Below are 230686 nucleotides of genomic sequence, written 5' to 3'. Positions count from 1 at the left end.
CCCGCACCGGGGAATTCACGCCTCCGGGAATCGTTTTTTGTGCACGCTCAAATAAGATATCGTTTTGTCCCAAGATGCTGTTCCTAATTTCGGTATTAATTTAAATATTTTTAGGCAGGTCGATTAAATTGCCATCATTTCAAAATCTTCTTTACGTGCACCACACTCTGGGCACGTCCAATTCATTGGCACATCTTTCCACAATGTTCCAGGTGCAATTCCCTCTTCAGGCAAACCGGCAGCCTCGTCATAGACCCAGCCACAAATCAAACACATATACGTTTTAAATTCCATATCTTCCTTTTTTACCATTCACAGTAATGGCATTATTTTAGATCTGGCTGGCTATCTCTTTTTTGATGCATTTCAAACTTAAAGAGCCTGCATTCCAAAGGGCCATTAAACAGCGGGGTACGCTTGGACTCCTTAATACGTAATTGTCCCGGCAAAGCCATATCTGCTGTAAGGACAAATACACTCCAGCCACCAAAAGCATCTTTCAGATGTTGGCCAAACTGACGCAAAAATTCTACAAACTGAGGATCTTGCTCCTCTTGGGCTTGTAATTTTTTAAGGGACTCTCTACTTGATCGTTTCGCACTTTGACGACCCGTTTCTACATTCTGCGCAAAGCGATCTTCAGTCACCTCTGCATCATCATAGACATCTTCTTCAGACTGCCTATCTCGACCACGACCGCCTTTAATTACCAATCGCTCACCGTAGGGAGGGTTTAAGAGCATGACACCATCTTTTGCATTCTGAGGAGGCTTGCTCGCCAAAGCATCAATCTGGCGAGTGACGGGTAAATCTGGCAATTGAGCACGCTGCCAATTGCCTTTAAACATTGCCACTAAGCGCTCGTTAATATCTCCGCCACTAATTCCTAAAGATTGAGCATCTGGATACTGCTGACGCTTTTCGAGCATTTGGGCTAAAGCAGCTTCTTTTAAAGCAGCCCATCGTTTTTGCTCACCAGCGTCGTTAAAGGTTTTGAGCCTCTGAAAACCAAAACCATGCGCAGAGGTCACTAAAGGACGGTAGGCCAGACGTGAAGGTTGTACATCATCGCCATACATCCCAGCACGAATCGCCCCTGGCGGAATCGCTAAAGCAGTTTGTGCTGCCTCAATCAGAAAAGTGCCACTACCGCACATTGGGTCGAACAAAGTCTGTGAGGGTCTCCAACCGGTAAGCGACAAAATACCAGCGGCTAAATTTTCTTTTAGCGGTGCATCGCCTTTTTCATCGCGCCACCCCCGCTTAAACAGAGCTTCACCGGAGGTATCTAAATAAATAGTGATCTGGGTAGCAGTCAGATGCGCCTGCACTCTTACATCCGGAAATGCCGTATCGATACTAGGCCGATCGCCAGTCACATCACGCAGACGATCGACAATCGCATCTTTAATTTTGAGAGTAGCAAAATTTAAACTCTTGAGAGGGGAGCGATGCGCTGTGACATCAACCCGCAGAGTTTGCTTCGATGAAAACCAATCTTCCCAAGCTAAGCCACTGGCTAACTTATACAAATCCTCTTCTTGACGATACGGCGCCTGAGCCATCTGCAATAACACTCGACTTGCAATACGGGAGTGCAAATTTAAAGCCATCGCCGCAGAAATCGGCGCTGCCAGCCCAACTCCCCCCGTAGGACTTGTAGGCGTAGGATCGATTACCCAAGTACCTAAAGCTTTTGAGTCAGGTCGCTGAGCAATAGCAGCCAACTCTTGTGCTAAAGGCACCTCTAGTCCACCTGGACAAACAACAAAAAATCTCATGGGACTAACAATCTAAAAAGGAATTAGGGTTTGATAACAACTAAGGCAGTCACTATCAAAAGTAATAGAACCGGAGCTTCGTTAAACCAACGAAACCAAACGCCAGAGCGAGTATTAATGCCATTACGAAATTTCTTCAGCAAAGCCCAGCAGGCATGGTGATAACCGATCACCAGAAGCACAAAGAATAATTTAGCGTGCATCCATCCCTCGCCTGCACCAATCTTAAAATGCAACCAAAGCGTCAAACCCAACAACACAGCAGGCACTGCCAAGATGGTCATAAAACGGAAGAGGCGATTGGCCATTCCCAAAAGACGTGCATAGGCTTCAGGGTGCTTCTCATCCGCTAAATTTACAAAAATACGTGGAAGATAAAACAAGCCCGCAAACCAAGAAGCAATTAAAACAATGTGCAAGGTTTTAGTCCACAAATATGCATTACCCATCATTTACCACCCTTCATTTTTTGATTTTGATTCATGTGCATTAAGTACGAACCTCGCCATGACCCATGACGATATATTTCAAGGAGGTAAGGCCATCCAAGCCTACCGGTCCACGAGCATGTAATTTGTCATTCGAAATCCCAATCTCAGCACCTAAGCCATATTCAAAGCCATCAGCAAATCGGGTGCTCGCATTAACCATCACACTAGAACTATCAACTTCACGCAAAAAACGATTCGCGTTCGATTGATTATTCGTAATAATGGCATCGGTATGTTTGCTGCCATATTGCTCAATATGATTCATTGCCTCGTCGATATCGGCCACGGTCTTAATCGACAAGATTGGCGCCAAATACTCTGTTTGCCAATCTTCTTCGGTAGCAGTTACTAAGTCTTTGAACCCAGCATCCTCAAGAGTCTTGCGGGTTATGGGATCAACCCGTAATTCAACCCCTTTGTCTTGATAAATTTTGCACAAGGCTGGTAGGACTTGTGGAGCAATCGAATGATTAACCAATAAAGTCTCCATCGCATTACAAGGGGCATAGCGTTGGGTCTTCGCGTTATCACATACTTTAATTGCCATCGCGATGTCCGCATCTGCATCAATATACGTGTGACAAATGCCATCGAGATGCTTAATCATCGGCACGCGGGCTTCCGCCATCAAACGTGCAATTAAGCTCTTGCCACCACGCGGCACAATCACATCGATATATTGCGTCATCGTGATCATTTCACCAACAGCAGAACGATCGGTTGTGGTGACAACCTGCACCGCATCCATTGGCAAATGAGCAGCATCCAAACCTTCTTGAATCAACTGCGCCAAAAGCGTATTGGAATCAATCGCCTCCGATCCACCACGCAAAATCACTGCATTACCAGATTTGAGACACAGTGCTGCCGCATCAATCGTGACATTAGGACGAGATTCATAAATGATCCCGATCACACCAAGAGGAACGCGCATTTGAGCTAACTCAATGCCAGAGGCTTGTTTTTGTAATGGGCTGATTTTGCCAATAGGATCATCCAAAGAAACAATCTGCTCTAAGCCTAAAGCCATGGACTCAATCGTCTTTGGTGTCATCGTGAGACGATCAATAAATGCTGCATCTTGGCCATTGGCTTGGGCACGGGCAACATCGAGCTGATTTACTCTTTGGATTTCACCGGCATTTTGGCGAATCAATTGAGCAATATGGGTCAGGGCTTGATTTTTTTGCTCACTCGAAGCGCGCGCCATCGCTCTGGAAGCCTCCCGTGCTCGGCGCCCAATCTCTTGCATCATTTGTTTAATACTATTCGTTGAATTGCTCATATCTTCACTATATCTTGAATTAATCCACTAACAATGAGTTGTGCTATCACACTGATTAACGCAGTAAATTACCTACCAAACGCAAACCATCCCAAGGATCCGTTGGCAAATCTGTAGCATGCAAACCCTTAGCCTGACGATCTAATCCAGCTGCAACCTGCATGGCTCTGCGTAACTTCAGAGGCTGCACACGTTTTAGTGCCATTGGATACAGACGCTCTTTGTTGCCCCAAATGCGATTAGCGCGCATTAACTGTTGCACAGATTCTCCTGCATCGCTTGCTGCTTTCAGTTTTGATAGTATCCGAAGCTCTTCAGTTACGCTCCATAAAATTAACACTAGAGCCTCGCCCTCGCCCTTTAGGCCATCAAGCATCCGATTAAGGCGGGATAAGTCACCAGCCAACATCGCCTCAGTTAATTCGAATACGTTGTACCGCGCTACTTTCAAAATAGCCGAGCGGATTTGATCCTCAGTCAGCACTCCAGCGGGATAGAGTAATCCAAGCTTTTGGATTTCTTGATGAGCCGCAATTAAATTACCCTCTACTTGCTCTGCAATAAAACTCAGAGCGCGTTGACCAGTAGGACCAGATTCCACTTCTTGGCCCTGTTTCTTGAGGCGCCCTGCAATCCACTGGGGTAATTGGCTCCGATCTAAGGAATCTAATTGAATCGCCATACCCGCCTCATCTAAAGCGGTGAACCAAGCAGAGGTTTTTGTCTTGCCATCCAGCCTTGGCAAAATGATGCACACAATCGTATCTGGGCCATCAGGACCTGCTGACTGAGCTTCAATTTGAGCGGAGAACTGTTTTAATGCCTCAGCACCATCACGCCCAGGCTTACCCGTAGGGATACGTAACTCGACCCAGCGCTTATCCCCAAACAAGGACATGGTTTGACCCGCATTTAAGAGCTGACTCCAATCAAAACCGCGCTCTTGTAAAAGAACTTCACGCTCGGTATAGCCCATTTTTTTAGCAATGGCGCGTAGCTGATCAATCGCCTCCATCATGAGCAGCGGCTCATCGCCGCTAAAAACATACAGTGGTTTTATTGCAGCAGCGGAATTTAATCCCTTGAGATGAACTTGTAGTGCATCGCTCTTAACCATGCGCTTTACCAATCATCACTTAAAAACTTTTTGCCTGTGGCGCTTTAGCTGAAGCGGCTACCCGACGCAAAATCTGTACTGCTAAGTCTCTACGCATCGAAGATAAAAATTGCTGCATTTGAGCATCCGAAGCCAAAACGGTTGAGACTGAAAAGTCCATATCTCGGGTCATGTAAATTTCTGCTTCAGGGACGACATCAGCGCCTGCATTGTCAAATGCTCTAAACCCAACCCGAATGCTGAGACGATAAGCAGAGACTTGCCCGTTGGAGTTATAGGCCAGAATTTCTCTGCCATTTAAATCGCTCGTGATGTCCAAGATCAGATCTGCATCTTTTGGGTTGATCGCAATCTTGGCATCAGTGCCCGTCAGAATCGATGTTTGCAAATCTGCACGCAAGGGTGGTGAAGGACTACCTGTAATGGCAATTACTTTAAATGGCAAATCTACCATGCCACGCATACGATAGCCGCAGGCGACTAAACCGCTAAACGGAGCTAAAGAGAGCAAACTAAGGACGGTACGCCTAACAGTGTTTACGCTCATGTCTTTAGTTTCTTATCTGGAATAAATTAAGCAACGATATTAATTAAGCGGCCTGGCACAACAATGACTTTTTTAGGCATTGCGCCATTGAGCGATCTTTTAGCTGGCTCACTTTGTAATGCTAAAGCTTCGATTTGCTCTTTGCTTGCATCTGCAGGCACTTGAATCTCACCCCTCAGCTTGCCATTAATTTGCAACATGATGGTGAGCTCAGTTTGCACTAATGCAGTCTCATCCACAGCAGGCCATGGGGCATCTAACAACAGGCCAAAGGACTTCTCGTAACCCATCTGCTTCCAAAGCGCATGAGTTAAGTGTGGCACGACTGGATATAAGACTCGAAGCAAAATACTCAGGCACTCCCGCAGAATCGCTGGACGAACGAGGCAACTGGCGCCCAACTTAATGGGCTCTAGAGTATTGAGCATTTTCATGGCAGCCGACACTACGGTGTTGTACTGGCGGCGTTGATAGTCAAAATTAGCCTGCTTGAGAATCGAGTGAACCTCACGGCGTAATTCTTTTTCAGCATCATTCAAATCCTGGGGCAATACATCATCCGCTGAGCAAATCGCATCAGACTGACTGCTTGAATACATCCATACACGGCGCAAGAAACGCGAAGCGCCATCAACACCGGCACCGGACCACTCCAGCTGTTGCTCTGGAGGCGCAGCAAACATAACAAAGAGCCTAGCGGTATCAGCGCCATATTGATCTATTAAGGCCTGCGGATCTACGCCATTATTTTTACTCTTCGACATCTTTTCAACGCCACCAATGATGACAGGCGTACCAGAGGCATCCCCTTTTAGCTTAGCACCCTGTGGTCGACCTTTGTCATCGAGCTCTAACTCAACATCCAACGGGTTGAGCCAGGTTTTTTTACCAGACGCTTCTTCAGAGTAATAGGTTTCGTTAAGCACCATGCCTTGCGTAAGCAAGTTCTGGAAAGGCTCATTGAATGTAATCAGATCAAGATCGCGCATCACCTTAGTCCAAAAGCGTGCATAGAGTAAATGCAAAATTGCATGCTCGATACCACCGATGTACTGATCCATGGGCATCCAATACTCATTCCGACCATCGACCATAGTCTTCGCATCTGGTCCTGTATAGCGCATGAAATACCATGAAGAATCTACAAAGGTATCCATCGTGTCCGTCTCACGACGTGCCGGTTTGCCACATTTTGGGCACTTCACATTTAAGAAGTCTGGGCGCTTATTGAGTGGATTACCACTGCCATCGGGCACACAATCTTCTGGCAATACCACGGGTAAGTCTGCCTCTGGCACAGGAACGGCGCCACAGCCAGGATTTTGCTCATCACCGCAATGAATAATCGGAATGGGAGTGCCCCAGTAACGCTGACGAGAGATTCCCCAATCACGCAAACGATAGGTTGTCTTAATTTCGCCAATGCCCAACTTTTCTAAATCAGCAGCAACTGCATTGACCGCCTCTTCATGCGATAGACCGTCGTACTTGCCACTATTAAGACAAACAACATTTTCTTTTTGCGCATACCAATCTTGCCAATGGCTGGTATTAAACATATCAGAAGGTGAGTGCAAAGCAATCACTTGCTTAATCGGTAGATCGTATTTAAGGGCAAATGCAAAATCGCGTTCATCGTGTGCTGGCACGCCCATCACGGCGCCATCACCATAAGACATCAGCACATAATTACCAACCCAAACAGGTACAGGCTCATTTGTCAAAGGATGTGTCACATATAAACCAGTGAACATCCCTTCTTTTTCTTGGGTGGCCAAGTCTGCCTCGATGACACTGCCCGTTTTACATTTCTCGATAAATGCTGCTAGCGCTGGATTATTGAGAGCGGCTTGACTTGCCAATGGATGCTCAGCCGCAACTGCGCAAAAGGTAACTCCCATGATGGTGTCGGCACGGGTTGTAAACACATACAACTGTCCATCTTGAATAAAATTACCTTGCGCATCCGCAATTTCATGCTTGAAGGCAAAACGCACACCGCGGCTTTTACCGATCCAATTTTGCTGCATGGTTTTGACGCGCTCAGGCCAGCCTAAACCATCCAAACCTGAGAGGAGTTGCTCTGCATAGGCAGTGATATTGAAGTAATAACCCGGAATCTCGCGCTTTTCTACTAAAGCACCTGAGCGCCACCCCCGCCCATCAATCACCTGCTCATTTGCTAAAACTGTTTGATCGATAGGATCCCAGTTAACCACCTGAGTCTTGCGATAAGCAATCCCTTTTTCGAGCATCTTCAAAAAGAGCCACTGGTTCCAACGATAGTAATCTGGACTACATGTTGCTACTTCACGTGACCAATCAATGGCAAGACCCATGGCCGCCATTTGCTTTTTCATATAAGCAATGTTGTCGTAGGTCCACTGAGCAGGAGGCACTTTATTCTGAATGGCCGCATTCTCAGCAGGCATACCAAATGCATCCCAACCCATTGGCATGAGCACGTTATAACCTTGCATCCTGAGCTGACGCGCCATCACATCATTGATGGTGTAGTTGCGCACATGGCCCATATGTAACTTCCCGGATGGGTAAGGCAACATTGAGCACGCGTAATACTTAGGCTTTGGCTGACCAGAGGCATCTACTGCGTTCTCACTAACCCGATACGCTTGCGCACTTTCCCAATCAGCTCTTGCTGCCGCCTCAATACTGCGGTGGTCGTAATCCCTAGTCATTCAGTGAAACTCTTTTCTTCTATTTTTAATTAATGATTTATTGGCGCAAACCAAGTACGTCTTGCATGTCATAGAGACCAGAATTCTGATTTTGTAGAAAACGGGCTGCACGCAAGGAACCTTGAGCATATGACTGACGACTAGAGGATTTATGACTAATCTCAATCCGCTCGCCCTCACCAGCAAACAAAACTGTGTGGTCACCAACAATATCGCCTCCACGGATCGTTGCAAAACCAATCGAACCCGCTTTACGCTCCCCGGTATGACCCTCTCTGGCATAGACCGCAACATCATTCAACTTCTCGCCAAGCGCATCCGCAATGACTTCGCCCATTCTGAGCGCAGTACCTGATGGAGCATCTACTTTATGGCGATGATGCGCTTCGATGATTTCAATGTCGTAACCTTCATTTAGCATCTTGGCCGCAATCTCTAACAACTTGAATGTTGCATTCACACCAACACTCATATTCGGCGCAAAAACAATTGCTAAATTGGAAGAAGCCTTTTTAAGACTCTCAATTTGCGCATTGCTTAGACCAGTTGTGCCAATAATCATTTTGCATCCGGTCTTTTGCGCTACTGCAAGATGCGCCATCGTGCCTTCTGGGCGAGTGAAATCAATTAAAAATTCAGCGCCTGTCAAAGCCTTTGCAATATCTGATGTAATGACTACGCCAGTTTTTTTACCTAAGAAGGCGCCAGCATCTTCTCCCAGTAGCGGGCAAGACTCATGCTCCAGAGCGCCAACCAACTCAGCATCCGAGCAATTGAGTACGGCCTCAATCAACATTTTTCCCATGCGCCCTGTTGCACCAGCAATTGCGATTTTCATCATTTGTATCTTCGTTTCTTATTCAAGGTTGTCGAAAAAAATCATTCGACATCAACACAACTTTATTTTTATTTAACTTCACTAGCCTGCGGAACGTTGAGGGCACCAGGGCCTAACTGTTGAGGCGCTGGCGGTGCTTCTGGTGATTTTTTTGAGAAACTAAAAAAGTCCCAAAAAGAACTGCTAGCAGGAGCCGCAGGCACAGCTTTCCCGGCTGGCAAATTATCAGTTGGGCTCGGCACTAGCAACTCCGGCTGTTGTAATGGTGGAGTGACTGGCGGCTTATTGGAGCCAGTAATCACATCCCAAAATGACCGTTTGGATTTTGCATAGCCATCAATTTCAGCAACCATTTCCACTTCGGTTGGCAAAGGATCGCCCTGAAACTTTACTAACTTATCACCTTCAAAAAATACGGTTACCCGACGCTCTTTGGCAATAGGTTGGCCAGCACGCTTAAATTCAAAAATATAGTCCCAGCGATTTGCATGGAAGTAACTTGCCAACAAAGGAGTTCCCAATATTTGACGAACCTGCTCGCGACTCTGGCCCAGTTGCAATTTGGCATATTGCTCACTAGAAATAAAGTTACCCTGAACAACATCGGGGACATAGGGTTTGAAAACCGTATTCATCCAAGCACGCTGTTTCTCATCTACTGCACTAGTGCAACCGGTAGATGCAATAAAGCTAGCCAAAATGACGATCCATAAACCCGAACGAAAATGGTCAAAAACCCTTGAGGTGGCAGGGATAAGGCGATTAAATAGTTGAAGGCAATTTTGCATGGCAGGCCGTATCATTAAGACATTGATTTTAGCTCCCAAAGCCATGAATATGAACCAAAACCCCACTCCTGCAGATTTACGCGATATTGGCCTTAAGGCTACTGGTCCCCGGATGAAAATTTTGGATTTTTTTCATCAAAATGGAGGCACCCACTTTAGCGCCGAAGACGTCTTCATGGCCCTTGCTAAAGAGGACAAAGAAATTGGTTTAGCCACTGTTTATCGAGTACTCACCCAGTTTGAGCAAGCAGGGCTCTTGTTACGTAGTCACTTTGAATCCAGTAAAGGGGACGGACGGGCCATTTATGAGCTCAATGAAGGCCAGCATCATGACCACCTTGTTTGCCTCGACTGCGGTCATGTCGAGGAATTTGTCGATGAGGCAATCGAGAAAAGGCAGCGCGATATTGCTAAAAACTTGGGTTTCAAGCTCCAAGAGCACTCTTTAGCCATGTATGGACACTGCCAAAAGAAAAATTGCCGCAATAAACAAAAAACCTAAGCTTTTTTACCCGATCTTGATGGGTATTTGAGAAAATATCTCTTGAAATTTAGCAAAATAAGCGAAGTTAATGAAAAAAGACCTCAATTGAGGTCTTTTTCACAACTAAAACAAGATTTTAAGCGCTCTTAGGCTTAAAGCCTGATTGTTCTTTCACTTTACAGCCATCAATGCCTCAGCTGCATTGAGCATCTGCACTGAATAACCCCACTCGTTGTCATACCAAGCCAAGACTTTCACTAACTTGCCGTCCGCTGACACTCGAGTCTGAGAGGCATCATAAATACTTGGGCGAGGGTCATGATTAAAGTCGATGGAAACCAAAGGCAAGGTATTGAAACCCAAAATACCCTTCAATTCACCTTCGCTCGCTGTTTTGAGGATAGAGTTCACTTCATCCACGCTGGTAGCACGGCTGGCAGCAAAGGTTAAATCGACAACAGAAACGTTAATGACCGGCACCCGCATTGCAAAACCGTCAAAGCGTCCTGCCAAAGCTGGCAATACCAAACCAACTGCCTTCGCAGCCCCAGTCTTCGTAGGGATCATACTGCTCACCGCAGAACGCGCACGGCGCATATCCTTGTGATAAACATCTGTTAACACCTGATCATTGGTAAATGCATGAATGGTGGTCATCAAACCCGATTCGATACCAATCTGCTCTAACAAGGGCTTTACCAACGGCGCTAAACAGTTAGTCGTGCAGCTCGCATTCGAAACTACGATATCGCTGGGCTTAAGTACTTGTTGATTAACGCCGTAAACAATTGTGGCATCCACATCTTTTTCACCTGGAGCAGAAATCAATACTTTCTTTGCACCTTGAGAAATATGCACCATGGCTTTTTCTTTAGAAGTGAATTTGCCCGAGCACTCCAATACCAAATCGACCCCCAACTCACCCCATGGAGTTTCTAATGGGTTACGAGTGGAGAACATTTTGATGCGATCGCCATTCACAACCATGCAATCACCATCGACTTTCACTTCTGCCGGAAAGCGACCATGTGCAGAATCATACTGAGTGAGATGTGCATTGATATCGATATCCCCCATGGCGTTAATTGCCACGATCTTGATATCGCGTCTTGGCTTGCCATTGACCTGATCTTCATATAGTGCGCGTAAGACCATGCGGCCAATACGGCCATAACCATTTATTGCGACACGAATTGTCATGTGATTCCCCTTACCAATAATTGAATTGATCCCGAATTAATTATTCGAGATGCATTGCTTAACAGTCTTTGCAATTTCGTCAACTGTTAAACCAAAGTACTCGTACAACTGCGGAGCCGGTGCAGACTCACCAAAAGTATCTACGCCATGCACAGCTGCACAACCATATTTCCACCAAAAATCACTTACGCCAGCCTCAACCGCAATTCGCGGAATGTTAGCGGGTAATACTTTTGCTTTATACGCAGCATCTTGTTGATCAAATACAGTTGTAGAAGGCATCGACACTACGCGAATACCCATACCTTCAGACTCCAAACGCTCGGCTGTTTGCAATGCCAACGCAATTTCTGAACCAGTAGCAATAATCACTGCATCAATTTTTGCTTTCTTGGAATCACGCAGCACATAAGCACCGCGCGCAATATCTTTGATCTGCTGGGCATCACGTGAAACAAATGGGCAATTCTGACGACTAAAGATCAAGGCACTTGGGCCATGCTTACGCTCAATCGCAGCACCCCACGCAACCGCACTTTCAGTGGTGTCACATGGACGCCAAACCATTAAATTCGGAATCAGACGCAAGGACGCGACATGCTCAACAGATTGGTGTGTGGGACCATCCTCACCCAAACCAATCGAGTCATGTGTGAAGACAAAAATACTGCGCAGCTTCATCAGTGCAGCCATGCGCAAGGCATTGCGACTGTAATCCGAGAAGGTTAAGAAGGTACCGCCGAAAGGAATGTAACCACCATGTAAAGCAATACCGTTCATGATGGCGCTCATACCAAACTCGCGAACACCATAATTAATGTGGTTACCCCACTGATCCGCTCGTACTGGCTTACATGCTGACCAATTGGTTAAGTTGGAACCAGTCAAGTCAGCAGAACCACCCATAAACTCCGGTAAGGCAGGCGCCAAAGCTTCGATAGCATTTTGACTTGCCTTGCGAGTAGCTACAGTTTCAGCCTTGGATTGACATGTCTTGAGATAAGCATTGAGCGTAGATGAAAATTCTTTAGATAAATCGCCCTGCATACGACGCTGTAATTCAGAGGCTAACTCCGGATATTTATTTTTATAAGCTTGAAATTGCTTATTCCACGCATGCTCAGCAGCTTGCCCACGTTTCTTAAAATCCCAAGCCTCATAAATATCTTTCGGGATTTCAAATGGGGCATATGGCCAATTCAGAGCAACACGGGTTGCAGCAATCTCTGCAGCACCTAATGGGGAACCATGAACCTTATCGCTGCCAGCCATATTGGGAGAGCCTTGACCAATCGCAGTCTTGCAACAGATTAAGGTTGGCTTGTCACTCTTCTTGGCTTTAGCAATTGCACTGGATACAGCTTCAGCATCATGACCGTCGACATCACGAATTACATTCCAACCATAGGCTTCAAAACGCTTTGCCGTATCTTCATTAAACCAAGAAACGACTTTGCCATCAATGGAAATGCCGTTGTCATCCCACAGTGCAATCAATTTATTGAGCTTGAGCGTGCCAGCCAATGAACATACTTCATGACTGATACCCTCCATCAAACAACCATCACCTAAAAATACATAGGTGTAATGATCGACAATATTGTGACCTGGGCGATTAAATTCTTGCGCTAATAATTTTTCAGCAAGCGCCATCCCCACTGCATTTGAAATTCCTTGACCCAATGGACCGGTAGTGGTTTCAACGCCTGCGGTAATTCCATATTCAGGATGTCCCGGTGTTTTGCTATGCAATTGACGGAAATTTTTCAACTCACCGATAGGTAAATCGTAGCCAGTCAAATGCAACAGTGAATACAACAACATTGAGCCATGACCGTTTGACAAAACAAAACGATCGCGATTCATCCAATGCGGATCAGTGGGGTTATGTTGCAAGTGTTCATTCCACAATCCCACTGCAATATCGGCCATGCCCATCGGCATCCCAGGATGCCCTGAATTGGCTTGTTGAACTGCGTCCATTGATAAGGCACGAATGGCATTAGCCATACGAATTTGAAGATTTGACATCGTAATATTGGTCTCGGAGAATAAATTCGCTATATTTCAGTAATGCCTCAATTTTATCTTCCCGGCCCATGGGAAACCGAAAAGCCAAACCCCCTCCCCCCTGAACTCGCTCACCACTTACGAGTGCGCCGTATTCAGATCGGCGAATTCTTCCCCATCTTTGATGGCAAGGGCCAAGTTGCCCAGGCAAAACTGTTGTCTCTCAGCAATAAGTCTGGGGAAGCCGATTTGAGTGATATTCGCCTAGACACCCATCGTGAGAGCCCTTACGCCATCACCTTGGCACAAGGCCTGGCTGGGGGCGATAAGATGGACTGGATCGTTGAAAAAGCCATTGAAACTGGTGCCCAGACTATTGTGCCCCTGCAATGTGAGCGCTCAGTAATCAAATTAACTCGCTCTAGTGATGCGGAGAGGGCTCAAAAGCGTCTCCTCCACTGGGCGGGCATTGTTCAGGCGGCCTGTGAGCAGTGTGATCGTACAGTTTTAGCTTCTGTAGAGCCCGTGCAAAGTTTTGAAAGTTATCTACAAAAGCCACAAAAAGCCAAACTTAAGCTACTTTTAAGCCCAGATACCGACAAAAGCCTGTATTCCGTATTAATTGAAAGTCCACCGCAGGATGTTATTTTGATGATTGGGCCGGAAGGTGGTCACTCTCCAGAAGAAGAGGCTCAAGCTCAGGCTGCTGGATATCAGATCGTCTCTTTAGGTGATCGAGTATTGCGAACTGAGACCGCTGGAATTGTTGCAATCACAGCTGTACACAGTATTTGGGACCCAGAAATGCAAAATCGCCTCAAATAGAGGCGATTTGTGCAGTGTTACTACCAAATTTACTTAGGCAAAAGAGTAGAACACGCGATAAGGCGTACGACGCTCTGACCAGAAATCTACTGCATCGCGGAAGACATCTAATAAAGTTTCGCGTGCTTCCTTGTCAAACTTCTGAGTACAGGGCAAACCTTCCAGTACCACAACAAATCCTGGCTGCGGGCCAGACTTATCAACAGTTGTAGTTAAGGCATCCAATAGTGGATCAAAATTTTTGGCTTGTTGCTTAGTAAACGTGTAAGCAATCGCAATCGCCTCTAACACCTCACCTTTGGTCATTGCATTAGCGCAATTTGCGTAAATGAAATGCTGCCCAAGCTCAGTTGCTGCCTCTTGGAGGTCTGGCGTACGGAAAGCGCGGATTGATTGCACGATATTAGGGCGCACACTGCGCAACATTGCCGGCGGTCCGGCATCGCGAACGGCCAAAGCGGCACGCCAAGAAGCTGTCACTTTTTTCCCCGAAACTTGATTTGCTGCATAGGTTTGTAAACGAGATAAACCGCCCTCAGCATAGATATTGGCTGCTGATGACTCAGATTCAAGTCGATCATTACTATCCCAACTTTCAGCGCGACTATGTTCGTCGAAGCCTACTAAAGTGCTGTTTTCAGAGCGATTATTCATGATGGGTGCTAGGTTACCCTTAACACGCCATCAAATCAAGCCCAATTACAGTGCATTTTATATAAACCATTGATTTATATAATAATTATTTAAGTTAGCTATTACTAACTAACTTAAATAAGGGTCCATCTTTTAACTTAAGCCATGCCCCTTGCATTACCGGCAGCCTCAACCACCGCCAAAGTTGTCACATTAACAATGCGTCGAACGGTGGCGGCAGGTGTCAGAATATGAATTGGCTTAGCAACACCTAAGAGCAATGGCCCAATGGCAATTCCATTACCTGCAGCAGTCTTGAGCAAGTTATAAGAAATATTCGCCGCATCGATATTGGGTAGTACCAATAAATTAGCATCGCCTTTTAATGGGGACGATGTCACTGCACCAGCACGAATCGTTTCATCCAAAGCGCTATCACCATGCATCTCACCATCTACTTCAAGAGTTGGATCTGCTTTTTGAATCAAAGCCAGCACTTCACGCATTTTGACTGCAGATGGTGCGCTGCTAGAACCAAAGTTGGAGTGGGATAAGAGAGCCACTTTAGGTGTTATGCCCAATTTACGCATTTCATTGGCCGCCATCAAAGTCAACTCTGCTAATTGCTCAGCAGTGGGATCAATATTGACATGGGTATCAACTAAAAATACTTGGCGACCCGGCAAAATTAATCCAGACATTGCACCATAGACATTAGCACCGGGCTCGCGACCGACAACTTCATCCACATATTTGAGATGGGTTGCAGAATTGCCAACGGTTCCACAAATCATGCCATCAGCCATACCTTTGGAAATCATCACCGAGCCAATTAAGCTATTACGACGACGCATTTCCAACTTCGCAAACGATTCAGTAACACCCTTGCGCTCTGTTAAACCCAAGTAGGTCTGCCAAAAGTCACGATAGCGGGGATCATTTTCTGGATTGACGATTTCAAAATCTTCGCCCGGCTTGATGCGCAAACCAAACTTGCCAATACGATGTTCGATCACTGCTGGTCGGCCAATCAAAATCGGGGTGGCAAGATGCTCATCAATAATGATCTGTACAGCACGCAATACGCGCTCATCTTCACCTTCAGCAAACACAATGCGCTTTTGATTTTCGGGTACACGTTTAGCAATGCTAAAGAGTGGCTTCATCAAAGTACCGGAGTGGTACACAAATTGCTGTAATTGATTGCGGTATGCATCAAAGTCTTTAATGGGGCGTTGAGCAACACCATCATCCATAGCTGCTTTGGCAACAGCAGGGGCAATGACAGTAATTAAACGCGGATCAAATGGCTTTGGAATTAAATATTCCGGGCCAAAAGAAAGATTTTCAATGCCATACACAGAGGTCACTACTTCGCTTTGCTCTGCTTGGGCTAACTCCGCAACAGCCTTGACGGCCGCTACTTCCATGCCGCGAGTGATGGTGGTAGCCCCTACATCCAGTGCACCGCGGAAGATAAATGGAAAGCACAACACGTTATTAACTTGATTGGGATAATCAGTGCGACCAGTTGCCATCACCGCATCTGGACGAACCTCTTTTACCTCTTCAGGCAAGATTTCTGGGGTTGGATTTGCTAAGGCATATATCAACGGCTTATCAGCCATCTTTTTCACCATGGATTGCTTAAGCACACCACCTGCTGAGAGACCCAAGAAAATATCAGCGCCCTCAATGACTTGATCCAAGGTGCGCAAATCAGTCTCTTGACAGAAAGGCTCTTTCTCTGGATCCATCAATTCTTGACGGCCTTTATAAGCAACTCCAGCCAAATCGGTTACCCAAATATTTTTGCGCGGAATCCCTAGGTCAACCAATAAATCCAAGCAAGCTAAAGCAGCGGCACCAGCACCGGAAGTAACCAACTTCACATTACCTACATCTTTGCCAACTACTTTTAAGCCATTTAGGATAGCTGCTGCAACCACAATTGCTGTGCCATGTTGATCATCATGGAAGACCGGAATCTTCATGCGCGCTTGTAATTTACGCTCAACGACAAAACAATCAGGCGCTTTAATATCTTCTAAGTTAATGCCACCAAACGTTGGCTCGAGTGCGGCAATAATTTCAACCAATTTGTCCGGATCGTTTTCATTCACTTCAATATCGAAAACATCAATGCCAGCGAATTTCTTAAATAGGACTGATTTACCCTCCATTACTGGCTTACTAGCTAACGGCCCAATGTTTCCTAAGCCAAGCACTGCGGTACCGTTGGTAATCACGCCGACCAAATTGCCTCGGGCTGTATAACGGAACGCATTCGCAGGATCTTTTGCAATCTCTTCGCAAGCTGCAGCTACACCCGGGGTATAAGCTAAAGCAAGATCTCGTTGATTGGTTAACTGCTTCGTTGGAGCAATTTCAATTTTTCCAGGTACTGGAAACTCGTGATAGTGGAGAGCTGCTGCTCTTAAATCCGCTATTTGCTGCTCTTTGCTGCTATTACTTGGTTTGCTCATCAGTTCACTCATCAATCAGACGTATTCAAGTTTCTCATTCTATTCCTCTCGGATAAAAGAGTCAGAAGAGCCATAAAATGAGGCATGCAATCTCAATCTACCCCCTTAGGTGAATTTGCTCTGATCCAACGTTTTTTTAAAACACAGTCAGATGCCATGCTCGCCATAAACCCTGGCTCAATTTCACTGGGCATTGGGGATGATTGCGCACTACTGAAGCCTGAACCGGATCATGAAATTGCGATTACAAGCGATATGCTTGTTGAAAACAGGCACTTTTTTGCCGGCACTAATCCCGAGTGCTTGGGCTGGAAAGCCCTAGCAGTAAACCTCTCAGACCTGGCTGCCATGGGTGCAAAGCCTTTAGGTTTTACGCTAGCAATTGCATTACCTAAGGCTGATAGTGCTTGGCTAGAGGCCTTTAGTAAGGGTTTATTTGCTATCGCCAATGCCTATTTTTGCCCCCTCATTGGTGGAGACACTACTGCTGGTCCACTGAATATTTGCATTACTGCTTTTGGGGCCATTCCAAAAGAAAAATCCATCCAGAGGTCGGGGGCATTGGCAGGTGACGATATTTGGGTATCTGGAACAGTTGGCGATGCAAGACTGACTCTTGCTGCACTGCGTCATGAAATTAAATTACCCCAAAACGATTTAGAAATAATTCAGGCACGCATGCATCAACCTAGCCCTAGGGTGGCACTAGGAATCGCCTTAAGAAAAGTTGCCAGCTCTGCTCTAGATATATCGGATGGTTTGCTGGGGGATTTAAAACATATCCTAAAGCAATCAAACAAAGATGCTGAAGTTTGGCTCGATAGCATTCCAAAGTCTCCCACCCTACTCAAACAAAGCAAGGATGTACAAAATCAGTTTGCCGCAGCCGGTGGTGATGACTACGAACTCTGTTTTACTGCCCCGATGAGCAAAAGGGATGCCATCAACCAAATCAGCCAAGATCTCAAGCTACCCCTTACTCGCATTGGAACTATCAACCCCATGCAACATTCAGCGCCCACCATCATTCTGAAGAGCAACGATGGGGTAATCAGCCAAGAGCAGGCAAATACACTAATGCAATCTTTTGATCATTTCATTTGAGCGCAACATCCCAATATGACCAATATCACTAAACCATCATTACTCTGGGTCTTCAGTTCACCCACTCGCATTTTGGCCTTTGGTTTTGGTAGCGGGCTCGCGCCCATTGCCCCGGGGACAGTTGGCACTTTATGGGCATGGGCCATTTTTCTCATAGCTCAGTATTACTTAAGCATTACAACAATACTTTGCTTAATTGCTTTGGGGATTTTGCTCGGCTGCTGGATTTGTGGAAAAGTCAGCGAAGAATTAGGTAAAAAAGATTTCGGCGGAATTGTCTGGGATGAAATCGTTGCCTTTTGGTTGGTACTTGCTCTGGTAATGCCTACCAATATTGCATTACAAATTTTGGCATTTGCCCTTTTTCGCTTATTTGATGCTCTCAAGCCGAGCTTGATTGGAAAAATTGATCGCCACTTTAAAACACTTGAAGATAGCCAGCATCAATCGCCTTCCAGCTTTAAACAAATACTATGGCGTGGGTTCGGCATTATTGCTGATGATCTGGCCGCCGCACTCATCACAGTCATTATTGTTGTCATAGTACAAACAATGGTTATCCTCTATTAATGAAAAACAATAACGACCCGCAGCATGAGCTAGCAAAATTTATTGGGATTGCTTTGACCCATCGTGGCTGGAAAATAGCCCTGGCAGAATCCTGCACAGGTGGACTTGTGTGCGCCACCCTCACCGATCTTGCTGGATCTAGCGATTGGTTTGAGCGAGGCTATATTACCTATAGCAACCAAGCCAAAACGGAGTGCTTGAATGTTCCATCTGAAGTCTTGAAATCCTTTGGCGCAGTCAGTGAAGAAGTTGCAAAAGCAATGGCTCAGGGTGCTCAACAGAATGCCAAGGTACAGGTTGCAATCTCGATTACTGGAATTGCTGGCCCTAGCGGTGGCTCACCAGAAAAACCCGTGGGTACCGTCTGTTTTGGTTGGGCCATCAAAGAAGATGGTACAAATGATTTAGTGAATATCACCACCATGACCAAGCATTTTAAAGGGGATCGTCAAACCGTGCGTGAACAAGCGCGCGACTTTGCACTATCAAAATTTTTGGAATTGCTAAGACCAAAAAACGCGTAGCTCCACATTCGGAGTCAATGCATTAGCGAGAGCTGAGCCATCCTTTGTGACGGAAGTACCATAAAGGAATCATCGCTGAAATGACCATCGAAATAATGGCCACTGGATAACCCCAAGTCTCCTCTAGTTCAGGCATATAACGGAAGTTCATACCCCAGATACTTGCCAACAAGGTTGGTGGCATTAAGGCAACAGATACCACCGAGAAGATCTTGATGATCTTACTTTGGTTCAAATTAATAAAACCCACCGTCGCATCCATCAAGAAGTTAATCTTGTCGAACAAGAATGCGGTGTGGTTTTCTAATGAATCAATGTCTCGCAAAATCTGACGCGCCTCTTCTTGTTGCTCATCAGATAACAATTTGCTGCGCATCAGGAATGACAAAGCGCGACGGGTATCCATCACGTTGCGACGGATGCGTCCATTCGTATCTTCTTCCTTGGCAATCGTCTCAAGCACTTCCTCGGCATCATTGTCAGTAATGTCATCTTGCAGAACCCGCTTTCCAGCAAGCTCAAGATTTTCATAAACCTCTTCCAAAGCATCGGCAGAATACTCAGCATCAGTGGAATACAAATCGAGCAGAACATCTTTTGCGTTGCTGACGGAGCCTGGACGCAAACGGGCACGTAAGCGTACCAAACGGAAGACGGGCAGATCTTCATCATGAATCGAGAACAAGACTTGTTTGGTCATGACAAACGCCACTCGGACGTTACGTGAGGTTTCCTCTTCATCTAGCAAGAAGTCAGTACGAATATGAAGGTGGCCGTCATCGGCCTCGAAATAGCGAGCAGAAGCTTCTAAATCACCCAAATCATCCAATTCAGGCAACAGAACTCCAAAAGCCTCTTTAATCCAGAGGAGCTCTTCCTCCTCCGGATCAACTACGTCGATCCAGATAGGGTTTGAATATTGCAACAATTCATTGCGATCTTCGACTTGCTCTTGAGAGAGGCGGCCATTTTGCAGGACGAACAAGTTGATCATGGTGAACTCCTAAGGAATGTGCGCTAGTTTATCCTATAGAACATGACAGTTTCACGAAAATAAGCCTAAATCTAATGAACTCCAGCTCAAATACCTTTACCCAGCAACTCCAGTCCGCATGGGCTTCTCAAGGCAGCATGTTATGCGTGGGCTTTGACCCAGATCCTCAGCGCTTGCCGGATGCCTTCAAAGCCAAACCGGAGGGTATTTTTGAGTTCTGCCGTGAAATCGCCGATGCAACTGCAGATCTAGTCTGTGCATTTAAGCCTCAGTTCGCTTATTTCGCATCACAAAGGGCTGAGGCTCAGCTTGAAAAACTCACCGGCTACCTTAAGGAAAAATATCCCCAGATTCCGGTAATCCTGGACTCCAAAAGGGGGGATATCGGCAGCACTGCCGACCACTACGCCTTGGAGGCCTTTGAGCGCTATGGGGCTGATGCTGTAACTGTTAACCCTTACATGGGCTTTGACACCATTGAGCCCTATCTCAGGCACGCTGGCAAGGGGGTCATTGTTTTATGCCGCACCTCAAATCCAGGTGGCTCTGACCTTCAGTTCTTAAATGTGGCCCCCAATGGCGAACCGCTTTACCTGCATGTTGCCAAACTCGCCACGCAACAATGGAATGCTTCAGGCCAAATTAGTCTGGTTGTGGGTGCAACTTTCCCTGAGGAAATTGCCAAGGTTCGCTCCATTGTTGGTGACATGCCTTTGCTCATCCCCGGTATTGGCGCGCAAGGTGGGGACATCGATGCCACTGTTCAAGCAGGTAGCATTCCCAATCATCCGGAAACAGGCATGATGATTAACTCCTCCAGAGCCATTCTGTATGCAAGCTCTGGCGCTGATTTTGCTGGGGCCGCCAGAAAAGTGGCCATCACTACGAGAGATGCATTACGAGCTGCTACAAAAAAATAATCGCTTCGTACTGACTAGTTTTTTGAGGTTTTACTTTTTTTGTTGGGCGCTAGCGCAACCCGATCCATATTCTCCAAGATGAATTCTTGGCGAGTGGGGAAATGGATATTGGCCTTACGACAATACCGCACTTTATCGAAACATTTTGGAGCAGGCAAAGCAGAAGCTAATGCTGCCGCCTGCTCGCGATCTAGCGATGCTGGCTTAATTCCATAATAGTGCTGAGATGCCGCACCAATCCCAAAGATTCCCTCGCCCCACTCTACAGAATTTAAATAAATCTCATATAAACGCTCTTTAGAAAGTATTGTTTCCAAAAGACCGGCAATGATGAGCTCCTGTCCTTTGCGAAAGTAATTCTGCTCAGATGAGAGGAATAGATTTTTGGCTAGCTGCTGGGTGATCGTAGAACCACCACGTAAGGCAGTTTTAGATTTACCGCTATTTTGTTGTGTATTTTTAGCCCAGGCTTTTTGCATATCCTCTACACGGACTCCCATGTGCTGAAAGAAGATGTCATCTTCACTCACCAATATTGCTCTCTTTAAATTCGCAGCAATCTTTTCGTAAGGAACCCAAGATGATTGAATGGAGCAAGACCAATGTAAGCCACAAAGACGCCAACGCTCTGCCCGCTGGAAAGCGGTACTACTGGGATTGACAACTGACCAGATGCCAACCTGAATCACAAAATAGATTTGTATGGCAATAAAGCCAGCAAGTAGGCACTTAAAGAAGTAGCGAAGCCAGCGCATCAATGTTTGGGTACGAGCTAAGCTCTGCGCAGTTCTGCCAATACAGCACGTGGGTCAATTGAATGACTTAAGTCTGCACCACGCCACATTAAAAATGCGTCTGCAGCTTGCTCTACCAGCATTCCTAGGCCGTCGCTTACACGAGCCCCGCGATGCAAAGCCTGCTGCATCATGGCGGTAACCTTACCGTAGACCATGTCGTAAGCAAATGATTGGGGTGTAAAAATATTTGCAGCAGCTAAATCACTTAATGGCGATTCATCACTCAAACCTGCTGCCGTGGCATTAATCACAACATCAAACGGATACGGTGTTTTCGCTGAATCCTCTAAATCGGTCAGCGTGCGAGCCTCGAGGGCAACCTCATAGATACTAGCAAGCTGAGCAAAAAGTTTTACTAATTCATCAGCTTTTGCGCTTGAGCGATTGGCAATAATTAAACTTCTAGGAGACTGCTCTAACAAGGGACCAATGACACCGCGGGCAGCACCCCCTGCACCCAAGAGCAAAATACGAGCCTTATGAAGCGGAATACCTTGCGCTAATAAATCACGCACTAAGCCAGCACCATCCGTATTGTCACCATAGATTTTCCCGCCCTCTAGACGCAATGTATTAACAGCGCCAGCAAGCTTGGCTCGCGTTGTCAATACATCTGCAAAAGCTTGCGCATCCAACTTGAAGGGAACGGTCACACTCATGCCTTTACCACCAGCAGCAAAAAAGATTTTTGCTGCGGCTTCAAACGCACCCAATTCTGCGAGCAATAACCCGTAATACATTTTTTGTTTGGCTTGCTGAGCAAACTGCTGATGAATTCGTGGAGACTTGCTGTGAGCAATAGGGTTGCCAGTAACAACATAGACATCCAGCCCTGGAAATTGGGTCGGATCGGTATGCAAATTAGTAGATGTAGTACTCATATTCAATACAGGATAAGCGAAGTTGAACAGTTTTTATCCAAAAAAATTAACGTAGCAATTCCAGGTGATCAGAGCCATCCCTAGTGAATTCAAAAGTAGAGATCCAATCAAGAATATCAATTTGTCGGCGCATCTCTGTAGGAAAGAGGCCAAAAGGCGAAGATGCTCGTACGATTGCTAAAGCTTGTCGATCTAATTCAGGGTTTCCAGAACTGCGCCCGATGCTCAGACCATCCTTACCCTGCGCATTATTAGCAATACGGCCCTGAGCATCAACACTTACTACGATGACTAAGCTCCCATATAAAGGGCGGCCATTGGCACGAGGAAAAAAAGTACTGCCATAAGCCTCAATTTTTTGACGCATGGCATCGTAATATTGTGCGAAAGCTACTGCCTTAGTGCTGGCACCCGTCAAGGTTTTGCGACGCGGTTCACGTCCATTGACTTGCAAACGTTTTGATAACTCCGCCTCGAGAGAATTGAACTCTTGCGTAGCCCTATTCTCATCACCACTCTTGCGGCCGCCAGCCTGCTTTTGCTCACTATCTAACTTTGACAGCATTTGCTTTTGTTGCTTCTCCAATGCTTCGACACGGGCTTGGGCTCCCAATCTTGCACGATGTGTTGCAGTTGCATCTTGATTTGCAGTTGTGCCGCCGCCATGCAAATCTGCTTGGGCTAATTTATTAGCCTGTTTAGGCGCAATCTGGTTGCTAGAGTTCACTAATACAACACTGAGGGGCGTATTTAAGCGACGCTGCTCAATCTCACCAATCCCCCAACGAAATGATAAGAAAAGCAAATGCGCCAAAATGGAAAGGCCCAATGCATAGCCAAATGGATAACGGCGCCAGCTAGTATCTAAGCGCCCCAAAAACTGACTTAGCTTAGGCGGGATTTGCATCACTATCAGGAGCTTGTGGAGTCTCCACATGAAGCACTCTTACTCCAGCAGAAAGTTGTAAGAGGTCTACATCGCAAATACTTACTTCTGCACGCGTCATCCGAGGGTGAGTGGCTAGCTCGGGTATTGGTAAATGCAAAGGAATAAGCTCGACTCTAGACATACCATCCTTGAGATGCCTCACAAATACCTGCTTAGGTTGCTCATCTTGTGCAATCCAGCGTAAGCACCAGTATTTCTCAAGGCGATCTTGGTATTCGCCGTAGGCTGAATAGCAAGCCTCAAAATCTGCCGCAATTCCCATTAATGCCGCATCTCGGGGTGGAAATGGTGCAACCATCTTGGCAGTAACGCCATGCTTAGCCAATGCAATCAGTTGCCACTGGTTAACTAAGTCAGAATAGCGGCGCAATGGCGATGTACACCAAGCGTAATACTCCAAGCCTAAGCCCTCATGCGGGCCAGGGGTTGTCTGCATACGAGTTCGCAAAGGGCCCCATCCCTTTTGAGTGCGGAATAATCCTGGCAAACCATGATCGGCCAATAACTTCCCCGAGGCGCTATTGCAATAAATCATCCACTCAGCGACGATGGTATCCAAAATGGATCCACGCTGGCGAGGGGAAATCTCAACACGCTCTTGGCCATCATGTTCTTGAATCTGGAAATGGAAATCTCTCGCTAGAGCATGAGGATCAACCGTACCCAATATCTCCGCACGAAGCCCATTGCTCACCCTGTGTTCTTGGCGTCCTGCATGCAAGAGTTTGGCAGCATTCCACAACACACTGAGCTCATGCCGATAGGGCAAATCTGCATTCTCATCGAGCAAGCTATCTTCCGTCACTTTATGCTCTAGATTTTCGAGGCGCAGGTTTGCCCCCATAGGAACCATCTCAGCGCGAAGTTGCAAGGATGCCTTGTCGAGCGCTCCCTCAGAATCAATATCCACATAAATGGATAAAGCGGGACGTGGGGCGCCCTCATCTAAGGAGAATTGCTCAATCACGGAATCGGGCAACATCGTCATTTTGTCTCCCGGGAAATACACGGTAGACATTCGGGTTCGTGCAACTTTATCTAATGCGTCATCCTTAGCGATCACTAAACCAGGAGCTGCAATATGAATACCAATACGATACCCACCACCCTCGAGCGCAGTGACGGATAAAGCATCATCGATTTCCGTGGTACCTGAGTCATCAATTGAAAACGCAGTCACTTGTGCCAATGGCAAATCTGCCATTGCTGTCTCTAAATTAGTTTGATCAATCTTTACAGACTCATCATGTTTAGAGCCACCTGGGAAATGGTTTTTGAGGAACATACCCTGGTGGTACTGCAAGGGTGAATCAATTGCCCCACAACGAATCATTAATTGCGCTGGCGACTCACCCGATTCGGTACAAGCTGCTAGCAAAGCTTTATAGGCAATGGTATTTTTATCTGGGGAAAAGAGTAATTGATTAGCTTGTGACTTCAGGGTTTCTGGAAAGACTCCAGCAACTAACTCTTGCTGCCAAGCCAACTGCTGCTCTAATTCTTTTTGTTTACGGTCGAGAGCTGCAAGACCTGCCTGTAATTGCTCTAGTGGCGCTCTTTGAAAACGCCCGCGCCCTTTACGACGAAAAAATACGGGCGCCCCCTGCAAGGCAATTGCCAAGCCAGTTTGCTGCGGGATGCTTGCCTGAGAACCAAAATACTCTTGGGCAACGTCCACCAAACTAAATTCTTCATCCGGTGCGCAATCCCACAAAAACTGTAAATCAATTTGTTTGGAGAGGGTATTGGCCTCGTCCATCAACGCCTGGGGTTCTGGCTTTTCAAAGCGTAGCCAAACTTCTTTGGCTTTTAGCTTGATCTTCTTTCCAGACAGGCTGGTTGCCTGCCACGACTCAGTGTCACCAGACCCAGAGGCAGACTGGACTGTAGCAACCTTGATATCACCACCCTCTTCATATAACAAATGCATACTTAAAGGGAAATCCCGCCACTGGCTTCAAGCGCTACACCATTGACATAGCTTGCTTCATCGCTCGCCAAGAATAAATACACATTCGCCATTTCTTCAGGGGTGCCTAAGCGGCCAAGCCAACTGCGTCTCTCAATATCTTTAAGAATATTTTCCGGCATGGCTTTGACCATTTCAGTAGCAATGAAGCCTGGGCACACTGCATTGACGCGAATGCCCTTAGCCCCTAACTCGCGCGCCCAGGTTTTAGTGAAACCAATCACACCAAACTTAGTTGCGGAGTAGTTAGTCTGGCCAAAATTTCCGTAAATACCGACAACGCTAGAAGCATTCACTATCGCACCCTTACCAGCATCTAACATATGCGGCACAACTAATTGAGTGCAATTGAATACACCTTTCAAGTTGACATCAATAACTGCATCAAATTGTGCTTCGGTCATTTTGACTAAGCGTGCATCTTGCGTGATACCAGCATTGTTAATGAGGATATCGATGCGTCCATGCTGTTGCATGATCTGATCAACAGCAGCCTGGATACTAGCGCGATCAGTCACATTCATGACATAAGCCTCTGAACCTGGAATGAGATCGACGGCAGCTTTAACGGCCTCGGGATTCACATCCGCAATCATCACTCTTGCACCCTCTTGCGCAAACCGTTTTGCAGTGGCAAAACCGATTCCTTTGGCGGCTCCGGTAATGAGGGCAACTTTATCTTTTAATCTCATAGAATTACTCAGCTTTCTCTTGTATTGCTGTCAATATCTTGTGATGCACACCGCCAAAGCCGCCGTTACTCATCACTAAAATATGATCATGAGGCTTTGCCTCTTTTGCTACTGCAGCGACCAAGGCACTCAGGTCATCGAATGCCAATGCACGATCTTGTTCATTAGCATTCAACGGGGAAAGCACCTCTTTTAAATCCCAACCCAAGGACTCTTTTCCAGAATTGGCACCATAGGCAAACACCTTGTCTGCAGCTTCTAAGCTATTGGGTAGTTGAGCCTTCATTACTCCCAATTTCATCGTGTTAGATCTTGGCTCAAGCACCGCTAAGATTCGCGCATTTCCAACACGTCTACGCAAGCCATCAACCGTAGTAGTAATTGCTGTTGGATGGTGTGCAAAATCATCATATACCGTGATGTTATTCGCTACCCCAATAGTTTCTAGGCGACGCTTCACATTTTTGAACTTCGCTAATGCCAGTGCTGCATCCTTCGGTGAAATGCCAACATGATTTGCGCAAGCAATTGCCGCTAATGCATTCAGTTGATTATGCCGACCCATCACTCCAGAGTCGGGCGCCCACTCCACAGTTGCAACTTCTTTACCGCTCTGAAGAACAGTAAACCCATCGCCCGCTTTGAAAATTAAAGACCATGCATTTTTTTGATCCTGCCCGAATGTTTCTACTGGCGCCCATGCACCTCGAGCGACAACACGCTCTAATGCAGCTTCTTCCCCATTGACCACCAAGAGGCCATCACTCGGTACCGTTCTCACAAGGTGATGAAACTGGGTTTCGATTGCCCCAAGATCCGCAAAAATATCCGCATGATCAAACTCTAAATTATTGAGCAAGGCTGTGCGTGGTCGATAGTGAACAAACTTACTACGTTTATCAAAAAAAGCAGTGTCGTACTCATCGGCTTCAATGACAAAATACTTTCCCTCACCCAGGTTAGCCGATACAGTGAAATTAAGGGGTACGCCACCAATTAAATAGCCCAGCTTGTAACCATTAAATTCCAAAATCCAGGTGAGCATTGCTGACGTTGTAGTTTTGCCATGAGTGCCGGCTACCGCCAAAACATGTTTGCCATACAACACTTGCTCACCCAACCATTGCGGCCCAGAAATATAGGGCAGACCTTGATTGAGAATAGCCTCCATTAAGGGGTTTCCTCGAGAAACCACGTTGCCGATAACAAATAAATCAGGCATCGTCTCAAACTGTAATAATTGATCGGGCGAAAATCCCTCAATTAGCTCGATGCCTTGAGACTCCAGTTGAGTGCTCATTGGTGGATACACGTTGGCATCGCAGCCCGTAACGCGATGTCCAGCTTGACGAGCGATTGCGGCAATGCCGCCCATGAAAGTACCGCAAATGCCCAAGATATGTATATGCATTGGCAAATTTTAGCTAAGGAGCAGTAATGAATCGAAGACAGTGGATTTATATCGTCGGAATCAGCCTAGTAGCATTGGTTTTAGGCGTTCTGACATCGCAATGGATTTACCGAACGAGTCTTGCCGATGATCCTGCTATCAAGGCATTTTTTGATAATCCCTGGAAAACTCCTGATGGCAAATCGGTCGATACCAACAGTTGGCGCGGAAAAGTGCTGGTAGTGAACTTTTGGGCATCCTGGTGCCCCCCTTGTGTTGAAGAAATGCCAACCTTAGATCAATTGCAAGCAGAGTTTTTGCCACAAAATGTCTTATTTGTTGGCATTGGCATTGATTCACCATCTAACATTCGTCAATTCCTTGAAATGACTCCTGTTTCATATCCTATTGTGATTGGTGGATTAGAGGGTAGTGCACTCTCAAAACAAATGGGCAATGCCCAAGGCGCACTTCCTTACACAATCATTATTGACGCAAAGGGAAAGGCAACTAGTAGTAAATTAGGGAAAATAAGCGAAGAAGAGCTCAGAAAAGCCATTAAATCTGCACTTTAGAGTATTTAAAGCTCATTTAAGTAACGAGACTTAGCTATAAATAAGGCCTTTTTAAACCTTATTTGCATTTATCTGCATCTAAAATCTATGAAATTAGGGGTTGTAATCTCCACTTCTTTCGGCTTTTAGATAATTTCTAGGGGTATACTCATTCTGTACTTCATGAAGAATTCCTTTTATAAAGTAAGTGGTTTTAGAGAAAAGCTTTATTGATCCAATTAAACCTAACTGCCTCTAAAAATATCGATCTATGTCGAAAAATACTTCAATTCTCGTAATTCAAGGCCCCAATCTCAATCTTTTGGGAACCCGCGAACCCGAGGTTTATGGCAAAACTACGCTGGAAGATATCCATGCAAAGCTGGGAACCATTGCAAAAGCCAACGATGTTCAGTTATCCACCTTTCAAAGCAACCATGAAGGTGAATTGATTGACCGAGTTCAGAAGGCCAAGCAAGATGGAATTGATTTCATCATTATTAATCCAGGTGCCTTCACCCATACTAGTGTGGCACTTCGTGATGCTTTAGCTGGGGTAGCCATTCCATTTACAGAAGTTCACTTATCCAATATTCATCAGCGCGAAGAGTTTCGTAAGCACTCCTATTTATCCGACATCGCTACTGGGGTGATCTGTGGATTGGGTGCAATTGGCTATGAATTAGCACTCCAGGCAGCTATTGCGCGCCTTCGTAAATAAATATTTATTCAGAATTACTAGAAAGGAAAACTTTCCATGGATCTCAGAAAACTCAAAACCCTCATTGATCTTGTTTCAGAATCTGGAATCTCTGAACTAGAGGTCAACGAAGGTGAAGATCGTGTCCGCATTGTGAATGCTGGCACTTCAGCCCCTGCCGGCCAAGTTGTCTATGCCACCGCTGCACCCACACAAACTATGCAAGCGGCTCCTGCGGCAAGTGCAGCGCTAGCTGCTACTGCCCCAATCATTGAAGAAGCTCCCGCAGAAACTGGCTTTGTAGCACGCTCACCTATGGTGGGCACTTTCTACCGCGCTCCAAATCCTGAATCACCTAATTTTGTGAATGTTGGTGACACAGTCAAAGTGGGCCAGACACTCTGCATCATTGAAGCTATGAAACTGCTCAATGAAATTGAATCTGAAAAAGCCGGTGTGATTAAGCAAATTCTCTGCGAGAACGGTCAAGGTGTCGAATTTGACCAACCACTTTTCATCATTGCTTAATTGGCCTCTTCGAGAGCCTATTCCGATCCACCATTACTTAACTCAGAGCCGACATGTTCGATAAGATTCTGATTGCCAATCGCGGAGAAATTGCCCTTCGCATCCAGCGCGCCTGTCGTGAACTGGGAATTAAAACTGTAGTGGTCTACTCCACTGCAGATAAAGAAGCTAAATATGTGAAGTTGGCAGATGAGGCCGTATGTATCGGCCCTGCGCCATCTCCGCTAAGTTATCTCAATATGCCTGCCATCATTTCTGCAGCAGAAGTGACGGATGCCGAAGCCATCCACCCAGGTTATGGCTTTTTGTCCGAGAATGCAGACTTTGCTGAGCGGGTTGAGAAGTCAGGTTTTGCCTTTATTGGACCTACCGCGGCATCGATTCGCCTCATGGGCGACAAGGTATCAGCAAAACGTGCCATGATTAAAGCGGGTGTACCTTGCGTGCCCGGCTCTGAAGGTGCGCTACCAGATAATCCCAAAGAAATTATTGCTACAGCTAAGCGAGTTGGCTACCCCGTCATTATTAAAGCAGCCGGTGGTGGTGGTGGTCGCGGTATGCGCGTGGTTCATACGGAAGCAGCACTGCTAAATGCTGTAAACATGACCAAGGAAGAGGCTGGTCGCGCTTTTGGTAACCCAGAAGTTTATATGGAGAAGTTTCTTGAAAAACCTCGCCATGTAGAAATTCAAATTCTGGCCGATACCCATGGCAATGCTATTTGGCTTGGTGAACGTGACTGCTCAATGCAGCGTCGCCACCAAAAAGTGATTGAAGAGGCTCCAGCCCCAGGCATTGATCGCCGCGCTATCGCCAAAATTGGTGAGCGTTGCGCAGAAGCCTGTAGAAAAATTGGTTATCGCGGTGCCGGCACTTTCGAATTCCTTTATGAAGATGGCGAATTCTTTTTCATTGAAATGAATACCCGCGTCCAAGTTGAGCACCCCGTGACGGAAATGATTACTGGGGTTGATATTGTTCAAGAACAAATTCGGATTGCTGCTGGTTTGAAATTGAGCTACCGCCAAAAAGACATTGTTTTCCGTGGCCATGCCATTGAATGTCGTCTGAATGCAGAAGATCCATTTAAGTTCACCCCTAGCCCAGGCAAAATTGGTTCATTCCACATGCCAGGTGGCCCCGGCATACGTGTGGATTCCCATGCATACAGCGGTTATGTAGTGCCATCGAACTACGATTCCATGATTGGTAAGTTGATTTCCTATGGCAATACTCGTGAACAAGCGATCCGCCGGATGCAAATTGCACTTTCTGAGATGGTGATTGATGGAATTACGACCAATGTGCCCCTGCATCGTGAACTCATGCTCGATCCGAACTTTATTGAAGGCGGCACCAGCATTCACTATCTCGAGCATCGTCTTGAAGAACAAGCTGCCAGTCGCGGTAAGCCTTAAGCTACGAATTTATTCACCTTAATGCAGAGCGCTCATGTCTTATCGTGAACTGGTTTTCACGGTACCCGCTGAAATTGCAGAGCCCCTAGGTGATGCATTGCTGGAGATGGGCGCACTTTCCGTCACCGTAGAAGATGATGCCGCTGGCGGTTACGATGAAAATCCTCTTTATGGGGAGCCAGGTCTCTCGCCAGAAGTACAGGCCTGGGATCGATCTGCAGTCACTGCACTCTTTAATCCTGAAGTTGATGACTCAGATGCAGAAGATTTCATTCCAGAGTTATTGGCGAACCTCAAAGATGCTGGATTTAATCTTCCCAAACCCCAAGAGAAGATTGTTGAAGAACAAGATTGGGTTCGCCTAACCCAAAGTCAATTCGCGCCAATACAAATTGGTGAGCGCATTTGGGTGGTGCCATCATGGCACGAAGCGCCAACCGATCCTAAGGCCATTTGCTTAGCAGTGGATCCTGGTTTGGCGTTTGGCACGGGCAGTCACCCAACTACCCACCTTTGTTTGCTTTGGCTTGAGCAAAACACAGAGCTTGCGAATCAAAGCCTGCTCGATTACGGCTGCGGATCTGGGATTTTGGCTATTGCGGCAGCAAAATTAGGTTGCAATCCTGTCGTTGGAACCGATATTGATCCGCAGGCAATGGTTGCAGCAGGTAGCAATGCAGAAATCAACAATACGACCATTCGTTTTGTATTGCCTAATGAAAACGCCCCAGAACTTGCAGCAGAAACGAAATACGACATCGTGATGGCCAATATTTTGGCCAACCCTCTTCAAGTTCTTGCTCCTGCGTTGGTCAATAAGATGCGCCCAGGTGGAAAAATTGTCCTGTCAGGCGTTCTGGAGCGCCAAGCAAATGAAGTGATCGCCACTTACAGTCAATGGCTCACTCTGTCCGTTTGGAAAGAGAGTGAAGGCTGGGTCTGCTTGCACGGCACACTCGCAAGCGATGGCAATAAAACGAATTTAGTAAGTAAAAACACAGATAGCTTGGCGTCGGCTCAAAAAAAAAGTCTTAAAGTAGTTCTTCTCGGCCTTTTATTGTTATCACTCTTAGTTTTGGGTGAGCACTACTTTAGAAACTCTTTACTACCAGCACTCGCTCCTCGTATTGACGGAAGCTCTCATCCAGTTGCAGTAAAAGCATTTTCTGCTTTACAAAAGTTTGACGCCAAACTCTGTGGCTTACTAGAGTGCGTGAATCGCTCTGTAAGCGATTTCTCAGCTTGGAAAATAACTTCCGTCACACTGACACCTGAAAACGCAGGAGAAGGCCTTAAAAACCTTCCAAATCAATCGAGACTGCAAGTTGAAATACAAAATCGTCTTGCGCTCCCTGTTTTATTTCCAAATTTAGAAATTTCTCTCACTGATGCAGAAGAGTCGGAGATAAAAGTAATTGCCTTGACTCCATCCGAGTGGTTGCCAATCGCTTGGAAAGAAGTACATCCTGATTTTTTACAGCAAGGCGCCCCATCAGGCGAAATATTTGAACTTGAAATACCAATTCCACTTCCAGATGATGCTGCCGGTTATCGCGTCAGAATTTTTTACCCTCAATAACCACCCTTAGTAAGTATCAAAATCCAAACTACCTTCATTTTTTGATAAGAAAGTAATTATTTATGTCTAGCTTGATCTGCGGCTCCATCGCCTACGACACCATCATGAACTTTGAAGGCAAGTTTGCCGATCAAATTCTGCCTGAGCAGATTCATATTCTCAATGTCGCCTTCCTAGTTCCAACCATGCGTCGAGAATTTGGTGGTTGCGCTGGCAATATTGCCTATAACTTAAGCCTTCTTGGGGGAGACCCCATCATCATGGCTACAGTTGGAGGTGATGCAGCGCCTTACTTGGATCGATTAAAGCAACTTCAGATTGATGCCAGCCATATTCGCCAAATTGAGGGAGCATTTACAGCCCAGGCCATGATCACCACCGACCAAGCAAACAATCAAATTACCGCTTTTCATCCAGGTGCCATGGGTGAATCGCATCTCAACCAAGTTTCAGCAGTAGTGGCGGAGCGCAGCAAAAATTCCAAGGGCGCAGCAAAATTTGGAATCGTTGCGCCCGATGGTCGCCAAGGCATGTGGGAGCACTGCCACCAACTTGCAGAAGCTGGCATTCCATTTGTATTCGACCCAGGTCAGGGTTTACCAATGTTTAATGGTCCTGAATTATTGGAGTTGGTTGAAATAGCGAGTTATTTAGCCGTTAACGACTATGAAGGTGAGATGCTCTCCCAAAGAACTGGTCTTAGCCTCGCAAAAGTGGCCGAAAGAGTAAAGGCTTTAATTGTCACCAAAGGTGCCGAAGGCGCCGATATCTACTGTGAAGGTAAATGCATTGCCATTCCACCTGTGCCAGCAGCAAAAGTAGTTGATCCAACTGGATGCGGAGATGCATTCCGTGGCGGCCTTCTCTTTGGACTAGAAAATAGTATGGATTGGGAAACCACTGGAAGATTAGCCAGTTTGATGGGATCTATCAAAATTACCCATCAGGGACCACAAAACCACCAAATGAGCAAAGATGAAATCGCCGCTCAATTCAAGACAGCCTTTGGTTTTGCCTTCTAAATCAAAAATTTAAGCAGGGGAAATAAAAAAGGGATCTCAGAAGAGATCCCTTTGAACTTCACACGTCTAAAAGCTAAGCTTATGGGCGTGTGCCAGTTGGGAAGGGCCAGGCAGCAGCAGGATTCAACGTTGTTGAAGTAGCCACTTTCTTAGCCACGGGCTTTTTTACAGCTTTGCCCGCTTTCTTCGCAGCAGGCTTACTTACTTTTTTTTTGCAACGCGCTTCTTTGCTACTTTTTTAGCAGCAGGCTTCTTAGCAGCAGCTTTTTTAGCAGCTGGGCGCTTCTTTGCTACTTTTTTAGCAGCAGGCTTCTTAGCAGCAGCTTTTTTAGCAGCTGGGCGCTTCTTAGCAGCTACTTTTTTAGCAGCAGGCTTCTTAGCAGCAGCTTTTTTAGCAGCTGGGCGCTTCTTAGCAGCTACTTTTTTAGCAGCAGGCTTCTTAGCAGCAGCTTTTTTAGCAGCTGGTTTCTTTGCAGCAGGTTTTTTCTTGGCGATTGCCATAGTAATGCTCCTTCACGTGAGGATTAGTACAAACTACCGATTAAGAAGACCCGACCATTCATTTCCGCCTGATTTTGCAATCGATTGGAGCCGACGAGCGAGCCATTCATCGGCGCGCGGCTTGAAACTAAGTGCTGCACGCTAATGAATCTTGGAAAAAAAGCCGTGGCCCCAAAGGACAACGGCTTCTTAAATTTGCTAGAAAAAACAGAGAGAATAGCCCAGACACCCTTAAATAAGGGTTTTTGGATTTGAGTCTGGTTTTGCTGACTTTTAAAACTATCCAACCGTCTAATCTCCTATTTAGCCGGCTGTGCGCTGTTTACTAAATCATTACTCCCAACTTAGCGCACCACCGGTTTGATACTCAATAACGCGTGTCTCAAAAAAGTTTCGTTCTTTTTTTAGATCAATCATTTCTGACATCCATGGGAATGGATTCTCTTCATTTGGGAACATCGCGTCAAGTCCTATTTGCAAACATCTACGATTACAGATGTATCTTAGGTAACCTTTGAACATCGGCGCGTTCAATCCGAGCACTCCACGAGGCATCGTATCTTCTGCATAACGGTACTCTAATTCCACTGCTTTTTCGAAGATTGATTTGATCTCATCTTTGAACGCAGAAGTCCATAACTGCGGGTTCTCCAGCTTGATTTGATTAATTAAATCGATGCCAAAATTACAGTGCATTGACTCATCACGCAAGATGTATTGATACTGCTCAGCAGCACCCGTCATTTTGTTTTGACGACCCATTGCAAGTATTTGCGTAAAACCAACATAAAAGAACAAACCTTCCATCACGCAAGCAAAAACAATGAGTGAGCGAAGTAATTTTTGATCGTTTTCTAATGTGCCAGTTTTGAAATTTGGATCCGTCAAGACATCAATGAAGGGAATTAAAAACTGATCTTTGGCGCGAATAGACTCAATTTCGTTGTACGCATTGAAGATTTCGCTCTGGTCTAAGCCCAAAGATTCCACAATATATTGGTATGCGTGCGTATGAATTGCCTCTTCAAAAGCCTGACGAAGCAAATACTGACGACATTCAGGCGCAGTAATGTGACGATAGGTGCCCAAAACAATATTATTCGCAGCTAAAGAGTCCGCAGTTGTGAAGAAACCAAGATTGCGCTTGATAATGCGACGCTCATCCTCAGTTAAACCATTTGGATCTTTCCAAAGCGCAATATCGCGATTCATATTGATCTCTTGTGGCATCCAATGATTTGCGCAACCTGCTAAATATTTCTCCCAGGCCCACTTATATTTAAAGGGAACCAGCTGATTAACGTCAGTCTTGGCATTAATCACACGCTTATCGGCGGCATTAACGCGCATTGCGGCCCCACCCGATGCAGTTGCATTCGAAGTTGCTGCAGGTGCAGCAACTTGAGGTGCAATTGCAACCTGATCTGGTTGTGGGCGCTGCGGTTCTGCTACGACTGGTTGCTGAGCTAATCCCGCTTTTGCTAGTGCAGGAGCAACTTCTTCTTCCCAATTCAACATAATTCTCTCCTAAATTCTTTTCTTTTTATTAGTCAGCAAGCAAATGGCTTACTGACATGCTTCACATTCTTCAAAACCAGCATCGCCTGGACGCATGGTGCAAACTGGACCATCTGCTTGCTGTGCAGCTGCAGCATCGGTTCCATTAACACCACCACCGCTAGAAACTGAATTGAGCTGGCCACTCGTAACTGTCGACTTCTCAACGTGAGTTGCAGCCATCGTGCGCAGGTAATAGGTTGTCTTCAAGCCACGTAACCAAGCCAACTTGTAAGTGTCATCTAATTTTTTACCAGATGCGCCAGCCATGTAAATATTGAGTGACTGAGCTTGATCAATCCATTTTTGACGACGTGAAGCAGCCTCCACCAACCAGGTTGGCTCAACTTCAAAGGCGGTTGCATACAGATCACGCAAATCTTGCGGAACGCGGTCAATCTTGGACAGGGTGCCGTCAAAGTACTTCAAGTCAGCAATCATGACCTCATCCCACAGGCCGCGATCTTTCAAATCACGCACCAAGTACTCATTTACTACGGTGAATTCGCCTGAAAGGTTGGATTTCACGAATAAGTTCTGGAATGTAGGCTCGATACAAGCTGAAACACCAATGATGTTAGAAATTGTGGCTGTTGGAGCAATTGCCACACAGTTCGAATTACGCATACCAAATTGCTTGATACGGGCACGCAAACTGTCCCAATTCATTGTAGAAGAGCCATCTACCTCAACATAGCCACCGCGCTCCTGCGCCAATAAAGCTACTGAGTCCTGTGGAAGAATGCCACGATCCCACAATGAACCTTTATAGGTGCTGTACACCCCACGCTCTTCAGCCAACTCATTAGATGCTTGGTAAGCGTAGTAACAAACCGCTTCCATAGAAGAGTCAGCAAACTTTACCGCCTCATCACTAGCGTACGGAATGCGTTGCATATGCAAGCAATCCTGGAAGCCCATGATGCCCATTCCCACTGGACGATGCTTTAAGTTAGAGTTACGTGCTTTAGCAACAGCGTAGTAGTTGATATCAATTACGTTGTCCAACATGCGCATTGCAGTGCGAATTGTTTTCTGCAGCTTCTCGTGATCCAAAATCATCTTGCCAGACGCGTCGGTAGTCATGTGCGCTGTCAGGTTCACAGAACCTAAGTTGCATACCGCGATTTCGCTCTCATTTGTGTTCAAAGTAATTTCAGTACACAGATTAGAAGAGTGGACTACACCGATGTGTTGTTGTGGGCTGCGAATGTTGCAAGGGTCTTTAAATGTGATCCAAGGGTGACCGGTTTCAAACAACATGCCTAACATCTTGCGCCACAACTGTTGCGCAGGAATGCGGCGGAATGGTTTCAATTCACCAGCATCTGCTTTTTTCTCATAAGCAACATAAGCTTCTTCAAACGCTTTGCCGAATTTGTCATGCAAGTCAGGTGTGTTTGAAGGTGAGAACAATGTCCAATCGCCACCCTCCATCACACGCTTCATAAATAAGTCAGGAATCCAGTTAGAAGTATTCATATCATGCGTACGGCGACGATCATCACCAGTGTTTTTACGCAACTCCAAGAATTCTTCGATATCTAAGTGCCATGTTTCTAGGTAAGCACAAACTGCACCCTTACGCTTACCGCCTTGGTTAACAGCAACCGCAGTATCGTTCACCACTTTTAAGAATGGCACAACACCCTGCGACTTACCATTAGTGCCTTTGATATGACTACCCAATGCGCGAACATTAGTCCAGTCATTGCCCAGGCCACCAGCAAACTTAGACAAGAGTGCGTTCTCTTTTAATGCTTCGTAGATGCCATCCAAATCATCATCTACTGTGGTTAGATAGCAGCTTGATAACTGTGGGCGTGTTGTTGCTGAGTTAAACAGTGTTGGTGTGCTGGACATGAAATCGAATGTAGAGAGGATTTCATAGAACTCGATCGCACGACGCTCACGATCCAACTCATTCAATGCCAAGCCCATTGCAACGCGCATGAAGAAAGCTTGTGGCATTTCAATGCGACGATCTTCAATATGCAAGAAGTAACGGTCATACAAGGTTTGTAAACCGAGGTAGTTGAACTGTAAGTCGCGGCTAGCATTCAAAGCGGCAGCCAAGCGTGGGAGATCAAACTCACGCATACGCGGATCTAACAACTCAGCCGAAATGCCTTCGTTAATGTACTTAGCGAAATAGGTGCTGTATTCAGCCTGCATATCACCCTGCAATACTTCTTTACCTAAAATTTCTTTACGAATCACATGCATCAAGATGCGGGCAGTTACTTGACTATAGGCTGGATCTTTTTCAATCAAGGTGCGCGATGCCAATATTGCTGAGTCATACACTTGGGCCATGGGCACGCCATCATACAAATTCTTGATGGTTTCAGTAATGATTGGACTTGCATCAATGTTATTACCCAATCCTTCGCAAGCTGCCTCAATCACAGTACGCAAAGCAGCCATATCCAACCACTTCTCTACGCCATTGTCAGTAACCTTGAGACCAGACTCACCAGACTGAGTAGCCGCTTGGGTTTCTTGTGCGATACCTTGCTGAGTCGCACGCTCTTGATTGCGCTTCTCGCGATAAAGAACATATGCACGGGCAACATTGTGCTCACCACTGCGCATCAAAGCCAATTCAACCTGATCTTGAATATCTTCAATATGGAAGGTGCCGCCATTTGGGCGACTACGCAACAAAGCGCGAACTACTGCATGGGTCAATTGTTCTACTTGCTCACGCACGCGTGCAGAAGCTGCGCCTTGCCCGCCATTGACTGCCAAAAATGCCTTTGTAACCGCGATCGCAATTTTGGATGGCTCAAATGCTACCACCGAACCATTACGGCGAATAATTTTGTAATCAGATAATTGGGTGGCCTGTCCACCACCAACCCCACCCGCAACAAAGCCAGCCGAAGGGACTTGGTTCATCGACTCAGAGGAGTTCATTCCTGGATTATTTGTGCCTGCAGTCTGTCCTGCTGTCTGTGGATTGGCGTATGTCATATTTTTCCTGCTTTTTTATATAGTTATTTGGACAAAAAAATCGTTAAAAAACAATAAGGTATTGCTGTATTCAAACACTACATCTAGTGTCTCGAAGTGCATTTGATACTAAGTATAGGGAAATATTTAGAAATTAGTAAGGTATTTCTGATGAATATTTCTCAGTATTTTTCCCTATCTTTTCAAGAAATTAGGGCTCATTTTGGTGCGTAATTTTCGACCCTTTTTAGGTAAAGGGTAAGGAAGTAAGCGTGTGCTCACATACTAGTTTTTGACTCTATCGAGACCTTAATCCAAAAGGGAATTTCTCTGAAGAAATACTCGCCCTACTCTGAAATTTTTCCCAATTAAATTGCGCGCCTGGGTCTGTTTTTCTATTTGGAGCGATATCGCTGTGTCCTGCAAATAAGAGATTGGGGTAAGCATCTTGAATCTGAGCCGTTAGCCCTGCCAATGCTTGGTATTGGATTTCCTCAAAAGGGTGCTCGCCATCCCCCTCCAACTCAACCCCGATGGAGAAATCATTGCACTTTTCACGCCCCAAAAAGGAGGACAGGCCAGCATGCCAGGCCTTATTTTGGATAGAAACGAACTGAAACACTTCCCCGCTGCGAGAAATTAAAAAGTGACTTGAAACCTTTTGATCGGCAATTTCTTCAAAATACGGATGCAGTGAAGAATCCAATCTATTTTGAAAGAAATCCACAATGAAACTGGTGGAATTACGATCTGCAAAGCCACCCGGGGGCAAGCTAATGTGATGAATGACCATTAAATCGGGCGCCATACCCTCTGGCCTTGCATCCTGATTGGGCGAAGGTCGCCAATGCGCAGCGCCAAGCCAACCTTTTTCATCTAGGGCATTGAGATGCTTTTGCGAACAATAGAACCGATCTTCTTTTGCAATAGCCTCAGGCTTTGGCAAATGCACTGAGCAATATTGACACTGCACCATCACCACTGGGTCAGCAATCTTTGGCTGCTTTGCTTTTGACCGAGATGCTTTCTCGGCATTGAACTTTGCCTGCTTTTTTCCCTTTACCCAAAGATAAAAAACGGCTGCTCCAAGAAATAATAAAAACCACTTAATCACAATGTCAGGCTCTTTGAAGGATTACTTCTAAAACAAAACGGCTACCAACATATGCCAGCAACAAGGCTGTATAGGCACTAAGGACCCAACGGACAGCTGCCCGCCCCCGCAGACCTACACGCCAGCGAGCAACTAGCAAGCCAGCAAACAAAAACCAAGAAATCAATGCAAAGATAGTCTTATGATCAAAAACTAAGGGCTTACCAAACAAAGTTTGGGAAAACAGTAGGCCAGAAAACACTGTCAAACTCAGTAACGTAAAACCAACATAGAGAAGATTAAATAGCAGACTCTCCATGGTCATTAGCGGCGGCAAATCTTCTAGCCAATGCCCTATTCGACTATTGGGAGTCATGGCTAACTGGCGGTGCAGAGCTCGATCTTGGACGCTCATCAAGATGGCATGCATAGCAGCCAAACTCAATAAACCTACCGCGATAGTCGCCACAATAAAATGCCCCTTAAACCAAGGGTCAGACACTGCGGTTGGGGAAATGAGGGTGCCCGAAAATATCATGGGTAGCACAGAGCAAACCAGGGCAAAACACAAGACTAACCAACGCAGACTAGCGATTGGGAGGAACCAAGATTGAAACCAATAAAACGCTAAACCTACCCAGGCAATTAGAGACAGGTCTTGGGCAAAGCCAAAAACAAAGCCTTGTGACGTAAAAACGGAGTCATGGAGTGCAACTCCATGAATCACTAAGATTACAAAAATAGCTGCCTGAATCAAAGCTGTAAAGGTGGCAGATTCTATTTTTTGCTTTGATCTTAGACTCAAAAAGACCAAAAGCAGCAAATAAAGAGCGGATGGAAGCCATCCAGAAGCAGAGTAACCTAAAATATCCATCTGGAAAGTCTAATCGATAAATGCTAGAGAATCTCACCGACCGCCTATCGCGTGTTGTTAAAACAATGCGGGGGCAGGCTCGCCTCACCGAAAGCAATACCGCAGAAATGCTGCGAGAGATCCGCCTAGCCTTGCTGGAGGCTGACGTTGCGCTGCCAGTGGTGAAGTCCTTGCTCGAGCAAATTAAATTTAAAGCCCTTGGCGAGGAAGTGGTTGGTAGCTTAAGCCCTGGTCAAGCATTGGTTGGTGTTGTACAGCGCGAATTAACTAATGTGATGCGCGGTGACACCACTCAAAGTGGAGAGTTGAACTTAGCAACCCAACCACCAGCAGTGATTTTGATGGCAGGCTTGCAGGGTGCCGGTAAAACTACCTCAGTAGGTAAATTAGCCAAGTTCCTTCAAGAAAAGAAGAAAAAGAAGGTTCTCACAGTTTCTTGTGACGTCTATCGCCCCGCAGCGATTGAACAGTTAGAAACCGTTAGCAAACAAGTTGGCGCAGAATTTTTTCCTAGCAATGTCAATCAAAAACCGAGCGAGATTGCTGCAGCAGCCTTAGATTGGGCTCGCCGTCACTATTTTGATGTCCTATTAGTAGATACAGCAGGACGCCTAGGCATCGATGAAGCACTGATGCAAGAAATTCAAACACTGCACACGAATCTCAATCCGATTGAGACTTTATTTGTTGTTGATGCCATGCTGGGTCAAGATGCCGTCAATACCGCCAAGGCTTTCCATGAAGCACTCCCCTTAACAGGCGTCATTTTGACCAAGTTAGATGGTGATTCACGAGGGGGTGCCGCACTCTCTGTGCGCAAAATCACGGGTGTACCACTCAAATTTATCGGTGTAGCCGAAAAAATGGATGGCTTAGAAGCGTTTGATGCAGAACGCATGGCTAGTCGAATTTTGGGAATGGGAGACATTCTTGCACTGGTTGAACAGGCACAACAAAATGTCGACGTAGCCAAAGCAGAAAAATTAGCGACAAAGATTTCTAAGGGCGGTTTTGATCTAGGTGACTTTAGAGATCAACTAGCACAAATGCAGCAGATGGGCGGCATGGCTAGCTTCATGGATAAACTCCCGAGCCACATGGCACAAGCAGCATCTAAAACCAATTTAAGCGCTGCCGATAAACAAACGAAACGCATGCGCGGCATTATTGATAGCATGACTCCGCAAGAGCGTGCTAAACCTGAGTTATTAAAGGCGACCCGCAAGCGCCGCATTGCTGCCGGTGCAGGTGTAGAAGTGCAAGAAGTCAATCGCTTACTAGCACAGTTCGATCAAATGCAGACCATGATGAAACAGTTCAAGGGTGGGAAGATGGCACGCGCTATGGCCTCCATGGCTGCCAAAGGAGCCGCCAAAGGACTTGGCGGACTCTTTAAAAAGTAATAGTTAGAAAATCTGAGCTTAAGAAATTAATTTTTTTGCTGCATCTATTGCAGTAATCACTTTTTCTTTAATTTGAGTAAGCGGAATATTTTCAGAGTCGGTGTCTAGGCGACCTTTGAACTCCACCTGAGAATCCGCTAAACCACGATCCCCAATGACTACTCGGAATGGCACTCCGATCAGTTCCCAATCTGCAAACATGGCTCCAGGTCTTTCACCACGATCATCGAGCACCACATCTACACCGGCAGCAATGAGCTCATCATGCAATTGATCAGCGGCGACTTTAACCGCCTCTGATTTGTCATAGCCCATTGGGCAAATGACTACTTCGAATGGCGCCATTGAAACAGGCCAAATAATTCCGCGTTCATCATTACCCTGCTCGATTGCAGCACCTAGCAAACGCGTAACACCAATGCCATAACAACCCATTACCATCGGCTGTGCCTTACCTTGCTGATCCAAGTAAGTACAACCCATCGCTTCTGAATAGCGTGTGCCCAATTGGAAAACATGTCCTACTTCAATGCCACGGCAAATATCTACCACCCCTTTGCCATCAGGCGAGGCATCGCCAATCACCGCATTACGTAAATCCATTACTAATGGCTCTGGCAAATCACGCCCCCAGTTCACACCGGTTAAGTGATGACCGACGTCATTAGCGCCACATATAAAGTCAGACATATTGGCAACCGTATGATCAGCAATTACAGTGACATCAGCACTCACACCAACAGGACCTAAGTAACCTGCTGGAGCATTACAGGCTTGCTTGATTTCAGCTTCACTTGCAAAGCGTGACTCCGCCATGCCAGGAATCTTGCTTGCCTTAATTTCATTGAGATCATGATCACCACGAACTAACACCATAAATAATTTAGCTGGGCCCTCTTCCTGATCAGCAGCAAACAGCAAGGATTTCACGGTTTGCTCAAGCGGTAAGTTTAGAAACTTTGCCACGTCAGCACAGTTTGTTTGATCTGGTGTTGCAACCTTTGTCATTGCTTGAGTTGCAGCACCGCGTACCGCAATTAATGAGACTGACTCAGCAGCCTCAAGATTAGCCGCGTAATCAGAATTTGGGCAATATACGATGGCGTCTTCACCGGTATCAGCAATCACATGGAACTCTTGACTGCCTGAGCCACCAATAGCGCCGTTATCAGCTGTTACCGCTCGGAATTTCAAACCCATACGCTTAAAGATGCGGGTATAGGCATCAAACATTGTTTGATAAGATTTTTTCAAACCCTCTGTATCACGATCGAATGAATAAGCATCTTTCATGCTGAATTCACGACCACGCATAATCCCAAAACGTGGACGACGCTCATCACGGAATTTCGTTTGAATTTGATAAAAATTTACTGGTAGTTGCTTATAACTACGGATTTCATTCCGCGCTAAATCAGTAATCACTTCTTCTGAGGTTGGCTGAATTAAAAAATCACGATCGTGGCGATCTTTAATACGGAGTAATTCAGGGCCCATCTTCTCCCAGCGGCCAGTTTCTTGCCATAACTCTGCCGGCTGAATCATTGGCATGAGTAATTCAATCGCTCCCGCACGATTCATTTCTTCACGAATAATGTTTTCAACCTTGCGGATCACCTTTAAACCCAAAGGCAGATAGTTATAAATACCTGCGTTGAGCTTACGAATTAAACCGGCGCGCACCATCAATTTGTGCGAAACCACCTCAGCGTCAGAGGGGGCTTCTTTTAGCGTGGCGAGAAATGACTGTGAGGCTTTCATGTATGGATATAATCAAATCATTGATTTTAAAGGATTTGAGGCACGATCATGCTTGACCGTGAAGGGTATCGCCCCAATGTCGGCATAGTCCTCCTCAATAGCCGCAACGAGGTTTTCTGGGGAAAACGCGTTGGGCAGCATTCGTGGCAGTTCCCGCAGGGCGGAATTCAGCATGGCGAAAGCCCTGAAGAGGCTATGTACCGCGAATTGCATGAGGAAGTGGGCTTGCTGCCAGAACATGTCCAAATTATTGGGCGCACTAGGGACTGGCTTCGTTATGACGTCCCTGAGGAATTCTTGCGCCGTCAACATGCCACCAAAGGCCATAGAGCAAACTATCGTGGTCAAAAGCAAATCTGGTTTTTATTGCGCTTAGTGGGCCTAGATAGTGATATTCAGCTGCGCGCCTCAGAACATCCTGAGTTTGATGCCTGGCGTTGGATTCCGTTCTGGATCCAGCTCGATGCAGTAATTGACTTTAAGCGCGAGGTCTATCAATTAGCCCTTTCTGAGCTAGCCCGCTATCTTTCTCGTGGCATGCGCATGCAGCAGCTTGCTTGGGGATCCCCTCTGGATCTCTTACAGTCTCTTTATGCCAGTGAAGAGAATCAACAAAATGCATCAAAACCAACTGATAAGTCATGATCACACCATTTAATATTCGCGCTCAACAATGCCTTATTGGCTTGATGGTTGGCCTCACATTAGTAGCTTGCGCCGGAGATCCATTAGAAAGCGGCTTAGACCCATTTGCCCCGATGGTTTTCAAAGAAGGGGTTACGACAATGCCCTTAAATCCTCCAAATAAGAGCACTATTCAACCCTTTTATGTTTCTCAGGCAACTATCTTTAAATTCGCTATTGATACCGATTCGATTTTGATTGGTAATGATGGTGTTACTAGATATACCGTCATTCTGACTAGCCCCAATGGCAATAGTCAGGTCCAATATGAAGGTATTCGCTGCGACTCATTTCAGTGGCGCCTATATGGCACATTTGAAAATGGCTCTTGGAGAGAAAATCCCTTATCTAGTTGGGGAAATATTAAGGACAATACGCCTAATCGCTATCAAGCTGCATTAGCCCAGGGCGCTCTTTGTAACTTCACTTCCCAAGAAAAAGATATTAAAACCATCTTGCAATCACTCAATCCCAATGGTTTTACTGGACAAACCAAACCAACCAACTCATTTGGGGAAATGAACTAATTGGCTTTTAGGAGCTAAGTAGGTTCCAATTTTTTCGCCAGCCATTAAGCGTGTAAGTACACTCGCCTCGCGACCAGAGGCAATGACAGTAGAGGCGCCTGTTTGTGCAGCAATCTTGGCAGCCAAAACTTTAGTGAGCATGCCGCCCTTACTTAGTTCGCTCGCAGCACCACCAGCCATTTTCTCTAAAGTAGGATCACCAGCAATGGCATCACTCAATAAGACTGCCGATGCATCTTGACGAGGATCAGCAGTAAATAATCCACCCTGATCAGTCAAAATCACCAACAAGTCTGCATGAATTAGATTACTCACCAATGCAGCCAAGCTATCGTTATCACCAAATTTAATTTCATCGGTAACTACGGTATCGTTCTCATTAATGATGGGCACTACACCTAGCTTTAAAAGAGTATCTAAGGTTGCCTTGGCATTGGCATTACGCTCTGCATGCGCCAAGTCAGCATTCGTTAATAAAACCTGAGCACTGCGTAGATTAAACCGCGCAAAACAACTTTCATATACTTGCACGAGACCCATTTGACCAACTGCAGCGGCAGCCTGTAGTTCATGAATTTCTTGTGGGCGCTTTTTCCAACCTAGACGCTGCATACCTTCTGCAATAGCACCCGAGCTGACCATCAACACTTCATGACCTGCACTTAATAAGGCAGCCATTTGCTCTGCCCACATGGCAATCGCAGCATGATCTAAGCCCTCACCATTATTGGTGACCAGGCTAGATCCTACTTTAACAACAATTCGTTTTACTTTTTGCGCAGTCATATCAGTTGAGCATATCAAATGAGATTAATCTGGAGCTTTATCTTCTGGCGCTAGTGACTCTTGATAGCGAGGATCGGCAGCCCGCTCATCCGCATCATCACGGTCTTTACGGACAGAATCTAAGTAATCCTGCAAGGAGTAACAAAGCTTATCGCATCCTAAGCCTGTCAATGCAGAGATCTCAAACACTGGGCCCTTCCACTTAAACTTTTTAACAAAGTCGGCCACTACTTTTTTACGGTCTTCTTCTGGAATCATATCGACCTTATTGAGAACCAACCAACGTGGTTTTTCAACTAAAGCCTCATCGTACTTGCGGAGCTCATTCACGATCGCATTTGCATCAGCCACTGGATCGACATTCTCATCAAAAGGGGCAATGTCAACCAGATGAAGTAGCACACCAGTACGTTGTAGATGACGTAAGAAACGATGTCCTAAGCCGGCACCTTCTGCAGCACCCTCAATCAAACCCGGAATATCAGCAATCACAAAGCTGCGCTCACTACCAACCCGCACAACACCTAAATTAGGGTGCAAGGTTGTGAAGGGATAATCAGCAATCTTTGGGCGGGCATTAGAAACCGCAGTAATCAAAGTCGATTTACCAGCATTGGGCATTCCCAACAAACCCACATCAGCTAGAACCTTGAGCTCTAACTTTAATTTACGACGCTCACCCGGCTTGCCGTTAGTCTTCTGACGTGGGGCACGATTGGTACTACTCTTAAAGTGAATATTTCCCCAGCCGCCAACACCGCCCTGCGCCAAACAAAGACGCTCGCCATGGGTGGTTAAGTCAGCAATAGGTTCACCCGTTTCGTAATCAGAAATGATGGTGCCTACTGGCATACGCAATTCAATATCATCGCCTGCACGACCATAACAGTCAGCACCACGACCTGGCTCACCATTTTTGGCAGTGTGTGTTTTTGCGTAACGGTAGTCAATTAATGTATTGATGTTGCGATCAGCAGTTGCCCAAACGCTTCCACCTTTTCCGCCGTCACCACCATCAGGGCCGCCAAATTCAATAAACTTTTCGCGGCGCATAGAGGCACTCCCGGCGCCACCTTGGCCAGCTATGACTTCAATACGAGCTTCGTCTATAAATTTCATGAATAAAAAAGGCCTCGCTTAGCGAGGCCTGTTCCTAAGAGTTAAATTCGGAATTAATCTGAATCAAACGTGTCTCAGTCAGGCGCCTTATGAACGCGGGAGAACTGAAACCTGGGCCTTCTTCAAAGCACCCTTCACGCCAAATTCCACTTGTCCATCTACTAAAGCGAACAATGTGTGATCTTTACCAATACCAACGTTTGCACCTGGATGAACTCGTGTGCCACGTTGACGAATGATGATGCTGCCAGCATTAATTTGCTCGCCGCCAAATACCTTAACGCCTAGACGCTTCGATTCTGAGTCGCGGCCATTTCGTGTCGAGCCGCCGCCTTTTTTCTGTGCCATATCTTTCTCCTGCTATTTAGCCGTTAGCCTAAATTAGGCTTTAATAGTGTTAATCAGAATTTCTGTGTAATTCTGACGATGGCCTTGGTGCTTTTGATAATGCTTGCGACGGCGCATCTTAAAGATTGTCACTTTATCGTGACGTCCCTGGGAGACGACAGTGGCCATCACAGCTGCACCATTAACCAATGGATCACCCAACTTGAGTGAAGCGCCTTCGCCTACGGCGAGGACTTGGTCAAGAGTGATTTCGCTGCCGATTTCCGCTGGTATCTGTTCTATTTTCAATTTTTCGCCTGCAGCAACTTTATACTGTTTGCCACCGGTTTTTATGACCGCGTACATGGTTTGAAACCTCAATTAATATCTACAATGAAGCTTATCCACCCTGGATGAGCTAAGCCGATTATTATATCTTGCATGACGAGCACTGTCAAAACGAATGAATTAAGCCAAATTCTGGCCCCAATTTCCTTAGATTTCAAGGCTTTAGATGAGCTTATCCGTCTTCGCTTGGCCTCAAAAGTAGCCCTTATCGACCAGATTTCGTCCTACATTATTCAGGCAGGTGGAAAAAGGGTCCGCCCAGCGCTACTGCTATTAGTGAGCAAATCCTTGGCAAATGGCCAAGAAACGCCACATGCCCTCGAGCTGGCAGCTGTAGTGGAATTTATCCACACCGCCACCCTGCTTCATGATGATGTGGTGGATGAATCCACCCTCAGGCGGGGTCGGGAAACAGCCAATGCAGCTTTTGGCAATGCGGCGAGTGTTTTAGTGGGAGATTTTCTTTACTCAAGGGCTTTTCAGATGATGGTCAAGCCAAATGACCTGCGCGTGATGGAAATTCTCTCAGATGCCACCAATACGATTGCCGAGGGTGAGGTTTTACAACTTCTCAACATGAATGACCCCGAGGTGGACGAACAAAGCTACCTTCAAGTCATTCGCTATAAAACTGCCAAATTATTTGAAGCGTCAACTGAGTTAGGGGCTATTCTGGCAAAAGCCAATGTTGAACGCCAACAAGAAGCAGCTGCTTTTGGTCGTCACATTGGCACCGCATTTCAATTAATGGATGATCTATTGGATTACACCGCCGAAGCTTCTCAAATGGGTAAAAATGCTGGGGATGACTTGCGAGAAGGTAAGCCTACGCTGCCATTGATTTACCTTCTTGAAAATGGCAGCAAAGAAGAGCAACTCTTAGTGCGCGCTGCGATTGAACAAAATCAAGATTTACCAGATGATGTTTTTGCACAAATTCTCCATGGGGTGCAAAACTCAGGTGCTCTGGACTATACCCAAGCCGCAGCCAAACGAGAAGTAGATCTGGCGATTGAGTGCCTCCAAAACTTTCCGCAAAATGAAGCTACTGATGCACTTCATGCCCTCTGTAGATACTCCTTATCGAGACAAACTTAAGCTCCGACGCTTTTCATCCGTAGCTCACGTGCAGTAATACGCGCAGCCTCCGCCTCTTCTCGCAAGCGGGTAATTTCTTCTACAGATAATCTTTCAAGATTGGAATAGTCCAATTTCCAACTGGGATCTTCCGCCCACATCAAGGGTGACTGAACTGTAGTGCGGGGTGCAGGAGCGCTTTCTAAAACACGCAATGCCAGTTCAAAGTTCTGATCCTGCGATTGAGGGTTATTTGGCAAAGCAGCAGCATTGCCTAAAGGAAAGTCGCTAAATAAAAACCGGGGTACCCCACAGTACTCAACAATATCCTTTGCCGCGCCCATGATGACAGTTGATATGCCCTCCCCTTCTAAATAACGTGCCAACAAGCTTTGGCTTTGATGGCAAATTGGGCAATTTGGAATGAGGACGGCAACATCAACATTATCTGCGCGCATCTTGCTCAAAATGAGAGGTGCATCAATTTCAAGGGTATGCCTTTGGCTACGATTCGTTGGTAAGCCATAGAAGTTTTTCGATAGGGATTGAATACGCCCTGTTGCTGAAGCGCGTTTTGCGGCCTCCAATGGAAACCAGCAGTTGCCATCCTCCATATTGGCGTTTTTTCGATCAACTCCTACATGAGCAATACGTAAATCGGCCTGCTCTTGAATTGACTGGACATAGGGCTCATAAAACTTAGCGGCTGCGTTGTAGGGCGAACCAGGGCCCTGAGCGCCCTTACTAGGATCAAACGGAACTGCAGTAGTCACCAAACCCAAGACCGATTGATTCAAAGGCTTCTTTAAGGGGGCAAACGGAACCTCAAGGTAATGAGCCCAAACATAGGGGTTTTCATATCCCAGGCCAAGATAATAGTTACGAGTACGCTCAATATATCGAATCGGCTGATCCAATTCTGGGGCAAATATCAGCTCGGAGCTCTTATTCATCGATGCATCCCTGTAAGATATTGTTTATCAAATATTAACTTCTTTAGGAGAATTCATTATGGCTCAATGGCTCAGATTTCAACATCAAGGCAAAACGGGTTTAGGACAAGTGCAGGGTGATCAAGTAGCCGTTTTCACGGGTGACCTATTTAATAATCCTCAGGCCACCGGCGAAACACTCAAACTATCTGATGTCACTATTGATATCCCCTGCATTCCATCCAAGATGGTTGCCATGGTCGATAACTTTCATGCCCTCGTTACTAAACTAGAGCATGCAGTGCCGGCTGAGCCCCTCTACTTTCTCAAGGGAAACAATTCCTTTCTTGCTGCCAATCAAGTGATTCGCACCCCCAAGTCCTATTCTGGGAAGGTGGTTTATGAAGGTGAACTGGGTATCGTTATTGGCAAACCATGTCACGAAGCTAGCGAAGCAGAGGCAGCTAAAGCCATTTTTGGCTATACCTGCATTAATGATGTAACAGCTATTGAGATTCTCAACCGCGATCCAGGTTATGCGCAATGGACTCGCTCCAAGAGCTTTAATACTTTTGGTGTATTTGGTCCTTACATCACTACTGACGTTGATCCTAGCAAGCTGACTATTAAAACAATCCTCAATGATCAAGAGCGTCAGAACTATCCTGTAGCGGATATGGTATTTCCACCAGCAAAATTAGTCAGCCTCATTTCTCAGGATGTGCCACTACAAGCAGGTGACATCATTGCTTGCGGAACCTCTGTAGGCGTTGGCTCCATGAAACCGGGCAGCAACGTCAGCATCATCATTGATGGTGTTGGTCGCTTGGATAATCGCTTCGAGTAAATTCAGAGCAATTTCCTAAAAACAAAAACCCTCACCATGTTTCGTGGTGAGGGTTTTTTATTGCTGATGCTTCTAAAAAGAAAAGTGTTAGCCTACTTTTTCAATTAGTAACCTGAAACAGATGGCAAGGCTAAGCTACCTCTAGAGGCCTGAACATTCTCATCGAGATACTTTGTCAATGCAAAAACAGTATTGAGACATGGGGTTGGAGTTTCAGTAATTTTGCCAAGCTCAATGACTGAACCCAATAAAGCATCGATCTCTAAACTACGGCCAGCCTCTAAATCCTGAAGCATCGAAGTTTTATGCTTACCCACTTTTTCGGCGCCTGCAATACGACGCTCGATATCTACGCGGAAAGTAACACCCAACTTCTCTGCAATGGTTTGTGCTTCAGCCATCATGTTGCGAGCCAACTCTTTTGTTAATGGATATTGGCAGATACCTTCCAAAGTGCCATGTGTCAAAGAGCTAATTGGGTTAAAGGTCATATTGCCCCACAGTTTTAGCCAAATCTCAGAGCGAATGTCTTCCAAAATGGGTGACTTAAAGCCAGCAGCAGTCATCATTTCAGACATTTTCTGAATACGATCTGTTTGCTTGCCATCTAACTCGCCTAATGGGAAGCGATTGCCTTCGACGTGACGAATCACTCCGGGAGCTTGAGTAAAGGTAGCAGGATAGACAACGCAACCAATAATATTGTTTGGATTAATTGCCTTCTTCGCAGCACCACCAGCATCCACAGTCTCGACAGAGTGGTCTTGATACTCACCACCCAGTTTTTGGAAATACCACCACGGAATTCCGTTTTGCATTGGAATGAGGATGGTTTCTGGACCCATGATCGAAGCCAGATCATCAATAATTGGCTCGACCTGATGAGCCTTTACCGCCAAGATGACTACATCAGGAGTTTCAGCATCCGTAATCTTCTCTACCGCCTTTACATCCGCCACCAAAGGCTCAGGCTGGTCATCCATAATCAGCGCTAAGCCGCGCTCCTTAATAGCTGCTAAGGTTGCCCCTCGCGCAACAACGGTTACATCATTGCCGGCACGAGCCAACATGACAGCAAGGTAACCGCCAATAGCGCCCCCTCCACCGATCACACAGATTTTCATAAGAACTCCATAAAGATAAGAAATTTTGAATTAGCGCAATATTAGATGAGAACATTTTGCGGTGCAATAAAATAATTTTGCCTATTTTTTGAGCAAATTTAAGAGGGAGATACCCTTAGATTGAATTTAGCCTTGTTCTAGGTACTAAACCGCCCAATAACATTCCCGCAATGCTGGCTAAAAGGCCCGCCAGTTGTGGGGGAAGAATGGCGTTTGGAGACAACACTTCGCAGCTAATCCAAACCGTCAGCCCACCTACAACCGCCAATAACCCGCCTAAAGAATTTGCTTTAGACCAGTAAACCCCAAAAGCCAAAGGGACAAACGCGGCAACCAGAGTAACTTTATAGGCATTTTCAACCATCTTGAAAATCGATAATTCTGAATTGATCGCAAAGAAAGTAACTACGGCTGTAAAGCAAAATACAGTAATTCGCATGACTTTCAGGAGATCCTGATCGGATAAATGCTTGAAGAAGCCGCGCACAATGTTCTCAGCAAACGTGACCGAAGGTGCTAATAGAGTTGCACTTGCGCAACTCTTGATTGCTGAAAGCAAGGCTCCAAAGAACATCACCTGTGCGATGAGAGGCGAATGATCCAAAATCAGTTTAGGCAAGATCATTTGGGGGTCAGTATTTATATACTGATTTACCAAATCAGGACTAATTATGACCGCCGAATACGCTAAATAGAGGGGCACAAATGCAAAAACAAAATACAAGACACCGCCCAATAGAGCAGCTTGTATTGCGATAGTCACATTTTTAGAAGAAGTAATGCGCTGAAATACATCTTGCTGAGGAATCGAGCCCAACATCATCGTGCAAAGGGCTGCTGTGAAACCCAAGATCGAAGCCAGATTCATATCAGGCCAAAAATTGGAGAACTGCCCAGCAGCTGATGCATGCTCGATGACCACACCAATTCCACCAGTTTGCGAGGTAATCTCCCCGCCGATATACAACATCCCAATCACAATGATGATCATTTGAATAAAGTCAGTGATCGCCACTGACCACATACCCCCAAACAAGGTGTAAATGAGTACGCTCCCCGCGCCAATCAGCATGCCAGCCGTTTGGGTAATTCCGCCATCAGAAACTACGTTAAAAACCAAACCGAGTGCTTTAATCTGAGCCGCCACCCAACCAAGGTAAGAAACCACGATACATAGCGTTACCAAAACCTCAACTGTGCGGCCATACTTTTCCCGAAAGAAATCACCAATCGTCAACATGCGACGGTTATAGAGATGACGAGCGAAAAACAAGCCCACCAAGATCAAGCATAAGGATGAGCCAAAAGGGTCAGAAACAATGCCCCCTAAACCTTCTTTTAGAAAAGTGGCGGGAATACCCAGAACTGCTTCAGATCCGAACCAAGTAGCAAAAACAGTCGCAGTCACTACGGGAAGGGGGAGGCTATGGCCCGCTGCAGCAAAGTCAGCGGTATTTTTTACTCGGAGGGCGGCCCACAGACCAATGCCGACCGATAACACCCAATAGATGATGACAAACCAAATCAGCATCGCCCAATCGCTCCCTCATGAATTTGCACAAATTATATGGCTTTGTCACTTATGCCATTAAATGAATATAGGCTGAGGGCAGCTCTTCCTATCTGACATAATTTAGAGGTGAATTCTGCAGATCAGCACCTAATAGAGCGTCAAAAAAGTGATCTAGCCTACCAAAAGGCTATTTTGGGTTCAGTATCACGAACTTTTGCTCTCACCATTCCACTGTTACCCTCAGAAATGGAGGTGGTAGTAGGCAACACTTATCTACTGTGTCGGATTGTGGATACGATTGAAGATGCGGCCGAGCTCTTACCAAACACCAAGCAAGAGCTCTCTGCACTATTTATAGAGGCTGTGCTTGGCTCCATCCCCGTAACCTTATTTGTTGAGCCTTGCTTAGATGCTTTAAAAGCACACTCCAATGTTGATGAGCTTGATCTCATTTCCCACACCCCTACTGTTCTGCGCATTTTGCATACCTTCCCAAATGAGGATCAGGCTGCAATTAGTCGTTGCGTCTCCATCATGTCCGAAGGAATGTCCTACTTTCACAATCGACAATCTGCAGTTGGGCTTAAGGACCTTGGGGAATTTGAAAAGTATTGCTATGTAGTTGCAGGAGTGGTTGGCGAGCTTCTCACCACTATTTTTAGCAACTACTCTCCTGAGTTTGCTAAAAGAATTAAGGGGCATGAGAAATTAGCGATTGATTTTGGTCAGGCACTACAAATGACCAATATTCTTAAGGACTCGCCAGAAGACAGAGCACGAGGTGTCTCATGGATGCCAGCTGATATAACTCAAGAATCACTTCTTAGCATTGCCTATAAAAAGCTCCAAAATTCTCTTGCCTATATTTTCCTCATTCCAAAAACTGAAAAAGGGATGCGGCAATTTTGCTTTTTAGCCTTTGGACTGGCAGTGATGACTCTTGAGAAAATTGCCACTCGCAAGGAGCTTGACGATCAAGCGCCAACAAAACTCTCTAGAAATACGGTTTGGCTGTTTTACGGATTTACCAAAATTGCCGCATGTAACGATCTCATGCTGAAAATATTCTTCCATATCGCATCTCAGAAACTGAGAAAAAATACTGTATTACATTCCTAGAGCGCACCTTCGTGCTTTAAAAGCCAGAGCTTTACTTGGCGATAAAAACCGGGATGATTTTCTTTCATAAACCCCCCGATGCCTTGCGCTGATATAACTCGGTGGCAAGGTGTAATTAGGGGGTAAGGATTTGAGCCACAGGCAGTTCCCACCGCTCGGGGTCCACTCTGAATTTTTTTAGCCAACCCCCCATAGGTCTGGGTATTGCCAACTTGAATGTCTTGGACAGCATTCCACACTTTTTGCTGATGCAGAGTGCCAGCAGGCTTTACTGGCAAATCAAAGACAAAGGCTGGATTTTGAAAATATTGTTCACACTGCATTGCAAACAACTTGGCTAAATCATTGCTTGGGCGCACTAAAACAGCATCAGGCGGCAAATAATCCACCTTGGAAATCATCAAACTACCATCAATGAGCTCTGTTTCCACTCCCAAACACCCAAAAGGCGCGGACATAACGCAATATTTCTTTAAATTAGGCGTTATTTTTAGATTAGAAGCTGTCATGCTGAAGATTCTGACATAGATATCCGAAGGCATTCTGATACATCTCAGCCACTGAGATAGATACTGAAACCGTACTTTGCTATATTGATTCTTCTTATTATTTTGTAGGCGTACTGAATGGACACTTTTTTTGATGATTGGCCCCTCATTGGTCAAGTCGCCTTAGTCCTATTTTTACTTGCTCTTTCTGGCTTTTTTTCAATGGCTGAAACGAGCATGCTTTCCGCCAATCGCCATCGTCTTCGCGCAATGGCTCACAACGGTAACCGAGGTGCCGCCCTAGCGGAACGCCTATTAAAAAGAATTGACTCGCTTCTCTCAGTCCTGCTCATCTCCAACAATCTAATTAATACCGTCTTACCTATTCTAGTAACTGGTATCGCTTTACATATTTTTGGTGATAGCGGCGTAGTTCTATCTATTGCCACGTTAGTAGTGGCATTACTGATCATCATCTTTAGCGAAATCACCCCGAAGGTCATCGGTACCGCATTTCCAGAAAAGATAGCCAGCAAGGTTGGCTGGGTTATTCTGCCACTAAGCTATATTCTGAAGCCACTGCTATGGTTCATCAATAGCTTTGTATCTGGACTGATGAAAGCTTTACGACTGCAAACCTCCGCTGAAAATAGGGCAATGAGTAAAGAGGAGTTACGCAGCTTAGTCCTCGAATCCAATCGATTTGTATCGACCCATCATCGCAATATTTTGCTCAATCTATTTAACCTAGAAAATATTCTGGTTGATGATGTCATGACGCCGAGATCTAAAATTGAAACCTTAGATCTATCAAGACCTATTGATGAAGTAATGCAGCAACTAGAAACTTGTTATCACAATAAATTGCCGGTTTGTGATGGAGACTCTGAGCGCATCATCGGGATTCTTTCAGTAAAAAAAGCATTATCTCTGCTGGGAAACACAGAACTTTGTCATGAAGACTTTAAGGCACTTCTCAATGAGCCTTACTTTATTCCCAGCGGCACTCCAGTCTTACAACAAATGCAGTTTTTCCAAGACAATCAGCAACGCTTGAGTTTAGTCGTCAATGAATATGGTGAAGTGCTTGGACTGGTTACCTTTGAAGATATTGTCGAAGAACTCATTGGTGAGTTTACGACCTCGTTCTCCAATCTTTCCAATGAACCTCACTGGCTTGCAGATGGGACATACCTTGCCAACGGTACTGCAGCTCTCCGTGATTTAAATCGTCTACTCAATTTAGATTTACCTTTAGATGGGCCGCGCACTTTAAATGGTCTCATCCTAGAAAAACTAGAGGCCATTCCAGATCATGACGTGAGTATCCGCATTGCTGATGTTGTGATGGAAATTGTGCAGTTTGATGAGCATAGCGTGAAAACCGTCAAACTCTATCGCCCAAATAGTCAGCCTGATATTCATTGAGCAATTTGCAGCATGATTCGTTGATTGTTCGAACCTGGCATGAAATTACTGTAAATGCATTAGAGTCCAGAGCAAGCGATATTCACATCGAGCCTAGATCCCTGCAGGGTGAAGTACGCCTTAGGGTTGATGGGCAACTGATTCACCAAACTCAATACCCCATTAACTTACACGAGCGCCTAATTACGCGCATCAAAATGTTATCGCGTCTCGATATAGCTGAGAAAAGAATTCCTCAAGACGGTCGCCTATCCATTGGTCACATTTTCAGCAAGCCCGATACTAACTGCCGAGTCTCCATTATTCCCACGCTTCATGGTGAAAAAGCCGTTGTTCGCATATTGCCCAATCAAGTAGGTGATCTATCTCTTGAAAAACTTGGTTTATTACCCGAACAACTAGATTTATTTCGTCATGCGCTACGCCAAACCAATGGCTTAATTCTGGTAACAGGCCCTACGGGAAGCGGTAAGACACGCACTCTGTATAGCTGTCTTAATGAACTCAATCAAGTCAATCGCAATATCTGCTCAGTTGAAGACCCTATCGAAATTCAACTGCCAGGCATTAATCAAGTAGCCTACCATCCACGTGCTGGCTTAGATTTCCCAACCATCATCCGAGCTTTACTTCGGCAAGATCCGGATGTCATCATGATCGGTGAGATACGTGATATTGCTAGCGCCCAATTGGCAATTCAGGCCGCCCAAACTGGACACCTCGTTCTTAGTACGCTTCATACTCGCAATGCATCAGGGGTATTAAGTCGCCTTAAAAACTTAGGGATTGATTCCGAGGCAATTGAGTCTTGTTTACGCTGCGTTAGCTCACAAAGACTAGTGCGTCAGCGTTGCATGCAATGCATCAACTATATAAAGACCGATCAATGTCCTCAATGCACTAGCTCGGGATACTTTGGTCGCATAGGCGTTCATGAGGTTTTAGCAGGGAGTCAACTTTTTTCATCTGCTCCTTTTTTAGATCTTCATTCTGCAGGAGCTCTCGCTGTAAAAGCAGGATTGATTGACCAAGCCACCCTAGATGATGAAGTAGGTACTTGGCATTGAAAAATTTCATTTCAAAAAATGAGTTGAGTCAATTAGAGCAACTGCATTTTGCACAGCAACTACTCTCCTTGATCCAAGCTGGATTGCCACTACTCAATGCCATTGAAATCATCACCCAATCCACCCAAAAATCCTGGCGCGGATGGCTAGAACAAGTTCGCTTGCACTTACAAGGCGGCAATAGTCTTTCGCATTGCCTAGGCGCAAAAACTGGAAAGTTCTCTCAAGAATTTATCAACCTGATTCGGGTAAGCGAACGCTCTGGAGATCTTGGCTTAGCGCTGGATACGATCTCAAAACAGCTAGAGGCCCAAATTGAATTACGTCGCAAAGTAATTCAATCTCTTACCTACCCCTTAGTTACACTCGCCACTTCAGTGACCTTGGTCATTGTGATGATGCTTTGGGTAGTGCCTGTATTCAAAGAGGTATTTGATAACTTTCAAGCAGAGCTCCCAGCACCAACACTGCTACTGATTGCTATCTCCCAAGTGATTGAGAAAAATTTTATTGGCTTACTCATCATCAGCATATGCATCATCACTTGCTTCTTATTTTCATGGCATAAGTTAATTGCTTTACAACGCCATTGTGATCGCCTCGTCTTGAGATTGCCGCTACTGGGTAATTTATTTAGACTAGCAACCCTTGGAAATTGGTGTCGAACCTTAGGGCACCTCATCAATGCAGGTCTAGCGCTTCCAGATGCACTCCGAGTAACAGCGCAATCTTCCAATCATTGGGTAAGTCATGACTTTAGCGCTGAAATGTTTAAGCATCTCACGTGTGGCTACCCAGTCAGTGAAGCGCTCAAAAAATCAGATCCTCGAGCCCTCTTCATGGATACTGAAACCTTATTACTACTTCATATCGCTGCACAAAGTGGATCATTAGCGCAAATGCTTAATAAGCGTGCCAATACTCTTGATCAACAACTGAGCAGTAAACTCCACTCACTCAGCAATAGCTTAGAACCCTTCCTCATTCTTTTGGTTGGGTTTGTCATTGGTGGATTGGTCATAATTCTGTATCTACCTATCTTTAACCTAGGGCAAATTGTTTAATGGGCTTGGAATCACTCCACTTCATAATGAAACTGCTGCTGATATTGAGCTTGCTGTATCTAGCTTATATCGATTGGCACACCTTTCGCCTGCCAGACTATGTCACATTACCCTTAATTTGCATTGGAATAGTTTTTAACGCGGTAAGTGAGCCAGGATTTACCAATACCTCATCTGCCTTGATTGGAGGAATTATGGGCTATGGGTTTTTATGGGCCCTCAACACTGGGTTTAGAGCCATAAAGGGGCGCAACGGAATTGGCATGGGAGATGCCAAACTCTTGGCTGCTCTTGGAGCATGGCTAGGATGGGTTGCACTCCCCAACATTCTTTTCATTGCCTCGTTTCTTGGGCTTATAGGCGGGCTTGCTTGGCTAAAATTCAATAAACAAAAGTTACACCAGGCTTTTCCATTTGGCCCATTTTTGGCTATTGCTGGCATTATTGAGTTGTTATGGCCACAATTCATTCAAAACCTTCTTCCCCAACTGATTTAGCCCACCTAAAAGGGGTGCTTCCCCTGATTGGATTAACGGGAGGCATCGGTTCGGGCAAAACGACTGTGAGCGATCTACTTGGTAAGCTTGGCGCCGGCATTATCGATACAGATCTCATCTCTCATGAAATTACCGCCCCCGGCGGCAGAGCAATTGCAGGTATTCAAAAAGTATTTGGTCTTGAATATCTTGACTCTCAAGGTGCTCTTGATCGCCCAAAAATGCGCGCCCTCGTATTTGGAGATCCTGCAGCCAGAAAAACACTAGAGCAAATTACCCATCCCCTTATCCGAGAGGAGACCGCCAAGCTAGCTACTTCATTAGCTCAAGCGGGCGCTCCCTACCTTGTGTTTGTTGTTCCCCTGCTTATTGAATCGGGCTCATGGCGTAATCTAATCGATTACCTTGTGGTGGTTGACTGTCCAGAAGAAACCCAAATTGCTCGTGTGATGCACCGCAACAATATGCCTCGTCAGGCAGTAATAGATATCCTCAACGCGCAAACTAGCCGCACAGCACGTCTTGCTGACGCTGATGCAATTATTGAAAATCAGGATGATTTAGAGATTCTGAAAACAGCAGTTTTCAATCTGCACCAAAAAATACTAAAAATTGGCAAAGAGCAGCCTAGTTCGTCATAGAATATAGGCTTGTGATCGTCTACGAATACCCTTTTAATGAATTAGTTCGAAGCATGCTTCGGCTTGAGTATTTGTTCGCTCGCTTTAATCATTTTCTAAGATCGGATGATCCTGAACTTCATCACAATGCTGTCGCCATACTATTTGATTTAGGTGATATTGGCTCTCGTGGTGATATCAAATCTTTGCTACTAAAAGAATTTGAACGTCAAAAGTATGCCCTCAATGGTTTGCGATCTTCCCAGAAGGTAGACCAAGAAACTTTATTGAAAACCCTCTCTGAAATTGATAAGGCTGCACTCAATATCAATCAATCTATGGGTAAACCAAACTCTGCGATCACTGAAAGTGAATGGCTTAATGCGATTCGCACCCGCCTCAATATTCCGGGAGGCACGAGTCCAATTGATTTGCCCAGCTATCATGCCTGGAAAAATAGCCCCTCTAATCAGCGTAGAGAGTTATTAGAGAATTACGTTACCCCACTTCTACCTTGGCATGAAGCATGCCAAATATTTTTGCGCCTATTACGCCAATCTGGTGAAGCGAAAGATGTTGTGGCACATCAAGGATCTTTTCAGCAAGCACCCTCTGGTAAGGTTTATCAACTGATGCGCATTGCCGTGGAAGATGACTCGCTATTCTCAGAGATTAGCGCAAACAAATATTTGCTATCGATTCGTTTTCTCAAAGCTGATCGAGATAAAAAACCACAAATCGTAAATGTGGATGTACCTTTTAGACTCACCCTCTGCCAGCTTTAAATCTTTAGGGATCTAAGCTTTTCAAGCATTGGCCATGCTGCTGGCAATAAAGGCTCAACACTTGGCTTTACCTCTGTAAGCAGCTCCCAAGATAAAGCCTGACCTTCTTGCCCTCTAGGAGTACCTTGCCATTGTCGAATGATGCTGACATGTAAGCGCACATAAGCATGAGGATAGTCATGCTCTAAAACCAGTAGCTCTTCACTTTCTTGTATATCAATCCCAAGCTCTTCCTGAAGCTCACGTTTAAGCGCATCAAACACAGATTCGCCAGCCTCAATTTTTCCACCCGGGACTTCCCAATAACCAGCATAAGGCTTACCTTCGGGCCTCTGACCCAAAAGATAACGCCCTGTTGAGTCCAGCAAAATACCTGCGGCAACCTCAGTAACTGGGCGATCGACTTTAGTCATCAATGAAATTTTTACTTAGTATGTGAGCCAGCCCAGTGCTTAGCAAATTGCCAAGCCACACGACCAGAACGTGAACCGCGCTCCAAGGCCCAAACCAATGCATCTGCACGAGCAGCTTCTATTTGCGACTCACTCAAACCAAAATGACGCAACCAATGTGTCACGATGGCTAAATATTCATCTTGCTTTGGAGGATAAAAAGAAAGCCACAAACCAAAGCGCTCAGATAAAGAAATCTTTTCCTCAACTACTTCGCCTGGATGAATCTCACCATCATCGCCATGAACATAACCCTCGTTATCTTTCATGTACTCAGGCAATAGATGACGCCTATTGGATGTGGCATAAATCAAAATATTATCTACCTGAGCGGACACAGATCCATCCAGGGCGGATTTCATGGCCTTATATCCAGACTCACCATCTTCAAAAGAGAGGTCATCACAGAAAATAATAAAGCGTTCCGGTCTATCCGCCAGCAACTCCGTGATGTCTGCCAAATCAGCCAAGTGCTCCTTCTCAACCTCAACCAGACGTAAACCTTGACTCGCAAATTCATGGAGACTAGCTTTAATCAAGGAAGATTTTCCAGTGCCTCGTGCGCCCGTTAGCAAAATATTATTTGCTGGCTTTTTTTGGATAAAGTTTTTGGTATTGTCACGAATCGCATCACGCTGACGATCAATATTTTGCAAATCTTCAAAACTAATGTCAGCCACATGCTTGACTGGCTGCAAAAAACCAATGCTGCCAAAAATACTATCGCGCCGACGCCACCTAAATGCGGTAGAGGATGACCACTGCTCTTCAGTTAAAGGCTTAGGTAAAAACGTTTCTAGGTGACTTAAGAGTCTGTCTAATTTTTCATTCATATTACTGTTTCCTACGAGCGGTAATCGGCGTTAATGGAAACATAATCGTGAGATAAGTCACAAGTCCACATGGTTTGCTCAGCTGAACCACGGCCTAAATCTATCTTGACGGTAATTTCAGCTGCTTGCATCACTCTTTGACCATCAGCCTCTTGGTAATCAGGATGGCGCCCACCATTTTTAGCCACCCAAACATCCCCAAGCCACATCTGGACTTGATTGACATCGAGGTCTGCAATACCCGCATAACCAATCGCCGCAAGAATACGGCCTAGATTTGGATCGCTTGCAAAAAAAGCTGTTTTTACTAATGGAGAATGCGCTACAGCCTCTGCGACTAAGCGGCACTCTTCATTGGTTTTGCCACCCATGACTTCGATCGTCATAAATTTAGTGGCACCTTCACCGTCTCTCACAATCATTTGAGCTAACAGACAAGAAATATCAATCAGTGCCTTACGCAACACCGCATAACTAGGATCGTCAGTTGATTGAATGGAAACTGAAGATTGCCCCGTAGCCATGATGATGAAAGAATCATTCGTTGAAGTATCACCATCAATCGTAATAGCATTGAATGAAAGATCGGCAACCTCTTGCGTCAACTGACTGAGTAGACCAGGAGCAAAGCCAGCATCGGTTGCAATAAACCCGAGCATGGTTGCCATATTGGGGTGAATCATTCCAGCGCCTTTACAAATACCAGTAATCGTTACTACACCTGCCGGCGTTTGAACGGATACCGAGCTTGCCTTGGGCTGAGTATCGGTCGTCATAATTGCCTCAGCAGCATCCAACCAATGATCTGCATTTAAATTGGCAACAGCATTTGGTAAGGCAGCAATTAATTTTTCAATAGGAAGCGGCTCTAGAATCACACCGGTTGAAAAAGGCAGAATCTGTTCTGGGTTTAACTTTAATTCCTGAGCAAGAGCATCACAAGTTGCCAAAGCATCTCGCATTCCACGCTCTCCAGTTCCCGCATTGGCATTACCAGTATTGACCACCAAGGCACGAATTCCGCCTTTGGCATCCCCCAAGGCCAAATGCTCGCGACATACCTGGACAGGGGCGGCACAAAACCGATTTAAGGTGAAAACGCCAGCAATCTGTGACCCAGGAACCAAGGTCATCACCAATACATCTTTACGATTTGCCTTCTTAATCCCAGCTTGGGCAATACCCATTTCAAAGCCCTTAACAGGCTTTAATTGGTCTTTTTGAGGAAGAGGTAAATTTACTGACATAGAACACTCAATGAATATAAATAGAAAAGGGGCTTAGCCACCACCCCTACGAGTATAAAGATCAAATCGTTTCATGAGTTCATCTCGCTCACTTATTGTCAATTCTTGGGAAAAGGAGAAGCTGATATCCATCACCGGGATATTTAAGAGGGCTATTTTTCGGGGTGGCTTTGTTAATGCGATGATTTCAACTATAGGCTCGGGATACACATATATAGCTAGGCCGTCTATCGTCAAATTTGTAGAGGGATAGTAAGATCCCATCGCTAAAGGAAGCCAGCGTATGAGATCTTCCGAAGAGCACCCCATTTCTCTTCTGATTTTCTGCATTTGAATCAATATTCAACCGCCAGCCACAGGCGGGCAAATAGCTAAAGCATCGTTTTCTTTCAGAACATACTGGTCACGTTCACTGGGCTTGATGTAAACACCGTTAACCATAACCAAATGGGCTGATTTACTGGGAATGCTAAAGCGGGTGATCAGATCTCCGATAGTTGCGCCCTCTGGCACATCTATATCTGCTTCAATGCCATTTTTTTTATTAGGGGGTAAGTAAGCCGTCAGACTGGCAAAAAGCTTGAGAGTAACTTGCATACCTCAAGCTTAATTCATCCAGGTCGATTGTGCTTGCCCTTTAGCCAAATAGGCTTCCATTACCTTGGTGGGATCGCCTAATAAAACTTCTTTCCATGACCCCAAAGCAATTTTGCCCTGAATTAAACCCCTCAGCACGCCAATATGTTCAGTAGTTCCAACACAGGTTGCACCAATTAATACATCATCCAAAAACTCTAGGCGAATATATTTATGCAACTTTTTATCAATCATCTCAACGTGATCGCCATCTCTAGATCCTGACCATAAACCAAATGAGGAAGAGATTAATCCTAGGGTATCGAGAACATTAATCTGGAGCGCACCTAAACTCTCAGTTTTTCCCCCAGCCATATTGATCGCAGCAATCCGAGCCTGCTCTGCAGCATTTGGTTGAATAGCGTTAATAATCCGCTGCCCGGTTGAAAAATCAATACTCTCCGTTACATCGCCAGCTGCAAAAATATCAGGATGGGAAGTTTGCATTTGTTGGTTAACCAGTAGACCAGTATCAATATTTAATCCTGAATTTTTGAGGAATCCAATATTGGGCTTGACCCCTGTCGCAGAAATGACTAAGTCAACCTCTAAGGTTTTGCCATTCGATAACTTCACATTCAAAGCTGAATTACTTTTTGAAATTTCCTCAACCCGAGTGTGGGTAAATACTTCGACGCCCTTGGATTGAACCCACTCCTTAATCATCCCACCAGCGGCTTCAGTCATCATTCTGGGAACCATACGATCACCCATCTCAACAACTGTCAATGAGACCTGACGACTTGCCAGAGCCTCTAAAATAATGCATCCAATAAATCCTGCGCCCATCTGCAGCACACGTGCCCCCGGCTTAGCCAAAGCGGTAATCGCGCGTGCATCCTCCAAAGTCCAGCATGAGTGAATGCCCGGCAAATCAATCCCTGCAATAGGGGGACGAACAGGCAGCGACCCAGTGGCAATTAATAGCTTATCAAAGGTAATTTTCTTACCATCATGCAATGTCAATTCTTTTGCATTGCAATTCACAGAGTCAACCCGCGCTTGAATGGATTGAACTTGTAGTCTTGCAAAATGTTGGGGATCTTTTCGTAAATATGTGCCCTGCTCCCCAATATTTCCCATGAGCAAATAGGGAATCGCCATACGGGAATATGGCGGCGAATCTTCAGCACCAATCATCACGATTTCTGCCGAAGGGGAACGCTCACGAATAGTTTCTGCGGCAATGACCCCTGCTGGGCCATTGCCTAATATGACATGCCTCATATACAAGAACTATAGCCCTAAACGTTTCAAAGTTTCTGCACTAGGGCGCCCTTCAGGATCCCAACCACGAACCTTGTAGTACTCAGGAAGCATTTTGTCGAGTCCACTCACAGAACCTTTTCCAGGACCTGTTTTGGCAGCCTCAGTCATCAAACGCTTAGGCAGATTGTCATCTTTATGAGTAAAACCAGCACGGTTATTAAAATCACGCTCCATATTCCAGATGCGCTCACCAATGGTAGTTAAGTTTTCAACTGTAAATTCATCACCGCAAGCGGCTTGCAACTGCGGAGCAACATCGGAAAGCGTCCATGCAAAGCTTGTAAAGATACAAATTCCCGCAGAATCAAAAGCGGCGGTTGCATCCTGAAACGCTTTTACCAACTCTGGCTTTCCATTTGTATCTGCTGGCTCAGTTTTTACGGGAATGCCAAGAACCTCTGATGCAATGGTGTAACCGCGCAAATGGCAGGCACCTCGATTTGAGGTTGCATACGCTAGACCAATGCCCTGAATCACGCGACCATCATATGCAGGAAACTCTTGGCCTTTCACACTCATTGAAAGGTCAGGATGACCATATTTTTTGGTCAAGCGCGCAGATCCAAGACCCATTTCCTTGCCAAAACCAATTCCCTCAGCGGTAATTTCGACCAAATAGCAAAGCGCCTTCGCCGAACCAAAAGGAGCTTCAATACCAATTTGCTCTTTGGTAAGAACACCCATCTCATAGAGCTCCATCACAGCACCGACGGTGGCCCCAAAAGAAATCGGATCTAAACCTTGCTCATTACAAATTTGATTCGCATATTGAAGCGCCTCTAAATCATTCACGCCATTAGCTGCGCCTAGCGCCCAAGCGGCTTCATACTCTAGACCTCCAGAAGCATGCATATGTTGCGGCTTGTTCTGAATAGAAAAATGGGTGTCATCGATCTTAGAGATACGGCCACACGCAATCGTGCAACCAAAACACGCTTGGTTGGCAACGAGATGGGCCTTACCATCAGTAGCTCTGGGTTCTGCCATTGCCTCTGCCGAAATATCCTTGGCGCCTTCAAACTGAACATCTTGATGATTTCGCGTGGGAAGCGCACCCACTTCATTGATGACATTCATCAGCACTTGTGTGCCATAAGTGGGGAGCCCCTCGCCGGTAACTGCATGACCCGCTAAAACAGCTTTACCAGCAGTAGTCGCAGCCATAAATGCTTTGGGATCCTTGAGATTACCAACGCCCTTAGTGCCTCTCACAGCAATCGCTTTTAAATTTTTACTTCCCATCACAGCGCCAACGCCGGATCTTCCTGCGGCACGGTGTAAATCGTTCACGATTGCTGCGTACAAAACTTGGTTCTCTCCAGCCTTACCAATGCAAGAGACACGAATCAAAGGGTCTTGATGTTTAATCTTGATAGTTGGCTCTGTTTCCCAAACAGATCTTCCCCAGATATCAGAAGCATCAATTAACTCAGCCTGATCGTTTTCGATATACAAATACACTGGCTTGGGTGACTTTCCTTCAAATATCACCATATCCCAACCGGCCATCTTTAATTCAGCACCCCAATAACCACCAGAGTTAGAGCATGCAATTGCGCCAGTCAAAGGGCCTTTAGTAACAACGGTGTATCGGCCACCCGTTGAAGCCATCGTTCCCGTGAGGGGGCCAGTCGCCCAAATAATTTTGTTCTCTTCAGAAAGCGGATCGACTTTAGGATCCAGCTCTTCCACTAAGTATTTAGATGCCAAACCCCTAGATCCTAAATACTCTTTTGCCCATTGCATATTCAGGGACTCAGATTGGCAAGTGCCTTTTGTTAAGTTAACGCGTAAAAGTTTTCCAGCCCATGACATGGTGTATTTTCCTATCCTGAATTAATTAAGCGCCAACTTGATTGCCAAGCTTATCGGCCCATTCACGCATCTTGTCTAAACCAGTCCAATTGGAGTCAACATAGGTAATGGCCTCAGTAGGACAGGCTGTTGCACAGGCAGGGTCACCACCGCAAAGATCGCACTTCTGAACTTTGCCCGTCTCCTGAACGTAATTGATAGTCCCAAAAGGACAGGAAATCGTACAGACCTTGCAGCCTACACAGGTATCAGCTGAAACTACTTTTGCCCCAGTCAGGAGATCTACTGTGATGGCGTCTACTGGACAAGCCTGGAGACACCAAGCATCACTACATTGAGTGCAGGTGTAGGGAACCTTCTTCCCGGTGGCATGAAAGTCAAACACCTTTATCCGGGATAGTGATGGATTAAAAGTACCGTAGTTTTCATAACTACAGGCCATCTCACATTGAAGACAGCCTGTGCATTTATCTGCATTAATGTGCAGGGACTTTTGCATACTGGATCCTTTTGCTCGTAACGGCAATTTCTTACATATAGACCTTCATATTCAAGGATGCAAGGCAATCTTGATAGCTAGGGAAATCCCTAAATGCGGTAACAAAAAACGGGGGCAATGCCCCCGTTGATTTTTTATACCCCACTTACTTAAGCAAGTGCACCGCAGCAGTTCTTGTACTTTTTGCCGCTACCGCAGGTACATGGGTCATTGCGACCTACTTTGGGACCTGATCGAATCGGGGCTGCCACTACTTTGATTTCGTTTTCTTGATCAGGGGCGTGCTCAGCAAACTCACTCTCGGCATCAGCATGTTGATACTGGACGTCCGAAAGCTTTGCAAGATCTTCATTCATGGATTCAGAAGCTTCATCCAATTCACTTGCACTCCGAATCTGCACTGTCATGATATTTTTCACAACATCATTTTTGATGACATTGAGCAACTCACCGTACAACTCAAATGCCTCACGGCGATATTCTTGCTTTGGATCTTTTTGCGCATAACCCCGCAAGTGGATACCTTGACGCAAATGATCTAAGGCAGCTAAATGCTCACGCCAATGCGTATCCAAGCTATACAGCAATACTGAGCGCTCAAAACCGGCAAAAGAAGGTCTGCCAGCGAGCTCAACCTTTGCATCGTAAACCTCCTGAGCAGCCTCCAAAACACGATCTACGATCTGCCCATCTTCAATTGACTCAGCATTTTCTACCCAATTCTTGAGATCAACTGTAAGACCCCAGTCACTGGCTAAAACATTCTCTAACCCCAACAAATCCCACTGCTCTTCCATGGACTCCTGGGGTACGTATAGCGCACAAATACCTCTCAAGACGTCTTCACGCAAATTGGCTACCAAATCACCAACATCGCCACTCTCAAGAACTTCGTTTCTTAAGCGATAAGTTTCTTTGCGTTGATCATTTGCAACATCGTCATACTCTAATAGCTGTTTACGAATATCAAAGTTGCGGCCCTCTACCTTGCGCTGGGCAGACTCAATCGAACGTGTCACCATGCCAGCTTCAATGGGCTCGCCATCAGGCATCTTGAGACGATCCATGACAGCACGCAAACGATCACCTGCAAAAATACGGAGCAGCGCATCGTCTAAGGAAAGATAAAAACGTGAAGATCCATGATCTCCTTGGCGACCCGCACGACCACGCAACTGGTTATCAATACGACGACTTTCGTGACGCTCGGTGCCAATAATGTGTAAACCACCTGCCGAGATCACTTGATCATGCAAACTTTGCCATTCATCTTGCAAGGTTTTAATCTTTGAAGCTTTTTCTGCAGCAGATAAGTTTGCATCTGCCTCAATCAAGGTTGACTGCTTGCCAACATTGCCACCCAACACAATGTCAGTTCCACGACCAGCCATGTTGGTAGCAATCGTGATCATCTTTGGTCGCCCTGCCTGAGCAATGATCTCTGCTTCACGAGCATGCTGTTTGGCATTTAAGACTTGGTGTGGAAGCTTACGCTTATCTAGTAAGTCTGCAATTAATTCTGAGTTTTCAATGGAGGTAGTGCCAACCAATACAGGTTGGCCGCGCTCATAACAATCTTCAATATCTTTAATTACCGCGTCGTAACGTTCACGAGAGGTCTTATAGATTTGATCTTGACGATCTTTTCTCTGGCTGATTCGGTTTGGCGGAATCACTACTGTCTCAAGGTTATAAATCTCCTTGAACTCATACGCTTCGGTATCTGCAGTGCCCGTCATACCAGCTAACTTGCCGTACATACGGAAGTAGTTCTGGAAAGTAATGGTTGCTAGCGTTTGATTCTCATTCTGAATCGGTACACCTTCTTTAGCCTCGACTGCTTGATGCAGGCCATCTGACCAACGACGCCCTTGCATTAGGCGGCCAGTAAATTCATCAACAATGATGACTTCTTTATTTTGCACAACGTAATGCTGATCCCGATGATACAAAGCATGCGCACGCAAGGCAGCATAGACATGGTGCATCAGAGTAATATTTTGCGGGGCGTATAAGGAGGCGCCATCATTTAAAGCGCCTAATTGCACTAAAGCAGCTTCAGCTTTATCGTGACCCAATTCAGTGAGGTAAACCTGTTGGGTCTTTTCATCGACCCAGTAGTCGCCTGGTTTTTCAACCCCAGTGCCATCGGCTTTTTCCTCGCCAATTTGTCGCTCTAAATACGAAGGTAAGGCATTAAGCTTTAAATACAGATCAGTGTGGTCTTCTGCTTGGCCGGAAATAATTAAAGGCGTGCGTGCTTCGTCAATCAAAATAGAATCGACTTCGTCAACGATGGCATAGGCTAAGCCACGCTGTACACGCTGACCAACGTCTTGAACCATGTTATCGCGTAGATAATCAAAACCAAACTCGTTATTGGTTCCGTAAGTGATATCAGCAGCGTATGCCTCTTGCTTAGTCGTATGATCCATCTGCGAGAGATTGACCCCAACCTTCATACCTAAGAAGTTATAGAGAGTAGACATCCACTCAGCATCACGCTGAGCCAAATAATCATTTACTGTAACAACATGGACACCTTTGCCTGTCAAGGCATTCAGGTAAACCGGTAAGGTCGCCGTTAAGGTTTTACCTTCCCCGGTTCCCATTTCAGCAATCTTACCTTGATGCAATGCCAGACCACCCATGATCTGCGCATCAAAGTGACGCATCTTCATTACCCGTGAACTTGCCTCACGAACTACTGCAAAAGCTTCTGGCGCAATATCGTCGAGGGATTCGCCCGCAGCTAAGCGTGACTTGAACTCAGCCGTTTTTGCTTGGAGTGCAGCATCATCCAAAGCTTGCAAGCTGGGCTCAAAAGCGCCTACCTTAGCAACTACTTTGCGATACTGTTTTAAGAGGCGGTCGTTTCGACTGCCGACCAGGGTTTTGAGAAGACCGATTACCATGGGATATTGAAGTAAATTAAGTACTTGAGTTTATCACCCGCACCCTCTTTTTTATGAACTTTGCCCCAAAACCTTCCCGTAAGAATGCTGCCCATGATTGGCAGGATTTTCTACGGGATTCCGAAGGTCTTGGCGGTATTCTGGCTAAAACTGAAGATTTGGTAAAACTCAGAGCCTCTCTTAGGGCCGCACTGAGCGATCTCGATTTGGAGCATTTAGCCCCGAAAATTGAAGCTGGTTGGCGCTCCGGCAGTCAAAATGAGCTCTTTCTGCTGGTCAGTGGGGCCAGTATTGCAACGCGCCTCCAACAGATTTTACCTAGCTTAATCAATAGCTTAGGAAAAAATGGGGTGATTTGCACCAGCATCAAAGTCCGTCTCAAACCTGCCCCACCGCACTGGGAAGTAAAGCCGCAAGAAGGTGCGAAACCAACCGCAAAGCCAAAGGGTTTAAATGCTGTAGCTAGGAACTCTTGGGAGGAACTACTCAAAAAAATAGCTCCGGATTCGGAGCTAGGTAAAGCCGTAAAGCGATTACTTCAAAATAAGCCGAGATAGCCAGTACTAGAAAAACAGTGGCTGACTCTCTTTAGAGTATGCGGCTGGCGCCTTATTCTCGGGATAACCGGTAATTTCATAGGCTGAAGGATCTTCAAGCAATTTACGCAATAAAGCATTATTCAAAGCGTGCCCCGATTTTTCAGCAACATAGGCGCCAATGATGGGATGACCAACCAAATATAGGTCACCAATAGCATCCAAAATTTTGTGTCTTACAAACTCATCTTCATACCGCAATTCTTCATTATTCAGAATGCGATGCTCATCAAGCACGATCGCGTTATCTAAACTTCCCCCGCGCGCCAAGCCCATTTCTCGTAATGCTTCTACTTCATGGGCAAAGCCGAAAGTACGAGCGCGTCCAATTTCACTACGATAGGCATGCTCAGCAAAATCAACAATAAAACGCTGTCCTGTCTTATCCACTGCAGGATGCTTAAAGTCGATAGTGAAATCCAGCTTAAATCCAAAGAAAGGTTCGAGGCGTGCTAGCTTATCGCCGTCTTTTACTTCGATTGGTTTTTTTATTACCAAAAACTGTCTTGGTGCATCCTGCTCCGCAATACCAGCCGATTCCATCAAGAATAAAAATGAAGCAGCACTACCATCCATGATGGGCACTTCTTCACCATCTAATTCAATCAATAGGTTATCCAGTCCCAAGCCAGCACAAGCTGATAGCAAATGCTCAACTGTAGAAACCCGAACTCCATCTTTCTGAATCACTGATGCAAGACGTGTATCGCAGACCGCTAAAGCGGTAGCCGGAACAATTGCTTGCTCCGGCATATCCATACGTACAAATAAAACCCCTGAATTGACTGGCGCAGGCTTAATAGACAAAGTCACCTTACGCCCTGAATGCAAGCCAATCCCCACGGTTTTAATCGGAGTAGCGATTGTGCGTTGCTTCATCATGGTTTTATAAATTCAGGTAAATGTTCTTACAGCTTATTTAATGTAGAAGCGGCATCGCTAACCTCAAACTTACCTGGCGCTTCAAGATCCAAGGTTTTTACTGTGCCATCTTCAACAATCATGGCATAACGTTGTGAACGAACACCGAGACCGCGCGCAGTGAGATCGAACTCCATGCCTAATTTCTTCGTAAATTCTGCACTACCGTCACCAAACATGCGAACTTTTTTTCCAACCTTCAGGTCGCGACCCCATGCACCCATTACGAATGGATCATTAACAGAGATACACCAAATCTCGTCAACACCTTTTGCTTTCAGAGCATCATAGTGCTCAACATATCCAGGAACATGCTTAGCGGAACAGGTTGGTGTAAATGCACCAGGCAAAGCAAAGATCACGATTTTCTTACCAGCAACGAGTTTTTCTACTTCAAATGCATTGGGGCCAACAGAACAACCCTCGGTGGCTTCATCTAAAAACTCATACAAAGTGGCATTTGGTAATTTTTGTCCGACGGCAATCATAAAGTCTCCAATTCGTTAATTATTAAATAGTAGTGATGAGTATGCCAACGCTAGCGCAGGATTCGTCGTCCGGAGGGGCGCTGCGCTGGCATTTTCAATCTACTATTGTATTGAGCAGTGCTTTAGTCTGCTTGCTTACGTAAAAAAGCGGGAATTTCGTAATAATCCGCCCCTTTATCCAACATGGTTTTTGCCTGAGGAGAACTATCGGCACCTAAAGTAGGAGCTGGTGTAGCCTCGCGAGAACTACGAAATACTCGTGGCAAATCATATTGGCTGTAATCAACACTGCCAGCAGCTGCCTGGGAAGCCATTGAAGGTACGCTACCGGACCCTGTCTGCGCTAAACCTGCACTGGCGCTCAATGCTGAATCTAAACCGACCTTACTCATCGCAGCAGAAGCGCTTGCTGGTGCAAAACTATTGAGATCAGCCATGGTTGGCATCGCATCATGCGTACCAGTAGCTTGTCTCCATACCACTTCAGGTTGATGACTTTGACGAGCCTGTGGATTATTCAAACCTGTAGCGACCACTGTTACGCGCAATGCATCACCCAAACTCTCGTCATAGACGGTACCAAAAATCACGGTAGCATCATCAGCAGCATAACCACGAATTGCAGCCATTACTTCGCGAGTTTCAGATAATTTCAATGAACGGCTAGCAGTGATATTGACCAATACACCGCGCGCGCCTGAAAGATCTACGCCTTCCAATAGTGGTGAAGCAACAGCAGCTTCAGCAGCTAAGCGAGCGCGATCCATTCCGGAAACAGTCGCTGTTCCCATCATCGCTTTGCCTTGCTCACCCATTACAGTCTTCACGTCTTCAAAGTCGACGTTGATCAAACCCTGAACGTTGATAATTTCTGCAATACCCGAAACAGCGTTATGCAATACATCATCGGCGCATGCGAATGCCTTATCAAACTCTGCATCCTCGCCCATCACTTCAAAGAGTTTCTCATTGAGAACCACGATCAATGAATCCACATAAGACTCTAGCTCAGCAGCGCCATTTTCAGCGACCTTTAGACGCTTCACACCCTCAAAATCAAATGGTTTGCTAATGACTCCAACAGTCAAGATGCCCATCTCTTTGGCTACTTGCGCAACGATTGGAGCTGCACCAGTACCCGTACCACCACCCATACCGGCTGTGATAAATACCATATGCGCACCTTGCAATGTATCTGCAATACGTGCGCGCGCCTCTTCAGCAGAAGCTGCGCCAATTTCAGGTTTTGCGCCAGCACCTAATCCGCTAGAGCCTAGTTGCAAATTCACAGATGCTTCAGAACGCTGTAATGCGCCTGCATCGGTGTTCATGCAAATAAACTCTACGCCGTTTACACCGCGACGAATCATATGCTGAACAGCATTACCGCCTGCTCCACCAACCCCAACCACTTTAATAATGGTTTTCCCGGCTGTTTCTTGATCTAACATTTCAAATTCCATATACCCTCCTAGGTAATTAATGAACTACATTGACGACGACGAAAAACTTAAAAATTTCCTGCAAACCATTCCTTCATGCGCGAGATAACACTTTGCAGCGCGCCTGACTGAGATACACGACGACCACGCAATAATTGAGCCTGGCCCTCCATTAGCAATCCAATGCTGGTTGCAAAACGTGGACTGCGCAACACTTCATGTAAGTGACCTCGATACTCAGGAGTACCAATACGTGCTGGGCGCAAAAATACTTGCTCTGCCAACTCAACCATTCCTGGCATTAATGAGGTGCCACCAGTCAGTACGATTCCTGAAGACACCATATCTTCGTAACCTGAATCTCGCACCACACCTCGCACTAAAGTAAATAGCTCTTCAACCCGCGGTTCAATTACTGCAGCTAATGCTTGCTTTGACATTGGGCGAGGGTCACGATCTCCAACGCCTGGCACATCAATCATGGCTGCAGGATCAGCCATATCTTGGCGAGCTATCCCGTATTGAATCTTGAGATCTTCTGCATCAATTGTTGGGGTACGCAAGGCCATTGCAATGTCATTGGTAATTTGATCGCCGGCAATTGGAATAACCGCTGTATGACGAATGGAGCCTTGACAGTAAATGGCAATATCCGTTGTGCCGCCACCGATATCCACCAAGACAACACCCAACTCTTTTTCATCTTCAGTGAGGACGGCCAAACTCGATGCGAGTGGTTGCAATATCAGATCATTCACTTCCAAGCCACAGCGACGAACGCATTTGACAATATTTTGGGCGGCACTAACCGCTCCAGTAACGATATGTACTTTGACTTCTAAACGAAGCCCACTCATACCGATAGGCTCGCGGACATCTTCCTGTCCATCGATAATGAATTCCTGAACAAGAATATGAAGAATTTGTTGATCAGTTGGAATATTGATCGCTTTCGCGGTCTCTAAAACACGCTCTACATCACCAGCGCTGACCTCTTTATCCCGAATAGCTACCATACCGCTAGAGTTAAAACTCACGATATGGTTACCAGCAATTCCAGTAAAGACTTGGGCAATTTGGCGATCAGCCATTACCTCGGCCTCTTCTAATGCTTTCTGAATGGACTGAACCGTTGCCTCAATGTTGACGACAACGCCTTTTTTGAGGCCCTTCGATGCGGTTTGACCTACGCCAACAACATTAAATTGGCCATCAGGTGCTAATTCAGCAACCAAGGCAACGACCTTGGAGGTCCCAATATCTAAACCCACCAATAAATCGCGATTGTCCTTACTCATTCTCAATCCTCATTGCTTCCGCTCACTTTTTTTAGCATCAACTTCATTCTTTCTTGGACTCGCAGAAGCGAGATGGACTGCAAAACCATTGGCATAGCGCAAATCAATCGCATCCACGCGATTAGCCCACTTCTCTTGGACCTGTGGCCAGTATTTAAAGAGGCGAGCTACACGATCTTCGGTTAAGGTTTTGTCCGAATTTTCTTCATCGCGACCAAACTCCACTTTCATTCCATTGGAAAGCTTGACATTCCATGCGTATCGATCAGATAGGGTCAAACTTTTTACCTCTGCATCCCATGGCTTAAACCAGGCATTTGCTTTTTCATAAAGTCGCATCACTTCTTTGCTGGAATCCTCTGGACCATGAAAATCAATCAGTTGAATGCCATCACCAACTTCTGAGATGCGGCCAGCAAAAATTTCGCCATGAGTATTCATTAAACGATGGCTATCTACCCCACCCCATACTCCAAATGGTTTTTGCTCTTCGATATTGACAACTAATTCATTAGGCCAAACTCTACGGACATTGGCATGTCGCACCCAAGGCATTGACTCAAAGCCACGCTTAACATCTTCTAAGCGGACGCTAAAAAAGTTTCCTTTAACCGTTTCAATGACCTGCTGCTTCACGATTGGTTTATTAATATGCTTTAGAGTTTCACCAGCAACAGGTTCAATCACAATTTGTCGTAAGGCAAAGACTGGTCTCTGGCTCAACCAAACTAAAATGCCTACCAAAAGCATCAGGGCAAATAAACGCATTAAAAAACGTGTGAGCTTTTTCATGCGCTCAGGATGATTCCAAACAGGGGAAGCCAGCGAAGCAAAAACTTCACCAAATCCAGAGAGGAAATTGCTCACCCGATTCATGCCTGAGCAGCTCCTTGATGATGCAATGTTTTACTAATCACCCATAAAACCAATTCGGCATAATCCACGCCCGCCGCTTTAGCAGCCATCGGAACTAATGAGTGTGATGTCATTCCTGGAGATGTGTTCATCTCCAATAGATAAGGCTTACCAGTCTGTTGATCTAGCATCACATCAGCGCGACCCCAGGTCTTGCAACCAAGGGCACGATATGCTGCTAAAGCCAATTCCTGGACAGCTAAATTAACCTCTGGAGCCAAGCCAGTTGGGCACAAATATTTCGTCTCATCTGAGAAATATTTATTATGAAAGTCATAGTTGGCTTGGGGCGGAATAATTTTAATTACTGGCAATGCTTCTGCATCTTTGCCAAAGCCCACCAAAGGACAAGTTAACTCATCACCAATAATGCAAGTTTCTGCAATCACTGCTTTATCCATTGCGGCTGCGAGTTGATAAGCGGCAGGTAACTCATCCACTGACTTCACTTTTGTTAGTCCTAGCGACGATCCTTCGTGGGCAGGCTTCACAATTAATGGTAAACCTAACTTACGTACTACTGCATTCCAGTCACTATCGGCCTTAAGCTCTTCAAACTCAGGGGTGGATAAACCACTGCTAATCCAAATACGTTTTGTAGCTATCTTGTCGATCGCTAACGCTGATGCCAACACTCCACTTCCGGTATATGGCAAACCCAATAACTCCAGCAATCCTTGAATAGTGCCGTCTTCTCCATAGCGGCCATGCAAAGAAATAAAGACACGATCAAATTTTTCTTTGGCAAGCTCTGTTGGGCAACGTAGACCAGGATCAAATGCATACGCATCAACCCCCTTGGAGAGGAGCGCCTCTAAAACCCCACCACCTGACATTAGTGAAATCTCGCGCTCACCTGAACGCCCACCTAGCAATACGCCTACCTTACCCAAAGATTTGACATCAAGCTTGGCAAGGTCTTGTTTGACCCGCTCACCCCAAGGCAAGATTCTCTCAATTTGATTAGACATTTTTTGCCCCCGCTAATACCTGCGGCAACCCAGAAATTGATCCAGCTCCCATCGTGATTAAGACATCACCGTCACGCAGTAGAGTGTTTAACTTCTCAGGCATGTCCGCTACCGTAGGAGCAAACGCTACTGCGGTACCATCTAATAAGGCCTTAGTATCCTTATCCGCTGTTAGGGCTGCTTTCATGAGACTTTGTCCATTAGCACCTGGAATTTTGGCTTCGCCGGCTGGATAAACCTCGGTTAAGACTAGAGCATCGAAATTCTTGAGTACCTGAACAAACTCACCAAAACAATCTCGAGTACGCGTAAATCGATGTGGTTGAAATGCCAGAACTAATCGACGCTCAGGATAAGCTCCGCGGGCAGCAGCTAAGGTAGCAGCCATCTCTACTGGATGATGACCATAATCATCGATCAATGTAAAACTGCCGCCACCAGCCAATGGAATATCACCATATCTTTGAAAGCGACGTCCCACTCCACCAAATTCAGATAAGGCTTTCACAATCGCATCATCGCCAACACCTAATTCTGTTGCAATGCCGATAGCTGCTAATGCATTTCGTACGTTATGCAAACCTGGTAAATTCAATTGCACTTCCAGTGGGCCTGGCTTATTACCGTGCCTTCGAACCGTTCTGCGATCTACACGGAAATGCATACGAGTGCCTTGCGCACGAATATTACTCGCACGAATATCGGCATCATCTGATAAGCCATAACGCAGCACTGGTTGCGAAACAAAGGGGATGATGTCTCGTACATTCGCATCGTCCACGCAGAGTACGGCTACACCATAGAAAGGCATGCGCTGTATAAACTGAACAAAAGCCTGCTTCAATCTCGCCATGTCATGCTGATATGTATCCATATGATCAGCATCAATATTGGTCACTACTTCCATTGCCGGAAATAACTGCAAGAAAGAGGCGTCAGACTCGTCTGCCTCTACCACGATGAAATCACCCTGGCCTAAGCGCGCATTTGCACCAGCAGAATTTAGCTTTCCGCCAATGACAAACGTAGGATCTAGACCACCCTCAGCCAATACAGAGGCAACCAGGCTCGTAGTCGTTGTTTTTCCATGTGTGCCAGCAATCGCAATGCCCTGCTTTAAGCGCATTAGCTCGCCAAGCATGACAGCACGCTGAATAATAGGCACTTTTGCAGCGCGAGCAGCCAAAACCTCTGGATTATTTCCAGCCACTGCCGTCGAAATCACCACCGCTTCAGCAGTACCAATATTTTTGGGGTCATGTCCAATATGAATGATGGCACCTAACTCACTCAAACGTTTCGTAGTGGCGCTCTCAGATAAGTCAGATCCAGAGACTTGATAACCCAAGTTCAAAAGTACCTCGGCAATACCACTCATACCAGCCCCGCCGATACCTACAAAGTGAATTTGCTGAACAATATGCTTCATACGCCTACTCCCGCACAATCAGCACAAACTTCAGCAACACGCCTAGTAGCATGGGGTTTAGCCAGTGCATGCGCCCGCTCAGCCATTAATCTCAAATCGTCTCGACTCAGGTTCTGAATCATCAAGGCAAGATCTTGTGGATTGAGATTTTTCTGTGGCAATAAAACTGCTGCATCTGCATCAGCCAAAAAACGGGCATTGCCGGTTTGATGATCATCTATTGCATAGGGAAAAGGAATGAGGCAAGAAGCCACTCCACATGCTGCAATCTCCGAAACAGTCATCGCGCCAGAACGACAGATTACTAAGTCTGCTTGTGCATACGCTGCAGGCATATCGTCAATAAATGGACGAATATCAGCCACCACACCCAATTGAGAATATCGCTTCTCAAGATCTGCCAAATGTTTCTCACCGGCCTGATGAATTACATGAGGTCGCACCTCTTTATCCAGCATAGCCAATGCAGCAGGTACCACCTCATTTAAAGCTGCCGCACCTAAACTGCCACCCACCACCAATATAGATAATCGTCCATTGCGCTGCGCATAACGTTTAGCGGGGACCTCAATTACATCGAATTCTTCACGAATGGGATTGCCTACCCACTCTGCATTTTTCATCGTGTCAGGGAATCCAGTTAAAGTGCGTAGTGCAATTTTGGCTAAAGCTAAATTGGCGCTTCCAGCCACTGAATTTGCCTCATGCAACACTAAAGGTCTTTTCAATACCTTCGTAATTAATCCGCCAGGGAAAGTAATGTAACCCCCCATTCCCAATACCACGCTAGGCTTGAGCCGGCGCATAATTTTCCAACTTTGCAAACAAGCTCTCGCTAAGTTAATCGGCAGCATGAGTTGCGCTTTAATGCCTTTGCCGCGTAGGCCGCTGAAATCAACCGATTCAAATGAAAAATGGCGTGCCTGTACCAGACGATATTCCATCCCATTTTTATTACCGAGCCAAGATACATTCCAGCCACATATCCTCAGATATTCAGCAACGGCAAGACCCGGGAAGATATGTCCCCCGGTTCCCCCAGCCATAACTAAGATGGAAGGCTTGGTCACAACTTACCTCCCCGCATCAGAATACGATTTTCATAATCGATTCGCAGAAGCATTGCAATTGCAATTGCATTCATGAGAATTCCAGAGCCGCCATAACTCACTAGAGGCAGAGTTAATCCTTTAGTTGGAAGCAAGCCTAAGTTCACTCCCATATTGATAAAAGCTTGCCAACCAATCCAAATGGCAACACCTTTTGCAGCTAAGCCAGCAAAACTTCGATCTAACTGCAAAGCAGTGCGGCCAATTAAAAATGCGCGGCGCACAATCCAATAGAACAAGAAAATCATGACTACAACACCAACAAATCCTAGCTCCTCACCAATCACGGCCATGATGAAGTCTGTATGAGCTTCTGGGAGATAGTGCAGCTTTTCAACGCTGCCACCCAGGCCCAATCCAAACCACTCGCCACGACCAAATGCCATTAAGGAATGGGTTAATTGGTAGCCCTTGTTAGCGGCATTTTCAGCCTGCCATGGGTCGATAAACGCCATAATGCGTTTTTGTCTAAACGGCGATAAGGCAATAATCGTTACTGCACTTAAGATACCTACGCCTAAAAGCCCACCAAATAACTTAGCGTTAATTCCACCTAAAAATAAGATCCCAAACGCAATGATGGATATCACCACAAGCGCTCCCATATCAGGCTCAGCCATTAGCAAGCCCCCAACTAGAGCAACTGCGATTCCCATTGGTAGCATTCCCTTTACAAATGAGTGCAAGTACTCTTGACGCTTCACTGTATAACTAGCCGCGAAGATCACTGCAGCAAACTTCATGAGTTCCGATGGTTGAAAGTTCATTAAACCTAATGGGATCCAGCGCTTGGCTCCATTCACACCCTTACCAATTCCCGGAATTAATACAGCAATTAACAAAAGCACTGTAAAACCAAAAATGAGCGGTGAATAACGATCCCATACGGTGCTTGGAATCTTAAATGCCCATATGCCAACTACTATTGCAATCGACAAGGAAATTAAGTGGCGAATCAGAAAGAAATTGCTACTGTAATTTGCGTACTTAGGGCCATCAGCCAGAGTAATGGATGCCGAATAAACCATGACCAAACCAATTAAGGCCAAAGATAAAACTGCCCAAACGAGTAACTGGTCATAATCCATCATGCGAGAGCGCGTCTGCTCAACGCCAGATACAGCATCCCGCAAACCGCTTCGGAAGTTATCAATCCCGCCGCGCGAGAAATTCCAAAAACGGCCTAGGCCCAAACGATTTTCAGGAAAGAATTTTTCCTTCAAACTCATATTTGAACTCCCTCGAATTGCATTTCCAATTCTTGAACTTCAGCAACAAAAGCATGAGCGCGCTCGACGTAATCCTTAAACTGATCAAAGCTTGCACAGGCAGGTGATAACAACACAATATCTCCAGCCTGGGCTCTTTTGGCTGCCTCAGAAACGGCATTATGCAAAGTCTCGCTCATTGTTGAAGAAACTGCATCGCCTAAAGCCTGAGCAATCACTGGAGCATCTTTACCAATCAAGAAGACGCCCTTTACAAATCTCAATGCGGGCTCACGCAACGGACCAAAATCTTGACCTTTGCCTTCCCCGCCTGCAATTAACCAAATACGCTTACCCGATTCATTAGCACTTAAACCATTTAATGCGGCAACGGTTGCCCCAACATTAGTGCCCTTACTGTCATCTACATACTCAACATTTGATACGACGGCAATGCTCTGCACGCGATGGGGTTCACCATGGTAATCACGCAATCCATGTAACAACATATTCATTGGCAAACCTGCTGCTCTAGCCAAAGCAAGGGCGGCCAATGCATTTAAGGCATTGTGGCGACCACGAATACGTAGAGCATCAGCTGGAATTAAACGCTTTAACCTGAGCGGCTCATCTTCAACGGCAACTGATTTACGACGGCGCTTCGGTTGAGGCTCTTGATCCTCATCCACCTCGGCCCATACCAGCCAGTCAATTCCACCCGCACGCAAATCATGCTCAATTCCGAAAGCACCTTGCTCATCCGGACGATTAGCCCCGAAGGTAATAATCGACTTGCTTGCTCGCTGCTCCTCCGAAAATAAACCCATCACCTGCGGATCATCACGATTCAAAATACAGACAGTATTTGAACCAAAGATATTGGCCTTAGCATCTATATATGCCCGCATATCACCATGCCAATCCAAGTGATCTTGCGAAATGTTTAGCACTGTCGCTGCAGTTGCATTGAATGTGCTCGTATAGACCAACTGAAAGCTTGAAAGTTCTAACACCCAAACTTCGGGCATATCTTCCACTTGATCTGCCTCATCAAGAGAGGACATCAATTTGTCTAATGCCGCTGGGCTAATATTGCCCGCAACTGCAACACGCTTACCAGCCCTTTCACATAGTTGACCAGTTAAAGCGGTAGTCGTTGTTTTGCCATTAGTACCCGTAATAGCCAACACCGCTGGCTTGTATTGCATGCTATTGACTTGGGCCATGCGATCTAAAGCTGCCACTGCTCGAGCAAAAAATTCCAACTCACCCCAAATATCAATCTCTAGCTCTTTGGCTTTGAGAAGGAATGACTGAATTGGCTCCAAAATAGGAGATAAGCCAGGGCTGATTCCAATCACATCAATATGATTTAAGTGCGTCTCTTCAAGTGAGCCAAAATACACTTCCTGAAGACCTGCAAATTCAAGATCAGCTAGCCAGGCTTTCTGGCGTTCACTTAATTGCTGACGTTCCCGAGTATCAGCCAAACTAACTTGTGCACCATTTCGTATGCACCACTTTGCCATGGCGTAGCCAGACTCACCTAAACCTAAGATTAAAAACTTTTGTGGCTGAGTGTAGCCATCCTCTGCGAGGAGTGATGGATTAGCAAAGGCGAGATCTAAGTTATGCATATTTTGGCTTACCGTAATTTCAGGCTGGAAAGGCCAATAAGGACTAAAAGAATAGTGATGATCCAGAAACGAACCACTACTTGCGTTTCACGCCAACCGCCCAATTCAAAATGATGGTGGAGCGGTGCCATCCTGAAAATACGACGACCCTCTCCATACCGTTTCTTCGTATATTTGAACCAAATCACTTGCAACATTACTGAACAAGTCTCGGCAACAAAAATACCCCCCATCACAAAGAGCACAATTTCTTGCCTCACAATGACAGCAATCGTGCCAAGGGCGCCGCCCAATGCCAGCGCACCGACATCCCCCATAAACACCTGTGCAGGGTGAGTGTTGTACCAAAGAAATGCCAACCCAGCACCGCCCATTGCTCCACAGAAAATCATCAACTCACCAGCACCTGGGATATAAGGAAATAAGAGATACTTGGCATAAATGGCATTACCCATCACGTAGGCAAAAGCACCCAATGCAGCACCTACCAAAATGACTGGCATGATCACCAAGCCATCGAGCCCATCAGTTAAGTTAACTGCATTACTACTACCTACTATCACTAGGTAACTCAAGATAATGAAACCCATTACGCCTAATGGATAGCTCACTTCTTTCATGAATGGAATCAATAGATTCGACTTTGCTGGGAGATCTAGTGCAAAACCGCTCTTGAGCCAATCGTAGAAAAGCTGTAATACCTTGAGGTTATTCACCTCTGAAACGGAGAATGCCAAATAGATTGCAGCAAACAGACCAATTAAGGTTTGCCAAAAGAATTTCTCCCTAGAAGCCATTCCCTTGGGGTCTTTACGAACGACCTTACGGTAGTCATCCACCCATCCCACCATACCAAAGCCAAAAGTCACAATCATCACAATCCAAATAAAGCGATTACTTAAGTCCGCCCAAAGCATGCAGGAAATAAATATGCCTATCAGAATTAATACGCCACCCATTGTTGGTGTACCAGACTTCACCAAGTGAGTTTGTGGACCATCTGTACGAACTGCCTGCCCCATCTTCAATTCTGTTAATTTACGAATAACCCATGGACCGGCAGCCAAGCCGATTAGAAGCGCAGTAACCGTAGCCATCACTGCTCTAAACGTAATGTAATTAAAGACCCGGAAAAAACCAAAGTCATCTTGGAGCCACTGGGCCAATATCAAGAGCATGTTTTAGCCTCCTCTAACAAGGCCTGTACAACACGCTCCATCCGCATAAAACGGGAACCTTTAACCAAAATATTTAAATACGCGGAATCATCGGCATCCAGGCTACCGAGAGCATGATTAAGGTTTTCCAATAGCTGATCAATGTCTTTGAAATGCAGCGCACTTTGAGCAATTGCTTGTGTATTGAGTGCATCATTAAAACCTTGCACCGCAAATTGACATTGTTCACCAAGAGTAAATAATTTAGTAATACCCTGCTTTGCAGCATAAGCCCCCACCTCTTGATGAAAAGCAGGGCCTTGCTCGCCCACTTCACCCATATCACCAAGAACTAGCCAAGCTTCATGGCTAGACTGCTTAAGCGCATCAATTGCTGCTCTAACAGAATCAGGATTAGCGTTATAACTATCATCAATCAAGGTTCGGTTGGAGGTCAACATCTTTGCTTGCATTCGGCCATGAACAGGCATGAATGACTCTAATCCCAACTGAATATTCTGAAGTTCAAGGCCTGCAGCTAAAGCTACAGCACTTGCTGCAAGAGCATTGCGTAAATTGTGCTGCCCCAATGTATTTAATTGAACTTCAATATTTCCTTTTTCAGTCTTAATGTGGAGTTTTCCGTTGGGTAAAAGCTGCCCAGTCACAGCTGCTGAGGTCTGATTACCTGATGAAGCTAAGACGAAATCAATAATCCTTCGGCCATCGGCAGCCGCACGCCAAACATGACAAAAATCTGAATCTGCAGGAAATACTGCTACACCATTCATTGGCAAGGCAGACAATACTGCCGCATGCTCATTGGCAACTGCTTCCACGCTGGTCATAAACTCTTGATGCTCGCGCTGGGCATTATTAATTAATGCAATATTGGCTTGGACAACAGTAGCAAGCTCAGCAGTTTCACCAGGATGATTCATGCCGAGCTCAATCACAGCTAAGCGGTCGCTTGAACGCATGCGCAGTAGAGTCAACGGCAAACCAATGTCGTTGTTGAGATTGCCCTTAGTTACTAAAGTTGCATTCTCGCCAACCGCCGCTTTAAAAATAGAGGCAATCATTTCCTTGACGGTAGTTTTGCCATTAGAACCAGTGACAACAGCCACTGGAATAGCAAACTGCTTTCGCCATGCCTGGGCTAACTGACCTAAACTTTTTTTAGTATCACCTACACAAACAGCTGGCAGATTTTCTGGGCACTGATGTGAATCGCTAATTAGGGCAGAGCTCGCTCCCGCTTGAACGATGCCAGAGAGAAATTGGTGGGCATCAAAGCGTTCACCAGATAAAGCAACAAATAGTTCACCCGCTTGAACCTGGCGACTATCACTTCCAATGCTAGAAATCTGTAGAGACTTTGCAGCCTCCTCTGAGATATTGAGTAAATTACTACCAGGCAACATGTCATGAATATGGGCGAGCGTTGTCATGGAAGCATTCATAGAGCACCCCCCGCAGCTAAGCGAATATGCTCTTGATCTGAGAAATCAAATTTCTTTCCTTTGATTTCTTGAGTAGATTCATGCCCTTTACCAGCGACCAAGATGACATCTTTGAGGTCAGCATGGCGAACCGCAGCCATGATTGCTGCCGCTCTATCTGGCAAGGATTGAATGTTGCTAGATTTCTTAGTCATCCCAGAACGAATCATTGCGATGATGGCCTCAGGCTCTTCCGAGCGCGGATTATCACTCGTTAAAACAACGTGATCCGCATACTCTTGCGCCACTTGACCCATTTGTGGTCGCTTGCCTGAATCGCGATCACCACCACAACCAAATACACACCACACCTTGCCACCTCTTTGAGTGGCAAGTGGCCGTAAAGCAGTTAACGCTTTAGCAAGTGCATCTGGGGTATGAGCAAAGTCAACGACTACTAACGGGCCATCGGTTCTATGGGTTTTATTTAATTGAATGAGTTCCATACGGCCAGGAACTGGTCCTAAATTAGCCATTCGCTCAGAGGCTTGCACTGGGGTCATGCCTTGACTTAGCAATACCGTCCATACAGCCAAACAATTACTGAGATTAAATTCACCTAACACTGGCAAATGCAGCACGCTAGATTCAAAGTCTTTGCTGGCAAATACTGCATCGTATCCAGTCGAGCCGATCTTGAAGTCTTTTATGTGGGTAGATTTCAGACGGCCAGCAAAATTCTCAAAACCAGCAAAGGCCTTCTCTGTTAAAGCATATCCCCATACAGACAACTTATTTGCCGCCAATAGCTTTACTGCCAACTCACGCCCAAATGGATCATCAAAGTTAATGACGACATTTTCTAAAGTGGGAATCGAAAAGAGTTTTTCTTTGGCCTGCGCATAATCGGCCATTGTGCCGTGATAGTCCAAATGATCTTGCGTCAAATTCGTAAAGACTGCACAAGAAACTTCTAACCCTGCTACACGCTCTTGATCAAGGGCATGCGATGAAATTTCCATTACCACTTGCTGAGCACCTTGATCCAACAGCTCTTTCAACTCTGTTTGTAAACGAGGTGCGTCTGGAGTGGTGTAGCCAGAGTAGACCAAAGCCCCAGGAAAGCCCGTACCCAGAGTACCCACCACGGCAGTGCGATGATTTTCTACATCCAATGCTTGTGCTAACCACTGAGTAATGCTGGTCTTTCCATTCGTACCTGTAACACCAATGACATGTAATTGTTTACTGGGGCAGTCATACCACTGTGAACACAACTTACCTGCTACAGTCGCTAAATTGGAGACAGCAAAACATTGTGGATGATCTAAATACTTATCTGCAATTCCATCAGCTGGATCAAATACCACTGCAGCAGCGCCATTTTTTAGGGCTACAGCAATATATTCTCGACCATCCCTAAATGCCATACCCCTTCCAACGGGATACGCAAAGAAAATATCTCCGCCGGCAATTTGACGACTATCAGCGCGAACATGTGCATTGCGACTAGCGACATCACGCAATCGAGAAATCAGTTGATCAGGTTCTGTAATCACGATCGCCATCATCTCTTGAGTACCGCTTGCTGAACTTTTGCGGACGCACTCTGAATATCTACTGAGTTTTGATCCTGCAATACCATTTGCTTCAGATTGTTGTCAGGCAAAACATTCAAGGTGCGCAAGGTTTCGCTCACGATCGTCGAGAACACTGGGGCTGCTACATCACCACCATAGTGACTGCCACCAGTGGGCTCATCAATCATCACTGCAACGACAATACGTGGTGCGCTAATAGGGGCTAAACCAGCAAAATAAGCACGATATTTGTTGGCATAACTTTTACCAACTAATTTATGTGCTGTACCGGTTTTCCCACCAACTCGATATCCTTCTGCCTGCGCTTTGATCGCGGTACCACCCGGCTCTGTGACAGTCTCCATCATGCTGCGCATATCAATCGCCGTTTTTGCCGAGATGATCTGGGTGCCGTGCTTAAATTCGGGGCTGCGCTCAATCGTGAGCGGCACTAATTCGCCATCACGCGCAAAAATAGTGTAAGCACGTGCCACCTGAAATAGTGATGACGAAATACCATAACCAAATGCAATACGCGCTTGATCGGTTGGCATCCATTTCTTATGTGGATGAACTGTGCCTGCTACTGCTCCAGGAAATCCAATTTTTGGTGCCTGACCAAAACCAACAGAGGTAAAGAAATTCCACATCTCCTCAGCGGAGAGATTATTCATGGCAATTTTGGCCGTGCCAATATTGCTCGACTTTTGAATAATCTGCGAGACCGTCAGGTTTCCATATGGATGTGTATCGGTAATTGGCTTGGGTCCAATGAGATATTTTGCGCCGATTGCCATATTGGTATTCGGCGCAATTACACCCTTCTCTAAGGCAATTGCAACTGTCAACGGCTTCATCGTAGAGCCAGGCTCAAATGTATCGGTTAGCACACGATTGCGTAGTTGCTCGCCTGTTAACTTCTTGCGATCATTAGGGTTGTAGCTTGGGTAATTGGCTAAGGCTAATATTTCTCCAGTCTGCGTATCCAAAACCACCGCACCACCAGCACTTGCACGATGTTGCTCTACTGCACTCTTAACAGCGTTGTATGCCAAGAATTGAATCTTGCTATCAATGGATAGCTGTAGATCTTTTCCATTTTGAGGCAATTGCAAAATGGCGATTTCCTCTACAACCCGACCCAAACGATCCACTACCACTCGGCGTTGTCCTGGATGTCCAGCTAAGTCCTTCTCTCGTGAAAGCTCCATTCCCTCTTGGCCACGATCCTCAACATTGGTAAAGCCAACGACATGCGCCATTGCTTCACCCTCTGGGTAGAAGCGGCGGTATTCATTATTAAGCCCAATGCCAGGAATTTCTAATTGCTTTATTTGCTGAGCAATTGCGGGATCAACTTGACGCTTTAGGAATACCTGCTTACGCTCCTCTTTAAGTTTTCTACGTAACTCTGCATCACTAATCTGCAATAGACTCGCTAACTGTTTAAGTTTCTCAGGCGCTAAATCATCCGGAACAGTGTCGTTATAAGCAATCACCGACTTGGCCTCAAGACTTGTAGCAATGACTTGGCCATTGCGATCAAGAATTTTTCCGCGGTATGCAGGTAATTCCAGCTCACGCTGAGTTCCACGCACCCCTTTAGCTTCATAGAATGCATTTCCTGGGCCTTGGATCCAAAAGGCACGAATCAATAGCAACATGAATACAAAGAACAACATAAACAGCATTAAACGTGACCGCCACATCGGCAGACGCAATACCAAATTTGGAGTAGTAGAAAAACCTACTGGTCTCATCTAGCCTCCTTCAGGTACAGGGTACGATCAGGAGTAATTGGAACCATATGTAATTGGTTACGGGCAACCTCACGAATACGAGCAGACTTCGATAAATTTCTCTGCTCATATTCCAGTCGCAACCAATCTTGATTAAGCTTTCGCTCTTGAATTTGAGCGCGCTCTAATGAAATAAATAATTTACGCGCACGTTGCTGAGCGGCGACTAAAGATAATGCGCACACCAGGAGCAAGACAAGCAAAGTCAAAGTAGCGCGATTCAAACTAATGCTCCTAAGCGCTTCTGGGCAACACGCATAATCGCAGAACGCGCGCGAGGATTTTCTTGAACCTCAACATCACTTGGCTTAACGCGCCCAATAATTTCTAGCGGGCTAAATGGCAAGTCTTTATCACGCACTGGCAATCCACGTGGTACATCCACCTTGGCATTTGCCTGCATAAATTGCTTCACGATGCGGTCTTCTAAAGAGTGAAAGCTAATCACTGCTAAGCGTGCACCTGGCTTTAATAATGTCAAAGCCGCTTTTAAACCAATCTCTAAATCTTCTAACTCACGATTGATAAATATTCGTAAAGCTTGAAATGTTCTCGTCGCAGGATCCTGCCCTAGCTCGCGAGTACGCACAACGCTGGCAACTAGGCTAGCTAATTGCAAAGTTGTTTTGGGCGATTCACCATCTTCACGCCGAGCTACGATTGCTTTAGCGATTTGAGATGCAAAACGTTCTTCACCATAAGTCTTAATCACGTGGGTGATTTCCTCTTGTGGAGCCTGCTCCAACCATTGAGCAGCTGTTAATCCATGATCCGTATTCATGCGCATATCGAGTGGGCCATCTTTGCGAAATGAAAATCCTCGATGCGCTTCGTCTACTTGTGGTGAGCTGATTCCAAGATCTAGCAAGATTCCATCGACTGTTTCTGGCTCTGCGTAATGATCCATCTGTGCAAAACTGTCGTGCACGATTCTCAAACGGGAGTCGTTGATTTTTTCCGCAACTGCTATTGCTTCCAAATCCTTGTCGAAAGAAATCATGCGTGCGTTGATACCCAAGCGAGAAAGCAGTGCTTGCGTATGGCCACCACGACCGAATGTGCCATCGATCATGAGAATATTTTTTGAAGTATCCGAGGGTGTAATCAGCGGGCCACTGATCAGCGCCGTCACCGCCTCGGCCAGTAACACTGGGCGATGAGTTATGTTCATGGCACCCTGTCATCAAAAATTAAATTGTTTCAATGCTTCAGGCATACCCTGCGCAATGGCAGCCTGCTCTTTCGCAGCGTAAGTAGCCGCATCCCACAATTCCAAGTGACTACCCATACCGAGTAACATCACTTCTTTTTCAATGCCTGCAGCAGCACGCAACTCAGGGCCGACCAAAATTCTTCCAGCGCTATCCAAATCTACTTCTGCTGCATTACCCAAAAAAATTCGACGCCACCAATGCGCATCCATCGGCAATTGCGCTACACGCGCACGAAAAGTCTCCCACTCGGGACGTGGGAACAAAAGCAGGCAGCCGTCGGGGTGTTTAGTGAGCGTGACTCGACCCTCACCCTGAACCAACAAGGCGTCACGATGCTTAGCCGGCACTGACATGCGGCCTTTTGCATCCAAATTGAGAGCTGACGCACCTTGAAACACCATTTACCCCACTTTTTCACACTTCCTCCCACTTTAGAGGATTGGAATAAGGGGGTCAAGCGTTTTTAAGCAATTTTTTAGGAAATTCTCTAGTGATTACAAACACTTAGCGTGATGTGTTCACAAAATGCTACCTATAAAAATACTACTTGAAACAAGGGCTTGGAAAATATACTTAAGAATAGGTCTTAGCTATTAAGCTAATTATCTCAAAAATATACTGTATTAATAAACAGTATTATAAATAAAATGTTTTGAAAATAGGCTTTAAAGCTAGATTTTGTAAGCAGTACTCGTCATGATTGTTGACATGAACTGCATTATCTTTTTTACCGACTCGGGGAGCGGGCTTCCACCAGCAGAAATTGCGGCCTGACCGTGCTCAATTTCATCGATCCGCATTTGATCCACAATCGCGCGCGAACGATAGTCTTCTTCAGGTAGTTTTTTGAGGTGACTTTCGAGGTGATTCTCGACTTGTTTTTCTGTTTCAGCAACAAAACCCAGACTCCAGCGATCACCCGCTAAGCCAGCAACTAAGCCGATTGCGAAGGATCCAGCATACCAAATAGGATTGAGATAGCTGGTGTGCGAACCTAGCTCCTGGAGCCGTGTTTCACACCAAGCTAAGTGGTCCATTTCCTCTTGAGCAGAGTGATCAAGCATCTGTGCAATTTCTGGGTTACGAGCCACTAATTTTTGCGACTGGTAGAGTGCTTGTGCGCAGACTTCGCCGACATGATTTACACGCATCAGTCCAGCAGCATGTTCTCGCTCAGAGGGATCTAGCGCAGTTACTGAAGATGCTTCTGATCCAGGCGTCCCACGATGGGCATGGGCACCGCCAACTACTGAACGCAAAGCAGTGTCAAACTCGACAATAAACCGATCGATGAGCGCCATAAATTCTTAAACCAATACCTCGGCTTTGCAGCTTTGTTTTGTCTTTAAACCAAGCTCGGCTAAGAGCTCGCGGTCTTGTTCTGCCTCAGGATTACCGGTAGTGAGTAGTTGCTCACCATAGAAAATAGAGTTTGCGCCAGCCTGAAAACACATGGCCTGAACTGCCCTTCCTAGCTCCTGTCGACCAGCCGATAAACGTACCCGCGCGCGCGGCATCGTGATGCGCGCAACCGCAATGGTTCTAACAAATTCAAGGGGATCCAAAGGCTTCTGATCAGCCAAAGGAGTTCCAGCGACTGGCACCAAATGATTAATGGGCACAGATTCTGGGTAAGGACTGAGATTGGCCAAGCGCGCTAGGAAAGCTGCGCGTTGTTCGCGTGACTCACCCATACCCACAATACCGCCACAGCAAACGGACATACCCGCAGCCCGAACATGGGATATCGTATCCAAACGATCTTGATAGCCTCTAGTAGAGATCACAGAACGATAAAAATCCTCGCTGGTATCTAAATTATGGTTATAAAAGTCCAGCCCTGCCTCTTGAAGGGCTTGCGCCTGATCAGCCTCCAACATTCCCAAAGTGGCACAAGTTTCAAGACCAAGTGCCTTAACGCCCTTGATCATTGCGGTTACCTTTTCAATATCGCGGTCTTTAGGTTCACGCCAAGCTGCACCCATACAAAAGCGGTTGGAACCCGCTGCTTTGGCGGCTTTAGCAGCTTCCAACACCTCGTCTAGGTCCATCAATTTGTTGGCTTTAACGTCCGTGTCATAGCGCGCTGCCTGAGGGCAATACCCACAATCTTCTGGGCAACCGCCGGTCTTAATCGATAAAAGAGTTGCCAATTCAACATCGCCATCAGGAAAATAGGTGCGGTGCGTTTCTTGGGCTTTATACATAAGCTCATTAAAGGGAAGCGCGAACAAGGCTTCAATTTGAGGCACCGTCCAAGCACCAGATGCACTAGACCCTGAGTCTTTTTCGACACTTAAATCTGCCTTAGATTTAAATTGAGTCAGTGGTTTTTCGGTAGTTTGGGTGGCCTGCATGGTGAAATTCCAGAAAATAGATCGATTCAAGTCATAAACATAACAGATACAGGCCTGTATTTGGAAAAACTAGTGGTCAAATACTAAAGATGAAGTCAATTTCTGATCCAAATCAAACCACCTTGGTTGATCGCAGCCTAGATGCTGTTTGGCATCCCTGCACTCAGATGAAACATCATGAGTCCTTACCCTTGATAGCCATTAGCCATGGCAAGGGAGCATACCTCTTTGATGAGCAGGGTAATTCGATGCTCGATTGCATTAGCTCCTGGTGGACGAATCTTTTTGGACATTCAAACCCGTGTATTAATAAGGCCATTAACTCACAGCTAGAAAAAATTGAGCATGTGATGCTGGCAGGATTCACCCATCCACCAGTGGTTGAGCTTTCAGAAAAACTATCTGCACTCACACAAGGTCACTTGGGGCATGTTTTTTACGCATCTGATGGCGCCTCCGCTGTTGAAATCGCCCTAAAGATGAGTCATCACTATTGGCGACTACATGACCAGCCTCAAAAGAAAAAGTTTATCTGTCTAGAAAATGGCTATCACGGAGAAACACTAGGCGCACTAGCAGTCACTGATGTCGCTATTTTCCGCGAGGCATATGGGTCACTTTTGCAAGATGTTTTTACTGTGCCCTCACCCGACTCACGAAAAGCACAAGCAAGTGAGAGCGCCGAGGATGTTGCCAAGCAGGCCGCTAAAAAATTAGAGCAGTTATTAGAAGCTGAGCATCAAAATATTGCTGCACTCATTATTGAACCGCTAGTGCAATGCGCGGGACAAATGGCCATGTACTCACCTGAGTATCTGAAATTAGCAAGAGCCCTTTGTGATCGCTTTGATGTTCATTTAATTGCCGATGAAATTGCAGTAGGCTGTGGAAGGTCTGGAAAATTTTTTGCTTGTGAACATGCCGCTATATGGCCTGACTTTTTAACCTTATCCAAAGGTATTAGTGGTGGATATTTACCGCTATCCCTGTCGATGACAACAGATAAAATTTATCGTGCTTTCTATGGCGACAAAATTCAACAAGGCTTCTTGCACTCCCATTCTTATACTGGCAATCCCCTTGCTTGTGCGGCAGCTCTAGCCTGCTTGGAAATATTTGAAAGTGAATCTGTACTTGAAAAGAATATTGCACGAAGTGCTGATCTCGCTAAAGCATTTACGTGGGCAAAAGAAGATACTCGAATTGCGCATTGGCGACAACAGGGAATGATTCTCGCTTTTGATGTTCAGCCTGAATATCTAAAAAATCAGGCTAGTTTTGCACGCGAGATGTTTTCAGCAAGCCTTGCAGAGGGTCTTCTCATTAGACCAATCGGTAATACGATTTACGTAATGCCGCCTTACATATTGTCAGCTGAACAAACAATGCAGATGGGCGCTTCTGTACAACGCGCATTAAATCGAGTCCTCGCATGAGTAAAGATTTCCACGCATTAAATAGAGCACATGATCAGATTGCAGATCTAGATGCTCAATTATTGCGACGTAAATTACGCACCACACAGACTGCATGCGATATCAAAGCAAATGTTGATCAGCGTGATCTAAAAGCTTTTTGCAGTAATGATTATTTGGGGTTGGCAAATCACCCCAAGCTCATTGAAGCAATGAGCGAAGGCGCGAAGCGATATGGGGTTGGTAGTGGCGCATCTCATCTCATTAGTGGTCATAGCATTGCTCATGACCTGCTAGAAAAAAAATTGGCCCACTTTGAAAGTGCGCACATTCCAGACGCAAGGGCGCTATTTTTTAGTACCGGCTATCTTGCCAATATCACCGCAATTACTGGTTTAGTCAGACTTGTCGATCAAGGTCAGGCAAGTATCTATTCTGCTGGACTCAATCATGCCTCAATCATTGATGGCGTCAAATTAGCAAGCGCACAATCAAAAGCCAGTGTATTTATATTTGATCATCAAAATCTTGACTCACTAATTACTCAATTAAAAGATGATCAGAATTTATTAAAACTTATTGTGCTCGATGGCGTTTTCAGTATGGATGGAGATATTGCACCCGTCAAAGAGTTGATTGCTATTGCGCAAACCTATGATGCTCTTTTGATCATTGATGATGCACATGGATTTGGCATCCTTGGTAAGCAAGGGCACGGTATCCTAGAACATTTTGATGTCTGCTCTGAGCGAATTGTTTACATTGGCACGCTTGGAAAAGCCGCTGGTGTGAGTGGGGCATTTATTTGTGCAAGCACCCCTTTTGTAGAGTGGCTGATCCAAAAGGGGCGTCCTTACATTTACAGCACAGCAACACCTCCTGCAATCGCCCATGCACTTCTTGCTAGCTTAGATCTCATAGAGGGTGATGAGGGTACTCATCGGCGCCAACACTTAAATCAATTAATTGAAATTTGGCGCACAGAGATGAATTTCAAGCGCTGGCAAAAAGTAGAGTCCAATACCCCTATTCAGCCCGTTATTTTGGGTAGCAATGCAAATGCATTAGCAGCAGCCAAGCTGTTAGATGAGGCCGGTTATTGGATCCCGGCAATTCGCCCTCCCACGGTTCCTGCAGGCAGTGCGCGCTTAAGGGTTACTTTTTCTGCAAATCACCATGTTGATGATTTGCGCGAACTCATTCGAACATTAAAAGAAATTGAGCAGTTAGTGATCAAGGACAATCTCACTTGAATACACCCATCAATTTCTTCGTCACAGGCACTGATACTGAGGTAGGTAAAACATTGGTTACTGGTGCGCTGATAGTCAAACTCAGAGATGCGGGCCTTGATGCGGTGGGGTTTAAACCCGTTGTCGCTGGAACATACTTAGATGCCAATGGATGGAGGTTGAATGAAGACTTGGAAACACTCCGGATTGCTTCAGGTCTTGCACCCCAAGAAATCTCTTTATGCCCCTATGTCTTAGATGAGCCAGCCGCCCCTCATTTAGTAGCAAAAAATCAAGGCTTACGCCTAGATTGCACAACGATTCTGCATGCCCAAAAGGAACTGCAGTCCCAATTTCATTCGATAGTAATTGAAGGTGCCGGAGGGTTTTTGGTACCCCTCAATGAATCAGAGGATTTAGGTGATTTAACGCAAGCATTTGATTTTCCAGTCATTGTTGTTGTTGGTATGCGCTTAGGCTGTATTAATCATGCGCTTCTGACCTGTGAAGCTATTCAGTCACGCCAGCTCAATATTGCAGGCTGGGTTGCAAATACCACTTCTCATAAGATGCCTTTTTTTGAAGAAAACTTAGAAACCTTACAAGAAAGAATTTATGCGCCATTCCTTGGGGTGGTGCCTAGTCTCCCTTTAGAGCTTTCAAAGCCAGAAAATGGCCCATATTCCATCGGCGCCTTAAGATTTGCTGCAGAGCACATAAAGCTCCCAGATTAAATTCGGATAAGATGAAGTTATGCGATTACTTCCTGAAATTATCGACTCCGCATCTGCAATACAAGAAATTCGACGCAATATTCACGCACATCCTGAATTACGCTTTGAAGAAAATCGCACCTCTGATCTTGTAGCGGAGGCTCTATCGAGCTGGGGAATTACCGTCTATCGTGGACTGGGAAAAACAGGTGTAGTAGGCAAATTAGAGGGTGACTTGGGCCCTGGAAAGATGGTGGGGCTGCGTGCTGATATGGATGCGCTACCACTGCAAGAGCACAACACCTTTGAGCATGCTTCAAAAAATGCTGGAAAGATGCACGCCTGTGGTCATGATGGCCATACTGCGATGCTGCTAGGTGCTGCCCAATACCTATCAAATCATCGGGATTTCAAAGGCACAGTTATTTTCATTTTTCAGCCTGCTGAAGAAGGTGGTGCTGGCGCTCAAGAAATGATTAATGACGGGTTATTTAAACAATTTCCATGTGATGCCGTTTTTGGCCTTCACAATTGGCCCGGTCTTGCAGAAGGTCATTTTGGCGTGACGGCAGGCCCCATGATGGCCTCTAGCAATACTTTTGAAATTACTATTCGCGGTAAAGGGGGGCATGCTGCCCTACCGCACAATAGTGCTGACCCCCTCTTAACAGCTACGCAGCTTGTCCAAGCCCTGCAAAGCATTATTACTCGCAATAAACGTCCAGTAGACGCAGCCGTTTTATCGGTGACGCAATTTCATGCTGGTGAGACAAGTAATGTGATTCCAGATAGTGCATTTATTGGTGGCACAGTAAGAACATTCACCCTAGAGGTTCTTGATTTAATTGAGGGGCGCCTTACAGAACTCTCGCATAGTATTGCCAGCGCATTTGATTGTCAGGCTGAAGTTATCTTTGATCGAAACTATCCGCCCTTGATTAACCACGATCAAGAGGTTGAATTTGCCAGTGCTGTTATGAGTGAATTAGTAGGATCGCAAAACGTCAATACTTCGATTGATCCTACTATGGGCGCTGAAGACTTTGCATTCATGCTCCTGGAGAAGCCAGGTTGCTATGTGTTCCTAGGCAATGGTGATGGCGATCACCGTGCGGTAGGTCATGGCATGGGTCCATGCCACCTACATAATCCATCCTATGATTTCAATGATGCCTTGATTCCAGTGGGTGTGAACTACTGGGTCAAATTAGCCCAGCGCTATCTCGAAAAGTAGGATCGTTAAGCACTACCCGATTAGCCACTTATGAGTTCGTAAATTTGGCAGGGCGTTTTTCTAAAAAAGCTGCCATGCCTTCTTTTTGATCTTGAGTAGCAAAGCAGGCATGAAATAAGCGACGCTCAAAGTGAATGCCTTCTGAGAGAGTAGTTTCATAAGCGGTATTAATTGCTTCTTTCACCATCATCGCAGTCAATAAAGGCATATCCGCAATAGTTTTAGCAATGGCTTTTACTTCTTTTAATAGTTCTGCTTGCGGAAAAATACGAGCAACTAAGCCAGAGCGCTCTGCCTCAGTGGCATCCATCATTCGGCCAGTTAAGGCCAGATCCATCGCTTTTGCTTTTGAGACTGCGCGAGGCAAACGTTGGGTGCCTCCTGCGCCAGGAATAATGCCTAACTTCACTTCAGGTTGAGCAAACTTGGCATTGTCAGCGGCCATAATCGTGTCGCACATCATGGCCAACTCACAACCGCCACCCAGAGCAAAACCAGAGACGGCTGCAATGACTGGTTTGCGAACCTTTCTGATTTCTTCCCAATTGCGAGAAATGAAGTCGCCGCGGTAAACATCATCAAACCCATACTTCGCCATAGTCGCAATATCCGCACCAGCTGCGAAAGCCTTTTCACTGCCAGTAATGATGATGCAACCAATATTGTCATCCGCATCAAAGCCCAACAAAGCAGCGCCCAACTCATTCATTAGCTCATCATTGAGAGCATTGAGAACTTGCGGACGATTTAACGTGATGACGGCAATCTTGTTATCTACTTCAGTCAATATGGTGTTGTAGCTCATCAATCTCTTTCTTTATTTATTTAGCGTGGTAACAATAACCACATCCTGCCATCTTGCTTCATTCGGCCCGCTAATTCACCGGCAGAATCTCCTGATCCCCAATAGTAATCCGCTCTAACACCACCGACAATGGCTTTGCCCGTATCTTGCGCCATCACTAGTTTTTGTAAAGCTTGGCTACTTAACGGTCTCGTAGTACTCAAAAATACTGGTGCGCCTAAAGGCATGGCCTTCAAATCGATAGCGATACTTCGCTCACTGGTTAATGGAACACCCAGGGCTCCAATCGGGCCTACATCAGCACTCACATCGCTAGGTAGCTCTTTGAAAAATACAAAGCGAGGGTTCGCATTGAGCATCTCCTCAATACGATCAGGATTACGTTTTGCCCAAGCAGAGATCCCCTGCATGGTGGCTTGGCTGCGAGTAATCTCCTTACGATTTAATAACCACTGCGCAAATGACTTAAATGGTTGGTCATTGGTACCTGCATAGCCCAGCCGTAATACCCGTCCATCTTCAAGGCGAATTTTTCCGGATCCCTGAATTTGCATAAATGCCGCAGCCACTGGATCTTGTACCCAGGCAATTTCAGAGCCACGTAGTATCCCTGAGCTCATGAGTTCAGCTCGTGTAGGGCCCGGGGAAGGCTTATTACCTCTCCAAGCTTTAGGTAGGCCATAGAGCGGTACAGCGTAAGTCGCAGTACGCGTCAGGGAGCCATTCATCACGGGCTCGTAGTAACCCGTGATCAAGCCTTTATCACTGCCAGTGGAATTACTGCGAACCTCATAAGCTTGAAAATTGGTCTCAAAATACTGACGAATTGCTTGGGTATCTCGGCTAGAGACAGAGTTAGCCAAAGCACATACCTGCCGCCAATTGATCTCACTATTGCGCTTACGTAAGGCTCCACAACTTTTCAGCCATGCTGGCCATGCTTGAGCGAGACTATCTTCCTGCCAGCCGGGCAATGCCCCCCAAGAAACTGCTTGAAAGCTTGCAATCGACGAACTGTAAGAACCCGGTGCGGCGCCTCCGCTGGAACGATATGCGGTTCCCCGGGTTGGCGGAGTAGAACAACCCGCAATAAAGCTAATAATCGATATAGCGAATACACTGCACCATAAGGACTTACTGCCCGTTAATTTTTTGAAAGTATTGGATTTAGAGCTCATGTTTGCCAATTTACTCGATGAATACCCCATGATCCTATTTGTCTTAGAGGGAGGCCTTGCTTTAGCGCTCCTTCTATTTATTGTCTTTTGGACCGGTAAGGGTAAAAAATAGGCCTAGATTGGCCTTGAATAGCGCCCTTAATGCAAGGTTCTAGGCATCACCAAGGCAAATTCAGGGATAGGGGCCTGAAAAAACTGTGCCTCTTCAGTGACGCAGAAATATTCCCCACGCATGGTGCCGGCTGGAGTCGGTAAAGTCGACCAACTGGTGTACTCAAATTGCTCGCCAGTCCGTAACAATGGCTGCTGACCCACCACTCCCAGGCCGCGAACCTCCTGAACCTCATTGTCCCCATCCGTGATAAGCCAGTGGCGAGCAATTAGCTGAATAGCAGTGGTGCCCGTATTTTTGATTGTGACGGTATAAGCGAAGGCAAATTGCCGATTATCCGGGTCCGATTGCTCTGGCAAATACTGGGTTTTGACCGTAATGCTGATTTCATGTGGATTCATGCTGGAATTCTGCGCCATCCTGGATCCAACTGCAAGCTAGAATCTAGGTATGGATAGCCAGAAATCACCCTCAAGTAGCCAGTTTGTTATCGCCCCCTCCATTTTGTCGGCTGACTTTGCCTGCCTTGGCAAGGAAGTTCAAGATGTTCTTGCTGCGGGAGCTGATTGGATTCACTTTGATGTGATGGATAACCACTACGTTCCTAATTTAACTATTGGCCCTTTAGTTTGTGAGGCTATCCGCTCATATGCAGTGAAAGATGGCAAGCCAGCCATGATTGATGTGCACTTGATGGTTGAGCCCGTTGATCGACTCGTACCGGATTTTGCAAAAGCAGGTGCCAATCTGATTAGCTTTCACCCTGAGGCAAGCCCTCACGTCAATCGCACTCTGAACTTAATTCGTGATCAAGGTTGTCAAGCAGGCTTAGTGCTTAATCCAGCAACGCCACTAGATCATCTAGATCACACCTTGGAGTTACTTGATCTCGTTCTATTAATGTCTGTTAACCCAGGCTTTGGTGGTCAATCATTCATTCCAAGTACGCTCAATAAAATCATCCAAGTGCGTGCACGCTTAGATCGCCATCAACAAGAGACTGGTCGTCATATTCGTCTTGAGGTCGATGGCGGCATTAAGGTCGACAATATTGCGCAGGTTGCTAAAGCAGGCGCAGATACCTTTGTTGCTGGATCAGCTATTTTTGGCAAAGAAGATTATGCGCAAGTCATTACAGCAATGCGCTCAGAACTATCGAGCTCAGGAAAAGCGTAATGCAGCACTCAGAATTTCTGGCCCTAGCAAATCAGGGTTTCAACCGCATTCCTCTAGTCAAAGAAGTATTGGCTGATTTAGAGACGCCTCTTTCGCTTTACGCAAAACTTACTCAAGCATTTGGTCAAAAAAATACCTACCTACTCGAGTCCGTGCTTGGTGGCGAACGCTTTGGCCGCTTCTCATTTATTGGCTTGCCTGCTAAAACTGTATTAAGAGCTGTGGGGACACCTACAGCGCCAATCACAGAAGTTTTATTGAATGAGGAAGTGATTGAAACCAATCGTGACAATCCGCTGGACTTTATTGATACCTATTTCAAGCGCTTTAAAGTTGCGGTACAGCCAGGACTGCCCCGCTTCTGCGGTGGTCTTGCAGGTTACTTTGGATATGACACCGTTCGCTATATCGAATCTCGCTTAGCAACACATCAATTGCCGGATGAATTAGGTGTGCCTGATATTCAACTGATGCTTACTGAAGAGCTAGCAGTTATCGATAATGTTGCAGGCCGTATTTATTTAATCGTCTATGCCGATCCAGGTATTGCCAACAGCTTTGAAACTGCCCAGGCAAGACTAAAAGAATTGCTCGCTTGCCTTAGCAAGCCGGTCAGCTTGCCTACATCATTGCCAAGCACCAAAACAGATTTGGTTCGTAAATTTAAAGCAGAAGATTTTGAGAATGCCGTACTGAAAACTAAAGAATATATTTTGGCTGGCGACTGTATGCAGGTAGTGATCGGTCAGCGAATTAGTAAACCATTTACCGACTCACCACTGGCTTTATATAGAGCTTTACGCTCTCTCAATCCCTCGCCATATATGTATTTTTATGATTTTGGCGACTTACAGGTAGTTGGCTCTTCTCCTGAAATCTTAGTGCGCCAAGAAAAACGTGAAGCGCAAAAGATTGTGACTATTCGTCCGCTTGCTGGAACTCGCCCACGTGGTGCAACACCAGAAGAAGATGCGCGACTCGCCAAAGAATTACTTGCTGACCCCAAGGAGATTGCAGAGCATGTGATGCTGATCGATCTTGCACGTAATGATGTCGGACGTATTGCAAAAACGGGTTCAGTCAAGGTAACTGATTCAATGTCGATTGAAAAGTACTCCCACGTTCAACATATCGTTAGCTCAGTTGAGGGCGAATTAATAGACAACATGAGCAATATGGATGTTCTTCGGGCCACATTCCCAGCAGGCACCTTATCGGGCGCCCCAAAAATTCGGGCCATGGAAATTATTGATGAAATGGAAATCGTCAAACGCGGGATTTATGGCGGAGCAGTTGGCTACCTATCCTTTTCCGGAGATATGGATGTAGCGATTGCGATTCGTACTGGCGTAATTCGTGATGGCGTCTTGCATTCGCAGGCTGGTGCCGGGGTAGTAGCCGATTCTGACCCAACTGCTGAATGGAAAGAAACTGAGGCCAAAGCACGTGCAGTATTGATGGCTGCCGATTTAGTACAAGGAGGGCTCGATGCTCCTCATGATTGATAACTACGATTCATTTACCTATAACCTCGTACAGTATTTTGCAGAACTTGGGGAGGAGGTAAAGGTATTTCGGAATGATGAGATTTCTGTAGAAGAGATTGCCAAAATCAATCCTGCACGTATTTGTATTTCACCAGGACCATGTAGTCCCACTGAAGCAGGAATCTCTGTAGAAACCATTAAACGCTATGCGGGTCACATTCCAATTTTGGGAGTCTGCCTTGGGCACCAGGCGATTGGCGAGGCATTTGGCGGAAAGATTATCCGCGCCCAAAAAGTGATGCACGGCAAAACCGATGATATTCATCACACTGGCATGGGTGTTTTCACAGGATTACCTGATCCCTTTAAAGTCACTCGCTATCACTCCTTGGCGATTGAAAAGAATTCTTTACCAGCAGATTTGGAAATCACCGCTACCTCCTCTGATGGAGAAATTATGGGTGTGCGCCATAAACAATTTGCTGTAGAGGGGGTTCAATTTCATCCTGAATCGATTCTTTCGGAGCACGGTCACGCGCTATTGAAGAATTTCTTAGCAGCTAAATAACGCCTATATAGCCCTATGTCCATTACGCCACAACAAGCCTTACAACGTTGCATTGAACACCGCGAACTTTTCCATGATGAGATGACTGCAATGATGCGTCTTATCATGAGCGGCGAAATGCCACCGACTTTGGTCGCAGGTCTTTTGGTTGCATTGCGCACCAAAAAAGAAACTGTTGGAGAGATTGCGGCAGCAGCTCAAGTAATGCGTGAATTCGCTACCCCTGTCCATGTAGCGGACAGAGCCAACTTGGTTGATGTTGTTGGAACTGGTGGGGATGGCGCTCATACCTTCAACATCTCTACTGCCGCCATGTTTGTCGCAGCGGCTGCAGGCGCAAAAATTGCCAAGCATGGCAATCGTAGTGTGAGCAGCAAATCAGGTAGCGCTGATATTTTGGAGTCACTAGGCGTCAAGCTCACGCTTTCCCCAGAGCAAGTAGCGCAGTGTATTTCCAATGTTGGCGCAGGATTTATGTTTGCCCCAAACCATCATCCAGCCATGAAAAACGTTGTGCCCATTCGCAAAGATTTGGGTGTGAGGACCATTTTCAATATTCTGGGGCCGCTGACCAATCCGGCAGATGCCAAACGAATTTTGATGGGCGTCTTCCATGCGGATTTAGTCGGAATTCAAGCCCGCGTCTTGCAAGCGATGGGCATGGACCATGCGCTGGTTGTCTATGGTCGCGATGGTTTGGATGAAATCTCTCTTGAAGGTCCAACGCTAGTAGGCGAACTGAAGGATGGTGTAGTTCGGGAATATGAAATTCACCCCCAAGACTTTGGCCTTAAGACTGCGCCAACCAGCAGTTTTAAAGTTGCGGATGCTGAAGAATCTAAAGCCATCGTGTTAGATGTGCTGAATAAGACCCCCGGTCCAGCAAGCGATATTGTTTGCTTAAATGCTGGCGCTGTACTGTATGTCGCAGGTGTTGCACCAAGCATCGGTGAAGGTATTCAAATGGCTAAAGTCGCAATCGCCTCTGGCGCTGCTCGCGAAAAGCTAGATCAATTCATTGCTGCAACTCAAGGTAATTAAAGTCATTCATGAGCGATATTCTCGATAAAATTGTTGCCACCAAAAAATTAGAGCTTGCCGCAGATTCAAAGAAAGTTTCTTTAGGAAATCTGCGCGAACAGGCTCAAGAAAATAATCGCGATGCCTTATTAAAGCCCCGAGGTTTTATTCAAGCAATTGAACAAAAGATTGCGGCTGGCAAGGCTGGGGTCATTGCTGAAATTAAAAAAGCGAGCCCCAGCAAGGGAATCCTTCGTGAAAATTTCTTACCAGCAGAAATTGCGCAGTCTTATGAAAAAAATGGCGCTGCATGCTTATCTGTTCTAACCGATAAGGACTACTTTCAAGGTGCCAATAGCTACTTACAGGCTGCACGAGCTGCTTGCAATATTCCTGTTTTGCGCAAAGATTTTACGATTGATCCCTACCAAATCTATGAAGCTCGTGCGATTGGCGCCGATGCCATTCTTTTAATTGTGGCTTGTCTTGAGCTCAATCAAATGAAAGAGTTAGAGGCATGCGCACATGAACTTGGTTTAGATGTGCTCGTTGAGGTACATAACGCTCCAGAGCTGGAGCAAGCACTGGATCTCAAAACTTCTTTATTGGGAATTAACAATCGCAATTTGAAAACTTTTGAGGTCACCCTGCAAACAACGCTCTCATTGTTATCGATAGCTCCCAAAGAAAAAATATTAGTAACAGAGTCAGGCATTGCTACTCGCGATGATGTAAAGCTGATGCGCGATCATCAAATTAATGCATTTTTAGTCGGAGAGACATTTATGCGCGCAAGCGATCCTGGTGCCGCTCTCAATCAACTATTTAGTTAGCTTGCTTTAGCAGATTTCAGGTAATTTAAGCCCAGCTTAATAATTCCTATTAGAAGTACAGTGCCTAAAACATCGCCTAAGAACATCACTAAAAAGTGATTGAAGGCTCCTGCATCTTCAAGGCCTCGGATAGCAAACCACCACTGATGTAAGCCTGCACTTAAAAAGGCATAGATCAAAATACAGACAGTCAATTTAGGTAAGCTTAAGTCGCTTAGGTCAGGTGATATTTTGATATTAGTCAGCACAAATATTTTTGCTAAATAGGGGGCAAACCCTGAAATTAAACCGACTCCAATGCAGGTAATAAGCTCTGGTGGAAACTCGCCGAAATAGCAAATGAGAAATGAGGCGAAAGAAATGCCGATTGCTCCAGGCAGGCCAAAAATGAGAGTAAGAAATAAACGCAAGCCTGCTGGCAGGTAAATCCAATTAACGCCTAAGCCATAAGATAATTCGGATGCAAGCCAATTATTGAGATAAAAAATAACGGTATATGAAATTGCACTAAGCAAAATTCCCAAGGGTAATTCTGACCTGACCCTATTCATGTCTTAGCGGCTGGGGAATGTTTTTCAGGGGTAAAATTCATACTGTTTAGATCTTATTAAAGAATATACTTGAAAAAACTAGCCGAAGAGCTGGTGACTAACCACTCCCTGAGACATCAATTACTATGCCTAACACCAAATCTTCTTGCTACATTCGATTTTTGAATTTACTAGATGCGCTTGACCGCATGAATCCTGGAAAAAAGCTTGATTCTGTTGAGGAAAGTTTGCTCGATAAAATTATTCTTAGTTTTCATGAAAATCAATCCATCCTAGTTGGCGATCTTATTTCCCTATCTGAATTGGGCTCGCAAGCCACTCTTCATGGACGCCTCAAAAATTTAAGTGCTTTGGGTTATATCAAAATGGCTGCAAATCAAGATGGTCGCAAAAAAGAGGTTGTCCCGAGCAAGATGGCGTTGAAGCGATATGAAGAGCTCTCCAAATGCCTAGAGAAGGCAGTCAAGGTTAGCTAATTAAGACACTCTTTAATATCAGCCTAAATTAAAAAAGCCCTTAGTTCTTAAGGGCTTTTTTAATCGCGCATGAAAGAATTAGACGTTAAACAAGAAATTGAGCACATCCCCATCTTTGACGACATATTCCTTGCCTTCAGCGCGCATTTTTCCAGCTTCTTTAGCGCCAGATTCACCCTTAAATTGAATGAAGTCATCGTAGGCAATGGTCTGCGCACGGATAAAGCCACGCTCAAAGTCCGTATGAATAACACCTGCAGCTTGCGGGGCTGTATCACCCTTATGAATGGTCCAAGCACGAACTTCTTTGACGCCAGCGGTGAAATAGGTTTGCAGTCCAAGCAAGTCGTACCCTGCACGGATCACGCGATCTAGACCAGGCTCTTCCATGCCGAGATCTGCCAAGAACTCAACTTTATCCGCCTCATCTAAATCAGCAATTTCTGCCTCAATAGCTGCACAAACCGCTACAACAGGGGCGCCTTCTTTGGCAGCATGCTCTTTAACCGCATCCAAATGGGGGTTATTGGTAAAGCCATCTTCCTTGACGTTAGCAACGTACATGGCCGGTTTAGCAGTAATCAGGCACAGCGGTTTGAGTAATGCCTGCTCTTCTGGGCTTAAATTCATACTGCGAACTGGCTGGGCAGAATCCAAATGGGACTGAACCTTTGTCAAAACTGCCACCAGTGCAGCAGCTTCTTTATCATTTCCAGACTTGGCAGCCTTGCTAGATCGATTGAGCGTTTTTTCTACCGTTGCCAGATCTGAAAGAGCTAACTCAGTATCAATAACCCCGATATCTGCAATAGGATCGATCTTTCCGGCAACGTGGATGACATTTGCATCCTCAAAACAGCGCACCACATGGGTAATTGCATCAGTCTCGCGGATATTGGCCAGAAACTGATTGCCCAGCCCCTCCCCCTTGGAGGCGCCGGCTACTAGACCCGCAATATCGACAAATTCGACCGCTGCAGGCAAGATGCGCTCAGGTTTAACGATCTCTGCCAAGGCGGCGAGACGAGGATCAGGAACCTCTACCACCCCTACATTGGGCTCGATCGTGCAGAAAGGATAGTTTTCCGCCGCGATTCCAGCTTTGGTAAGCGCGTTAAAGAGGGTAGATTTGCCGACATTAGGCAGGCCGACGATGCCACATTTCAAAGACATGCCCACATTGTAAAGGGCTAGATTCGATATCATCGAGATATGTCAGAAGTTCAACACCATCAGCCTGCCAAAATAGCCAAAAAGCCCAGCTCGGTTCGACCGGTGGATGTGGTTGTCGTAGGTGGCGGGGTCTCTGGTAAGGCCTGCGCGCTTGGTTTGGCTCAACTTGGTCTACAAACAGCTCAAGTAGCTCCCGGAATTGAGAATTTCATAGCCGCCCCACAAGGACCACAATGGGGCCAAAGAATTTACGCCTTTTCTCCGAGTACCCAAAAGCTACTAGCCCGCTTACAGGTCTGGGATGCCATTGATCAAAGTCGCATGCAGCCAGTGCGCGATATGCGGATATTTGGTGATCGAGGCGATCAGCTCGATACGCTGCATCTTTCTGCCTTTGAGGCTGGAACACCGCTTTTGGCATGGATTGGTGAGTCGAATTTAATAGAACACACACTGGATCAGGCATCACGCTTTCAAAGCAAATTGGAGCGGATGGACGATAGCCTAGAAGATCTTGAGATCGATGCTGATGGAATCATGCTGCATCTTCACAGCGGGGCTTGCATACACACTAAGCTACTTGTAGCCGCCGATGGCGCTAACTCACCTATCAGATCCTTATTAGGAATCAGTCATAGCGAAGAAAGTTATCAACAAAGCGCGGTGGTGGTCAATTGGATTTGCACACGTGCCCATTTAGAAACTGCCTATCAATGGTTTTTACCTGGTGGAGATATTGTGGCCATGTTGCCATTACCCAATCAGCAAGTCTCTATGGTGTGGTCAACCTCACCAGAAAATGCCGCGTATCTTATAAAACTTAATCAAGATAGCTGGGTAACGGAGCTATCCTCTCTTGCTAATGGCGCAATTACGCAGACACTTGGGGAGCTTACGCTCAACTCCTTGCCAGCTGCCTTTCCATTGCGAAAAATGCGTGCTAGCCGCTTCATTGGCCCAGAGGGCAACCCCAAAGTAGCGCTAATTGGAGATGCCGCCCATGTCATGCATCCCTTGGCTGGACAGGGCCTAAATCTTGGCCTTCGAGATGTAGCAACACTACTGCATGTCCTTGGTCAGCGCGAGTCTTTCAGACCAATCAATGACAAGGTCTTGCTACGTCGTTATGAAAGACAACGTCAAGGTGATACCTCTGCATTACTTTGGGTCACCGACAAACTCAAGAAGCTTTTTTCAGGGACTAGTTCTACTGAAAAACAATTACGTAATTGGGGATTGGGCATTGTGAATCGCAGTCATTTTATTAAACAGCGTCTCATTGAGCGCGCTCTAGGAGATATTGATTTTGAATAAATCATTTTTGATCACGGTATTTTTAAGCGCTTTCTGTCTGCTGACTGGTCATGCCAGCGCACAAACAGAACAGCAAATTAAGACTGAGTTACAAAAAAGAATTGGCGGAGGCGCCAAAATTAAAAATGTGAGCCCCTCCCCCATCTCAGGCGTATATGAAGTTTTAGTAGGTAACGATGTCTTTTATACAGATGCCAGCAGCAAATATTTAATTCAGGGTGAGATCATTGAAATTGCCACCGGGAAAAATATTACCGAGCAAAGACAGGCCGACCTTAATCGCATCAAGTGGTCCGAGCTTGTGCCTGCTAATGCCCTTAAAGCAGTGCGCGGAAATGGTAGTCGGCAAATCGCCATTTTTTCAGACCCCAATTGTGGCTATTGCAAGCGCCTTGAAAAATCGCTTCAGCAACTAGACAACGTAACGGTCTATACCTATCTCATTCCGATACTCTCCGCAGATTCAGCACAAAAATCCAAACAGATCTGGTGCTCTGCAGATCCTCAGAAAGCCTATATTGATTGGATGATTAATGGAATCTCTCCTAGCGGAAAAGGAGATTGCGCCACTCCGCTAGAGAAAAATATGGCTTTCGCAAAAACCTATGGCATCACTGGTACGCCCACCATCTTTTTTACAGATGGCAGTCGTTATCCAGGCGCAGTACAAATTAGCGATATTGAAAAGAAATTTTCCACTCTCAAATAGACTATGAATGCCATTCAAACTGCAGATCTACCCGCCATTCAGTACACCATTTGGTCATCTGATCTGCATGGTCATCGTTTTGGCGTAAAGCTCAGAATCGAAAACCCTTCACCCGATGGGCAAGTTTTACAAATGCCAGCCTGGATACCAGGCAGTTATTTAATTAGGGACTTTAGTAAACACATTGAATCGATTGAAGCCTATGCAGTGGAGAACCCAAATCAGCCGCTGATATTAGAGCGCATCAATAATGATCAATGGCGCCTTCCTCAGATTTCAGGTCCAGTGGAGATTCTCACAACCATTTATGCTTTTGACTCATCAGTGCGTGCAGCATATTTAGATACCGAGCGTGCCTTTATTAATCCCAGCAGCTTGTGTTTGGCAGCAAAAGGGCAAGAATCTTTACCTTGCGCACTGGTTCTAATTCCACCAAAAGATGCCTGCAGTCATTCTTGGACAGTTCAAACAGGTCTCAGAGCCGCTAAAGTGGATGCACAAGGTTATGGTTTTTATTTAGCCAAAGATTATGACGATCTACTCGATCATCCAATCGCTATGGGGGAGTTTCAGATTGCCCAGTGGCAGTCAAATGGAACTCCACATGCGATGGCAATTCAAGGCTGTATCCATGAAGTAGATCTTGAGCGATTACAAGATGATCTACAAGCGATCTGCACCAGCACTATTGGTTTATTTGAGCCAAAAACAAAAAAGGCCCCATTTCAAAGTTATTTATTTTTAGTCAATGCCGTTCTAGCTGGCTATGGCGGTTTAGAGCATCGCAACAGTACAGCGCTGCTGTGCAAACGCGATCAAATTCCGCAAATGAATACCCCATTGGATGAATCAGCCTATCGTGAATTTCTAGGTCTTTGTAGTCATGAATATTTTCATGCGTGGCTAGTAAAACGTATTCAACCCAAAGCCTTTCAACCCTATCAACTCGATCGCCGAAACCATACTCGTCTGCTTTGGTTATTTGAAGGCTTTACAAGCTACTACGATGATCTTCAACTATTGCGCAGTAAGCGTATTGATCTCAAGACATATCTCAAGTTGGTTGCCAATAACTGGAATGGTATTTTGCGTGGCCCCGGAAGACTGAAACAGAGTTTGGCCGACAGCTCTTTTGATGCCTGGACTAAATACTATCAAGCAGATGAGAATACGCCCAATGCGGTAGTGAGCTATTACGGCAAAGGCGCACTGCTTGCCCTTGGACTCGATCTCAAAATTCGTGACTTCACCAATAATCGTCAATCACTTGATGACGTCATGCGCGCCATTTGGCACAAGCATGGAGTCACTCTAGAGGGAATCGCTGAGGATGGTCTAGATGCAATTGTGATGCAAGCAATTGGCAGCGGTTTCACCAAAACTTGGAACGAATTTAAAACTTGCTACATTTTTGGTAGTGAGGATATCCCCGTCCAAAGATGGCTTCCAAACACAATTACCGCTAAACCCAAATCCCATTCCAAGCTTGAGAAAATCAAGCTGCAGCTGGGCATGCGTCATACAGAAGTCAATGGCTGGCTTAAGGTAACCCATGTATTAGATGGTGGGGCAGCGCAACTTGCTGGCCTAGCTCCTGGCGACCTGCTTTCCAGCATCAACGGCGAACGCGTCACTACCGCACGCCTAGATAAAGTGCTTACTAGCCTCAATCCTGAGCAAGTACTGACTATTTGCTTTTACAGAGATGATCTAGAGCATGAGTGCATGACTGCATTGGATTTAAATCAACTGCCAGACCAGTTCGACCTCATCCCAACTGCGTAATGGCAATTTTTTCTGCAGCAGACATACCGGCGGACTGGCGGCAGTTACTAGGCGACTTTTTAGAATCAAGTGAATGGCAGCATCTTCAAAAGAATGTGCGGGATCTTATTCAAAAAGATGGTGAATTGATCTGCCCAATGCCACAGAATTTCTTTAGAGCTTTATCACTTACCCCACTCTCTACAGTGAAGGTGGTGATCCTTGGTCAAGATCCATATCACTCGCCAGGCCTTGCGCAGGGATTGGCCTTTTCTATTCCGAGCAGTATTCCGACAAATTCTCGGCAATTTCCAAGTTCACTTCGCAACATCAGCAAGGCATTAGCCATCGAGGGTTTTGGATCCCTGACTAATGGAGATCTACATCACTGGGCTGAACAAGGGGTATTGCTACTGAATACCGCACTCAGTGTCAAATTGGGTGAGGCGGGCAGTCATATCAATTTAGGATGGAGGCCGCTGATTGATCGGCTAATTCTTGATCTTGCCCAATCGAAGCCAAACTTGGTTTGGATGCTCTGGGGTGGTCATGCCCAGTCCAAGCTCCCCCTGATTGAGTCTGGAGAACACCAACTCATACTGCAGTCTTCCCACCCCTCTGGGCTGGGAGTCTATAAAACAGCTCAGCCTTTTTTAAAGCCTGGCGGCGCTGGAAGCTGTCAGCATTTCTCAAAAGCCAATACCTGGCTCTTGGAACAAGGTCAGACCCCGATTTCTTGGATAAGCCAAGGCAAAGAGGCCCTCACTCAAACCCCTCAATCAGATCTTTTTAGCTAGTCATTTTGCGATTGCAGCATAAAGGCCGCCTGCCAAACTTGCGGCGACAACTGTACTAAGCCACTCCAACATTTGCCCGGCTTGGAATAACTCTGTCATTTGACCTGCATAGGAGGCCAAGATAGAAGCCAGAAACCCAAGAAATATAGCCGTGAGGAACTGCTTGGCTTTGGGTTTACCCGACCTTTTCCCGGGGTAAAAAATCCAGGCAAATACCCCTGAGAGGCCACCAACCACGAAAAAAGCTAAAAACCCCATTAGCACCCCCATTAATACTGTCATCAAATCTATAATCAGCCATTATGAAGTTGTTGACACTCGGCATCAATCATCACACAGCGCCGGTCGCCATTCGGGAGAAGGTCGCCTTCGATCCTGAATTTCTCCAGGAAGCGTTACACGATCTTCGCCAACATCTCGTTGGCGCGAATCAAGCTGGCTTGCCCGAAGCGACGATCTTGTCAACCTGCAACCGGACTGAAGTCTATTGCGCAGCCAATGATGCTGATGCTGCTAGTCTTTTACATGAAGCCACTTTTGATTGGCTAGCCAAGACCCAGCAACTTGCCCCTAGCAGTTTAGAGCCGCATGTATATTCTCTCCCGCAATCCGATGCTGTACGCCATGCATTCAGAGTTGCCTGTGGTTTAGATTCCATGGTGATTGGTGAAACCCAAATTTTGGGTCAGATGAAAGATGCCGTGCGTACTGCCAATGATGCAGGTGTATTAGGCACTTATCTCAATCAATTGTTTCAAAAAACATTTGCTGTTGCCAAAGAGGTACGCGGCTCAACTGAAATTGGTGCCCACTCGATTTCCATGGCCGCAGCCTCAGTGCGACTTTCCGAACGGATTTTTGAATCTATCGCCGAGCAGCGTGTTTTATTTATTGGCGCTGGCGACATGATCACTTTGTGTGCCACCCATTTTGTAGCACGTAAGCCTAAGAGTGTGGCTATTGCTAATCGTACAATTGAACGTGGACAAGAATTAGCCGATTCGATTTCTATTCAAGATGTTGAAGCGGAATCGTTCAAACTCTCAGAACTTCCTGGCCGACTCCATGAATTTGACATCATTGTTTCGAGCACTGCATCGTCGCTCCCTATCATTGGTCTCGGGATGGTTGAGAGTGCGCTCAAACAGCGTCGCCATAAGCCCATGGTGATGATCGACTTAGCAGTACCCCGTGACTTCGAGCCTGAGATCTCTCGCTTAAATGATATTTATCTATACACGGTGGATGATTTAGGCGTGATGATTCAGACAGGAACATCCTTACGTCAAGCAGCCGTGAGTCAAGCAGAAGCGATCATCGAAGATCGCGTTGGTAACTTCATGCATTGGATGCAAGGTCGTAAGGCTGTTCCTCTCATTCAAGATATTCAGCAACAAGGTGAATATCTTCGTCAGCTAGAGCTTGATCGCGCCATGAAACGTTTGATGCGGGGTGATGATCCACAAGAAGTGCTTAACGCAATGGCGCAAGGCCTTACCAATAAGTTTTTGCATGGCTCATTACACGCCCTGCAGCATTCCAATGGCGCTGAGCGCGACGCCTTGATCAAGCTATTACCCAAGTTATTCGCCTCGCACTCCAAGCCAGAAGACCATTAGATGAAGCCCAGCATGCGGGCTAAGCTAGAACACCTAGACACGCGCTTAGCCGAACTCAACTCCTTATTAACTACCGAAGAGTCCACCAAGGATATGGACAACTATCGCAAGCTCACTCGTGAGCATTCTGATATTGCTGCGGTAGTTGAACAATTTGGTCTATATAAGCAGGCTGAAGCAGATGCGCAAGCGGCTGAGGAGATGCGTAAAGATCCGGAGATGAAGGACTTTGCAGATGAAGAACAAAAACAAGCTCAAGCCACCATGGAAGAGCTTGAAGGTATTTTGCAGAAACTACTATTACCAAAAGATGTGAATGACGAGCGTAATGTTTTCTTAGAAATACGCGCCGGTACGGGTGGAGATGAGAGCGCCTTATTTGCCGGTGATTTACTCCGAATGTATACACGCTTTGCTGAACGCCAGGGCTGGAAAGTAGAAGTGGTCAATGCTGCCGAATCGGATTTAGGAGGCTATAAAGAAGTAGTTCTTCGCCTGGTAGGTCAATCGGTCTACTCTAGGCTTAAGTTTGAATCTGGCGGTCATCGCGTACAGCGTGTTCCTCAAACTGAAACCCAAGGTCGTATTCATACATCAGCGTGTACGGTAGCAGTCATGCCAGAGGCTGATGAGTTGGAAGCTGTCAAAATCAATCCCGCTGAACTACGAATTGATACTTTTAGAGCATCAGGTGCAGGTGGTCAGCACATTAATAAAACTGATTCTGCAGTACGGATCACCCACCTACCAACAGGTACCGTAGTGGAATGCCAAGATGATCGAAGCCAACACCGTAACCGCGAACAAGCAATGAAGGTTCTTGTTTCTCGCATCATGGATGCAAGAGAGCGTGAAAAGCACCAACTCGAGGCTCAGACTAGGAAGTCTTTGATTGGCTCTGGTGATCGCAGCGATCGTATTCGTACTTATAACTTCCCCCAAGGGCGCATTACAGACCATCGCATTAACCTCACGCTCTATAAGATCGATGCCATGATGGATGGTGACTTAGACGACCTTTGCAATGCCCTGGCATCAGAACATCAAGCTGAATTACTCGCCGCACTTGGTGACAATTAATTAGCTCAAATGCGTGATCAGCAGGGTCTTGCCACAAACTCCTTAAAAGCATTATTGAGTTCATCCGCTTTACCGGGAAACGAAGCGCGCATCTTATTGGCACATGTAATAGAGACATACTATCAGCTGCCTCGCTCGGCACTACTTTCGCGCGATGATATGGAGCTGAATGAATCAGCATATCAGGCATGGCAGCAATTGGAACAACGCAGAATGCATGGTGAGCCGATTGCCTATATCCTGGGAAAAAAAGGGTTTCATGCGATTGAATTGATGGTTGCGCCTGGAGTGTTAATCCCGCGACCTGAAACGGAATTACTCGTGGATATCGCCTTAGATGAAATCGGGAGAATAAAGAGATCTTGTCAGATTCTGGATATGGGCACGGGTTCTGGTGCAATCGCTTTAGCAATTGCGAGCGCTTCTGCGCATAGTGCGATTGTCGCTACTGACCAATCTTCCGAGGCTTTAGCGATTGCCAAAATCAATGCCCAAAATCTTCATCTTGATAATCGTGTGCAGTTTTTTCAGGGAGATTGGTACGAAGCACTAACTCAGCATAGGCAATTTGATGTGATCGTCAGCAATCCCCCTTATATTGCCAATGTAGACCCTCACCTGACACAAGGGGATCTGCGGTTTGAACCAGCATCCGCCTTAACGGATTACGCCAGCGGCCTTAGTTGCCTAGAAACCATTATTTCAGGGGCTAATTCTCATCTTCTACCAGGCGCTTTACTCGCTGTTGAGCATGGTTTTGATCAATCAGATGCCGTTGTCTGCCTCATGAAGGATGCAGGCCTTCATGATATTCAAGTACATCTAGATTTAGCAGGTCATAAACGCGCTGCATCTGCTAGAAAAATGGCTTGAAGCTGACCCAAAAGGGATTAACCCTTTTTCTCAGATAGCCTTAAAATTGAGCCTAAGGTGATGCAATACCAAATTTAGCAGTATCGAAATTTACAAATTCAGGAAAAGATATGGATACCCAAGCAAAAATTCAAGAAATCGTCTCTAGCCACCCCGTTGTTTTATTCATGAAGGGTAACGCTCAGTTTCCACAATGTGGATTTTCTGGCAATGCGGTCAATATTTTGCGCTCATGTGGCGTAGACAAACTACATACAGTCAATGTATTAGAAGATGCAGAAGTTCGTCAGGGTATTAAAGAATTTTCCAACTGGCCAACCATTCCGCAGCTCTACATTAATGGTGAGTTCATCGGTGGCTCTGACATCATGACGGAAATGTTTCAAAGTGGCGAACTACAAAAACTGGTTAAAGCGTAATTTGCTTGGCGATTCTTTGAGAAGATTGCATCAGTGACTTTTGACTTGAGCTCTCTGATTTTATTTGGCCTGCCATTCGGTTTATGCGCAGGCCTTTTAGTCTATGCACTGAACTTACGTTCAGCTTTAGCTCGTACCGAACAGGCCAGGCAAGAAGAGTCAACTTTAGTGATTGCACTTCGCAATGAGCGTGACCAAGCTTTACAAAATGCCATTCGGCTTGAGGCAGAACTCGACTCCGAGCGTAAACAAGGTCTTGGAAGAATTGAATCTCTGAATGAAGCTAAAGAAGCACTCACTAGCCAGTTCAAGAATTTGGCTAGTGAAATCCTAGAAGATAAATCCAAACGCTTTACTGAACAAAACGTCGCTAACCTAGATGCTCTACTGAAACCTCTCCAAACGAAGTTGTCAGAATTTAAAGAGCAGGTTAATACTTCTTATGGCAATGAGGCGCGTGAGCGATTTGCTCTGAAAAGTGAGATTGAGCGCCTTGCCAATCTCAATTTACGCATGTCCGATGAGACCCGCTCGCTAACACAAGCCCTCAAGGGAGACTCTAAAGTCCAGGGTAATTGGGGTGAATTGGTTCTTGAGTCCATTCTTGAATCATCAGGCTTACGTAAAGGCGAAGAATACCTAGTCCAAGATAGCCATACTCAGATTGATGGCTCTCGCCTTCAACCTGACGTGGTAGTCAAACTTCCCGAAGGTAGAAGCCTAGTAGTAGATAGCAAGGTGTCCATAACCGCTTATTCTCGGCATGCACAATCAACAGACCCCATTGAGGCTGAACAAGAATTAAATGCCCATATTCAGTCTTTGCGCCAGCATATTCAAGGGCTATCCAGCAAAAACTATAGCGCCTTATATGGCATTGGCTCTGTAGATTTTGTGTTGATGTTTGTGCCCATTGAGCCCGCTTTTCTATCAGCCCTCAAAACGGCTCCCAATCTTTATCAAGAAGCTTTAGCAAAAAATATTGTTCTTGTTTGCCCAAGCACACTCATGGCCACCCTCAGAACTGTGGCGCACCTTTGGAGGCAAGATCATCAAAATCGCAATGCCCTCGAAATTGCCAAGCAGTGTGGCACGCTTTATGACAAATTCGTTGGCTTTGTAGACGACTTAGAAAAATTAGGTCAACGCTTAGATCAAGCGCAGACTAGTTATCATGACGCTTTTAATAAACTCAAATCCGGCAAGGGTAATCTGATTCGTACCGCTGAGAAAGTGCGCGAGCTTGGCGTTAAGCCCAGTAAGAATTTATCAACCCCTCTAATTGAATCTTCTGAGGACCCTGAATAAAAATTGACTGCTATTAGCGCAGACTCAGCTGCATCACCTCATTCCTATAAAAAAGTTGCTGTTGCGGCATGCTTTGGTACTTTTTTAGAGTGGTATGACTTCCTTACTTTTGCAACTTTGGCCGTTATCTTTGGACCACTGTTCTTTCCCTCCAGTGATCCCGCTACTGGGCTCTTAGCAAGTCTAGCCACCTTTGGTGTTGGTATGGTAGTAAGGCCTATTGGCGCGGCGATTTTCGGCAGTATTGGCGATCGAATTGGTCGCCGCCCCGTCTTTATGATTACCATTACCTTGATGGGTATTGCTACGGTCTGTGTTGGCTTTTTGCCAACCTATGCCCAGATTGGCATTTGGGCGCCAATTCTTTTAGTCTTCCTCAGGCTCTTACAAGGGTTATCTGCCGGCGGGGAAATTGGCGGTAGCGCCGTTTACCTCACTGAACATGCTGGTAGCTCTAGCCGCGGATTTAAGACTAGCTTCCTCCAGCTAATGGGTCCATTGGGTATTTTGGTGTCGACCCTGCAAATTGCTCTTCTGCAAAGCTGGTTGAGCCCTGAAGAGTTCTTATCCTGGGGTTGGCGTGTACCCTTTTGGATTTCGATCATCCTACTAATTGTGGCCTTTAAAGTGCGAATGGCTTTAGAAGAAACACCGATCTTCTTAAAATTAAGCCAATCAGATACCCGATCCAAAACACCGCTCAGAGATAACTTTAGAGATCCAGAAACCCGCAAAAGAATGTTTTTATTGTTCTTTTGTATTTCAGCAGGTGGTGCAGTCTTATTTTTTTGCGTCCAAGTCTACACCTCAATATTTCTCAAAACTATTGTGAAGCTGGCACCTCAATTGGTTGATCAATTGAGTGTCTATGCAACATTAGCCCTTCTACCTCTTACTATTTTTGCTGGCTGGCTCTCTGACAAAATTGGCAGAAAACCGGTAATTGTATCCGGGCTTATTCTAGGAGCCACCTTAATACTGCCAGCCTTTCACCTACTTCAAGAGATTGGCCAAACTACCACTTACAGTGCAGGATTTACATTCGCAATTGCAGGAATATTAATTGGTTTGTCAGCGATCCTTGGGCTTGTAGTTGGGCCACAAACTGCTTTACTAGCAGAGCTCTTCCCCGCCAAAACCAGAAATAGTGCGGCAACACTGCCTCATAACCTTGCTGCCGGATGGATTGGGGGGCTGCTTCCTTTAATTGTCACTTGGCTCAATCAGCATTGGGGAAGCAACACAACAGGACTTTGGTATCCAACGCTATTTTTAGCGAGTAGCGCCATAGTCGCCTTTTTTTATTTACCTGAAACTAGAGATGTCAGTCTTCAGAAGTGAACTAATGATAGTTACTGAATATTTTTAAAAATCATATCTCGCAGCCCTTTGCCATGAAACCCAAATGAGGTATCTAGATTTTGACCGTAGGATGCGCTTATGTACTCAACCGAAAATTGCGCAGCTAATTCAGGCATGGGAAATTTAATTCCTGCATTTATCATTTGATCGAAAAGAAAATGGCACAAGATTAAATCTTCTGATTTATTGGGAAAAGATAGGGCATCGAAATCAATCTTGGATGACTCAAGTAAAAGCCTCTTACTTCTTAGCGAAAATCCACCATTGCCAACACTATTTCGACTCAAATCCAGAGGAATATTGCCCGGCAGCAGCTTTAGATCCATTGGCCATGGTGCGCCAATGTAGTCATATTTAAGAAAATCTGGATTCCACTTACTAGCGTTAAGCACAAAACCATCTGACTGAACTACAAGACAAAATTCCGTGTCAATATGCTGATAAAGATTTCCAAGAATAAATTTACTATAGCCAACAATATCTAACCTCGGTATTCTTACCATTTCAATTTTGGGATCCGATGGCGTCCAGTCTTCCGAAGAAAAAAATTTGATGGATGCAAACTCAATATTGCAAGAGGAAATCTGCAATGCAAGCTCAGTCCCACTTAAATCTACGGAGCTGACGGCTAATAAAGTGACGTTTGGAAGGTGTAGCATGAATTTAGATGGTGCCCCTTGTCCGACTCGAACAGACCACCTACTGATTACAAATCAGTTGCTCTACCAGATGAGCTAAAGGGGCAACGAAGAATATTTTAACCTATTTCACAATCGTCAAGGAAGGTCTGCCGACTTTTGGCTTTTGGACTTCTCCAGGGATATCTTCTTTTGATTGTTTATTCGACTGCTGATGGTTTGGGTCAAATGGGAAGGACATTCCCTGGCCATTTTCCCGCGCGTAGATTGCTAAGACATGGCTTACGGGAACCATGATTTTTCTTGGAACCCCACCAAATCTAGCCTGAAAGCTAATCCAGTCATTATCCAAATTCAATTGATGGCAGGCTTCCAGGGATAAATTCAGAACAATTTCATTGTTCTTCACAAATTCCATGGGAACTTCTACGTTTTCATCCACGAATACGGCAATAAACGGCGTAAAACCAAAATCCGTACACCACTGATGTAGCGCACGGATTAGGTAGGGTTTATTGCTCGGTATCTCAGACATGCTCATGAAGGCGCCTGAGGAATGCACCGCTTAGCGGCGCATTACCTTTTCTGAAGGTGTTAATGCTTCAATGTAAGCAGGTCTACTAAAAATACGCTCAGCATATTTCAATAAAGCTGCAGCATTGCGTGATAGATCAATTCCATAATGCTCTAAGCGCCATAGCAAAGGTGCAATAGCCACATCAAGCATAGAGAACTCTTCGCCCAACATATACTTGTTCTTCACAAAAATGGGGGCTAACTGAGTGAGGCGATCACGAATTGCTAAACGTGCTTTTTCATGAACTTTTTCAGCAGCCTTACCTTTTTCATTCTCCAAGGCAGCTACGTGCACAAACAACTCTTTCTCAAAATTGAAGAGAAAAAGGCGTGCACGTGCACGTGCAACAGGATCGGGCGGCATTAATTGTGGATGAGGAAAACGCTCATCAATATATTCATTGATGATGTTAGATTCATACAAAATTAAGTCACGCTCAACCAAGATCGGAACTTGGCCATAAGGATTCATTACCGAGATGTCTTCAGGCTTGTTAAACAAGTCAACATCACGGATCTCAAAGTCCATGCCTTTTTCGAAAAGCACCAAACGGCAGCGTTGCGAGAATGGGCAATTTGTGCCCGAGTACAACACCATCATAAATTTATTTCCTTAAATATCTACTTCAATACTACAAACGCACAACAAACTGCGGCTTTATCTTTACTGAACTAATTGAGTCAAATTTGACTCAATTAGTGAATATCTTTCCAATAGGCTTTATTCAAACGCCAAGCTAACAAGGTAAATATTGCTAAGAAAATTAAGACAACAACACCCAGACGCTTACGCTGTAATTGCACTGGCTCTGCCATCCAAGACATGAATGCAACTAAGTCTGCAATATTGTCATCATATTCTTGGGGCTTCATGGTACCTGGAGTGATTTGCTCAAATCCGACAAATACTTTCTCCATGCGACTCGCATCATGCGGATCTTTGTGCTCTTCAAACTTAGCTGCACGCTCACCCTGCAGTTGCCATAAAACGTGGGGCATGCCTACGTTTGGATATACCAAATTATTCCAACCGGTTTGGGTGGTGTCATCTTTGTAGAAAGTACGGAAGTAGGTATAGAGCCAATCTGTACCGCGTGCACGTGCCTCAACTGATAAATCAGGTGGATTTTTACCAAAGAACGCCTTGCCTTCTTTTGGTGTCATGGAGATCGTCATGAGATCGCCCACTTTGGCATCATTCAAAATCAAATTGTCTTTGATTTGTTGGTCAGTTAGACCAATGTCGCGTAAGCGGTTGTAACGCATGCTTGAAGCTGCATGGCAGTTTAAGCAATAGTTCACAAATAACTTAGCGCCATTTTGCAATGATGCATTGTTGCTCACACGGTCAGGGGCAGCATCCAATGGGAAGCCACCTTCACTCGCATTTGCGGTCATACCAAAACCAAGAGCAAGAACCAAAGCTGACGCCTGGCAAACGCTTGTCAAAGTTTGAAGAATTCGTTTCATACTAGTTCCTAATTTCTCTTTGCTGTTATCTCAGGCGTCAATTAATGGGGCTTAAAAGTAACGCGGGTCGGAACTGGCTTAAAGGTGCCAAGCTTGCTCCAGAACGGCATCGCCAAGAAGAAGCCCAGATAATAAATAGTGCAAATCTGAGAAATCTTTTCAAACACTGGGGATGGTGGCTCAATACCCAAGTAACCCAAGATTACAAAGCACACGATAAATACACCATAGATATATTTATGGAACTTTGGACGATAGCGAATCGACTTCACTGGGGAGTGATCTAGCCATGGCAAGAAGAATAGGATTACGACTGAACCACCCATTATCACAACGCCCCAGAACTTGGCATCAAATGCGTAAAAACCGACAGCCAAAATAATCGCGATGGCTGCGCAAGCACCTTTAACTTTCATATTCTTCGTATTGAGAGCAAACAATCCCAAAATTACTGCCAAGAAAATCCATAAAGGCAGCAAGAAGTTTGTGGTTGTCGCACGTAACATGGAATAGAACGGCGTGAAATACCATACAGGCGCAATATGCGTTGGTGTCTCAAATGGATTAGCTGGAATAAAGTTATTGGCTTCTAAAAAGTATCCACCCATCTCTGGCGCAAAGAAAACAATCGCAGCAAAAATGATTAAGAACCCGCCCAAATACATTACGTCATGGACGCTGTAGTAAGGGTGGAAAGGAATCCCATCTAAAGGAATGCCTTTTTCATCTACGGTGTTTTTGATTTCAATACCATCAGGGTTATTTGATCCTACTTCGTGCAATGCAAGGATATGCGCTGCAACTAAACCAATTAATACCAATGGAATAGCAATCACATGGAAGGCGAAGAAGCGATTGAGGGTTGCGTCACCAACAACATAATCGCCACGTAACCACAAGGACAAGTCTGGACCAATCAAAGGGATCGCAGAGAACAAGTTCACAATCACTTGAGCGCCCCAATAAGACATTTGACCCCATGGGAGCAAATAGCCAAAGAAGGCCTCGCCCATCAAGCAAAGGAAAATTGCACAACCAAAGATCCAAATGAGTTCACGTGGCTTGCGATAAGAACCATAAATCAAACCGCGGAACATGTGCAAATAGACCACTACGAAGAACATAGATGCGCCAGTTGAGTGCATGTAACGAATCAACCAACCCCAAGGAACTTCACGCATGATGTACTCAACTGACTCAAATGCTTTGGCTGCGTCAGGCTTGTAGTTCATAACTAAGAAAATGCCGGTAAAAATCTGAATTGCCAATACAACAATGGAGAGAGCTCCAAAAATGTAGAAGAAATTGAGATTTTTTGGAGCGTAATACTCGCTCATATGCCGTTTGAAAGCATCGGTCACTGGCAAACGTGAGTCTACCCATGCCATGAGCTTCTGCGCTGCAGAAGCGTCCGCTGGGACTTCTTTTTCGTGAAACGCCATTTATCTCTCCTTAGGCCTTCTTGTCTTCGCCAACCAGAATCTTGGTGTCGCTCAAATACATATGTGGCGGTACTTCCATATTGTCTGGGGCTGGTTTGTTCTTAAATACACGGCCTGCCATGTCAAATGTGGAGCCATGGCATGGACACAAGAAGCCGCCTGGCCAATCATTTGGCAAAGAAGGCTGAGGACCCGCTTCAAACTTAGTGGTTGGTGAACAGCCCAAGTGAGTGCAAATACCAACAACTACGAGATATTCAGGCTTAATAGAGCGCCATTGATTTTGGGCATATGGAGGTGTGAACTGGGCAGGATCTCTTAAGGAATCAGGGTCAGCAAGCTCAGAGTCAATTTTAGAGAGTTCAGCCACCTGCTCAGGAGTGCGACGAACAACCCAAACAGGCTTACCGCGCCACTCCACCATGCGCATCTCGTCTGGCTTCATACCAGCAATATCAATCTCTACAGCAGCACCAGCGGCCTTAGCACGCTCAGAAGGCTGAAAACTGTCTACAAACGGATAAATGGCTGCAGCAGCACCAACGCCGCCAACCGCTGAAGTAGCGATTAACCAATTACGACGATCCTTATCCATACAGGGCTTGTCACTCATTTACTAAATTCCTCGGAAGAGCATTTATGGGTGGAAATTGCTTAAAGGTAAGATTTTAAAGTAAAAAGTAGGGTATGCAAGTAAGTTATGGGGTTAATCTCGGGTTAATCTTCATCTAGATCAAAAGAAAGGTGTTTATGTCAGTTTTAAAGGAATTTCGGGACTTTGCCGTCAAAGGAAATGTGATTGATTTAGCGGTTGGCGTGATCATTGGCGGGGCTTTTGGGAAAATCGTCGATTCTCTAGTCAATGACATTGTGATGCCCGTTATTTCGACCCTTTTAGGGGGTCATATTGACTTTAGTAACCTATTTTTAGTGCTTGGCAGCGTTCCAGAGGGTGTTCCAAGGACCTTTGATGCCCTAAAAAAGGCTGGGGTCCCCCTCTTTGCCTACGGCAACTTCATCACCATTTCAATTAATTTCATCCTTTTGGCTTTTGTGATCTTTCAAATGGTCAAAATCGTGAACCGAGTCAGAGCCATGGATGCGCCACCAGCACCCCCAACCCCAGAAGATATTGTCCTCTTACGGGAAATTCGTGACAGCCTCAAGAAGTAAGCTCTTTCCTTAAGGACAACGATGCTCCATCGACTTTGGCTCCTATTTGCACAACTAGTCACGGTTATATTGGCTGTATGGTTAGTTGTAGCAACCCTTAAGCCTAGCTGGCTTGGTGGAGCGCAAATCAATTCATTTGTAGAGAAAGTTTCCCTAAGAGAATCTCTTAATGATGGCAGGCTTAGCCCGGGGTCTTACCATGAAGCGGTTAGAGACTCGATGCCCGCAGTGGTCAATATATTCACCAGCAAAGCAGTGTCAAGCACCAAGTCAAAAAGGAATGGCAATTCAAATGCACCGGACCCATTCTTTAATTTCTTTTTTGGTGAAAAGCCGCCCAAGGAAGATCCACGATCCAACCTAGGCTCAGGCGTTCTTGTAAGTCCAGAAGGCATCATCCTAACTAACCATCATGTCATTAGTGATGCAGATGAAATTGATATTGCCCTAGCTGATGGTCGCAAGTTCAAAGCTCAACTGATTGGCAGCGATCCAGATACCGATATTGCCGTGCTAAAGATTGAAGCTAAACAGCTACCCAATCCCATTACCTTTGGTCAAATTGAATCCGTGCATGTGGGCGATGTTGTGCTTGCCATTGGTAATCCCTTCGGCGTTGGGCAAACCGTCACCTCAGGAATTGTTTCTGCATTAGGCAGAGATCATGTAGGCATCAATACTTTTGAAAACTTTATTCAAACTGATGCTGCAATTAACCCCGGCAATTCTGGAGGGGCGCTAATTGATACTCGAGGTAGTCTCATTGGCATTAATACTGCAATCTACTCTAATAATGGTGGATCGATGGGGATTGGTTTTGCTATCCCCGTCAATCTAGCAAAACAAGTTATGGAATCAATACTGACAAATGGCACTGTTACTCGTGGCTGGATTGGCGTTGAGCCCCAAAATATCACGAAGGATTTAGCTCAGTCTCTAAACTTTCCAACCAGCGTTTCTGGAGTGCTCATAGCAGGTGTGCTTGAAGGGGGTCCAGCAGATCGAGGGGGCATCAAACCCGGGGATGTACTAATAAAGATTAATGGGCAAGACATCCATGATGTTAGGCAACTCTTAAATCAAGTTGCCCAACAAAAACCAGGTGATGAAATAACAATTGATATTCTTCGTAAAAGCAAAAAATTTTCACAAGTGGTTAAGGTCGGAAAAAGACCGAAACCTAAATTCTAGGTAATTTAGTGTATCCAATTTACATTTCATTACACAAAGTAGTTATCCAAAATTTGAGTACCTTAATCTATGAATCCTAAAGTTCAAGTCCTCATCGGAGAGGCGGTAAGCCTCTTTCAAAATGGGCTAGTCAATGAAGCCGAATTTTCACTTCTTCAAGTGCTCAAAATTCAGAAAAATAACTTGCCCGCCCTAGAGATATTAGGCCTCATTAAAGCTTCAACAGGAAGTCATTCTGAAGCCATTCACTACCTCAAAAAGGCAGTGCAGATTAACGCAAATAACGCCTCCACTCAATACAATCTAGCGAAGGTTCTGAGCGAATCAAGTGCACACCTGGCATCGCTTCCTCATCATGAAAAAGCAACAAAGCTAGCCCCAGAAAACTTAGATGCGTGGATAAACTACGGCAAATCACTATCCGCCGTGGGTAAAATTAGAGAGGCTGTTCTAGCTTTTGATAAAGCTCTTTTAATTAACCCAAACAAAATTGAGGTAATTCTCAACAAAGCAATCGCCTTAAGAGGGCTTGGTTTATATGCTGACTCAATATCTGCGTTTGACATCATACTTAACCAACAACCTGGGCATTACCTCGCCCTGCTCAATAAGGGTATCACATTAGTTCATAAAAAATCTTACGACGAGGGGATAGCTTGTTTAGATGAAGCCATTGCCATTAGCCCTCAAGATGCTTCACCGCTAATTTATAAAGGGCTAGCTTTATATGAAAGAAAGTTATACCAAGATGCACTGTCTGTATCACTTTCTGCGTTTAACTTGGAGCCGAATTCGCCCGACATCTTGCTGAATATTGGCAGTATTTTTAATGAATTAAAGCAGTACCACGAAGCAATTGCTTACTTTGACAAGGCAATTGAATTAGATCCAAACTATGCTGAAGCCTATTTTAATAAGGGATTAGCGCTCTCTGAAATTAAAGACTATGAGCACTCCTTAGAGTCCTACAACAAAGCCTTTGCGATTAATCCAAATATTGAATTTTTGATCGGCTCAAGGTTGCGAATGAAAATGGAGCTGGGTGACTGGTCCAATATTGTTAATGAAATCTCGGCTCTAGCGCTTGCATTATCTGAAAATAAAAAAGTGATAGCCCCGTTTGCACTAATGCCTCTGATTGATTCTCCATCATTACAGCTACAAGCTGCAAAAATTTGGGCCTCAACAAGTAATCATATTGAAGAACTAACAAATAAACCGACGATCATTGGCAATGACGACAATAAAATTAGATTAGCGTATTTTTCTGCAGACTTTAAAAATCACCCCGTTGCGCACCTTACATCTGAACTCTTTGAGCTTCACAACAGGGATAAATTTGAGGTCTATGGCATTTCTCTTGAAAAGGCTAATCCAGATGACTCAATACGCCAGAGATTAATGCAAGCATTTGATCACTTCATTGAACTTGAGGATAAATCCGATCAAGAGATTGCCAAATATTGCAAAGAGTTGGGGATAGATATTGCGATTGATTTGGGCGGGTATACCAAATCTGCTAGGCCCGATATCTTTAAATATAGGGTCGCTCCAATACAAGTGAATTATCTCGGCTTTCCGGGTAGCCTTGGATCATCTTCGTTTGATTACATCATTGCCGACAAAGTAGTCATTCCTGAATCGGCAAAAAATTTCTATACTGAAAAAGTGGCTTACTTACCCCACAGCTATATGGTAGATGACTCAAAACGTCTACCGTCTGACAGCATCAAATCAAGAAGTGAGTTTGATCTACCGGAAGATGCCTTCATTTACTGCTGCTTTAATAATAGCTATAAATTTAATAAGCCAATGATTGAGAGCTGGTCGCGCATCTTGCACCAAGTCAACAATAGCGCGCTTTGGCTATCTGAAAATACTGCTCCGTTTAGAAAGAATTTGATTTCTGAGTTCCAAAAATTGGGCATTGAGTCATCTCGAATTATCTTTGCCGAGCGGCTTGAAAGTATCTCAGATCACTTGGCGAGACATCGTTTAGCTGACTTATTCCTTGACACCCTTCCATTTAATGCTCACACAACTGCTATTGACGCATTGAAATCTGGATTGCCCCTGCTTACCACTCTAGGTAATAGCTTTCCAGCAAGAGTTGCAGGAAGTCTTTTAACGACTCTAGGTATGCCTGAGCTCATTGCCAAGGATGCAATAGAGTATGAAGATATTGCTGTTGAACTTGGCAATAATCTAAGCAAATTAGATGATTTGAAGTTGCAACTATCCTCCAATATCAAAACCTCACCCCTATTCAATACAAAGTTATTTACTTCTAATATTGAAGCTTTATACACACACATGCATTCCATATACCGAAATAATCAACCTCCGGATCACATTTGATTTTCGGGCGCCCCATAAAAAAACCACCCCGAAGGGTGGTTTTTCTAATCCTAAAAATTGACTAGCTCACGCTAGCGTCAAATTAGAAAGTGTGACGTACGCCAACTGCGTAGTTGTTAGCACCAACACTTGGCTGTGTTGCCAATGTAGAGCTAGACTGCTGTGTTGAACCAAAAATTGCATACAAGTTTGTACGCTTGCTCAACCAGTAGTTTGAACCCAACTGGTAACCAGTGAAGTTAACTGTTGGAGTGCTTGCACCGAATGAATCGAAGCGACCTGTACCACCTGATGCCCAAGCTTCAATTTTTGGAGTAATGAAACTACGAACACCGATCTGCTGAGCAGTACGTGACACAAAGTTGTTGCTGTTAAACTGGTCAGTAGCCTTACGGTTAATGTACTGTGCGTATGCTTTCAAGATACCAAAATCGTATGTAGCAGCAATATAGAATTGGTTATCACGAACGTTTGTACCACCAGCTGCACCAGACCAAACTGCTGACTTGTTCAATGTAGAAGAAGTAACAGTTACAGCGCCGTTAGAAGCATAAGATGCTGGAGAGTAAACAGTTGCTGAACCATCTTGACGTGAATTCATAGCTTGGTAGTTAGCCGTTGCCAAGAGTTTTTTCCATGTGTAGTCAACACCAAGCGCCCAACCGTTTTGGTTGTTAGTACCGCCGCTTGAAGAGCTAGCAACTGTTGTATTTTGGTTATTAGCTGTGTAGGTTGCCTTTGCAACGAAACCAGCTATGTTAGGAGACATGTAACGAACTGTGTTTGATGCACGGATTGTGTATGCATCTGTATTGCTATTGGTGGCAAACTGTCCAACACCAGCGTTACCGTTATTTGCAGGAGCGATTGGGTAGATCAAGTCACCAACCATGTTGTTTTGCTGACCAGCATCGGTCTTAGCAACAGCCTCATGAATTGGCAAGTACTGAGTACCGATAGAAATCATACCCATTTTCTTGTCATTTAAACCAACAAACGCTTGACGAGTGTTGAATGTAGACAATGTTGCGTTATCTGGCTGAAGGCCTGTCTCAAATGTGAAAACTGCAGACATACCGCCGCCCAAATCTTCAGAACCTTTGAAACCTAAACGGCTTGTAGATTCAGCAGATTGACCAATGGTGTTGTAAGTACCTTTAGTAGTTGCACCCGAAGAAGTTGCACTACGTACATTACCGCCGATATAACCAGCATCGATAATACCGTATACAGTCACTGATGACTGAGCTTGAGCTGCACCAGCAAACGCTGTTACCGCTGCAATTGCGAATAGCGATTTTTTCATTCTTTAAATCTCCATAAATTGAAAGTAATGCCCGAATAAAACTGGGACCTATGAATTTTGCTTGTTTTGCCCCGTGAGACTGGTGGTAAGGGTATTTAGGAGATCTTTTTGCTTGTCAAAAGGCAGTTTTTTGGCTTTCTTCGTTGTATCAGGGCAACAAGGACTTTGTTTTCTGTCTTTTTATGCTCTGGAATGCCAAAATTGTCATATGGCAAGCCGTGAATTCTTAAAAATCCTCCAATCTGCCCGAATGGGTGATGTATCCGCACAACAAAATTTGGCTTCCGCTTATTTGAATGGGGCATTTAAAACCCCCGTTCAACCTGCTAACGCCTTGATTTGGCTAGAGAAATCATACTTATCTCTTCAAAATCAAATAGTTAGTTCATTTAGCTCAAGTGATGCTGAAGTTTATTCAGATCATGTCACCGCCCCGGAAATATTGGAGATTTTTAAACAAATTTCCATAGTTCCCTTGGAGGCAACCCTCCATTCACCAGCCTTTAATTTTGGCTGGGATACTTTTTGGAAAGTTGCCCGCATCAATGTTGAATCTAGCGTTGGGGCTCAATGGCAACTCGCGCAGATGTTGCTTGATCCCAATAAAAAAGAATTGCAATCTGAGCTTGAGACTTGGTTATCCAAAAAAGATGATGGTAGCGATTTGGTCTCGCTGCAAAAAACCGCTAAGGAGTTTTTAGTTGGGCTAGCTCAATCTGAAAATCCATTTACGCCCAGCGCAAAAGAACTACTGATTCAATTACAGCCAAAAGATGAGGCACTTTCTTCACTTTGGAATGCTTGGGTGTCCAATCAAAATGAAGTTGCTTTAGTGCAAGCGGCAGAAATGGGCCTGACGATTGCCAAACTCACCTTGGGATTAAGGCTCGCGCAGTTTGATGGCACTACCGATAGCCGTGCAGGCAAATCGAATGCCTCTTTAAAAAAAGCGGCTTACTGGTTAGAGTTAGCTGCAAAAGATGGCGATCGGGATGCCTGGTTTGCCCTTGGTGAGATCTACCGACGCCCACAGTTCTCAGGCTATAACGCCGCTGAGAGTGATCGCTGTTTTGATCGTGCAGCTGACTTGGGTCATGCCCAGGCTCAATTTAGACGGGGTGCTAATTTATGGCGTAAGCGTGAAAAAGTTGAAGAAAAGATTCGTGGACTACAAGCTTCTTATTGGATTTGGCAGGCTCAACAGCAAGGCGTGACAGAAGCGAAAGAATTGCTTGGGAAAATTTTAGAAAATACTTCAGATCCAAAAGTTAATGATTGGTATGCCTTAGCAAGCTATGCTGAGAAAGCAATAAACCATCATACAGAATACAAACTCGAAAAAGAGTGGATCCTACTTTGTCACCGACTTATCATCGCCAACCAATTTAACCTGAGCAAAGCTGAACTATTGTTATGTGAGGTTGGCGAGCTACAGCACGAACATTGTGTGGTGGTAGACATTCGTCATGAATTACCAAAAATCTTGCCTAGACTCATTCAGATTGATACGACCCAACAACGCCGAGCACTATTAGCAGCTGGTAAGGCATTTGCAGGAAGCGATTTAGATCAAGAGGGGAATTTAAGGCAGAGACGCTATCGTTTTGATCGCGTCTCTGAGTGGCTAAATGCCACCTTTGCACAAGATCAGGCTGTTGCCTGAGGATCAGTATCACCAGCAGTTGCCTCATCCGCGGCTGGCTTAGGCTCATAAAACCGAGCGATTAGCAGCCCTAACTCATAAAGCAAAATCATCGGGATGGCGAGCAATAACTGAGAGAGCACATCTGGAGGCGTGACAATTGCAGCAACCACAAAGGCGCCCACAATCACATAGGGGCGAATCTCTTTAAGTTTTGCCAGCGAAACCATTCCCATGCGCACCAGAACAACTACGACTACTGGCACCTCGAAAGTAATACCGAAAGCAAGGAAGGTATTCATAGCAAAGCCAAGATATTTATCAATATCAGTCGACATCTCCGCACCCAAAGGTGCGTTATAGCTAGCCATGAACTCAAATACGGTTGGAAAGACGAGGAAGTAGGCAAAAGCCATACCGCAAATAAACAGGCTATAACTACTAACAACCAAAGGAAGGATTAATTTGCGCTCATGTTGATACAGTCCTGGAGCGATAAACGCCCATAACTGATACATCACTACTGGAAGTGCAATTAAGAAAGCAACCAACATCGTTACTTTCATCGGAACAAAGAAAGAGCCTGTCACATCCGTAACAATCATCTTGCCGCCAGAGGGCAGGGCTTGCAATAAGGGCTGCGAAAACAAATGGAAAATATCGGGTGCCCAATACACCAAGCTAACAAAAACAATGATGATGGCTATTGCTGACTTAATGACGCGATCACGCAGCTCATACAAATGAGACAAGAAAGATTCTTGTAAACCTGAATCTCCGGCGGAATTATTTTGCGTCATCGAGATATTGTTTTAATTTACTTTAACTACTATTAATTACTTACCGGCACTGTGATGAAAACGTTTCATGCGTGCAGCGCCAGATTGCACTTTGGTACGCATCCCCGTTGAGCGCTTGTACCAAATAGGTCTTGCCGCGCGCCGTACACCCCAACTCTTGCGACCCTGACGTAAAGATTTACTCAATACTTCTTTTTCATCCAAGGGGGCTCTTGTATATAAATCGAGATTCGTATCAGCCTGATCACTTAAGTGTGTGCCGGCCTCTTGAACAGTCGACTGAATACTATTTTCGACATCCTTGAATGCCGACATGCTCTCTTCACGAATCTTCTTGAACTCTTCGACTTCCATTTGGCGACTGACTTCTGATTTCACATCAGCCATATAGCGTTGAGCGCGACCGAATAAGTTGCCCGCCATACGAGCAACTTTTGGTAAACGCTCTGGCCCGACAACCACGAGTGCAACAACAGCAATCAGGGCAAGCTTAGATACACCAAGATCAATCATGAAAGAAGCGATGCATAGTCAAATGCTTGAGGTATATGCATCAAGATCAGCAATTACTTATTTACATCTTTAGCATGCACATCCACAGTCTTATCTGCAGCAGCTGATGCTGTTTGTGCAATCTGCTCTTTGGATTCTTCGCCAGCTTCAGGTGCTTTCATGCCATCTTTGAAACCTTTGACGGCACCACCTAAGTCAGTACCAATATTACGTAATTTTTTGGTACCGAATACCAACATCACGATTACCAAAACAATCAACCAATGCCAAATGCTAAATGAACCCATCATCAATCTCCTTGGACTATTTTTTCCAGGGGCGCGGACCGCCCATCACATGCAAATGCAAGTGATAAACCTCTTGCCCTCCATCTGCACCATTATTTACCTGTAACTTAAAACCACCCTCTTTTCCTGGGCGACAACCTTGTTCCTTGGCAAGACGTGGTGCTAACTCCATCATTCTACCTAGCAATGGCGCATCACTGCTATCAGCAGATTCCAGCATAGGGATATGTTTTTTGGGAATGATCAAGAAATGCACTGGTGCAGCTGGGTTTATATCCTTAAAAGCATAGATTTCTTCATCCTCATAGACCTTTTGAGACGGGATAGACCCTTGAGAAATCTTACAAAACAGGCAATTTGGATCGTGAGACATCAATTACTCCTGATTAGCTGCCTTGCGGGCAGCCTTTTCCTCTATTCCTGAGGTGCCAAGACGACGCTCTAACTCAGCAATAACGTCTTCTGGGCGAAGACCAAACTGGGATAGGGCAATTAAGCAATGAAACCAAAGGTCAGCCATCTCTCCAATTAAGAGTTTTTGCTGTTCTGGCGCTAGATTGGCATTTCGAGCATCCTTGGCAGCCATTACTGCTTCGGTCGCCTCCTCGCCAATTTTCTTCAAAATCCCGTCATCGCCCTTAGAAAACAGGAGCGCCGTATAGGAGGTTTTGGGATCAGCTTGACCAGCTTTAAAGGCATCGCGACGCTGATCCACCACATTAGCCAAATGGCTTAAGGCGGAATCTATATTGGCAGGCTTATTTGCTGGACTTGTCATGGAGTGATTTTATGTCTTTTGTTAGCAAAGAGACTAAGAAAGGTTTATTGATGACCTTTTGACTCATCAACCCATGCGGATTTTGCACAATCCCACCTCTGAAAGAAGCAGCTGTGCTCCCCTGTATGACAAGCAATCCCATCCTTTTGTTCAACCAAGAGAACAATCGTATCGCCATCGCAATCCAGGCGGATCTCCTTGACCTTTTGAGTATGGCCAGACTCTTCACCCTTGTGCCACAGCTTCTGTCTTGAGCGAGTCCAATACACCGCTTCGCCTAAACGCAAAGTGGCCAATAGGGCATCTTTATTCATCCAGGCCATCATCAAAATGTCCTTACTACCCTCTTCTTGAGCAATTACCGGCACTAAACCTTGCTCATTCCAAGTGATGGCATCAAGCCAAGGGCCCGCTTCTAAACTTTTGTTTGGAGTGAATACGCTCATTGACATCTTCTTTGACTGTGCTCTATTGCACTTTAAATCCGAACAGGAATTCCTTGGCTAGCCATATATTCTTTCGCTTGGACCACCGTAAATTCACCATAGTGAAAAATACTGGCAGCCAGGACTGCATCAGCATGACCCTTGGTAATACCATCGACTAAATGCTGTAAGTTACCAACGCCACCAGAGGCAATTACCGGAACACTCACTGCGTCACTAACTGCGGCAGTGAGTTCCAAATCAAATCCATCCTTACTGCCATCACGATTCATGCTCGTGAGTAATATTTCACCGGCGCCGCGCTGAGCAACTTCTGAGGCCCAGCTCACGACATCCATCCCGGTAGCAGTTCTGCCGCCATGAGTGAACACTTCCCAATTACCAGCAGTAGTTTTTTTGGCGTCGATTGCCACCACAATACATTGGGATCCATAGTACGCAGCCGCATCCGAAACCAAATCCGGATTCGCAACAGCGGAAGAATTCATGCTCACCTTATCAGCACCGGCATTGAGTAAACGCCGGACATCAGCCACCGCTCTGACTCCGCCGCCGACTGTTAAGGGAATAAACACTTGGGAGGCAACGTCCTCAATGATGTGCAATATCAAGTCACGACCATCTGAAGTCGCCGTGATATCCAAAAAGGTTAATTCATCAGCACCTTGCGTGTCATAGCGCTTAGCAATCTCGACTGGATCGCCAGCATCGCGCAGACCAACAAAGTTCACACCCTTAACAACGCGCCCTGCCGTAACATCAAGGCAAGGAATGATTCGTTTAGTTAACACTGATGGTCACTCTAGATATTTTTCTTGGCGAACTTGAGCGTTAACGCATCCGCATACTCTTGAGCTGCAGTCAAATCAAGATCACCAGCATAAATAGAGCGGCCTGCAATGACGCCCATAACGCCTTCTTCCTCAGCAGCACAAAGCGCCTCAATATCGTGATTGCTTGATAAGCCGCCGCTAGCAATCACTGGAATGCGAATAGATTGTGCTAACTTAATGGTTGCATCCATATTGACACCCTTGAGCATGCCATCACGCCCAATGTCGGTATAGATGATTGCCTCAACACCATAATCTTCAAATTTCTTGGCAAGATCTACCACTTCATGGCCGGTGATTTTGCTCCAACCATCCGTAGCCACTTTGCCATCGCGGGCATCTAAGCCCACCATGATGTGCCCAGGAAAAGCCGTGCATGCATCTTGTACAAAACCTGGACTCTTCACTGCGGCGGTACCAATAATCACCGTACTTATACCGTCATCCAATAAGCGTTCAATGGTTTCTAAGTCACGAATACCGCCACCGAGCTGCACCGGAATCTCATCGCCTACTGCTTTGAGAATCGATTTAATCGCAGATTCATTTTTAAGCTTGCCAGCAAATGCGCCATTCAAATCTACTAGATGCAGACGACGCGCCCCCTTACTAATCCAATGCGCCGCCATTGCACCAGGGTCTTCAGAAAAGACCGTAGCCTTATCCATATCACCTTGTTCGAGTCGAACACAGTGGCCGTCTTTTAAGTCAATCGCGGGAATCAGCAGCATAGTAGTACGTTAGAAAATATTAAGGTTGCCAAGAAACAAAATTTTTGTAGAGTCTTAATCCGTATTCTGCACTTTTTTCTGGATGAAACTGGGTTGCAAAAATGTTATCTCTTGCCAGAGCAGAAGTAAACCAATCACCATATTGAGTTGAGCCAGCAATATCTTCATTACGCTGCGGTACAACGTAATAACTGTGTACAAAATAGAAGCTAGTCATATCCGGAATGCCCTCCCAAATCGGATGCTTTCGATCTTGGCGTACTTGATTCCAACCCATATGGGGAACCTTATAGGCTGAACCATCAGCCTGCAATTGACCAGCCAGCTCAAAACGCCGTACTTCACCTGGAATTAATCCTAAACAGGTAGTCCAAGTGGCATTGTCTGCAGCCCTCACTTCAGCACTGCGATCAAGCAGCATTTGTTCTCCAACACAGACACCTAGTAAAGGTTTAATTTTTGCCGCATCTAACAAAGCTTCTAGTAAGCCTGACTCTTCTAAATGCTTCATGCAGTCAGGCATTGCACCTTGCCCTGGTAGCACGACGCGCTCAGCGGCAAGAATTTCCTCGGGCTTGCGCGCAATCAACACATTTGCATCAGGCGCCACATGATGAAAGGCTTGGTATACGGAACGCAAATTACCCATTCCATAATCAACGATCGCAATTGTTTGCGCCAACTCTTGACCTATATTCTTTAGTGTTTTTTGGCAGTCTTCTATCTTCTATAGATTGCTAGAGGATTCTTATTACAGACTACCCTTAGTAGAAGGAACAACACCTGACGCACGTGGATCAAGCTCTAGAGCCATGCGCAATGCACGGCCAAATGCCTTGAATACCGTTTCAATCTGATGATGGGCATTAATGCCACGTAGGTTATCAATATGTAAAGTCACCCCGGCGTGGTTAACAAAGCCGCGGAAAAACTCAATGCTGAGATCCACATCAAAATCACCAACACGCGCCCGTGTAAAAGGAACATTGAATTCCAAACCAGGCCGGCCCGAGAAATCAATCACCACGCGAGATAAAGTCTCATCTAAGGGGACATAAGAGTGACCGTAACGGGTAATGCCCGCTTTATCACCTACTGCTTTGGCAAACGCCTGGCCCAAAGTAATACCCACATCCTCAACAGTGTGATGATCATCGATATGCGTATCGCCCTTTGCGACTACTTTTAAGTCAATCATGCCGTGACGGGCAATTTGATCGAGCATATGATCTAAAAAGGGGACGCCAGAGGCTAGCTCAGCTTTCCCAGTGCCATCTAAATTGATAGCAATTTGAATTTTGGTTTCCGAAGTATTTCGGGTTACATCAGCTTGCCGCATGCTTGCGTGCGCCGCGAGGCGAAGTGTTGATTGAAGCCTCATAATATCATTCCTAATACCGATATAAATATCGACTTTGTCTCTTTCAATGTCGGTATTTAATAAATTTGCTGATTTTTGACTAGAGTCCCTCATGAGCCGTTTTTGGAGCCCCGTTGTTCACACCCTTACCCCCTATGTCCCAGGGGAGCAGCCGCAAATGGAGCGACTGGTCAAACTCAATACCAATGAAAGCCCCTACGGCCCTTCCCCAAAGGCACTAGCAGCCATAGCACAGCAAAATAATGATGATTTAAGGCTTTACCCAGATCCAGAGGGACTTGCTTTAAAGAAGGCAATCGCTCAATTGCACGGCTTAGATCCAAAACAGGTTTTTTTGGGAAATGGCTCGGATGAGGTTCTAGCCCACGTCTTCCTAGGTCTATTAAAACAAGCAAAGCCAGTCCAGTTTCCGGATATTTCCTATAGCTTTTACCCCGTTTACTGCAAGTTATTTGGGATTACTCATGAAGCGATCCCCTTAGGATCAGACTTTGAAATTCGTGTCAGTGACTTCACATTACCCAATGGCGGCATTATTTTCCCCAACCCCAATGCCCCAACCGGACGCGCGATTCCTCGCTCCGAAATTGAAAAATTACTCAAAATCAATACCGATTCGGTAGTAGTCATCGACGAAGCCTATGTCGACTACGGTACAGAGTCTTGTATTCCCCTCCTTCGTGGGGCAGTCTGCCCAGAAAACCTATTAGTAGTGCACACCCTCTCTAAATCAAGGGCATTGGCTGGCTTGCGCGTCGGTTTTGCGGTAGGCCATCCTGTGCTGATTGAAGGTTTAGAGCGCGTTAAGAATAGCTTTAACTCCTACCCCCTGGGACGTTTAGCCCAAGCTGGAGCCATTGCAGCGATTGAAGATCAGGCGCATCTTGAAACAAGCTCCGCAAAGGTGATTCAAACTCGCGAACGTCTGGTGAAAGAGCTAGCAACACTTGGCTTTGAAACTTTGCCTTCTTCAGCGAATTTTATTTTCACGCGCCACCCAAAGCATGCTGGTGGAAAGTTATATCAGGCCTTGCGCGATCGCGGAATTATCGTGCGGCACTTTACATCGTCACGTATTGAACAATTCTTGCGCATCACCATTGGCACGGACGATCAGTGCAATGAATTAATCCTAGCCTTGAAAGAAATTCTGGCTAGCAACTAAAACGCAATTCAATCAATTTTTTAGTATTGAATTTACTGAGGTATTTATTTTTTCAAGCGCATTTCAGCAGCTCGGGCGTGCGCAGTCAAACCTTCACCATGAGCGAGGGTGCTAGCTACGGCACCTAAAGTTTGTGCGCCTGCCTCACTCACTTCAATCATACTCGAGCGTTTAATAAAGTCATATACGCCCAGTGGGGATGAAAAGCGCGCTGTACGAGCTGTTGGCAAAACATGATTGGGTCCTGCGCAATAATCGCCCAAAGATTCGCTGGTGTAATTACCCATAAAAATCGCGCCCGCATGACGAATGAACTCCGCCCACTTACGTGGCTCGGTAGCGCAGATTTCTAAATGCTCTGCAGCAATCGCATTGGCAATCTCACAAGCCTCGCCCATATCGCTTACCTGAATCAATAAAGCACGATTAGCAAGCGATGCTTCAATCACTTTCTTTCTGGGCATCTCGGGCAATAGCTTGTTAATACTTTTTTGTACTTGCTCAATAAATTGCGCATCTGGGCAAAGCAAAATTGATTGCGCTAACTCATCATGCTCAGCTTGAGAAAATAAATCCATTGCAATCCAATCAGGATTACTTGAGCCGTCACATAAGATGAGAATTTCCGATGGGCCAGCGATCATGTCGATACCAACCGTGCCAAATACTCTGCGTTTAGCAGCTGCTACATAAGCATTACCTGGACCGACGATTTTATCGACGGGCGGAATGGTTTTAGTGCCATAGGCTAAAGCAGCAACTGCCTGTGCTCCACCAATCGTAAAGACTCGGTCAACCCCTGATAGAAAGGCGGCAGCCAGCACCAATGGGTTGCGCGCGCCATCCGGAGTAGGCACGACCATGATTACTTCACTCACCCCAGCGACTTTTGCGGGAATGGCATTCATGAGCACCGAGGATGGATAAGCCGCTTTACCACCAGGAACATAAATACCAACGCGGTCTAATGCTGTGACCTTTTGACCTAAGCGTGTGCCATCAGATTCTTCATACTCCCAAGAGTGGCAACCTGCCTCAATTTTCTGCTTCTCATGATATTCACGCACTCTTTGTGCGGCAATGTCCAAAGCATTTTTTTGCTCTGCCGATAAATCTATATACGCTTTTTCTAAATCCTGTTTAGAAATTTCCAGTTGCGCAACACTAGCAACATTTAAACGATCAAATTGTTTCGTGAAGTCCAGAACAGCGACATCACCCTCTTCTTTGACGCGCGATAGGATCTTAACTACTGCAGCATCAATCGCTGCATCATCAGCCATCGGCAAAGAAAGGCTGGCGAGCAAGGTTTCTTTAAACCCAGCATCTTTGCTATTGAGGCGTTTGATATTGACGGCTGACATGTTGATCTTCTGACTTACTTCAACAAATCAAAGAATGGTTGAAGCTGGGCACGCTTACGTTTATAGGAAGCTTGATTGACAACCAAGCGCGCGCTGATATTAGCAATTTCTTCAACCTCAACCAATCCATTAGCGCGCAAAGTATTTCCTGTAGACACTAGATCCACAATCGCATCGGCCAAACCCACCAGAGGCGCCAACTCCATCGAGCCATACAAATGAATCGTATCGATATGTACACCTTTATTAGCGAAGTGCTCACGTGCGCAGTTAACATACTTAGTTGCTACTTTTAGGCGTGATCCTTGCTTAACCGCTGCTACGTAATCAAAGCCATCTTTAACGGCAACAGACATACGACATTTAGCAATATCCAAATCAAACGGCACATACAAACCATCAGTACCGTTTTCCATTAAGACGTCCAAACCTGCAACCCCAAAATCGGCACCGCCAAACTGGACATAAGTGGGTACATCAGAGGCGCGCACAATAATGAGTCTGACATCAGGATTAGAGGTCTCAATAATGAGTTTGCGTGACTTCTCAGGATCTTCAAGCGGGCGAATGCCAATCTTGGATAAGATCTCGGCGGTTTCTTCGAAGATGCGCCCCTTCGAAAGGGCTAAAGTTAACTTCATGGACTAATTATCCATCAGGCTTACTTGATACGCTGAATGTTGGCCCCCAGTAGGGTCAACTTTTGCTCCATACGGTCATATCCACGATCTAGGTGATAAATACGATCCACTTGAGTTTCCCCTTGCGCAGCCAGACCGGCAATCACCAAGCTAGCGGAAGCGCGTAAATCCGTCGCCATTACGACCGCTCCAGATAGGCTCTCAACACCTTGAGCAATAGCCGTATTACCTTCAATGGCGATATCTGCGCCCAAACGATTCATTTCCTGAACGTGCATAAAACGGTTTTCAAAGATCGTCTCGGTAATCGTGGCGTTTCCTTGGGCAATGGCATTGACCGCCATTAACTGGGCCTGCATATCCGTTGGGAAGGCTGGGTACTCAGAGGTTCGAAAACTCACGGCCTTGGGGCGACCGTTCATGCGGGCTTTAATCCAATCAGACCCGACTTCCATCTCTAAACCCGCCTCTTTGAGTTTGACGATCACGGCATCCAAGGTGTCTGGACGACAGTGCTTAACCAAGATTTCACCACCGGTTGCGGCAACAGCGCATAAGAAAGTACCTGCCTCAATACGATCAGCAATTACCGCATGCTCTGCACCGTGAAGCTTTTCTACACCCTCAATGACCAGACGATCTGTGCCAATACCAGTGATCTTTGCACCCATTTTTACCAGCAACTCGGCCAGATCACCCACTTCTGGTTCGCGCGCAGCATTCTCTAGGGTCGTAGTGCCCAAAGCCAAAGTTGCTGCCATCAGCAAGTTTTCCGTACCAGTAACGGTAATCATGTCCGTCAAGATAGATGCGCCTTTTAAGCGACCTGAAGGGGATTTTGTTTCTGCCTGAATGTACCCGCTCTTAATTTTGATCGTGGCACCCATGGCCTTAAGGCCTTTAATGTGCTGATCTACAGGGCGAGCACCGATTGCACAGCCACCCGGCAAAGATACTTTGGCACTATGCATTCTGGCAAGCAATGGCCCGAGCACCAAAATGGAAGCGCGCATGGTTTTCACCATTTCATAGGTTGCTTCAGAACTCTGAATATTGGCCGCATGAAGGATGACATGATTACGATTACTCGCATCAGGGAAGCTCACTGTCACCCCAATTTCCTGTAACAGCTTGAGCATAGTACGAACGTCTTGCAGATCTGGAACGTTATGCAAAACAACTGGCTGGTCAGTTAATAAACAAGCGCAGAGAATTGGTAAGGCCGCATTTTTGGCGCCCGCAATTACCACCTCACCCTTTAATGGGGTACCACCAGTCATTCGTAATTTATCCATCAATCTAATCCAGTAACAGGAGAATTCGTATTTTAAGTATTCGGGTTTTGAGCAAACTCTTGCGGAGTAAATGCCTTAATCGATAAAGCATGGACCTCTGCCTTCATGCGATCACCCATGGCACCATAGACCAGCTGATGTCTTTGGATAAGACGCTTTCCCTCAAACTCTGGACTCACAATAGTCGCGAAAAAATGTTGACCATCGCCCTCCACTTTAATGTGCGTACAGGGTATGCCTTGTTTGATATAGCCCTCGATTTGCTCTGGGGTTGGCAGCATCACAATCTCCTCATCTTTATTCAGTTCTACTCTTTATTCGTTAACTTAACTGTAGATATTCAATACATCACTAGTTTCTTAACTTATAGCCTTTTTGCAATAACCGTAAAGCAATGACTGAAACCACTATGAAGAAGCACAGCACAATTCCCAAGCTGCTCCATGGTGAGATATCAGACACGCCAAAAAAGCCATAACGAAACCCATCAATCATGTAAAAGAAGGGGTTGAAATGGGAGACCGTTTGCCATGCTGCAGGCAAAGAATGAATCGAGTAAAACACGCCCGATAACATCGTTGCCGGCATGATGATGAAGTTTTGAAATGCAGCCAATTGATCGTATTTATCAGCCCAAATGCCTGCTATTAAACCCATGCTTCCTAAAATGGCAGCACCCAGAAGGGCAAAAACCATAATCCAGATTGGGTATTCAAAAGATGGCATGGCAAACCATACCGTAATGATTAATACCCCAGATCCCACAACGATTCCGCGAAATACTGCAGCCAATACATAGGCAGCATAAAACTCCAAATGGCTAAATGGGGCAAGCAACACAAATACCAGGTTGCCCGTTACCTTAGATTGGATAAGGGAAGATGAAGTATTGGCAAACGCATTTTGCAAAACACTCATCATGACTAGGCCTGGAATTAAAAAGGCGGTGTAATTAAGACGACCATATACTTCTTTGCCTTCCAAGACATGACCAAAAATCATGAGATATAGAACGGCAGTAAGTACGGGGGCAGCAACCGTTTGAAAGGCTACCTTGTAGAAGCGTTTTACTTCTTTTAATAGCAATGTGGGAAAACCACTCCCATAGGAAATCACGGGTTTATTCAGAGCGGGCTTCATATTGCATTCCCTGACATGATGTTGACAAAGACATCCTCTAAGTCTGCCTTACCTTCGCCATCCTTCTTAACCGATCCATACTGGCTTAGCAAATTTGCCGTAGTGTCTAAAGCAACAATTTTTCCCTGCTTAAGCATGGCAATACGCTGGCATAAGGCTTCAGCTTCTTCAAGGTAATGGGTTGTCAAGACGATCGTATGACCATCTTGGTTTAAGCGGCTAATAAATTGCCAGAGTGATTGGCGCAATTCGACATCAACACCGGCGGTTGGTTCATCCAAAATAATGACTGGTGGTCTGTGGACCAGCGCTTGGGCTACCAACACGCGGCGCTTCATACCACCCGATAGCGATCGCATATTGCTATCTGCCTTATTCATGAGATCAAGGTTAGTCATGATCTCCTCGATCCAAGCATCGTTATGACGAATTCCGAAGTACCCAGACTGGAACTGGAGGGTTTCTCTCACAGTAAAAAATGGATCGAATACTAATTCCTGAGGAACAACGCCAAGCATGCGGCGCGCATCCCGAAATTGGCTCTGCACATTGGCGCCCATAATGGCCGCATGCCCATGATCTGCATTCACCAAACCAGCCAAAATAGAAATCAAGGTAGTCTTGCCAGCGCCATTAGGCCCAAGCAAACCAAAAAACTCACCCTGCTCTATTGAGAGAGAGACATCATTGAGCGCTTGAAGGGCTCCGTAATTTTTAGATATCTTCTGAATTGAAATTGCAGAGGGCATGCTATGACAAACCTAGCAATGCAGAGACGCCATAAACACTTGCTAGCACTTTTAGTTTTTCTGGGGTATTGATCAGCACCAACTGCTGTTGATCGGCTTGTAATTTTTTCTGCCAAGCTAAAAGTAGGGTCAAGACGGTTGAATCAAAATCTTGCAGGCGTCCACAATCAATCGTTCTGAGTGCAGCCAAATTTAAAAGGCCATCTTTTTCTAATTGCAGAATGTTCTGCTGCGTAACCGAGACGGGCAATGAAAATGGCATGTATCAATAATCTTTAATTGGCGGGCTTAGCGGCAGCAAGTTGCTTATTTCGATCTTGCAAAAACTTCACCAACCCTTCAACGCCATTTTGACCAATTTGATTAGCAAATTGATTACGATAAGCCTCAATGAGCCAAACACCCATGATATTCATATCGTAGACTTTCCAGCCATTCGGCGTTTTCTCAAGACGGTAGTCCAAAGGTATTGGATCTCCACGACCAATCACCACGGTTTTCACGACTACTTCTTTATCATCAGGAGCTGCGCGCAAGGGCTTAAATTGAATTGTCTGATCGCGCAATTGGCTTAAAGCACCTGAATAAGTACGGATCAGTAAACTTTTAAATTCGCTCACTAGTTGGGTCTGTTGCTCAGGGGTGGCTTTTTTCCAATTGGGGCCCATTGCCATTTCTGTAGTGCGGCGCATATCAGTGTAGGGAACAATTTTCTTTTCCACCAAATCAACGATGCGAGGGATATTGCCCTTTTGAATTTCGGGGTCTGATTTAACGGAAGCCATGACATCAGAAACCACACTCTTAATTAAGCCATCAGGAGTGGATTGATCAACTGGTTGAGCAGCAAGATTGCCGATCATCAAAAATACAGTTGAGAGCAATACGGCGGAGCATTGTTTAAAGATGTTTTGGATTTTCATATTTCCTCGCTCTGGGCTGATGATTAAAGGCCATTTTAGCCTTTTCATCAATCTGATGTACCCAGCCAATATTACTCATAAGGATTTTGGTAAGGGGGCATCAAAGGCTCTCTATCTTCGCGACCCTCATTGATTTGATATTCCCGTCTTTGAATATAAGCATCACGCATAAAGCTGTACTTATCAATGGCAGCTCCATCCAATAGGTCGCCTGCCTCGTAATAGGTATTGCGGGAATTGACCACCCTAAGACCCGTTAAGCTATTTCTCAGGGCAACATCAGGCAACAATCTAAATAAGTAATCTGACTCTAAATCCGCAGCAGTACCAAAGGTGTCACGCACATTGCTCGGACCAAAAAATGGCAAAACAACATATGGGCCCGATGGAATACCCCAAACCCCAAAGGTTTGACCCCAATCCTCTTTGTGTTTTTCAAGGCCACCGGGGGTAGCCAAATCAATCAGACCACCCAGACCCATGGTGGTATTCACCACCACTCGCATGAGGTCGCTAAAGGCGTAATCTGGCTTTCCCTGCAATAGGTTTTGAAGGGCGGTATAGATATCACTGTAATTGCTAAAGAAGTTGTAAATACCATCGCGCACAAATTCCGGCAAAACAAAACGATATCCAGCAACCACCGGCTTGAGTACGTAAGCATCTAAGCCTTCATTGAACTCAAACACGGAACGGTTAAATGGCTCCCAAGGATCTTGTGGAGATGGCTGAACCCCAGCAGGTATCGATGCACAACCAACCATAGTCGTGACAAAGCACAGCAATATCCAGCGTTTGAGTTTGGCAAATAAGGTCATTATTTTGCAGCGTCCTGACCTTTATCCTGTCCACTATCAGCAGCTTTGTTATAGAGAAACTGACTGATCAAATTCTCTAAAACAACTGCTGATTGGGTTTGGGTAATCTTGTCGCCAGAAGCCAACATATCGTCTGATCCTCCAGCCTCAAGACCAATGTACTGTTCGCCCAATAGTCCTGAAGTCAAAATCTTGGCAGAGGAGTCTTTGGGGAATTTATAGGTATCTTCGATAGTCATCACCACAGTAGCCTGATAGGTTTGATCATCAAAAGAAATATTGGCAATGCGGCCAACAACAACACCTGCACTCTTGACTGGTGCGCGAGGCTTGAGGCCGCCGATATTATCAAAGCGCGCTGAAATTTTATAAGTAGGTGCAAATGAGACGGCATTCATATTGCCGACTTTCAATGCAAGAAATAAGGCAGCCAACAAACCGATGGCTACGAAAATTCCGACCCAAACATCAATTGCACTTTTTCTCATAAGAGTTCCAGTTTATTCTTTCTAATTCGAGAACATCATCGCAGTTAACAAGAAGTCCAATGCCAAAACCGACAAAGAAGAAATGACTACTGTACGGGTAGTTGCTTGAGATACGCCCTCCGGCGTAGGTTTCGCTTCAAATCCTTGATAAAGCGCGATAAAGGTAACTGCTACACCAAATACCAAGCTTTTGATGAGTCCATTACCAATATCAGAAAATAGATCCACCCCACCTTGCATCTGCGACCAGAAAGCGCCTGAATCTACTCCGATCAGAGGCACGCCAACAAAATAACCACCTATCACACCCACTGCGGTAAAGATAGTTGCCAAAATTGGCATGGCAATAATGCCTGCCCATAAACGCGGTGCAATCACACGACTTAATGGATCTACTGCCATCATTTCCATAGCGCTTAACTGTTCACCAGCTTTCATGAGACCAATTTCAGCAGTCAGCGAAGTACCGGCACGGCCAGCAAAGAGCAAGGCGGTAATGACAGGCCCTAATTCACGAGTGAGCGATAACGCAACCAACAATCCCAATGCCTGCTCTGAGCCATAACGATTGAGAGTGTAATAGCCCTGCAGACCTAAGACGAAGCCAACAAATAAACCAGATACCGCAATGATCACAAAAGAGTGATTGCCTACAAACAGAATCTGGTCAGAAACTAAACGAGGCCGCTTTAATAAAAATCCAGAACGCCAGATCACCGCTGCAAACATGCGCGCTGCGAGCCCAAGACTTGTTAAGTTACGACGAACAAAAAAACCAAGGTCACCGAAAAGATCTAAAGCTCTATGAAAGATGCTCATTTCAGACTCACCCCAAAATCTTCTGCGAGAGTCTGTCCAGGATAATGAAACGGTACCGGACCATCAGGAGATGCGTCCAAGAACTGACGCACAAAAGGATCGGTGGAGCGGCTTAACTCTAGGGGCGTGCCCTGCGCACCAATTCGGCCATTAGCGATGAAGTACACATAGTCCGCAATTTCAAACGTCTCTTCAACATCATGCGTTACCAATAAGCTGGTAGCACCCAAGGCATTATTCAAATCTCGAATCAAACGCGCCGTAATCCCCAATGAAATAGGATCAAGACCTGCGAATGGCTCGTCATACATGATCAAGGGGGGGTCTAAAGCAATTGCTCTAGCAAGTGCAACGCGTCTGGCCATCCCCCCGGAAATCTGCGATGGCATCAAGTCACGTGCGCCACGCAAACCGACTGCATTGAGTTTCATTAAAACGAGTGAGCGCAATAAGTCTTCGCTCAAATTGGTATGTTCACGCAGGGGAAAGGCAACGTTTTCAAAAACGCTCAAATCGGTAAATAAGGCGCCAAACTGAAATAGCATTCCCATACGACGTCGCGCAAGCATCAGCTCTGCAGAGGTCATCTTGCCAACATCGCGACCCTCAAACAGAACTTGACCTGACTGAGCAGCAAATTGACCGCCAATTAATCTTAAGATGGTCGTCTTGCCACAACCAGAGCCACCCATCACCGCAACCACTTGACCACGGCGGAACTCCATATTGAGCCCCGAGAGGATTTGCCGCTCGCCGGGAGCATAGGAAAAGTTGACGTCCTTAATTTGAACTACAACTTCGCCATGGCCACCGCTAGAGGTTTTTTGCTTCACTTCCACCGAATTGGAGTGGCTACTGTTCATATCCTCGATATTATCGCGGCAGAACAGAAGACCCCATTAAATACTCATCTACAGCACGAGCTGCCTGACGACCTTCACGAATTGCCCAAACCACCAGAGATTGGCCGCGACGCATATCGCCAGCAGCAAATACCTTTGGAATGTTGGTTTGATAGGCATTTTGACCATCAACAGTTGCTTTTGCGTTTCCACGGGCATCTTTTTCAACACCAAAGGCATTGAGAACTTGTTGTGCAGGAGAGACAAAGCCCATGGCCAAGAAAACCAAATCTGCTTTAATTTCAAATTCAGAATTTGGCATCTCTGTCATCTTGCCGTCTTTCCACTCCAAACGGACACCAATTAATTTCTCGAGCTTGCCGTTTTTACCCTCAAAACGCTTAGTTGCAACAGACCAATCACGCTCACAACCCTCTTCGTGCGAAGAGGATGTACGTAACTTGGTTGGCCAGTAAGGCCATACCAAAGGCTTGTTTTCAGTTTCTGGTGGCTGTGGTAACAATTCAAACTGGGTAATTTTTGCAGCACCATGACGATTGGATGTTCCAACACAATCAGATCCGGTATCACCACCACCGATCACAACAACATGCTTACCAGCTGCAGAAATTTCGTTCTTAAAATCGCCTGCATTTTCTTTATTTTGTGGAATCAAAAATTCCAAAGCGTAGTGGACGCCAGCCAATTCACGACCTGGCACCGGCAAATCACGTGGCTGCTCTGCACCACCTGAAATGACTACCGCATCAAAATCTTTCATGAGCTGGTCAGGTGAAACGGTTTTAGTTGAGTAATTTTTAACTTCAGCGCCAATAGCTTCTTTACCTACAAACACACCGGTTTCAAATTTCACACCTTCAGCTTGCATCTGCTCAACACGGCGATCGATCAACCATTTTTCCATTTTGAAATCTGGAATACCGTAGCGCAGCAAGCCACCAACACGATCATTCTTTTCAAAGACAGTCACATCATGACCAACGCGCGCGAGTTGTTGCGCAGCTGCCATACCAGCTGGTCCGGCGCCAACTACAGCGACTTTTTTACCAGTCTTTGTTTTAGATGGTTGCGGCTTAACCCAACCACTGTCCCAACCTTTATCAATAATGGCGTGCTCAATAGACTTAATGCCTACAGCAGTGCTATTGATACCTAAGGTACATGCAGCCTCACAAGGCGCAGGGCAAATACGGCCGGTGAACTCGGGGAAGTTATTGGTAGATTGCAAAACATCTAAAGCATTTTTCCAGTCGTTATGGAACACCAGATCATTGAAGTCCGGAATGATGTTGTTCACTGGACAGCCATTGTTACAAAATGGAATGCCGCAATCCATACAGCGCGCACCCTGTACTTTAGCTTCATCGTCCGTCAATGTGGCAACAAACTCTTTGTAGTGATGGAGGCGTTTAACGGGAGCTTCGTAGGTTTCCTCTACGCGCTCAAACTCCATAAATCCAGTGACCTTACCCATATCGAATCCTTAGTATCTTCTCTTAATGTCTTTATTGATGAAGTGGCTTACGCCGCAACAGTTTTGTTTTGCGCTTTTTCCCAGAGTTCGCCTAATGCACGCTTGTACTCCGTTGGCAGCACCTTCACAAAACGACCGCGGGCATTTTCCCAATCAGCTAAGAGTGCTTTAGCGCGCTCAGAGCCGGTATGACGGAAATGACGTTCAATCAAGCCCTTCAAAATTTGCTCATCGGTTAAGCGCTCACCACCGTCCTTCACATCAACAGGGGCATGCCACTCAGACTGAGGCATCTTGGCAATCTGCTCAGCAGATGGCAATACTTTTTCTAAAGTAGCCATGCTGGTATTACAGCGCTTAGCAAACATGCCATCTTCATCATAGACGTATGCAATGCCACCACTCATACCTGCTGCAAAGTTTCGGCCGGTTGAACCTAGAACTACTACGGTGCCACCAGTCATGTATTCACAACCATGATCGCCTGTACCTTCAACCACTGTTGTAGCACCAGAATTACGAACTGCAAAACGCTCGCCGGCTACACCATTAAAGAATGCCTCACCACCAATCGCACCATAGAGCACTGTATTACCCACGATAATGTTCTTCGCAGTATCGCCACGGAACTCGTGGGGAGCACGCACAATCACGCGCCCACCTGAGAGACCCTTACCGACATAGTCGTTGCCATCACCAACTAAATCTAAAGTGATACCGTGCGCCAAGAAAGCTGCAAAACTTTGACCAGCAGTGCCATTTAATTGAATATGAATGGTGTCATCTGGCAAGCCGGCATGGCCATAGCGCTGAGCAATCTCACCAGAAAGCATTGCGCCCACAGTACGATTGACGTTCTTCACTGGAACAATGAAAGAAACCTTCTCGCCACGTTGTAGCGCAGGCTCACTCTTCTCAATCAGAACGTTATCTAAAGCACTGTCTAAACCATGATCTTGGGTCAAGATTTGGTAACGCGGAGTATCTTTGGCTACTGCTGGCTCAGCAAAAATCTTGCTGAAATCTAAGCCATGTACTTTCCAGTTCTCAATACCTTTGCGGGTATCCAAGAAATCAACGCGACCAATCAAATCATCAAACTTACGAATACCCAGTTGCGCCATGATCTCGCGTACTTCCTCGGCAATAAAGAAGAAGAAGTTCACCACGTGCTCTGGTTTGCCAGAGAACTTTTTCCGCAACTCAGGGTCTTGTGTTGCAACACCTACTGGGCAGGTATTCAAATGACACTTACGCATCATGATGCAACCCTCAACAACCAATGGTGCCGTTGCAAAACCAAACTCATCTGCACCCAATAAAGCACCGATCACGACATCCCGACCTGTTTTCATTTGGCCGTCAGCCTGTACACGAATGCGGCTACGTAAGCCATTGAGTACCAATGTTTGCTGAGTTTCAGCCAAACCCAATTCCCATGGGGAACCAGCATGCTTGATTGAAGACAATGGGGATGCGCCAGTACCACCGTCGTGACCAGCGATCACTACGTGATCTGCTTTCGCTTTTGCAACACCAGCTGCAATCGTACCAACACCTACTTCAGAAACCAACTTCACAGATACGTCGGCAACTGGGTTCACATTCTTGAGATCGTGAATCAGCTGGGCAATATCTTCAATGGAGTAGATGTCATGGTGTGGAGGAGGAGAAATCAACCCAACGCCCGGCACTGAGAAACGCAATTTACCGATGTAGTCGGAAACTTTGCCACCAGGTAATTGACCGCCTTCACCTGGTTTTGCACCCTGAGCCATCTTGATCTGAATCTGATCTGCTGAGCGCAAGTATTCAGTGGTGACACCGAAACGTCCTGAAGCAACCTGCTTGATTCTGGAGCGCAATGAATCGCCATCGAGCAAAGGGATGTTTGCTTCAACCACATCATTGCCCAAAATGCTGGCTAAGGTTTCACCCTTCTTAATTGGAATGCCTTTGAGTTCATTCACATAACGATTTGGATCTTCACCGCCTTCACCCGTATTAGACTTGCCACCAATACGGTTCATGGCAATTGCCAAAGTAGCATGAGCTTCGGTAGAAATAGAACCCAAAGACATCGCGCCCGTTGCAAAGCGCTTAACGATTTCTTTTGCAGGCTCTACTTCATCCAATGGAATTGCTTTGGCTGGATCAATCTTGAACTCAAACAAACCACGCAAGGTCATCTGACGCTTGGTTTGGTCATTAATCAGATTGGCATACTCTTTATAAGTTTGATAGCCCTTATCGATACCAGCGCGAGTGGAGTGCTGCAACTTCGCAATCGTATCTGGAGTCCACATATGATCCTCACCACGGATACGGAAAGCGTACTCACCACCAGCATCTAACATATTGGTTAATACTGGATCATTACCAAAAGCAGATTGGTGCATACGTAAAGCTTCTTCAGCCACTTCAAATACGCCAATACCGCCAACATTAGATGGTGTGCCTTTGAAATAATGATCGATTACATCCTTATTTAAACCAATCGCTTCAAAAATCTGTGAACCGGTATAAGACATATAGGTAGAGATACCCATCTTAGACATTACTTTTTGCAAACCTTTACCAACTGCCTTCACAAAGTTTTTCACAGCTTTTTCTGCTGACAGATCGCCGGATAAACCTTTGGCCATTTCAGCCAAAGTTTCCATTGCTAGGTATGGATGAATCGCCTCCGCACCATAACCAGCCAAGAGTGCAAAGTGATGTGTCTCACGTGCGCTACCTGTTTCAACAACGAGACCAACACTAGTACGCAACCCTTTTTCCACTAAATGCTGATGAATCGCTGAAGTTGCCAGTAGTGCAGGAATCGCTACATGCTGCTCATCAACCTGACGATCACTCACAATCAAGATGTTGTAACCAGAGCGAACTGCATCTGCTGCTTCTGCACACAAAGATGCTAGGCGAGCTTCAATACCTGCTTTGCCCCAAGAGGCTGGGTAACAAATATCCAACTCATATGAGCGGAACTTACCGTTGGTGTAATGGCCAATGTGACGAATCTTAGTCATATCGTCAAAATCGAGAATTGGCTGACTTACTTCCAAACGCATTGGTGGGTTGATGTTGTTGGTATCCAACAAATTCGGCTTAGGTCCAATGAATGAAACCAAAGACATCACCATGTTTTCACGGATAGAGTCAATCGGTGGATTGGTCACCTGCGCAAACAATTGCTTGAAGTAGTTATAAAGTGGCTTGTTTTTATTAGAGAGTACGGCTAGTGGGCTATCGTTACCCATCGAACCAATAGCCTCTTCACCATTCATGGCCATTGGTGCCATGAGGTATTTGATGTCTTCTTGGGTATAGCCAAAAGCCTGCTGGCGATCCAATAATTTTGCTGCTGGTCGAATGGTAGTTTTTTCATCTACGATATCGGCCTTGCTGGCATCCACTTCATCCAACTTCACACGAACAGCATCAATCCAGCTCTTATAAGGCTTCGCTTTTGAGACAGCATTTTTGAGCTCAACGTCATCAATAATGCGGCCCTGCTCCATATCAATCATGAACATCTTGCCTGGTTGCAAGCGCCATTTTTGAACAATCTTGCTCTCTGGAATAGGTAATACGCCCGCCTCTGAAGCCATGATGACTAAATCATCATCAGTAACGTAGTAACGTGCTGGACGCAAACCATTGCGATCTAAAGTTGCGCCGATTTGACGACCATCGGTAAAGGCCATTGCAGCAGGCCCATCCCAAGGCTCCATCATGGAAGCATGATATTCATAGAATGCGCGACGGTTGTCGTCCATCAAGGCATGCTGTTCCCAAGCTTCAGGAATCATCATCATCATGGCTTGCGCTAAGGGGTAACCAGACATCACCAGTAACTCTAAGCAGTTATCGAAACAAGCTGTGTCAGATTGGCCTGGATAAATAAGTGGCCATAATTTTTTGAGGTCATCACCCAACACTGGTGAGCTAATCGCACCCTCGCGTGCGTTCACCCAGTTGACGTTACCTTTAACGGTATTGATCTCACCGTTGTGCGCAATCATGCGATACGGATGAGCCAATTCCCATGCTGGGAAAGTGTTTGTAGAAAAACGTTGGTGCACCAATGCGAGCGCGGACACTGTGCGTGGATCTTGTAAATCCTTATAGTACGCACCAACTTGATTTGCTAAGAGCAAACCTTTGTACACAATGGTGCGTGCTGACATAGAAGCTACGAAATATTCTTTGCCATGCTTTAAATGCAAATCTTGAATGGCATGACTCGCAGTTTTACGAATCACATATAACTTACGCTCAAGCGCATCCGTCGTCATGATGTCACGACCACGGCCAATAAAAATTTGGCGAATGAACGGCTCTGTCATTTGTACCGTTGGTGACATTGGTAATTTGACATCGATTGGAACATCTCTCCAACCGAGAACTACCTGACCTTCTAAACGAACTGTGCGCTCTAACTCTTGTTCACAAGCTAGTCTTGAAGCTTGCTCTTTTGGCAAGAAAATCATACCGACGCCATATTCACCAAATGGCGGCAACTCAACACCTTGCTTAGCCATTTCTTCGCGATATAAAGTATCAGGAACCTGAATCAAGATGCCGGCACCGTCACCCATCAATGGGTCAGCACCAACTGCACCCCGGTGATCTAAGTTTTCCAGAATCTTTAATCCCTGAGTAACGATCTCGTGAGATTTTTTACCTTTGATATGCGCAACGAATCCTACGCCACAGGCGTCATGCTCATTTTGTGGATCATATAAACCCTGAGCAATTGGACGAAGATCAGTATTAAATTGTGTAGTCATGGTATTTCCGTATGCCACTGGGGCTGAGTACTTTTGGAGGATCAAATATAGGTGAATACCCATGCTGATGCAATAGAAATAAAATGACTCTGTCCCATTAAATATAGACTGAATGAAAAATCTATTTATATAATGGGGACAGAGTCAGAAAGCAGAACCTGCTTAACCCTGACAAAAATCCCAAAAACTGCTTTTAACTCATTGAATTTATTGAAACTAATTTCTTTGGGCGCCCACGATGCCTGATTAAAGCCTGCTCGGTCTGATCTTTAAACAACTTTTTGGCACAACTCTCACTAACCCAAGGCTTAGATCGAATTAAGGCTTCTGTAATCTGCCTGTCTTCCCAGTGGGGAGCTCCCTCTTTTACAAAAGCTACCCAGGCCATTTGCCGCTCAAAGGGCGTGTTGCCCAAACTCCAGAAATGCTGGTGATCTACAAGCCAAGGCTCTGCATTACCGCCTATATGAGATGAAAAGCTGGTCCAAGTTGAATCTTGAGGGCTTGATTCAAATCCAGCCCTGACTGGATTGAGCTCTATGTAACGCTGACAACGCAGAAAATACTCAGGGTCTATTAAAGAAGATCGAAAGCGACCCTCCCAAATAGTGCCAGAGCGTTGGTGCTGTGCATTGAAGTACTGGGCGTAACGTCTGCCTAAGGACTGCATTGTTTTTGCCAAGGAGTCGTCACCTTGTGGAGTGATTAAAAGGTGCGCATGATTTGGCATCAGGGCAAAAGCATGAACTGCACTTCCAAATTGCTTTGCAGCCTCTCGCAACCAATCTAAATACTGCCTACGGTCTTCTTCATTTAAAAAAATGGTTTCACGATTATTACCACGCACCAGCACATGCATTGCCTGGCCGGGAATGATGGTGCGCGCTTGCCGTGCCATGATGAAGTGAACTACTGGAGTTCGCGAACCCCACCATCATTAGCAAACTCAGGAATAAACCAATCGCCATCTACTTGAATAACTCCTGCGGGCACTTCGCGCCCTTGTTGTGGTTCATTCTTTAAGGCAGTTGCCATGTAAGTAGTCCACATTGGCAAAGCAAGTCCTCCACCGGTTTCCCGATCACCTAAACTTTGCGGCTTATCAAAACCAATCCATGCAATAGCAACAACCTTTGGGCTATAACCAGCGAACCAAGCATCATGAGAATCGTTGGTTGTTCCTGTCTTACCAGCTATATCGTTGCGACCCAACTTTGCTCTTGCACTTGCAGCAGTCCCGCTCTTCGTAACCTCTTGAAGCATGCTATCCATCACAAAAGCGGTGCGTGCATCAAGCACACGCGTAGCATCAACGCCCGCCTCTGTTGGCTTAGCCTCAAACAAAACCGTACCTTTTGAATCCACCATCTTGTTAATTAAATAGGGATCAACACGATAGCCGCCGTTTGCAAAGACGCTATATGCAGAAGCCATCTGCAATGGCGTTACCGAACCAGCACCTAAAGCCATGGTTAAGTAAGGAGGGTGTTTATCGGCCTCAAATCCAAAACGCTGAATATATTCCTGAGCATAAGATGGTCCAATAGCGCGAATGATTCGAACAGAAACTAAGTTCTTCGATTTAGCCAATGCTGTACGCAAACGCATCAAGCCATCGTACTTGCCATCATAGTTTTTTGGCTCCCAAGCTTGGCTACCGGTTTCCATGCTGCCTATCGAAAGAGGTGCATCATTAACCATCGTGCTTGGAGAAAAGCCTTTTTCAAGTGCAGCGGCATATATAAACGGCTTAAAGGAGGAGCCAGGTTGGCGCTGCGCCTGCGTCACATGATTGAATTGATTGCGACGGAAATCAAATCCCCCCACCAGAGAGAGAATTGCACCCGTGTCAGCATTCATCGACACAAAAGCAGCTTCAACTTGAGGCAATTGCGCTAATTTCCAAACACCACCATCAGACAACAGTCTGACGATTGCGCCTGGACGCAAACGTTTTTTAGGCTGAGTACTATCCGTTAGTGATGCGTTTGCTAATTTCATCCCTTCACCCTTTAGGGTAATGAGATCTCCAGTAGCAATCATGACTTGCATCTCTTTTGGCTTTACATTGAGTACCACGCCAGACTGTAAGTCATCTAACTGTGGATAAGCTAACAAAGCCTCATCAATAGCGCGCTGTCTCTTAACTGAATCTTCTGGAAGATCAATGAAGCCTTCTGGCCCACGATAAGCGTGGCGTAAGTCATAGTCAAAAATGCCGCGGCGCACTGCTCTGTATGCAGCATCTTGATCTGCTTTTAAGATAGTGGTGTAGACATCAATGCCTTGCGAGTAAATTGCCTCACCGTATTGTGTAAACAGCAGTTGACGAACCATTTCAGCCGGGAAGTCAGCGCGTGTACTGAATTCATTCCCTAGGCCACGAATGTGCAACTCTTCTGCCATGGCATTTTGATATTGTTCAGGAGTGATGTAAGACAAATCGCGCATCCGTTGCAAAATATATTCTTGACGAATTTTGGCTCGTCGGAAATTGCTAACAGGGTTATAAGCCGAAGGAGCTTTAGGCAATCCTGCGAGCATCGCGGCTTCAGCAATAGAAATATCCTTAATATCCTTACCAAAATAAATCTGGGCTGCACTTGAAAAACCATAAGCTCTTTGACCCAAGAAAATCTGATTCATGTAGATCTCAAGAATCTTATCTTTGCTTAATTGAGATTCAATTTCCCAGGAGAGTAAGACCTCATAAATTTTCCGGCTAAAAGTTTTCTCATTACTCAAGAAAAAATTTCTAGCTACCTGCATCGTGATGGTCGATGCGCCCTGAGAAAGATTGCCGCGCAAGTTGGTCAGGGCGGCACGCAAAATGCCTACATAATCAACTCCGCCATGAGAATAAAAACGGTCATCCTCAATCGCCAATACGGCATTACGCATGCTCATTGGAATTTCAGACAAAGGAATCACCTTCCTACGCTCTTCCCCAAACTCACCTATAAGCACTTTATCTGCCGTGTAGATGCGCAACGGTGATTTAGGGTTGTAGTCCACTAAAGCTGAAATTTTGGGCAAATTGGGTTTAGCAATTAAAAAGGCATATCCCATTAGGAGCGTGAACACCACTGCAAAAAGCATGCAGATAATAAGCAAGGCTTTTATAAGGGGATTGCCCCCCGTTTTTTTTGATGGGGAGTGCTCCGCTCGTTGCTGACTTGGGCGTCTATCAGACTGTCGGTTAAACCGCCGATTTGGTGGCAGCTTGTCATTGGGGGGTAGAGCCATAGGATCAAATTATAGGGTGCTTAGGTAATTTCTCTTTAATCTCCAAAACCCTTGTTGTCGAGATTTTTACCTTTGCTTTTCTTACCCACTTTTCTGCTTTGGCTGATCGCTTTTACTCTCCTCAGGGCGAACAATATGGCATGCCCGCACGTCATATTTCTCACCAATCCTTTGATGACATTTTGAGCGAGCTTGGGGATGATCCCGCCATACCGGACCCCCATGGAATTCGAAAACCCTCATCCCCTCAAAGAGCCTTGCCTGAGCCCAAAATCCAGACTAAGCAGATCGGTCTTCAATCGATTTGGCTTAACTTTAGCCAGCAGAAATCGATTGTGCTCATCATTCAAAGTGCCATCTTTCTATGTTTATTGGGTGTATTTTTTATAGGTTTGGATACCCATAAAAATGAAATTGGGTTAGAAATAAAGGGTCTGCAAGAGCAGCTTTTAAAGCTGAATGCAGAGCTATTAAGGCATCAAGAAATTTTAGATCAAGATTTGGATAACTTATATTCTTCATTGAATGAAATAGAAGTAAGTGTTCACTCTAATAATAAAAACCCAGCAATCTCACTCAAGCAACACCTGCCAGTTGCCACCCCGTATGAAGCAGATCTTCGACGTTGGCGATACCTAGGTCTTATCAAAATGAATGGTCTTGAACAGGCCTTATTTCATACTGGCAAAAGCACTCTGATGGCATCAAAAGAGGGGGTGCTTTTGGGGGATTGGCGCTTAGTTCACGCCCAAAAAGAAATGGCTACGGTGGCCCATCCCCTGGGCAAATCCATTGCCTTTAAATCGGCTCAATCTGAATGATGCCCAAATTATTCAAGGCAATTTTAGGATCTATTGCATCCATCTCCCTAGCACTTTTAATGCCATCAGCCTTGGGGAGAATGTCTCAGACAAACCTCTCACCCCCTTTAAAGAATGAGTTAATCAGCCTGCAATTTCACCAAATTGAGTTGACGGAACTGTTGCAGGTTTTAGCCAAAATTGGCAAAACCAACTTTCTCCTGAGTGATTCGATTCAGGGAACAATATCTCTCGATCTTGAAAATACCCCATGGCAAACGGCACTTCACTCCATTTTGGCGAGCAGAGGTTTGCGTCTAGTCAGAAATGGTGACATTTACTGGATTGGGCCCCATGCAGAAATCCAAAGCTTTCAGAAGTTTCGTAGAGAAGATGCCGCCCTACCCTTTGGTGGCGACCACATCAATAGCCCGCGCCAAATACTCATTGAGGCACGTATTGTCGAAGCAGATCAACGTTTTGCTAGGGAGCTTGGGGTAAAGCTGGGTTATCAGGCCAACAGCAATACGTCAGACCAAAAAGCTAGTGCCACGCTTGATTTGGCTGGCTCAGGTTTAAGTGGCTTTCAAGCTCCAAACATAGCTGCCACCCTCATCTCCAAGAATGCGGCTAGGCTTTTACAAATTGAACTTTCAGCACTTGAAGCAGATGGCCAAGGAAAAATTCTCTCCAATCCCCGCATCATGACTGGTGACCAAGTAAAGGCCACCATTGAACAGGGTACGGAGTTGCCTTATCAAGTGAGCTCTCAAAGTGGGAGCAAATTGCAGTTCCGCAAAGCCAACTTGCGCCTTGAAGTCATACCTAAAATTCACCCCGATGGAAAAATATCGATGCTGGTGGGCATTAATAAAGACACCATTGGCATGAAAACCGAGCAAGGCTATGCCATTGATACCAAGAGTTTGAGCTCGGAAGTCACGGTTGAAAATGGCGGTACCGCCATTATTGGGGGCATTTTTCAAACCACAGAAAGAGAAGATGAGGCAAAAGTGCCCCTCTTAGGCGATATACCCATCCTCGGGCATTTATTTCGCCATAAGTCCACATTAGCCGATAAAACTGAACTATTAGTGTTCTTAACCCCCACTGTGCTCGACAAACCCTAATAAAATCAGAGGGTGAATTCTTCGTCTAACAATATCTTCCTCATTGGCCTCATGGGCGCCGGAAAGTCGACCGTCGGAAAACTACTGGCCAAAAAATTAGGTCGGCGCTTTTTAGATGCGGACCATGTCATTGAAGAGCGTTGTGGCGTCAAGATTCCTGTCATCTTCGAAATGGAAGGTGAAGAGGGCTTTCGAAAACGTGAGGCTCAGACGATTAAAGATATTACTGCTGAACAAGACATTATTTTGGCCACAGGGGGTGGCGCCGTTCTCCTACCAGAAAATCGTCAATATCTTCGTGAGAGAGGAAATGTCATCTACCTCCACGCCAATCCGATGGAGCTCTGGCATCGTACTAAGGGTGGCGTTGGTAGGCCTCTACTAAAAAATGGTGATGCTAAAAAAATCCTTGAAAACTTATACGCCGTCAGGGATCCTCTGTATCGCGAAATCGCTGACCATGTGATTGAGACTGGCAAACCCAGCGTCAATCAACTTGTCACCACATTAATCATGCAGCTCGAACTTTCCAGCTAAATCTATTTATGAAAACATTAGAAGTTGACCTCGGCGATCGTAGCTATCCCATCTACATTGGAACTGATTTAATTGATCAGCCCAATTTATTTGGCGCTTGTGAAAAAGCAACGTCTATTTATATCGTTACCAACACTACTGTTGCCCCTTTGTATGCACAGCGATTAACGAAGACTTTAGAAACGCTTGATAAGCCGGTCAAAACCATTGTTCTTCCGGATGGAGAGTCATATAAGGATTGGAAAAATCTTCAACTTATTTTTGATGATCTCTTGAAGTTTGGTGCTGATCGTCAAACGATGTTGGTTGCCCTAGGTGGCGGAGTCATTGGTGACATGACAGGTTTTGCGGCAGCTAGTTTTATGCGGGGCATCCGTTTTATTCAGGTGCCCACAACCCTGCTTGCACAAGTGGACTCTTCTGTTGGCGGAAAAACTGGCATCAATCACCCTTTGGGAAAAAACATGATTGGTGCGTTTCATCAGCCAGTCGCAGTCATTGCAGATTTAAACACCCTCAAAACCTTGCCAGCGCGTGAACTCTCTGCTGGACTTGCTGAGGTAGTTAAACATGGTGCTATTGCGGACGAACAATTTCTAGCGTGGATTGAAGCGAATGCTCCAGCATTACTAGCATGCGATACCGATGCCATGGCTCATGCAGTCCTGCGCTCTTGTGAAATTAAATCTGCAGTAGTTTCGGCCGATGAAAAAGAAGGTGGGATTCGTGCCACCCTCAATTTTGGCCACACCTTTGGTCATGCTATTGAAGCTGGCATGGGTTACGGCGAGTGGTTACATGGTGAAGCCGTTGGATGTGGCATGGTGATGGGTGCCGACCTCTCTCATCGCCTTGGCTATATTAGTGAAGCTCAAGTAGCCCATTTAAAGCAAATCATTCAATCCATGAATTTGCCAACCGAAGCTCCAAAGTTTGGCTCAGCGCGCTATATGGAATTAATGCAGGTAGACAAAAAGACAGAGGGCGGCCAAATTCGTTACGTTGTTCTTGAAAAAATGGGTAAAGCACGCATTCAAAGCGTTCCTGATGCTCAGGTGATTGAAACGCTGATAGCAACTGGCGCAGTCTAATTTGTTAACGCTTCACAAGACTGACGTTAATAGCTTGACCTGCCTGAGCAGTAGCAAAAGCAGAAAGATCGCTTAGAAGCTCGCGCCCCGTTTTGGTATCTAGCCATAAGGGGGCGGCAAGGCTGCCAGCCCAACGATAGTGATAGCCACCAGATTTGGCGGCTACCCAGATCTCATGCAATGGGGGTTGAGTATTAACCACAATCACACTGCGATCCCTAAATCGAATATTGATCACATTGCCACCCTGACGCTCGATATCTAAATCAAGGTCTAGCGCATCATCAGCAGCCTCTAAGGCGACCTCAATAGACTCCAATAAATGAGCCCCCAGTTGATGAAACTGTTTGTCATCAATGGTGTCTACTGTGGAATTGTTTGGCTTCATATTGGAGTCCTGCATGCTATATTCAATCATTCGTTCTAGAGACATTCATGATAGCGATTCTTGCAAGAACCATCAGTATTGGCCTTTTAATATCCCTCGTTGGTTGTGGGGTTAGAGGACCACTTTATCTGCCAAACGTACCACCAGCACCCCCGCCACCAACCGAGCCGGAGCCTAAGGGCAAACTTTATCCGCCACAGAGCCCCGCTACAACCAATCCATCGCCAGTCAAACAATGACACATAACGCAATCCCCCTTCCACAACTCACTGGATTTAGTGAGCGAAATGGCTGCTGGTATGCAGAAGAAGTTTCTTTGGCTGAACTAGCTAAAGAGTTTGGAACCCCTTTATATATTTACAGCAAAAAAGCGCTCACTAGCGCCTATCAAGCATATGACAAGGCCTGTGTAGACCCGAGCGGCAAAAGACGCGCACGCGTGCATTTCGCCATGAAGGCAAATAGCAATTTAGCTGTTATTGATTGCTTTAAGAAACTGGGGGCAGGCTTTGATTTGGTGAGTGGCGGCGAACTTTCCCGCGCACTCGCAATTGGTGCTGACCCAAAAAGTCTTGTTTTTGCGGGCGTCGGAAAATCGGCAACTGAAATTGCTCAGGCGTTGCAAGCTGGAGTCAAATGCATCAATGTTGAGTCAATTGCCGAGCTTCATCAAATTAACCGCGTTGCTACAAAACTACATTGCCGTGCACCCATTTCATTACGAGTCAATCCAGATGTCGATGCGCAAACTCACCCCTATATCTCTACAGGATTAAAAGGGAATAAATTTGGTATTGCTTATCACGAAGTTTTAAAGACCTACAGAGAGGCTGCTCTGCTTCCACAAATTGATGTGGTTGGCATTGATTGCCATATTGGCTCACAAATTACTAGCACTGCTCCTTATCTCGATGCCTTAGACAAGGTACTTGAATTAGTTTCACAACTGAAAAAAGAGGGCATTGAGATTCATCATCTCGATTTAGGTGGAGGCCTTGGTATTTCTTATGGCGATGACAATCCACCAGACATTACCGAGTTCACCAATACCTTATTAAATCGGGTTGCTGAACGTGGTTTTGGGCATTTGGATGTAGTGCTTGAGCCTGGCAGATCTTTAGTGGGCAATGCTGGAGTGCTGCTGACCCAAGTGGAATATCTCAAGCCTGGTGCGGAGAAAAACTTTTGCATTGTTGATGCAGCAATGACCGAACTCATGCGTCCGGCCCTCTATGAGGCTTATCACGCAATTGTGCCCGCGCAGACTAAAGAGATTTCAAAAGCTACTTATGACGTCGTTGGTCCAGTATGTGAATCTGGAGATTGGTTAGGAAGGGATCGCCAGCTAGCTGTTGAAGAAGGGGATCTATTGGCGATTTTGTCTGCTGGCGCCTATGGTTTTGTCATGGCATCCAATTACAACACCAGACCAAAGCCCGCAGAAATTATGGTGGATGGCGATAAGGCCTATGTCATTCGCACCCGAGAAAATGTACAAGATCTCTTTTCAAGTGAGAGAGTATTGCCAAGCTAAAAGAGATTACGAGTTAGCGCTATTAGTAAATAAAAAACCCCGCTGAACTTAGCGGGGTTTTGTTTTGACGCGTGAAGACTGATTAACGTAAACCTGCCATGTAATCAGACACTGCCTTCATTTCTTGATCTGAAAGCTTAGTTGCAATGGTTGTCATTTGAGTACTATTTTTACGAACACCCTCACGGAAAGCGATCAATTGCGCCGTGTTGTACTCAGCCCATTGACCACCCATACGTGGGTACTGCGCTGGAATACCTGCGCCATTCGGACTATGGCAAGCTGCGCAAGCAGGTACGCCTTTTGCTGCAATGCCGCCACGGTAAATGCTTTGACCAAGTTCAATAGTGTCTTTATTGGTAGCAACTCCTAAAGAAGGTGTCTGCTTCACTAAGTAAGCAGAAAGATTATTCATGTCTTGCTCAGTTAAAGTGGCAACCATGCCCTGCATCACAGCGTTTGGACGGGTTCCATCTTTGTAATTCTTCAATTGCTTAGTTAAATATGCAGCATGTTGACCGGCCAACTTAGGCCATGCACCTGAGGCGCTTTGGCCATTAGAGCCATGGCAACCTACGCAAGCCACTACACCACGGCTAGCATCGCCATTGTTATAGAGAGCCTCACCAGCAGCAGGATCGGTTTTTGGTTTTCCGGGCACCACTGGCTTAGCTGCTTCAGCAGCAGGGGCAGCGCCAGAAGCTGCATCGGCAGCGCTAACAGCGCCAGAAAAGGCAGTAATAGCGATAAAAAGGCCAGCAGCTAGACTAGCGCTTAAGCTTGTTAATTTGGAGATTTGAGAGGTTTGACGCATTATGTTTACCTTGGCAAAAATTCCTAAAAGTGTTTGGGCCCAACTTTTACAACCTTTTACCCAACACCATGAGATATTTCATGATTTTGCGTGATTTTACAATAGCTTCTGGACATGTCTAAACTCTTTCAAGCCCGTTTCTCAACCACAGTCAATGACACCCATTGTCTTCCTGCCACCCCACTTCGCGAGGTGGCCTTTGCTGGGCGCTCAAATGCCGGCAAATCTAGCGCAATTAACGTGCTGTGCAACCAAAAAAGACTGGCTTTTGCCAGTAAAACCCCTGGTCGCACTCAACATATCAATTATTTTGGTCTTTTTGCCAAAGATGATCTCTTAGCCTATCTAGTTGATTTGCCAGGCTATGGATACGCAGCCGTTAATCATGAGACCAAATACCACTGGAACGCCCTTCTAAGCGATTACTTGCAAGAACGTCAGCAGTTGGTCGGCATGGTACTGATTGTGGACTCTAGACGCGGCATTACCGACCTAGATGAGCAAATGATTCAGTGGTTTGTGCCCACCGGCAAGCCCATTCATGTTTTGCTTAGTAAATGCGACAAACTCAATAAAAGTGAGTGTAAACACGCCTTAGAGGCGGTGCGCAAGCAGTTACAGCAATATGACCCAGCCCTTCCCGATGGAAATGGGGAATCTAAGCAACTTACGGCACAATTATTCTCCAGCACTAAACGCATTGGCCTAGAAGAGGCCGACAATACTGTTATTAAATGGTTATTTGAAGCAGAGACTCAAGAAGATGAAATCACAAGCTAACGCTTTATTGAACTTTCCAGCACATCGTCCACGTCGCATGCGTCGTGACGATTGGTCGCGTCGCTTAGTACAAGAAAATCAAGTGGGCGCAAATGATCTCATTTATCCCGTCTTTTTACTGGCAGGCTCAAATCAATCTCAAGCAGTTTCTTCCATGCCTGGAATCAATCGCGTTTCCTTAGACTTGCTCTTTCCGGTTGCCCAGGAGTGCGTTGATTTGGGCATTCCCGTGATGGCGCTCTTTCCGGTAATTGATGCTAGCTTAAAAACGCCCGATGGCAAGGAAGCCTTCAATCCAAATGGATTAATTCCGAATGCAGTGCGTGAACTTAAAAAGCGCTTTCCCAATTTGGGCATCATGACGGATGTTGCTCTTGACCCTTACACAAGTCATGGACAAGATGGGGTATTAGATGAGCAAGGTCGCATTCTGAATGATGAGACTACTGCCATCCTCGTTCAACAAGCTGTTATGCAGGCAGAAGCTGGTGTAGATATTGTTGCGCCCTCTGACATGATGGATGGTCGGATTGGAAAAATCCGTGAAGCACTCGAACAAAATAAACTGATTCATACCCGCATCATGGCTTACTCTGCGAAATACGCCTCAGCTTTTTATGGTCCGTTTCGCGATGCTGTAGGTTCAGCAAAAAATTTGGGTAAGGCCGATAAAAAAACCTATCAAATGGATTGCGCCAATACTGACGAGGCTTTGCGGGAGGTTGCTTTAGATATTAGCGAGGGTGCTGACATGGTTATGGTCAAGCCTGGTATGCCTTACCTCGATATTGTTCGCCGCGTGAAAGAAGAGTTTAATTACCCTACCTATGCATATCAAGTCAGTGGTGAATATGCGATGCTCAAAGCAGCCGCGCAAAATGGTTGGCTAGATCATGATGCTGTCATGATGGAATCTTTGCTCGCATTTAAGCGTGCTGGTGCCGATGGCATTCTGACTTACTTCGCACTCGAAGCTGCGCGCCTTTTAAAGGCAAGCAAGTAATTCGTCATTCAAAAAGTTAAATGGGCCACACCCATTTAACTTTTAAGCAGTTTAATTTCCTAGAGCTTTTTTCAAGCGCTCAATAAAACGTTGTGGCGGCATATAACCAATCACACGTTGATCTTTCAACTCGCTTGAATTTTGATCGAAGAATAAAATTCCGGGCGGTCCAAATAGTCCAAAACGCTTTAGCAATTGCTGATTTTCAGGACTGTTTTTAGTAACGTCAGCCTGCAATAAAACAAATTTTGCTAATTGCTCATTAACCTCTGTATTTGCAAAAGTATTAATCTCCATCTCCTTACAAGAGATGCACCAGTCAGCATAAAAATCGAGTAAAACAACTTTTTTCTGTTCTTTAGCTTGAGCCAAAAATTGATCCAATTGAGCGCTCGATTGAATTACGGTAAAGCGCACATTACCAATCTGGTGGCCTCTTGGATCGTCAGCTGTAATACTGCTAGAACTAGTACTGCCCATTTGCAACAATGGGGATGCGATCCAAGCTGCTGTTGCCACCAATAGAACTCCCAAGGTCCTTTGTAGCCAAACCATCCAAATGCCAGTTGAGGGGATCAAAATTTTTGCCTCAACAGCGATAAACAGCAAAGGCAGGCCCATCCCTAATGCCATCACAAAAAGTAGGCCAGCGCCCAAGCTCATGGAGCCTGTTTGAGCTATAAAAGCCAACACTCCGGCTAAAGGAGCGGTAATACAGGGGCTCGCCACTAAGGTAGAAATTCCGCCCAAAGCAAATGCTCCAGTAGTGCTGCCTCCCTTATGACGCCCTGCCAGCTCATCAATCTTCTGATTCCAAGATTGGGGCAAACGCAGGTCATAGAAACCAAACAAGCTACCTGACAATGCCAACAACAGAATGGCAAAGCCAACAAGCGCTATAGGGCTCTGAAGCGCTCTTTGGACACTCCCGCCTAGCGCAGCCATCAAGACCCCCGCAAGAGCGTACATACAGGCCATTCCCAATACATATGCGGACGCTAGAAGCGCTGCGCGTCCTTTTGATATCGCTCTATTTCCAGCAGTCCCAAAAACCACGCTAGACAAAATCGGTAGCATTGGCAAAACACAGGGGGTAAATGCAAGGGCTAAACCCAGCACAAAGAATGCAAGGAATAAATAGCCTGTAGGCGTTCCCTCTAAGAAGCGACCAATTGCATTGACGTCATCGCGCTCACGCCAGAGCTCCATCAGGCCAATGCTATTGCTTGGTTTGGACTTCATAGTCGATGCCGACTCTAGCACTTCAAGAATTGGCCCAGCCTTTACACCCGGAGCAGCCAATATAAATTTCAACGTCATTGGCGGATAGCAAATACCAGCTTCTGCACATCCCTGCAGCTCAAGATCTAGGTAGAGTGGTTTTCCTGGCTCCCCTTTTCTACTGAGAGTTAATAAAAAGGCTTGTTTATAAACCTGCATCTTCTTTTGAAAGGTTTCATCAAACTTTTCAATACCCAAAGGCAGTGAAGCTTGGGTCGCGACCAGCTTGTCTGGCTCAGTCCCCACTTGAAAGCGGAGGGATTCTTGATAAATGTAATAGCCCTTGGCAGGGGTAATTTCTAGCTCAATCTCATTTGAATTCTCGAGCCATGTCGCCTCAGCCTTAAATGCTTTTTCTGGGGGCAAAAAATCAGAGGCTGCCAATACCTGGGCAGACAGCACCAACAAGAAAATGCCAAGCTTAGTCAAAAAAGAATGTAATTTCATAATGACGAATTTACCTCAGACTCGACCCACTTGCCGTATTGTTTTTCATATACCTCAGGCGAAAATGCCAAAACTTCTGGCAAGTCATAGGGATGCTCCTGCTGGATGAAAGCCAAAATATCAAGCCACTGTGATTGAGTGGTTTTTGCAGATAGCAACACCTCTTGCTCCTCGCAAATTTTTCCTTCCCAGCGATATATCGATTGAATACCCTCAGTCAGCTGCACGCAGGCAGCCAGATTTTGCTCCACTAATGCGCGAGCCATGGCCTTGGCGGCTTCCGAACTTGGTAGGCTAGTAAGCACTACTAAAAGCTTGCTAGGGTTGATCGGGGCGTTTTCAGACATTCTGTATTTATAAACTGATAAATGAAAAAAGCCAGACCGAAGCCTGGCTTTTTACAGCAACTGCGAGACTTAAGCCTCTTCAGCTACTACTGCTGTTTCTTCAACTTCTGGGCGATCTACCAATTCAACTAAAGCCATTGGAGCATTATCGCCATGGCGGAAGCCAAACTTCAAAATACGAAGGTAGCCACCTGGACGTGTAGCGTAACGTGGGCCAAGTTCTGTAAAGAGCTTAGTTACGATATCGCGATCACGTGTGCGATTAAATGCTAAGCGGCGGTTTGCTAAGTTATCTTTTTTACCTAATGTAATTAAAGGCTCAACAACCATGCGCAATTCTTTAGCTTTTGGCAAAGTGGTTTTAATCACTTCGTGCTCCAAGAGTGAATTGGACATATTGCGCAGCATCGCCAAGCGATGTGATGATGTTCTGTTTAGTTTGCGTAAGCCGTTTCCGTGACGCATGATGCTTCCTTTCTAATTATTTCTCGAGGTTAGCTGGAGGCCAGCTTTCGAGTTTCATGCCAAGACTTAAGCCACGAGCCGCCAATACATCTTTGATTTCATTCAAAGACTTACGACCTAAATTAGGCGTCTTCAACAATTCATTCTCTGTACGTTGAATCAAGTCACCGATGTAGTAAATGTTCTCAGCCTTCAAGCAGTTTGCAGAGCGAACTGTGAGTTCGAGATCATCAACTGGACGCATCAACATTGGATCAACCATTGAAGAGCGACTTGGTGCGAGATCACCAGATACTTCGCTGCTCTCAAGAGCTGCGAACACAACTAACTGATCAACCAAAATGGTAGCGGCTTGACGAATTGCTTCTTCAGGAGACAACACACCATTTGTTTCGATTGTCATGACGAGACGATCAAGGTCGGTACGTTGCTCAACACGAGCAGACTCAACAGCATAGCTAACACGGCTTACTGGGCTAAATGAGGCATCCAATACGATGCGACCAATGATTTTGGTTGCTTCGTCATGGTATTGACGCATATTGCCTGGTACATAGCCACGGCCTTTTTCAACCTTGATCTGCATATCTAATTTGCCACCAGCAGACAAATGAGCGATCACGTGATCAGGATTGATGATTTCTACATCATGTGGCAAGTCGATATCTTTTGCAGTAACAACGCCAGGACCTTCTTTACGCAAATTGATAGTAACTTCGTCACGTGACTGCAACTTAAATACGATACCTTTGAGGTTCAACAAGAGGTTTACTACATCCTCTTGAACTCCATCTAATGTGGAGTACTCATGAACCACACCTGCAATTGCTACTTCAGTTGGTGCATAACCAACCATTGAGGACAACAAAACACGACGTAATGCATTTCCGAGTGTGTGGCCATAGCCACGCTCGAACGGCTCCATAACAACCTTAGCTTGGTTGGCGGTAAGCGCTTCAACAGAAATAATTTTTGGCTTGAGCAAATTTGTTTGCATATTTTTTCCTTGAGGGTGCCTAATTAGCGTGAATACAATTCGACGATCAAACTTTCATTAATTTCACCGCTAATATCTTCACGGTCAGGCACTTGCTTAAATGTTCCCTCTAGCTTGGCTGCGTCAACTGAAACCCAAGTAACAGCTGCCATTTGTCCAACCAAATTGAGTGATTCTGTAATACGTGCTTGCTTCTTCGCTTTTTCACGAATCGCCACTACATCACCAGGCTTAACCTGAATAGATGGAATATTGACTGGATTGCCATTGAGCATCACTGCGCAATGAGAAACCAATTGGCGTGCTTCAGCACGTGTAGAACCAAATCCCATACGATAAACAACGTTATCGAGACGTGACTCTAATAACTGGAGCAATGTTTCACCAGTGTTGCCCTTACGACGCTCAGCTTCTGCGAAGTAACGGCGGAATTGACGCTCTAATACGCCATAGATACGCTTAACCTTTTGCTTTTCGCGCAATTGATTACCGTAATCCGATGTTCTTGAGCCAGATGTACGGCCATGTTGACCAGGCTTAGTATCTAACTTGCACTTGTCTGACAGGGCGCGACGTGCGCTCTTTAAAAATAAGTCGGTACCTTCCCGACGTGCTAATTTGGCCTTAGGCCCTAAGTAACGTGCCACGATGCTTTCCTTTCTTTGCCGCAGTCTTGCGACCGGCGGTGAGTTCACCCTTTAAATCAGGTGAACAGTGGGCTTTAATAAAAAACTACTAAAACTTGTACTGCCAACTTCCTAGCTTAGATACGACGACGCTTAGGAGGACGGCAACCGTTGTGTGGAACTGGAGTTACGTCTTGAATCTCAGTGATCTTGATGCCCAATGAGTTCAATGCACGCACTGCGGATTCACGACCTGGGCCTGGGCCTTTGATCTGAACTTCCAAATTCTTGATACCGCATTCAATGGCTGTCTTACCAGCAACTTCTGCAGCTACCTGAGCAGCAAAAGGTGTTGATTTACGTGAGCCCTTGAAGCCTTGGCCACCAGATGTTGCCCATGAAAGCGCATTACCTTGGCGATCAGTGATCGTAATAATGGTGTTATTAAAAGAAGCGTGAACGTGTGCAATACCATCAGCAACGTTCTTTTTAACCTTCTTGCGTGCGCGCTGTGAAGCTGCAGAAGCGGATTGTTGTTTTGCCATGTCAATAAACTTTCTTGATTATTTCTTCAGTTGCACACCAGACTTACGTGGGCCCTTGCGAGTACGCGCATTAGTCTTAGTACGTTGACCACGAACAGGCAAGCCCTTACGATGACGAACACCGCGATAGCAGCCTAAGTCCATCAAACGCTTGATGCTCATCGTTACTTCACGACGCAGGTCACCTTCAGTGATGAACTTACCTACTTCATCACGCAACTTTTCTAAGTCGCCGTCTGTAAGATCTTTAACTTTTTTGTCGATAGCAACACCTGTGGTTTCACAGATTTTGCGAGCACGGGTAGTGCCGATGCCAAAAATTGCTGTTAAACCGATAACAGTATGTTGATGATTTGGGATGTTTACCCCAGCGATACGTGCCATGAGATTTCCTCTTAATTAACCAGATCAGCCTTGACGCTGCTTATGACGTGCGTCTGAAGAACAGATCACGCGCACAACGCGTTTGCGCTTAATGATCTTGCAATTTCTGCAAATACACTTAACGGATGCCAAAACTTTCATAACTCACCTCTAAAAAAATAGGTACAACTTAATTTTTACTTCGCTCGGAATATGATTCTGGCGCGTGTCAGGTCGTAAGGAGTCATCTCCACCGTCACCTTATCTCCTGGCAATATGCGGATGTAATGCATCCTCATCTTTCCAGAAATGTGCCCTAAAACCACATGTCCGTTCTCTAGCTTCACGCGAAACATTGCGTTCGGCAAATTCTCAATAATTTCTCCCGCCATCTGAATTACATCGTCTTTAGACATTCAGTTAAGCGCCCATCTTAAAGTTAGCTTTTTTCATTAAAGAACCATACTGCTGTTGCATGATGAATGACTGAACCTGCGCCATAAAATCCATTGCAACAACGACAATAATCAACAATGAAGTACCGCCAAAATAGAATGGCACGTTGTACTTCAACACTAAAAATTCTGGCAACAAGCAAACCAAAACCATATAAATTGCACCAGCCAAAGTTAAGCGCACCAAGATCTTATCGATATAGCGACCAGTCTGATCACCAGGACGAATACCTGGAACAAATGCACCACTCTTCTTCAAGTTATCTGCAGTCTCACGGCTATTAAATACCAAGGCTGTGTAGAAAAAGCAGAAGAAAATAATTGCAGCCGCATACAAAATTGTGTACACGGGCTGACCTGGGGCTAATGTTGCTGCCAAGTCTTTAATAATTCTGCTAAACATATTGGTCGGCTCACCTGATGTAAACCAGCCGGCAATCGTTGCAGGGAACAAAATAATAGATGAAGCAAATATTGGGGGAATAACACCAGCCATGTTTAACTTCAATGGGAAATAAGAAGACTGGCCACCATAAATCTTATTGCCAACTTGACGCTTAGCGTAGTTGACCAAAATACGACGCTGACCACGCTCTACAAATACGACAAAGTAAGTTACAGCGATGCAAATCACTACGATCAACATTGCAGACAAAATATTCATTGAGCCAGTGCGAACTAACTCTAATAAGCTGCCGATTGCTGAAGGCAACCCAGAAACAATGCCTCCAAAAATAATGATGGAAATCCCGTTACCTAAGCCACGCTCGGTAATTTGTTCGCCAAGCCACATTAAGAACATCGTGCCAGTAACCAAGGTAACAACAGTATTCAATTCAAACATGAATCCTGGGTTAATTACCAAGCCAGGCTGGGCTTGCAAGGCTACAGAGATTCCTAAGGCCTGGAATGTTGCCAGCACAACAGTGCCATAGCGTGTGTACTGAGTAATCTTCCGTTGACCTGCTTGACCTTCTTTTTTCAATGCCTCTAATGAAGGCACAACAATCGTCATTAACTGCATGATGATCGATGCAGAAATGTAAGGCATGATTCCCAAGGCAAAAACCGTGAAGCGGGATAAAGCACCACCTGAGAACAGGTTGAACATACCCAAAATACCGTCTTTTTGACCGGAGAACAATTGAGCCAATTGGTCTGGATCAATACCTGGTACAGGGATATGTGCACCCAAACGGAACACGAGCAAAGCCAACACCAGGAATATCAAGCGCTGGCGCAACTCGCCATACTTGTTTCCTGATTTTGCAATGCCTGCAGTGTTAGTGGGTGCTAGTGCCATCTTTAAATAAGAACCAATTAGGCCAATTCAACCAATTTGCCACCAGCCGCTTCAATAGCAGCTTTTGCGCCTGCAGTTGCTGTAATACCCTTGAGGGTTACTGCAATCTTGAGTTCACCAGTCTTAATAACCTTAACTGCATTAATCTGTTCACCAGCAAAACCGTGGGCTTTTAAAACCAATAGGTCTACTTCAGGTAAGTTGATTTTTGCCAAGTCATTCAAAGTAATTTGACCAACGTGACGACGTGTCAAAGATACGAAACCACGCTTTGGCAAACGACGATACATTGGCATTTGTCCGCCTTCGAATCCAACCTTGTGGAATCCGCCGGAACGTGATTTTTGACCTTTGTGACCACGGCCAGCAGTTTTACCAAGACCAGAACCGATGCCGCGACCTACGCGACGACGATTTTTCTTGGATCCCTCTGCGGGTTTGAGTGTATTGAGTTGCATATTCTTCGCCTATTTACTTGCTAGCTATTAGCCAATGACTTTAACTAGATAAGAAACTTTATTAATCATTCCGCGAACAGCTGGAGTGTCTTCCAATTCTGAAACAGAATTGATACGTCCGAGGCCTAAACCACGAACAGTTGCACGGTGGCTTTCGCGTGTGCCGATCAAGCTGCGTACTAATTGCAGTTTGACTTTGGAGTTAGATGTTGTCATTTATAGATTCCTAATCTTTTGGTCTTAGCCGAGAATCTCTTCAACTGACTTGCCGCGCTTGGCAGCAATTTCAGAAGGAGTGCTCATCTTGCTCAAGCCATCAATCGTTGCACGAACCATGTTGTAAGGGTTTGTTGAGCCAAGTGACTTAGCAACAACGTTAGTTACACCCATAACATCGAAAATGGCGCGCATTGGGCCACCAGCGATAACGCCAGTACCATCTTTAGCTGGAGAAATCATCACGCGTGACGCGCCATGCTTACCAATCACAGTGTGCTGCAAAGTGCCCTTACGCAAGGAAACTTTGATCATCTTGCGACGCGCTTCGTCCATTGCCTTTTGAACAGCAACTGGAACTTCTTTTGATTTACCTTTGCCCATGCCGATACGACCATCGCCATCGCCAACTACAGTGAGTGCAGCGAAGCCGAGAATACGACCACCCTTAACCACTTTAGTTACACGATTAACAGCGATCATCTTCTCGCGAAGACCATCATCACGCTCTTCGTTTTGCATCTTGGTTTGCATTTTTGCCATGTTTTTTCCTAAACCCTATTAGAACTTCAGGCCGGCTTCACGCGCAGCTTCAGCTAAGGCCTTAATACGGCCGTGGTAACGATGACCGGAACGATCAAAAGCAACATCAACTACGCCTGCTTTAACAGCACGCTCAGCAACTAATTTGCCGATTTGTTTAGCCGCTTCAGCGTTGCCGCCGTTTTTGATCGCTTGGCGCAATTCTTTTTCCATAGATGAGGCAGCTGCCACAACTTTGGTTCCACATGGGCTATATACCTGTGCAGAGATGTGTGAATTGCTACGGATAACTGTTAAGCGATTTGCCAATGCTTCGGCAATGCGAATACGAGTCTGCCGAGCACGTCTTTGTCTGGATTCGTCTTTATTCATTTTCTAATCTCGCTTACTTCTTCTTAGTTTCTTTCAGGTGTACAACCTCATCCACGTAGCGAACGCCCTTGCCTTTGTATGGCTCTGGGGAACGGTATGCGCGAACTTCAGCTGCAACCTGGCCAACTTGCTGCTTGTTGGAACCTTTGATAATGATTTCAGTTTGGGTTGGAGTCTCTGCTTTTACACCCTTTGGTAGGTTGTAAATAATGTCGTGTGAGAAACCTAACTGCAACTTCAATGTTTCGCCTTGAGCAGCAGCACGATAACCAACGCCTACTAAGCTGAGCTTGCGCTCAAAGCCAGTAGTTACGCCAACAACCATGTTGTTTACTAAAGCGCGGGCTGTACCGGACTGTGCACCAGCTTCTGGTGTGTCGTTATTTAAAACAACTGTCAATACGCCGTCTTCTTGTTTTAAACCAACAAAAGGATGCAAGTTGTGTGTCAAAGTACCTAATGGGCCTTTAACAGTAATGTTTGCACCGTTGATGCTGATTTCAGCGCCCTTAGGGACTGGAATAGGTGATTTACCAACGCGGGACATATTTCTCTCCTTACGCGACGTAGCAAATAACTTCACCACCAACGCCGTTTGCACGAGCTTTGCGGTCTGTCATTACGCCTTGTGGGGTTGAAATAATTGCAATGCCAAGACCATTCATTACTTCAGGAATGTCGTGACGGCCTTTGTAGATACGTAGACTCGGTGTAGAAACACGGTCAATACGCTCAATAACAGGGCGGCCTGCGTAGTATTTGAGATCAATGTGTAGCACTGGCTTAGCTGCTTCGCCTTTGATTTCAAAACTATCGATATAACCTTCATCCTGCAAGACTTTTGCAATAGCTACTTTAACTTTTGACGACGGCATCAAGACTACGGGTTTCTGCACTGCTTGCGCATTGCGGATCCTTGTCAACATGTCGGCGATTGGATCGCTGATACTCATGAGTTCTCCTAATTCTTTCGCCGCTTACCAGCTGGCCTTGGTTAAACCGGGGATTTCGCCACGGAAGGCGATTTCACGAATCTTGCTACGAGCCAAACCGAACTTACGGAATGTGCCACGTGGGCGACCGGTTAATGAACAACGATTTCTTTGACGAATCGGGCTTGCATTACGTGGAAGTGCCTGTAGTTTCAAGCGAGCTTCATAGCGCTCTTCATCGCTGCGTGATTGATCAGCAATGATTGCCTTGAGTTCAGCACGCTTAACAGCGTACTTCTCTACAGTTTTTGCGCGCTTATTTTCGCGCTCAATTAGGGATAGTTTTGCCACGTTAGCCTCTTAATTGCGGAAAGGGAATTTGAACGCTGCCAACAAAGCTTTTGCTTCTTCGTCAGTCTTTGCGGTCGTCGTAATACTGATATTGAGACCACGGAGGGCATCAATTTTGTCGTATTCAATTTCAGGGAAAATGATTTGCTCTTTAACGCCGATGTTGTAGTTACCACGGCCGTCGAATGCCTTGCCGGAAATTCCGCGGAAGTCACGTACGCGTGGCAAAGCAACAGTCACGAAACGATCTAAAAATTCATACATGCGCTGACCGCGCAATGTCACCATGGCACCGATTGGGTAGCCTTGACGAATTTTGAAACCCGCAATCGCTTTTTTCGCTTTTGTCACAACTGGTTTTTGACCCGCTACTTTTGTCAAATCACCAACTGCATTTTCGATAATTTTCTTGTCGTTCACTGCATCACCTAAACCCATGTTCAGGGTTACTTTAGTAATGCGTGGAACTTCCATGATTGACTTGTAGCCAAATTTGGTCATCAAGTCAGCGATGACTTTTTCTTGGTAGTGTTCTTGAAAACGTGTGCTCATAATTTCTCCATGCCCCTTATGCGCTCAATGTTGCGCCAGTGGTTTTGAGGAAACGCTGTTTTTTACCGTCAACGAGTTTGATACCAACACGTGATGGTTTGCCGTTACCGTCAACCAAAGCCACATTAGAAATGTGAACAGGCATCGTCTTGTCAATCATGCCGCCAGTTACACCAGCAGAAGGATTTGGCTTAACGCTCTTTTTATAAATATTGACGCCCTCGATTACTAATTTGTTTTCGAGAACGGCTGTAACTGTTCCTTGCTTGCCCTTATCGCGGCCAGTCAATAGAACTACGGAATCACCTTTACGAATCTTTTTCATATCAGCCTCTTAAATAACTTCGGGGGCGAGAGAAACGATCTTCATGAACTTTTCAGTACGCAATTCGCGTGTTACTGGTCCAAAGATACGTGTGCCAATTGGCTCTAACTTAGCGTTGAGCAATACCGCAGCGTTTGCATCGAACTTAATCAATGAACCGTCTGGACGGCGAACACCCTTAGCAGTTCTCACTACTACGGCGTTATAAATGTCACCTTTTTTTACACGGCCACGTGGAGCAGCGGACTTTACAGTCACTTTAATGACATCACCGATACTGGCGTAACGACGCTTAGAGCCGCCCAATACCTTGATGCACAAAACTTCACTGGCGCCTGTGTTATCGGCGACCTGTAATCTACTTTCGGTCTGAATCATTTTCTAATCCCCAACTTGTTAGCCAAAGGCAAACAGTCTTGGTTCCGTCTATGGGCTTTAACGAAAGTTAAAACCCGGAATTAATGAAAAAACACTGCTTCCCTCTATAAAACTAGGGAAGCCTTCTATTCTACTACGAAAAACTAGGATTTTGGCGAATATTTTTGCCAAAATCCTTAATATTTCTTTAAATACCCTTGGATTCTTGAACTAAACGAGTGACAACCCAAGATTTAGTACGTGAAATTGGCTTGGATTCAGCAATTTCAACGGTATCACCCATCTTGTATTGACCAGCTTCGTCATGTGCATGGTACTTTTTGGACTGTCCAACGTATTTGCCATAAAGCGCATGTTTTACTTGACGCTCAACTAGAACAGTCACAGTTTTTTGCATTTTGTCGCTAACCACACGACCCACCAGGGTGCGGCGCAAGGGTTTAGATAACTCTGTCATATCCCTTTTTCCTTATTTCTGTGCAGTTTTTTGAGTAATGAAAGTTTTTACACGAGCAATTTCGCGCTTATTCTTACCCAATTGGCTGGTATTAGTTAGTTGCTGTGTACCTTTTTGCATACGGAGTTTGAAGCCTGTCTTCAACAACTCTGTCAATTCTGCATTCAAGGCAACCAGATCTTTGGAAGCTAATTCTGTCTTTTTCATAATCTCTATCCCGATCAACCTAAGTGGCGAATCACGAATGTGGTTTGCAAAGGCAACTTAGCAGCTGCAAGCTTGAATGCCTCACGTGCTAATTGCTCATCAACACCGTCCATCTCGTAAAGCACTTTGCCTGGTTGAATTTCTGCTACGTAGTACTCTGGATTACCTTTACCGTTACCCATACGTACTTCAGCTGGCTTTTGTGAAATTGGCTTGTCTGGGAAAATACGAATCCAGATACGACCACCACGTTTAATGTGACGGGTCATTGCGCGACGTGCAGATTCAATCTGACGTGCAGTCAAACGACCACGACCAACGGCTTTTAAGCCGAAGTCGCCAAAGGCTACTGAACTACCACGTGTTGCCACGCCAGTATTGCGACCTTTTTGTTCCTTGCGATACTTACGACGCTTTGGTTGTAGCATGCTTACTCTCCTGACTTCTGCGTATCAGCTGTAGCTTCTACGACTTTGCGTACACGCTTCACGGCTGGCTTAGCAGCCACTAAAGGCTTGTCTTCACCGGCTGGCTTGCGAGCAGCTGTTTTAGATGGTGCACGGCGTGGTTTTTTCTCTTCAGCCGCTGGCTCTGCCACTACTGCTGCAGCATCAGCACCACGACCCAATGTATCGCCCTTGTATACCCAAACTTTTACACCGATGATGCCGTATGTTGTTTCCGCTTCAGATGTAGCGTAATCAATGTCAGCCTTCAGTGTATGAAGTGGAACGCGTCCTTCACGGTACCATTCGCGACGAGCAATTTCTGCACCGTTCAAACGACCAGAAGACATAATCTTGATTCCTTGTGCACCTAAGCGCATTGCATTTTGCATTGCACGTTTCATTGCACGACGGAACATGATGCGCTTCTCAAGCTGTTGTGTAATTGAATCAGCGATCAATTGAGCATCTACTTCAGGCTTACGAATTTCTTCGATGTTCACGTGAACAGGAACGCCCATACGCTTTTGAAGTTCACGGCGGAGCACTTCAATATCTTCGCCTTTTTTACCAATCACAACACCTGGGCGTGAGCTATAAATAGTGATACGTGCGTTCTTTGCAGGGCGCTCGATAACTACTTTACTAACAGATGCATTCTTCAACTTCTTCTTGAGGTAAAGACGGACATCTACGTCCTCTTTGAGCATCTTAGAGAAGTCAACATTATTTGCGTACCAACGTGATGTCCAGTTCTTCGTTACCGAGAGTCGGAATCCGGTTGGGTTTATCTTTTGTCCCATATCTTTCCTTAGTTACTCAAGGTCACGGTAATGTGACATGTTTGTTTTTCAATTTGATTGCCACGACCCTTAGCGCGTGCTGTGAAGCGCTTCAAGGAAGTACCCTTATCAACAATAATGGTTGATACCTTGAGCTCATCAATGTCAGCGCCTTTATTGTGCTCAGCGTTGGCCATTGCAGACTCAACCACTTTCTTCACAATGAAGGCAGCTTTTTTGGGGCTGAAATTCAAAATGTTCATTGCGCGTGCAATTGGCAAACCACGGATTTGGTCGGCGACCAAACGTGTCTTTTGCGCAGAAATGCGGGCGCCCTTGTGAATAGCTTTAACTTCCATCATCATCCCCTTACTTCTTCGTTACTTTCTTGTCAGCAGCGTGACCTTTGAAAGTACGGGTCAAGGCAAATTCGCCTAACTTATGACCCACCATGTTTTCTGATACATATACCGGAACGTGTTGACGACCGTTATGTACAGCAATCGTCAGACCAATAAAGTCTGGGAGGATTGTTGAACGGCGTGACCAAGTTTTGATCGGCTTTTTGTCCTTGTTGGCTTGTGCAACTTCAACTTTTTTTACTAAGCTGGCGTCGCAGAATGGGCCTTTTTTAGCTGAACGTGTCATATCTATTTATCCTTATCGCTTAACGTTTTTGACGACGTTGAACGATCATCGAAGTTGTACGCTTATTGCGACGTGTACGATAACCTTTGGTTGGTGTGCCCCATGGGGATACAGGTACACGGCCTTCGCCAGTTCTACCTTCACCACCACCGTGTGGGTGATCTACTGGGTTCATTGCCACACCGCGAACGGTTGGGCGAATACCACGCCAGCGATTTGCACCAGCTTTACCAATTTGGCGCAAGCTGTGCTCTTCATTACCAACTTCACCGATAGTTGCACGGCACTCGATGAGGATGCGGCGTACTTCACCAGAGCGCAAGCGCACCTGAGCGTATACACCTTCACGAGCCAATAACACTGCAGAGCCGCCAGCAGAACGCGCGATTTGAGCACCTTTACCTGGCAACATTTCTACGCAGTGAATCGTGCTACCAACTGGAATGTTGCGAATTGGTAAGTTGTTACCAGACTTGATTGGGGCTTCAGAGCCACTCATCAACGCCTGACCAACAGTCATGCCTTTTGCAGCAAGAATATAGCGACGCTCACCATCGGCAAACACGATCAATGCAATATTTGCACTGCGGTTTGGATCGTATTCCAAGCGTTCTACTTTTGCTGGAATACCATCTTTGTCATTACGTTTGAAATCAACAACACGATAGTGATGCTTATGACCACCACCTTTATGACGGGTAGTGATATGACCATTATTGTTACGACCTGCTTTTTGGAACTGTGGCTCTACCAACGCTGCAAAAGGTTTACCTTTATGCAGGTCAGGATTTACCACCTTGACCATTGAGCGACGACCTGGTGAGGTCGGTTTTGTCTTCATCAAAGGCATGATTAATTCGCCTCCGCTTCAAAGTTAATTTCTTGACCTGGCTTCAAGCTAACGTAGGCCTTCTTAGTATGATCACGACGACCTTCAAAACGGCCATAGCGCTTTGGCTTACCTTTTTGATTCACGATTTGAACAGAGTCAACCTGCACTTTGAAGAGCAACTCAACTGCTTGTTTTACATCGCTCTTATTAGCGTCGCGTGTAACTTGGAATACCACTTGTTCGTTTTTCTCTGCAACCATAGTGGCTTTTTCAGAGATAACCGGTCCAAGCAGAACCTTCATCAAGCTGTGATCGTTTTTACGGACTTGGCTCATTTCAGCAACTCCTCAATTTTTGCGATCGCTGCTTTGCTTACCAATACTTTTTTGTATTGAACTAAAGCTAATGGATCAGCGTGCTGTGGCTCACATACTGCAACCTTATGCAAGTTGCGTGATGCCAAGTACAAATTCTCGCTAACCTGATCAACGATGATCAAGACTGAATCCAAGCCCATTGCTTTAACTTTGTCAGCTAAAACTTTAGTCTTTGGAGCATCAAGATTAAATTGGTCAACAACATTCAAACGACCTTCGCGTGCTAACTGAGACAAAATAGATCTCATACCAGCGCGGTACATTTTCTTGTTTACTTTTTGGCTGAAATTCTCTTCTGGAGAATTCGGGAATATACGACCACCTCCACGCCACAGCGGGGAAGAGCTCATACCAGCACGTGCACGACCAGTACCTTTTTGACGCCAAGGTTTTTTGGTTGTGTGCTTAACTTGCTCACGGTCTTTTTGTGCACGGTTACCGCTACGTGCATTTGCTTGGTAAGCCACAACAACTTGGTGTACCAATGCTTCGTTATATTCGCGCTCGAAAACTTCTGGTGAGGCTTGAACGCCCGCACCTAAAGTTCCGTTGTCTTGGAGAAGCTTAAGTTCCATATTCGCTCTCCTTATTTCTTCTTCAACGGTGTTTTCACCGCTGGAGTAACAATAACTTTACCGCCTGGGGCGCCTGGAATAGCGCCTTTAACCATGATGAGATTGCGTTCTGCATCAATGCGTGCGATGACTAAATTTTGAACTGTACGTGTAACGTCACCAAGGTGGCCAGTCATGCGCTTTCCTGGGAAAACACGACCTGGATCTTGCGCCATACCGATAGAACCTGGCACGTTATGTGAACGTGAGTTACCGTGTGATGCGCGTCCAGAAGCAAAGTGGTAACGCTTAATGGTACCGGCATAGCCTTTACCAATTGTTACGCCTTGCACGTCCACCTTTTGACCAGCAGTGAAAGCAGCTTCAGCAGGAATTACTTGTCCGGCTGTCATTTCTGCAATTTTTGCTGCATCTAATGGGAATTCATTGAGACCGTTACCAGCCATCACACCTGCTTTTGCAAAGTGTCCAGCCATTGCTTTGGTAACGCGAGTAGCTCTACGTGTGCCATGTGCCAACTGGATAGCATCATAGCCATCAGTTGCCTGGGTCTTGATTTGAGCGATTCTGTTGTCGCTCACGTCAATTACGGTGACAGGAATTGCTTCCCCTTCGTCCGTAAATAGACGGGTCATGCCGATCTTGCGACCGATTAAGCCTAAGCTCATATTCATGCTCCACGCCGACTTCGATTGGTCGGCAAAATTAATTTAAGTGATTTACAAGTAAAAGTACTTCTAAATCAATAACTTACAACGTTTTTAATGCTGATAAAACCTGAAAATTCGCCCAAATAATTGAGCGAAGCCTTAGATTCTATCCCGAAAGCCTAGTCTTGGCAAGCGCCAAGACTAGAAATACTGAATTACTGCAACTTAATTTCGACGTCCACACCTGCTGGGAGGTCTAATTTCATCAAAGCATCCACAGTTTTCTCTGTAGGATCAACGATATCCATCAAACGCAGATGGGTACGAATCTCTAACTGATCACGTGAAGTCTTATTTACGTGTGGTGAACGCAGAATATCAAAGCGCTCAATACGTGTTGGCAAAGGTACTGGACCCTTAACAACAGCACCAGTGCGCTTAGCTGTATCAACGATTTCAGCTGCAGACTGGTCGATCAAGCGGTAATCAAATGCTTTAAGACGAATACGAATTTTTTGGTTTTGCATATTAATTCCAAAGAGCGTTGCGGTGCTGCCGCGTTATATTTCTAAAGAGCTCGGTGACATCCGCAGCACGGACGTCACCGGTTAGCAAACCGCTAAATATTTTTACTGCTATTAAGCCAAAATCTTTGCAACCACACCGGCGCCAACAGTACGGCCACCTTCACGGATTGCAAAACGTAAACCTTCTTCCATCGCGATTGGAGCGATGAGTTTGACGGTAATTGTGACGTTATCACCAGGCATCACCATTTCTTTGTCTTTTGGCAACTCGATTGAACCTGTTACGTCCGTTGTACGGAAGTAGAACTGGGGACGATAGTTGTTAAAGAATGGTGTATGACGACCACCTTCATCTTTACCCAAGATGTAAACCTCGGCTGTAAAGTGAGTATGTGGGGTGATTGAACCTGGCTTAGCCAATACTTGGCCGCGCTCAACTTCTTCACGTTTTGTACCGCGTAACAAGATACCAACGTTATCGCCTGCTTGACCTTGGTCGAGCAATTTGCGGAACATTTCAACACCAGTACAAGTGGTTTTGAGGGTTGGCTTGATACCAACGATTTCAATCTCTTCACCGACTTTAACAATACCGCGCTCGATACGACCAGTCACTACAGTACCGCGACCGGAGATAGAGAACACATCTTCTACTGGCATCAAGAACGCGCCGTCAACAGCACGCTCTGGAGTTGGGATATAAGTATCGAGTGCTTCAGCCAACTTCATGATGGCTTCTTTACCCAATGGGCCTTCGTCGCCTTCTAAAGCTAACTTAGCAGAACCTTGAACGATTGGTGTGTCATCGCCAGGGAAGTCGTACTTAGACAAAAGCTCACGAACTTCCATTTCTACGAGCTCTAACAATTCAGCGTCATCAACCATGTCGCACTTGTTGAGGAACACGACGATGTAAGGAACGCCCACTTGGCGTGCCAAGAGGATGTGCTCACGAGTTTGTGGCATTGGGCCGTCAGCTGCAGAGCAAACTAAAATTGCGCCGTCCATCTGAGCAGCACCAGTAATCATGTTCTTAACGTAGTCAGCATGTCCTGGGCAATCCACGTGTGCGTAGTGACGATTGGCTGTCTCATACTCAACGTGTGCTGTATTAATCGTAATACCGCGTGCTTTTTCTTCTGGAGCAGCATCGATCTGATCGTATGCTTTTGCTTCGCCACCAAATGCTTTGGAAAGCACTGTAGCGATCGCTGCTGTCAAGGTAGTTTTACCGTGGTCAACGTGACCGATTGTGCCTACGTTTACGTGCGGTTTTGTCCGCTCAAACTTTTCTTTTGCCATTTTTTTGTCTGCCTTCTTTAGCTAGTCAATATTCAAAATAATGTGGATAAATTACTTCGCTTTAGCAGCCATCACTGCTTCAGCAACGTTCTTAGGTGCTTCGGAATAATGCTTAAATTCCATGGTGTAGGTAGCGCGACCTTGGGTCAACGAGCGCAAGCCAGTTGAGTAACCAAACATCTCTGCCAATGGCACTTCAGCGCGAACGATCTTACCGCCCCCTGGAATGTCATCCATACCTTGCAAAATACCGCGACGTGATGAGAGGTCACCCATTACGTTACCCATGAAATCTTCTGGTGTTTCAACTTCAACAGCCATCATTGGTTCAAGCAACACTGGTGCTGCTTTGCGCATACCGTCCTTGAACGCCATTGAACCCGCCATCTTAAATGCGTTTTCATTGGAGTCAACGTCATGGTATGAACCGAAGAACAATGTTGCCTTGATATCTACAACTGGATAGCCAGCCAAAATACCGGAGTTCAATGTTTCGATAATTCCTTTTTCTACCGCAGGAATGTATTCACGTGGAACTACACCGCCCTTAATAGCGTCAACGAATTCAAAACCTTTACCTGGGGCTTGTGGCTCCAACTTCAATACCACGTGACCGTATTGACCACGACCACCAGATTGCTTAACAAACTTACCTTCGATCTCTTCGCAAACCTTACGAATGGTTTCGCGGTAGGCAACTTGTGGCTTACCAACAGTTGCCTCAACACCGAATTCACGCTTCATACGGTCAACCAAAATTTCCAAGTGGAGCTCGCCCATACCGGAAATAATGGTTTGGCCAGACTCTTCGTCTGTCTTCACACGGAAAGAAGGATCTTCTTGTGCCAAGCGATTCAAAGCAAGACCCATTTTTTCTTGGTCAGCTTTTGTCTTTGGCTCTACTGCTTGAGAGATCACTGGCTCTGGGAATACCATGCGCTCCAAAATAACGATGCTATCTGGATCACACAATGTTTCGCCTGTAGTTGCATCTTTTAGACCAACTGCTGCTGCGATATCGCCAGCGAATACTTCTTTGATTTCTTCACGCTCGTTTGCATGCATCTGCAACAAACGACCAACACGCTCTTTCTTGCCCTTAATTGGGTTGTAGATTGTGTCGCCAGATTTCATTACGCCCGAGTAAACGCGGAAGAAGATGAGCTGGCCAACAAATGGGTCAGTCATGATCTTAAATGCCAATGCTGAAAACTTCGCATTGTCGGAAGCTTCACGTGTTGTCGGTGTGCCATCTTCCAATTCACATGGAACTGGTGGAACGTCTAATGGTGAAGGCAACAATTCAACAACCGCATCCAACATCGCCTGAACGCCTTTGTTTTTGAATGCTGTTCCGCACAACATTGGAACGATTTCATTGGCAATCGTACGCTGACGTAATGCTGCTTTAATTTCTTCCTCGGTCAAGCCTTCGCCGCCAAGATACTTTTCCATCAACTCTTCTGAACTCTCTGCAGCAGCTTCGAGCATTTTCTCGCGCCACTCTTCAGCAGATGCTTGCAATTCAGCAGGGATATCTTCGTATGTAAATTTAGTACCTTGTGAAGCCTCATCCCAATAGATGGCCTTCATCTTTACCAAGTCCACAACACCTTTGAAGTTTTCTTCTGCGCCGATTGGAATCTGGATCAAGATAGGATTTGCTTTGAGGCGCATCTTCATTTGGTCATAGACCTTGAAGAAGTTCGCACCAGTACGGTCCATCTTGTTTACGAATGCTAAACGGGGAACTTGGTACTTATTAGCTTGACGCCAAACAGTTTCAGATTGTGGCTGAACACCGCCTACTGCACAGTAAACCATGCAAGCGCCATCCAAAACGCGCATTGAACGCTCAACTTCAATAGTGAAGTCTACGTGTCCTGGGGTATCAATGATATTGATGCGGTGCTCTGGGAAATTACCAGCCATGCCCTTCCAGAACGTTGTAGTAGCAGCAGAAGTAATCGTGATACCACGCTCCTGCTCTTGCTCCATCCAGTCCATGGTTGCAGCGCCATCATGAACTTCACCGATTTTGTGATTAACACCGGTGTAGAACAAAACGCGTTCTGTTGTTGTTGTCTTACCTGCGTCAATGTGCGCAGAAATACCGATATTGCGGTATTTGTCGATAGGGGTTTTACGTGCCACTGTTGGTACCTTTTCTTTACTGTGCGATTAGAAGCGGAAATGTGAGAAAGCTTTGTTAGCTTCTGCCATACGGTGAACTTCTTCACGCTTCTTCATTGCTCCGCCGCGACCTTCTGCAGCTTCTAATAATTCGTTGGCCAAACGTTGAGCCATCGATTTTTCACCGCGCTTTTTAGCGGCTTCGCGCACCCAGCGCATTGCCAAAGCAGAACGGCGTGATGGGCGAACTTCAACAGGAACCTGGTAGTTAGCGCCACCAACACGACGGCTTTTCACCTCAACCATTGGCTTAACGTTGCCCATAGCTGTTGAGAAAACTTCGAGTGGTTCTTTGTTTGCTTTTTTCTCGATGTGATCAAAGGCACCGTAAACGATACGCTCTGCAACCGATTTCTTACCGTCCAACATGAGGACGTTCATGAATTTTGCTACTTCTACATTGCCGAATTTTGGATCAGGCAGGATTTCCCGTTTGGGAACTTCACGACGACGTGGCATAACAACTCCTTCAGTTCAGTTAGGGGTGGCCCACATGGATCACCCGCTCCGGCCGTCCTACTATTTGGAGAAATCTCCAAACGGAACGGCCACTTACTTGTCTTTAAAGTCTGACAAACGAAGACTTACTGCAAAAACTTTAAGTTGCTATTAAGCAGCTTTCTTAGCGCGCTTGGCACCGTACTTGGAACGTGACTGCTTACGGTCTTTAACACCTTGCAAGTCAAGTGAGCCACGAACGATGTGGTAGCGAACACCTGGTAAATCCTTTACACGACCGCCACGAATCAACACTACTGAGTGTTCCTGGAGGTTATGGCCTTCGCCACCAATGTATGAAATCACTTCAAAACCATTGGTTAAGCGAACTTTAGCTACTTTACGTAGCGCAGAGTTAGGCTTTTTAGGAGTGGTTGTGTACACACGTGTACAAACACCACGGCGCTGCGGGCTGTTTTGCAGCGCAGGGCTCTTACTTTTAACGGTCAGCCGTGTTCTTGGCTTGCGTAATAATTGATTAATTGTTGGCATAAAATAGCTCGGTTAGTACTTCTTTGTTGCTTTCTTCAAGAAAATCAATGACTTAGACAAATCCTAGGTCAAAAAGACCCTCTTCTGAATCAGTAGAACTCAGCATTCTAGCTTGGCCAGCCCTTCCCGTCAACCAAATGGGGAAAAACTGGCCATTTCTGGCCAGAACTACCAAATTAGCTCGGATCAGCCTCCCCAGCAGGAGCAATCACCTCAGCCTCTATCTCTACAGGCATATCAGCCATTGCTTCCTCTTCGGCAGCAATCATTTGAGCGCGATCACGCTCGAATTGCTCTCTGACCTTGCGTGCACGGCGGTATGACAAGCCAGTACCAGCAGGGATCAGGCGACCAATAATGACGTTTTCCTTGAGGCCACGGAGTGTATCGGTCTTGCCCATAATTGCGGCTTCGGTCAATACACGGGTGGTTTCTTGGAAAGAAGCCGCTGAAATGAAGCTGTCGGTCGACAAGGATGCTTTGGTAATACCCAACAATACGTTCTCGAACTGAGCTGGGTGCTTACCTGCAGCGATCGCAGCATCGTTTGCGTCATACAACTTAGAACGCTCAACTTGCTCGCCAGTAATGAAGGATGTATCGCCTGGATCAGTTACCTGAACACGACGCAACATCTGACGCACGATTACTTCAATGTGCTTGTCATTAATCTTCACACCCTGGAGACGATAAACGTCTTGAACTTCGTCAACGATGTAGATTGCCAACTCCTCGATGCCCTTGAGCGTCAAGATGTCATGTGGATCGGCTGGGCCTTCCACAATCATCTCACCCTTATTCACAACTTGACCGTCATGAACGAGGACTTGCTTCTCTTTAGGAATCAAGAATTCGTTAGCTTCGCCATCCATATCGGTAATCACCAAACGTTGTTTACCTTTGGTTTCTTTACCGAAGGAAACAGTTCCAGTAACTTTAGCCAATACAGCAGCATCTTTTGGTGAACGCGCTTCGAATAATTCGGCAACGCGTGGCAGACCGCCGGTAATGTCGCGAGTCTTCTGTGATTCGATTGGAATACGCGCCAATACTTCACCAACTTCCACTTTTTGACCGTCTTTAACGGTAATCAAAGCGCCCACTTGGAGACCGATATTTACTGGATGATCCGTACCAGCAATCATCACGTCATCACCCTTGTCATCAACCAAGTTGATCACTGGACGAACGCCCTTACTTGCAGCTGAGCGACGCTTACCGTCAATCACCACCAAAGTGGAGAGGCCAGTAACTTCATCAACCTGCTTAGCAACAGTAACGCCTTCTTCAACGTTGTCGAAGCGAGCAATACCAGCGTACTCAGAAATGATTGGACGTGTTAACGGATCCCATGTTGCCAAGCTTGCGCCAGCCTTAACAGCTGCACCTTCTTTTAACAAGAGAGTTGCGCCGTAAGGCACTTTATGACGCTCACGCTCGCGACCGTTGTCATCAACGATCAAGGCTTCGCCAGAACGTGAAATCACGATCTGCTCACCCTTGGCGTTCTTCACAACACGCATCGTGCCAGAGAACTTCAATGCACCATTGGACTTGGCTTCAATATTGCTTGCAACCAAAGCACGTGATGCTGCACCACCAATGTGGAAGGTACGCATCGTCAACTGTGTGCCTGGCTCACCGATGGACTGAGCAGCGATAACACCAACTGCCTCACCAACGTTCACCAAACCACCGCGACCTAAATCACGGCCGTAGCACTTAGCGCACAAGCCAAAGCGAGTTAAGCATGACAACACTGTGCGAACTTTAACTTCGTCGATACCCAAGGCAACGATTTGATCAACATGATCTTCGTCGAGCAATGTGTCATTAGGAACAATGACTTCTTGTGTGTCAGGGTGAACGATGTCACCGATACAGACGCGACCCAAAATACGGTCACGCAATGCTTCGATAATTTCGCCACCTTCAACAAGCGCCTTCATCGTTACGCCAGAAGTTGCGCCGCAATCTTCTTCAATAACCACGAGGTCTTGAGTTACGTCGCATAAACGACGTGTCAAGTAACCAGAGTTCGCTGTCTTCAATGCTGTATCAGCCAGACCTTTACGAGCACCGTGGGTTGAGATGAAGTACTGCAACACGTTCAAACCTTCACGGAAGTTCGCAGTAATTGGGGTTTCAATAATGGAGCCATCAGGCTTAGCCATCAAACCACGCATACCAGCCAACTGACGAATCTGCGCCGCAGATCCACGCGCACCAGAATCCGCCATCATGTAGATGGAGTTGAAAGATTCTTGACGCACAGTTTTACCGTTGCGGTCGAGTACGTCAACGTGTGACAACTCATCCATCATCGCTTTACCAACTTGGTCACCAGCGGCACCCCAAATATCAACCACGTTGTTATAACGCTCTTGATTGGTTACGAGGCCTGACATGAACTGCTTGTCATACTCTTTAACCTTAGTAGAAGCTTCAGTGATGATGCGCTCTTTAGAAGTTGGAATCAGCATATCGTCGATCGCAACCGAGATACCAGCGTTAGTCGCCAAGCGGAAACCAGACTGCAAGAGGCGGTCAGCAAAAATGACGGTTTCACGAAGACCGCACTTACGGAATGAAGTGTTGATCAAACGTGAGATTTCTTTTTTCTTCAGAGGCTTATTGATTTCCTCGAAAGACATGCCTTTAGGCAAAATTTCTGACAAGATTGCACGGCCAACTGAGGTTTGATAGATCTTGGTCTTTTCTGCAAAACGGGCATCGCCCTCTGCTTTTTTGTCCACAATCTCAAACTCAGTAATACGTACAGCAACGCGGGAAGCCAATTCAACCTGGCCAGCCTCGTATGCACGAATTACTTCAGTGATATTAGCGAAGACCATGCCTTCGCCTTTACCGTTAATCTTGTCACGAGTAGCGTAGTACAGACCCAACACCACGTCCTGTGAAGGAACGATAGATGGCTCGCCGTTAGCTGGGAACAATACGTTATTCGAAGCCAACATCAATGTACGTGCTTCCATTTGTGCTTCGAGCGACAAAGGAACGTGAACCGCCATTTGGTCACCGTCAAAGTCGGCGTTAAATGCTGCGCAGACTAATGGGTGCAATTGGATTGCCTTACCTTCAATCAGCATTGGCTCGAAAGCCTGAATACCAAGACGGTGCAATGTAGGCGCACGGTTGAGCATGATTGGATGTTCACGAATCACTTCTTCGAGAATGTCCCAAACGATTGGAGTCTGACTCTCAACTTCTTTCTTCGCAGCCTTAATCGTGGTTGCAATTCCTAAAGTCTCAAGCTTGTTGAAAATGAATGGCTTGAACAATTCCAAGGCCATCAATTTTGGTAAGCCGCACTGATGCAATTTCAATGTTGGGCCAACCACGATGACTGAACGACCTGAGTAGTCAACACGTTTACCCAACAAGTTTTGACGGAAACGACCGCTCTTACCTTTAATCATCTCAGCCAAGGACTTGAGAGGACGCTTGTTAGCGCCAGTCATAGCCTTACCGCGACGACCGTTGTCGAGCAATGAGTCAACCGCTTCTTGCAACATACGTTTTTCGTTACGAACGATGATCTCTGGCGCACGCAACTCTAACAAACGCTTGAGACGGTTGTTACGGTTAATCACGCGACGATAGAGGTCGTTCAAATCGGAAGTAGCGAAGCGACCGCCATCCAATGGCACCAATGGGCGCAACTCTGGTGGCAATACTGGCAACACTTCCATGATCATCCAGTCAGGCTTAATACCTGAAGTCTGGAAGGCCTCGAGCACTTTTAAGCGCTTAGCGTATTTCTTGATCTTGGCATCGCTACCAGTCGCCTTCAATTCCGCGCGAATCGTCTCTACTTCACGATCGATATCAATCGAACGCAGGAGATCACGAATACCTTCCGCGCCCATAATAGCTGTAAAGGCACCTTCGCCGTACTCTTCAGTCTTCGCATAGTACTCATCCTCAGACATGATCTGGCCACGCTTCATAGCGCCTTCAGGTGTCATGCCAGGATCAACGACTACATATGCCTCAAAGTAGAGAACACGCTCAATATCACGCAATGTCATATCGAGAACCATGCCCAAACGGGATGGGAGAGACTTCAAGAACCAAATGTGCGCTACAGGGGCTGCCAACTCAATGTGGCCCATGCGCTCACGACGTACCTTAGCAAGCGTAACTTCAACGCCACACTTCTCACAGATAACGCCACGGAACTTTAAGCGCTTGTATTTACCGCATAAGCACTCGTAGTCTTTGGTTGGTCCAAAAATCTTGGCGCAGAACAAGCCATCACGCTCGGGCTTAAAAGTCCGGTAGTTGATGGTTTCTGGTTTGCGTACTTCACCAAAAGACCATGAGCGAATTTTCTCAGGGGATGCAAGACCAATCTTGATGACATCAAACTGCTCATCACCCTGCGTTTGCTTAAATAAATCGAGCAATGCTTTCATATCAGTTGCGCTCCATGTCAATGTCAATACCCAACGAACGGATTTCTTTTACCAGCACGTTGAAGGATTCGGGCATGCCAGCATCAATCGTGTGCTCGCCCTTGACGATGTTTTCGTAAACCTTGGTACGGCCTGCGACGTCATCGGACTTCACTGTCAGCATTTCCTGCAAGACATATGAAGCACCGTATGCTTCGAGGGCCCAGACTTCCATCTCACCAAAGCGCTGACCACCAAACTGAGCTTTACCGCCCAGTGGCTGTTGCGTTACCAAAGAGTAAGGTCCAGTTGAACGAGCATGCATCTTGTCATCGACCAAGTGGTGGAGTTTCAAGACGTGCATTACGCCAACAGTGACTGGACGTTCAAACTGATCGCCAGTGCGGCCGTCGCACAAAATCATTTGCTGACGTGAAGGCGTCATCTTCAAAGAAGTAGCTACTTCTGCTGGATAAGCCAACTCGAGCATGCGTCCGATTTCTGCTTCTGTAGCACCGTCAAACACTGGAGTTGCAAATGGCAAGCCTTGGCGGAGATTCTCAGCCAATACTGTGATTTGCTCGTCAGTGAAGTTGTCGATGTCTTCAATGCGGCCTGTTTCGTTGTAAAGCTGCTTGAGGAACTTACGTAACTCAGCTTGTTTAGCTTGCTCGCGAACCATCTCATCGATACGCTTACCAATACCTTGAGCAGCCCAACCTAAGTGAGTTTCCAAGATCTGACCAACGTTCATACGAGAAGGAACACCCAATGGGTTCAAGACGATATCAACAGGGCGTCCGTCAGCCATAAATGGCATATCTTCTGCAGGGGCAATTTTAGAAACCACACCTTTGTTACCGTGACGACCGGCCATCTTGTCACCAGGCTGCAAGCGACGCTTAACTGCCAAGTACACCTTAACCATCTTCGTTACACCAGGCTGTAAATCATCGCCCTGAGTAAGCTTGGTGCGCTTCTCTTCGAAAGCCTCATCAAACTGCTTACGTTTCGCTTCGATAGAAGATTTAATTGCTTCAACTTGTGAGGCAACTTCATCATCTGCCGGGCGAACATCAAACCAATGGTATTTATCTAAACTGGCAAGGTATTCCTTGTCGATCTTAGTGCCCTTAGCCAACTTCTGTGGACCGCCGTTAGCAACTTTGCCAATCAACAGTTTTTCTAAGCGCATGAAGGCGTCACCTTCAACAATACGCAACTGGTCGTTTAAGTCCAAACGATAGCGTTGTAATTCTTCTTGAATAATTGACTGTGCACGTGCATCGCGCTCAATACCTTCACGGGTGAAGACTTGAACATCAATAACCGTACCGATCATTCCAGATGGAACACGCAAAGAAGTATCTTTAACATCAGATGCTTTTTCACCGAAGATCGCACGCAGTAACTTCTCTTCTGGAGTGAGAGTAGTCTCGCCCTTTGGGGTTACCTTACCAACCAATACGTCACCAGCTTCGACTTCAGCACCAATGTAAACAATACCACTCTCGTCCAAACGGGAGAGTTGTGACTCAGCCAAGTTGGAGATATCGCGTGTAATTTCTTCTGAACCAAGCTTAGTGTCACGAGCAACAACCGACAACTCTTCAATATGAATAGAGGTGTAACGGTCATCAGCAACCACTTTCTCAGAGATCAAGATTGAATCTTCGAAGTTGTAACCGTTCCATGGCATAAATGCCACAGTCATGTTTTGACCCAAAGCCAATTCACCCAAATCAGTAGATGCGCCATCAGCAACTACGTCGCCACGCTCTACACGATCACCAGCCTGAACGATTGGACGTTGGTTGATGTTGGTATTTTGGTTAGAGCGGGTGTACTTAATGAGGTTATAAATATCCACACCAACTTCACCAGCCGCTGTCTCGTCATCGTTTACACGAATAACTACACGGTTTGCGTCAACGTAGTCAACGATACCGCCGCGAGAAGCCAAAATCACTGTACCTGAGTCAACCGCAACAATGCGCTCTAAACCGGTGCCAACCAATGGCTTATCTGGACGCAAGCAAGGAACCGCTTGACGTTGCATATTCGCACCCATCAACGCACGGTTCGCATCATCATGCTCTAAGAATGGAACCAATGAAGCAGCAGCAGAAACGATCTGGCTCGGAGCAACGTCGATGAAATCGATGCGCTCTGGGCTAACCATCATGGTCTCACCAGCTTGACGCGCTGAAACCAATTCATCAGCTAACTTACCGCTCTTGTCGATCGTTGCGTTTGCCTGAGCAATCACGTATTTCGCTTCTTCAATCGCAGAGAGGTAAACCACTTCGTCGCTTACTTTGCTATTGGAAACTTTACGGTATGGAGTCTCTAAGAAACCATGCTCATTCAAACGCGCAAACAACGCGAGTGAGTTGATGAGACCAATGTTTGGTCCTTCTGGAGTTTCAATTGGGCAAACACGTCCATAGTGAGTAGGATGCACGTCGCGCACTTCGAAACCTGCGCGCTCGCGTGTCAAACCGCCAGGTCCCAATGCAGAAATACGACGCTTGTGCGTGATCTCTGACAATGGGTTTGTTTGGTCCATAAACTGGGACAACTGTGAAGAACCAAAGAACTCACGAATTGCTGAAGAGATTGGCTTGCTGTTAATCAAATCATGCGGCATGAGGTTTTCTGTTTCGGCTTGGCCCAGACGTTCTTTAACCGCACGCTCAACACGTGATAAACCTGCGCGGAATTGATTCTCAGCCAACTCACCTACGCAACGTACGCGACGATTGCCTAAGTGATCGATGTCATCAACTTCGCCTTTGCCGTTACGCAAGTCAACCAAAGACTTAATGGTGTCGAGGATATCTTCATCCGACAAAACCATTTTGCCTTCCATCTCTGAACGACCGAGACGGCTGTTAACTTTCATACGGCCAACGCGTGATAAATCGTAACTATCTTCGTTGTAGAACAAACGCTGGAACAAGGCTTCAACAGCATCTTCTGTTGGGGGCTCACCAGGACGCATCATGCGATAGATGGCAATACGAGCAGCCATTTGATCTGCAGTTTCATCAGTACGCAATGTCTGAGAAATATACGCACCAGAATCCAAATCATTGGTGTAGATGGTTTCCAATTGCTTGATGCCTGCATCGCGCAATGTAGCCAATAACTCTTCAGTGATTTCATCATTAGCATATGCCAAGATTTCACCGGAGTCTGGATCGATGATGTTGCGTGCCACTACACGACCAACTAAGTAATCATCTGGAACAACGATGTTCTTTGTCTTAGCGGCTTCGAGCTCACGAATATGTTTCGCATTAATACGCTTGTCTTTTTGAATGACAACAACGCCATTCTTATCAAGCACATCAAAGCTAGCCAACTGACCACGCAAACGCTCTGGAACAAATTCCATAGATGCGCCGTTGGCGCTCAATGCAAAATGGTCAAAGTTAAAGAAGTTAGCAAGGATCTGTTCGTTGTTTAAACCAATTGCTTTGAGCAAAATGGTGACAGGCATCTTACGACGACGGTCAACGCGGAAATAGAGAATATCTTTTGGATCAAACTCGAAATCAAGCCATGAACCACGGTAAGGAATAATGCGCGCTGAGAACAGCAACTTACCTGAGCTATGGGTCTTGCCCTTATCGTGCTCAAAGAACACGCCTGGGGAACGGTGTAACTGAGAAACGATCACACGCTCAGTTCCGTTTATTACAAAGGAACCATTTTCTGTCATGAGTGGAATTTCACCCATGTAGACTTCGCTCTCTTTTACCTCTTTAACCTTAGTAGGTGCTTCGCGATCATAAATAATCAAGCGAACTTTTGCACGTAAGGCTGAGTGGTATGTGTAGCCACGTTGTTGACATTCTTTTACGTCAAACGGTGGCTGTGACAGCTGATATGACACGTATTCCATACGTGCGTAACCATTGTTGGACACAATTGGGAATGCTGATGTAAAAGCAGCCTGAAGTCCCTCTGTAAGACGAGACATTGCCGGCTTATCAGCCTGTAAAAATTTAGCGTAGGATTCCAGCTGCGTTGCGATCAGGTACGGAACCTGGTGGTTGTTAACTCGCTTAGCAAAGCTTTTACGGACTCGCTTGCGTTCGGTGAAGCTGTAGTTCATTTCATCTCCGAATTCAGCGACTGTACAAAGATTTGGCGATTGGCCACTACCAATCACTGGCGGACAACACTAAATCGAAAGATTTAGTGTCCGACCAAACTTGCATTCTGCAGTCGTATCAGAAGGCAAACCCGATTTCAATCAGAAATGAAATCGGGTTTGACCACTAATGGTCAAACCCAACAGGGCTAGCACCCCTTTTTGAGGGGCACTAACTAAGTTTGTATTACTTGAGTTCTGCTTTAGCGCCAGCTTCTTCAAGCTTCTTCTTAGCTTCTTCAGCTGTCTTCTTATCAACAGCTTCTTTGATTGGCTTTGGTGCGCCATCAACTAAGTCTTTAGCTTCTTTCAAGCCAAGGCCAGTGATTTCGCGAACAGCCTTAATTACTGAAACTTTATTTGCACCAGCCTCGAGGAGGTTTACGGTGAATTCAGTTTGCTCTTCACCAGCAGCAGCTGCACCGCCACCAGCAGGACCAGCAACAGCCATCGCTGCAGCTGAAACGCCAAACTTCTCTTCGAACGCCTTAACCAAGTCGTTCAAATCCATAACGGACATGCTACCTACTGCATCAATGATTTCTTCTTTAGTAATCGCCATTTTTAGCTCCTAATACTTAAATAGTTAATCTGTCGCTTATTCAGCGGCAGGGGTTTCCGGTGTTTCTGTTCCAGCTTCTGGGGCTGCGGCTGCAGGCTCAGCATTTGCTTCTGGAGCGGCGGCTTCAGCGACTGCTGCTGGGGCTGCTGCTTCTGCTACTGGTGCTGCTGCGGGAGCGGGTGCTCCAGCTGCCTTTTGTGCTGCTACTGCGCCCAATACGCGAGCCATTGCAGAAACTGGTGCCAACATCACACCCAGCAACTGAGATAACAACTCGTCGCGGCTAGGAATTGTTGCGAGGGCTTTTACGCCTGCAACGTCTAACAACTTGCCGTTATATAAGCCAGCTTTAATGACTAGCAGATCTTGAGTCTTAGCAAAGTTCTGCAATACTTTTGCCGAAGCAATCGGATCAGCAGAGATGCCGTAAATCAAGGGGCCAACCATCGAATCAGCAAGAGGCTCAAACTGTGTGCCTTGTGCAGCACGGCGTGCCAATGTGTTCTTCAAAACGCGAAGATATACACCTTGGTCACGTGCGCTAGCACGTAGCTTTGTCAACTGCTCTACTGGAATACCACGGTATTCAGCGAGCACGACTGTTTGAGCTCCAGCCAATTGAGCGCCGACATCAGCAACAATCGCTTTTTTGTCTTGTACATTCAAAGGCACGGTTTAACTCCTAAAAAACCAACTGTTCCCAGTTGGGGTTACACACCAGCGTCTGATCATTTGTCACAAGAGTTCTTGTGAAATCTTTTCAGGGTCGCCATCTGCGCTGGCCATCACTCTCGTAACGATTAAGAATTAATTTCTAACTAAGCAAACCAATCCGCCAACGGTCTTTGATGTTCGACTCTCACCCAAAGAGCAAGAGTCGACCCAAAGTTCTTTTTGCTACAGGCTAATTACTGAGCAGCCTGTATCGATGCTTGGTCTACACGTACGCCTGCACCCATCGTGCTGCTTACGGCAACCTTCTTTAAATAAACACCCTTCGATGCAGGTGGCTTCGCTTTGTTCAAAGCCTCAAGCAATGCGAGCAAGTTTGATTTCAATGCAGCCGGCTCGAATGAACGACGGCCAATACTTGCGTGCACGATACCGGCTTTGTCCACACGGAATTGCACTTGACCTGCTTTTGCATTCTTCACTGCAGTTGCAACGTCAGGAGTAACAGTTCCTACTTTTGGATTTGGCATCAAGCCACGTGGGCCCAATACTTGACCTAAAGTACCAACAATTTTCATAGTGTCTGGGGATGCGATCAATACATCAAAGTCGATCTTGCCGCTCTTGATTTGATCAGCCAAATCTTCCATGCCAACGATTTCTGCACCAGCTGCTTTAGCTTGTTCAGCTTTTTCGCCTTGCGCAAATACCGCAACACGCACATGCTTACCAGTACCAGCTGGGAGCACTACTGCGCCACGCACAACTTGGTCAGATTTCTTGGCATCAATACCCAACTGAACTGCAACGTCGATAGACTCATCGAACTTCGCAGTTGCACATTCTTTAACCAGGTTCAATGCATCTTCTAATGCATAAAACTTATTGCGATCTACTTTTGATTCGATTGCTTTTAAACGCTTAGATAACTTAGTCATGATTAGAGGCCTTCCACTGTGATGCCCATGGAACGGGCGCTACCAGCGATTGTTCTTACAGCAGCATCCATATCAGCAGCTGTTAAATCTGGCATTTTTGCTTTAGCGATTTCTTCCGCTTGAGCACGTGTAATTTTTCCTACCTTATCGGTATGGGGACGTGGTGATCCTTTTTCGATCTTCGCAGCCTTCTTAATCATGATGGTCGCTGGAGGAGTCTTCATGATGAAAGTGAAGCTCTTATCAGCAAACGCTGTGATCACGACTGGAATTGGCAGGCCAGGTTCCATGCTCTGAGTTTGAGCATTAAACGCCTTACAGAATTCCATAATATTGAGGCCGCGTTGACCCAATGCTGGGCCTACGGGTGGTGATGGATTTGCTTTACCTGCAGGGATCTGCAGCTTAATAAAGCCAATAATCTTCTTTGCCATGTATTGCTCCTAAAAGCGCGCCTGACCTCATTAGGAAAGACCGCTGTTGAGTAAACGCTTTGCTAGTTTTTGGCTTTCTAGCTCCGCTCCTCGGTTATTGCTAACCACTTGTACTGCAGTACTACAAAACTGGACTAAGTCCTTGTTTTTACATCTTTTCTACTTGGCCGAACTCCAGCTCAACTGGGGTACCGCGGCCAAAAATTGTAACAGAAACGCGCAATCTTGATTTCTCGTAGTTCACTTCCTCAACATTTCCGTTGAAGTCTGTAAACGGACCTTCTTTAACGCGAACCATCTCACCCACCTCAAACAGGGTCTTAGGCTTAGGTTTATCAACCCCAGCTTGCATTTGATCCATGATTTTGGTCACTTCAGCCGTAGAAATCGGGCTTGGGCGGTTTCTTACACCACCAACGAAACCAGTCACTTTTGGCGTGTTTTTCACCAAATGCCAGCTTTCATCGGTCATTTCCATCTCAATTAATACATAACCAGGGAAAAAACGGCGCTCAGAAACAGATTTGGTGCCGGATTTGATTTCCACAACCTCTTCGGAGGGAACCAAAATGCGGCCAAACTTGTCAGCCATGCCAGAACGAGCGATACGCTCTTCTAAGCCACGTTTGACACTTTTTTCCATGCCGGAATAAGCGTGAATAACATACCAGCGCATATTGCCAACTGCTTGAGGGTTTGAGGCCAATTCAGAATCAGTCATTTTTCTTACTCACTTCCAGCCTAAAAAGACTGAAAAAACTAGCCATTCAATTAATTTGTCTGCAAACCATAAAAACAAAGACATGATCACGACAAAGCCAAATACGACTAGAGTCATTTGGGTGGTCTCTTTACGAGTTGGCCAAACAACCTTTTTTACTTCATACCAAGAATCTTTTGCATAGGCGATAAATCGACGCCCGTCTGGCGAAATGGCCACAATCAAAACTGCAGCAGCGATGCCACCAAACAAAACTGCCAATCTGACCAACATGGATTGGTCAGCAAGCGTGTAGTAAAGCACTAACGCTGCAACGACAATTAAAGCAGCGAGTATGGATACCCAGCTGCTTTTTTCTTCAGATTGACTTGCTGTTTGTTGAGACATATTGCTTTCAGTTCAAATCGTGGCAGGGGCGGAGGGCATCGAACCCCCAACCTTTGGTTTTGGAGACCAACGCTCTGCCAATTGAGCTACACCCCTTTATAAAAACTACTTAAGCCAAAATCTTTGCAACCACACCGGCACCAACAGTACGGCCACCTTCACGGATTGCAAAACGTAAACCTTCTTCCATCGCGATTGGAGCGATGAGTTTGACGGTAATTGTGACGTTATCACCAGGCATCACCATTTCTTTGTCTTTTGGCAACTCGATTGAACCTGTTACGTCCGTTGTACGGAAGTAGAACTGGGGACGATAGTTGTTAAAGAATGGTGTATGACGACCACCTTCATCTTTACCCAAGATGTAAACCTCGGCTGTAAAGTGAGTATGTGGGGTGATTGAACCTGGCTTAGCCAATACTTGGCCGCGCTCAACTTCTTCACGTTTTGTACCGCGTAACAAGATACCAACGTTATCGCCTGCTTGACCTTGGTCGAGCAATTTGCGGAACATTTCAACACCAGTACAAGTGGTTTTGAGGGTTGGCTTGATACCAACGATTTCAATCTCTTCACCGACTTTAACAATACCGCGCTCGATACGACCAGTCACTACAGTACCGCGACCGGAGATAGAGAACACATCTTCTACTGGCATCAAGAACGCGCCGTCAACAGCACGCTCTGGAGTTGGGATATAAGTATCGAGTGCTTCAGCCAACTTCATGATGGCTTCTTTACCCAATGGGCCTTCGTCGCCTTCTAAAGCTAACTTAGCAGAACCTTGAACGATTGGTGTGTCATCGCCAGGGAAGTCGTACTTAGACAAAAGCTCACGAACTTCCATTTCTACGAGCTCTAACAATTCAGCGTCATCAACCATGTCGCACTTGTTGAGGAACACGACGATGTAAGGAACGCCCACTTGGCGTGCCAAGAGGATGTGCTCACGAGTTTGTGGCATTGGGCCGTCAGCTGCAGAGCAAACTAAAATTGCGCCGTCCATCTGAGCAGCACCAGTAATCATGTTCTTAACGTAGTCAGCATGTCCTGGGCAATCCACGTGTGCGTAGTGACGATTGGCTGTCTCATACTCAACGTGTGCTGTATTAATCGTAATACCGCGTGCTTTTTCTTCTGGAGCAGCATCGATCTGATCGTATGCTTTTGCTTCGCCACCAAATGCTTTGGAAAGCACTGTAGCGATCGCTGCTGTCAAGGTAGTTTTACCGTGGTCAACGTGACCGATTGTGCCTACGTTTACGTGCGGTTTTGTCCGCTCAAACTTTTCTTTTGCCATTTTTTTGTCTGCCTTTAGTTAACTCTTAAACCAACACACGAAATTAAATTATTTACTGCTTAAGCCATGGTGCCCATGGGCAGGATCGAACTGCCGACCTCTCCCTTACCAAGGGAGTGCTCTACCACTGAGCCACATGGGCAAATACAAATACTGTTAATACTGGAGCGGGATAAGAGAATCGAACTCTTGACCGAAGATTGGAAATCTGCTGTTTTACCATTAAACTAATCCCGCACATCTGGTGGAGGGGGTAGGATTCGAACCTACGTAGGCGTAGCCAACAGATTTACAGTCTGCCTCCTTTAGCCGCTCGGACACCCCTCCGCGAACCCAATATTCTGACTCCAAATGGAGTTATTGTCAATCTCTTAAACGCTTTGCACAAATAAAAACGCCCAGACCTAATGGGGTCTGGGCGTCGCATTGGTGCCCGGCAGTTACCTACTTTCACACGGGTAATCCGCACTATCATCGGCGTAAAGTCGTTTCACTGTCCTGTTCGGGATGGGAAGGAGTGGTTCCAACTTGCTATGGTCACCGGGCGTAGAGGGTCGAGTTGCTGATAAATCAACAACTCTATTTGAGTAAGCATGTAATAAGGATGCAGATTAAATCTGGCAAACATCCAACACAATAGTGCTGGTTATAGGATCAAGCCTAACGGGCAATTAGTATCGGTTAGCTTAATGCATTACTGCACTTCCACACCCGACCTATCAACGTTGTGGTCTTCAACGACCCTTTATGTAGGTTAAACCTACGGGAGATCTCATCTTCAGGCAAGTTTCCCGCTTAGATGCTTTCAGCGGTTATCTCTTCCGTACATAGCTACCCTGCGATGCTTCTGGCGAAACAACAGGTACACCAGCGGTACGTCCACTCCGGTCCTCTCGTACTAGGAGCAGCCCCCGTCAAATCTCCAACGCCCATGGCAGATAGGGACCAAACTGTCTCACGACGTTTTAAACCCAGCTCACGTACCTCTTTAAATGGCGAACAGCCATACCCTTGGGACCGGCTACAGCCCCAGGATGAGATGAGCCGACATCGAGGTGCCAAACACCGCCGTCGATATGAACTCTTGGGCGGTATCAGCCTGTTATCCCCAGAGTACCTTTTATCCGTTGAGCGATGGCCCTTCCATACAGAACCACCGGATCACTATGACCTGCTTTCGCACCTGCTCGACTTGTCGGTCTCGCAGTTAAGCACGCTTTTGCCATTGCACTTTAGGTACGATGTCCGACCGTACCAAGCGTACCTTCGTACTCCTCCGTTACACTTTGGGAGGAGACCGCCCCAGTCAAACTGCCTACCATGCACTGTTCCCGACCCGGATAACGGGCCAAGGTTAGAACCTCAAACAAACCAGGGTGGTATTTCAAGGTTGGCTCCAGCGGAACTAGCATCCCGCTTTCAACGCCTCCCACCTATCCTACACAGACCGGTTCAAAGTCCAATGCAAAGCTACAGTAAAGGTTCATGGGGTCTTTCCGTCTAGCCACGGGTAGATTGCATCATCACAAACATTTCAACTTCGCTGAGTCTCAGGAGGAGACAGTGTGGCCATCGTTACGCCATTCGTGCAGGTCGGAACTTACCCGACAAGGAATTTCGCTACCTTAGGACCGTTATAGTTACGGCCGCCGTTTACTGGGACTTCAATCAAGAGCTTGCACCCCATCATTTAATCTTCCAGCACCGGGCAGGCGTCACACCCTATACGTCCACTTTCGTGTTTGCAGAGTGCTGTGTTTTTATTAAACAGTCGCAGCCACCTTTTTATTGCAACCCTTTCGTCCTCCCCTTGTTCAGGGTCAAACTACCAGGGCGCACCTTATCCCGAAGTTACGGTGCAAATTTGCCGAGTTCCTTCTCCTGAGTTCTCTCAAGCGCCTTAGAATACTCATCTCGCCCACCTGTGTCGGTTTGCGGTACGGTCTTGTTAGACTGAAGCTTAGAGGCTTTTCTTGGAACCACTTCCAATTGCTTCGCGAATAAATTCGCTCGTCTCACGCCCTTGAATTACGCTACCGGATTTACCTAATAGCCATCTCCAACGCAAGAACCGGGACTTCCAACACCCGGACAACTTTCCGCGATCCGTCCCCCCATCGCATCTAACAATGGTCAAGGAATATTAACCTTGTTCCCATCAGCTACGCATCTCTGCCTCGCCTTAGGGGCCGACTCACCCTGTTCCGATGAACGTTGAACAGGAAACCTTGGGCTTACGGCGAGGGGGCTTTTCACCCCCTTTATCGCTACTCATGTCAGCATTCGCACTTCTGATACCTCCAGCATCCTTTACAAGACACCTTCACAGGCTTACAGAACGCTCTCCTACCATCACATTGCTGTGATCCGCAGCTTCGGTTATATGCTTAGCCCCGTTACATCTTCCGCGCAGGACGACTCGATCAGTGAGCTATTACGCTTTCTTTAAAGGATGGCTGCTTCTAAGCCAACCTCCTGACTGTTTTAGCCTTCCCACTTCGTTTCCCACTTAGCATATATTAGGGACCTTAGCTGGCGGTCTGGGTTGTTTCCCTCTTGACACCGGACGTTAGCACCCGATGTCTGTCTCCCGTGCTTGCACTTGTAGGTATTCGGAGTTTGCTATGGCGCAGTAATCCGCAATGGACCCCACTACCATGACAGTGCTCTACCCCCTACAGTGATACACGAGGCACTACCTAAATAGTTTTCGGAGAGAACCAGCTATTTCCAGTTTTGTTTAGCCTTTCACCCCTATCCACAGCTCATCCCCTAACTTTTCAACGTTAGTGGGTTCGGTCCTCCAGTACGTGTTACCGCACCTTCAACCTGGCCATGGATAGATCAACTGGTTTCGGGTCTACACCCAGCAACTAACGCCCTATTCGGACTCGCTTTCGCTACGCCTTCCCTATTCGGTTAAGCTTGCTACTGAATGTAAGTCGCTGACCCATTATACAAAAGGTACGCAGTCACCCCTTACGAGGCTCCTACTGTTTGTATGCACACAATTTCAGGATCTATTTCACTCCCCTCCCGGGGTTCTTTTCGCCTTTCCCTCACGGTACTTGTTCACTATCGGTCGATTACGAGTATTTAGCCTTGGAGGATGGTCCCCCCATATTCAGACAGGATTTCACGTGTCCCGCCCTACTTGTCTCTAGCCTAGTACCACCCAATAATTTTCACATACGGGACTATCACCCTTTATTGTTGGACTTTCCATTCCATTCTGTTAATTACTGAGCTATCACTAGAAGGCTGTTCCCATTTCGCTCGCCACTACTCTGGGAATCTCGGTTGATGTCTTTTCCTCTCGCTACTTAGATGTTTCAGTTCACGAGGTTCGCTTCTCATACCCTATGTATTCAGGTATGGATACCACAAAAGTGGTGGGTTTCCCCATTCAGAAATCCCCGGATCAAAGCTTATTTACCAGCTCCCCGGGGCTTATCGCAGGTTATAACGTCTTTCGTCGCCTGTAATCGCCAAGGCATCCATCATGTGCACTTATTCACTTGATCCTATAACGAGCACCATTGCTAGCACCTGTTACAGGTTTACTTCTACTTCTGACATGTTTGCCGTAATCCAAACTGTAAGTACTTTGTTAAGAACTTGGTAAAACTCGTTTGTATTACTGATTGATGATTCAATCTTTACCCTTATTACATTGTCAAATGCCCTCTCAAAGAGACATTTGACACTTTGCTTACTCAAATTTTTAAAGAACAGCCATAAATGGCAAAACTAAACGATTAATTGTTCGCTTAGTTTTGACATTTAGATGATGGTGGAGGATGACGGGATCGAACCGACGACCCCCTGCTTGCAAAGCAGGTGCTCTCCCAGCTGAGCTAATCCCCCAACGTCCCACTAAGTCTTGTTTCTGGCTGGTGGTGGGTCTGGTAGGACTTGAACCTACGACCCCTGCGTTATCAACACAGTGCTCTAACCAGCTGAGCTACAGACCCGTGGCTTTTATTGTCAACCGATAAGTGTGGGCACTATAGCTCCAGCATCTTTCTCTAGAAAGGAGGTGATCCAGCCGCACCTTCCGATACGGCTACCTTGTTACGACTTTACCCCAGTCATGAACCCTGCCGTGGCAGTCGCCCTCCTTGCGGTTAGGCTAACGGCTTCTGGCAAAACCCACTCCCATGGTATGACGGGCGGTGTGTACAAGACCCGGGAACGTATTCACCGCGACATTCTGATCCGCGATTACTAGCGATTCCAGCTTCACGTAGTCGAGTTGCAGACTACGATCCGGACTACGATGCATTTTCTGAGATTAGCTCCCCCTCGCGGGTTGGCAACCCTCTGTATGCACCATTGTATGACGTGTGAAGCCCTACCCATAAGGGCCATGAGGACTTGACGTCATCCCCACCTTCCTCCGGTTTGTCACCGGCAGTCTCTTTAGAGTGCTCTTGCGTAGCAACTAAAGACAAGGGTTGCGCTCGTTGCGGGACTTAACCCAACATCTCACGACACGAGCTGACGACAGCCATGCAGCACCTGTGTTCACTTTCTCTTACGAGCACCTAATGTATCTCTACTTCGTTAGTGACATGTCAAGGGTAGGTAAGGTTTTTCGCGTTGCATCGAATTAATCCACATCATCCACCGCTTGTGCGGGTCCCCGTCAATTCCTTTGAGTTTTAATCTTGCGACCGTACTCCCCAGGCGGCTGACTTCACGCGTTAGCTACGTTACTCAGGATGTAAATCCCGAACAACTAGTCAGCATCGTTTAGGGCGTGGACTACCAGGGTATCTAATCCTGTTTGCTCCCCACGCTTTCGTGCATGAGCGTCAGTGTTATCCCAGGGGGCTGCCTTCGCCATTGGTATTCCTCCACATATCTACGCATTTCACTGCTACACGTGGAATTCTACCCCCCTCTGACACACTCTAGCTATACAGTCACAGGCGCCATTCCCAGGTTAAGCCCGGGGATTTCACGCCTGTCTTGTATAACCGCCTGCGCACGCTTTACGCCCAGTAATTCCGATTAACGCTCGCACCCTACGTATTACCGCGGCTGCTGGCACGTAGTTAGCCGGTGCTTATTCTTCAGGTACCGTCATTCCCGGACTGTGTTAGAGCCGGTGTTTCTTCCCTGACAAAAGAGCTTTACAACCCGAAGGCCTTCTTCACTCACGCGGCATTGCTGGATCAGGGTTTCCCCCATTGTCCAAAATTCCCCACTGCTGCCTCCCGTAGGAGTCTGGGCCGTGTCTCAGTCCCAGTGTGGCTGATCGTCCTCTCAGACCAGCTACTGATCGTCGCCTTGGTGGGCTTTTACCCCACCAACAAGCTAATCAGGCATCGGCCGCTCTAATCGCGCGAGGTCTTTCGATCCCCCGCTTTCCCCCTCAGGGCGTATGCGGTATTAGCACAGCTTTCGCTGCGTTATCCCCCACGATAAGGTACGTTCCGATGTATTACTCACCCGTTCGCCACTCGCCACCAGGTGCAAGCACCCGTGCTGCCGTTCGACTTGCATGTGTAAGGCATGCCGCCAGCGTTCAATCTGAGCCAGGATCAAACTCTTCAGTTCAATTCCTGTGATCCTTGCGGATCGTCGCACTCATTCAAGAAATTGACTTGGTAATAAAACCAAATCTTTTTACTGTCTATGAGTACTATTTATTTACATCTGTCCCGAAGGACTGGATGCTTTCACTTAGTACCCACAATTATCGGTTGACTAATTTTTAAAGAGGGCTGACTTGTTTCGTATTTCAAAAAACATTCAGCAGAGAGGTGAGACTATATCCCACCTATTTGGGTCTGTCAACACCTTTCGTAGTCTTTTTCCTAAAAATAGTGAAATTTTTTCTTAGTAATTAATTTTCTTCATCAAAAACAAGGGTTTAAACCCTTAAATTATTTTCTAAATTTTTATCAAATATTGGCATTTCTCCAGATATGCGTCTATTCAACCCCTCCTGAACTGCTTTTTTTATCCTTCTTTTTATGAATCCAAGGATCTAAACCAAATATAAGGGAAAACCCTGTGATTTTTTGCTAATTCTGCTAATATGCTGCTATGCACAATAAACAAGCGAACAATCACTTACTTTCTAAGCCATATAACAATGGCTTAGCTATTCCTGTTCGTGAATTGCACTCCGGCCATAAACCAGAAATCTTGCAGCATCTTTTAAGCCTAAATGATGAAGATCGTCACCTGCGCTTTGGCACACAAACGCCTGATCAAGTTATTCATCAGTATGTTGAAGGTCTAAATTTCGACAAAGACACCATCTTTGGATGTTTCGATGCACAGCTCAAGCTAATAGGAATGGCTCATCTAGCCTATTTACCTAAAGCCGCCGCTCAGCCGCAAGCCGCCGAGTTTGGCGTCTCGGTATTGCCCAGTGGGCGTGCGCAAGGAATTGGCACTGCCTTATTGGCGCGAGCTGCAGTTCATGCTCGCAACACCCATATTGAAACCTTATTTGTCCATTGTCTTGCTAACAATAAAGCCATGATGCACTTAGCGAAGAAGGCTGGCATGCTGGTTGAATATGCGTATGGCGATGCAGATGCTTATTTGAAACTACCGCCAGCAAACCATGGTACGTATGCACAAGAGGCTGCCAATGAACAATGGGGCGGCTTTGATTACGCACTTAAGGGTGGATTTAAGCGTGCCACAGAGGCATGGCAATGGATGATGGGCAAGCCAATAAAAACCCGTTAATTTTTTACGGGTGCCCCGCGCATTATCCAAGCCACAAGCAAAGCGCTATCAGCATCAGATAATTTGTTATTGCCCGGCATGGGAACAACGCCCCATGAACCCGAACCGCCCTTCAGTATTTTATTTTTTAGAAAAGAGTTGGCATTCGGATTGTTGGCATATTTTTTTGCAACATCTTGGAAGCTCGGTCCGACTACTTTTTTATTAATGGCGTGACAACCTAGGCATGCATTTTGTTTAGCAAGTGCATATGCATTGGCATCATCGCCGCTTGCATAAGTCAGCGTACAAAATGAGAGTAGGGCGGTAGACAAAAAAAATCTGAGATGCGATTCAAAAAAATTCTTCATCGATTGAGACGGAAATGCGTTATTGATTTGGCGCCGAATTAGGCTGGGATTCATCAGCCTTACCTTGTTTCTCTAAACGAATTTTTTCTGCTTCTGAAATGATATCGAAATAAGCATAAACATCTTTCACGCCATTCGTATTACTTGCAATTTTCTTAGCTAAGTCCGCTTCATTTTGAGTAAGAATGCCCATCAAATAAATGCTTGTGCCTTCAGCAACAATTGCCATTGAGTTTGAGGGAAGCTTTTCAGTAAAAATCATTTGGGTTTTGATTTTTGACTCAAGGTAAGTGTCGTTAGCGCGTGCAGTGTATGAGCTATTGGGCCCTATAACGAGCTCATTAAATACTGAGCGCACATTCTTCATAGCCTTTACATAGGCTCCTGCTTGATTCTTAATATCAGTGTCTTTTACTTCACCAGTCAACAATACTTTTTGATTGAACGATGTCACATTAATGTGCGCATCATCGCCAAAACGTTTTGCCAGAGCATTATCAGCCTCAAGCTCAATCCCCTTATCAATTGCCTGCACAGCTGGCGTACGACGATCCGCCGCAATGGTTGCGCCAGCTACAACACCTCCCACCGCGAGGACTCCACACCCAGATAAAAAAGAAATTGTTAAGAGTGCAGCAAATAATCTGATTTTGAGCGTATTAAACATGTGCCAACTTTCTTAAGCATTAATCGAGGAGCAGATGATCTACGCCATCGCACAAACTATGAAGCAAAACCAAATGCGTTTCTTGGATACGAGCAGTGCGAGTGGAGGGCGCACATAGATGAATGTCATTTTCATCCAAAAGGGTTGCAATTTTTCCGCCACCATTTCCTGTAAGCGCAATAATTTTGATTCCCATTTTTTTTGCAGACTCAATCGCCTTGACGACATTCTTTGAATTGCCGGATGTCGAAATGCCAAGCAAAATATCGCCCTTTTTACCCAAGCCACGAACTTGCTTGTTAAACACTTCATCGTAGCTGTAATCATTTCCAACGGCAGTCAAAATAGAGCTATCAGTAGTCAATGCAATTGCAGCTAACTCTTGCCTCTCTCTTTCGAAGCGTCCGATCAGTTCCGCCGCAAAATGTTGAGCATCTGCCGCAGATCCACCGTTACCGCAAGCCATCACTTTTCCACCAGCACGCAAACAATCTGTCATCGCCACTATGCCGCGAGCAACCTCGGTGGGCAGTATTTTTTCTGCTTCTTGTTTTACGGCAATACTGTCTAAAAAATGTTGGGATGCGCGAGCGCGTAAACGTTCAAGGGTATCTTTATCCATCACGATATTATGCGCCAAAGTACAAGAAAACTCGATACGCTATCGCTTCACACAAAAGCAACGTATTCTCTTGCTTATTCCCACCCCTTCTCGAAAATAATATCGTCATGGAACTTGGCTCCTTTGATTTTTTGAAACAGCAGGATCTCCCGACCGGGGCCCTATACATGGTTGCCACCCCGATTGGCAATATGGGAGACATCACATTGCGGGCCTTGCATATTTTGAATAGTGTAGATGGTATCGCCTGCGAAGACACGAGACACAGCGCGCCCTTATTGCAGCATTTTGGTATTCATAAAAAATGTTTAGCGCTTCATGAGCACAATGAGGTAACGGGTGCGCAAACAGTTATTGATCATCTGGCACAAAACGAGCGATGGGCCTATATCTCGGATGCTGGTACGCCAGGCATATCAGATCCTGGAGCAAAACTGGTTAACGCGGTTCATAAAGCCGGATTTCGTATTATTCCTATTCCCGGCGCCAGTGCTATCTCTGCTGCTATATCCGCTAGCGGCTCAGTCATGCTGCAATCGGAAGGGCAATTTCAATTTCTGGGTTTTTGGCCAAACAAAGCCAAAGAGCGCAGTGCACTAATTCAAGATATTCGAAGTAATTCAAAAACGAGCATCTTTTATGAATCGCCACATCAAATACGTGAAACTCTATCAACAATTAGCAAAGAACTAGAGCCAGAACGACAAGTACTAGTAGGCAGAGAGCTCACTAAAAAATTTGAGCAACTAGTGACGCTCACAGCTGCAGAAATTCCAAAGTGGCTCGAAAACGCAGAGAGTCTCAAGGGTGAATTTATTGTTTTGGTGGCGGGGCGTAAAGCGGGCGCCGATGAAACACCAGAGCATGCCTCACTATTGCGCTGGGCAAATGCCTTAAGCCCACATCTAGGCAGCAAGGAGATAGCTACGGTGCTTTCTCAAATGCTTGGGATTAGTAAGAAGGATGCTTATCAGCTTGCCCTCGATGCAAAAACAGAATAGCAAAAAGTATTAAAGCTGGCATATAGCCAGCTTTAATTTGGGCTTATCGCAATTTATTTAGCGGCAGGTTCGGCTGGGGCTTTAGGCTCCGCTAAGTTGCCTCCCGAGCCATTTACCAAATACACAACCGCACGTCCCAACTCATAATCACTCACATCCGTTGGACTTGCACCGCCGCGCGCTGGCATTGCACCCTTACCTTTAATTACAGAGCTTAGCAAGCCGTCATAGCCTTTACCAAGACGGCCCGACCATGCTGCGGCATCACCCAATTTGGGCGCACCTGCTGCGCCGCTATTGTGGCAAGAAGAACAAACGGTTTTATAAACCTGCTCTCCGGTTTGCACTTCGCGAGGCGTGCTAGCATCTTTAAAGTTGAGTTGGGCTACCGGTCTAATTAACTGGTCAGCTGAGGCATCGCTATCAACCCGTTTGCCATTATTAACAAAGACCATTAACAACAAAATAATGATCAATGGCACAAAAAAGCTGGCAAAGACCATGATGATCAATTGTTTGGGGGACTTAATTAGACTTCCGTGCTCTTCACTCATAGGGCTTTTATCGTTAGACGGGTTGTAGGGTTACTTTGCCGTGATTATAACGAGAGCGCTGGGCCCTGGCACTTACAATAGTGAAAGTATTGTTTGCTATTGGCGCCCGTAGCTCAGTGGATAGAGTATTGGCCTCCGAAGCCAAGGGTCGCAGGTTCGATTCCTGCCGGGCGCACCAAAAATAGGGGGTTTTTGACCTATATCATGCGAAAAATCATGAAAAAGGCTATCATTTGCTCCTAACTTATTGATTCTTATCATGTCCAATCATCTAAATCCATCCCTATCTGAGCCTTCTGTAGCCAATCCTTTGGCTCCTGACTTGCCTTTGCCGCACCGAAAAATTATTCGCAGCTGGCTCGTTCCAATGGCTCAAGGCGAAACAGTTAAGGCAATCCTATTGCTCGCAATAGATGCTCTTTTATGGCTTGGCTGCATTGCAGGGACAATTTTTGTTGAGAGCGTCTTGCTAAAGATTGTTTTTGGCATAGTTGCAGGGTTTGTTACTGGACGCATCTTTATTTTGGGTCATGATGCCTGCCATCAAAGCTACACCCCACATCGTGAGCTGAACAAAGTACTGGGCCGGATTGCCTTTCTTCCGTCTCTAACCCCATACAGCTTATGGGATGTTGGTCACAACGTAGTTCATCACGGTCAAACCAACCTCAAGGGCTTTGATTTCGTTTGGGCGCCGCTCTCAAAGTCTGAATTTGATGCACTGCCATCCTGGCGCAAAGCCTTGGAGCGCCTCTACCGCAGCGGTTGGGGCCCTGTTTTTTATTACCTCATAGAGATCTGGTGGAGACGCGAGTACTTCCCTAATGCCAAAAATAAGCCGGGCGATCGTCCCATTTTCCTTAAAGACAATTTATTGGTGACTGCTTTTGCAATTATTTGGATTGGCTGCCTTATCGCAGGCGCTCTAGCAACAGGTCAGTCAGTTTGGATTGGCTTAATTACGGGTTTTGTTGTCCCATTCTTGTTTTGGAATGGCATGATTGGATTTGTGGTTTACGTTCACCATACCCACCCTTCAGTGTCTTGGTATGACAAAAAATCGGAATGGTTGCGCGCCCAGCCCTTTGTCTCCACAACAGTCCACTTAACGTTTAATTGGATTTGGGGCTCCTTAATGCACCACATCATGGAGCACACTGCCCATCACGTGGACATGAGCGTCCCCCTCTATCGCCTCAAAGAAGCTCAAAATACCCTCGAAACCATCCTTCCAGAGCGTATTTTTGTACAAAAGTTCTCATGGGCCTGGTATTTCGATACTGCTCGTAAATGCAAGCTCTACGATTTTGAAAACAAGGCTTGGCTTGATTTTGATGGCAATAAGACGGCTGATTCCGTTAGAGTTGTCCTAAGCCCAGCCCCAGCAGGACAAAACGGGTAAAATAGATCTTCTGTACAAGATTTGGCTTACCCGGATTGCCCATGACTACCTCTACTCCAGCTGCTACCCAAGATACCTCTCAGAGCCTGAAATTTTGCTCTTCCTGCAGTCGCGAAAAGCGTCTGGAAGGTGGCACATGGATTCCTACAAGTAACCGCAAACAACGCTGGATTTGCGCAAGCTGTTTGTATAACCGCACGCATCGTACTGGCTCTGCTAAAACCTAATTTCTCAATTAGGCTGAACCAACTCTGTAGTGATCAATCCCCAACATAGGGGTTTGTCTGGCGCTCTTTACCGAAGGTTGACATCGGTCCGTGGCCCGGAACAAATTGCACATCATCGCCTAAAGGCCACAGCTTTGTTTTAATTGCATGAATCAGATCGGCGTGATTGCCGCGTGGAAAATCTGTTCTTCCAATCGAGCCCGCAAAAAGCACATCGCCCACCAGAGCCAAGCGATCTTCTTTATCAAAGAACACTACATGTCCCGGCGTATGTCCCGGACAATGCAGCACCTCTAAATCAACATTACCAACCTGGACATGATCGCCATCGTCTAACCAACGCGTTGGTACAAATGCCTTTGCATGTCCAAATCCAAAGCGTACTGTTTGTTCCGGGAGTTGATCTAACCAAAACTGCTCATCTATTTGTGGCCCCTCAATCGGCACACCCAGCTGATCAGATAAATCTTTAGCGGCCGCACAATGGTCTAGGTGGCCATGCGTTAACAAAATCTTTTTAACTGTGCCGCCCATCTGCTTGACGCCATCTAATATTTTATCGATGTCACCACCCGGATCCACAATGGCTGCATCGCCTGTTTCTTGGCAAACCAATATTGAGCAGTTTTGCTCAAAGGGAGTAACAGGAACAATTCCGAGTTTGATGGGCATAAAAAAGCTTTAGTTTGACGAGCCACTAGTTTATGGCAAAGAAGCTAGAATATCTCACACAGGGAAAAAAATGAAATCTCAAGATACCTTTAAATTCGCAGAAACTCATGAGTGGGCTAGCTTAGAAGAGGATGGCCTCATTTGGGTTGGCATTAGCAATCACGCTCAAGAAGCATTGGGCGATGTCATGTTTTTTCAAGCACCAAAAATTGGACAGCAAGTTAAGCAAGGCGAAGCTATTGCTGTTATAGAATCCGTCAAAGCAGCCAGCGATATTCATGCGCCCATTGGTGGAGAAGTTGTCGCCTTAAACGAAGAGGTAGATGCTGCCCCTGAACTCGTGAATGAGAATCCTTATGCTATTTGGCTTTTTAAAATTAAGCCTTCTAGTGAAGCCTCTCTGAATAGCGATCTAGCTAATCTAATTGCATTAGATGCATACAATGCCGGGCCTGGTGCTTAAATTGCAATTGGATCGCGCTCTATCAACCAACGAACACGCGATCTATTGCTAATACGCCCTTGAGAGTCCTGGCGTAATTCTTGGTCAACGATTTCAAGGGTTTCTTGTAAGGCCTTACGATTTGTAGACTCAATAAGCAATTGGGCGCGCTCTGATCCAGCCACTCGCATTACTGGCTTTGGAACAGGGTCATAGACTCGCAATGCCTTTGTTATCAAGGTTCTCGCTTTTAATTTACTCTTAAGCTCATTTAAGAATTGAATAGCCTTATCGAGGCTTTTGGCCTCTGCGTGAATCAGCGCTTGATAGGAGTAGGGAGGGAGCCCGGCCTCCTCTCTCTCGCTGGCAGTAAATCTTAAGAATCCATCTACATCGTGTCGTAATAAAAACTGAAACACTGGCGACTCCGGGTATTGGGTTTCAATATAAATCTCGCCGCCTTTTTCCCCGTTTGTGCCAGACCTTCCAGCGCGACCCGCAACTTGCACTAACTGCGCAAACAATCTTTCTGCTGCCCTGAAATCTGCTGAGTACAAGCGACTATCGGCATCTAATACAGCAACGAGTCCAATATTTTGGTAGTCATGTCCCTTTGCAATCATTTGGGTTCCCACCACAACATCAACATTGCCATCATGAATTTCCTGAAAGAGCGCTTCTGCGCCCTTACTTTTTCTGCTGGAGTCGGTATCCACCCTAAGCACTCTAGCCTGTGGCCACATCTCCTCTATAGCATCCTCCATTTTTTGCGTGCCATGACCAAGGGCTTTCAAATCTGCATTGCCGCAGTCTGGGCAAAATGAGGGAATGGGCTTTACTAATCCACAGTGATGGCAACTCAAGACGGGTCGTCTACCAAGAGCGCCCGCCTTATGCATTACGGTATATGCAGAGCACTGCGTACATTTTGATAACCAGTTACACGCCGTGCAATTGAGGACTGGCGTGTAACCTCGACGATTAATTAATATCAAGCACTGCTTTTTTTGATCAAGTGTTTTTGATATGGCATGTGCAAGCGTCTTGGTAATCAAACTCCTTTGTATTGGCGCCCCTGAATCTCCTGGACTAAATTGACTTTGCGGATCACGCGTGTTGATCAGATGGACACTGGGGAGGCTAGCCCCTTGTGCGCGCTGATCAAGCCGAATGTATTCATAGCGACCCGCTTGCGCTGCCATCCACGTTTCCAAAGATGGTGTTGCTGACGATAGCAAAATTGGAATGTGCTGATCGTGTGCTCGCCATATTGCTAAATCTCTTGCTGAGTAGCGTGTACCTTCCTGCTGCTTATATGATGTATCGTGCTCTTCATCGACTACGATGGCACTTAAGTTGGGTATTGGTGTCAAGACTGCTAGGCGTGTTCCTAAAATGATTTGGGCTTTGCCAGTCAATGCCTCATACCATGCGAGGCCTCTTTGTTTTTCACTGACCCCGCTATGCAAGACTGCCATCCGCCTATCAGGAAAATACGCATGAATACGTCGCTCTAGTTGTGGCGTTAAATTTATTTCTGGCACCAATATGAGCACTTGGGCCTGCTCTTGTTTCAATATGCTTTCTAACCAATTGAGGTATACCGCCGTCTTACCGCTACCGGTTTGTCCTTGCAATAAGATTGCTCGAAATGTCTTTCTATCTTGTTTGCTTACTAATGATTGAAGTGCATCCCTTTGGCTCGCATTTAATTGCTCTTGCGTAATGAGGCCCTCAGAAATTATTGCCTTCTCTTTAGCCCGCCTTTTTTCTGCTGATGCCAATATTTTGGGTATCTTTTCCCAGTCGCCTGCCTTTTTCCACATCAGTGGAATGGTTGGCAAAATAGTCTCGCCTAGAGAGTGCAGGTAATACTGGCTTGCAAAGTTCATCAAGCTCAGCAATGGTGGATCCAGTGGGGGCAGGGGGGCTACCCGCTCAACAGACTTGAGTTTTTCTATTTCAAAATCAGAGTGAGTGCTTACTTTTATAACTATCCCGATGGCCTTTGAGCGTCCAAAAGGTAGCTCTACTATCTGCCCGAGCGCAGGCTCAATACCCAATTTTTCAATATCCCACAAATAATCAAACCCCTGAGCCAAGGGCTTGTCTAAAACTACTTGAACCACAATCGGTTTAGCCGTCATTGATTATTTTTTCTACTCTAGCCTGTGGATAAGTCTGTGGATATCATTCACTACTTTTGATTTTCAAGGATATTTTATCGGAATGGATAATTGCATCAAATTTAAGCAATTTTAATATTTTTCAATTAAATCAATTACTTATAATAACTTCTAAATGTGAAAGTTCATATTTCCCATGAATCTCACTGTATTTGTGATTGCGCCCAAATCTGTGCATAACTTTTGCCTAACATCCAAGCAAAGTTAGTATTTACTAGGGATTATTGCTTGTTGCGCAGGGCTTTTGATCTAGAAATTACCGCTTCTGATAACGCGCTTACACTTTCAGGAGGGGTGAATTGATTGATGCCGTGCCCTAAATTGAAGATGTGACCATCAAGCGGATGAAGACCTGGCTTTAAGGCGGGTGCTCTGGCTAAATCCTCAAGCAGCGCATTGGCTGCTTCGGCGACCTCTTTATTCCCAGAAAATAGAATTAATGGATCTAAGTTGCCTTGCAAGGCTAAAGGCTTGCCGATATCAAGTAACTGCTTGCGCGCACGACTCAATGGCATTGTCCAGTCCAGTGCAATAACATCCGCACCAGCTTGTGCCATATCGTTCAACCAAATACCACCACCCTTGGTGAACATAATGACCGGGATCTTGCGACCCTCATGTTCACGCGGTAATAGTGCAATCACTTTTTGCATGGCTGCTAAAGACATGCGTTGGTACCAACCGTCGGGAAGCAAACCTCCCCAGGTATCAAAAATCATCAGCGCTTGTGCGCCAGCCTTTACCTGCTCAATTAAATAAGCGGCAACTGACTGCACATTAATTTCAAGAATATGTTCCAACAAATCAGGCCGGCTAAACATCATCGTCTTGGCATGACGGAAATCGTCGGAACCAGAACCATCAATCATGTAGCAAGCCAATGTCCAAGGGCTTCCAGAAAAACCAATTAATGGGACGCGTTGTTTGCCATCCTGAATCAATGCTTTACGAATTTCTGAAACTGCATCGAATACATACTGGAGCTGATCCATATCAGCAACACGTAATTTCTTAACGGCTTCTTCTGTGCGAAGAGGGTGCTCAAAACTGGGGCCTTCACCGGCAGTAAATTTCAGGCCCAACCCCATCGCATCAGGAATGGTCAAAATATCCGAAAATAAAATCGCCGCATCCAAGGGATAGCGATCCAATGGTTGGAGCGTTACTTCGGTGGCGTATGCAGGATTTTTCGCGAGGCCAAGAAAACTTCCAGCTCTAGCACGAGTAGCGTTGTACTCTGGCAAATAACGACCCGCTTGACGCATGAGCCAAAGCGGCGTCTGATCAACCGCTTCGCCCAAGCAGGCTTTTAAAAACCGATCATTTAACAACAAGGGATGACCGGCTCTTACTTTTTACGACGAAAACGCGCAATTGCGGCTAGCTGCGCTGCGGCCATTGCAAACTCGGATTGAGCCAAAGCCAAATCAAATTCAGTGCCACGATTTTGCATTGCTTCTTCAGCACGCTTCTTGGCTTCATTTGCTTTAGCTTCATCTAGATCATGTCCGCGAATAGCGGTATCTGCCAACACAGTGACATGATCAGGCTGAACTTCTAAATAGCCACCCGCAACGAATACAAACTCTTCATCACCATCAGCTTTTTCAATACGAACTGAGCCCGGACGAATACGTGTAATCAATGGAGTGTGGCCGCGCAAAATACCGAGCTCACCACTTTCACCAGGAAGCGCTACAAACTTAGCTTCACCGCTGAAAATAGATTGCTCAGCACTTACTACATCGACGCGTATGGTTGACATAATTTCCCTAGATGAGTTCGATTAAAGCTTCTTAGCTTTCTCGATGGCTTCATCAATTGAACCCACCATGTAGAACGCTTGCTCCGGCAAGTGATCCAATTCACCGCTGCAAATCATTTTGAAACCACGAATAGTTTCTTTCAATGGAACGTATTTTCCTGGTGAACCAGTAAACACCTCAGCAACGTGGAAAGGCTGGGACAAGAAACGTTGAATCTTACGTGCACGTGATACAGCTAATTTGTCTTCTGGTGACAACTCGTCCATACCCAAAATAGCAATAATGTCGCGCAGCTCTTTGTAGCGCTGTAATGTCATCTGAACTTCACGGGCTACTTCATAGTGCTCTTGACCAACCACTTGTGGGTCAAGCTGACGGCTGGTTGAGTCCAATGGATCAACCGCTGGGTAAATACCCAAAGCAGCAATATCACGTGACAACACAACTGTGGAGTCTAAGTGTAAGAAGGTTGTTGCTGGTGAAGGATCGGTCAAGTCATCCGCAGGAACGTAAACGGCCTGAATCGAAGTAACAGAACCAGTCTTAGTGGAGGTAATACGCTCTTGCAACTTACCCATTTCTTCAGCCAAAGTAGGCTGGTAACCCACAGCAGAAGGCATACGACCGAGCAACGCAGAAACTTCAGTACCGGCCAATGTGTAACGGTAGATATTGTCAACGAAGAACAAAATGTCACGGCCTTCGTCACGGAATGCTTCAGCCATTGTCAAACCAGTCAACGCTACGCGCAAACGGTTGCCAGGAGGCTCATTCATCTGACCAAATACCATCGCCACTTTGTCGATAACGTTAGATTCTTTCATCTCGTGGTAGAAGTCATTACCTTCACGAGTACGCTCACCAACACCGGCAAACACTGACAAACCTGAGTGTTGCTTAGCAATGTTGTTAATCAATTCCATCATGTTCACGGTCTTACCAACACCCGCACCACCGAACAAGCCAACCTTACCGCCTTTAGCAAACGGGCAAACCAAGTCAATAACCTTAATGCCGGTCTCTAACAAGTCAACGGAAGGGGAGAGCTCATCAAACTTTGGTGCTGGCTGGTGAATCGCGCGACGCTCTTCAGTAGCAATTGGGCCAGCATCGTCGATTGGGCGACCTAAAACGTCCATGATGCGTCCTAATGTTGCTGGGCCAACAGGCACAGAAATTGGACCGCCAGTAGACTTCACTTCCATGCCACGACGTAAACCATCGCTTGCGCCCATGGCAATTGCGCGAACTACGCCGTCACCGATCTGTTGCTGAACTTCAAAGGTCAAACCTTTTTCAGCAAATGATTTTTCGCCGCTATCAACTAGTGTCAACGCATCATAAATGTTTGGCATTTTGTCGCGTGGGAACTGAATGTCCACCACTGGACCGATACACTGCACGATATTTCCGTTACTCATCGCATTTCTCCGCTTTTAATTCCTGAATTCTTTCGCATTCCTAAACGCTGACTGCTTAAACAGCAGCCGCTCCGCCAACAATCTCTGACAACTCTTTGGTAATAGCAGCCTGTCGTGTTTTGTTGTATTCCAATTGCAATTCGCCAATCACATTCTTCGCATTATCTGAAGCAGCCTTCATTGAGACCATCCGTGCAGATTGTTCTGAAGCCATATTCTCAGCAACAGCTTGGTAAATCATTGCCTCTACATAACGCTTGAGCAGGCCATTCAAAATCGACTCTGCATCTGGTTCGTAGATGTAATCCCAAGAATTTCCTGCCTTCTCTTCTGGAGCTAATGCAGCCGACTCCAAAGGTAAGAGTTTTTCTAAAACAGGCTCTTGTTTCATTGCATTAACAAAGCGTGTGTATGCCAAATAAACCGCATCAATTTCGCCGCGCTCAAACGCTTCTAATTGGGCAGTAATCGCGCCAATCAAAACATCCATATGTGGCGTATCGCCAATCTGAATTGTTTGAGAAATTAGCTTTGCTTTTGAGCGATTTAAAAACTGAAGGCCTTTTGAGCCGATGGCAGTGTATTCAATGCCAACATTTGAATCTTGCAAATCACGCACTTGGTTAGCAATCAAACGCAACACGTTGGTATTTAAACCACCACATAAACCTTTGTCTGTTGTAACCAAAATCGTGCCAATTTTCTTCACTTCACGAGTTGCCATGTAAGCAGGGCGGAACTCAGGATTTGCTTTTGAAAGGTTGGCAACAATTTCACGAATTTTTTCAGCATATGGGCGTGCATTACGCATACGCTCCTGGGCGCGACGCATCTTGGATGCGGCGACCATTTCCATTGCCTTCGTGATCTTGCGCGTATTTTGCACGCTCTTGATCTTTGATCGTATCTCTTTTGTGCTTGCCATGATTTATGCGAGCCCTCTTAGAAAGAGGCTGAACGCTTGTAATCCTCAATTGCGGCACGCAAAGCAGCTTCGTCATCTTTGCTCAAGTCTTTGGTCTCTTCAATACGACCAACTAAATCAGCATATTTAGATTTCAAATGATCTTGCAAACCTTTTTCGAATGGCAATACGTTCTTCACTTCGAGATCATCAAAGTAGCCATTGTTAACAGCGTAGAGTGAAGCCGCCATTTCCCAAACCTGCAAAGGCTTGTACTGAGCTTGCTTACACAATTCTGTAACACGACGACCGCGCTCCAACTGCTTACGAGTAGCTTCATCAAGGTCAGATGCAAACTGGGCAAACGCTGCTAATTCACGATACTGCGCTAAGTCAGTACGAATACCACCGGACAACTTCTTAATGACTTTAGTTTGAGCTGCGCCACCAACACGTGAAACAGAAATACCGGCGTTAATCGCAGGACGTACACCGGCGTTAAACAAGTCAGTTTCCAAGAAGATCTGACCGTCAGTAATCGAAATTACGTTGGTTGGAACGAATGCAGAAACGTCACCCGCTTGAGTTTCAATAATTGGCAATGCGGTTAAAGAACCAGTTTTACCTTTTACTGCGCCGTTCGTAAATTTCTCAACATAGTCAGCGCTTACACGAGCAGCGCGCTCAAGCAAACGTGAGTGGAGATAGAACACATCGCCAGGATAAGCTTCGCGGCCTGGTGGGCGACGCAAGAGCAAAGAAATCTGACGGTATGCAACAGCCTGTTTTGTTAAATCGTCATACACGATCAATGCATCTTCGCCACGATCGCGGAAGTATTCACCCATTGTGCAACCAGCATAGGCTGAGAGGTACTGCATCGCTGCAGACTCAGATGCACTTGCTGCAACAACTACTGTGTACTCCATGGCACCCAACTCAGTGAGCTTACGAACAACGTTAGCAATGGTAGAGGCTTTTTGACCGATCGCAACGTAAACGCAATAAACGCCTTTACCTTTTTGGTTAATGATCGCGTCAACTGCAACTGCTGTCTTACCTGTTTGACGGTCGCCAATGATCAACTCTCGCTGACCGCGGCCGATTGGAACCATTGCATCAATCGCCTTCAAACCAGTTTGAACTGGCTGACTAACGGATTGACGAGCAATAACGCCTGGAGCAACTTTTTCGATAAAGTCAGTCAACTTAGTATTAATTGGGCCTTTGCCATCAATCGGCTGACCGAGCGCGTTTACAACGCGACCGAGCAACTCTGGACCAACTGGCACTTCCAAAATACGGCCAGTACATTTCACTGGGTCGCCTTCTTTAATGTGGGTGTACTCACCCAACACCACAGCACCAACTGAATCACGCTCAAGGTTTAACGCGAGGCCGATTGTGTTGTTAGGGAACTCCAACATTTCGCCCTGCATAACACCAGACAAGCCATGTACGCGGCAAATACCGTCGGTCACTGAAATTACAGTGCCTTCGTTGCGAAGTTGGGAATCAACACCCATTTCGCTAATTCGGCTTTTGATCAGTTCACTGATCTCGGAAGGGTTGAGTTGCATTACTTACTCCTGGGTCTTATTTCGTATGTTCTTAATAGGGATAACTTATGCGCCAAGACTTGCTTGCATTTGAGCCAACTGTGCCTTAACAGAACTATCCATTACCTCATCACCAACTTGAATGCGTACTCCGCCAATCAAAGATGGGTCAACTTGAATAGTTGGGCGCAATTCTTTACCCCCAAAGCGCTTCTTCAAACTTGACAACAAATCATTTAACGCAGAACCTTCTAAAGGGAATGCGCTTGTAATCATTACTTCTGCTGCGCCTTCGCTCTTGTTTTTCATCGCCTCAAATTGACGCGCAATTTCAGGGACAGCTGCTAAGCGATGGTTTTGATTTACAAGACTCAAAAAGCTTGAGATTTTGCCGTCTAGCTTAGTTTTCACCATGCCAGAAAGCAACTTACTTAAATCATCTGCAGAAACTTTTGGGTTGTTTGAAAGAACAGCTACTTCTGGCAAAGCAGCAAGCTGCGCCAATTCATTTAACTGTTCCAAACAAGCAGCAAGCTCAGCAGGCTTGGCGCTTTGAAAAAGCGCTTCGGCATAAGGGCGTGCAATCGTGGCTAATTCAGCCATATCAAAGTTCTGCCTTTAGTTGATCAAGCAATTGGCCATGCGCTTTTGCATCAACTTCGCGACGCAAAATTTGCTCAGCACCTTTAACAGCCAACACAGCCACTTCTGCGCGCAATACTTCGCGAGCACGTGTTACCTGTTGATCTGCATCTTGCTTAGCTTGAGAAATGATACGAGCAGCTTCAGCTTGTGCATTCGCGCGAATTTCTTCAGCGGACATTTGTGCACGCTTTTCAGCTTCTGCAACACGTTGCACACCTTCTTGGCGTGCCTTAGTTAATTCTTGCTCTGCTTCGTTGCTTGCTAATGCGAGTGCTTCTTTACCGCGCTCGGCAGCAGCTAAGCCGTCAGCAATTTTGCTTGAACGCTCATCTAACGCCTTAACTAGGGGTGGCCACACAAAGCGTGCAACAACCCACCATAAGACGAAGAAAACGATCATTTGCGCGAATAGGGTCGCGTTCAGATTCACGATATTCCTTTCAGTATTGTTGAGAACGGTTGGATGACCCGGTGGTCATCCACGCCAAAACAATTACTTAATAACTGCGAGCAGTGGGTTTGCGAAAGCAAACAACATTGCAACACCAACGCCGATCAAAAACGCAGCGTCGATCAAACCAGCCAATAGGAACATCTTAGTTTGGAGTGGCTCCATCAATTCTGGTTGACGTGCACAAGCTTCGATGTATTTACCACCCATCAATGCAATACCCAAACAAGCGCCAATCGCGCCGAGGCCGATGATGATGCCAATGGCAATTGCTGTGAAACCTTGAATGTTTGCGAGAAATTGTTGCATGTTGCTGACTCCTGAAGTTAAAGAGATAAGTTAAAAATAAAAATCTTAGTGATGGCTATGCGCTTGCCCGATGTAAACCAAAGTCAACATCATAAAAATAAAGGCTTGCAACAAAATAACCAAAATGTGGAAGATGGCCCAAGCTGATCCAGCAATAACATGGCCCACCAATCCGAACAGGGATAAATCTAAATTAAATGTCCATACGCTACCAAGCAATGCGATCAACAAGAACACTAACTCGCCGGCATACATATTGCCAAATAGTCGCATTCCTAATGAAACCCCTTTTGCGAGATATTCGATGATGTTCAAGGCGAGGTTAAATGGCGCCAAATACCACTTTGCGCCAAATGGGGCAGAAACGAGCTCATGCAAGAAGCCCCCAATGCCCTTCACTTTGAAGCTATAAAAGAAGACTAATAGTAAGACAGACATAGACATGCCCATCGTTGCATTGAGATCTGTTGTTGGAACTACTTTGTGGTGCGGAACATGCACACCAAAACTCTCGATGAAATGATTTACGCCCAAGACCCAATCTACCGGCACCAAGTCTAAGGTGTTGAGCAGGATGATCCAAAAGAATACAAATAGAGCAAGCGGGGCAATATAAGAACGATCGCCATGAACAATGCTTTTGGATTGTGTTTCTGCCATTTCCACAATCATTTCAACGAAACATTGGAAGCGGCCAGGAACACCAGGAGTAGCACGACGTGCTGCAATCAACAAAACAAATACTGCGAGCAAACCCATCGCTGAGGCCCAAAAAATAGTATCTAAATTGATGATGCTGAAATCGATGATGGATGACTGAGGTCCACCAGTATTGTTAAGGTTTTGTAAATGCTCTGAAATGTACGCCGTGGGCGTCATTGGCTCAGCTGCCGCGTTGGCTTGGTTTACTTCGCTAGACATCTCTTAAAAGTCCTTAGGTTCAATCTCATTTAATACTTTTAGCGCCACATCCACGCCAGCCACATACACTTTAGGGCTAGCACATAAGTCACCAAAAGCGGGACCCAGAGCACGCCGGGGATTAAAAAAGCCACCCCAATAAACAGCATTAATGTCGCGGCAATCTTAATAAACTCGCCAGAAACTAGTGCTGCCACAAAATTACCTGGATTTAACAGTCGCGATTTTTTTGCAAATTCAAGCCTAATGAGAAATAGGGCTGACGGCAAAGCGCTTATTAAACCACCTAAAAAGGCCGAGTAAGTATAAAGGCTTAACCCTACCGGCTCTCCAAAAAAAGACCAAAACAGCATGCTAAGCGCCGTAACTACAACTTGCGCAAGCAAAATCTTCCAAGGGGACAGGGGGGGATGTTTGAGGGCATTGCTTTCTTGCAATGCGGTCATCTCCGCCTTACTTAAAACCCGAATCGCTTCTTCATCGGGCTCATCCCAATCTTTTGCCTCGGAAAATCGATTTTTTTGAGGAATCAATTTAGCCCCGAGAGTTTAATGTGTGCACTGCAATATGTCAAAGGATTTGGAAACATATTTGTGCCCAATTTAGGCTTCAATACCCAGCTTTTTAAGCAATGAATCCAGTTCATCAAACTGGCTAAATTGGATCCTGAGCTCGCCACCCTTACCTTTTAGCTTAAATTGGGCATTTAAACCTATTAAATCAGCGATTTCGCGTGTTAAGCGGTCCATATCTGGATCATGGGCTGGAGCACCTGCGCCTGCCTTGGCTTTGGTCTTTTTATCGCCAATTTGCCCTCCAGCCAGCGCAAGAGCTGTAGCCATCCTTTCGGCCTCGCGAACTGAAAGTCCTTGTGCAGCGATTCTTTGGGCCAGCGCCACCTGGCTGGCGCCTGGCAGTGGCAATAAAGCGCGGGCATGGCCCATATCAATATCACCAGCCAAGAGCATTGCTTGGACTGGTTTTGCTAACTGGATTAAACGCAATAAATTAGTCACTGCGCTACGCGATTTACCCACTGCCTTGGCAGCTTGCTCATGTGTAAAACCAAACTCTTCAATCAATCTAGCGAGACCTTGTGATTCTTCCAGCGGATTTAAATCTTCACGCTGCATATTCTCAACCAAAGCCATTGCTGCTGCAGCTTGATCATTGGCGCCGGAAACTAAAACTGGCACCTCTTTTAGGCCGGCTAAAGTTGCCGCGCGAAAGCGTCGTTCACCAGCAATGATTTCGTATTTACCGGGAGCAACCAAACGCACCAATAGCGGCTGCATAACTCCTTGCTCACGAATGCTATCTGCCAACTCTTCTAATGCGCCCGCCTCCATCTTTTGACGCGGCTGATATTTGCCGGCTTGCAATGCCGTTAATGGCAAACGATTAATTTCTGCCCCAGTTTCTTTTTGCGCTTTATCACCAAGCAGCGCTTCAAGTCCTCGACCTAAACCTTTTTTCTTAACCACAACCATAGTCTTTTCTTTCTAGATTTTTTACATGTGCTTAATGCGCTCAATCATCTCTGCGCCAAACTCTAAATACGCTTTTGCACCACGCGATGATTTATCAAACGCAACCCCAGGAAGCCCATAGGACGGGGCTTCGGCAAGGCGGACATTTCGGGGAATGATGGTCTTAAATACCTTATCCCCAAAATGCTCAAGCAGTTGCTCTGATACTTGCTGCTGTAATGTCATGCGCGCATCAAACATGACGCGTAATAAACCAATAATGACTAAGTCGGGGTTCAAATTTGCATGCACTTGCTTAATGGTGTTTACCAAATCAGACAAACCTTCCAATGCAAAATACTCACACTGCATTGGCACAATCACGCCATTTGCCGCACACAATCCATTAAGCGTTAGCAAGGACAACGCAGGGGGACAATCAATCAAAATAAAATCATAATCACTTGCGACAACAGCAAGCGCATCCTTCAAGCGTTGCTCACGTGAATCTAAATCCACCAACTCAATTTCAGCGCCAGCTAAATCCCGATTTGCTGGCAACACATCGTAACCAGAACTTTCACAATGTTGTGCACATTCTTTGACTGAAGTAAGTCCAATTAAAACTTGATACACACTGGTATTTAGGTCTGCTTTTTCAATACCAGACCCCATCGTGGCATTTCCTTGTGGATCCAAATCCACCAATAAAACGCGCTGCCCAAGTCCAGCCAAACCAGCGGCTAAATTCACAGCAGTAGTTGTCTTTCCAACCCCGCCTTTTTGGTTTGCAATACAGAATATTTTCGCCATGGTTTTTCTTAAAAAATGTCGTGCCTAAAGGGGTAATTTTCTCATGGGGGCAAGGACCAATAAACGCCTCTCCACTGTCAGATTGGGAATAAATAGGGGCTCATCAGCAATCAAGCGCCAACTATTCATGCAAACCTCTTCAAGCTCCTCATCCGCTCTCTTTGCTTTCATAGCAAAAACTACGCCATCAGGCTTGAGAAGGGGGAGGGAGAGCTCTAAAAATTGGGCTAGATTGGTAAAGGCGCGAGAAATAACAGCATCAAATTGGCCTGGCTGCCGTTTTGCTACAGCCTCTACACGCTCACTTAGCACTGTAATGTTTTTTAAACCCAACTTGCCGCGCACGTGTTGTAAAAAAGCCGTCTTTTTGCGGATGGCTTCAATCAGCGTTAATTGCCAAGATGGTTGAACAATAGATATGGGTATTGCTGGAAGGCCGCCACCCGAACCCAAATCTGCAATTTGAGGGTTGTCCATCGACAAATAGCGACGCATTAATGGTAAAACAGCAATAGAATCAATGAGATGCAACCGCACCGCATTATTCTCACCCTCAATAGCAGTTAAGTTGTGGACCTGATTCCAACGGGTCATTTCTTGCAAAAACAACTCTAGATCACCAATATTTTCTGGGCTTAAATGAAGGCCCAACTTCTCAATGCCTAATGAAAGCAGGGCATTACTCATGGGCTTGTGCTTGAGTGCGCCCCAAACCTTTTTTCAGGTGCACCAACAACAAAGAGAGGGCCGCCGGGGTAACGCCAGAAATTCTTCCAGCTTGACCTAAGGTTTCTGGTTTATGTAAGTTGAGTTTTTGTTGCACTTCTTTGGATAAACCCAACACCTGCGTGTAATCCAACTCCTCTGGCAGCGGATAGGATTCATTGTGCTCTTGACGGGCAATCTCAACTGCCTGCCTATCTATATATCCTTGATATTTAATGGAAATTTCAACTTGGTCACTAATCTGCTGTGCCAAACCCAAATCCTCATCTAAAACTCCTGGGGCCCACATACCATCAGCCAAAGCAGTAATGGCCTCATAAGTAATGCCCGGTCGGCGCAAAATATCAGCCAAACTGCACTCGTGCGATAAATCTTGCCCCAATAGATCTGATAAAACAGTAGCAGAGGCATGTTTTGGGCCAATCCAAATGTCTTGTAGTCGAGATGTTTCACGTGAAACAGCCTCTTGCTTTCTACAGAATACATTCCAGCGATAGTCATTAACTAAACCAAGTTCGCGTCCAACGGTAGTTAAGCGCATATCCGCATTGTCTTCTCGCAGGCTCAAGCGGTATTCAGCGCGACTTGTAAACATGCGATAGGGCTCCTGAACGCCCAAAGTGATGAGATCATCGACCAAAACACCAATATAGGATTCGCTTCGCTTGGGCAACCAAGGCTCTTTTCCTTTGGCAGCTAGACCAGCATTAATACCGGCGAGCATGCCTTGGGCTGCCGCCTCTTCATATCCGGTTGTGCCATTAATTTGACCAGCAAAGTACAAACCAGCAATGGCTCGCGTTTCTAAGCTGTGCCGCAAGTGCCGCGGATCAAAAAAATCATACTCAATCGCATAACCTGGACGAACAATAACGGCGGATTCCAAGCCCCTAATGCTGCGCACCAAGTCCCATTGCACATCAAACGGCAAACTAGTCGAGATTCCGTTGGGATAAAACTCGTTGGTTGTTAATCCTTCTGGCTCTAAAAAAATTTGGTGGCTATTTCTAGAGGCAAAGCGGTGGATTTTGTCTTCAATCGAAGGGCAGTACCTGGGACCAACCCCCTCAATAACTCCGGTATACATCGGGGAGCGATCCAAACCACCGCGGATAATATCGTGGGTTTGCTCATTTGTATGAGAAATCCAGCAAGGAACCTGCTTAGGGTGCTGCTCAGGGCGGCCCAAATAAGAAAAAACCGGCACAGGATCCAAGTCTCCAGGCTGCTCAAGCATCACTGAAAAGTCAATCGTCCTGCCATCAATTCGCGGGGGTGTGCCCGTCTTTAACCTTCCCTGAGGAAGTTTTAACTCTTTTAGTCTGGCGGATAAAGAAATAGATGCAGGGTCTCCAGCACGTCCACCGGCATGGTTATTTAATCCAACGTGTATCTTGCCATCAAGGAATGTTCCCGCAGTGAGTACCACCTTTTTGGCCATAAACTGCAGACCCATTTGAGTAACCACACCCTGAACCTCGTCACCCTGAACCAATAGGTCATCGACGGCAGCCTGAAAAAGGGTGAGGTTTTCTTGGTTTTCTAAGCGACGGCGTATCGCCGCCTTGTACAAAATACGATCGCCCTGGGCGCGCGTAGCCCTAACTGCTGGGCCCTTACTGGAATTAAGAATGCGAAATTGGATGCCGGCCTCATCAGTAGCGGCTGCCATCGCGCCACCCATGGCATCAATCTCTTTAACTAAGTGCCCTTTACCAATTCCACCAATAGAAGGGTTACAACTCATAGCGCCCAAGCTTTCGATACTATGGGTAATTAATAGGGTATCGCACCCCATGCGAGCGGAAGCAAGGGCAGCCTCAGTACCAGCATGGCCGCCGCCAACCACTATGACATCGAAGTTCTTTGAATAACGCATGATTTGCCTCAGATAGGGCGATGATCATAGCATTTTGTTGGTTTCACGTGAAACAAATGGATATCCAAACAACAAAAAATACAATACTATTTATATAAGTATTTGATTTTATTGATATTTTTATATTGAAGGGCTTATTTTGCCTGTGTAAACTTAATATAACCTTCGATTGCGGTCTTCGCAGTCTCATCCAAAACATCGACAGGTATTCTTTGCGCGCCCTGAACAATCATTAAGGCATATGGCTTTGCTAAAGCCGAAGCTTCCAAACAAAGGCGCAATTCTTCACCAAAAGCAGGGGACTTGCTGCGCCAATAATTAATAGCTGCCTCTAAATCCTGAATGCTAATAAACAACATAAGGAGAAATCTTATTTATCGAGGGCCAACATGGTGCCGCGGCATTTCTTGGCACCGCAACGACATTCATAATCTTTTCTCATCTGTTTTGTAATACGCCCCTCAACCCCAAGGGAGTAATCATAGAAAAGCTCTTCGCCAACCTTGAGGTTGCGCTTGGCATAAATAAATACTCGAGGCTTTCCTGAAAAACTATCCTCGCGCGTTTCGCAACTAGGCTTACAAGAATGGTTAATCCAGCGGGCGGCATTGCCACCGTACTTCGCATCGATGCACCTGCCATCCTCTAAAGAAAAATAAAAGGTGTGGTTTGGGTCTTTGGGGTCATGGGGATGGCGTTTCTCAGCCAACTTCCAACTAATGCGCTCGCCCTTGTATTCAATAATGGGGTCACCCTTTTGAATTGGCTCCACCACAAACACACCTTTACCGTGAATAGGTGAGGACCTTACAACAATGCGCGACCTATCAATCTTCGGCAGTTTTAATTTCTTTTTACTCATTCATTAAACATCTAAGTTGCGAGCGATTAGGGCATTCTTCTCAATAAATGCCCGGCGAGGCTCAACCTCATCACCCATTAAGGTTGTAAAGACCTGATCAGCAGCAATTGCATCCTCAATCTTTACCTGAAGCAGTGTGCGCGATCCCGCATCCATGGTGGTTTCCCAGAGCTGAGAGGGGTTCATCTCGCCCAAGCCTTTGTAGCGTTGACGACTCAGAACGCGTTCGGCCTCAGACAACAACCAAGCAAAAGCAGCCCTAAAGTCCTGAATAGATTGTTCTTTTTGGTTTTTATCAGGATCACCTCGACGCACCTTAGATCCTGGCAACACCTTACCCGATAAAACTGCAGCAGCATTAGATAGGCTTTGATAATCGTCACCATGAACAAAGTCAGAGTTAATGGCCGACAGTTTTAAATTACCGTGAATTCGACGAGATAATAAAAGTTTGAAGCGCTCTGTGCGCTCTTCTTTTTGAACAATAACCTCTGGAGGCAACGCCAAGGGGTTTAAAGACTCTGCTAATGCCGCACGAAGTCTTTGAGCAGAATCGTTCGCATCCTTTTCGGTGTCTAGATTTAATTTAGTGCCGGAAGCAATAGCCCGCAAAGCATCCTCATCAATCGTGCGAGACAAACGATCAACCACAGACTGTATAACTTGATAGTGTTTTGCCAACTCATTTAAAGCATCACCCTCAATAACCTCACCAGAGGGAGTTTGCAAAGATGCAGACTCTAGAGCAATTTTCAATAGCAATTGATTTAACTCAGCATCATCCTTAATGTACTGCTCATTCTTACCAAACTTCACTTTATAGAGGGGTGGTTGAGCAATATAAATATGGCCACGCTCAATCAGCTCTGGCATTTGTCTATAAAAGAAAGTGAGTAATAAGGTGCGAATATGGCTACCGTCGACGTCCGCGTCGGTCATGATGATGATGCGGTGATAGCGTAACTTGTCAGCCTTGTACTCCTCAATACCAATTCCAGTACCCAAAACAGTAATTAAAGTAACCACCTCTTGACTGGCCAACATTTTGTCAAAGCGGGCTTTTTCTACATTCAGGATTTTTCCCTTTAACGGAAGAATTGCCTGGAAGCGACGATCACGCCCCTGTTTTGCAGATCCGCCCGCAGAGTCGCCCTCCACAATAAATAGTTCTGATTTGGCTGGGTCTTTTTCTTGGCAGTCCGCCAATTTACCCGGTAAACCCAAACCATCTAAAGCGCCTTTACGACGGGTCATATCGCGTGCTTTACGAGCAGCCTCTCGTGCTCGAGCAGCATCTACAATTTTTCCACACAGAATCTTGGCGTCCGCTGGACGCTCTTGTAAATATGCACTAAGCGCTTCGGCAACAATTTCCTCTACCGGCCCACGAACCTCGCTTGAAACAAGTTTATCTTTTGTTTGACTGGAAAATTTTGGCTCTGGAACCTTAACAGACAATACACAGGCAAGGCCTTCGCGCATATCATCACCAGAAATCTCTACCTTTGCTTTTTTTGCAACTTCATTTTCATCAATATATTTATTAATGACACGAGTCATTGCTGCACGCAAACCAGTTAAATGGGTTCCACCGTCTCGCTGAGGAATATTGTTGGTGAAGCACAGCACCTGCTCACTAAAGCTGTCATTCCACTGCATAGAAACTTCAGCAGTAATTTGCCCACCCAAATCAGAAGGACGAACACCTTCGGCATAAAAAATATTGGGATGTAATACGTTTTTAGTTTGGTTAATGTATTCAACAAAACCTTTTACACCACCAGAAAATGCAAAATCCTCTTCTTGACCAGAACGTTGGTCAATCAACTTAATATGAACTCCATTATTTAAGAAAGAAAGTTCGCGTATACGTTTGACAAGGATTTCATAATGAAACTCTACATTGCCAAAAATTTCTTCATCAGCTAAAAAATGAACTTCTGTGCCAGATAAGGTGGTATCACCAGTAATGGTGATTGGAGAAACCGCAACACCATTTTCTTCCACAATATTGCGATTTTGAATAACGCCACGCGCAAACTCCATGTAGTGCGCTTTACCATCACGGCGAATGGTTAGCTTTAACCACTTAGAAAGTGCGTTTACACAACTAACACCAACACCATGAAGACCGCCAGAAACTTTATAACTATTTTGATCAAACTTACCGCCCGCATGCAGCTCAGTCATCACAATCTCAGCAGCACTTCTTTTGGGTTCGTGTTTGTCGTCGTACTTAATACCAGTTGGAACACCGCGGCCATTATCAACAATTGAAATTGAGTTATCGGTTTGGATAACCACTGTAATTTCAGAGCAATATCCAGCCAAAGCCTCATCAATTGAGTTATCAAGAACCTCAAAAACTAAGTGGTGCAAGCCTGTTCCATCAGAGGTGTCCCCAATGTACATGCCAGGACGCTTACGAACAGCTTCGAGACCTTCTAATATTTGAATTGATGATGCACCATACTGCTCAACTACTTTTTTTTCTTCAGTCATTTTTTTCTAAGTTAAATACGCATTGGCATCACAACATACTTGAAGTCTTCAGAGTTTGGAAGAGTAATTACAGCACTACTGTTTGCATCACCCAAACTAATTTGAATCTTGTCATTTTTTAAGTTAGATAGAACATCTAATAAATAACTAACATTAAAACCAATCTCTACGGAATCACCACTGTACTCAGTTTCTATCTCTTCTTGAGCTTCTTCTTGCTCTGCGTTCGTAGATTGAACAGTAATTTTGTTTGGGGAAAGCGAAAAGCGGACCCCTTTAAATTTATCGGTAGTTAAAATTGCAGCACGCTGTAAAGCTGACTGCAATAAATCTCTACCAACCACTAAAGTGTTTTTATGACCTTTTGGAATCACTCGTTGAAAGTCTGGGAATTTTCCTTCGACTAATTTTGAGATTAATTCGATATCACCAAATGTGAACTTCACTTGATTTGAAGTAAGACTCATCTCCAACATCTCATCTGAGTCTTCAAGCAAGTGTTGACACTCAAGAATGGTTTTACGAGGAATGATAATTTCCTGCCTTTGACCAGAACCCGTAGGTGCCTCTGACAACTCCACTTGTGAATAAGCCAAACGGTGGCCATCGGTGGCAACGGCGATTACCTGTTTTCCCTCAACAACCAACAGCATGCCATTTAAGTAATAGCGAATATCTTGCTGTGCCATCGCAAAATGTACCTGGCTGACTAATTGTCGAAAACTCTTTTGGGTCATCTTCCAGTTGGCGGTAACTTCACCAACGCTTTGCATTACAGGGAATTCTGTTGCAGATAGGGTTTGCAGAGAGAAACGGCTCTTACCACTTTGCACAACCATCTTGTTGTCTTTAAGATTTAGCGCTACTGGACCTTCTGGTAGTGCGCGCAAAATATCTAATAATTTTCGGGCGGCAACAGTAGTGGTGACATCTTCAGAACCAACGCCAAAAGTAGCATTGGTTGTAATTTGAATTTCAATATCCGTAGAGATAAAAGAAACCTTATCAGCCTGTTTTTTAAAAAGCAGGTTTGCAAGAATCGGTAAAGTATGACGACGCTCGACAATACCGCTAACAACCTGAAGTGGTTTTAACAAACTATCACGCGAAGTGTTTACTAGTTGCATTGCTTTTAAATCCTTGTATATATCTTATTAGTAGTAGTAATAAGGTTTGTTATTTCGGTGGATAAGTCAAAAACTGTATATAAAACAAACCACTAAACCTAAAAAAACCTGTGGACAACTTTTGTATAAACACTGCATAAATAGTGGATAACCTTTAATCAACACCCTATTTTTGCATGAAGCGCTAACTTTCCACAATTTATCCACAAGCTATCCCTAAACTTATCCACTAAACCATCCACAACCTTATCCACAGGGATAGATTTAAGATTTTAAGGTCTGTTCAATCACGTGGATCTCATGGTTAAGCTGCCCATCATGTGTGCGCTCCTCACCAATTTTACGAACGGCATGTAATACGGTGGTGTGATCTCTCCCACCAAACAATTCACCAATTTCCGGCAGGCTTTTTTGAGTCAACTCTTTAGCCATAAACATGGCAATTTGCCGCGGTCTAGCAATATTGGCCGGCCTCTTTTTGGAGTACATGTCTGCAACCTTAATGCTATAAAAATCCGCAACCGCTTTTTGAATGTTTTCTACTGAAATTTGACGATTTTGGATTGATAAAAGGTCTTTTAGGGCAGTCCTGGCAACATCTATGGTGACTTCTCTGCCGTGGAAGCGTACAAATGCCAAAATCTTCCGGAGTGCGCCCTCTAGTTCACGAACATTGGAGCGTAGGTGTTTGGCTACAAAAAATGCTACATCTTCACTCATGGGAATGCCTTCGCTGAGCGCTTTTTTCATCAAAATAGCAACCCGCATTTCAAGCTCGGGCGGTTCTATTGCGACGGTCAGACCAGAATCAAAGCGCGATATCAAACGATCGTCGATACCAGCCATCTCTTTTGGATAGGTATCACTAGTAATAATTACCTGGGCTTTATTGCTTAATAAAGCCTCAAAAGCATAAAAAAACTCCTCTTGAGTCCTGGACTTACCGCTAAAAAACTGAATATCGTCAATTAAGAGCAGGTCTAAGGAGTGGTAATACCGTTTAAATCGATCAAAAGCCTTTTGTTGATAGGCACGCACTACATCAGACACGTACTGCTCGGCATGGATGTAGCGAATTCGGGCGCCCGGTTTTTCTTTCAGCAAGTGGTTTCCGATTGCATGAATAAGGTGGGTTTTTCCCAAACCAACCCCGCCATATAAAAACATTGGGTTATATGAGGTGCCGGGGTTGTGGGCAACCTGAATTGAGGCGGCCCTAGCCAATTGGTTTGCCTTGCCCGTTACAAAAGTTTCAAAAGTCAGGTTTGGGTTTAGTTTTGAATGGTCTTCAATCTCAAAGGTTTGCTCTTCTACCTCTATCGAGATGTTATCTTGGACTACAGGGCTGTCGGGGCTGATGACTTCCTTGGGCGCGCTTGAATTGGTGGTTTGTGTTCCAGAGCCCTCAACATCTAAGACAAAAGACAGAGCAACCGGGTGGCCAAAGTATTGCCCAGCAAGATCTTGAAACCGATCTGCAAAAGTTTTCTTAATCCAGTCTAGCTTAAATCTATTTGGGGCTCCCAATACAAGTGACTGCTCACTTTCATCATAAGAAACCAGGCTTAGTGGCAAGATCCAGGTTTTAAACTGTTGGGGTGAGAGTTCGCGGGCCAAGGTGGCAAGCGCGTTATCCCAGAAACCCAGAGGGTTAAGTGAGTTCAATGTGGGGGGATTCTGTAAATTACTCATATTTTTGGAGGATCCATTGTAGCGATCGATCAAAGTTATCCACAAGCAGAAAAAAGGTGGAAAAGCTGTGGATAACTTGTGTACAAAAACTAAAAATCTAACAAAAACAATGGCTTGCAATATATTCAA

233 protein-coding genes, 8 tRNA genes, 3 rRNA genes and 4 pseudogenes (1 of these 248 cut by a window edge) are annotated in these 230686 nt (G+C 45.7%); 65 read left to right on the top strand and 183 right to left on the bottom strand.

All coding sequences use genetic code 11. From position 1 onward, the window contains the following. The 10 genes from hemL to FD974_RS01190 form a co-directional block, all read right to left on the bottom strand. Nucleotides 1–73, bottom strand: the 5' portion of a protein-coding gene (hemL, locus tag FD974_RS01235; RefSeq protein ID WP_215365066.1) for a glutamate-1-semialdehyde 2,1-aminomutase. 1220 nt of this gene lie to the left of the window's left edge; the window shows 73 of its 1293 coding nt (coding positions 1–73); its start codon is at nucleotides 71–73; its stop codon lies beyond the left edge, outside the window. Nucleotides 74–123: 50 nt separating this feature from the next. Continuing rightward, nucleotides 124–294: a rubredoxin gene (locus tag FD974_RS01230; protein ID WP_011902084.1), complete on the bottom strand. Its 171-nt coding sequence runs from the start codon at nucleotides 292–294 to the stop codon at nucleotides 124–126. A gap of 32 nt (nucleotides 295–326) precedes the next feature. Next, on the bottom strand, nucleotides 327–1781 hold the full coding sequence (locus tag FD974_RS01225) for a class I SAM-dependent RNA methyltransferase (RefSeq protein WP_215365064.1): 1455 nt from the start codon (nucleotides 1779–1781) through the stop codon (nucleotides 327–329). Between the two features lie 23 nt (nucleotides 1782–1804). Further along, the gene (locus FD974_RS01220) at nucleotides 1805–2230 is read right to left on the bottom strand and encodes a CopD family protein (RefSeq protein WP_215366516.1); all 426 of its coding nucleotides are present in this window, start codon (nucleotides 2228–2230) and stop codon (nucleotides 1805–1807) included. A gap of 40 nt (nucleotides 2231–2270) precedes the next feature. Beyond that, on the bottom strand, nucleotides 2271–3557 hold the full coding sequence (locus tag FD974_RS01215; protein WP_215365062.1) for a glutamate-5-semialdehyde dehydrogenase: 1287 nt from the start codon (nucleotides 3555–3557) through the stop codon (nucleotides 2271–2273). 55 nt (nucleotides 3558–3612) lie between these two features. After that, nucleotides 3613–4674 carry a DNA polymerase III subunit delta gene (holA, locus tag FD974_RS01210; RefSeq protein ID WP_215365060.1) on the bottom strand — a complete coding sequence of 354 codons (1062 nt, stop codon included), beginning with the start codon at nucleotides 4672–4674 and terminating at the stop codon, nucleotides 3613–3615. Between the two features lie 19 nt (nucleotides 4675–4693). Further along, the gene (gene lptE, locus FD974_RS01205; RefSeq protein ID WP_215365058.1) at nucleotides 4694–5221 is read right to left on the bottom strand and encodes an LPS assembly lipoprotein LptE; all 528 of its coding nucleotides are present in this window, start codon (nucleotides 5219–5221) and stop codon (nucleotides 4694–4696) included. Between the two features lie 26 nt (nucleotides 5222–5247). Beyond that, a complete protein-coding gene (gene leuS, locus FD974_RS01200) occupies nucleotides 5248–7920 on the bottom strand; it encodes a leucine--tRNA ligase (RefSeq protein WP_215365056.1) in 2673 nt (890 codons plus the stop codon). A 37-nt stretch (nucleotides 7921–7957) separates the two neighbouring features. Then, nucleotides 7958–8758 carry a 4-hydroxy-tetrahydrodipicolinate reductase gene (gene dapB / locus FD974_RS01195; RefSeq protein ID WP_215366514.1) on the bottom strand — a complete coding sequence of 267 codons (801 nt, stop codon included), beginning with the start codon at nucleotides 8756–8758 and terminating at the stop codon, nucleotides 7958–7960. Between the two features lie 68 nt (nucleotides 8759–8826). Beyond that, entirely contained in the window at nucleotides 8827–9546 is a 720-nt protein-coding gene (locus tag FD974_RS01190) for an outer membrane protein assembly factor BamE (protein WP_215365055.1), read from the bottom strand. A gap of 49 nt (nucleotides 9547–9595) precedes the next feature. On the opposite strand from FD974_RS01190, the gene fur reads away from it, so the two are divergent. Then, nucleotides 9596–10048, top strand: coding sequence for a ferric iron uptake transcriptional regulator (gene fur / locus FD974_RS01185; protein ID WP_215366511.1), 453 nt, complete (start codon nucleotides 9596–9598; stop codon nucleotides 10046–10048). Between the two features lie 153 nt (nucleotides 10049–10201). Here the strand turns inward: fur and gap are convergent, their stop codons facing one another. Both gap and tkt read right to left on the bottom strand, forming a co-directional pair. After that, nucleotides 10202–11230 (bottom strand): type I glyceraldehyde-3-phosphate dehydrogenase, encoded by a 1029-nt coding sequence (gene gap / locus FD974_RS01180; RefSeq protein WP_215365053.1) that lies wholly within the window; start codon nucleotides 11228–11230, stop codon nucleotides 10202–10204. Nucleotides 11231–11266: 36 nt separating this feature from the next. Then, entirely contained in the window at nucleotides 11267–13261 is a 1995-nt protein-coding gene (gene tkt / locus FD974_RS01175) for a transketolase (protein WP_251374623.1), read from the bottom strand. A 42-nt stretch (nucleotides 13262–13303) separates the two neighbouring features. On the opposite strand from tkt, the gene FD974_RS01170 reads away from it, so the two are divergent. Then, the gene (locus tag FD974_RS01170; RefSeq protein WP_215365051.1) at nucleotides 13304–14065 is read left to right on the top strand and encodes a 16S rRNA (uracil(1498)-N(3))-methyltransferase; all 762 of its coding nucleotides are present in this window, start codon (nucleotides 13304–13306) and stop codon (nucleotides 14063–14065) included. 33 nt (nucleotides 14066–14098) lie between these two features. Here the strand turns inward: FD974_RS01170 and FD974_RS01165 are convergent, their stop codons facing one another. Further along, nucleotides 14099–14719, bottom strand: a complete 621-nt coding sequence (locus tag FD974_RS01165) for a barstar family protein (protein ID WP_215365049.1) — start codon at nucleotides 14717–14719, stop codon at nucleotides 14099–14101. Between the two features lie 137 nt (nucleotides 14720–14856). Beyond that, entirely contained in the window at nucleotides 14857–17184 is a 2328-nt protein-coding gene (locus FD974_RS01160; protein ID WP_215365047.1) for an NADP-dependent malic enzyme, read from the bottom strand. A gap of 84 nt (nucleotides 17185–17268) precedes the next feature. Between FD974_RS01160 and thiL the strand changes: the two genes are divergently transcribed. Genes thiL through FD974_RS01145 form a run of 3 tightly spaced genes read left to right on the top strand, consistent with a single transcriptional unit; the run spans nucleotide 17269 to nucleotide 19382 of the window. After that, the gene (gene thiL / locus FD974_RS01155) at nucleotides 17269–18288 is read left to right on the top strand and encodes a thiamine-phosphate kinase (RefSeq protein WP_215365045.1); all 1020 of its coding nucleotides are present in this window, start codon (nucleotides 17269–17271) and stop codon (nucleotides 18286–18288) included. Between the two features lie 15 nt (nucleotides 18289–18303). Beyond that, nucleotides 18304–18858, top strand: a complete 555-nt coding sequence (locus FD974_RS01150) for a phosphatidylglycerophosphatase A (RefSeq protein WP_215365043.1) — start codon at nucleotides 18304–18306, stop codon at nucleotides 18856–18858. Continuing rightward, nucleotides 18858–19382 carry a CinA family protein gene (locus tag FD974_RS01145; protein ID WP_215365040.1) on the top strand — a complete coding sequence of 175 codons (525 nt, stop codon included), beginning with the start codon at nucleotides 18858–18860 and terminating at the stop codon, nucleotides 19380–19382. The genes FD974_RS01150 and FD974_RS01145 overlap by 1 nt, the downstream gene beginning before the upstream one ends. A gap of 22 nt (nucleotides 19383–19404) precedes the next feature. Here the strand turns inward: FD974_RS01145 and corA are convergent, their stop codons facing one another. Further along, nucleotides 19405–20376: a magnesium/cobalt transporter CorA gene (corA, locus tag FD974_RS01140; protein WP_215365037.1), complete on the bottom strand. Its 972-nt coding sequence runs from the start codon at nucleotides 20374–20376 to the stop codon at nucleotides 19405–19407. Between the two features lie 74 nt (nucleotides 20377–20450). On the opposite strand from corA, the gene pyrF reads away from it, so the two are divergent. Further along, entirely contained in the window at nucleotides 20451–21296 is an 846-nt protein-coding gene (gene pyrF / locus FD974_RS01135; RefSeq protein WP_215365035.1) for an orotidine-5'-phosphate decarboxylase, read from the top strand. 14 nt (nucleotides 21297–21310) lie between these two features. Here the strand turns inward: pyrF and mtgA are convergent, their stop codons facing one another. Genes mtgA through mpl form a run of 6 tightly spaced genes read right to left on the bottom strand, consistent with a single transcriptional unit; the run spans nucleotide 21311 to nucleotide 27995 of the window. Continuing rightward, the gene (gene mtgA, locus FD974_RS01130) at nucleotides 21311–22051 is read right to left on the bottom strand and encodes a monofunctional biosynthetic peptidoglycan transglycosylase (protein WP_215365033.1); all 741 of its coding nucleotides are present in this window, start codon (nucleotides 22049–22051) and stop codon (nucleotides 21311–21313) included. A gap of 17 nt (nucleotides 22052–22068) precedes the next feature. After that, entirely contained in the window at nucleotides 22069–22974 is a 906-nt protein-coding gene (aroE, locus tag FD974_RS01125) for a shikimate dehydrogenase (RefSeq protein ID WP_215365030.1), read from the bottom strand. 46 nt (nucleotides 22975–23020) lie between these two features. Further along, nucleotides 23021–23911, bottom strand: coding sequence for a TonB family protein (locus tag FD974_RS01120; protein ID WP_251374622.1), 891 nt, complete (start codon nucleotides 23909–23911; stop codon nucleotides 23021–23023). Beyond that, nucleotides 23865–25853: a ribonuclease catalytic domain-containing protein gene (locus FD974_RS01115; protein WP_215365026.1), complete on the bottom strand. Its 1989-nt coding sequence runs from the start codon at nucleotides 25851–25853 to the stop codon at nucleotides 23865–23867. Before FD974_RS01115 ends, FD974_RS01120 begins: the two co-directional genes overlap by 47 nt. Nucleotides 25854–25855: 2 nt before the next feature. Then, the gene (fabG, locus tag FD974_RS01110; RefSeq protein ID WP_215365023.1) at nucleotides 25856–26584 is read right to left on the bottom strand and encodes a 3-oxoacyl-ACP reductase FabG; all 729 of its coding nucleotides are present in this window, start codon (nucleotides 26582–26584) and stop codon (nucleotides 25856–25858) included. A 4-nt stretch (nucleotides 26585–26588) separates the two neighbouring features. After that, complete coding sequence (gene mpl / locus FD974_RS01105; protein WP_215365020.1) at nucleotides 26589–27995, bottom strand: UDP-N-acetylmuramate:L-alanyl-gamma-D-glutamyl-meso-diaminopimelate ligase; 1407 nt, start codon at nucleotides 27993–27995, stop codon at nucleotides 26589–26591. A 26-nt stretch (nucleotides 27996–28021) separates the two neighbouring features. On the opposite strand from mpl, the gene FD974_RS01100 reads away from it, so the two are divergent. From FD974_RS01100 to FD974_RS01075, 7 genes and pseudogenes are all read left to right on the top strand, one after another. Further along, entirely contained in the window at nucleotides 28022–28549 is a 528-nt protein-coding gene (locus FD974_RS01100; RefSeq protein WP_215365017.1) for a TlpA disulfide reductase family protein, read from the top strand. A 250-nt stretch (nucleotides 28550–28799) separates the two neighbouring features. After that, nucleotides 28800–29249 (top strand): type II 3-dehydroquinate dehydratase, encoded by a 450-nt coding sequence (aroQ, locus tag FD974_RS01095; protein ID WP_215365015.1) that lies wholly within the window; start codon nucleotides 28800–28802, stop codon nucleotides 29247–29249. Between the two features lie 36 nt (nucleotides 29250–29285). Then, nucleotides 29286–29756, top strand: coding sequence for an acetyl-CoA carboxylase biotin carboxyl carrier protein (gene accB / locus FD974_RS01090; RefSeq protein WP_215365013.1), 471 nt, complete (start codon nucleotides 29286–29288; stop codon nucleotides 29754–29756). Nucleotides 29757–29809: 53 nt separating this feature from the next. Further along, the gene (gene accC, locus FD974_RS01085) at nucleotides 29810–31174 is read left to right on the top strand and encodes an acetyl-CoA carboxylase biotin carboxylase subunit (RefSeq protein WP_215365011.1); all 1365 of its coding nucleotides are present in this window, start codon (nucleotides 29810–29812) and stop codon (nucleotides 31172–31174) included. A gap of 34 nt (nucleotides 31175–31208) precedes the next feature. After that, nucleotides 31209–32129, top strand: a pseudogene (gene prmA / locus FD974_RS09750) (50S ribosomal protein L11 methyltransferase); the annotation flags it as partial. Continuing rightward, nucleotides 32118–32753 carry a DUF3426 domain-containing protein gene (locus FD974_RS09745; protein ID WP_251374673.1) on the top strand — a complete coding sequence of 212 codons (636 nt, stop codon included), beginning with the start codon at nucleotides 32118–32120 and terminating at the stop codon, nucleotides 32751–32753. The pseudogene prmA and the gene FD974_RS09745, both read left to right, overlap by 12 nt. A 62-nt stretch (nucleotides 32754–32815) precedes the next feature. Continuing rightward, nucleotides 32816–33775, top strand: a complete 960-nt coding sequence (locus FD974_RS01075; RefSeq protein WP_215365007.1) for a carbohydrate kinase family protein — start codon at nucleotides 32816–32818, stop codon at nucleotides 33773–33775. Between the two features lie 201 nt (nucleotides 33776–33976). Here FD974_RS01075 and FD974_RS01070 read toward each other — a convergent pair whose 3' ends face one another. The 6 genes from FD974_RS01070 to FD974_RS01045 form a co-directional block, all read right to left on the bottom strand. Beyond that, nucleotides 33977–34276 carry a histone H1-like repetitive region-containing protein gene (locus FD974_RS01070; protein WP_251374621.1) on the bottom strand — a complete coding sequence of 100 codons (300 nt, stop codon included), beginning with the start codon at nucleotides 34274–34276 and terminating at the stop codon, nucleotides 33977–33979. 23 nt (nucleotides 34277–34299) lie between these two features. After that, nucleotides 34300–34563, bottom strand: a complete 264-nt coding sequence (locus FD974_RS01065; RefSeq protein ID WP_215365005.1) for a hypothetical protein — start codon at nucleotides 34561–34563, stop codon at nucleotides 34300–34302. Nucleotides 34564–34609: 46 nt separating this feature from the next. Beyond that, nucleotides 34610–35794: a ribonucleotide-diphosphate reductase subunit beta gene (locus tag FD974_RS01060; RefSeq protein ID WP_215365003.1), complete on the bottom strand. Its 1185-nt coding sequence runs from the start codon at nucleotides 35792–35794 to the stop codon at nucleotides 34610–34612. Between the two features lie 48 nt (nucleotides 35795–35842). Next, nucleotides 35843–38809, bottom strand: coding sequence for a ribonucleoside-diphosphate reductase subunit alpha (locus FD974_RS01055; RefSeq protein WP_215365001.1), 2967 nt, complete (start codon nucleotides 38807–38809; stop codon nucleotides 35843–35845). Nucleotides 38810–39086: 277 nt separating this feature from the next. Then, a complete protein-coding gene (ampD, locus tag FD974_RS01050; protein WP_256437836.1) occupies nucleotides 39087–39902 on the bottom strand; it encodes a 1,6-anhydro-N-acetylmuramyl-L-alanine amidase AmpD in 816 nt (271 codons plus the stop codon). 4 nt (nucleotides 39903–39906) lie between these two features. Next, the gene (locus tag FD974_RS01045; protein WP_215364999.1) at nucleotides 39907–40755 is read right to left on the bottom strand and encodes an inner membrane protein YpjD; all 849 of its coding nucleotides are present in this window, start codon (nucleotides 40753–40755) and stop codon (nucleotides 39907–39909) included. Nucleotides 40756–40775: 20 nt separating this feature from the next. On the opposite strand from FD974_RS01045, the gene ffh reads away from it, so the two are divergent. After that, nucleotides 40776–42158 (top strand): signal recognition particle protein, encoded by a 1383-nt coding sequence (gene ffh, locus FD974_RS01040; protein ID WP_215364997.1) that lies wholly within the window; start codon nucleotides 40776–40778, stop codon nucleotides 42156–42158. Between the two features lie 18 nt (nucleotides 42159–42176). Here the strand turns inward: ffh and FD974_RS01035 are convergent, their stop codons facing one another. Beyond that, on the bottom strand, nucleotides 42177–43919 hold the full coding sequence (locus tag FD974_RS01035) for a proline--tRNA ligase (RefSeq protein WP_215364995.1): 1743 nt from the start codon (nucleotides 43917–43919) through the stop codon (nucleotides 42177–42179). A 48-nt stretch (nucleotides 43920–43967) separates the two neighbouring features. Between FD974_RS01035 and FD974_RS01030 the strand changes: the two genes are divergently transcribed. Together FD974_RS01030 and FD974_RS01025 are read left to right on the top strand one after the other, a co-directional pair. Then, nucleotides 43968–44564: an RNA pyrophosphohydrolase gene (locus FD974_RS01030; RefSeq protein WP_215364993.1), complete on the top strand. Its 597-nt coding sequence runs from the start codon at nucleotides 43968–43970 to the stop codon at nucleotides 44562–44564. Continuing rightward, nucleotides 44561–45130 carry a CNP1-like family protein gene (locus FD974_RS01025; protein WP_251374620.1) on the top strand — a complete coding sequence of 190 codons (570 nt, stop codon included), beginning with the start codon at nucleotides 44561–44563 and terminating at the stop codon, nucleotides 45128–45130. The genes FD974_RS01030 and FD974_RS01025 overlap by 4 nt, the downstream gene beginning before the upstream one ends. Nucleotides 45131–45133: 3 nt before the next feature. Here the strand turns inward: FD974_RS01025 and proB are convergent. The 4 genes and pseudogenes from proB to rplU all read right to left on the bottom strand — a co-directional run. Then, a pseudogene (gene proB / locus FD974_RS01020) lies at nucleotides 45134–45916 on the bottom strand (glutamate 5-kinase); the annotation flags it as partial. Between the two features lie 24 nt (nucleotides 45917–45940). Further along, complete coding sequence (obgE, locus tag FD974_RS01015; RefSeq protein ID WP_215364990.1) at nucleotides 45941–47035, bottom strand: Obg family GTPase CgtA; 1095 nt, start codon at nucleotides 47033–47035, stop codon at nucleotides 45941–45943. Between the two features lie 87 nt (nucleotides 47036–47122). Further along, complete coding sequence (gene rpmA, locus FD974_RS01010; protein WP_062308046.1) at nucleotides 47123–47383, bottom strand: 50S ribosomal protein L27; 261 nt, start codon at nucleotides 47381–47383, stop codon at nucleotides 47123–47125. 33 nt (nucleotides 47384–47416) lie between these two features. Next, entirely contained in the window at nucleotides 47417–47728 is a 312-nt protein-coding gene (rplU, locus tag FD974_RS01005; protein ID WP_041484800.1) for a 50S ribosomal protein L21, read from the bottom strand. A gap of 75 nt (nucleotides 47729–47803) precedes the next feature. On the opposite strand from rplU, the gene FD974_RS01000 reads away from it, so the two are divergent. Continuing rightward, a complete protein-coding gene (locus tag FD974_RS01000) occupies nucleotides 47804–48808 on the top strand; it encodes a polyprenyl synthetase family protein (protein WP_215364988.1) in 1005 nt (334 codons plus the stop codon). Here the strand turns inward: FD974_RS01000 and FD974_RS00995 are convergent. Next, on the bottom strand, nucleotides 48805–49740 hold the full coding sequence (locus tag FD974_RS00995; protein ID WP_215364986.1) for a reductase: 936 nt from the start codon (nucleotides 49738–49740) through the stop codon (nucleotides 48805–48807). The two genes, FD974_RS01000 and FD974_RS00995, sit on opposite strands and share 4 nt — an antisense overlap. Nucleotides 49741–49798: 58 nt before the next feature. Here FD974_RS00995 and FD974_RS00990 point away from each other — a divergent pair, with 58 nt between their 5' ends. After that, the gene (locus FD974_RS00990; protein ID WP_215364984.1) at nucleotides 49799–50566 is read left to right on the top strand and encodes a fumarylacetoacetate hydrolase family protein; all 768 of its coding nucleotides are present in this window, start codon (nucleotides 49799–49801) and stop codon (nucleotides 50564–50566) included. A gap of 104 nt (nucleotides 50567–50670) precedes the next feature. On the opposite strand, the gene FD974_RS00985 is transcribed toward FD974_RS00990, so the two are convergent. Both FD974_RS00985 and FD974_RS00980 read right to left on the bottom strand, forming a co-directional pair. Beyond that, entirely contained in the window at nucleotides 50671–51690 is a 1020-nt protein-coding gene (locus FD974_RS00985; RefSeq protein WP_215364982.1) for a 2-dehydropantoate 2-reductase, read from the bottom strand. Nucleotides 51691–51805: 115 nt separating this feature from the next. Beyond that, the gene (locus FD974_RS00980) at nucleotides 51806–53221 is read right to left on the bottom strand and encodes a sodium:solute symporter family protein (RefSeq protein ID WP_215364980.1); all 1416 of its coding nucleotides are present in this window, start codon (nucleotides 53219–53221) and stop codon (nucleotides 51806–51808) included. Nucleotides 53222–53329: 108 nt separating this feature from the next. Between FD974_RS00980 and FD974_RS00975 the strand changes: the two genes are divergently transcribed. Continuing rightward, entirely contained in the window at nucleotides 53330–54322 is a 993-nt protein-coding gene (locus tag FD974_RS00975; RefSeq protein ID WP_215364978.1) for a squalene/phytoene synthase family protein, read from the top strand. Here FD974_RS00975 and FD974_RS00970 read toward each other — a convergent pair. Next, nucleotides 54319–54831: a methylated-DNA--[protein]-cysteine S-methyltransferase gene (locus FD974_RS00970; protein ID WP_215364976.1), complete on the bottom strand. Its 513-nt coding sequence runs from the start codon at nucleotides 54829–54831 to the stop codon at nucleotides 54319–54321. The genes FD974_RS00975 and FD974_RS00970 overlap by 4 nt on opposite strands. Before the next feature lie 117 nt (nucleotides 54832–54948). Between FD974_RS00970 and FD974_RS00965 the strand changes: the two genes are divergently transcribed. The 6 genes from FD974_RS00965 to zapD are packed head-to-tail and all read left to right on the top strand — an operon-like array spanning nucleotide 54949 to nucleotide 60271. Further along, nucleotides 54949–56238, top strand: a complete 1290-nt coding sequence (locus FD974_RS00965) for an HlyC/CorC family transporter (protein WP_215364974.1) — start codon at nucleotides 54949–54951, stop codon at nucleotides 56236–56238. Between the two features lie 20 nt (nucleotides 56239–56258). After that, entirely contained in the window at nucleotides 56259–57305 is a 1047-nt protein-coding gene (locus tag FD974_RS00960; protein WP_251374619.1) for a GspE/PulE family protein, read from the top strand. Then, complete coding sequence (locus FD974_RS00955) at nucleotides 57296–58369, top strand: type II secretion system F family protein (protein ID WP_251374618.1); 1074 nt, start codon at nucleotides 57296–57298, stop codon at nucleotides 58367–58369. The genes FD974_RS00960 and FD974_RS00955 overlap by 10 nt, the downstream gene beginning before the upstream one ends. Nucleotides 58370–58395: 26 nt before the next feature. Further along, complete coding sequence (locus FD974_RS00950; protein ID WP_251374617.1) at nucleotides 58396–58866, top strand: A24 family peptidase; 471 nt, start codon at nucleotides 58396–58398, stop codon at nucleotides 58864–58866. Continuing rightward, nucleotides 58824–59507, top strand: a complete 684-nt coding sequence (gene coaE / locus FD974_RS00945; protein WP_215364968.1) for a dephospho-CoA kinase — start codon at nucleotides 58824–58826, stop codon at nucleotides 59505–59507. The genes FD974_RS00950 and coaE overlap by 43 nt, the downstream gene beginning before the upstream one ends. Before the next feature lie 11 nt (nucleotides 59508–59518). Continuing rightward, a complete protein-coding gene (gene zapD / locus FD974_RS00940; protein WP_215364966.1) occupies nucleotides 59519–60271 on the top strand; it encodes a cell division protein ZapD in 753 nt (250 codons plus the stop codon). Here the strand turns inward: zapD and FD974_RS00935 are convergent. From FD974_RS00935 to secA, 8 genes are all read right to left on the bottom strand, one after another. Continuing rightward, entirely contained in the window at nucleotides 60268–60684 is a 417-nt protein-coding gene (locus tag FD974_RS00935) for an NUDIX domain-containing protein (protein WP_215364964.1), read from the bottom strand. The genes zapD and FD974_RS00935 overlap by 4 nt on opposite strands. 11 nt (nucleotides 60685–60695) lie before the next feature. Then, the gene (locus tag FD974_RS00930; RefSeq protein ID WP_215364962.1) at nucleotides 60696–61556 is read right to left on the bottom strand and encodes an ATP-binding protein; all 861 of its coding nucleotides are present in this window, start codon (nucleotides 61554–61556) and stop codon (nucleotides 60696–60698) included. Nucleotides 61557–61567: 11 nt separating this feature from the next. After that, complete coding sequence (argJ, locus tag FD974_RS00925) at nucleotides 61568–62803, bottom strand: bifunctional glutamate N-acetyltransferase/amino-acid acetyltransferase ArgJ (protein WP_215364960.1); 1236 nt, start codon at nucleotides 62801–62803, stop codon at nucleotides 61568–61570. A gap of 342 nt (nucleotides 62804–63145) precedes the next feature. Continuing rightward, entirely contained in the window at nucleotides 63146–63400 is a 255-nt protein-coding gene (locus tag FD974_RS00920) for a MoaD/ThiS family protein (protein ID WP_215364959.1), read from the bottom strand. 9 nt (nucleotides 63401–63409) lie between these two features. Next, nucleotides 63410–64666: an NAD(P)/FAD-dependent oxidoreductase gene (locus FD974_RS00915; protein WP_215364957.1), complete on the bottom strand. Its 1257-nt coding sequence runs from the start codon at nucleotides 64664–64666 to the stop codon at nucleotides 63410–63412. 9 nt (nucleotides 64667–64675) lie between these two features. Next, nucleotides 64676–66523 carry an aldehyde ferredoxin oxidoreductase family protein gene (locus tag FD974_RS00910; RefSeq protein WP_215364956.1) on the bottom strand — a complete coding sequence of 616 codons (1848 nt, stop codon included), beginning with the start codon at nucleotides 66521–66523 and terminating at the stop codon, nucleotides 64676–64678. A 25-nt stretch (nucleotides 66524–66548) separates the two neighbouring features. Further along, nucleotides 66549–67022 carry a 4Fe-4S dicluster domain-containing protein gene (locus FD974_RS00905; protein WP_215364954.1) on the bottom strand — a complete coding sequence of 158 codons (474 nt, stop codon included), beginning with the start codon at nucleotides 67020–67022 and terminating at the stop codon, nucleotides 66549–66551. A 149-nt stretch (nucleotides 67023–67171) separates the two neighbouring features. Beyond that, on the bottom strand, nucleotides 67172–69937 hold the full coding sequence (gene secA / locus FD974_RS00900; RefSeq protein WP_215364952.1) for a preprotein translocase subunit SecA: 2766 nt from the start codon (nucleotides 69935–69937) through the stop codon (nucleotides 67172–67174). A gap of 53 nt (nucleotides 69938–69990) precedes the next feature. On the opposite strand from secA, the gene FD974_RS00895 reads away from it, so the two are divergent. Next, nucleotides 69991–70494 carry a hypothetical protein gene (locus FD974_RS00895; protein ID WP_215364951.1) on the top strand — a complete coding sequence of 168 codons (504 nt, stop codon included), beginning with the start codon at nucleotides 69991–69993 and terminating at the stop codon, nucleotides 70492–70494. 6 nt (nucleotides 70495–70500) lie between these two features. Here the strand turns inward: FD974_RS00895 and lpxC are convergent, their stop codons facing one another. The 19 genes from lpxC to bioB all read right to left on the bottom strand — a co-directional run bounded on the left by lpxC (nucleotide 70501) and on the right by bioB (nucleotide 91500). Further along, nucleotides 70501–71415 (bottom strand): UDP-3-O-acyl-N-acetylglucosamine deacetylase, encoded by a 915-nt coding sequence (lpxC, locus tag FD974_RS00890; RefSeq protein ID WP_215364949.1) that lies wholly within the window; start codon nucleotides 71413–71415, stop codon nucleotides 70501–70503. 26 nt (nucleotides 71416–71441) lie between these two features. Continuing rightward, nucleotides 71442–71942 carry a peroxiredoxin gene (locus FD974_RS00885; protein ID WP_215364948.1) on the bottom strand — a complete coding sequence of 167 codons (501 nt, stop codon included), beginning with the start codon at nucleotides 71940–71942 and terminating at the stop codon, nucleotides 71442–71444. A gap of 122 nt (nucleotides 71943–72064) precedes the next feature. Next, the gene (ftsZ, locus tag FD974_RS00880) at nucleotides 72065–73405 is read right to left on the bottom strand and encodes a cell division protein FtsZ (RefSeq protein ID WP_215364946.1); all 1341 of its coding nucleotides are present in this window, start codon (nucleotides 73403–73405) and stop codon (nucleotides 72065–72067) included. A gap of 47 nt (nucleotides 73406–73452) precedes the next feature. Continuing rightward, entirely contained in the window at nucleotides 73453–74682 is a 1230-nt protein-coding gene (gene ftsA, locus FD974_RS00875) for a cell division protein FtsA (RefSeq protein ID WP_215364945.1), read from the bottom strand. Nucleotides 74683–74691: 9 nt separating this feature from the next. Further along, a complete protein-coding gene (locus tag FD974_RS00870; protein ID WP_251374616.1) occupies nucleotides 74692–75558 on the bottom strand; it encodes a cell division protein FtsQ/DivIB in 867 nt (288 codons plus the stop codon). Beyond that, on the bottom strand, nucleotides 75555–76568 hold the full coding sequence (locus FD974_RS00865) for a D-alanine--D-alanine ligase (RefSeq protein ID WP_215364943.1): 1014 nt from the start codon (nucleotides 76566–76568) through the stop codon (nucleotides 75555–75557). The genes FD974_RS00870 and FD974_RS00865 overlap by 4 nt, the downstream gene beginning before the upstream one ends. Further along, the gene (murC, locus tag FD974_RS00860; protein ID WP_215364942.1) at nucleotides 76561–77997 is read right to left on the bottom strand and encodes a UDP-N-acetylmuramate--L-alanine ligase; all 1437 of its coding nucleotides are present in this window, start codon (nucleotides 77995–77997) and stop codon (nucleotides 76561–76563) included. The genes FD974_RS00865 and murC overlap by 8 nt, the downstream gene beginning before the upstream one ends. Further along, nucleotides 77994–79043, bottom strand: a complete 1050-nt coding sequence (gene murG / locus FD974_RS00855) for an undecaprenyldiphospho-muramoylpentapeptide beta-N-acetylglucosaminyltransferase (protein ID WP_215366489.1) — start codon at nucleotides 79041–79043, stop codon at nucleotides 77994–77996. The genes murC and murG overlap by 4 nt, the downstream gene beginning before the upstream one ends. Before the next feature lie 20 nt (nucleotides 79044–79063). Then, nucleotides 79064–80335, bottom strand: coding sequence for a putative lipid II flippase FtsW (gene ftsW, locus FD974_RS00850; RefSeq protein ID WP_215364940.1), 1272 nt, complete (start codon nucleotides 80333–80335; stop codon nucleotides 79064–79066). Further along, nucleotides 80332–81951 (bottom strand): UDP-N-acetylmuramoyl-L-alanine--D-glutamate ligase, encoded by a 1620-nt coding sequence (gene murD, locus FD974_RS00845; protein WP_215364939.1) that lies wholly within the window; start codon nucleotides 81949–81951, stop codon nucleotides 80332–80334. Before murD ends, ftsW begins: the two co-directional genes overlap by 4 nt. Nucleotides 81952–81959: 8 nt before the next feature. Next, nucleotides 81960–83129 (bottom strand): phospho-N-acetylmuramoyl-pentapeptide-transferase, encoded by a 1170-nt coding sequence (mraY, locus tag FD974_RS00840; protein WP_215364937.1) that lies wholly within the window; start codon nucleotides 83127–83129, stop codon nucleotides 81960–81962. After that, nucleotides 83120–84559: a UDP-N-acetylmuramoyl-tripeptide--D-alanyl-D-alanine ligase gene (gene murF / locus FD974_RS00835; protein ID WP_251374615.1), complete on the bottom strand. Its 1440-nt coding sequence runs from the start codon at nucleotides 84557–84559 to the stop codon at nucleotides 83120–83122. Before murF ends, mraY begins: the two co-directional genes overlap by 10 nt. Before the next feature lie 8 nt (nucleotides 84560–84567). Further along, complete coding sequence (locus tag FD974_RS00830) at nucleotides 84568–86121, bottom strand: UDP-N-acetylmuramoyl-L-alanyl-D-glutamate--2,6-diaminopimelate ligase (RefSeq protein WP_215364936.1); 1554 nt, start codon at nucleotides 86119–86121, stop codon at nucleotides 84568–84570. Then, nucleotides 86118–87890, bottom strand: coding sequence for a penicillin-binding protein 2 (locus FD974_RS00825; RefSeq protein WP_215364935.1), 1773 nt, complete (start codon nucleotides 87888–87890; stop codon nucleotides 86118–86120). The genes FD974_RS00830 and FD974_RS00825 overlap by 4 nt, the downstream gene beginning before the upstream one ends. Further along, entirely contained in the window at nucleotides 87887–88153 is a 267-nt protein-coding gene (gene ftsL, locus FD974_RS00820; RefSeq protein WP_215364933.1) for a cell division protein FtsL, read from the bottom strand. Before ftsL ends, FD974_RS00825 begins: the two co-directional genes overlap by 4 nt. Further along, a complete protein-coding gene (gene rsmH / locus FD974_RS00815; RefSeq protein ID WP_215364932.1) occupies nucleotides 88150–89100 on the bottom strand; it encodes a 16S rRNA (cytosine(1402)-N(4))-methyltransferase RsmH in 951 nt (316 codons plus the stop codon). Before rsmH ends, ftsL begins: the two co-directional genes overlap by 4 nt. 12 nt (nucleotides 89101–89112) lie before the next feature. Further along, the gene (gene mraZ / locus FD974_RS00810) at nucleotides 89113–89541 is read right to left on the bottom strand and encodes a division/cell wall cluster transcriptional repressor MraZ (protein ID WP_215366483.1); all 429 of its coding nucleotides are present in this window, start codon (nucleotides 89539–89541) and stop codon (nucleotides 89113–89115) included. 273 nt (nucleotides 89542–89814) lie between these two features. Beyond that, nucleotides 89815–90444 (bottom strand): 2-polyprenyl-3-methyl-6-methoxy-1,4-benzoquinone monooxygenase, encoded by a 630-nt coding sequence (gene coq7 / locus FD974_RS00805; RefSeq protein ID WP_371817117.1) that lies wholly within the window; start codon nucleotides 90442–90444, stop codon nucleotides 89815–89817. Nucleotides 90445–90450: 6 nt separating this feature from the next. Then, entirely contained in the window at nucleotides 90451–91500 is a 1050-nt protein-coding gene (gene bioB, locus FD974_RS00800; RefSeq protein ID WP_215364931.1) for a biotin synthase BioB, read from the bottom strand. 89 nt (nucleotides 91501–91589) lie between these two features. On the opposite strand from bioB, the gene bioA reads away from it, so the two are divergent. The 4 genes from bioA to FD974_RS00780 are packed head-to-tail and all read left to right on the top strand — an operon-like array spanning nucleotide 91590 to nucleotide 96094. Next, nucleotides 91590–92936 (top strand): adenosylmethionine--8-amino-7-oxononanoate transaminase, encoded by a 1347-nt coding sequence (gene bioA / locus FD974_RS00795; protein ID WP_215364929.1) that lies wholly within the window; start codon nucleotides 91590–91592, stop codon nucleotides 92934–92936. After that, a complete protein-coding gene (locus FD974_RS00790) occupies nucleotides 92933–94168 on the top strand; it encodes an 8-amino-7-oxononanoate synthase (RefSeq protein WP_215364928.1) in 1236 nt (411 codons plus the stop codon). Before bioA ends, FD974_RS00790 begins: the two co-directional genes overlap by 4 nt. Next, the gene (gene bioD / locus FD974_RS00785) at nucleotides 94165–94881 is read left to right on the top strand and encodes a dethiobiotin synthase (RefSeq protein WP_215364925.1); all 717 of its coding nucleotides are present in this window, start codon (nucleotides 94165–94167) and stop codon (nucleotides 94879–94881) included. Before FD974_RS00790 ends, bioD begins: the two co-directional genes overlap by 4 nt. A 19-nt stretch (nucleotides 94882–94900) precedes the next feature. Beyond that, nucleotides 94901–96094 (top strand): M20 aminoacylase family protein, encoded by a 1194-nt coding sequence (locus FD974_RS00780; protein WP_215364923.1) that lies wholly within the window; start codon nucleotides 94901–94903, stop codon nucleotides 96092–96094. A gap of 28 nt (nucleotides 96095–96122) precedes the next feature. Here FD974_RS00780 and FD974_RS00775 read toward each other — a convergent pair whose 3' ends face one another. From FD974_RS00775 to apaG, 3 genes are all read right to left on the bottom strand, one after another. Next, complete coding sequence (locus tag FD974_RS00775) at nucleotides 96123–96899, bottom strand: enoyl-CoA hydratase (protein WP_215364920.1); 777 nt, start codon at nucleotides 96897–96899, stop codon at nucleotides 96123–96125. 20 nt (nucleotides 96900–96919) lie between these two features. Continuing rightward, nucleotides 96920–98077, bottom strand: coding sequence for a murein transglycosylase A (locus FD974_RS00770; RefSeq protein ID WP_251374614.1), 1158 nt, complete (start codon nucleotides 98075–98077; stop codon nucleotides 96920–96922). Between the two features lie 138 nt (nucleotides 98078–98215). After that, nucleotides 98216–98590 carry a Co2+/Mg2+ efflux protein ApaG gene (gene apaG / locus FD974_RS00765; protein WP_215364916.1) on the bottom strand — a complete coding sequence of 125 codons (375 nt, stop codon included), beginning with the start codon at nucleotides 98588–98590 and terminating at the stop codon, nucleotides 98216–98218. A gap of 49 nt (nucleotides 98591–98639) precedes the next feature. Between apaG and rpe the strand changes: the two genes are divergently transcribed. From rpe to trpC, 5 genes are read left to right on the top strand one after another with little or no spacing between them, the layout of a single operon-like run. Continuing rightward, nucleotides 98640–99365, top strand: coding sequence for a ribulose-phosphate 3-epimerase (gene rpe, locus FD974_RS00760; RefSeq protein ID WP_215364915.1), 726 nt, complete (start codon nucleotides 98640–98642; stop codon nucleotides 99363–99365). Continuing rightward, entirely contained in the window at nucleotides 99365–100870 is a 1506-nt protein-coding gene (trpE, locus tag FD974_RS00755; RefSeq protein ID WP_215364913.1) for an anthranilate synthase component I, read from the top strand. Before rpe ends, trpE begins: the two co-directional genes overlap by 1 nt. Further along, nucleotides 100854–101420: an aminodeoxychorismate/anthranilate synthase component II gene (locus tag FD974_RS00750; RefSeq protein ID WP_215364912.1), complete on the top strand. Its 567-nt coding sequence runs from the start codon at nucleotides 100854–100856 to the stop codon at nucleotides 101418–101420. The genes trpE and FD974_RS00750 overlap by 17 nt, the downstream gene beginning before the upstream one ends. Nucleotides 101421–101435: 15 nt before the next feature. Next, nucleotides 101436–102461 carry an anthranilate phosphoribosyltransferase gene (trpD, locus tag FD974_RS00745; RefSeq protein ID WP_215364910.1) on the top strand — a complete coding sequence of 342 codons (1026 nt, stop codon included), beginning with the start codon at nucleotides 101436–101438 and terminating at the stop codon, nucleotides 102459–102461. Nucleotides 102462–102469: 8 nt separating this feature from the next. Beyond that, nucleotides 102470–103273 carry an indole-3-glycerol phosphate synthase TrpC gene (gene trpC, locus FD974_RS00740; RefSeq protein ID WP_215364908.1) on the top strand — a complete coding sequence of 268 codons (804 nt, stop codon included), beginning with the start codon at nucleotides 102470–102472 and terminating at the stop codon, nucleotides 103271–103273. On the opposite strand, the gene FD974_RS00735 is transcribed toward trpC, so the two are convergent. Then, nucleotides 103270–103797: a hypothetical protein gene (locus FD974_RS00735; RefSeq protein WP_251374613.1), complete on the bottom strand. Its 528-nt coding sequence runs from the start codon at nucleotides 103795–103797 to the stop codon at nucleotides 103270–103272. The genes trpC and FD974_RS00735 overlap by 4 nt on opposite strands. 152 nt (nucleotides 103798–103949) lie before the next feature. Here FD974_RS00735 and FD974_RS00730 point away from each other — a divergent pair, with 152 nt between their 5' ends. Next, the gene (locus FD974_RS00730; RefSeq protein WP_215364904.1) at nucleotides 103950–104300 is read left to right on the top strand and encodes a hypothetical protein; all 351 of its coding nucleotides are present in this window, start codon (nucleotides 103950–103952) and stop codon (nucleotides 104298–104300) included. A 78-nt stretch (nucleotides 104301–104378) separates the two neighbouring features. On the opposite strand, the gene ychF is transcribed toward FD974_RS00730, so the two are convergent. Next, entirely contained in the window at nucleotides 104379–105473 is a 1095-nt protein-coding gene (ychF, locus tag FD974_RS00725) for a redox-regulated ATPase YchF (protein WP_215364900.1), read from the bottom strand. A gap of 39 nt (nucleotides 105474–105512) precedes the next feature. On the opposite strand from ychF, the gene FD974_RS00720 reads away from it, so the two are divergent. Genes FD974_RS00720 through FD974_RS00705 form a run of 4 tightly spaced genes read left to right on the top strand, consistent with a single transcriptional unit; the run spans nucleotide 105513 to nucleotide 110057 of the window. Beyond that, a complete protein-coding gene (locus tag FD974_RS00720; RefSeq protein WP_215364899.1) occupies nucleotides 105513–106787 on the top strand; it encodes an FAD-dependent monooxygenase in 1275 nt (424 codons plus the stop codon). Beyond that, nucleotides 106780–107496 carry a DsbC family protein gene (locus tag FD974_RS00715; protein WP_251374612.1) on the top strand — a complete coding sequence of 239 codons (717 nt, stop codon included), beginning with the start codon at nucleotides 106780–106782 and terminating at the stop codon, nucleotides 107494–107496. The genes FD974_RS00720 and FD974_RS00715 overlap by 8 nt, the downstream gene beginning before the upstream one ends. 3 nt (nucleotides 107497–107499) lie before the next feature. After that, a complete protein-coding gene (locus tag FD974_RS00710; RefSeq protein WP_251374611.1) occupies nucleotides 107500–109281 on the top strand; it encodes a M61 family metallopeptidase in 1782 nt (593 codons plus the stop codon). After that, nucleotides 109281–110057, top strand: a complete 777-nt coding sequence (locus FD974_RS00705; protein ID WP_215364897.1) for a uracil-DNA glycosylase — start codon at nucleotides 109281–109283, stop codon at nucleotides 110055–110057. Before FD974_RS00710 ends, FD974_RS00705 begins: the two co-directional genes overlap by 1 nt. Here the strand turns inward: FD974_RS00705 and FD974_RS00700 are convergent, their stop codons facing one another. Beyond that, a complete protein-coding gene (locus tag FD974_RS00700; RefSeq protein ID WP_215364895.1) occupies nucleotides 110058–110339 on the bottom strand; it encodes a hypothetical protein in 282 nt (93 codons plus the stop codon). It abuts the gene before it with no gap. Between the two features lie 20 nt (nucleotides 110340–110359). Between FD974_RS00700 and hemA the strand changes: the two genes are divergently transcribed. From hemA to FD974_RS00670, 6 genes are all read left to right on the top strand, one after another. Further along, nucleotides 110360–111676, top strand: coding sequence for a glutamyl-tRNA reductase (hemA, locus tag FD974_RS00695; RefSeq protein WP_215364893.1), 1317 nt, complete (start codon nucleotides 110360–110362; stop codon nucleotides 111674–111676). Next, on the top strand, nucleotides 111677–112756 hold the full coding sequence (gene prfA / locus FD974_RS00690; protein ID WP_215364891.1) for a peptide chain release factor 1: 1080 nt from the start codon (nucleotides 111677–111679) through the stop codon (nucleotides 112754–112756). Nucleotides 112757–112765: 9 nt separating this feature from the next. Next, nucleotides 112766–113629: a peptide chain release factor N(5)-glutamine methyltransferase gene (gene prmC, locus FD974_RS00685; protein ID WP_215364886.1), complete on the top strand. Its 864-nt coding sequence runs from the start codon at nucleotides 112766–112768 to the stop codon at nucleotides 113627–113629. A gap of 110 nt (nucleotides 113630–113739) precedes the next feature. After that, nucleotides 113740–114048 carry a Grx4 family monothiol glutaredoxin gene (grxD, locus tag FD974_RS00680; protein WP_215364883.1) on the top strand — a complete coding sequence of 103 codons (309 nt, stop codon included), beginning with the start codon at nucleotides 113740–113742 and terminating at the stop codon, nucleotides 114046–114048. Nucleotides 114049–114093: 45 nt separating this feature from the next. Beyond that, nucleotides 114094–115356, top strand: a complete 1263-nt coding sequence (rmuC, locus tag FD974_RS00675) for a DNA recombination protein RmuC (protein ID WP_251374610.1) — start codon at nucleotides 114094–114096, stop codon at nucleotides 115354–115356. A 3-nt stretch (nucleotides 115357–115359) separates the two neighbouring features. Further along, nucleotides 115360–116697, top strand: coding sequence for an MFS transporter (locus FD974_RS00670; RefSeq protein WP_215364878.1), 1338 nt, complete (start codon nucleotides 115360–115362; stop codon nucleotides 116695–116697). 11 nt (nucleotides 116698–116708) lie between these two features. Here FD974_RS00670 and FD974_RS00665 read toward each other — a convergent pair whose 3' ends face one another. The 7 genes from FD974_RS00665 to petA all read right to left on the bottom strand — a co-directional run bounded on the left by FD974_RS00665 (nucleotide 116709) and on the right by petA (nucleotide 121457). After that, nucleotides 116709–117377, bottom strand: a complete 669-nt coding sequence (locus FD974_RS00665) for a DUF5672 family protein (RefSeq protein WP_215364876.1) — start codon at nucleotides 117375–117377, stop codon at nucleotides 116709–116711. 9 nt (nucleotides 117378–117386) lie between these two features. Further along, nucleotides 117387–117462: transfer RNA gene (locus FD974_RS00660), tRNA-Thr, on the bottom strand. 18 nt (nucleotides 117463–117480) lie between these two features. After that, a complete protein-coding gene (locus FD974_RS00655; protein ID WP_215366473.1) occupies nucleotides 117481–117891 on the bottom strand; it encodes a ClpXP protease specificity-enhancing factor in 411 nt (136 codons plus the stop codon). Between the two features lie 30 nt (nucleotides 117892–117921). After that, nucleotides 117922–118533, bottom strand: a complete 612-nt coding sequence (locus FD974_RS00650) for a glutathione S-transferase N-terminal domain-containing protein (protein ID WP_062307169.1) — start codon at nucleotides 118531–118533, stop codon at nucleotides 117922–117924. A gap of 95 nt (nucleotides 118534–118628) precedes the next feature. Continuing rightward, on the bottom strand, nucleotides 118629–119402 hold the full coding sequence (locus tag FD974_RS00645) for a cytochrome c1 (RefSeq protein ID WP_215364873.1): 774 nt from the start codon (nucleotides 119400–119402) through the stop codon (nucleotides 118629–118631). 41 nt (nucleotides 119403–119443) lie between these two features. Then, nucleotides 119444–120844, bottom strand: coding sequence for a cytochrome bc complex cytochrome b subunit (locus FD974_RS00640; RefSeq protein WP_215364870.1), 1401 nt, complete (start codon nucleotides 120842–120844; stop codon nucleotides 119444–119446). 10 nt (nucleotides 120845–120854) lie between these two features. Next, nucleotides 120855–121457, bottom strand: coding sequence for a ubiquinol-cytochrome c reductase iron-sulfur subunit (gene petA / locus FD974_RS00635; RefSeq protein WP_215364867.1), 603 nt, complete (start codon nucleotides 121455–121457; stop codon nucleotides 120855–120857). Between the two features lie 137 nt (nucleotides 121458–121594). Between petA and mscL the strand changes: the two genes are divergently transcribed. The 3 genes from mscL (at nucleotide 121595) to FD974_RS00620 (ending at nucleotide 125566) form a co-directional block, all read left to right on the top strand. Continuing rightward, nucleotides 121595–122017: a large conductance mechanosensitive channel protein MscL gene (gene mscL, locus FD974_RS00630; protein WP_215364864.1), complete on the top strand. Its 423-nt coding sequence runs from the start codon at nucleotides 121595–121597 to the stop codon at nucleotides 122015–122017. Between the two features lie 21 nt (nucleotides 122018–122038). Then, on the top strand, nucleotides 122039–123208 hold the full coding sequence (locus tag FD974_RS00625; protein ID WP_215364861.1) for a Do family serine endopeptidase: 1170 nt from the start codon (nucleotides 122039–122041) through the stop codon (nucleotides 123206–123208). A gap of 69 nt (nucleotides 123209–123277) precedes the next feature. After that, nucleotides 123278–125566, top strand: coding sequence for a tetratricopeptide repeat protein (locus FD974_RS00620; RefSeq protein ID WP_215364859.1), 2289 nt, complete (start codon nucleotides 123278–123280; stop codon nucleotides 125564–125566). Between the two features lie 82 nt (nucleotides 125567–125648). On the opposite strand, the gene FD974_RS00615 is transcribed toward FD974_RS00620, so the two are convergent. Continuing rightward, the gene (locus tag FD974_RS00615) at nucleotides 125649–126872 is read right to left on the bottom strand and encodes a porin (RefSeq protein ID WP_215364857.1); all 1224 of its coding nucleotides are present in this window, start codon (nucleotides 126870–126872) and stop codon (nucleotides 125649–125651) included. Nucleotides 126873–127080: 208 nt separating this feature from the next. Here FD974_RS00615 and FD974_RS00610 point away from each other — a divergent pair, with 208 nt between their 5' ends. Beyond that, on the top strand, nucleotides 127081–128535 hold the full coding sequence (locus FD974_RS00610) for a tetratricopeptide repeat protein (protein ID WP_215364855.1): 1455 nt from the start codon (nucleotides 127081–127083) through the stop codon (nucleotides 128533–128535). On the opposite strand, the gene tatC is transcribed toward FD974_RS00610, so the two are convergent. The 10 genes and pseudogenes from tatC to hisB all read right to left on the bottom strand — a co-directional run bounded on the left by tatC (nucleotide 128520) and on the right by hisB (nucleotide 134241). After that, on the bottom strand, nucleotides 128520–129314 hold the full coding sequence (tatC, locus tag FD974_RS00605; protein WP_215364852.1) for a twin-arginine translocase subunit TatC: 795 nt from the start codon (nucleotides 129312–129314) through the stop codon (nucleotides 128520–128522). The genes FD974_RS00610 and tatC overlap by 16 nt on opposite strands. Before the next feature lie 36 nt (nucleotides 129315–129350). Then, nucleotides 129351–129827 (bottom strand): Sec-independent protein translocase protein TatB, encoded by a 477-nt coding sequence (gene tatB, locus FD974_RS00600; protein WP_215364848.1) that lies wholly within the window; start codon nucleotides 129825–129827, stop codon nucleotides 129351–129353. A 53-nt stretch (nucleotides 129828–129880) separates the two neighbouring features. Then, a complete protein-coding gene (gene tatA, locus FD974_RS00595) occupies nucleotides 129881–130114 on the bottom strand; it encodes a Sec-independent protein translocase subunit TatA (RefSeq protein WP_215366469.1) in 234 nt (77 codons plus the stop codon). A 16-nt stretch (nucleotides 130115–130130) separates the two neighbouring features. After that, a complete protein-coding gene (locus FD974_RS00590) occupies nucleotides 130131–130487 on the bottom strand; it encodes a histidine triad nucleotide-binding protein (RefSeq protein ID WP_215364845.1) in 357 nt (118 codons plus the stop codon). Between the two features lie 3 nt (nucleotides 130488–130490). After that, entirely contained in the window at nucleotides 130491–130892 is a 402-nt protein-coding gene (locus FD974_RS00585) for a phosphoribosyl-ATP diphosphatase (RefSeq protein WP_215364842.1), read from the bottom strand. An 89-nt stretch (nucleotides 130893–130981) separates the two neighbouring features. Next, a pseudogene (hisI, locus tag FD974_RS00580) lies at nucleotides 130982–131338 on the bottom strand (phosphoribosyl-AMP cyclohydrolase); the annotation flags it as partial. Between the two features lie 32 nt (nucleotides 131339–131370). After that, nucleotides 131371–132129 carry an imidazole glycerol phosphate synthase subunit HisF gene (gene hisF, locus FD974_RS00575; RefSeq protein WP_215364836.1) on the bottom strand — a complete coding sequence of 253 codons (759 nt, stop codon included), beginning with the start codon at nucleotides 132127–132129 and terminating at the stop codon, nucleotides 131371–131373. Nucleotides 132130–132140: 11 nt separating this feature from the next. Beyond that, on the bottom strand, nucleotides 132141–132902 hold the full coding sequence (gene hisA, locus FD974_RS00570; protein WP_215364834.1) for a 1-(5-phosphoribosyl)-5-[(5-phosphoribosylamino)methylideneamino]imidazole-4-carboxamide isomerase: 762 nt from the start codon (nucleotides 132900–132902) through the stop codon (nucleotides 132141–132143). Between the two features lie 19 nt (nucleotides 132903–132921). Continuing rightward, a complete protein-coding gene (hisH, locus tag FD974_RS00565) occupies nucleotides 132922–133584 on the bottom strand; it encodes an imidazole glycerol phosphate synthase subunit HisH (protein WP_215364832.1) in 663 nt (220 codons plus the stop codon). Nucleotides 133585–133653: 69 nt separating this feature from the next. Continuing rightward, nucleotides 133654–134241 (bottom strand): imidazoleglycerol-phosphate dehydratase HisB, encoded by a 588-nt coding sequence (hisB, locus tag FD974_RS00560; RefSeq protein WP_062307133.1) that lies wholly within the window; start codon nucleotides 134239–134241, stop codon nucleotides 133654–133656. A 133-nt stretch (nucleotides 134242–134374) separates the two neighbouring features. On the opposite strand from hisB, the gene hisC reads away from it, so the two are divergent. After that, nucleotides 134375–135448: a histidinol-phosphate transaminase gene (gene hisC, locus FD974_RS00555; protein ID WP_215364830.1), complete on the top strand. Its 1074-nt coding sequence runs from the start codon at nucleotides 134375–134377 to the stop codon at nucleotides 135446–135448. Between the two features lie 44 nt (nucleotides 135449–135492). On the opposite strand, the gene hisD is transcribed toward hisC, so the two are convergent. The 16 genes from hisD to FD974_RS00475 all read right to left on the bottom strand — a co-directional run bounded on the left by hisD (nucleotide 135493) and on the right by FD974_RS00475 (nucleotide 154061). After that, nucleotides 135493–136812, bottom strand: coding sequence for a histidinol dehydrogenase (gene hisD, locus FD974_RS00550; protein WP_215364827.1), 1320 nt, complete (start codon nucleotides 136810–136812; stop codon nucleotides 135493–135495). Nucleotides 136813–136826: 14 nt separating this feature from the next. Then, nucleotides 136827–137453: an ATP phosphoribosyltransferase gene (hisG, locus tag FD974_RS00545; protein ID WP_215364824.1), complete on the bottom strand. Its 627-nt coding sequence runs from the start codon at nucleotides 137451–137453 to the stop codon at nucleotides 136827–136829. Between the two features lie 20 nt (nucleotides 137454–137473). After that, nucleotides 137474–138748: a UDP-N-acetylglucosamine 1-carboxyvinyltransferase gene (murA, locus tag FD974_RS00540; protein WP_215364821.1), complete on the bottom strand. Its 1275-nt coding sequence runs from the start codon at nucleotides 138746–138748 to the stop codon at nucleotides 137474–137476. Between the two features lie 32 nt (nucleotides 138749–138780). Beyond that, nucleotides 138781–139029, bottom strand: a complete 249-nt coding sequence (locus tag FD974_RS00535; protein WP_215364819.1) for a BolA family protein — start codon at nucleotides 139027–139029, stop codon at nucleotides 138781–138783. Nucleotides 139030–139099: 70 nt separating this feature from the next. Then, the gene (locus tag FD974_RS00530; protein ID WP_215364817.1) at nucleotides 139100–139888 is read right to left on the bottom strand and encodes an ABC transporter permease; all 789 of its coding nucleotides are present in this window, start codon (nucleotides 139886–139888) and stop codon (nucleotides 139100–139102) included. Beyond that, nucleotides 139885–140637 carry an ABC transporter ATP-binding protein gene (locus FD974_RS00525; protein ID WP_215364815.1) on the bottom strand — a complete coding sequence of 251 codons (753 nt, stop codon included), beginning with the start codon at nucleotides 140635–140637 and terminating at the stop codon, nucleotides 139885–139887. Before FD974_RS00525 ends, FD974_RS00530 begins: the two co-directional genes overlap by 4 nt. 1 nt (nucleotide 140638) lies before the next feature. Next, nucleotides 140639–140899, bottom strand: coding sequence for a lipid asymmetry maintenance protein MlaB (locus tag FD974_RS00520; RefSeq protein ID WP_215364813.1), 261 nt, complete (start codon nucleotides 140897–140899; stop codon nucleotides 140639–140641). Nucleotides 140900–140912: 13 nt separating this feature from the next. Beyond that, a complete protein-coding gene (locus FD974_RS00515; protein WP_215364811.1) occupies nucleotides 140913–141560 on the bottom strand; it encodes a phospholipid-binding protein MlaC in 648 nt (215 codons plus the stop codon). Between the two features lie 71 nt (nucleotides 141561–141631). Next, nucleotides 141632–142378, bottom strand: coding sequence for a VacJ family lipoprotein (locus FD974_RS00510; RefSeq protein ID WP_251374609.1), 747 nt, complete (start codon nucleotides 142376–142378; stop codon nucleotides 141632–141634). Beyond that, a complete protein-coding gene (gene mlaD, locus FD974_RS00505; protein WP_215364809.1) occupies nucleotides 142378–142866 on the bottom strand; it encodes an outer membrane lipid asymmetry maintenance protein MlaD in 489 nt (162 codons plus the stop codon). The genes FD974_RS00510 and mlaD overlap by 1 nt, the downstream gene beginning before the upstream one ends. Before the next feature lie 21 nt (nucleotides 142867–142887). Further along, nucleotides 142888–143685 (bottom strand): lipid asymmetry maintenance ABC transporter permease subunit MlaE, encoded by a 798-nt coding sequence (gene mlaE / locus FD974_RS00500; RefSeq protein WP_215364807.1) that lies wholly within the window; start codon nucleotides 143683–143685, stop codon nucleotides 142888–142890. Further along, the gene (locus tag FD974_RS00495; RefSeq protein ID WP_251374608.1) at nucleotides 143682–144548 is read right to left on the bottom strand and encodes an ABC transporter ATP-binding protein; all 867 of its coding nucleotides are present in this window, start codon (nucleotides 144546–144548) and stop codon (nucleotides 143682–143684) included. Before FD974_RS00495 ends, mlaE begins: the two co-directional genes overlap by 4 nt. Nucleotides 144549–144558: 10 nt before the next feature. After that, nucleotides 144559–146022 (bottom strand): glutamate synthase subunit beta, encoded by a 1464-nt coding sequence (locus FD974_RS00490; protein ID WP_215364803.1) that lies wholly within the window; start codon nucleotides 146020–146022, stop codon nucleotides 144559–144561. Nucleotides 146023–146069: 47 nt separating this feature from the next. Continuing rightward, complete coding sequence (locus FD974_RS00485) at nucleotides 146070–150815, bottom strand: glutamate synthase-related protein (protein ID WP_215364801.1); 4746 nt, start codon at nucleotides 150813–150815, stop codon at nucleotides 146070–146072. Nucleotides 150816–151008: 193 nt separating this feature from the next. After that, nucleotides 151009–151713 (bottom strand): transposase, encoded by a 705-nt coding sequence (locus tag FD974_RS00480; RefSeq protein ID WP_215364799.1) that lies wholly within the window; start codon nucleotides 151711–151713, stop codon nucleotides 151009–151011. Nucleotides 151714–151724: 11 nt separating this feature from the next. Continuing rightward, nucleotides 151725–154061, bottom strand: a complete 2337-nt coding sequence (locus FD974_RS00475; protein WP_215364797.1) for a penicillin-binding protein 1A — start codon at nucleotides 154059–154061, stop codon at nucleotides 151725–151727. A gap of 98 nt (nucleotides 154062–154159) precedes the next feature. On the opposite strand from FD974_RS00475, the gene FD974_RS00470 reads away from it, so the two are divergent. The 4 genes from FD974_RS00470 (at nucleotide 154160) to aroB (ending at nucleotide 157619) form a co-directional block, all read left to right on the top strand. Continuing rightward, on the top strand, nucleotides 154160–154882 hold the full coding sequence (locus FD974_RS00470) for a hypothetical protein (protein ID WP_215364795.1): 723 nt from the start codon (nucleotides 154160–154162) through the stop codon (nucleotides 154880–154882). 80 nt (nucleotides 154883–154962) lie between these two features. After that, entirely contained in the window at nucleotides 154963–155991 is a 1029-nt protein-coding gene (locus FD974_RS00465) for a secretin and TonB N-terminal domain-containing protein (RefSeq protein WP_251374606.1), read from the top strand. Between the two features lie 12 nt (nucleotides 155992–156003). Then, on the top strand, nucleotides 156004–156528 hold the full coding sequence (locus tag FD974_RS00460) for a shikimate kinase (RefSeq protein WP_215364793.1): 525 nt from the start codon (nucleotides 156004–156006) through the stop codon (nucleotides 156526–156528). An 8-nt stretch (nucleotides 156529–156536) separates the two neighbouring features. Continuing rightward, complete coding sequence (gene aroB / locus FD974_RS00455; protein WP_215364791.1) at nucleotides 156537–157619, top strand: 3-dehydroquinate synthase; 1083 nt, start codon at nucleotides 156537–156539, stop codon at nucleotides 157617–157619. Nucleotides 157620–157623: 4 nt separating this feature from the next. Here the strand turns inward: aroB and cyaY are convergent, their stop codons facing one another. After that, a complete protein-coding gene (gene cyaY / locus FD974_RS00450) occupies nucleotides 157624–158052 on the bottom strand; it encodes an iron donor protein CyaY (RefSeq protein ID WP_371817116.1) in 429 nt (142 codons plus the stop codon). Between the two features lie 2 nt (nucleotides 158053–158054). Between cyaY and FD974_RS09795 the strand changes: the two genes are divergently transcribed. Then, nucleotides 158055–158246 carry a lipoprotein gene (locus FD974_RS09795; RefSeq protein ID WP_215364789.1) on the top strand — a complete coding sequence of 64 codons (192 nt, stop codon included), beginning with the start codon at nucleotides 158055–158057 and terminating at the stop codon, nucleotides 158244–158246. Further along, nucleotides 158243–159541, top strand: a complete 1299-nt coding sequence (lysA, locus tag FD974_RS00440; RefSeq protein WP_215364786.1) for a diaminopimelate decarboxylase — start codon at nucleotides 158243–158245, stop codon at nucleotides 159539–159541. The genes FD974_RS09795 and lysA overlap by 4 nt, the downstream gene beginning before the upstream one ends. Nucleotides 159542–159623: 82 nt before the next feature. On the opposite strand, the gene FD974_RS00435 is transcribed toward lysA, so the two are convergent. After that, the gene (locus tag FD974_RS00435; protein ID WP_215364784.1) at nucleotides 159624–160355 is read right to left on the bottom strand and encodes a cytochrome c; all 732 of its coding nucleotides are present in this window, start codon (nucleotides 160353–160355) and stop codon (nucleotides 159624–159626) included. Nucleotides 160356–160469: 114 nt separating this feature from the next. Between FD974_RS00435 and yihA the strand changes: the two genes are divergently transcribed. Together yihA and hemB are read left to right on the top strand one after the other, a co-directional pair. Continuing rightward, on the top strand, nucleotides 160470–161135 hold the full coding sequence (gene yihA, locus FD974_RS00430; protein ID WP_215364782.1) for a ribosome biogenesis GTP-binding protein YihA/YsxC: 666 nt from the start codon (nucleotides 160470–160472) through the stop codon (nucleotides 161133–161135). After that, complete coding sequence (gene hemB / locus FD974_RS00425) at nucleotides 161119–162138, top strand: porphobilinogen synthase (RefSeq protein ID WP_215364780.1); 1020 nt, start codon at nucleotides 161119–161121, stop codon at nucleotides 162136–162138. Before yihA ends, hemB begins: the two co-directional genes overlap by 17 nt. A 51-nt stretch (nucleotides 162139–162189) precedes the next feature. Here the strand turns inward: hemB and dsbD are convergent, their stop codons facing one another. The 53 genes and pseudogenes from dsbD to FD974_RS00160 form a co-directional block, all read right to left on the bottom strand. Beyond that, nucleotides 162190–163866 carry a protein-disulfide reductase DsbD gene (gene dsbD, locus FD974_RS00420; protein ID WP_215364778.1) on the bottom strand — a complete coding sequence of 559 codons (1677 nt, stop codon included), beginning with the start codon at nucleotides 163864–163866 and terminating at the stop codon, nucleotides 162190–162192. Then, nucleotides 163863–164213, bottom strand: a complete 351-nt coding sequence (gene cutA / locus FD974_RS00415) for a divalent-cation tolerance protein CutA (protein ID WP_215364776.1) — start codon at nucleotides 164211–164213, stop codon at nucleotides 163863–163865. Before cutA ends, dsbD begins: the two co-directional genes overlap by 4 nt. 69 nt (nucleotides 164214–164282) lie before the next feature. Further along, the gene (gene rplQ / locus FD974_RS00410; protein WP_114637458.1) at nucleotides 164283–164678 is read right to left on the bottom strand and encodes a 50S ribosomal protein L17; all 396 of its coding nucleotides are present in this window, start codon (nucleotides 164676–164678) and stop codon (nucleotides 164283–164285) included. A 16-nt stretch (nucleotides 164679–164694) separates the two neighbouring features. Next, complete coding sequence (gene rpoA, locus FD974_RS00405; RefSeq protein ID WP_015420255.1) at nucleotides 164695–165675, bottom strand: DNA-directed RNA polymerase subunit alpha; 981 nt, start codon at nucleotides 165673–165675, stop codon at nucleotides 164695–164697. Between the two features lie 23 nt (nucleotides 165676–165698). After that, the gene (gene rpsD, locus FD974_RS00400; RefSeq protein ID WP_215364774.1) at nucleotides 165699–166322 is read right to left on the bottom strand and encodes a 30S ribosomal protein S4; all 624 of its coding nucleotides are present in this window, start codon (nucleotides 166320–166322) and stop codon (nucleotides 165699–165701) included. Between the two features lie 116 nt (nucleotides 166323–166438). Further along, a complete protein-coding gene (gene rpsK, locus FD974_RS00395) occupies nucleotides 166439–166846 on the bottom strand; it encodes a 30S ribosomal protein S11 (protein WP_015420254.1) in 408 nt (135 codons plus the stop codon). Between the two features lie 18 nt (nucleotides 166847–166864). Continuing rightward, on the bottom strand, nucleotides 166865–167230 hold the full coding sequence (rpsM, locus tag FD974_RS00390; protein WP_015420253.1) for a 30S ribosomal protein S13: 366 nt from the start codon (nucleotides 167228–167230) through the stop codon (nucleotides 166865–166867). Between the two features lie 24 nt (nucleotides 167231–167254). Further along, on the bottom strand, nucleotides 167255–167371 hold the full coding sequence (gene rpmJ / locus FD974_RS00385; protein WP_012357167.1) for a 50S ribosomal protein L36: 117 nt from the start codon (nucleotides 167369–167371) through the stop codon (nucleotides 167255–167257). 35 nt (nucleotides 167372–167406) lie between these two features. Then, nucleotides 167407–167625 carry a translation initiation factor IF-1 gene (gene infA / locus FD974_RS00380; protein WP_015420252.1) on the bottom strand — a complete coding sequence of 73 codons (219 nt, stop codon included), beginning with the start codon at nucleotides 167623–167625 and terminating at the stop codon, nucleotides 167407–167409. 4 nt (nucleotides 167626–167629) lie between these two features. Further along, complete coding sequence (gene secY, locus FD974_RS00375; protein WP_215364772.1) at nucleotides 167630–168967, bottom strand: preprotein translocase subunit SecY; 1338 nt, start codon at nucleotides 168965–168967, stop codon at nucleotides 167630–167632. A 17-nt stretch (nucleotides 168968–168984) separates the two neighbouring features. Then, a complete protein-coding gene (rplO, locus tag FD974_RS00370; RefSeq protein WP_215364769.1) occupies nucleotides 168985–169425 on the bottom strand; it encodes a 50S ribosomal protein L15 in 441 nt (146 codons plus the stop codon). Nucleotides 169426–169452: 27 nt separating this feature from the next. Further along, entirely contained in the window at nucleotides 169453–169641 is a 189-nt protein-coding gene (gene rpmD / locus FD974_RS00365) for a 50S ribosomal protein L30 (protein WP_015420249.1), read from the bottom strand. A gap of 24 nt (nucleotides 169642–169665) precedes the next feature. Beyond that, nucleotides 169666–170184: a 30S ribosomal protein S5 gene (gene rpsE, locus FD974_RS00360; RefSeq protein WP_015420248.1), complete on the bottom strand. Its 519-nt coding sequence runs from the start codon at nucleotides 170182–170184 to the stop codon at nucleotides 169666–169668. Nucleotides 170185–170202: 18 nt separating this feature from the next. Beyond that, complete coding sequence (rplR, locus tag FD974_RS00355; protein WP_062307056.1) at nucleotides 170203–170556, bottom strand: 50S ribosomal protein L18; 354 nt, start codon at nucleotides 170554–170556, stop codon at nucleotides 170203–170205. A gap of 13 nt (nucleotides 170557–170569) precedes the next feature. Beyond that, nucleotides 170570–171103 (bottom strand): 50S ribosomal protein L6, encoded by a 534-nt coding sequence (gene rplF, locus FD974_RS00350; protein ID WP_215364766.1) that lies wholly within the window; start codon nucleotides 171101–171103, stop codon nucleotides 170570–170572. Nucleotides 171104–171113: 10 nt separating this feature from the next. Then, nucleotides 171114–171509, bottom strand: coding sequence for a 30S ribosomal protein S8 (gene rpsH, locus FD974_RS00345; protein WP_100379473.1), 396 nt, complete (start codon nucleotides 171507–171509; stop codon nucleotides 171114–171116). Nucleotides 171510–171533: 24 nt separating this feature from the next. Continuing rightward, on the bottom strand, nucleotides 171534–171839 hold the full coding sequence (gene rpsN, locus FD974_RS00340) for a 30S ribosomal protein S14 (RefSeq protein ID WP_011901913.1): 306 nt from the start codon (nucleotides 171837–171839) through the stop codon (nucleotides 171534–171536). Between the two features lie 9 nt (nucleotides 171840–171848). Next, nucleotides 171849–172391 carry a 50S ribosomal protein L5 gene (gene rplE, locus FD974_RS00335; protein ID WP_215364763.1) on the bottom strand — a complete coding sequence of 181 codons (543 nt, stop codon included), beginning with the start codon at nucleotides 172389–172391 and terminating at the stop codon, nucleotides 171849–171851. Nucleotides 172392–172407: 16 nt separating this feature from the next. Next, complete coding sequence (gene rplX / locus FD974_RS00330) at nucleotides 172408–172716, bottom strand: 50S ribosomal protein L24 (RefSeq protein WP_215364761.1); 309 nt, start codon at nucleotides 172714–172716, stop codon at nucleotides 172408–172410. 9 nt (nucleotides 172717–172725) lie between these two features. After that, nucleotides 172726–173094 (bottom strand): 50S ribosomal protein L14, encoded by a 369-nt coding sequence (gene rplN / locus FD974_RS00325; protein WP_087908804.1) that lies wholly within the window; start codon nucleotides 173092–173094, stop codon nucleotides 172726–172728. Between the two features lie 187 nt (nucleotides 173095–173281). Further along, nucleotides 173282–173551 (bottom strand): 30S ribosomal protein S17, encoded by a 270-nt coding sequence (rpsQ, locus tag FD974_RS00320; protein WP_076024550.1) that lies wholly within the window; start codon nucleotides 173549–173551, stop codon nucleotides 173282–173284. Nucleotides 173552–173563: 12 nt separating this feature from the next. Beyond that, nucleotides 173564–173758 carry a 50S ribosomal protein L29 gene (gene rpmC / locus FD974_RS00315; protein WP_215364759.1) on the bottom strand — a complete coding sequence of 65 codons (195 nt, stop codon included), beginning with the start codon at nucleotides 173756–173758 and terminating at the stop codon, nucleotides 173564–173566. 14 nt (nucleotides 173759–173772) lie between these two features. Beyond that, complete coding sequence (gene rplP / locus FD974_RS00310) at nucleotides 173773–174186, bottom strand: 50S ribosomal protein L16 (protein ID WP_011901907.1); 414 nt, start codon at nucleotides 174184–174186, stop codon at nucleotides 173773–173775. Between the two features lie 2 nt (nucleotides 174187–174188). Further along, on the bottom strand, nucleotides 174189–175007 hold the full coding sequence (gene rpsC, locus FD974_RS00305; protein ID WP_215364757.1) for a 30S ribosomal protein S3: 819 nt from the start codon (nucleotides 175005–175007) through the stop codon (nucleotides 174189–174191). A gap of 8 nt (nucleotides 175008–175015) precedes the next feature. Then, nucleotides 175016–175348, bottom strand: a complete 333-nt coding sequence (rplV, locus tag FD974_RS00300; RefSeq protein WP_215300499.1) for a 50S ribosomal protein L22 — start codon at nucleotides 175346–175348, stop codon at nucleotides 175016–175018. 7 nt (nucleotides 175349–175355) lie between these two features. Further along, nucleotides 175356–175634, bottom strand: coding sequence for a 30S ribosomal protein S19 (rpsS, locus tag FD974_RS00295; protein ID WP_011901904.1), 279 nt, complete (start codon nucleotides 175632–175634; stop codon nucleotides 175356–175358). 19 nt (nucleotides 175635–175653) lie between these two features. Further along, complete coding sequence (gene rplB / locus FD974_RS00290; protein ID WP_215364755.1) at nucleotides 175654–176484, bottom strand: 50S ribosomal protein L2; 831 nt, start codon at nucleotides 176482–176484, stop codon at nucleotides 175654–175656. 2 nt (nucleotides 176485–176486) lie between these two features. Beyond that, nucleotides 176487–176801, bottom strand: a complete 315-nt coding sequence (gene rplW / locus FD974_RS00285) for a 50S ribosomal protein L23 (RefSeq protein WP_076024545.1) — start codon at nucleotides 176799–176801, stop codon at nucleotides 176487–176489. Then, nucleotides 176798–177418, bottom strand: a complete 621-nt coding sequence (rplD, locus tag FD974_RS00280; protein WP_015420233.1) for a 50S ribosomal protein L4 — start codon at nucleotides 177416–177418, stop codon at nucleotides 176798–176800. The genes rplW and rplD overlap by 4 nt, the downstream gene beginning before the upstream one ends. An 11-nt stretch (nucleotides 177419–177429) precedes the next feature. Then, nucleotides 177430–178086, bottom strand: a complete 657-nt coding sequence (gene rplC / locus FD974_RS00275; protein WP_215300497.1) for a 50S ribosomal protein L3 — start codon at nucleotides 178084–178086, stop codon at nucleotides 177430–177432. Nucleotides 178087–178283: 197 nt separating this feature from the next. Continuing rightward, nucleotides 178284–178595, bottom strand: coding sequence for a 30S ribosomal protein S10 (rpsJ, locus tag FD974_RS00270; RefSeq protein ID WP_011901899.1), 312 nt, complete (start codon nucleotides 178593–178595; stop codon nucleotides 178284–178286). Nucleotides 178596–178706: 111 nt separating this feature from the next. Further along, nucleotides 178707–179897: an elongation factor Tu gene (gene tuf, locus FD974_RS00265; protein WP_076024535.1), complete on the bottom strand. Its 1191-nt coding sequence runs from the start codon at nucleotides 179895–179897 to the stop codon at nucleotides 178707–178709. Nucleotides 179898–179948: 51 nt separating this feature from the next. Beyond that, nucleotides 179949–182051, bottom strand: coding sequence for an elongation factor G (fusA, locus tag FD974_RS00260; RefSeq protein ID WP_215364753.1), 2103 nt, complete (start codon nucleotides 182049–182051; stop codon nucleotides 179949–179951). 27 nt (nucleotides 182052–182078) lie between these two features. Continuing rightward, nucleotides 182079–182549 (bottom strand): 30S ribosomal protein S7, encoded by a 471-nt coding sequence (gene rpsG / locus FD974_RS00255; RefSeq protein ID WP_015420229.1) that lies wholly within the window; start codon nucleotides 182547–182549, stop codon nucleotides 182079–182081. A gap of 150 nt (nucleotides 182550–182699) precedes the next feature. Beyond that, entirely contained in the window at nucleotides 182700–183080 is a 381-nt protein-coding gene (rpsL, locus tag FD974_RS00250; RefSeq protein ID WP_041484791.1) for a 30S ribosomal protein S12, read from the bottom strand. 176 nt (nucleotides 183081–183256) lie between these two features. Beyond that, nucleotides 183257–187519: a DNA-directed RNA polymerase subunit beta' gene (gene rpoC, locus FD974_RS00245; RefSeq protein WP_215366445.1), complete on the bottom strand. Its 4263-nt coding sequence runs from the start codon at nucleotides 187517–187519 to the stop codon at nucleotides 183257–183259. 1 nt (nucleotide 187520) lies between these two features. Continuing rightward, a complete protein-coding gene (gene rpoB / locus FD974_RS00240) occupies nucleotides 187521–191621 on the bottom strand; it encodes a DNA-directed RNA polymerase subunit beta (protein ID WP_215364750.1) in 4101 nt (1366 codons plus the stop codon). Between the two features lie 226 nt (nucleotides 191622–191847). Continuing rightward, the gene (gene rplL / locus FD974_RS00235) at nucleotides 191848–192222 is read right to left on the bottom strand and encodes a 50S ribosomal protein L7/L12 (protein WP_114654227.1); all 375 of its coding nucleotides are present in this window, start codon (nucleotides 192220–192222) and stop codon (nucleotides 191848–191850) included. A 153-nt stretch (nucleotides 192223–192375) separates the two neighbouring features. After that, nucleotides 192376–192894 (bottom strand): annotated as a pseudogene (gene rplJ, locus FD974_RS00230) (50S ribosomal protein L10); the annotation flags it as partial. 236 nt (nucleotides 192895–193130) lie between these two features. Further along, complete coding sequence (rplA, locus tag FD974_RS00225; protein WP_215364744.1) at nucleotides 193131–193832, bottom strand: 50S ribosomal protein L1; 702 nt, start codon at nucleotides 193830–193832, stop codon at nucleotides 193131–193133. Nucleotides 193833–193834: 2 nt separating this feature from the next. Beyond that, on the bottom strand, nucleotides 193835–194266 hold the full coding sequence (gene rplK, locus FD974_RS00220) for a 50S ribosomal protein L11 (protein ID WP_011901890.1): 432 nt from the start codon (nucleotides 194264–194266) through the stop codon (nucleotides 193835–193837). 148 nt (nucleotides 194267–194414) lie between these two features. Further along, on the bottom strand, nucleotides 194415–194987 hold the full coding sequence (nusG, locus tag FD974_RS00215; RefSeq protein ID WP_215364741.1) for a transcription termination/antitermination protein NusG: 573 nt from the start codon (nucleotides 194985–194987) through the stop codon (nucleotides 194415–194417). 9 nt (nucleotides 194988–194996) lie between these two features. Then, nucleotides 194997–195374 carry a preprotein translocase subunit SecE gene (secE, locus tag FD974_RS00210; protein WP_215364738.1) on the bottom strand — a complete coding sequence of 126 codons (378 nt, stop codon included), beginning with the start codon at nucleotides 195372–195374 and terminating at the stop codon, nucleotides 194997–194999. Between the two features lie 20 nt (nucleotides 195375–195394). Next, nucleotides 195395–195470: transfer RNA gene (locus FD974_RS00205), tRNA-Trp, on the bottom strand. A gap of 13 nt (nucleotides 195471–195483) precedes the next feature. Continuing rightward, the gene (gene tuf, locus FD974_RS00200) at nucleotides 195484–196674 is read right to left on the bottom strand and encodes an elongation factor Tu (RefSeq protein ID WP_076024535.1); all 1191 of its coding nucleotides are present in this window, start codon (nucleotides 196672–196674) and stop codon (nucleotides 195484–195486) included. 67 nt (nucleotides 196675–196741) lie between these two features. Further along, a tRNA-Thr gene (locus FD974_RS00195) sits at nucleotides 196742–196816 on the bottom strand. 21 nt (nucleotides 196817–196837) lie between these two features. After that, nucleotides 196838–196911 (bottom strand) — tRNA-Gly (locus tag FD974_RS00190). Between the two features lie 5 nt (nucleotides 196912–196916). Beyond that, a tRNA-Tyr gene (locus FD974_RS00185) sits at nucleotides 196917–197001 on the bottom strand. Nucleotides 197002–197105: 104 nt separating this feature from the next. After that, nucleotides 197106–197219: ribosomal RNA gene (gene rrf, locus FD974_RS00180) — 5S ribosomal RNA — on the bottom strand. A 105-nt stretch (nucleotides 197220–197324) separates the two neighbouring features. After that, nucleotides 197325–200198, bottom strand: a 23S ribosomal RNA gene (locus FD974_RS00175). Nucleotides 200199–200465: 267 nt separating this feature from the next. Next, nucleotides 200466–200541, bottom strand: a tRNA-Ala gene (locus FD974_RS00170). Nucleotides 200542–200571: 30 nt separating this feature from the next. Then, nucleotides 200572–200648: transfer RNA gene (locus FD974_RS00165), tRNA-Ile, on the bottom strand. A 58-nt stretch (nucleotides 200649–200706) separates the two neighbouring features. Further along, nucleotides 200707–202239, bottom strand: a 16S ribosomal RNA gene (locus tag FD974_RS00160). The 16S, 23S and 5S rRNA genes sit together here with 5 tRNA genes alongside, the layout of an rRNA operon. A gap of 492 nt (nucleotides 202240–202731) precedes the next feature. Here FD974_RS00160 and FD974_RS00155 point away from each other — a divergent pair. Further along, nucleotides 202732–203388: a GNAT family N-acetyltransferase gene (locus FD974_RS00155; RefSeq protein ID WP_215364735.1), complete on the top strand. Its 657-nt coding sequence runs from the start codon at nucleotides 202732–202734 to the stop codon at nucleotides 203386–203388. Here the strand turns inward: FD974_RS00155 and FD974_RS00150 are convergent. Genes FD974_RS00150 through FD974_RS00140 form a run of 3 tightly spaced genes read right to left on the bottom strand, consistent with a single transcriptional unit; the run spans nucleotide 203385 to nucleotide 205027 of the window. Next, a complete protein-coding gene (locus tag FD974_RS00150; RefSeq protein WP_251374605.1) occupies nucleotides 203385–203702 on the bottom strand; it encodes a c-type cytochrome in 318 nt (105 codons plus the stop codon). The two genes, FD974_RS00155 and FD974_RS00150, sit on opposite strands and share 4 nt — an antisense overlap. A 55-nt stretch (nucleotides 203703–203757) precedes the next feature. After that, nucleotides 203758–204405, bottom strand: a complete 648-nt coding sequence (locus FD974_RS00145; RefSeq protein WP_215364731.1) for a BON domain-containing protein — start codon at nucleotides 204403–204405, stop codon at nucleotides 203758–203760. A 19-nt stretch (nucleotides 204406–204424) separates the two neighbouring features. Then, a complete protein-coding gene (locus tag FD974_RS00140) occupies nucleotides 204425–205027 on the bottom strand; it encodes a phosphoheptose isomerase (RefSeq protein WP_215364727.1) in 603 nt (200 codons plus the stop codon). A gap of 107 nt (nucleotides 205028–205134) precedes the next feature. On the opposite strand from FD974_RS00140, the gene rsmI reads away from it, so the two are divergent. Continuing rightward, entirely contained in the window at nucleotides 205135–206028 is an 894-nt protein-coding gene (rsmI, locus tag FD974_RS00135) for a 16S rRNA (cytidine(1402)-2'-O)-methyltransferase (RefSeq protein WP_215364722.1), read from the top strand. A 53-nt stretch (nucleotides 206029–206081) separates the two neighbouring features. Here the strand turns inward: rsmI and FD974_RS00130 are convergent, their stop codons facing one another. Beyond that, entirely contained in the window at nucleotides 206082–206582 is a 501-nt protein-coding gene (locus tag FD974_RS00130) for a cytochrome c5 family protein (protein WP_215364719.1), read from the bottom strand. Between the two features lie 102 nt (nucleotides 206583–206684). On the opposite strand from FD974_RS00130, the gene FD974_RS00125 reads away from it, so the two are divergent. The 3 genes from FD974_RS00125 (at nucleotide 206685) to FD974_RS00115 (ending at nucleotide 208211) form a co-directional block, all read left to right on the top strand. Further along, nucleotides 206685–206760: transfer RNA gene (locus FD974_RS00125), tRNA-Arg, on the top strand. 81 nt (nucleotides 206761–206841) lie between these two features. Then, nucleotides 206842–207984: a fatty acid desaturase gene (locus FD974_RS00120; RefSeq protein WP_251374604.1), complete on the top strand. Its 1143-nt coding sequence runs from the start codon at nucleotides 206842–206844 to the stop codon at nucleotides 207982–207984. Between the two features lie 41 nt (nucleotides 207985–208025). Beyond that, nucleotides 208026–208211, top strand: a complete 186-nt coding sequence (locus tag FD974_RS00115; RefSeq protein ID WP_129560400.1) for a hypothetical protein — start codon at nucleotides 208026–208028, stop codon at nucleotides 208209–208211. Between the two features lie 33 nt (nucleotides 208212–208244). On the opposite strand, the gene FD974_RS00110 is transcribed toward FD974_RS00115, so the two are convergent. Beyond that, complete coding sequence (locus FD974_RS00110) at nucleotides 208245–208883, bottom strand: MBL fold metallo-hydrolase (protein ID WP_371817115.1); 639 nt, start codon at nucleotides 208881–208883, stop codon at nucleotides 208245–208247. A gap of 70 nt (nucleotides 208884–208953) precedes the next feature. Here FD974_RS00110 and gcvH point away from each other — a divergent pair, with 70 nt between their 5' ends. Beyond that, nucleotides 208954–209346, top strand: a complete 393-nt coding sequence (gene gcvH, locus FD974_RS00105) for a glycine cleavage system protein GcvH (RefSeq protein ID WP_215364715.1) — start codon at nucleotides 208954–208956, stop codon at nucleotides 209344–209346. Here gcvH and priA read toward each other — a convergent pair. From priA to dnaA, 20 genes are all read right to left on the bottom strand, one after another. Continuing rightward, nucleotides 209343–211472, bottom strand: coding sequence for a primosomal protein N' (gene priA / locus FD974_RS00100; RefSeq protein ID WP_215364710.1), 2130 nt, complete (start codon nucleotides 211470–211472; stop codon nucleotides 209343–209345). The genes gcvH and priA overlap by 4 nt on opposite strands. A gap of 260 nt (nucleotides 211473–211732) precedes the next feature. Further along, nucleotides 211733–212845, bottom strand: coding sequence for a uroporphyrinogen decarboxylase (gene hemE, locus FD974_RS00095; RefSeq protein ID WP_215364706.1), 1113 nt, complete (start codon nucleotides 212843–212845; stop codon nucleotides 211733–211735). 14 nt (nucleotides 212846–212859) lie between these two features. After that, nucleotides 212860–213276 (bottom strand): F0F1 ATP synthase subunit epsilon, encoded by a 417-nt coding sequence (locus tag FD974_RS00090; protein WP_215364703.1) that lies wholly within the window; start codon nucleotides 213274–213276, stop codon nucleotides 212860–212862. Between the two features lie 21 nt (nucleotides 213277–213297). Continuing rightward, the gene (gene atpD / locus FD974_RS00085) at nucleotides 213298–214698 is read right to left on the bottom strand and encodes a F0F1 ATP synthase subunit beta (protein ID WP_015420207.1); all 1401 of its coding nucleotides are present in this window, start codon (nucleotides 214696–214698) and stop codon (nucleotides 213298–213300) included. Nucleotides 214699–214753: 55 nt separating this feature from the next. Then, on the bottom strand, nucleotides 214754–215623 hold the full coding sequence (gene atpG / locus FD974_RS00080) for a F0F1 ATP synthase subunit gamma (RefSeq protein ID WP_215364700.1): 870 nt from the start codon (nucleotides 215621–215623) through the stop codon (nucleotides 214754–214756). A 17-nt stretch (nucleotides 215624–215640) separates the two neighbouring features. Beyond that, nucleotides 215641–217182: a F0F1 ATP synthase subunit alpha gene (gene atpA / locus FD974_RS00075; RefSeq protein WP_215364698.1), complete on the bottom strand. Its 1542-nt coding sequence runs from the start codon at nucleotides 217180–217182 to the stop codon at nucleotides 215641–215643. Nucleotides 217183–217227: 45 nt separating this feature from the next. Then, on the bottom strand, nucleotides 217228–217764 hold the full coding sequence (locus tag FD974_RS00070; protein ID WP_215364696.1) for a F0F1 ATP synthase subunit delta: 537 nt from the start codon (nucleotides 217762–217764) through the stop codon (nucleotides 217228–217230). Nucleotide 217765: 1 nt separating this feature from the next. Further along, nucleotides 217766–218236, bottom strand: a complete 471-nt coding sequence (locus FD974_RS00065) for a F0F1 ATP synthase subunit B (protein WP_215364694.1) — start codon at nucleotides 218234–218236, stop codon at nucleotides 217766–217768. A 63-nt stretch (nucleotides 218237–218299) separates the two neighbouring features. After that, the gene (gene atpE / locus FD974_RS00060; protein ID WP_012357116.1) at nucleotides 218300–218566 is read right to left on the bottom strand and encodes a F0F1 ATP synthase subunit C; all 267 of its coding nucleotides are present in this window, start codon (nucleotides 218564–218566) and stop codon (nucleotides 218300–218302) included. Between the two features lie 45 nt (nucleotides 218567–218611). Then, entirely contained in the window at nucleotides 218612–219487 is an 876-nt protein-coding gene (gene atpB, locus FD974_RS00055; RefSeq protein ID WP_215364692.1) for a F0F1 ATP synthase subunit A, read from the bottom strand. 38 nt (nucleotides 219488–219525) lie between these two features. After that, nucleotides 219526–219933 carry an ATP synthase subunit I gene (locus FD974_RS00050; RefSeq protein WP_251374603.1) on the bottom strand — a complete coding sequence of 136 codons (408 nt, stop codon included), beginning with the start codon at nucleotides 219931–219933 and terminating at the stop codon, nucleotides 219526–219528. Nucleotides 219934–220089: 156 nt separating this feature from the next. Continuing rightward, entirely contained in the window at nucleotides 220090–220977 is an 888-nt protein-coding gene (locus FD974_RS00045) for a ParB/RepB/Spo0J family partition protein (RefSeq protein WP_215364687.1), read from the bottom strand. A gap of 21 nt (nucleotides 220978–220998) precedes the next feature. Next, complete coding sequence (locus FD974_RS00040; RefSeq protein WP_215364684.1) at nucleotides 220999–221769, bottom strand: ParA family protein; 771 nt, start codon at nucleotides 221767–221769, stop codon at nucleotides 220999–221001. A gap of 24 nt (nucleotides 221770–221793) precedes the next feature. Then, nucleotides 221794–222456: a 16S rRNA (guanine(527)-N(7))-methyltransferase RsmG gene (rsmG, locus tag FD974_RS00035; protein WP_215364680.1), complete on the bottom strand. Its 663-nt coding sequence runs from the start codon at nucleotides 222454–222456 to the stop codon at nucleotides 221794–221796. Next, nucleotides 222449–224374, bottom strand: coding sequence for a tRNA uridine-5-carboxymethylaminomethyl(34) synthesis enzyme MnmG (gene mnmG, locus FD974_RS00030; protein ID WP_215364677.1), 1926 nt, complete (start codon nucleotides 224372–224374; stop codon nucleotides 222449–222451). Before mnmG ends, rsmG begins: the two co-directional genes overlap by 8 nt. Nucleotides 224375–224508: 134 nt before the next feature. Beyond that, nucleotides 224509–224733: a DUF3717 domain-containing protein gene (locus FD974_RS00025; RefSeq protein ID WP_215364674.1), complete on the bottom strand. Its 225-nt coding sequence runs from the start codon at nucleotides 224731–224733 to the stop codon at nucleotides 224509–224511. Between the two features lie 11 nt (nucleotides 224734–224744). Next, nucleotides 224745–225236: an SET domain-containing protein gene (locus tag FD974_RS00020; protein WP_215364671.1), complete on the bottom strand. Its 492-nt coding sequence runs from the start codon at nucleotides 225234–225236 to the stop codon at nucleotides 224745–224747. A gap of 3 nt (nucleotides 225237–225239) precedes the next feature. Then, nucleotides 225240–227738 carry a DNA topoisomerase (ATP-hydrolyzing) subunit B gene (gyrB, locus tag FD974_RS00015; RefSeq protein WP_215364668.1) on the bottom strand — a complete coding sequence of 833 codons (2499 nt, stop codon included), beginning with the start codon at nucleotides 227736–227738 and terminating at the stop codon, nucleotides 225240–225242. Nucleotides 227739–227749: 11 nt separating this feature from the next. Further along, complete coding sequence (gene dnaN / locus FD974_RS00010; RefSeq protein ID WP_215364665.1) at nucleotides 227750–228865, bottom strand: DNA polymerase III subunit beta; 1116 nt, start codon at nucleotides 228863–228865, stop codon at nucleotides 227750–227752. A 264-nt stretch (nucleotides 228866–229129) separates the two neighbouring features. Further along, complete coding sequence (gene dnaA, locus FD974_RS00005; protein WP_215364662.1) at nucleotides 229130–230557, bottom strand: chromosomal replication initiator protein DnaA; 1428 nt, start codon at nucleotides 230555–230557, stop codon at nucleotides 229130–229132. Nucleotides 230558–230686 lie beyond the last annotated feature (129 nt).

It is taken from the genome of Polynucleobacter sp. es-EL-1 (assembly GCF_018687975.1).
GTDB lineage: Bacteria > Pseudomonadota > Gammaproteobacteria > Burkholderiales > Burkholderiaceae > Polynucleobacter.
This window is presented reverse-complemented; position numbering and strand designations above follow the sequence as displayed.

Bases quoted from the DNA above. Each gene is read 5' to 3' on its own strand.
- FD974_RS00590 (WP_215364845.1), bottom strand. From the start codon at position 130,487: ATGTCTCACGATCCAAATTGCCTGTTTTGTAAGATTTCTCAAGGGTCT.
- rpsG (WP_015420229.1), bottom strand. From the start codon at position 182,549: ATGCCACGTCGTCGTGAAGTTCCCAAACGGGAAATCCTGCCTGATCCA.
- lptE (WP_215365058.1), bottom strand. From the start codon at position 5,221: ATGAGCGTAAACACTGTTAGGCGTACCGTCCTTAGTTTGCTCTCTTTA.
- FD974_RS00090 (WP_215364703.1), bottom strand. From the start codon at position 213,276: ATGTCAACCATACGCGTCGATGTAGTAAGTGCTGAGCAATCTATTTTC.
- rpoC (WP_215366445.1), bottom strand. From the start codon at position 187,519: ATGAAAGCATTGCTCGATTTATTTAAGCAAACGCAGGGTGATGAGCAG.
- hisG (WP_215364824.1), bottom strand. From the start codon at position 137,453: ATGAAGTTAACTTTAGCCCTTTCGAAGGGGCGCATCTTCGAAGAAACC.
- apaG (WP_215364916.1), bottom strand. From the start codon at position 98,590: ATGAATCCACATGAAATCAGCATTACGGTCAAAACCCAGTATTTGCCA.
- rpsE (WP_015420248.1), bottom strand. From the start codon at position 170,184: ATGGCAAAAATGCAAACCAAGATGCAAAACGAAGAGCGTGATGATGGT.
- rplR (WP_062307056.1), bottom strand. From the start codon at position 170,556: ATGAATAAAGACGAATCCAGACAAAGACGTGCTCGGCAGACTCGTATT.
- aroB (WP_215364791.1), top strand. From the start codon at position 156,537: ATGAAAACATTAGAAGTTGACCTCGGCGATCGTAGCTATCCCATCTAC.
- rplV (WP_215300499.1), bottom strand. From the start codon at position 175,348: ATGATGGAAGTTAAAGCTATTCACAAGGGCGCCCGCATTTCTGCGCAA.
- FD974_RS01120 (WP_251374622.1), bottom strand. From the start codon at position 23,911: ATGTGGAGACTCCACAAGCTCCTGATAGTGATGCAAATCCCGCCTAAG.
- FD974_RS00865 (WP_215364943.1), bottom strand. From the start codon at position 76,568: ATGTCTAATCAAATTGAGAGAATCTTGCCTTGGGGTGAGCGGGTCAAA.
- grxD (WP_215364883.1), top strand. From the start codon at position 113,740: ATGGATACCCAAGCAAAAATTCAAGAAATCGTCTCTAGCCACCCCGTT.
- dapB (WP_215366514.1), bottom strand. From the start codon at position 8,758: ATGAAAATCGCAATTGCTGGTGCAACAGGGCGCATGGGAAAAATGTTG.
- mnmG (WP_215364677.1), bottom strand. From the start codon at position 224,374: ATGCGTTATTCAAAGAACTTCGATGTCATAGTGGTTGGCGGCGGCCAT.
- FD974_RS00930 (WP_215364962.1), bottom strand. From the start codon at position 61,556: ATGAATGAAAAATTAGACAGACTCTTAAGTCACCTAGAAACGTTTTTA.
- yihA (WP_215364782.1), top strand. From the start codon at position 160,470: ATGTCTAAACTCTTTCAAGCCCGTTTCTCAACCACAGTCAATGACACC.
- FD974_RS00980 (WP_215364980.1), bottom strand. From the start codon at position 53,221: ATGCTGATTTGGTTTGTCATCATCTATTGGGTGTTATCGGTCGGCATT.
- FD974_RS00145 (WP_215364731.1), bottom strand. From the start codon at position 204,405: ATGTTTAATACGCTCAAAATCAGATTATTTGCTGCACTCTTAACAATT.
- FD974_RS00915 (WP_215364957.1), bottom strand. From the start codon at position 64,666: ATGAGGCATGTCATATTAGGCAATGGCCCAGCAGGGGTCATTGCCGCA.
- coq7 (WP_371817117.1), bottom strand. From the start codon at position 90,444: ATGGCGCTCATCGATCGGTTTATTGTCGAGTTTGACACTGCTTTGCGT.
- rsmI (WP_215364722.1), top strand. From the start codon at position 205,135: ATGGAACTTGGCTCCTTTGATTTTTTGAAACAGCAGGATCTCCCGACC.
- tatC (WP_215364852.1), bottom strand. From the start codon at position 129,314: ATGACGCAAAATAATTCCGCCGGAGATTCAGGTTTACAAGAATCTTTC.
- FD974_RS00825 (WP_215364935.1), bottom strand. From the start codon at position 87,890: ATGAGACCAGTAGGTTTTTCTACTACTCCAAATTTGGTATTGCGTCTG.
- FD974_RS00045 (WP_215364687.1), bottom strand. From the start codon at position 220,977: ATGGTTGTGGTTAAGAAAAAAGGTTTAGGTCGAGGACTTGAAGCGCTG.
- priA (WP_215364710.1), bottom strand. From the start codon at position 211,472: ATGACGGCTAAACCGATTGTGGTTCAAGTAGTTTTAGACAAGCCCTTG.
- murG (WP_215366489.1), bottom strand. From the start codon at position 79,043: ATGGCTGGGGGAACCGGGGGACATATCTTCCCGGGTCTTGCCGTTGCT.
- FD974_RS01100 (WP_215365017.1), top strand. From the start codon at position 28,022: ATGAATCGAAGACAGTGGATTTATATCGTCGGAATCAGCCTAGTAGCA.
- holA (WP_215365060.1), bottom strand. From the start codon at position 4,674: ATGGTTAAGAGCGATGCACTACAAGTTCATCTCAAGGGATTAAATTCC.
- FD974_RS00025 (WP_215364674.1), bottom strand. From the start codon at position 224,733: ATGTTGTTTATTAGCATTCAGGATTTAGAGGCAGCTATTAATTATTGG.
- ftsZ (WP_215364946.1), bottom strand. From the start codon at position 73,405: ATGGAATTTGAAATGTTAGATCAAGAAACAGCCGGGAAAACCATTATT.
- FD974_RS00515 (WP_215364811.1), bottom strand. From the start codon at position 141,560: ATGAAAATCCAAAACATCTTTAAACAATGCTCCGCCGTATTGCTCTCA.
- mraY (WP_215364937.1), bottom strand. From the start codon at position 83,129: ATGCTCTTGATATTGGCCCAGTGGCTCCAAGATGACTTTGGTTTTTTC.
- rplN (WP_087908804.1), bottom strand. From the start codon at position 173,094: ATGATTCAGACCGAAAGTAGATTACAGGTCGCCGATAACACAGGCGCC.
- hisA (WP_215364834.1), bottom strand. From the start codon at position 132,902: ATGCTGCTGATTCCCGCGATTGACTTAAAAGACGGCCACTGTGTTCGA.
- FD974_RS00790 (WP_215364928.1), top strand. From the start codon at position 92,933: ATGAGTAAAGATTTCCACGCATTAAATAGAGCACATGATCAGATTGCA.
- FD974_RS00910 (WP_215364956.1), bottom strand. From the start codon at position 66,523: ATGTCATGGGCTGGAAAACTTTTACGCGTTAACTTAACAAAAGGCACT.
- FD974_RS00465 (WP_251374606.1), top strand. From the start codon at position 154,963: ATGTCTCAGACAAACCTCTCACCCCCTTTAAAGAATGAGTTAATCAGC.
- FD974_RS01165 (WP_215365049.1), bottom strand. From the start codon at position 14,719: ATGAATAATCGCTCTGAAAACAGCACTTTAGTAGGCTTCGACGAACAT.
- rplL (WP_114654227.1), bottom strand. From the start codon at position 192,222: ATGGCGATTACTAAAGAAGAAATCATTGATGCAGTAGGTAGCATGTCC.
- FD974_RS00435 (WP_215364784.1), bottom strand. From the start codon at position 160,355: ATGCGTCAAACCTCTCAAATCTCCAAATTAACAAGCTTAAGCGCTAGT.
- mtgA (WP_215365033.1), bottom strand. From the start codon at position 22,051: ATGCGCTGGCTTCGCTACTTCTTTAAGTGCCTACTTGCTGGCTTTATT.
- obgE (WP_215364990.1), bottom strand. From the start codon at position 47,035: ATGAAATTTATAGACGAAGCTCGTATTGAAGTCATAGCTGGCCAAGGT.
- rpsC (WP_215364757.1), bottom strand. From the start codon at position 175,007: ATGGGACAAAAGATAAACCCAACCGGATTCCGACTCTCGGTAACGAAG.
- FD974_RS00750 (WP_215364912.1), top strand. From the start codon at position 100,854: ATGCTCCTCATGATTGATAACTACGATTCATTTACCTATAACCTCGTA.
- rpe (WP_215364915.1), top strand. From the start codon at position 98,640: ATGGATAGCCAGAAATCACCCTCAAGTAGCCAGTTTGTTATCGCCCCC.
- hemB (WP_215364780.1), top strand. From the start codon at position 161,119: ATGAAATCACAAGCTAACGCTTTATTGAACTTTCCAGCACATCGTCCA.
- dnaA (WP_215364662.1), bottom strand. From the start codon at position 230,557: ATGAGTAATTTACAGAATCCCCCCACATTGAACTCACTTAACCCTCTG.
- lysA (WP_215364786.1), top strand. From the start codon at position 158,243: ATGACACATAACGCAATCCCCCTTCCACAACTCACTGGATTTAGTGAG.
- FD974_RS00920 (WP_215364959.1), bottom strand. From the start codon at position 63,400: ATGCAAGTTACTCTCAAGCTTTTTGCCAGTCTGACGGCTTACTTACCC.
- ftsW (WP_215364940.1), bottom strand. From the start codon at position 80,335: ATGAGTTTGAAGGAAAAATTCTTTCCTGAAAATCGTTTGGGCCTAGGC.
- FD974_RS00905 (WP_215364954.1), bottom strand. From the start codon at position 67,022: ATGCAAAAGTCCCTGCACATTAATGCAGATAAATGCACAGGCTGTCTT.
- FD974_RS00495 (WP_251374608.1), bottom strand. From the start codon at position 144,548: ATGAACAGTAGCCACTCCAATTCGGTGGAAGTGAAGCAAAAAACCTCT.
- gap (WP_215365053.1), bottom strand. From the start codon at position 11,230: ATGACAATTCGTGTCGCAATAAATGGTTATGGCCGTATTGGCCGCATG.
- FD974_RS01215 (WP_215365062.1), bottom strand. From the start codon at position 3,557: ATGAGCAATTCAACGAATAGTATTAAACAAATGATGCAAGAGATTGGG.
- FD974_RS01030 (WP_215364993.1), top strand. From the start codon at position 43,968: ATGCTTGACCGTGAAGGGTATCGCCCCAATGTCGGCATAGTCCTCCTC.
- tkt (WP_251374623.1), bottom strand. From the start codon at position 13,261: ATGTCAAATCTTCAAATTCGTATGGCTAATGCCATTCGTGCCTTATCA.
- fabG (WP_215365023.1), bottom strand. From the start codon at position 26,584: ATGAGATTAAAAGATAAAGTTGCCCTCATTACCGGAGCCGCCAAAGGA.
- rpsL (WP_041484791.1), bottom strand. From the start codon at position 183,080: ATGCCAACAATTAATCAATTATTACGCAAGCCAAGAACACGGCTGACC.
- rplK (WP_011901890.1), bottom strand. From the start codon at position 194,266: ATGGCAAAGAAGATTATTGGCTTTATTAAGCTGCAGATCCCTGCAGGT.
- rpmJ (WP_012357167.1), bottom strand. From the start codon at position 167,371: ATGAAAGTTTTGGCATCCGTTAAGTGTATTTGCAGAAATTGCAAGATC.
- FD974_RS00645 (WP_215364873.1), bottom strand. From the start codon at position 119,402: ATGAAACGAATTCTTCAAACTTTGACAAGCGTTTGCCAGGCGTCAGCT.
- ychF (WP_215364900.1), bottom strand. From the start codon at position 105,473: ATGTCTTTGAAATGTGGCATCGTCGGCCTGCCTAATGTCGGCAAATCT.
- FD974_RS01060 (WP_215365003.1), bottom strand. From the start codon at position 35,794: ATGTTGAATTGGGAAGAAGAAGTTGCTCCTGCACTAGCAAAAGCGGGA.
- FD974_RS01225 (WP_215365064.1), bottom strand. From the start codon at position 1,781: ATGAGATTTTTTGTTGTTTGTCCAGGTGGACTAGAGGTGCCTTTAGCA.
- FD974_RS00970 (WP_215364976.1), bottom strand. From the start codon at position 54,831: ATGACAGCTTCTAATCTAAAAATAACGCCTAATTTAAAGAAATATTGC.
- FD974_RS01160 (WP_215365047.1), bottom strand. From the start codon at position 17,184: ATGAGCAAACCAAGTAATAGCAGCAAAGAGCAGCAAATAGCGGATTTA.
- FD974_RS00040 (WP_215364684.1), bottom strand. From the start codon at position 221,769: ATGGCGAAAATATTCTGTATTGCAAACCAAAAAGGCGGGGTTGGAAAG.
- hisB (WP_062307133.1), bottom strand. From the start codon at position 134,241: ATGCGGCAAGCTGATGTAACCCGAAATACTTCGGAAACCAAAATTCAA.
- atpA (WP_215364698.1), bottom strand. From the start codon at position 217,182: ATGCAACTCAACCCTTCCGAGATCAGTGAACTGATCAAAAGCCGAATT.
- ffh (WP_215364997.1), top strand. From the start codon at position 40,776: ATGCTAGAGAATCTCACCGACCGCCTATCGCGTGTTGTTAAAACAATG.
- accB (WP_215365013.1), top strand. From the start codon at position 29,286: ATGGATCTCAGAAAACTCAAAACCCTCATTGATCTTGTTTCAGAATCT.
- FD974_RS00950 (WP_251374617.1), top strand. From the start codon at position 58,396: ATGAAACTGCTGCTGATATTGAGCTTGCTGTATCTAGCTTATATCGAT.
- FD974_RS01170 (WP_215365051.1), top strand. From the start codon at position 13,304: ATGCCTCAATTTTATCTTCCCGGCCCATGGGAAACCGAAAAGCCAAAC.
- rpsM (WP_015420253.1), bottom strand. From the start codon at position 167,230: ATGGCACGTATCGCTGGGGTAAACATCCCAAATCATCAACATACTGTT.
- FD974_RS09795 (WP_215364789.1), top strand. From the start codon at position 158,055: ATGATAGCGATTCTTGCAAGAACCATCAGTATTGGCCTTTTAATATCC.
- FD974_RS00530 (WP_215364817.1), bottom strand. From the start codon at position 139,888: ATGAAGCCCGCTCTGAATAAACCCGTGATTTCCTATGGGAGTGGTTTT.
- trpD (WP_215364910.1), top strand. From the start codon at position 101,436: ATGTCCATTACGCCACAACAAGCCTTACAACGTTGCATTGAACACCGC.
- tatB (WP_215364848.1), bottom strand. From the start codon at position 129,827: ATGATTGATCTTGGTGTATCTAAGCTTGCCCTGATTGCTGTTGTTGCA.
- FD974_RS00730 (WP_215364904.1), top strand. From the start codon at position 103,950: ATGCCTAACACCAAATCTTCTTGCTACATTCGATTTTTGAATTTACTA.
- infA (WP_015420252.1), bottom strand. From the start codon at position 167,625: ATGTCTAAAGACGATGTAATTCAGATGGCGGGAGAAATTATTGAGAAT.
- secA (WP_215364952.1), bottom strand. From the start codon at position 69,937: ATGGTAATCGGTCTTCTCAAAACCCTGGTCGGCAGTCGAAACGACCGC.
- FD974_RS00130 (WP_215364719.1), bottom strand. From the start codon at position 206,582: ATGAGTGAAGAGCACGGAAGTCTAATTAAGTCCCCCAAACAATTGATC.
- coaE (WP_215364968.1), top strand. From the start codon at position 58,824: ATGGCCACAATTCATTCAAAACCTTCTTCCCCAACTGATTTAGCCCAC.
- FD974_RS00640 (WP_215364870.1), bottom strand. From the start codon at position 120,844: ATGGCGTTTCACGAAAAAGAAGTCCCAGCGGACGCTTCTGCAGCGCAG.
- FD974_RS00895 (WP_215364951.1), top strand. From the start codon at position 69,991: ATGAACTTTGCCCCAAAACCTTCCCGTAAGAATGCTGCCCATGATTGG.
- tuf (WP_076024535.1), bottom strand. From the start codon at position 196,674: ATGGCAAAAGAAAAGTTTGAGCGGACAAAACCGCACGTAAACGTAGGC.
- FD974_RS00710 (WP_251374611.1), top strand. From the start codon at position 107,500: ATGAATGCCATTCAAACTGCAGATCTACCCGCCATTCAGTACACCATT.
- FD974_RS00780 (WP_215364923.1), top strand. From the start codon at position 94,901: ATGCGATTACTTCCTGAAATTATCGACTCCGCATCTGCAATACAAGAA.
- FD974_RS00050 (WP_251374603.1), bottom strand. From the start codon at position 219,933: ATGACCGCATTGCAAGAAAGCAATGCCCTCAAACATCCCCCCCTGTCC.
- FD974_RS00110 (WP_371817115.1), bottom strand. From the start codon at position 208,883: ATGCCCATCAAACTCGGAATTGTTCCTGTTACTCCCTTTGAGCAAAAC.
- FD974_RS01190 (WP_215365055.1), bottom strand. From the start codon at position 9,546: ATGCAAAATTGCCTTCAACTATTTAATCGCCTTATCCCTGCCACCTCA.
- thiL (WP_215365045.1), top strand. From the start codon at position 17,269: ATGCAATCTCAATCTACCCCCTTAGGTGAATTTGCTCTGATCCAACGT.
- FD974_RS00620 (WP_215364859.1), top strand. From the start codon at position 123,278: ATGAATCCTAAAGTTCAAGTCCTCATCGGAGAGGCGGTAAGCCTCTTT.
- cutA (WP_215364776.1), bottom strand. From the start codon at position 164,213: ATGTCTGAAAACGCCCCGATCAACCCTAGCAAGCTTTTAGTAGTGCTT.
- FD974_RS00155 (WP_215364735.1), top strand. From the start codon at position 202,732: ATGCACAATAAACAAGCGAACAATCACTTACTTTCTAAGCCATATAAC.
- mpl (WP_215365020.1), bottom strand. From the start codon at position 27,995: ATGCATATACATATCTTGGGCATTTGCGGTACTTTCATGGGCGGCATT.
- cyaY (WP_371817116.1), bottom strand. From the start codon at position 158,052: ATGTCTCTAGAACGAATGATTGAATATAGCATGCAGGACTCCAATATG.
- bioA (WP_215364929.1), top strand. From the start codon at position 91,590: ATGAAGTCAATTTCTGATCCAAATCAAACCACCTTGGTTGATCGCAGC.
- ftsA (WP_215364945.1), bottom strand. From the start codon at position 74,682: ATGAGTAAGGACAATCGCGATTTATTGGTGGGTTTAGATATTGGGACC.
- atpG (WP_215364700.1), bottom strand. From the start codon at position 215,623: ATGGCAAGCACAAAAGAGATACGATCAAAGATCAAGAGCGTGCAAAAT.
- rpsS (WP_011901904.1), bottom strand. From the start codon at position 175,634: ATGACACGTTCAGCTAAAAAAGGCCCATTCTGCGACGCCAGCTTAGTA.
- FD974_RS00585 (WP_215364842.1), bottom strand. From the start codon at position 130,892: ATGACAAGTCCAGCAAATAAGCCTGCCAATATAGATTCCGCCTTAAGC.
- FD974_RS00830 (WP_215364936.1), bottom strand. From the start codon at position 86,121: ATGATGGCGATCGTGATTACAGAACCTGATCAACTGATTTCTCGATTG.
- FD974_RS00510 (WP_251374609.1), bottom strand. From the start codon at position 142,378: ATGACCTTATTTGCCAAACTCAAACGCTGGATATTGCTGTGCTTTGTC.
- rplW (WP_076024545.1), bottom strand. From the start codon at position 176,801: ATGAGCCAAGTCCGTAAAAACGATCACAGCTTGATGAAGGTTCTGCTT.
- rplP (WP_011901907.1), bottom strand. From the start codon at position 174,186: ATGCTACAACCAAAGCGTCGTAAGTATCGCAAGGAACAAAAAGGTCGC.
- FD974_RS01045 (WP_215364999.1), bottom strand. From the start codon at position 40,755: ATGGATATTTTAGGTTACTCTGCTTCTGGATGGCTTCCATCCGCTCTT.
- rpsJ (WP_011901899.1), bottom strand. From the start codon at position 178,595: ATGCAAAACCAAAAAATTCGTATTCGTCTTAAAGCATTTGATTACCGC.
- rplF (WP_215364766.1), bottom strand. From the start codon at position 171,103: ATGTCCCGCGTTGGTAAATCACCTATTCCAGTCCCTAAGGGCGCTGAA.
- rpsH (WP_100379473.1), bottom strand. From the start codon at position 171,509: ATGAGTATCAGCGATCCAATCGCCGACATGTTGACAAGGATCCGCAAT.
- FD974_RS00990 (WP_215364984.1), top strand. From the start codon at position 49,799: ATGGCTCAATGGCTCAGATTTCAACATCAAGGCAAAACGGGTTTAGGA.
- FD974_RS01150 (WP_215365043.1), top strand. From the start codon at position 18,304: ATGACCAATATCACTAAACCATCATTACTCTGGGTCTTCAGTTCACCC.
- FD974_RS00985 (WP_215364982.1), bottom strand. From the start codon at position 51,690: ATGAAAATCTGTGTGATCGGTGGAGGGGGCGCTATTGGCGGTTACCTT.
- tuf (WP_076024535.1), bottom strand. From the start codon at position 179,897: ATGGCAAAAGAAAAGTTTGAGCGGACAAAACCGCACGTAAACGTAGGC.
- tatA (WP_215366469.1), bottom strand. From the start codon at position 130,114: ATGGGTTCATTTAGCATTTGGCATTGGTTGATTGTTTTGGTAATCGTG.
- FD974_RS00535 (WP_215364819.1), bottom strand. From the start codon at position 139,029: ATGCTGCCAACCCCAGAGCAAATCGAGGGCTATATCAAACAAGGCATA.
- rpsQ (WP_076024550.1), bottom strand. From the start codon at position 173,551: ATGACAGAGTTATCTAAACCCTTGCGCCGCACCCTGGTGGGTCGTGTG.
- FD974_RS00140 (WP_215364727.1), bottom strand. From the start codon at position 205,027: ATGGATAAAGATACCCTTGAACGTTTACGCGCTCGCGCATCCCAACAT.
- FD974_RS00775 (WP_215364920.1), bottom strand. From the start codon at position 96,899: ATGAGCTACAACACCATATTGACTGAAGTAGATAACAAGATTGCCGTC.
- rpoA (WP_015420255.1), bottom strand. From the start codon at position 165,675: ATGCAAACAAATTTGCTCAAGCCAAAAATTATTTCTGTTGAAGCGCTT.
- argJ (WP_215364960.1), bottom strand. From the start codon at position 62,803: ATGTCAGTAAATTTACCTCTTCCTCAAAAAGACCAATTAAAGCCTGTT.
- murD (WP_215364939.1), bottom strand. From the start codon at position 81,951: ATGCATAACTTAGATCTCGCCTTTGCTAATCCATCACTCCTCGCAGAG.
- FD974_RS01230 (WP_011902084.1), bottom strand. From the start codon at position 294: ATGGAATTTAAAACGTATATGTGTTTGATTTGTGGCTGGGTCTATGAC.
- FD974_RS00625 (WP_215364861.1), top strand. From the start codon at position 122,039: ATGCTCCATCGACTTTGGCTCCTATTTGCACAACTAGTCACGGTTATA.
- gyrB (WP_215364668.1), bottom strand. From the start codon at position 227,738: ATGACTGAAGAAAAAAAAGTAGTTGAGCAGTATGGTGCATCATCAATT.
- rplB (WP_215364755.1), bottom strand. From the start codon at position 176,484: ATGCCTTTGATGAAGACAAAACCGACCTCACCAGGTCGTCGCTCAATG.
- pyrF (WP_215365035.1), top strand. From the start codon at position 20,451: ATGAACTCCAGCTCAAATACCTTTACCCAGCAACTCCAGTCCGCATGG.
- FD974_RS00615 (WP_215364857.1), bottom strand. From the start codon at position 126,872: ATGAAAAAATCGCTATTCGCAATTGCAGCGGTAACAGCGTTTGCTGGT.
- FD974_RS01075 (WP_215365007.1), top strand. From the start codon at position 32,816: ATGTCTAGCTTGATCTGCGGCTCCATCGCCTACGACACCATCATGAAC.
- FD974_RS01070 (WP_251374621.1), bottom strand. From the start codon at position 34,276: ATGGCAATCGCCAAGAAAAAACCTGCTGCAAAGAAACCAGCTGCTAAA.
- secY (WP_215364772.1), bottom strand. From the start codon at position 168,967: ATGGCACTAGCACCCACTAACACTGCAGGCATTGCAAAATCAGGAAAC.
- dsbD (WP_215364778.1), bottom strand. From the start codon at position 163,866: ATGAAATTACATTCTTTTTTGACTAAGCTTGGCATTTTCTTGTTGGTG.
- FD974_RS00650 (WP_062307169.1), bottom strand. From the start codon at position 118,533: ATGATGGTGTTGTACTCGGGCACAAATTGCCCATTCTCGCAACGCTGC.
- FD974_RS00115 (WP_129560400.1), top strand. From the start codon at position 208,026: ATGACTACCTCTACTCCAGCTGCTACCCAAGATACCTCTCAGAGCCTG.
- FD974_RS00700 (WP_215364895.1), bottom strand. From the start codon at position 110,339: ATGACAGTATTAATGGGGGTGCTAATGGGGTTTTTAGCTTTTTTCGTG.
- mlaE (WP_215364807.1), bottom strand. From the start codon at position 143,685: ATGAGCATCTTTCATAGAGCTTTAGATCTTTTCGGTGACCTTGGTTTT.
- murA (WP_215364821.1), bottom strand. From the start codon at position 138,748: ATGGATAAATTACGAATGACTGGTGGTACCCCATTAAAGGGTGAGGTG.
- FD974_RS00485 (WP_215364801.1), bottom strand. From the start codon at position 150,815: ATGACTACACAATTTAATACTGATCTTCGTCCAATTGCTCAGGGTTTA.
- atpE (WP_012357116.1), bottom strand. From the start codon at position 218,566: ATGCAACAATTTCTCGCAAACATTCAAGGTTTCACAGCAATTGCCATT.
- FD974_RS00935 (WP_215364964.1), bottom strand. From the start codon at position 60,684: ATGACTAAAGTCGATCGCCCAGTTACTGAGGTTGCCGCAGGTATTTTG.
- dnaN (WP_215364665.1), bottom strand. From the start codon at position 228,865: ATGCAACTAGTAAACACTTCGCGTGATAGTTTGTTAAAACCACTTCAG.
- FD974_RS01025 (WP_251374620.1), top strand. From the start codon at position 44,561: ATGATCACACCATTTAATATTCGCGCTCAACAATGCCTTATTGGCTTG.
- bioB (WP_215364931.1), bottom strand. From the start codon at position 91,500: ATGCAGGCCACCCAAACTACCGAAAAACCACTGACTCAATTTAAATCT.
- rplC (WP_215300497.1), bottom strand. From the start codon at position 178,086: ATGAGCTTAGGCTTAATCGGTCGCAAGATCGGCATGACCCGTCTATTT.
- FD974_RS00965 (WP_215364974.1), top strand. From the start codon at position 54,949: ATGGACACTTTTTTTGATGATTGGCCCCTCATTGGTCAAGTCGCCTTA.
- secE (WP_215364738.1), bottom strand. From the start codon at position 195,374: ATGTCTCAACAAACAGCAAGTCAATCTGAAGAAAAAAGCAGCTGGGTA.
- rplA (WP_215364744.1), bottom strand. From the start codon at position 193,832: ATGACTAAGTTATCTAAGCGTTTAAAAGCAATCGAATCAAAAGTAGAT.
- rsmH (WP_215364932.1), bottom strand. From the start codon at position 89,100: ATGAACATAACTCATCGCCCAGTGTTACTGGCCGAGGCGGTGACGGCG.
- rplQ (WP_114637458.1), bottom strand. From the start codon at position 164,678: ATGCGTCACGGAAACGGCTTACGCAAACTAAACAGAACATCATCACAT.
- FD974_RS00655 (WP_215366473.1), bottom strand. From the start codon at position 117,891: ATGTCTGAGATACCGAGCAATAAACCCTACCTAATCCGTGCGCTACAT.
- murF (WP_251374615.1), bottom strand. From the start codon at position 84,559: ATGACAACGCTCGCCCATATTCATGACATGTTGCCTGGTAGTAATTTA.
- FD974_RS00995 (WP_215364986.1), bottom strand. From the start codon at position 49,740: ATGAATAAGAGCTCCGAGCTGATATTTGCCCCAGAATTGGATCAGCCG.
- corA (WP_215365037.1), bottom strand. From the start codon at position 20,376: ATGATCAACTTGTTCGTCCTGCAAAATGGCCGCCTCTCTCAAGAGCAA.
- FD974_RS00610 (WP_215364855.1), top strand. From the start codon at position 127,081: ATGGCAAGCCGTGAATTCTTAAAAATCCTCCAATCTGCCCGAATGGGT.
- FD974_RS00480 (WP_215364799.1), bottom strand. From the start codon at position 151,713: ATGGCACGGCAAGCGCGCACCATCATTCCCGGCCAGGCAATGCATGTG.
- FD974_RS01055 (WP_215365001.1), bottom strand. From the start codon at position 38,809: ATGACATACGCCAATCCACAGACAGCAGGACAGACTGCAGGCACAAAT.
- rsmG (WP_215364680.1), bottom strand. From the start codon at position 222,456: ATGAGTAATGCCCTGCTTTCATTAGGCATTGAGAAGTTGGGCCTTCAT.
- atpB (WP_215364692.1), bottom strand. From the start codon at position 219,487: ATGTCTAGCGAAGTAAACCAAGCCAACGCGGCAGCTGAGCCAATGACG.
- rplU (WP_041484800.1), bottom strand. From the start codon at position 47,728: ATGTACGCGGTCATAAAAACCGGTGGCAAACAGTATAAAGTTGCTGCA.
- rplO (WP_215364769.1), bottom strand. From the start codon at position 169,425: ATGCAACTCAATACACTCAAACCCGCAGAGGGATCCAAGAAAAATCGT.
- FD974_RS00475 (WP_215364797.1), bottom strand. From the start codon at position 154,061: ATGGCTCTACCCCCCAATGACAAGCTGCCACCAAATCGGCGGTTTAAC.
- FD974_RS00705 (WP_215364897.1), top strand. From the start codon at position 109,281: ATGGCAATTTTTTCTGCAGCAGACATACCGGCGGACTGGCGGCAGTTA.
- FD974_RS01220 (WP_215366516.1), bottom strand. From the start codon at position 2,230: ATGGGTAATGCATATTTGTGGACTAAAACCTTGCACATTGTTTTAATT.
- hisD (WP_215364827.1), bottom strand. From the start codon at position 136,812: ATGTCAGCCGTCAATATCAAACGCCTCAATAGCAAAGATGCTGGGTTT.
- rpmA (WP_062308046.1), bottom strand. From the start codon at position 47,383: ATGGCACAGAAAAAAGGCGGCGGCTCGACACGAAATGGCCGCGACTCA.
- atpD (WP_015420207.1), bottom strand. From the start codon at position 214,698: ATGAGTAACGGAAATATCGTGCAGTGTATCGGTCCAGTGGTGGACATT.
- FD974_RS00665 (WP_215364876.1), bottom strand. From the start codon at position 117,377: ATGCTACACCTTCCAAACGTCACTTTATTAGCCGTCAGCTCCGTAGAT.
- gcvH (WP_215364715.1), top strand. From the start codon at position 208,954: ATGAAATCTCAAGATACCTTTAAATTCGCAGAAACTCATGAGTGGGCT.
- FD974_RS00490 (WP_215364803.1), bottom strand. From the start codon at position 146,022: ATGGGTAAGGTCACTGGATTTATGGAGTTTGAGCGCGTAGAGGAAACC.
- murC (WP_215364942.1), bottom strand. From the start codon at position 77,997: ATGAAGCATATTGTTCAGCAAATTCACTTTGTAGGTATCGGCGGGGCT.
- FD974_RS00870 (WP_251374616.1), bottom strand. From the start codon at position 75,558: ATGAATCGGGTGAGCAATTTCCTCTCTGGATTTGGTGAAGTTTTTGCT.
- aroE (WP_215365030.1), bottom strand. From the start codon at position 22,974: ATGAGTACTACATCTACTAATTTGCATACCGATCCGACCCAATTTCCA.
- rpmD (WP_015420249.1), bottom strand. From the start codon at position 169,641: ATGACAACATCTAACTCCAAAGTCAAACTGCAATTAGTACGCAGCTTG.
- rplD (WP_015420233.1), bottom strand. From the start codon at position 177,418: ATGGAACTTAAGCTTCTCCAAGACAACGGAACTTTAGGTGCGGGCGTT.
- rpmC (WP_215364759.1), bottom strand. From the start codon at position 173,758: ATGAAAAAGACAGAATTAGCTTCCAAAGATCTGGTTGCCTTGAATGCA.
- accC (WP_215365011.1), top strand. From the start codon at position 29,810: ATGTTCGATAAGATTCTGATTGCCAATCGCGGAGAAATTGCCCTTCGC.
- FD974_RS01145 (WP_215365040.1), top strand. From the start codon at position 18,858: ATGAAAAACAATAACGACCCGCAGCATGAGCTAGCAAAATTTATTGGG.
- FD974_RS00720 (WP_215364899.1), top strand. From the start codon at position 105,513: ATGTCAGAAGTTCAACACCATCAGCCTGCCAAAATAGCCAAAAAGCCC.
- FD974_RS00770 (WP_251374614.1), bottom strand. From the start codon at position 98,077: ATGAGCTCTAAATCCAATACTTTCAAAAAATTAACGGGCAGTAAGTCC.
- FD974_RS01115 (WP_215365026.1), bottom strand. From the start codon at position 25,853: ATGCATTTGTTATATGAAGAGGGTGGTGATATCAAGGTTGCTACAGTC.
- trpE (WP_215364913.1), top strand. From the start codon at position 99,365: ATGCAGCACTCAGAATTTCTGGCCCTAGCAAATCAGGGTTTCAACCGC.
- rpoB (WP_215364750.1), bottom strand. From the start codon at position 191,621: ATGAACTACAGCTTCACCGAACGCAAGCGAGTCCGTAAAAGCTTTGCT.
- hisC (WP_215364830.1), top strand. From the start codon at position 134,375: ATGAGCCGTTTTTGGAGCCCCGTTGTTCACACCCTTACCCCCTATGTC.
- rpsK (WP_015420254.1), bottom strand. From the start codon at position 166,846: ATGGCAAAACAACAATCCGCTTCTGCAGCTTCACAGCGCGCACGCAAG.
- leuS (WP_215365056.1), bottom strand. From the start codon at position 7,920: ATGACTAGGGATTACGACCACCGCAGTATTGAGGCGGCAGCAAGAGCT.
- FD974_RS01000 (WP_215364988.1), top strand. From the start codon at position 47,804: ATGACGAGCACTGTCAAAACGAATGAATTAAGCCAAATTCTGGCCCCA.
- lpxC (WP_215364949.1), bottom strand. From the start codon at position 71,415: ATGATGAAGCAACGCACAATCGCTACTCCGATTAAAACCGTGGGGATT.
- rplX (WP_215364761.1), bottom strand. From the start codon at position 172,716: ATGAAAAAGATTCGTAAAGGTGATTCCGTAGTTCTATTGACTGGCCGC.
- petA (WP_215364867.1), bottom strand. From the start codon at position 121,457: ATGAGTGACAAGCCCTGTATGGATAAGGATCGTCGTAATTGGTTAATC.
- FD974_RS00070 (WP_215364696.1), bottom strand. From the start codon at position 217,764: ATGGCTGAATTAGCCACGATTGCACGCCCTTATGCCGAAGCGCTTTTT.
- FD974_RS00525 (WP_215364815.1), bottom strand. From the start codon at position 140,637: ATGCCCTCTGCAATTTCAATTCAGAAGATATCTAAAAATTACGGAGCC.
- mscL (WP_215364864.1), top strand. From the start codon at position 121,595: ATGTCAGTTTTAAAGGAATTTCGGGACTTTGCCGTCAAAGGAAATGTG.
- prmC (WP_215364886.1), top strand. From the start codon at position 112,766: ATGCGTGATCAGCAGGGTCTTGCCACAAACTCCTTAAAAGCATTATTG.
- hemA (WP_215364893.1), top strand. From the start codon at position 110,360: ATGAAGTTGTTGACACTCGGCATCAATCATCACACAGCGCCGGTCGCC.
- FD974_RS00885 (WP_215364948.1), bottom strand. From the start codon at position 71,942: ATGATTGCCGTCGGACAAAAATTACCAAATGCCACTTTGTATGAGTTT.
- prfA (WP_215364891.1), top strand. From the start codon at position 111,677: ATGAAGCCCAGCATGCGGGCTAAGCTAGAACACCTAGACACGCGCTTA.
- FD974_RS00020 (WP_215364671.1), bottom strand. From the start codon at position 225,236: ATGAGTAAAAAGAAATTAAAACTGCCGAAGATTGATAGGTCGCGCATT.
- FD974_RS01035 (WP_215364995.1), bottom strand. From the start codon at position 43,919: ATGAAAGCCTCACAGTCATTTCTCGCCACGCTAAAAGAAGCCCCCTCT.
- aroQ (WP_215365015.1), top strand. From the start codon at position 28,800: ATGTCGAAAAATACTTCAATTCTCGTAATTCAAGGCCCCAATCTCAAT.
- mlaD (WP_215364809.1), bottom strand. From the start codon at position 142,866: ATGAGAAAAAGTGCAATTGATGTTTGGGTCGGAATTTTCGTAGCCATC.
- rplE (WP_215364763.1), bottom strand. From the start codon at position 172,391: ATGAGCACACGTTTTCAAGAACACTACCAAGAAAAAGTCATCGCTGAC.
- FD974_RS00520 (WP_215364813.1), bottom strand. From the start codon at position 140,899: ATGCCATTTTCATTGCCCGTCTCGGTTACGCAGCAGAACATTCTGCAA.
- FD974_RS00120 (WP_251374604.1), top strand. From the start codon at position 206,842: ATGTCCAATCATCTAAATCCATCCCTATCTGAGCCTTCTGTAGCCAAT.
- fur (WP_215366511.1), top strand. From the start codon at position 9,596: ATGAACCAAAACCCCACTCCTGCAGATTTACGCGATATTGGCCTTAAG.
- nusG (WP_215364741.1), bottom strand. From the start codon at position 194,987: ATGACTGATTCTGAATTGGCCTCAAACCCTCAAGCAGTTGGCAATATG.
- trpC (WP_215364908.1), top strand. From the start codon at position 102,470: ATGAGCGATATTCTCGATAAAATTGTTGCCACCAAAAAATTAGAGCTT.